The organism is Pantoea cypripedii, from assembly GCF_011395035.1.
Classification (GTDB): Bacteria; Pseudomonadota; Gammaproteobacteria; order Enterobacterales; family Enterobacteriaceae; genus Pantoea; species Pantoea cypripedii_A.
In genome coordinates this window covers 1,738,775-1,959,185 of the sequence record NZ_CP024768.1, presented here as the reverse complement: position 1 = coordinate 1,959,185, position 220,411 = coordinate 1,738,775, and the positions used below count along the sequence as shown (strand labels likewise).

The following is a 220,411-nucleotide window of genomic DNA, read 5'->3' as shown; positions in this document are numbered from 1 at the left end:
GATATCCGGAGAGATTTTCTCCGGCTGTGTGAGTCTTGCCCGTGAGGCGTTCTGAAGAGAGGAGAGGTCAGCGGGGTCAAATCGGCTGAGCCACTTATAGCCGGTTTTCCGGCTGATACGGTGCAGACGGCAAAGTTCAGAAACGGAATGAGTGCCTGCAAGGCAGGCACGGATAAATTCAAGGCGTTGCATGATAACAGTCTCAGTCCAGGGCATAGTGAGTCTCCTCTGCTATGCCGTTTATAACTGTTACCCATGTGCCCGGTCTAAAGTGTTACCTATGTGCCCGGTTTGTACCTAAATGCCGACCCTACGTTTGTAGGGTGCGAATTCATTCGCACCAGGAAGGTATCGCGAATCAGGCCACTACCGCGCGCACAAAACGCACGATCTCGTCGTTTTGCCCGTGTTCAAACAGGCAATGCTGGAGACGCGGGCCGCTCAGGGCAGTTTTCACCAGATCCGGGTCAATGGCGCGCAGCGTATCGAGATAATTTTCCTTGTTCACTGCCGCTTTTACCTGGTTCAGCAGCCCGGCGTTACGCACCTGCGGCTCTCTGCGTTCTGGTGGGTAGCCCAGCCCTTTCGTACCGGTAAAGGCTTTTTCAAAGATAAAGCGCAGGTTAAGTTCCGCGCCCCAGCCAAAGCCTTTGGCGAACGGCAGTGACAACGCATTACCGTTGTTGATTTGGGCAAACAAATAGGCGTCAGCCGGGTCGATACAGTAACCGCACACCACGCCAGGATGGATGTTTAGCGACATCAATGCGCCCTGACCGGTACCGCAACCGGCGATAACAAAATCCACCGCGCCGCTGTTCAGCAGCACGCTGGCCATGATACCGAGATGAATGTAGGTAAGATGATGATCCTGCTCGTCGCTCATGCCAACGTTAAACACCTGATGGCCCAGCGGCTGCGCCACGGACTCCAGTTCTTTCAGTACAGTGGCGTTTTTCGCTGCCTGGCTGTTTTCCATCATTAACGCGATTTTCATGATCCATCCTTCATATTAAATTGAAACACCGTTTCATTTTAATCAAAGAGCGTTAAAATGCAGCACTGAAAACCCTTTTTAGTTGTGAGCTCGCTCACACATCAGCAAGACAACACGCGAGGAGCAACCATGTTTATCTACCGTGATGCCACACAGGTTGAAGATTTGGGTAACGGCGTCACTCGCCGGGTACTGGCGCATGGCGGCCGCATGATGGCGGTTGAAGTGAGTTTTGAAACAGAAGCCGTCGGCCCGCTGCATCACCATCCGCACGAGCAACTGACCTATGTGCTTTCTGGCCGGTTTGCTTTCACCATCAATGGTGTCACTAAAGAAGTCAGCGCCGGGGATACGTTGTATAAAGCCCCCGATGTGGTACACGGCTGCGTTTGCCTGGAGGCGGGCACGCTGCTGGATACCTTTACCCCGCAGCGCGAGGATTTTTTGCCCAAATTTGATATGTAAAAGCCGTAGCGGCGCGATTTATCGCGCGGGGTTTGCCAACACGGTGCACAAAATTGCGCGATAAATCGCGCCGCTACATGTCAGTGCAAATGTATGCGGATCTACACAATATCATCCACTACGCCGCCATCGACGCGCAGTGCAGCACCGGAGGTGGCCGATGCCTGGGTCGAGCAGACATACACCACCATATTCGCCACCTCTTCGACGGTGGCGGCACGCTGGATCACCGAGCTCGGACGCTGGCTCATGACAAACTCTTTTGCCAGCGTTTCCAGCGATTTGCCGGTACGCTTCACCTCGGCTTCCATCATGCTGGCAAAGCCATCGGAAATGGTCGGGCCAGGCAATACGCTGTTCACCGTCACCCCGGAACCCGCCACCACTTTTGCCAGTCCGCGCGCCAGCGACAGCTGGGCGGTTTTACTCACGCCGTAATGCACCATATCAGCGGGAATATTGCGTGCCGATTCAGACGAGATGAACACCACGCGGCCCCAGCCTTTTTTCACCATATCCGGCAGCAACGCACGCGACAGACGCACACCGGACATCACGTTGGTTTGCCAGTAATCTTCCCAGGTGTCGTCATCGGTGGCAAAAAAGTCCTGAGGACCATAAATCCCGGCGTTATTCACCAGAATATCGATGGCGGGCAGCCCCTTCAGCAACGTGTCCGCACCCTGCGCACTGCCCAAATCCGCAATCACCGTATGAATTTTGGCCCCGACAACCGCCGCGTTCAGCTTTTCCCGCGCCCGGCTCACCGAGGCTTCACTGCGCCCATTCAGCACCACTTCCGCCCCGCTGGCTGCCAGCCCCTGGGCAATGGCAAATCCAATGCCACCGGTGGATGCGGTGATTAACGCTGTTTTGCCGTGTAGATCGATTTTCATAACATTCTCCATGTTTGACAGGTTACGCGATGAACTGAGATCGAAATCACAAAAGCCTGGTTGATAACGGTCTGGATGCCTTGACGAAACATGCGGTTGTCAACGTCAGCAGCAGTAACAGCGCGGGTGTAAACCCTGCCACGCCGAATCCCTGAAGCAACAATCCCCCCACCACGCCACCCCCCGCAATCGCCAGATTCCATACGGTCACCAGCATCGATTGCGCCACATCGGTAGCCTCCCCGGCATGGCCTACCATTGCGGTCTGAAAAAGTGTCGCGGCGCCGCCAAACGCCAGGCCCCACAGCACCATCGCCAGCCACACCACCGGTGAACGCGCCGCACCAAACTGCAACAGCAGCGCCGCACAGATAAACAGCAGAATGCTGAGTAATGTCAGCTGATGCAGATAGCGGTCAATCAGCATACCGGTGATCACAATGCTTACCAGTGAGCAGAGGCCAAATAGCAGCAGTACGCTGTCAGTGCGTGCCGCCAGCCCGGCAGGCTGAAGAAAGGGTGAGATATAGGTATAAAGCAGGTTATGCGCCAGCACAAAACCCAACACCAGCAGCAATACGCCGCGCACGCCCGGCAACCGCAATACCTGATGCAGCGACAGACGTTGTCTGCCCGGCTGAGCCGCGAGATCGGGAGCGGTCAGGCGCAGGATAACCATCAACAGCAGCGATAGCCCCGCCAGCCCGGCAAAACAGACGCGCCAGCCCAGCAGATTGCCCGCATACGTCCCGAGCGGCACGCCGAGGGATAACGCCAGCGGCGTGCCTGCCATCGCCACTGCAATCGCTTTACCCTTGTTATGTGCGGCGACCATAGACGCGGCATACCCCGCCAGCAGCGCCCATAAAACACCGGCGGCCATACCCGCCACACCCCGAGCCACCAGCATCAGCCCATATAAGGGTGACCAGGCGGTCACCATATTCGCCAGCGCAAAACCCGCAAGGGCCAGCAGCAGCAACCGCCTGCGGCGCATCCCCTGCAACAAAACCATCACCGGTATGGCGGCCAGCAGCGACCCGATGGCGTAGACGGTCACGCTTTGCCCGGCAGCGGCGGCAGAAACCCGCAGGTCAAGCGACATCGGCGTCAGCAACCCTGCGGGGAGCGCCTCCGTTACGATGGCGATAAACGCCGTCAGGCTGAGAGCCACCAGCGGAACAAACGGTAATCTTTCGCGTGTTTTATGCATTACGCCTCCGCCAGCTCGTGATCAACCGACTGACCATACCCACCCCCACTGAGGGGAATGCCTGGCGGATGACTTCTTCAACCAAACTTTGCATGCTGTTATCTCTCCAGAAATCGACAGACTCACAGTAAGCGCTTCCTGATTGCGGAAAAAGATGGGTATATTTCACTTCTCTGCGGAAATATATGTCAGCAATCGTGAGAACACATGGACAGTCTTAATGGTTTTATGGTGTTTGTGCAGGTAGCAGAAACCCGCAGCTTTGTGGCGGCAGGTCGTTATCTGGGCGTGTCAGCGTCGGCCGTGGGGAAAAGTATCGCCCGGCTGGAGGATAAACTGGGGGTGCGGCTGTTTCATCGCAGTACCCGCAGCATCACCCTGACCGCCGAAGGTGCGCTGTTTTTGCAACGCAGCCGCCGTATTCTGGCGGAGATTGAGGCAGCAGAACAGGAACTGAGCCAGGCCGCACAACGTCCCAGCGGTCGGCTGCGTCTGAGCCTGCCGATGGTCAGCGCCCTGCTCCTGCCGGTGCTGGGGGATTTTATGCACCAGTATCCAGAGATTCAGCTGGATATGGACTTCACCGACCGGCTGGTCGATGTCATTGCCGAAGGCTACGACGCCGTGCTGCGGGTCGGTCCACCCGCCGATTCGCGTCTCTCGGCACGTAAATTAGGGCATTCCCGTTCGGTGGTGATCGCATCGCCCGATTACCTCGCACGCCACGGCGAGCCGCAGACCCCGGCCGATCTGGCCCAACATGCCTGCCTGCATTACCGTTTTCTCAACAGCGGCAAACTGGAGCGCTGGGTGATGCGGGATAATGCAGCGGAAAACGAGTTTATTCAGCCTGCGGCAATGATTTGCAACAACATTGAGACGCGTGTCTGCTTTGCCCTGCGTGGGCTGGGCCTGGCATGGTTGCCAGACTTCGCGGTCCGTGAGGCGCTTGCGCAGGGATTGCTGCGTGAGGTGTTATCCGACTATGCCTGCCACACCGGGGTGTTCCATTTGCTGTGGCCCGCCAGTAAACACCCGTCGCCAAAAGTACGCGCTCTGATTGATTTCCTCACTCCGCGCCTGTTCCCTGCGGAATAAACATATCTGGTTGCATTTCCTGATAGCCGAATGGCTGGCGCGCGTCTCATACTGGAAACACCTTTCCAGGAGATCACCTCATGAAAACCCTTGCCTTTGCCGCACCGGGTGCGATGGGCGCGGCGGTTGCGGCGGTGCTGACTCAGCACGGTGCGCGCGTCATCAGCCCGTTAAGCCAGCGTTCTGCCGAGTCCCAACAGCGTGCGCGTGCCGCACAGATCACCGATGCCAGTGAAGCCGCGCTGTGCGAGGCGGATATTATTTTTTCCATCCTGCCGCCGGAATCCGCCCTCAGCTGGGCGCAGCAGATGGCACCCCATTTAGCCGCCGCCCCACGTAAACCGTTGTACGTCGATTGCAACGCCATCAGCCCGGAGACGTTGCGCCAGGTGGCAACGGTGATTGAGGCCACCGGCACGCCTTTTGTTGATGGGGCCATCATTGGTCTGCCGCCGGGGGAGAATAATCCCGCCGGACCGCGCTTCTGGTTTTCCGGTCCCCATGCCAGCCAGCTGGCAGCCCTGAGCGAGCTGGGTCTGCGGGTGCGTATCATGGCAGCAGAAAACGGTGCCGCATCGGCGCTGAAGATGTCTTACGCTGGCATCAATAAAGGCATCACCCTGCTCACGTCGGCGATGCTGATTAATGCCAGCCGGGTTGGTGCGGCCGATGCGTTGCGTGAAGAGATGGCAGAGAGCCAGGCTTTCATGCTGAAAAGAATGGAAAAAGCCGCCCCGGATATGCTGCCAAAAGCCTGGCGCTGGGCGGCTGAAATGGATGAGATCGCGACCCTTAACCAGGGTGAACTGGCTACCGATCGCCTCTATCAGGCACTGGGGGATATTTGTCGCCAGCTGGCGGCGGACCGCAAAGGCGATCAGCAACTCAGCACCCTGCTGGCAACCTTTTTTCACCCGGATACCGATAGCGAACGCGCGGGCTGACGCTGCAACTGACGCTGCAACCATGCCTGCGCGGCAGCCTCGTCTGGCGCACGGGCATCCAGCTGCAACACCGGACCCAGCGCCATCGGCTGCGCCCGCTCAGCCAGTTGTCGCAACTCGGGCAAATATTCTGCCCCCGGATGGCCCGGCATACGCTGCTCCAGACGTGCCTGATAACGCGCCACCACCTCATCAGGGGTGATCGCCATCCATAGCTCCAGCACCCGCGTCACCCCGGCGTTTTGCAATCCCTCCTCCAGCACCGCTTTTGGCTGAAAACCAAACCAGGCATCGATCAGGTAAACGCAGCTGGCAGGTGCCTGAGCGACAATCTTCCAGATCGCCTGATATGCCGCACACCCAAGCTGACGATTACGCAGGCGATCCACTGGCGCAAAGCTGGCCATAAACGGTTCCTTCAGGCTATCCAGCGTCAGTATCGGTAAAGCAAAACGCTGCGCCAGGCCTCGCGCCAGGGTGCTTTTGCCGGAAGCCGGAATGCCATTGACCAGCACCACGCATTTTTCTTCAGTGAGCGTTCTCATAGGATGTCGATGACCTCCGCGGCACTGACGGCCTTACGCAACCGCACCAGGGTCTCTTCGTCTTCAAGCATCGTGACAATGGCGCGAATCCCCTCCTCGATATGCGCGTTGCTGTCGCGCGCCCCGAACATGATGACAATATCGGCCTTGTCACTCCCGGCAAAGGATATCGGTTCCTCCAGCACCAGCAGGCTGAAACAATCCTTCAGCACGCCGGTTTCCGGTCGCGCGTGGGGGATGGCAATGCCCTCTTCGAACACGTAATAGGCGCCATGCGTCAGGGTGTTGGCGATCACCGCCTCCGGGTAGGAAGCTTTGACATAGCCCCCGCTGACCAGTGGCCGTGCAGCCAGCGTAATCACCTCGCGCCAGTCGCGGGCGTCAATGCCCACCTGAATAGCATTCGCCTCCTGCAACAGTTGTTTGATGCTCATGCTTCCTCCTTATATCGACTTGCGAATGGTATTACGCAGTTCATCGATTTTGACGAACAACGAATCAATCTCCTGACGGAAACGACGGCTTTTGGCAAATAAACTTAATGCCCGATTATATTCCAGCATTAATTGTTTTTGCGTTTCACCTGCGCGCGGATTATTTGCCAGTTCCTGCTCCAGCGTGGTTATTTTCTCACTGATGCTTTCAGCCTGACGATCTATTTCCTGCTCGTCCGCCCCTTTATTCTCAGGGGCCTTTTTCCTGAATCCAAACATAGCGTCTCCTGCCCCGAATGGCGCCAGGGCACCTCAGGTTAATACGTCATGAAAGATGCTCAGCGGAACAACTGAATTTTTTCTACCAATACGTCAGTAACGGCATCGTTAGCGGGCACCAGAAAATTGCGCACGCTGTCGTTTACTTTGCCCTTTTCGAATGTCTGTTTACAGCGCGCCACCCATTGCACGTTCATTTCTGTGCCGACGTTCACTTTTTCAATGCCGCTGCGCACCGCCAGACGCATATCCTCATCACTGACGCCGGTACCCCCATGCAGCACCAGCGGCGTATGTGTCGCTTCAGTGATATCTGCCAGCCGCTGATGCTGGATGTGCGCTTTACCGGTGTAGAGGCCGTGTACCGTGCCGATGGAGATGGCCAACATATCCACCCCGGTTTCATCCACAAAGCGTTTGGCATCGTCCACCGTGGTGAACGAAGTTTCGTTCATTTCCACTGATTTACCATCCTCTGAGCCGCCAATCGCCCCCAGTTCCGCTTCGACCGACACATGTAACGGGCGCGCCATATCGATCACTTTACGCGTGTTGGAGATATTCTCTTCGATCGACAGATGCGAGCCGTCATACATAACCGAACTGAACCCGGCATCCAGCGCTGTCTGGATCGCATCCAGGTCAGAACAGTGATCGAGATGCAGGCAGGTGGGCACATTTTTACTTTCTGCCAGTGAGCGAATCGCATCGACCAGTAATTTATGTCCGAGATATTTCGCCGTGCCGGTGGAGATTTGAATCATTAATGGGCTGTTGGTTTTTTCTGCCGCTTTAAAATAAGCCGGTAACATTTCCAGACAGTGCAAATTAAAGGATCCGAGCGCTTTAAATTCACGTTGCTTAGCCACCTGTAACAGATCGGTAAAGTTATAAAGTTTCATGAATATTTTCCTCGTGAGGTTTCGTAGATTTTCCGTTAACAAACCAGGCGATCAGGGTAATAAAGACAATAAACAGGGCGACGAACAGCCAGTTATTCTGGAATGCATGACCGAGCACCAGGCCGGTACTGATGACATCCGAGTCGCTGAAGGTCACGCCAGTGAAGCCGTAGCTTTCCAGCATCGGTACCAGAATCGCGGGCAGCAGCGTAATAAACAGGCCGTGGACAAAACCGCCGATCATCGCACCGCGACGGCCGCCGAGTGCGTTACCAAACACCCCGGCCGTGCCACCGGCAAAGAAGTTGGTAAGCAAACCGGGCAAAATCATCGCCAGACCGAACATCGGGAACACCAGCATGCCGACGACTGAACCGAGGGTGGTGGCAAGGAAGCCGACAATCACCGCGTTTGGTGCATAAGGGAACATCACCGGGCAATCGAGCGCCGGTTTGGCATCCGGCACGATACGCATCGCGATACCGCGAAATGCCGGGACCAGCTCATTCAGCAACAGGCGCACGCCGCTATACAACACAAACACCCCGGCTACGAACTGAATCGATTGCATAAAGGCATACATCAGGTAATTCATGCCGTTGCTGTACTGGGCGATAAAGGCCGGACCTGCTGCCACCGCCGGGATCAGGTACATCGGCACCATCACCACCGCCATCGACAAATAGGTGTCCTGGAGAAATTTGAAGTTGTCCGGCAGCTTCAGGTCTTCGGTAGAACGCGAGCCTTTGCCGACCACTTTAGCCACCGCCGCCGTCACCAGGTAGCCAATGGTGCAGAAGTGGCCGAGGGCAACATCATCCGAATCGGTAATGCGACGCACCACCGGTTGTGCCAGCGCGGGCATCACCACTGCCATCACGCCACCAAAAATGCCGCCGGTAAGGATCAGAGGTAAGCCTGTCAGCCCCGCTTTGTAGCCGATCACCGCACCGATGGTCGCCATCCACAGCAGCGCCTGCCCGGTAAGGAAGATGTATTTGAACGGTGTCAGGCGGGCAATGATGATGTTGACGATAAAGATCACCAACAGCGTCAGCGCCACTTCTGAACCCAGCTCGCGGTTCGCTAACCCGGCAATCGCAGCAACGTCAGTGATATAACCCTGCATGCCAAAGCCGTGGGTAAAAATGGTATTGAGGAAGGTCAGCGTGCCAACAATAATGTTGATACCGGCCATCATAATTAAGAAACCGAGCAGCGTTTTAAAGGTGCCTTCCACCACCTTCCCTGCTGATTTTTTTTGTAGTAACAAACCGACCAGGGCAATAAAGGCAATCAGAATCGATGCCTGCCCGAGCAGGTCTTTTACCAGGAAGTTGATCACACTATTCATGGTTAGCAACCTTCATGTTGTGCTCTTTCATAAATGCCACGATTTTTTGCTCAATTTCCGCTTTATCCGTTAACCGGTTGAGAATAATCACCCGTTTCATCTGTTCCGGGCTGGCATCGGCATTTAATACATCGGCAAATGCCTTTTGGGTTAAAATGATGTCGGATTTAAATGCATTGGCTTCAGAAATGGTGGTGTGATCAATATCCGCCTCGATTTCCAGCTTCTTTAATACCGCTTTGGCGCTCATTTCGATGGCGAAACTGGATCCCAGACCACATCCGCATACACATAATATTTTCAGCATGGCTATCTCCTCACAGAATATGCAGTTGTTTAGCGAGTTTGTAATGATGCCCTTCGGTGTCGACCAAGCGTTTTTTCATGCTTATTAAATCAATGGGTATCGGTTTATTGCTGCCATTAATAATGACTGCTTTATTGCGCATTCCCGACTGAATACAACGCGCGACTTCGCTGGCCATAATGGTGCCCTGGTAAATTTCTTCACAGGTGGGGTCACCGTTGCGCAGGCCATAACCGATGATGGTTTTACGGATACGCACGCCAATCATCGGTTCCAGTTGTTTAATTAAGGTATCAATCGCGCCCTGAAATCCCGGTGAGTACTCGCGGGTGTAGGCTTCAGAGCACAGGATCACCACGCTATTCTGTCCTGCCAGGCGCTGCACGATACGCTGCGCCAGCTCCTGTAACGGGATCTGGCACTCCGGGATCAGGGCAAGATCCGCATTCGCTTTGATCGCCGATTGCAGCGTTAATTCACCGCAGTAGCCCCCCAGCAGTTCCACCATAAATACCCGGCCCGGTAAACCGCGACCGGTATTACGTAGTTTCGTGACTTCTTTTAACACCTGTTCGCAGGCGGTAGAAAAACCAATGGTGTAGTCACTGCCAAACACGTCATTATCAATCGTCATGCCAACGCCAAAACAATTCACGCCAAATTCACTTAGCGTATGCAGAAATTGCAGGGAGCCATCACCACCGGCCATAATCAGCACATCGATGCGCAGTGCTTTAAGCTGTTTGGCAATGGCTTCATATTCTGGTCTGATTAACTTTCTCGTCGGCCTGCCTGATTGCATCACCGGAATCGCCGCAATAGCGTAATCCACCAAATCACGCAGGGAAATTTCCTGATGTTTATTTTCCAGCAATCCCGGAATACCCCCGTTAAATAACACCATCTCCGCCTGCGTTAAGCGGGAAATCTGAAAAATAAAATTATTTATGCCGGTAACATCACCACCACTGATCACCATGCCAATTCTCATTGTCCCCACTCCTTACGCTGTGCTTCTGCGATTCATTCTTCCGATGAAGAGGGTTTCTATTTGCAATGGAGATCACACTTTCATCACGAATTTATTTAGCGAGATCCTTGACAAGGAGGTTAGCATGGCAATTTTTGTGACTTTAATCACATGCAAAATTATTCCATCAGGAAGTAATTATTATATTTTTCATGTGGTTATATTTATTTCACCTGTCAAATCATCCAGCGCTATTTAGCCCCTGGTTCGCCCTTTTTCTTTAAAGCTATTTTGTGATACCTCGCGCATTTTTATCGGTACGTTGCAGTTTTTCCGTGGCAGATAAAGGGATAATGCTTCAGTGCGTTATTTTCACGTCAGTACCGATCAATCATTGACATTGCGCGGTCAGCACCTGTCCAATATCCCGGCAGACACATGACACAGAAGAGAAAACATGACATCCCCGCAGGAAATGTTGCGTCAACTGAGTGACGTGGTAGGTGAAAAACAGCTGTTAACCCATTCTGATGATAAAGCCTGGTACACCAAAGGATTCCGCGTTGGACGCGGCGAGGCGCTGGCCGTGGTACTGCCCCAGACATTGCCACAACTGTGGCAAATACTTCAGGTATGCGTGGCGCATGACGCCATTATCCTGATGCAGGCCTCGAATACCGGCGTGACCGGTGGCTCGACACCGGATGGCAACGATTATGATCGTGAAGTGGTGATTGTCAGTACGCGCCAGCTGAAAGGTGTGCAGGTGATCGACGAGGCGCGGCAGGTCATTGCCTTCCCCGGTACCACCCTGACGGAACTGGAGCAGACCCTGCAACCGCTGGGACGCGAACCGCACTCGGTGATTGGTTCTTCATGCATTGGTGCGTCCGTGGTCGGCGGCATCTGCAACAACTCCGGTGGCTCGCTGATTCGTCGCGGTCCGGCGTTTACCGAGAAATCGTTATTTGCCCGTATCCATGACGATGGCCGACTGGAGATGGTCAATCATCTCGGTATCGACCTCGGTGCCACGCCGGAAGCCATGCTGGATAATCTGACCCGCCAGCAGTATCAGACCGGTGAGCAGCCGGACTGGCAAGGCAAAATCTGGGCGGAGGATTACGCCGAGCGTCTGCGTGACGTCACCGCCGACAGCCCTTCCCGCTTTAACGGTGACATCCGTTATCTGCATGACAGCTCCGGTAGCGCAGGCAAAGTGGTGGTGTTTGCCGTCCGTCTCCCCACTTTTGCAGCCAGTGCAGGCAGCGACACGTTCTATATCGGCACCAATGATGAAGCGGTGCTGGTCGCTCTGCGCCGCTATCTGCTGACACAGATGAGCGAATTGCCGGTGCAGGCGGAATATATCCATCGCAACGCTTTTGATCTCACCGTGCGCTACGCCAAACATATGTACCTGGCGATCCGCAAGCTCGGCCCACAGGCACTCCCGCGTCTGATGGCGAATAAAGCCAAATGGGATGTGCGCGTCAGCCATCTGAAATTCCTGCCACGCAATTTTGTTGATCGGGTGCTGCAATTCTTCAACCAGATCACGCCGCGCTTCGTCGCACCGCGCATCATGGATTACCGCAGCGAGTATGAACATCATCTGATGATTAAGGTGGAATCTGCGCAAACCGCTGAATTGCAGACATTGCTGGAGACGTTTTTTGCCAGCCACAGCGGCGGCTTTTTCCACTGTGATGCACGCGAAGCGGCGGATGCCTTTCTGGTGCGTTTTGGTGTGGGCGGCTGCACCATCTCCTATTGCGATGCCCTCGGTTATAACCCGAATGAGCGTCTGGTGGCGTTCGATGTGGCACTGCGTCGCAACGACGATGCATGGCGCTTAACCCTGCCGGACCACCTGGCTGAGCAGGTACAGGTAGACTCCTGCTGCGGGCATTTCTTTTGCTACGTCAATCATCAGGATTATGTGCTGAAGGCGGGAGTGGATGCGAAGGCGTTTAAAGAAGCGGTGAAGGTCTATCTGGAGCAGCGCGGGGCGAAGTATCCGGCAGAACATAACGTCGGCCATTTGTATCACGCATCCTGCGAACATGTGGACCACTGGAAACAGCTCGACCCTACCAACAGTTGTAATCCGGGGATCGGCAAAACCAGTAAGAAGAAGTTCTGGGCGGAATAAACAAAAAGGAGCGCATTAATGCGCTCCTTACGATTTGTGTAGGGTCGGCATTAATGCCGACCGGGTCAATTATTTCGCATATGCTTCAGTCGAAATGGTCAGCGTGACATCGTCGCTGACTGCCGGAACGTATTTATCCAGCTTGAAGTCAGAACGCTTGATGGTGCCGGTGGCATCAAAACCAATCGCCTGTTTTTTCACCATCGGATGCTCGCCCTGCTGATTCAGCGTAGCATGCAGCGTGACCGGTTTGGTGATGCCTTTCAGGGTCAGATTCCCTTCCACATCGAACTTGTTGTCGCCCTTCGCCACCACCTTGGTGCTGTGGAATACCGCTGAAGGATATTTCGCAGTATCGAAATACTCTTTGCCGAGAAACTCTTTGGTCAGCGCCGGAACGTGACTATCGATCTGGCTGACTGGCAGCGTAACGTCAACGCGTGACTGCTCCGGATGGTCTTTATCAAACACCAGGGTACCTTTGCTGTTCGGGATATCCGCCGTCGGATGTGAGAAGCCGAAGTGGGTCCAGGTCACAATCACCGATGTGTGTTCCGGGTTCAGATCGTAATGCATCGCCGCAGCCTGTGACAGCGGTGCATACAGAGTGGCAGCGGCCAGCAGGGGCAGCGCAAAGCGGGTAACGTTTTTCACCAGTTGTTCCTCTTGGTTCTGAATAGTCCGAAGAGTGTCCGGGATTATGCGACGCGGGAACAGTGAAGAGTTTTGGACGAAATTTTCAAAAAAATTCAGCAATATCAATATGAAACAATCCCATTCAGGGACAGTTTCATGGCTGGCTTATCGCAAATAAAATTCGCCAGCGCCGACGCTGTTGCAGCAGACGCTGATGCAATTGCTGTAATTGCGTCAGCGTAAGCCGGTGGATTGCCATGGCCGTCAGCTCGGGTAAACCCTGCTGCTGACGCAACCCGGCAAGCGCAGCATCAGCGTTGTTGTTCACGGCACATTGCTGCAACAGCGTCTGCTGCAAAGCCTCCAGTGGCGCAGCGGAGATATCCAGCGTGCGCAGAAAGCGTTTGCAGTGGCCCAGCAGCACGCGCCAGGGAATGTCGGGCGACTGCAACGCCAGCAGAATGCCATCGATATCAGCGACACGCTGATAACGCGCCGTCACCACATAACCGATTTGTTGTTCCACGCGTAACTGCTGAAAAAAGCGGGGTTCATAGATCAGCGCCAGCGCGCGTAATGCCGCCAGGGTGTCATCATCCGCCTCGCCCAGCGGGATAAACAGCAGCAACGCCTGATCGCTGCCTGCGCACGGGATAGCCGTCACGCCGCGGTTTAACAGCGGTGCGGTAGTCATTGCCGCTCCTGGCAACTCACTCAGCGCTCGCGCCGCCCCATCCCGCAACGCCGCGTTATGGCCGCACCAGGCCGCCTGCCAGCGCGGGGAGGATGGTGGATTGACCAACTGCTGCGGTAACGCCGACAGCAGCTGGCGAATAGCGATGCCTGCCGCAGCCACGACGGGGTGAGGTTCAGTGGGCGCGCTGAGCGCCTGTACCACCTGAGCCACCGCCGTCAGCGCGGCATCACTATCACCGGGAAGATGCAGCACCAACTGCCAGCTGCCCTGCATCGCTTGCCAGCTGCCACGTCCGCCCGCATGGCGCAACGCAGCCAGCACCGGACGGAGCAGACGCTGACGCGCCTCAGCCTCCTCATCACTGAAGGGCTGATAAAACGCCGGACGCAGCAACAGAGTTTCCAGCGGCTGAACCGGGTCCACATTCAGCAACGGAAAGACACCGTCAGGCAGCGCACGAGAAACCTGCACCTCTGCCTGCGGATAAAACCAGAACGGTAAACTTTCCTGGTGCTGACTGGCTTCCGCAGGCCAGTCGGCAATCGATAAGTTAAATCCCTGGGTAACCTGTGCCGTCGCGGCTAACTGGCATTGAGTCAGCAACGCCAGCGGCGTCGCCTGTTGCAGCAGGTTAAGGACGCGGGAAAAGTCAGCAGGGGCACCCGGCGCGAAACTGAGCGCATGACCACGCAGTTGTTCCAGCGGCGACAATTGGCTGAAGTCCTCCTGCGCCAGCTGTTGATAATGCTGGCGTTGCGCCGGGCTGCTTTGTGCCAGGGCGCGCAGATGCTGGCTAAAGTGTTGCTGGATACACTGCGCCTGCTGCGGTGTGAGCGTATGAGCGGTGAACTTTAGCGCCAGCCAGCTGTGCTGCGTATCGCGCCACAGCCACTGAACGCTGAGATCTTCACACAGTCCCGCAGCACGCAGCTGTGCCAGCAGACTGCCAGGCGCATCGTCCAGCCAGAAACGGCGTAACTGGCTGACGTCATCGCGCAGTACTTCCATCTCACCCGACAATAACAGGGTCAGCCAGAAGGTTTCGCTGCCAGGCAACTGCAGCAGACGCTGGCGCACCGCTGCCGGTTGTGGTGCTACCGGCGACTGCTGCAACACGCCGGGTAACAGCTGCTGACCATAGCGTTCCGCCAACGCCGCCAGTTCATCCAGCGTTTGCGGCCCCTGTAACCACAGCTCCATATTTCCCGCGACATAGAACTGCTGAAGGAAGGCGCAAAGTGCCTGACGCAGATTTGTGACATTGTCACCAAAAGCCGCCAGACTCCCGACGCGAAAACGCTGAAACTCACGGGGGGCAGCCAGCAAATCCAGCAATGCTGCCTCGCTCAGGGTTTCCGCATGGCGCTGCAATAAACGATATTCGGCGTCAATCACCGCACTTTCCTGCGCAATCGCCTCGGGCGTCAGTAACGGTGCCGCCAGCATCGCGACCAGCCGCGCCACCCCCGCCTCCAGCTCGCTGACCGGCACCTGAAAGAAAAAGGCGCTGTGGCTGAGTTGCGTGGTGGCATTGACCTGACCGCCCTGTTGCTGCACCCAGGGCATCAGGCGTTGATCAGCTGCCCAGCCCTCACTGCCACAAAACAGCAAATGTTCCAGCAGATGCGCCAGCCCTGGCCAGCGGTCCGGTTCCTGTAAACTGCCCGCCTCCACGCGCAGCAGCGCAGCAGCTGCGCGTGCATCAGGCTGATGATGTAAATGACAGCGCAGGCCGTTCGTCAGCCGCAGGCTGCGCGTAGTCATCACAGAATGCGCTGCTTGTAGATCAGCTGCGAATTGGTGCGGTTGCGGAATTGCAGCTGGGCAATTTTGATATCGCTACAGCTGGCTTCGCGCCGGGCTTCGAGGATTTTGTCGTGATGCGGCGATTTGCTGCACACCGGGTCAGCGTTGTCGGCATTGCCGGTCAGCATATAGGCCTGGCAACGGCAACCACCGAAGTCCTTCTCTTTCTCGTCACAGGAACGGCACGGCTCTGGCATCCAGTCATAACCCCGGTAGCGGTTAAAACCAAACGAGTTATACCAGATATCATCCAGGCTGCGTTCCAGCACGGACGGGAATTCCACCGGTAGCTGACGCGCGCTGTGGCATGGCAGTGCTGTGCCTTCCGGTGTGACGCTCAGGAAGATCGATCCCCAGCCACCCATGCAGCCTTTCGGACGTTCTTCGTAATAATCCGGCGTGACAAACAGCAGATTGGTGAGATTACCGCTGGCCTCCATACGCTGGCGATATTGCGCCACGATGGCTTCGGCGCGCGCAATTTGTTCACGCGTCGGCAGTAACCCCTGGCGATTGATGTGCGCCCAGCCGTAAAACTGGCAGGTTGCCAGTTCCACGTCATCCGCTTCCAGCTCGATACATAAATCGATAATTTTATCGATTTGGTCGATGTTGTGGCGATGCAGCACGAAGTTCAACACCATCGGATAGCCGTGCGCTTTTACCGCTTTTGCCATCTCCAGCTTCTGCTGGAAGGCTTTTTTCGAGCCAGCCAGCGCGGCGTTCAGCGTTTCATCGCTGGCCTGGAAGCTGATCTGGATATGATCGAGACCGGCGTCCGCAAAGGCATCGAGCTTGTTCTGCGTCAGACCAATGCCTGAGGTGATCAGGTTGGTGTAGAAACCGAGATCCCGCGCGGCCTTAATCAACTCCGGCAAGTCTTTACGCGTCAGGGGTTCGCCACCGGAAAAACCGAGCTGCACGCTGCCCATGGCGCGTGCCTGGCGGAACACCTCAATCCACTGTTCAGTGGTCAGCTCTTTTTCCTGCTGGGCAAAATCGAGCGGATTCGAGCAGTACGGGCACTGCAACGGGCAGCGATAGGTTAGCTCGGCCAGCAGCCACAGCGGCGGCGTAATGCCTGGTTTATTCGGGTTCACGACACTGGATCCATTTTTGTTCAACGGCTGACTGCAAAAACGCTTTCACGTCTTCATCCACGCCGCCAGCCTCCGGGAAGCGTGCGTTCAGCGTGGCAATAATGGCGGCGACATCCTGTTTGCCCGTTACCAGCTCCAGAATAGCGGTGGCGGTTTCATTCAGTTTCGCCATCCCTTCCGGATAGAGCACCACATGGCTCTCCTGCGCGGGTTCCCATTGCAGGCGATAGCCGCGTCGGAAAGCAGGGATCAGGTTATCTTTCATGTTTGTTATACCAGTCTGGTGGTGTGCCAGGCCGCCTTGTCGGTGACCGTATGATAAGGCGGACGCTGCAACGCATAGGCCATGGTCATGGCATCGAGCATGGTCCACAGAATATCGAGTTTAAATTGCAGAATCTCCAGCATCCGATTCTGTTGCTCTGCGCTGGTAAAAATCTCCAGCGCCAGCGCCAGACCGTGCTCCACATCGCGATTCGCCTGGCTCAGGCGGCTGCGGAAGTAGAAATAACCTTCCTCTTTAATCCACGGATAATGCTGTGGCCAGCTGTCGAGACGCGACTGGTGGATCTGCGGTGCAAACAGCTCGGTCAGTGAGCTACAGGCCGCTTCCTGCCAGTTGGCACGACGGGCAAAGTTGACGTAGGCATCCACCGCGAAACGCACGCCAGGCAGCACATGCTGCTCGGACAACAATTCTTCACGCGTCAACCCTACCGCTTCACCCAGTTGCAGCCAGGCTTCAATGCCGCCTTCATGACCATTGCTGCCGTCATGATCGAGGATACGCTGCACCCATTTACGGCGCGTCGCCGGGTCCGGGCAGTTCGCCATGATCGCCGCATCTTTCAGCGGGATATTGGTCTGGTAATAAAAACGGTTCGCCACCCAGCCTTTGATCTGCTCCGGCGTCGCTTCGCCGTTGTGCATGGCGATATGGTACGGGTGATGAATATGATAATAGGCACCTTTGGCGCGCAGTGCCTGTTCAAAGGCGGCTGGCGTCAGGGCTTCAGTAATGATCACGATGAAGACTCCTGCAGATGAATCGCCATTCCATCCCAGCTCACTTCAATGCCCTGCTGCGTCAGGAACTGGCGCTGCGGTGACTGCTCGTTGAGGATCGGATTGGTGTTGTTAATATGAATCAAAATTTTGCGTTTGGCCGGTAACGACGCCAGCAGCGCCATCATGCCCTGGGCGGAGGAAAGCGCTAAATGGCCCATGGCTTTGCCGGTATTTTTACCGACGCCAGTGGTCAGCAGCTCGTCATCCTGCCAGACGGTACCGTCAATCAGCAGGCAATCGGCCTTTTGCAGCCACGGCATAATCACCGCATCCGGTTCACCAAGGCCCGGCGCATACAGCAGCGTCTGACTATTGGCGTGGTTAGTAATAAACAACGCCACGTTATGGCCCGGCAGCGGACGATCGCGGAATGGCGAATACGGCGGCGCATTGCTCAGGATCGGGATGGCGGTAAATTCAAGATTGCGGCAGACATCAACGCGGAAAGGTTCCAGCGGTGTCAGCGCATGATGCTGCAAACCACCGTTCCAGTGCTGCAGCATGGTAAAAATCGGGAAGCCGCTGGTGAGATCGGCGTGCACTTCAGGGGTACACCACACCTGATGCGGGCAACCTTCACGCAGGCTGAGTAAGCCGGTGGTATGGTCGATCTGGCTGTCGGTAAGAATGATGCTGCCAATCGCCGTGCCGCGCAGGACGCCCTTTTTATTCAGTTCTGGCGTGTGGGCGATCTGCTGGCTGATATCGGGGGAGGCGTTACACAGCACCCAATCTTCACCGTTATCGCTGACAATAATCGATGACTGGGTGCGTGCCTGCGCCTGGATCGTGCCATTACGCAGGCCGCTGCAATTGGCGCAGTTACAGTTCCACTGCGGAAAACCACCGCCCGCCGCTGAACCGAGAACTTTAATAAACATGAGAAATGACCGGAGAAGGAAAACAAAATGCCCGCGCAGGTGGCGGGCAGAAGTCTTAGCGGTTGGAGATGTACAGAGTCACTTCCAGGCCCAGACGCAGGTCAACAAATTCAGGTTTTTTCCACATAATATTCTTCCTCTAAGTCTCTTAACGCAGAGCGAACTCTGCATGGAATGCTTGCGCCAGGATCTGTGATCCCGATCGCAATACACAACGCGGGCTGATGTTGCGCCAATGTGACGAACAGATCAACCCCGATTAGGTAAGGGAATTGTGTTATTCCCCCCAAATCTGTTTCAGCACCCGCTGCCAGTTGCCCCAGGTAATTTGCTCAAGTCCAGCCTGATCATAGCCATTTTCGCGCAACAAGGCGCAAAGCTGTGGCAACCCGGAAACATCTTTCAACGCCTCTGGCGCGCTGATGCCGTCGAAGTCGGAGCCAAAGGCCACGTGATCGCTGCCCATTATCGCGATTAAATGATCAACATGTTTAACAATTTCGATCAGTGGCGTGTCATTGTCGCGTTTGCCATCGGCACGCAGAAAGGCGTTACCAAAATTTACTCCCACCACGCCGCCACTGTCGCGGATAGCGCGCAACTGATCATCAGTGAGATTGCGCGGCTGCGGACACAGCGCATGGGCATTGGAATGCGTCGCCACCAGTGGTGCAGAGGATAAGCGCGCGGTGTCCCAGAAAGAGTTAGCGTTCATATGGGAGACATCAATCAGCATGCGCTGCTGATTAGCGGCGGCAATCAGGGCTTCGCCCTCTGCGGTTAAACCGGGGCCGCTGTCCGGTGAGCCGGGGAAGTTACCGGTGACTCCCACCCCAAAGCGATTGGGCAGATTCCAGAACGGCCCGATGCTGCGCACGCCAGCCTGATAAAACGCGGCCAGCGCGTCACCGTCGCCATCAAAGCCATCGGCTCCTTCGATATGCGCCACCATCGCCAGCACCCCGTCCGCCCGGCAGGCGGCGATATCGGCGCTGGTCAGACATAAGCGGGCGCGACCCTGCGATTCAGCCACCAACGTTTTGAGGATCGCCAGCTGCTGCCAGAGAATCTCCAGCGGCGACCAGCGTTCCTGCGCCCGCTGGGGCGCAACCTGCTCGATATAGCGTTGCGGCGGAACAAACAGCGCAAACAGGCCACCGGCAAAACTGCCCTGCTGCATGCGCGGGAAGTCGAGGTGGCCGTTTTCTATGCCGGAGAAAAAAGCCTGAGCTGGCGCATCACGGTGATGCAGCCACAGATTAAGCAGCAGGTCGTTATGACCATCGAAAATTGAAAGAGACATAGCCTGATAACAGCGGAGTAACATAAGGCTATGCTACGCGTCTGCCGCGCTTTCGCCAAATCGCGGCGCACAAAGGGTGCAGGAATAAATCCCTGAGCGAATCTGCACGGGTACTTGTCAGTTTTGCACGGGTGGTTGTCAGCAATGGGCGAGCCGGAGCGGTATGACTTCAGCGAGACTGGCAGCAGACCATAAGGAGAACCCCCATGCTTACCCAGCCCGCTGAAAAATATCGTCCTTATCCGGTGATTGACCTGCCGGAACGCCAATGGCCATCACGCCAGCTGACCCAGGCACCGCGCTGGCTTTCCACTGACCTGCGCGACGGCAATCAGGCCCTGGCTACGCCGATGGACAGCGCACGCAAACTGGAGTTCTGGCAACTGCTGGTACGTTGCGGATTTAAAGAGATTGAGGTGGCCTTTCCTGCCGCCTCGCAAACTGACTTCGACTTTGTGCGCCTGCTGATTGAGCAGCGCCATATTCCCGATGACGTGGCGATTCAGGTGCTGACCCAGGCGCGCGCCGATCTGATCGACCGCACGTTTGCCGCACTGCGCGGCGCACCGCGCGCCATTGTCCATCTTTACAACGCCACCGCCCCGCTGTTCCGTGAGCGCGTGTTTCGCCAAAGCAAAGCAGAAATTATCGAACTGGCCTGCGCCGCAGCACGTCAGATACGCGCCCGCTGCGAGAGCCAGCCTGACACCGCATGGACATTCCAGTACTCACCGGAAACCTTTTGCTTTACCGAACCTGAATTCGCGCTGGAGATATGTGAAGCGGTGGCAGCCATCTGGCAGCCTGGCGCGCAGCGACCGATGATCATCAACCTGCCCGCTACCGTTGAGGTCAACACGCCGAATGTCTATGCCGACCAGATTGAGTATTTCTGCCGCCACTTCAGCCAACGCGCGCAGGTCAGCATCAGCGTGCATCCGCACAACGATCGCGGTACCGGTATCGCCTGTGCCGAACTGGCTTTACTGGCCGGAGCCGATCGGGTTGAAGGTTGCCTGTTCGGTAACGGTGAACGCACCGGTAACGTGGACATCGTCACACTGGCGCTGAATCTCTATACCCAGGGGGTGGCTCCACAGCTTGATTTCAGCGATATCCAGCAGGTGCTGGAAGTGGTGACGCGCTGCAACCAGCTGCCGGTGCATCCGCGCCATCCTTATGCCGGTGAACTGGTATTCACCGCCTTTTCCGGCTCGCATCAGGATGCGATTCGCAAAGGGTTTGCCGAGCGGGCTGAACGCAAAGAGACAATCTGGCAGATGCCGTATCTGCCGCTCGATCCGGCGGATATCGGTTGCAGCTATGAAGCGGTGATCCGCGTTAACAGCCAGTCTGGCAAAGGCGGTGCCGCCTGGCTGCTGGAGCAGAACCACGGCCTGCAATTGCCGCGCGGCCTGCAACAGGATTTCAGCCGTATCGTGCAGCAGCAGACCGATGCGCATGGTCAGGAGATGACCCACCACGCGTTGTGGCAACTGTTTTGTGAACATTACGGCCTGACCCAACCGACGCGGCGATTGCTGGAAGCGGAAAGCCATAGCGATGAGAAAGGGGAAACGCGCCTGAAAGCCCGGCTGCAGCAAGGGGCGCAGCAGGTCAGTCTGGAAGGCAAAGGCAACGGGTTGTTGTCCGCAGCGGTCACCGCATTACGCCAGCGGTATGGCCTGACGCTGAGTATCGAGGATTATCATGAGCATACGCTGGGCAAACGCAGTGACAGTCGCTCCGTCACCTACCTCAGTTGTGTGAACAGCCGTGGTGAGCGCGCCTGGGGGGTGGGTATCGACAATGACGTGGCACGCGCCTCGTTGCAGGCGCTGCTTAACGCCGCCCACGCTTTTCTGCCGCAGGAAAGTAGTTCGCTGGCGTAACCCCGAGCAAACGGCGAAACATCGCGCTGAAGGCGTCCGGGCTGTCATAGCCGAGGTCCAGCGCCACCGCCAGCACCGTGTCGCCCTGCGCCAGTCGGGTTAAAGCGACACTGATGCGCACCCGTCGCACCCAGTCGCTGAACTGCAAACCGGTTTCGCGACTAAAGTGGCGTGCCAGGGTGCGCTCGGCCACGCACAGTTCTGCCGCGGCCCGTGCCAGCGTCCAGTTTTCACCGGGCTGCTGCTGGATCTGCTGGCACAACGCCAGCAGACGGGCGCTTTCCGGCCAGGGGAAACCGAACGGCAGCACATCCATTACGCGAATTTCATCCAGAATCAGTTCGTAGATCCGCTCGGCGCGGCTACCCGCCGAGTAACTTTCAGGCAAGGCAATCGCACTGACTATCAGCTCACGCAGCAACGGGGAGATCTGCACTACCTGGCAACTGGCAGGCAGATCGGCGCGCGCCAGCGGATCAACAAACAGGGTGCGCGCCGCCACCTGACCCACAATCTGCAACGCATGCCGCGTACCCGCGGGCAACCAGACACCGCGACTGGGCGGCACAATCCAGTTGCCGTGCTGAGTCTCCACCTTAACCACGCCGCTCAGGGTGTGAATCAACTGGGCGCAGTCATGGTTATGCCACGGCTCGGCATCGCCGTGGGCATAATCATGGGCATAGGGCACCAGCGGACGACTGGTGAAATCGAAGCTCAGTACCGCCGTCATCGCATTACGGCTTCAGGAACTGATAAACCGCGGCCAGGTCCTGTTCGCCAAAACCGGCGTCCACCGCCTGCTGCCAGACATCCACGATGTTCTCCAGCGCGGGCAGTTTTGCGTCACCGGCGGCATCCAGCGCCAGACGCGCATCTTTCAACGCCCAGACCAGATGCATTTGCGGTGTGAAATCACCACTGGCGATCATGCCGAGTTTCATTTTGGCGTAAGGCGCAGCCAGAGGACCGCCGTCCAGCACTTTCCACAGGTCGTCGGTGCTGAAACCAAACTGCTCCGCCAGACGGGTACTTTCCGCCAGGCTCTGCATCAGACCAATCAGCCAGCTGTTAACCACCAGTTTCATGCGTGAGCTGGCCCCGGCTGCGCCGAGCCATTGGGTGCCCTTGCTAATCGCCGCAAACACCTGTTCTGCCGCCTGGGCTTTGCTCTGGTCACCACTCGCCATCACCAGAATCTGCGCATTTTCCGCCGGGGCTTTAGTACCCGAAACCGGTGCATCGATAAACACCACATCCGGGCGCGCCTCTGCCAGTTGGGCAATCAGCGCATCGGTCGCTTCCACCCCAATAGTGCCCATCTGGCACAGCGTGGCACCCTGATTCAACGCGTGCTGCGCTTCACTGATGACCTGGAGCGTGGTCTCACCGTCGGACAGCATGGCGATCACGACGTCCGCCCCGTCCACCGCCTGTACAGCGCTGTCACTCAGGAGCAGCCCGGCAGACACTAAATCTTCGCCACGGGCGCGTGTGCGGTTCCAGCCCTGCACCACAAAGTCTTTCTTCAACAGGTTAGCGGCAAATGCATGGCCCATTGCGCCCAGTCCCAATACCGCTACCACAGGTTGCTGACTCATCTTCACTCCCTTCTATGATTTCGGACAAAAGCGCTAGCCTGACAGGAATTCGGCTACACAGCCAGGCCAGAGGTGCGGTGAAAAAACATTTTTAAACCTGAGCGTTGGCAATATGCCGTCATACTGTAGAAATCTCATTTTATGGTTATGGGCATAAAAAAAACCGCATAGCGGGTCAATAGTTATTAACTATTCATATGCCTCTTAACTTATTCAAACAATTGCGGGGAGCAGAGAAAAAACACCGAGTGATGAGTTTATTATCAATGGAGTGCATCTTTATTAAGCACATTAACTATATGATGACAGGAATCTGGATTAAATGAGCGCCCCCACTCTACGATTTGTTGTGCGGTGAGAGTCTGGCAACTCCAGGGAATCAATCCCCCACTACCCTTTCCCTCTTTGGCAAGGACATCAACAAAAGCATTCAGGCGCATATCATAAATTCTGACTTCGCCAATGCTTAAGATACTGCTCGCCCATAACGATCCGCCTGAGATACTTTGTGTATTATCACAAACAATATATTCATGCTTCATCGTCAATGTCTTGTATATATTTCTTGCCAGGCCAGCTGCCCGGTAATCTTCGTCAATGACAACACTTTTTATCTGTTTTGCTGAAAGCACGAAGCCATTATCCTGTAGCAACATATCCTTATAAGCAACCCGACCTATCTTTTTGGTACGTCGTTCATCTTCCATATTCAGAGACAACAGATTTTGAACGATATCATCGTGCCGCATTCCCTGATCATCAAGGTCCGTACCGAAGTCGAGATAAAAATCAGGTTCAGAGCAACCTATGGAATAAATATCCAGGTAGTAATGATATACCCCACCATTTAAAACGTACTCATCAACCCGGAAAAGACCGCCTTCACGAGTAAAAAGAAAAGACGTTTCCAGATGTTTTTTTACGCCATCTAACTCGATGTTAATATCTTTATTGTAGTTACCAATCAGGTCTGGGGGCATATCTGTGAACCTATTAGTGAATATTATTATTCCAATTTTTCTTCATAAAGATTGTAATTACTGTCTCTATCATGTCCAGAAGATGAGCGTCCGCCAGTTGCGGATACTGTTCGGAAGGCTTCACGACATAACGGAGTTTGTTCGTTGATGAAGTGGCAATTTCAGCGAACGGAATAACCTCACCATCTGCCTGAGTATCATTCAGCGTAACGATAAAAAGCTGACGCTGAGGAGACTGACGCTCACTTAAACGAAGAACAGTGAACTCATTTGAAGTTTCAGAATCGACAAATGAGTCAACGTACTGCGTGCGATTTTTAATCGTTTGCACAGAGCGTCGCGCTAAAGTTGTCATCCAAACCTCCCGATCACGGCTCAAGGGGTAAAAATAAAAAGTCAAAAAAACCACCCATACAGTGAAGACACAAGGTGGAATGGTATGAAGTGTCACCAATCTGGTAACTGAGCATACAACAACTCTTTGCATCCCTGCAAAGCTTTAGTGCGCAATCCGGATGGTTGTGAAAGTCTGATAGTACAATGATTTACAAAGATAATTTACAGCTTTCCAGCATTGTAAATCATCGCAAAAATGCACCATTGCGTGTTGATTGAATTGCGCTGTAATGGGGCTCCAACCTTTAGTACAACCCAATCTGACTTAAAGTACCGACGATTGTGGCCAGGCCAGAGGTGCGGTGAAAAAACATTTTTAAACCTGACCTTTGGCAATATCACGTCATACTATTAACGCTTTTCAAACAAGCGAAAAAACCTTTAACATATGCGCCATAATGTTCCACCCGGTACATTTCACTTCTTTTGTTACGGTCTTTCATAATGAAAATAGCTTTACTGCGTCAGGGGCTGTGGCTGGCGCTGCCTGCGGTGTTCCCCTTACCGTTACTGGCGGCGGATGATGCCAGCAATACCATGGTGGTCAGCGCCACTCCCACCGGTGCTGGTTTGTCTGAACTGGATACGCCAGCAGCGGTCAGCGTCGTTTCTGGCGAGGATATGCGCCATGCAGCACCGCGCGTTAACCTGTCGGAAAATCTTTATGGGGTGCCTGGTCTGCAAATTCAGAACCGCCAGAATTATGTGTAGAGACGGCAAAGCAATGACCTAATGCGATTTAATCATATGTTTTATAAGGATTAAATCTTATTGGGCACATTCCCTTTGTACTCAATTATGTACTCAATCTAACATTAGGTGGATTGGGGTGTATCTAACTTGTCAGGAAGGTATTAATTATGTGGAAGAAGCCAGAATTTGTTGATCTTCGCCTCGGTCTGGAAGTGACTCTGTACATTTCTAACCGTTAATGCAAATGCCCGCGATTCTGCGGGCATTAATTCGCAAAGTCATGCCCTAGCCGATGAGAATGCAAAATCTTCTTAAAATAGGTTGCAGAGCGATTTATGATTTTTATCAAATTGCCGACCCTATCCCGCCCCACCTCACTCCCAAGTAATGAATCATCATGGTTAAGCTTTTAATTGTGACCTTTTCTGAGAATGTTCGCCGCATCCCTCGCTACAGCTTTTGTCGGCAATTGCTTAGATGACGCAGCTATACGCTCAAGCTCATACAAAATATTGCTCTTGTTTATCGGCATACCTTTTGCCGTCAGTTCGATTACAGCTGCCCCTATGGCGCATCCAATCATTCCTGCTCTGTCCGATCTCATTTCATTCATCGTAGTAATTTGAAGGATTTGTTTGACTTAAGGTTAACAGTAGTTCGAAAACAGAAAGTTTCAAATGCAGTTAACATTTTGAACTTACAGTTATTTTTTCATATTGCACATCAGGTTACGAATGGAGAACTTATGACTTTCACTTGCGCTTATTGAACTGTATGAATTCACAGTATATAAAATAACTGTTCATGCAACCAGTATCCATCTTGATAGTGGATATCGATACAGTTACCCGGGGGAAATATGATAGTCGAAGTGATGGTGGCTAAAGAGAAAGCAGGGAAAATGCCGAAGGGTGCAATGGAGGCGCTTAGGGAGGAACTCACTAAACGCCTGAGTCGCAGTTATGATGATGTGAGCGTGGTGGTTAAGACCGCCAGTAATGACGGGCTGTCACTTTTGCGGGCGAAAGATAAGGAAGGCGACAGAGAAATAGTCTCAAAGGTGCTACAGGATGCCTGGGAATCGGCAGACGATTGGTTTCACGGGTGATTAATTCAAACCGTTAAGCTGTTGCCGCTACGCTCGCATAATCAGCATCTCAAGTTAAACTTAACATTGTTCATGATACACCTTTCGCCCGGGCAAACTTATCCCACTGCCCGGGTTTCTTTTCGGACTATACCTAACAAAAATCAATCAAATCGACAAAATTTTATCATCGGTGTGAATGTGTACAAATGTTTCACTGTCGCTATTATAGAGATGCACTGCACACAGCAATTGTAGTGCGATGAGATTTTTCCCTATTGGAGTTTTTAAGCCTGCACACTCAGCAGGCATTTTTTTGCGTACATTATCACTGATGCATAAACTGATAAGGCGGCATGTCTTTATATATGCCGCGAGGTGAGTTTATCTGCAAGCTTTTGCCCGTGCTGTTCGGGAGCCGTAGCACGGGCTTTTTTATGACCCAGTCCCCTCCAGCGCAGCGATATGCTTCTGCAAAGATGCCACTGCCTCGCCCTGGCTGGTGATCATCTGATGCTGGGCCTGAATGGCCTGAGTCAGTTTGGCGATAATTGCAATCTGGTCCAAAGTGTAATAGCCAGTGTTGTTAGGGTCAGCCTCAATATCGTAATCATCCGGCAATCCTTCGCCTTTTACGCACTCGGGGCTAACCTTAACCATATCGTTAGCGATGAATCCTAATTTTTCATCACTCTCTGGGATAATGCCACGTGCTTTATATCTGAAGCTGGCGACCTTCCATGCCATGACCTGATCCAGAACATCATCATTATTCTGCGCGTATACAGGGTCTGTTTTGAACATCTTGTCTGAAACTTGGGTGAAGTTTATATTACCTAACCCGGTATTTCCCACAAAACCATATAACCCCGTTGCTGTTGGTACATAGTTCCAGTAAAAGAAAAAAGGAACGTTAGAATCTATTGCACCGTTTAACCCCGCCCTTGATGCAGTTCCTTGAATAGCATCAAATACCCCGGAGCATTGTAGCAAGTTATTTGAACTATTTATTAACCTGACGTTATAGTCGGTTGCGCCACTTCCGTAGTGGAAATCAATAAATGGGGTTGCACTAGAAAGTTCGATAGATGAAAAATATGGAACCTGTGCCGTTCCAATCCCCAGGTCGTTTTTGGCAGTAGCAACTGTGCGCCCATTTAATAATGCTGCCCAGGCAGCGGACGCTGTTGTAGCTCCTGTACCTCCTTGCGCAACACTAAGGGCTGTGGTTAGCCCTGTTAGCGATGTAATGTCATTATTAGCGCCTTTGGCTGCTTTGCCTGCGAGCGAAGTCGTAATCCCGTTCCATGCTGGCCCTGTGTATGAAGTGCCGTCTGGCAGGGTAACGGTAACGTTGCCTGTGCCGGTATAAATCTGTTGCCAGTTGGCTTTATCCAGATTCAGGCCACGAATCGCTTTTGCTACGTCAGCGGCCACCTGAGCAGTAATACCCACCAGCGCTGCATTAGGTACAGCCGTCCAGGCCAAACCCGATGTTGTCGGGCCACCATAGGCATTAATCAACGTCAGACTGGTAGCAGATTCAACGGACTTAACGCCCAGCGTATAAGTCACGCCACCGACAACAGCCACCACAAAATCATTCGCCTTTAGTTCAGCTGCGAATGCTGTTCCGTTGCCTGTTGCCGTAGCGGAATTGTTGGTCAGGGTAATAGTGCCTGCTGGCATATATTTTCTCCGGGCATAAAAAAACCGGCGCAGTGGCCGGGTTTCATTGATTTGGTTTTGTCAGTTCGACTTAAATATGACTTTTAGTGGTATGTCCGTTTCTGCATGTCCTACTGGATACCTCCATCGTGCGATCTGAGTCTCCACTGCGCGATTAAACACATACTTCGGTTTCATGCTGACTATTCTGATATTTTCAGTTTTCCCTTGAGCGTCTACATCATAAAGCACATTAACTTCACCACCGATGCGCAGGTTTTCCGCGCGCTTTGGGTAAGTGATGATATTGTTAGCAAATGCCACTGTTGAGAACACTGTTAAAAACAAAAAACTTATTATGCGCATATACCCTCCAGACTTTGAGGTATGAAAGCGGCAATCGCGCTCAGTTTCAATTCATTAAATTGATCTTAAAGATCTAATTCTTTCACGAAAGGTTTGAAAGAATTCCATAGGGAATACGCAGACCATATGGCTTAAGGGTATTCGCCCATGTCAGCTGATTCTGGTTTACCCACTGGCATTGCAATGTTCCATTGGTGAATCTAAAGAAGGGACCAGAAAAGCCAGTAACAGCACCATCATCAGATATATTGCCACCCGGAACCGAACTGACAAGAAGCCAGACATTCGTTCCGATGTTCTGAGAATACACAGTATTATCAAGATCAAAATTAGCGGGTATATCGAAAAATCCTAAAATACGTGGAATTTTCGCTGCCATTACCGCAGACCATATCAATTCTCCAGACGCATTAAAAACATCCCTATACCCGCTTTCGACTGGCATGTCGCTGCGCGTTCGAGCCATTGAACCGGCATTAGCTGTCATCCAGTCCGGCCCAGTAAAGAACATTTTTGCATTGTTATTCGGCTTGAACCATCTGAGATGATCATCAAGAGTAACACTGTTTGTTACATGCCCCATGTCAGTCGAGTTACCTAGCTGGCAGGAAATATTATAATATCCAATATCGGTTAATCCGGTATAAGTAATCGTGTCTTTATAATAGGTTCCTTTATAGTCAGAATCGATTACAAGAGCACCCAAAGAATTAAATAACTGATATCCACTCATAAGAATGCATACATATCCAGTGTGAGTGTAACGGCAGCGGTGTATGAAGAGAGTTTAAATACACGAAAGCCACCGTTATAGGCCCGCGCAGCGAAATTGGCAGGAGTAAAGTAAGATGTACTTGATGCTGAGACAACAACGACAAATGAGCCTGTATCAGTCATACCGCTAAAAGAACCGGAGGCAGTATTTGAATTGGCGGGAATAGTGACGGTGGTCCTTCCAAGATATCGCGTATTGTAATCACCAATATCGACTATCAATTTACCCGTTGCATCCCAGCATTGTAGTCCGCAGGGCATATAACCTCCTTACCAAAGTCCGTCCCTGATACGCAGCGTGCCATTTGCATCGTAAACTTGCCTCAGTACCCCTGTATCAATTACACGTCCGGAACCATTTGCTGCATTACGTTCAAACGTTCCATCTTTCCCCAACCGCCAGCCTGAAATGCCCGCAACATAATTGGTTGACTGGATGTAAGCCCCGATCATCGCATTAGTAATGGTTCCGTCACCGATGAAAGTGGTGTCGATGATGGTTTGTCCATTCTGAATTGCGAAGAAGGTTTTCGGGGTCGCTCCTACCTGGCTCATCACTGCAAACCTGTCAGCCAGAAACAACACCTGTGTCTGCATGCCTGACGGTGAATTCTCAACGCCAATCCCCATCCCGGCAGCGTACTGGCGTCCGTTGCTGTCCACCGCAACCTTGACAGAATACTGCGCGGAGAGCTTCCCGTTGGTGTCAGCCAGCGCCGTTGATGTCTGCTGCACAGCGGCAGTGTTTGTATCGATGCTGGCCTGCACCTGCTCAAACTTCTGAGCATAGGCCTGGTCGTTGGTTGCAATCGTCTGCTTAACCGTCAGGATGTCAGCGCGGTTTTGTCCGTACAGCTGGAACTGATGATCAACTGTGGCATCACCGTCCAGGGCATTCTGGAGCATGCCTTCAATGTTGGTATCCACTTTCGATACCAGTTGCTTACCGGCATCGGTCTGTAATACCTGCTCGGTGATGTCTCCCAGCAACGCCGTCGCATCAACACTGCTTGCGCCGGTTACAAACTCCGTCCAGTCGCCTACGTTCCCGATCCGGTCCACCAGCCGCGCCCGATACCAGCGGCGCACGCCTGCGGGCATGGGACCATGCTGATAGCTGACGCCCGGATATGGCACATAAGCCAGAAACAGCGGGTTCTGCCCGTCTGCCGTGGTGGCTACCTGCAATTCGGTGTAGGCGGTGTCGCCGGAGCCTTCCGGGAAGCCCCACTGAATATCGATAGCCCACACAACATCATCTGAGGCCAGCAGACTGACCGGCGTGCCGGGCTTACCTACCTTGCCCGTCAGCGTGGTTGACTGCGCAAAACCCCACGGTGACGACACATCGACCGCATTCACGGCACGCACGCGCATGTCATAAACGCCCGCATAAATCCCGGAAATACTGAAGCCCTTCGCGCTTTGCTGGCCCACGTTAACCCAGTCGCCGTTATCCTTGCGCCACTGCGCCGTATAGCTGATGGCGCTGATAACTGCATCCCATGTCACCTGCATGCAGGCAACGTTAAGCCCCTGCTCGACGTAATCCACCTGGGTGATGGTGATATTCTGTGGCGCAGTCATTACGCCTGGTGGCGTCACGGTGATCGGTGCCGGATCGATTTTCACGCCGTCATCAATGTAGCGGTATTTGTTCGGGTCATGCTGGACAGCAGCAATCGTAAATGTGCCGTCATCGTTCGACGCAATCGAGGTCACGCGGAAATACTGAATCGCCAGATTATCACTGTCGATGGCCCACACCGCCCCTGCTTCTGGCGTCACCCTGAATGCAGTACTGACCGTGACCATTTTCTTATCGGCGCTGACTGACGCAATGGTGCGGGTCTGCGCCGTGCCGTCCGGCAGATTCAGCGCCAGACGATCACCTGCGGCATAATCCGCTTCCCGGTCAAGCTCGATATTCAGACCATTAACCGATTTGATGCGGCCACCGTTCTGTTTGCCCGCACGGAATGGATCGGCCACGCCAATGATTTCAGCCGGCAGCGGGATGTAACCATCCAGCCCAACGCCAAATGTTGTGGTCCCGTCCTTCGCGTTCGACAGGATCACATAGCGCCCGCGCCGGTGCGCTTCACTCTGCGAGGTGCAGCCAATGGCCGTCAGCTGGGTCTGATTAACACCGTAGCGCTGAACAAGGTCAGGCTCATAAACGCCTTCAATCGCGTCGGAGTAATGATTCTGCGGGTCAGACCATGACACCTGGCAGGAGGTGTAACGATTCTTATAAGAGCCACCCGCATACGTAAACAGGCCGTCAATCACGTTTGAGACGTGGTAAACATAATCCACATCGTCCTGTGGTACGTCCGCTTTCACGTAAATCTGGTCGTTACCCCAGAAGGTAATCCCGCGAAATATCGCCGCAATGTCCTTCAGAACCGTGTACGCATCTTCCTGGCTCTGGATGTATACGTTGCAGGTAAAACGCGGCTCCGCGCCGCCAGCGCCGTCTGATACCATCTCATCGCAATACTGCGCAATGGTGTACAGCTGCCACTTGTCAATCATGGTGGCGTCAACACGGCTACCCATGCCGTAAATCTCATCCAGCACCAGATCGTAAAACACCCACGCAGGGTTATCCGTCCAGGCCAGTTTAAAATCACCCGTCCAGGTGCCGCTATAGGTCCGGGTGACAGGGTCGTACGTTGTCGGGACGCGAACCAGCTTACCTTTCGGTTTACAGGTGATTTTCGGTGCGCTGCCGTTGAACTGGCTAGAATCCAGCTCGATGTAAAGTAATGCGGTATTCGGGTAGCGTAACTTGCTGTCGATGACTTCCGCGAAAGAGAAGACTTTGAAGGCGTTAATCAGCTTCGTTGAGGTCGAGTCAGCAGTAATACGGCGGACACGGACAGACCAGCCGGTTGTGGCCGCTGGAAGATTAATGCGGTGATCGCGCTGATACTCCGATGTGGTTTTGCCGTCAAAGCTGCCGTTAACCACGTTTACCCAGGCTGCGCCATCGGTAGAGAGATCGATAGCGTACTGCGTGACGGTGCCCACCATGTCACCGTTATCTTTGTACAGATACTGCAAAGGCAGGCTCAGTTTTACGCGCACAGCGTCCAGCGTCAGATCGGTAAACTGCCGGGTCCAGGGTGAAGTTGTTGTGACTTCAACGCCCACAGAAGACTCGTTATTGATTTCCGGCATGCCCTGAATGTAGGTCTGGTCCTGCGTGCCGTTGCGGTAATCCCACACCACGCCGGTAAAGTTGTAGGTGCCGTCCTCGTTTGCCAGCTGGGTATCATTCAGGAAAATATTTTGCGCGGTCAGTTCGCCCTGTATTTCCCCCTCAGCAATCGCCAGCAGCATTTTAATTTTCGCGACCGATAACAGGTCATCCGGTTCTTCTACCGGCGTATGGGCGCTGCTGCTTCCCGCTTTGCTGCCCTGAATTAATGCACCGTCAAGAAGTCGCATATTTCACCCATAAAAAAAGCCACCCGGAGGTGGCTTGCTGGAATTCTGAATGGTTACTGCTGATCGCTGGAGTAGATACCCGCGCTGATAATGGCACCGCCAATTTCCCGTTCGCCATAAAGGACCGGGACGGGATACCCCATTGCAACCGTATTAACGGGGGAGCCAAAGGCATAGTTAGGCTTATTGTCCGCACTGGATGAGGAGCCGACATTAAAGTTGGGCTGAGGCGTCAGCATGCTCATCACGCCGCCCAGCATCATGCTGATCCCCATCCCGGTGAGCATCGTGGTTGCAACTCCTGTCGCTGTTGCGGTTCCGAGTGCAGAACCCCACAGTGCCAGCGTGCCACCAGCGGTAAAATAGGCGGACACCAGTGCCACCGCGCCGATCACAATCTGGAGCACGCCGACCTGCTTGCTGCCTTTGATAACCTGAACCATGCGGTACTCAGTTGCGCCCGAAGACATATCGAATTCTTCCAGGCTGATATTCTTACCGCCGCTGTAGAAAGCAAAACTCACCCCGCTGAGGTGTGCATTAGACAGGTATTTTTTGAAACCAGGCACCTGTGAGCACATGGCGCGGATCATTTCTTTCAGATCGGCTACGTGGAACTGATGCACCTTACCGAACTTTTTCGCCAGGCCACCGGAGAGGGTCATTTTTTTAAGCACTGAATAATTCCTTATGCCTGACTATCCGCACGGTGCGGTCACGGTAATATTTACCGTAAGGGATGCGTGCAGACAGATTGCCAAAGGCGTGATGGAGGATGATGTTATTGCCGAGATAAACGGCAGCATGGTTGGTGACGGGGGCCTGTACCCGCATCATGATTACGTCGCCGGGCTGCATGGCGGCTGCATCGACTTCCGTGAAACCTTCGCCCTGCCAGTTGTCGTCGTAGCGGTTTTCTTTACCATCCACCCACCACTCGTAATCAACGGACCAGTTACCCAGCGTAATACCGTGTTCCAGCCGGAAATATTCACGGACCAGTGACCAGCAATCGGCATGCCCCAGCACCCAGCGCCGCCCGGCTAACTCCCGGTCGCCACGCGGTGAAATGGTGCAGAAATCACCATCCGGCCACGACATGATCCCCCACTCCACGCAGGACTTGTCACAATTAATCCGGTCAAGTTCAGTCGGAATAAGCTGTACCACATCGGGGTGTGAGTGGATGACCATCAGAACTTCGCCGCGGTCCTCTGCCGCAATAAAGTCCTCCGGGTGCATGATGAAATCATCGGTCGGTTTTGGAGCAATATTCCGGCAGCGGATGTACTCCTGTGACTGCCCGGCCTGAATGATCACCCCGCATGCCTCATTCGGGTATTCAGCTGCGACGTGCTCACGTATAGCGTTCATAATTTTTTCACGCATGATTATTTGCTCTGGAGGTTTGCAGCCGGGAAGCCGCCAAACGGCATCGGGTTTTCAGAACCGAAACGCAGCTGGCAGTCACTGAGCCGCCCGCCGCAGACATCAAGGGAGGGATCAGCCGTTGGAGTGCCGTCTTTCAGAAAATAATTTGTGCCGTTGTAATCGCAGCCGGTGCCGGTGCGATACCAGCCCCGCATGCACCAGGTGCACACCGGCGTAATCTGCCTGGAGGGGAGTTGCAGGCTTTGAACATCAAAGGGCGAGCACAGCTCAAAATCGACCTGTGTCCGCGTCTCGCTTTTCTTCGAATTGACGTAAAACACCTGCACCCGCTCATCGGTCGGGCTGGCGCTGGCATTGCCTCCGGTCCAGTTTGCCGCATCCAGATACTTTGCCAGCGTGGTGTGGATTTTTACCTTCGCTTTCACCATGTCATCAAACTGAAGGCACAGCGAAGTAACGTAGTTGCCCACGTTGCCCACAGAAAGCGTTGGCGTCGGCTGTGAGCCGGTGCTGGACAGTTCTACGCCCTGTAATTCATAGGGGTACGGGTCGTACTGGTTGCCCTGCCAGATAATGGCCGGAAGTCCCTCGGCAAACGCGCTCCAGTCAGCCTCCGCGATGTTGTGAGCGTGGAATCTCAGCACATCGGGCATGCCAAACGCGGTGCCGTCAATCTCGATCAGCTGAACGAGGCTACCCGGCTCCAGCTGCTGAACATCTGCTGTAAAACTCATATTCCGCCCATAAAAAAGGACGCCGTAGCGCCCTGTTACTGGAATGCCTGTTCAAAGGTAAAAGCAATATCCGCAATAATTCCGTTCTGAAAACTCGGCTTTATGGAATCGCTTTTCACCCGGTAAAGTTTCTTTTCTCCCCAGGGATTTACCCACCAGAAAGACGCGGTGACGTGAGACTTAAGAAAAGCACGAAGCGTTGCCATGTCAGCAATTTTGCCGTTGCATGATAGATTCCAGGACTCAGCATCCTGATTAATCCCCACACCGGCCACCTGCTTATAGCCATCCCCGAACTGGGCCTGAAGCGTCGCGACTGTGACCTCTTCTTCGGCTCCGATCCTGACGCACCAGCTGAAAATATCCGTTGCCATTTATTCACCAAAAAGAAAACCCGCCGAAGCGGGTCTGATGGGGTTAAGTGGTCCGGTACATAATGCCGCCCGGCGACATTGCCTGTCTTGCCCACTCGTTTATCGTTTGCTGAATCATCGCTTTCAGCTGCTTGGAGGCGGCGGAGGTATTAGCATTGCTCACACCGCCACTGTCTGCGCCCTGTGTGATACTGACTGGTGCATCCACCTGCACATTAATATTGCCGCTGCCGGTTGCGCGATTGACCCCGGATGAATACGGGACCGTACCGCCAACGTAGCCGCCATCCGCATAACCACGCATCATGTCGTAGAGATTTGACACACCAATACGCGAGGTCGCTTCTTTGGTGAAAACAAACTCACCGCCGTGCACAATCCCTTTCGGCTGGTATTTACCACCATCACCGGTATAGCCACCAACATCAAATTCAGGGATGTAGCCGCCATTGTAAGCCAGATACCCGGTATAGCTGGTTGGCATTCCCATTGCGCCCACGGAGCCACTTGCCGCGCCAGCACTGACCGAACCAAAAGCCGCGCCCCCGATACTTGTAAGCGTGGTGCCAAAAATACTGGCGATGCCGCTCGCTGCGCTGACTGCCGCCATCTGCAAAGCAACTTTTTCGATCATCTGCAAAACAGACAGACCCCAGCTTCGCCAGTCGGCTTTACTTCCTGCCAGACCAGCAGCCATGTTGTCGAGTGCACTGTCCATTGTGGATGTCATACCGCTGGCAACAGTACCTGAAACGTTGCTGGCACTTTCAAGCCAGTTTTCATAGCCTTTCGATACGCCGTTAAGCCAGCTGGATTCTGTCGCGGCAATAGCCTGATATTTCTTCTCAAGCGCATCCAGCGCCTGTTGCCGTGCTGCGATGGCCGCTGCGCCTTTATCCGTTTTGTCGAATACGCGTTCTACCTGCTGCGTTTCGTCATAGCGGTTGCGCTGGCGGTCGCTCAACCCTGCGGTGTCGGTTGTCTGCGCCGCTTCATCCCGGTATTTCCGGGCCGCGTCAGTCAAATCCTTCAGCGCTTCAGTCTGGTCACGCTGTTTTTTCACGTTCTCTTCAGCGCGCTGCGTCCAGGTTGCCAGCTCTGTTGAGGAGTCCCGGATAGCTTTGCGCTGTTCTTCCGTCCACTTAGTCCCGGCCTGATGCGCCGCAGCATAGAGATCAGCCGCCTTCTCACCTTCCGTGGCGCGAACCTTCTGCACCTCAATGGCAACGCTCAGGTCGGCCATTTTGCGGGCGTAGTTTTCGGCAACCGTAGCCGCTTCACGCTCTGCTTTGTTCTGCGCATTGGTTGCTGCTGTGCCGTCCTTTTTGGCCTGCGCAGCGGCAGCATCCTTTTTAGCGGCCTGATCCTTGTTGTACACGTAGGTCGTGTACAGCGCGCCGGTCAGCTTCAGATCGTCCGCTTCGTACTGGTACTGCCGATGAAGTTTTTCCAGTCCGTCAAGACTGGCAAGCTCATTATCGCGGCGGGCTTTCTCCAGCGCCGTCTGCTGCTGGGGTGTTGCGTTAGCCGTGGAGACTACCGGCCCCTGATACTGCGGCGGCGTTGCGCCTGCGGTCGCAGACATGGAGCGATTAAGCAGGTCATAGGCACCTTTCAGGATTGAAACGGCTCCGGCCTGCTCCACGGCTTTCTGCGCGGCCAGATCGCTGGCGTCGTTCACCAGTTTTTGCGTTGCCTCGACTTTTGCCGCTGCATCTTCCCGCTGATACTCCAGCTTGTTCAGCTTATCCGTCAGTTCAACGTTTTTGGCTGTGATATCGGCCTGATCCATGAACGTGTTGATATAGGTCAGCGTGGGGTGTTTGTTGTAATCCTGCTGAATCTGGTCGAGCGCGGAGAGGCTGTCTTTCACCTTCAGAATCTGCGCATCGAGATCGTTGAGGTCTTTCTGCTGCGCCTGTAATGATGTCCGGGCATCCGCTGCGGTGGATTTCAGACCCAGCACTGACATCTGCTGTAGCTTGCCGTTAATCTCATCGAGATTATTTGCAAAACCAACCGCCTCTTTGTGCACCTGCTGGGTATTCTGATACAGGCCATACATCGCCGCACCGGCCCCGATGATGACACCGGGCCAGCCGCCGAGAATGCCGAGCACGCCACTACCCAGGCGGGACATCACCGAGGCGGTATTGGTCAGATTGGTCATAGCTGAGGAACGGCCAGCGATGGCGTTATTCAGCCCGGTCTGTGCCGCCGCCAGACTGCGCTCGGCGGCTATCTGCGCCTCAATCGATATCGCAGCGGCTTTCGCCTGCTGTGCCCGGTAAAGCGTCTGACGCGCTGCGGCCACACTTATTTGTGTGCCCCGGACCTGTGCCTGTGCCAGTGCCACTTCAGCGGCGGTGTTGGACACCACTGCCGCCGTTGACTGCGCAACATTGCCGACCATATTGCCGAAATAGCGCGCCAGCCCCACGCCCACCAGCACCCCGGCAGTGTCGGCAACCGTATCGATGTTTTTCGCCAGGCTGTCGAGAATGCCGGAGAGAGAAGAAGACGCCCCGACAGCATCATTGGCACCACCCACCCACGCCATAAAGGCGTTTTGAACCTTCTGCGCCGATCCACTGATGGATGCAGGCAGGGTTTCAAATTCTTTGCGCAGCACCTGAACGTTAGTCAGCAGCGGCACAATTTTATTGGTCGTCAGTTCCCCGTTATTCGCCATATTACGGAGGCCACCGACCGTTACGCCGAGGCCGTCAGCCAGCAGTTTCGCCAGGCGCTGGCCGTTTTCCATGATGGCGTTGAATTCCTCACCGCGCAGAACGCCGGAGCCTAATGCCTGACTCAGCTGGGTGATAACAGAACTGGCTTCTTCTGTACTGGCACCGGAGAGTTTCAGCGAAGTAGCAACCGTCTCCGTCACTTTTGCCACGTCAGACGATGCAAACCCCATCGACCGCAGAGACTGAGCGATGCGGCTGTAAAGGTTGGAGTTAGCCTCCAGCGACGTGCCCGTGCGCTGGCTGATTTCCATCAGCGTGCGCTGTGACGTGACATAGTCATCCGCAGAGGTTGAGGCCAGACGCAGACGGCCATTCAGCTGATTCCAGGTGTCGGCGTACTCAATCAGCTGATGCGTCGCGAACGCGCCCGCCATCACACCGGCCAGCCCTGTTGCGGTTGACTGGACGGTCGCCAGCTGGGAATTCAGTTCGGCTACAGCCTGCCGGGTGTTCTGTGCAGCAGCAGCGGCCTTTTTGCCGCCCTGCTCCATTGTTTTGTAATAATCCGCGCCCATACGTGATGCACGGGCAATTTCCGTCTGAAATGAACTGGAATTCGCGGAAATTTTGATAATCAGTTCGCGCAGCGTTGCCATGTATCACCCGTTAAAAGCCCGCTGGCGCGGGAATTAAAGACCGGACATCCACTCTTCAAGGCCGCTGATTTCTTCCTCTTCTTCTGCCGCTCCCCATTTCAGAACCATTTCAGAAATCGTCGCCTTGCCGCCCTGAGCATTCAGGATGGCGGTAGAAAGCTGAGCGGCCTGGATATCCCCGCGCCAGTCGCCAATCGGGCTGATGCGATCAAACGCCAGCCACATTTTCAGCTCACTGGCGGTCAGGGTTTCGCGGAGTTCATGGAGGGTGCGCCCCAGCCGGAGCGCCAGCGACATCAGGAAGAAAGTCAGCGGCTCTTTTACTTTGCCTCTGCAACTTCCTGAGACATGCCGAGATTCAGCGCCTGAGACAGCAGGCGGGAATGGACCGGGCCATAAATTTCTGAAACAGTATCTTCATCTTCAGTGCTGAAGACGCGGTTACCGGCTTCATCCAGCAGGACATCGATAAACATCACGACATCCGCTTTTTTGTTGCGGATGAACTCTTCCTGCATGGTCAGCTTCTGCGGCTCCTGACCTTCAGCCGGTTCGGGCGGGGTCACGATTTCACGGAATTTCGCCCAGGCTTCACCGGATGGCTCGCGCAGCATGATCTTCACGCCGTCCCATTCCGGTACGGTGATGACTTTGGTGCGAAACCCTGACGATGGAGCAAGCGCCAGAGCGCGAAGTGAAAGCGGTGATACTTTAGGTTGTGCGGTTTTCGGCATTTCATAATCTCTGATGGGGAAAGGTTAATGGGGGAAAAGCGGCCTGAGCCGCTTATGAACCTGACACAACAATAGGTTTCGGCTTACCACGCACGCGCAGTGAGTAGGTGGCGGCAACCACAGATGACGTGGTGGCAGACCATGAACTCTGACGAACTTCAATCAGCGCGTAATAGCCGTTACCTGACGCAAACACGACCTTCAGAACGCGCAGCTCGTCGTTATCGTAAGCTGTCTGTAATGCCTGCCGGGCTTCCTCATCGCCTACCCAGTTACGGGTCAGCGCCATTTCTGCCGGGGCAGCAAGACCGTTGGTCTGCTCCTGCTCAGTCGAGCAAAGCGTGGTCACGTCAATGTCACTTTTCTGACCGCCCGTATAGGTGACTTCTTTGGTTGCGCATTGCGCCTCCAGAAACGTAATGGCATCAGGAAAGGTGCTGGCGTTGAATTCATCCACCGTTACGGGTGCGGATGACACGCCAACGGTCATCCCCTGCGTTTTTTCAAATTTGCTGGACATGCTTTTCTCCGGGCATAAAAAAACCGGCTTTCGCCGGTCGTTATTGAGTGGGTTGGTTACTGCTGGCTCTGTATCTCCAGCGTGGCCCGGTATAAACCGGTGTCCGTTTCATAACCGTTGGTTTTGTTAAGCTGGGTGAATTGCAGCGGTGCCAGTGCGGCAGCAATTTGTTCCCGGATGTTCCGCGCCTCGTCAGTCGTCAGCGCGTACACATCCACCTGAAGTGTGCCGGTTTCCTCGGCCGGTCCGCATAGCGTGTCGCCAAAGACTTCACTCACTACAGTGAACACTGCCCACGGCGGCGAAACAGACGGGTCACCCTGCGGGTTAAGCGGCACCACATAGGGATAAACCTGACCACCCGCCAGGCCGCCAATGAGAGAATAGATTTGCGCTTCTGTCATTTTGTCAGAATCTCATCAATCGCCTGGTTAGCACGGGCAAAGGCGACTTTTGCCGCCTCTTCCTGTCTGGCGTCATACGCAGGCCGGACAAATGGCACGGCGGGCTGTTTTGAGGTGCCAAGCTCGACGAAACGCCAGTAAAACGCGTTGCGTGAGTCGTTGGTCTTCAGCCTGTTATCGCTGTTGCCGGTACGGGGATTGGTTCCGCGAATGTGGACACCGGAAGCAATATTCCCGTCACGGTCCCGCTGGGTCATCACGACAATGTTTTTCTTCAGCTTACCCGTCCGGACCGGCGCACGCTTCACCACCTCATCTTTGAAGACAGTGGCGGCGGCGCGGGTGGCATCACGCATTACCTTGCGGTTTTCGGCTTTGCTGAGCGCCATAAGATCATCGCTCAAATCCAGCAGGCCGGAAAAATCCAGTTTCGTGTCGATCACGTCTTTACCCCCTGCGTACAGAGAATTTCCAGTTGAGTCATCTGATCGTCAGGAATTGGCGGGCCGCTGATTTCCAGCGTTTGACCTTTAAAGGGTCCTGATTCGCAGATAATCCGTGACGAAGAAACCACATCAGGCCGGTAGCGCATCCAGATACGAATGGTGGCTTCGGCTTTTTCGGCTCCCGCCGTCATCAGTTCCCGACCACTGATAGCCTTAATTTCTGCATAGATTCCACTTTTCACATCTACCCACTGGCTCTGTACCTGACCCGATGGCAGGCGCACAGGTATGAAGTTTTGCAGTGTGATGCGGTCTCTTAGCCCACCAGCTCGCATATCCGATCCTTACACACCGTAAATCCGGTGCGACTGAAGCAACACATCGACTGCCAGCGGCAGAGTAGAAATAGTGCCGGTAACACTGATCTCACGGTTTTCATACCAGTGGCTAATCATCAGCAGCATGGCTATTCTGATGTCATCATCCAGCAGAAGATGATCTTCATCTTCCGTGAAACCCTCGTCACTGCTGGTTTCATACAGTTTTCTTCGTGTCCATGTTTCAACGTAACGTTTTGCCGCACCTGTATAAATCTCAAGAAGTGAATCATCACCCGCAAAATCTGCATCAATGCGGCAATGCTCTTTAACCGTGTTTAAATCAATCATCGTCATTACCGATACCAGTTAAAGAAACAGCGGCCCGGAGGCCGCTGATTACCGTTTAGCTGCCGGAGGCAACGAGATCACCCCATACGAACGCCTCAGGACGATACACAGCAAGAGCAAGGCGCTCTTCACAGCGGATTGAGATCATATTTTTCTCAAAGTCGTCGGCGTTCTCAGTGGAAATCACCACGTTGGCGTCTTCGCGGTCAAACAGCTGAGCGCCGGAGTTGAATGCGCCGGTCAGAAACTTCCCAAGGAACTGAGCAGCCTCCGTTGCGACTACTGGCAGACCCCAGAGAGTAGGCGTGGTCAGTTGCGCCGGATTTGCCAGGATATAACGGCCCAGCTCATCTTTGGTCAGCTCAATACGCGCCCAGTCGGTGAAGTGCAGGACGTGACCGGACGCCGGGAATCGCGCCAGCTGTGCCTGCAACATAGCCAGACGTAATACATCAATCCCGCTCTGCTTTTCCACGGCAAAAGCCGGGTTAAAGGCAGTTGCCTGGGGAATAATCCCTTTCAGATGCGCGCCTGTGCCGTCACCGAACAGAATTTCCTGCTCTTCGACATACTTCAGGCCGTAATTCATTTCTGCCTCTACGGTTGACTGGAGCTGTGCAAAATCATCCAGAATCTGTTTGGATGCTTTGAACATGTGCGCGATGGTGCGCACCGGCGTAGTTTCTTCCGCAAATGCGATTTCGCTGTACGGCTTGGTGGTATTTTCCGGCACAACGCTGGCGTTATTGGTGAAACCGGTCTGTTTCACGTAGTAAATCGTGTTGGACTGAGTGCGCCCAGGCGCGATCAGGTCACGAATAAACAGACGCTGTTTCGGCGTCTGGTCAATGCCAGGCAGGCGGGTCGGCGGCACAATCTGGCCCGGAACATCGACGGTGGTCAATGCGGCTTTCACCGGGACGCTGATACGCTTACCGCCTTCCATGCTGGAGCGGATATCTTTCATCGCTTCAGCCGAAACCAGCTGCTGACCAACCGTCTGGACAACGTCTTTTGCTGCATTCAGTGGCATGCTGGCAACGTGCTGCTCCAGATCGCCAACGGAAGCCTTCAAAGATTTCAGGGCTTCGTTCAGCACGTTGTGCTCGGTGGCGATTTTATCCACCGCAGCTTTGGTATCCGTCGAAAGCTGGCCGGAGGCTTTTGCTTCGTTCAGCGCTTTTTCAGCTTTTTCACTGAATTCAGCGGAGACTTTATCAAGCTTGGCGGAGACTTTCGTTAAGAGTTCATTTACTTCAGACATGTTTTTTCCTTATTCGCCGAGCGAAGCCAGCGCAGATTTGAGGGAGATAAGTGCTTCAGGGTTTATTTCATCGACAGCGCCCGGCTTGTCGTTCTCTTCAGGGGTAGCGCCCGGCATACCCCCTAAAGCTTTCAGGTGCTTCCGGCGTTCAGAGCGCGGCATGCCGCCCTTTGCCAGAAATGCATCAATTTTGCGGATAGCGGCTGACGGGCTTTCGTCATCACTGGTAATTTCGTCAGAAGAAAGCAGGGAGTCAGCCAGCCCTTTGGTAATCGAATCGCTGCCGCCGATAAACGACTCTTTATCCATTAATGACTGAATATCATCCGCTGACATGCCCGAACGGGCCGCGTAGATATCGGCCATCGCTTTATCGAATGGCTCCAGATAATCGGCATACTCACGAAAATCATTCCGGTTGCCAGCGGCAACAATCCACGCGTTATGGATCATCAGGAAAGCACCGCGGCCAATCTGAATTTCATCACCGGCCATCGCGATGACGGATGCTGCGGAGGCGGCAAGGCCGAGGATTTTTACTGTCACCGTTCCACTGTATTCGCGCAGGAGGTTATAAATTGCCAGGCCTTCAAACATGTCACCGCCAGGCGAATTAATCTGTACGGTGACATCTTCACCATTCAGTGATCGCAGCGCACCGGCAATACGGTTTGCACTCACACCATCACCCCACCAGTCCTCGCCGATGACATCAAAAATGGTGATCGTGTTTTCACCTGATTGCGCAGCAGCGCGGATACTGCCATCCCAGCGCTCAATCGCTGCGGCGGGCAAATCACGTTTTCCGGACGCAAAAGGTCGCCCCTCCGGCGCTGCCGGAAGGTTTTTCAACTTCGTCATTGGGTCTCCTAAGCCGCCCGTTTAAGCGGTGACTGTTCCGGTGGGATGTCCGGGAAGAGGAAAGCGTGCAGTTTCATAATATTGCTGGCCTGAGCACCGATATTATCCGTGCCAAGTTGCTCAAGCGGCGTCAGATTGACCTGAACCGTATAAATCTCACCCCCTTCAATCGGCGGCAGATTTTCAAGACGCCGGACATCATTGCGTGACATCCAGCCATTCTGTAATGCACTGGTGTAGTAGGCGGCACGGCCAGCACTATCGGCACGAAGCAGTCCCTCAACCGAGAATTCAGCAAAAACATCATCATCGCTATCCAGCAAACACCGTGCTATCTCCTGCTCAATGTTAACCAGAAGCGGGCGCAGTGTATGAGTCAGAAACTGGAGATTCATTCCCTCCAGGCTTGACGCCCAGCTGCTTTGTTTCTCGGTGTGCCCGACCATGAACGGGGGCACACGAAACCATCGGCAGATTTCTTCAATGCTGAAGGAGCGACTCTCAAGCATCTGCGCTGCTTCAGGGTTCATGGTGACGTTCTGATACTTCAGCCCGCCTTCAAGAACCATGATTTTTCCGGCATTCTTTGAACTGGTGAACGCCTGCATATATTTTCTCAGTCGCTCACGCTGTTCATCATTGAGAGCCTGATCTGCCGACAAAAAACCGGAACTCTGGATGCCATTTTCAAAGATTTTCGCGGCTGACTGCTCAACGGAGAGCGCAGAACCGATAACATCACGCCCCGCCATCATCGGCATCATGCCGCACACCCCATCGAGACCGAAGCCGCGAATATGCATCATGTTTTTTACTGCAATAACCCGCTTCGTCTTGCTTTCCGTATAAGTGTACTCAAGGCTTCCGTTATCCAGCCGTTTCACCACCATATTTTGCGGCAGCAGTGGAATAAGCGAGACAAGCTTGCTTCCCACGAACTTTTTTTCAACAAAAGCATTACCGCGCAGGCAGATACTGGCAACAATCATCAGCATAAAGCGGGACGGCGTCATTTCCAGATTCGGGCGACGGCACAGCACAGCATAAGCCGGATGATTCAGTGCCGGTTTTCTCGATCCATCCGGCTGTCGGGTGTAAATTTTCAGCGGCAGCGTGGAGACAGATTCACTCAACAGACGGACGCAGGCCCATACCGCTGACAGACGCATGGCTTTATCTGCCGTTACCACCTGGCCGCTGCTGCTGGTGCCGAACCATTCCTCCCAGAATGTCCCCGTCGTCAGGCTGATGGGAACCCCGAGCCAGTTAAGCAGGGCTGATTTCACCCTGCCAGGCTGCTTTTTTTCTTTCATCAGAAACCTACCATTATCGGGTTATCGAAGAAGCCGCTCAGGTCCTGCTTATCTTCCCCGCCGTTCAGGATCAGGCGGCTCAGTCCGGTAAACATCGCAACCGGACCATCGATCTTGGCTTCTGGCGTTGATTTATTGGGAAAAACGTTGTCGTTTTTGTCCATTTTTGCGGTGACGTTGCTCATCATCCAGTTCATTACCGGATGATTATCGTGGTGAATTTTCCCGGCAAAGGTCAGCGCCTCCGTCTCTTTCATGGCTTCTGACAGATTCCTGACAGTCTGGGCTACCTCAACCATCGGGATACCCTCTTCAATCATTGACAGGCTGAACTGAACTGCACCCCACGGGTCAAATCCGACTTCGCGCAGGTTTTCACCGCTCAGCCAGGCGATCAGGTCTTCCTTGATGACAGCATGATCGACAACGTCACCATCTGTCAGCGTTAGCACGCCGGTTTCACTCCAGTTGCGGTAAAGCTCCGCCATCTGGCGGGAACAGCGCTCAAGTCGCCCTTCCGGGAGCCAGAACTTAAAATCAGCATGCACATGAGAGTCCGGCGCACGCCATACTTTAACTGCGGCGCAGATGTCGATTTTATTGGCAAGGTCAACGCCAACCCACATCGGGTAGGTTTTCAGCTCATGCACCGGCGCAAGTGACGGGCAGGCTTCCCACTTCAGCATATCCATCCAGGAGGATTCAGCCGTCACCCAGATGTTCAGGTGTTTGGTCAGGAAGTTGTTACGCGCCGAAACCTGTTCTTTTGCCTTTTTCGCCAGGCGGCGCATATCGTCCCAGCGCTTACAAACGCCGAGGCCGGGATTGGCCTTCTGCCAGACCGATTCATCAAAGGGATCGTCATCTTCATCCAGCGTGTAAATGATGGCGAAAAAGGAATCGTCATCCACCTGACCACCCAGCACTTTTGTGGCGTAGTCGCGGGTGTCGTAACAGATACCCTCTTTGTTAAATCCTGCCGTTGTGATGGCAAACAGCAGCGGTTGTGAGCGCGCGCCGGTTGCCGTTTCCAGCACATCCCACACGGCACGGGTCCGGTGCGCATGAAGCTCATCCACAATGGCACAGTGAATATTCAGGCCGTCAAGGTTGTTCGCGTCGCTGGAAAGCGGCTCAAACTTCGAAGCGGTTCGCTCCTGGAAGATGGCCATTTTGTTGAAGTCCATCAGCCTGCCGAGCGCCGCTTTTGACTGCTTGATCATGTTTACTGCATCGTTGAAAACGATACGCGCCTGATCGCGGGTCGTGGCCGCTGAATAAACCTCTGCGCCTCCCTCACCGTCCGCGCCCACCATATAGAGGCCAATCCCCGACGAAACGGTTGATTTCGCATTTTTACGGGCGACCTCGTTATAGGCAGTACGAAAGCGCCTCACCATTACTGGCCGGTTCTTTTCGTTCATCACCTGCTGGCCCGTCTGCTCATTTACCAGCGGGATAACAAACCCAAAGATGTTAATCAGTATGAAGATATGCCAGTCCATCAGATCAATCGGCTTACCCGCCAGATCGCCTTTCACATGCGGCACAAACTTATAAAAATTGAGGATGTGCTGAGCGCGGCTTTCACTGAAGAAGATGTTTCGCTCTTCACCGGTTTTCAGATCGCTGAGAAATCGGTCACAGGCCTGTTTCACGTATTTCCCGGCAACAATCTCCCCCGCCATCACCCTTTCGGCGTAGCGTATCCCATCAGCAACCTTTGCCATCAGTCTCTCGCTTTAAGAAATTCGGCCAGTGGATCAACCTCATCAGCGCCACCGGTATTGATTTTGCTTCGGGTAGCTGGCGTCATACCAAACTCGCCGAGCATAGCCCTGATGCGCTTCCACGCATCCGCCTTCATTGCTGCTGCCGGATGGGCCTTAACCAGAACATCCTCATTCTGCGTTTTCACGCGATAGGTATAACCTTCGATTTCCAGCGTGTCGCAGTGATGCCGGTATTCTGTATAAGCCTCGACCAGCAATTCCAGCGCTTTTCCGTCAAGCTGGGTAATCACTCCGCAGGCGTCCAGCTCCTCAGCCATCCGCTTAAACCAGTACTTACCCTGCTTATCAAAATGCTTCGGAGTCAGGGGTACCCCTGAAGGGGGTTTCGGCTCATTTTTATTGACTGGCCGTTTCGATGGGTTACCCCTTACCAGTTGCAGATGTGACGGGGTTTTCGACGGTCCTGGCATAATCGAAAACTCCTATTAATCGATACATGGGGGAACCCACAAAAAAGTTTTCTAACCTGCGGCGATGTGAAAAAAAGCTAGGCGGCGGTCCTTTGGGGCGAAAGCCCTGAACTTTTGACCCGCCCTCCCGGCCAGATGATAACGGTTATCATTCACATTGAAATGATTTCAGATGAAACCATTTTTGTGAGAATGTCTATCATTTGAGTCTTTCACGTGCCGTTTTGCTCTTGTGGCAAGGCCAGCACAGGGCTTCAAGGTTCGAATCGTCATCGGTCCCCCCATGTGCTTTCGGTTTGATATGGTCAACGGTTTTCGCTGCTGCTGCTCTGCCATTTCGCAGGCACTGCTGACAAAGATGTTTATCACGGGTCAGTATGCGTGCGCGTCTGACATCCCACTTGCTACCGTAGCCACGCTGGTGCCTGCTCTGCCCACGCTGGTGCTGCTGCCATCCTTCATTGATATGGTCAGCGCAGTATCCTGATGGATCAGTTGTTGTCTTTGCACAGCCGTGCTTACGGCATGCGCGGGGTATTCGCGCTGGCATTAATTCTCCATGCTCTGCGGCGTTCTGTTCGTGGTTCATTGTCGGGATGGCGCTCAACTGTGCTGACATCTGCATGTTCAACCAGTGACCAGCATGGATAGATAACGCTGGCACCATACGCATCACCAACCGCATAGTCAGCTGGCTTGCTGCTGTTCCAGCGCGTGAGGATGCCTGGTATTGCAGCCCGTGGCGGGCTGTAGCACACGCCGTGAATGAGGCGTGGTAGCGTGATGCAGTCCCAGCGGTGGCGGTCAGCCTCAATGAGTCGTTGTGCAATCACAGGCTGGTACTGCGGTGGCCTGCCGGTGCCGAGGTAAAAGCTCACCAGATCATCAGGGAATCGCTCCAGCCATTCGGATACCAGCATCCGGAAACCTTCAACCGGCTGTGCATCATCTTCAAGGATGACAACCCGGCATTCCTGTTGTGCTGCCCACTCGATAGCACGGCGGTGATTCCAGTTGGCTCCCCTGCTTTCATCATCAATCAGCAGATGAGCGCCAACCGAATTAGCCAGCCGCACCGCGGCATAACTGCGGGTGTGATGGCCGACCACCACAAACTTTATTTGTGCTGCCACCAGGCACACTCCTTACCGATGCCGTCAGACTTGAATACGGTATGCACACGCGGACCAGTCACAAGCCTGTCACTGTAGCGATGCGCCACAATGCCAAAGGCAATCATGTCGCCAACCGCAGCAGCCGCCTTTTCTTTCTGCCAGAAACGCATTGATTCGATGTGGTAATACAGCCTGACAATCCCATGCGCGATTGCCATCACGTCAGCGCGTGATCCACCCAGCAGGCCCGCATTCAGCATCACATCGTTTCGATGGTCAGCGAGAAACGACTGATAGACAGCCTCCGGGTGATGCTTTGCAGCCCAGCTATCCGCGTAGGTTTTGGGTTCCGAACCAGCGTATATTTTGCCCGATTCCATTTCCTGCCAGGGTTCGCGCAGCATTTCTACGTCTGTGCCATCGGTGCACCATACGAATTCATATTCAGGATGATCCCGAAGGTGCTGCCAGATATGCAGCCAGCGCCGGAAATAGACGTTCATTTTCACGTCAGGCGCGCGATGCAATTCAACATCAGCCGGGGCCGTTTCCAGTTCATCAGCCAGCGCGATACGCGCACACCCGCTAAGCGATACCGCCCACTTGGTCAGCAGGTCAGCCGATGCGGCCATTTTCGTACCGCGCTGCGGGTCCGGCTGGCTCGTTAACAGCGTGGTGATAACCGCATTGCGCTGGCAGCGGAACGGCGCATAACCCGCATAACCATTGTTTCGCCGCTCGTTGTGGATGGTGACATTACGCTTTACCTGCGCCTCACGGTCAGGCTTTGGCACTGAACGTTCTACTGCCTGATGCTCATCCAGCGAGTAAATCAGCTTTTCAGAGCCAGCCACATCAGCAAAAGCCCAGCTGGTCAGGCCGGAGTTGTGAATACGCAAGGCCAGATCGGAATGCTCATACATGCCGCGCTGATAGATGGGATCAAAGCCGCCAACCTTCTCAATCGCGCTGCGATGGTAATACAGCATCACACCGCGCTGGCCGGTGTAAGCAATGTGTCTTTCATCGCGGTAAAGCTCGGCAATGTCATTTAGTTTTTGCCCGGTGGCAAAGTTAAGAAACTGGTAAGCCAGATGCGGCTCAGGCGAATCGATATAAGGTTGTTCCCAGCCACCAGCAACGGGCCATGTATCATCGTCCCACAGAAACAGATGTTCGCAGCCAGCATCCATCAGCGCCTCAAGACTGGCATTTTTTGATGCGACAATACCGCGTGACGTGTCACGACGAATCAGCGTCACGCCTTCAGGGACCGTTACCGGTTTGGCTGACCCGTCATCAATAACAACCACCAGCGCACCGGCTGGCAGATATTTAAGCTGATGCTCAAGCGCGCGGGCGACAACGTCATGTCGGTTATGCGTGGTGATCGCGATGCCAATATTGGATGACCGATTAATTACCGGCGCATAGCGCACACCATCAATCACAACATCCATATTCACCCCAATAAAAAACCACTCCGAAGAGTGGTTATAGTTTGTGAAGCAACCCGCCCGGAGGCGGTAGTTAAGTTAATCAGCCAAAAATATTCACAACATTTTAGTGGCCGCTTCCAGAATTTCATCACTGGTTAGTGTCCGGTCCGAGGCAATGTGAACCATTTTCGAGTCGCCTGTTAAAGATGGAAACCCGGCTGACATTATTGGAAGCTGAACGCGGTCGCCACTGGGGTACTTCCGACTGATTGAGGTAACGCCACGCATTACTCTAATGACCTCGGCAGGCTCAAGATTGAAGAAGACTAAGACGCTTTTCATATGCGATCCCGCGGGTAGTTAAAAACTGACCCTAACACAATGAATGTCGTATAGCTTGTTTTGATGCCATCAGAGCTTTTAATTTACATATGGGCATAAAATCATCATCAGACGCACTCGCAGGAATGCGCCTTGTGATGATTACGCCAGCTTTTTAGCTACGGCGATCAGGTCATCAATCACCGTATGAGCCTTATCACCAGCAGCGACCACCAGCTCTTTCAGCTTTGCCAGTACCACTTCGGTAATGTCAGTTGCTGCCGGTTGTTCAGTTTGGACTACTTCATTTTCATCAGGCATTTCGCTTTTCTCTTCTTTGGGTTTAACAAACAGGCTTTTCAGCCATTCAATGAGTTTCATTTCTTCCCTGCCTCAATCTTGCGTATCGCAGCGCGATGTAAGTTGCACAGGCCAAGCGCGTCATATAACTGAGCGTTGAGGCCGACACTATCCCCGAACGTCATTGGGTCAGGTACGGCAGGAACACTAATCTGGCTTGTCAGTTCCGCTGGCATGTTTAGCCGGGGCTGGCTGATTGTCCGGTACTCCACCACTGGCTGACTTTGCTGCTTCGCGCAACCGCTCAACAGCGCGACTGTCAACAGCAGCAGCAGCGCACTTATCCGCTGCGAGATAACGCTTAATTTCATCCTGCAATTTCCTGTTTTGCTCTGCTGTTGCGGCGCGCTGATCTGCAACCTGCTGCATCACGACGTTTTGCCGGTCTACTGCTTTGGCAAGGTTATCCACGCTGGTGGCGAGATCATCATTCTTGGAACGAAGGTCATTAATCTGGCTGTCTTTGCTGTCGGTTAGCTTTTCCAGCCGGTCATTAGTCGCAGACAATTGTGAATTACGGGCATTGAGTCCCCACAGGCAAACGCAGATGAGGCCAATGATGATGAGATGTGAATAATTTCGGATGAAGCTGATTACGTTGAGCATAGAATCCCCTTAGCTTTGGTTAAGCGGGATTTCCTGTCGTCCAGTCCGTTCGTGCCGCCGTTAATGATTCTGGTGATGCGGTCAACATCATCAGAATCGGCAAGCTCGTTTAATCCGTGATTCTTCCACCATGCCGCCGCTGATGCTGCCGCCATCTGATAGCCGGTCAGCAAATCAGGTTTTGCCACAATGTCAGCGCCAAGCTGCTTAACCAGCGCGGCATAGTTGGCTTTACCGGTGATCTGAATTAACCCCCTGCCACGGTAGCGATAGCCATCACCCGACTTAACATCACCATTGCCATTACGATTGGCATAAATGATGCTGGCAATCATTGGCTGATTAGCGAGGTGCATTGCATTTCTGCCGTATGCGCGGGCCTGCTCTGCGCTGATACGATTGCGAAACATTGACGTCAGCGCGTTCTCGCTGTAATTCAGACCCTCTTCCACTTTGGTGAAGCCAGCTGATTCATGCCCGGTCTGCGCCAGAAAGTGCGCCTGACGTAACGGCGTATTGATCTCGAAATCAGCCATCGCAGCAGCGACAGATGGAAACCATGATGCAGCGGCACCCAGGGAGATACCTGTCGCCAGCTGAAATTTATTGGCCGTCAGCATCGCTATCCCCTAATCGCTTATCAAGGACCCTGCGCAGCTTCGTAGAAAGCCAGTCAACGCCGAGAAAGCCGAGGAACACAGCAGCAACGCGTGTCGTGTCGTCGCTGAAGTTCCAGTTAAATGCGGAGCCAAGCACCTGTAGTGTCGGCTGAAGGAAAAAGGCAAAGACACTACACATAGCCGCATCCAGCAAGCGCCGGGGCCACGTATCTTTGCCAATGTAAGTTGCTCTGAGGATCGCCATAACACCCGCCAGACCGGCATAACCCGATTCGTTTTTGTGGGCATATAACCAGGCGATCAGGCTGGCCCAAAACCCAACGTCTTTTTCCGGCATGCGCTTCATCTCCACCTCCCGCTTGTTGGGGTGGCTGTCTGTAGTAACAAAGAAAAATCGCCCTCTGCCACTGAGGGAAATCCAGTGAGGTCGCAATGATTGGCAGGGGCGAAAACAGAAAAGGCCCACCGAAGTGAGCCTTTTAAAGTGTTGCTAGCGAAAATTAAGCAGCGACGATATCTAATCGCTTACCGAGCGCTGAAATCGCTTTCTGGATGGTGTCTATTTTCGTGGAATGTTGAAGATCGAATATTCTGGTCACTTCCTGCTTTTTAACACCCATGCGATTAGCCAGCTCAACGCGGGTTAAGCCGGAATCGACAAACGTATTAAGCATGATGACTTTCGCCACCACGCTTGCAGGTACTTCCACGAAATCACCGGTTACTACCCCCGGCGCGGGGATTTTATTACCGTCTTCGAAATAAAACTCAAAGGCTGTCACCAGCGCATCAAGCCCCATCTCTAAAGCCTCTTCGCGGGTTTCACCCTGCGTCAAAGCCTCCGGGATATCCGGGAACGATACGAAAAATCCGCCGTCGCATGGCTCAAGATTTATAGGGTATCGCATATCGTTTTGATGAATCTCCGCGAGTACCAGCCCCGAAGGGCTGGTTTGTTATTTCAGGCCTAACTGCTTGAGTATGGCCTTTCGCAGTGGTTCAGCTATCTCAGCTCCGGGATGTCTTGGCATTACGCTTCGCTTCCCGTTGTATCTCAGTTTCAGATGGTTAGTACCGTTAGAAACTTCGACCCCCTGAGATTCAAGCCACCGCCTGAACTCGCTTTGCTTCACCTTTCCTCCATTCTGTTGAACATGTGATTATAGTAAGCATTAATGCTTACTCGGTCAACATTTTTGTTTACTCAATGGAGAAAACCCTGACGCACACCGGCGGTAATTTCCTGGCTCGTCAGCCGCAGGGTTAATCTGGTGCCGGTTGCAGGCTTCGAACCCACGACATCCTGATTACAGGTCAGGCGCTCTACCAACTGAGCTAAACCGGCGAAAACAAAAAGCCCCATCGGTTAAGACGGGGCTTCCGGCCTGACATGCGGGATGAATGATTGGACCGATGAACAGATCACGTCAGGCGATAATTTATTTACAAAATCTCTTTTTGGATGTCAAGCAAGTCAGCTCACTCTGCTCATAAAGATGGTGCGCCATCAAGTAGTAGCACTCTGCTGCGTATTGGTATTTCTTACCCGGATCGTCGGCAGTAGTGAAACATTAAAATAAATGATCTTTTATCACGGTAAGGGTATGTTTATTGCTTCGGATTAATCTGAGCAAACACACGGCATAATAAAAGATGATCTATATCAAGAATCAAAACAGTTTTGAGAAGTTGGAATCTTGGGATGACCTTGAAAAGCGTGATGGATTCCAGAGCGTTGTGGACTTAACGGACAAAAAGCTCATGGATGCTTTTGGGTATTATGAGCTTGCCAACAAAATTCCCTGCGGCAAAAAGAACTGCCGAACCAGGCATTTCAAGGGTGTCCTCGTTGTCACAGAAGATGGCATAGAAACAAACATTGGTCATGACTGTGGCTTTGCCGCCTTCGGAGTGAAATTCGAACAACTGGCATCAGAACTCGCCAATCAAGCCAATTACCACCGTCTCCTTATTGCAGTAAAAGAGGCAAAATCTCAAATTTTCGCCCTGTATCAAAAAAAGGCCAAGCTCGAAGCTGGAAAACCTTCTATGCATGATGTCGCAAATCAAATATTAGATGCCCGCAGACCTGAAGTAATTGGTCGTGCAGCATATACAGAATTAAAACGCATGGCTGGTTCGAATGATGGAAAAGTGAAAATTTCAAGGCGTAAATCAGAATCTGATGCAGAGCTGGCAGAAGTTATGTCGCAGAAAGGACCTTCAGATTATGGCGATGAGCTTAAGCCAAAAAAGCCACAATATGAAGAAGTAATAATAGGTAATGTATTACACGCCGACTGCCTGCTTGACGACTATGACATTTCGATTCTGTTCGAGCGCGATATCAAGCTGGTTCTTGAAGAACTGCAAGCATGCAGTCCTGATGAAATGCCACAACGAAAATTGACCCGTTTAGGTGTCAGGGTTTCTCGTTTTGATGAACGCCTCAGTTTCATTAATGACCGGCTGGCAAAAGCCAAAATATTTCTTACCCAGGAAAATTTAAAACCACTCTACACAAAATTGAACGTGCAACGCTCCGTCAGTCAAAAAGATAAAGATCTGTTTCGAGAGTTTCTTAATTCACTCCCAGAACGGGAGCCACGTCAAGCCTGAACCATCCCTGAACGTCTTCCATTAGTACCGAAACTATCTCTCCACCGGATGAGCACAGGAAATGTGAAAAGTTTCCATGCTCATCAAATGACCCTATGGCCAACTCGTACCCTGAGCATTGGCTGTATAACAGAAATCTATTGCTCATAGTGTCTGCAGAAGGCAGGTCTTCCGAAGCATTAAACTTAATCATTTTGCCAAGGGCCCTATAAGAAAAAACCCCGCCAGTTGGCGAGGTCTTAAATGTGATTAGTGGCGTATGCGTATAAATCTCCCACTATTTAGAGAATATACGCCAGTTTTATGCAATATCCAAATTATTTCGTGGCCTGCCTGAATATTGCGTCTGCGTGGCTTTCCTCAATCTCACATTTAGCTACCAGCTTTTCGAAAAATGGTTTCCAGTTGCGTGACCATGATGATTGAGTCAGGTCTGGAACAAGCGCAGTAATTGCACGGTGTGCCGCACTTGATGGTGAACGTTTAAATCCCCGGCCAGAACAACGTTCACACTCTTTATCGACCGGAACACCACGGCGTGCTGATAATTCCATATCACGCATGCGCCCGGTCCCCTTGCAGCGGCAACGGGCAGAAATCTGCCCTTTACCATCACAGTGCGTGCACAGCTCTTTTACCGACTCTGTTTCATATCGCGGGGGAATGACCTGTTCACCGGTCAGGCTGTCGATGTGCCCGGCATATTTCATGACTTCGCGTGTGACGATGTTAAACCCTGTGCCGTTACAGTGATGGCATTCCGTAGTGGTGGCCGCCGAACGTGCGTACTCATCAAACGCCAGCTTTGAAAGCACCACCAGACAGCGCCCCAGCTTTGCACCAGCGGCTTTCCTGATGAGTTTTGGCGCAGTGCGGTTTGCATACTGCATCAGCTGTTCAACAGTGCGGATCGTGTCCTGGTCGCTGTTACCGGTTTTCGCCATCACAGCCGAAATACCAAAAGGAGATTTTGACTGGCAGAAGCCAACAGCACCCATCAGGTCTGTCCCTGTGAGAGAGTCGCTACCAGTGGCCGGTGTCGTTGCTGTGTAGTTCGGGCTTTTCGGATTGAAGTATTTCAGTGCTGATTCAAGTTTCATGCCGCGCCTCTTTTAAAATAACGTTTGTGCCCTGCACCCGGTTCTTCTCTTTCAGTGCTTAAACGTTTGGCTTCTGCCTGATCGATATAATGGAAATGTCCGTTAAAGAAACGGCGAAATACTGTTCCCAGCGGGCCATTACGGTTTTTCGTAATGTTGATCTCAGCAATACCAGCTGCGGGTGATTCGGGGTTATAAACCTCATCGCGGTAAAGCATCATGATGATGTCAGCATCTGCCTCAATCTCTCCTGAGTCTTTCAGGTCGGCATTAACCGGGCGCTTATTCATCCTGCTTTCAACGCTGCGAGACAACTGGCTAAGAGCAACCACAGGGCGGCGATTGGCTTTGGCCAGTGATTTAAGCCCTTTGGATACGTCGCCCACGGCCAGATCGTGACGGCTGGCGCTTTGCAGCTTAATCAGACGAAGATAATCGATGGCCACCAGCGCAGTTTCCGGATGCTGCTGGATATGCTGGTTTGTGATCTGCTGAATCTGTGAAACAGTCAGGTCATTCGCATCAACAATCCATATTTTGCGGCCGGTCATACGCCCGATGCCGTTGGAAATGCGCGCCCAATCCTCATCTTCCAGTTTATCGGGTGATTTAAGGCGGGAGGCAGACAGGCCACCAGCTGCGGCCACATGGCGCTCTGCAATCTGGATGTCGCTCATCTCCATACTGAAAAAAAGTACTCCAGCACCGCTGGCGGTCAAATTTTCGGTGATGTCCAGTATCAGCTCGGTTTTCCCCATCGAGGGCCGCGCAGCCAGGAGAATCAGGTCAGTCTGATCGAATCCGCCTGTCACAGCATCCAGTTCCTCAATGCCGGTCATTACCGAACGGCCAGCGCTATCGGCATCCATACGTTCATCAATCCGGTTGATGATTGCCGGGAGAAGTTCATCAATGGCTACCGGCCTGATAGTCCCGGATTCTGTCTGTATGGCGCTTACAGCGGTTTTAACCTCTTCGAGCACTGCCATGCCAATTTCGCTGTTTGGGGCCGCCTCAAGACGGCTGATAGCGTTTCCCAGCGCTGCCTGTGCATCACGCAGGACAGCATTGCGCAGCAGCTGCCGGGAATATGATTTAAGTGATGACTTCGCCCAGGCTGTGCGGGCAGTCTGCGTTATCAGCTCCTGGTGTTGCGGTAACTCCTCGCCAATCAGAATCGGATCGATAACCCCCTTCCCTTTGGCCTGGCTGATAATGGCCCGGTAAATCTCCCTGTGCTGATAAAAATTGAATGCTGATTCTGGCAGTGAGGCGATCACTTCCATAACTTCCGGATCAGCGCCACGAAGGAACATTGCCCCGATCACTGCCGCTTCGATATCCTGGTCTCGCCAGAGAGCATTACTCATACAGCCTGCGCTCCTTTGGTGCTGCGATAGCTGTTCCAGTCAAAAACCAGCGTTGCACCGCCACCTTCCACCATGCGATCGGTAAGACGGTCACCAATGACCTGTGAGATTTCACCTGGTGCCAGATTGCTGATAAGCACCGTTGGCAGCATCCGCTCATAGCGTGTATTCATGATGTCGAACAGGATGATCATTTCCGACTCAGAACCGTACTGGATCCCTACCTCATCGATAATCAGTAGGTCCATTCCGGTGTAAAGCTCAATCACATCCTCTTCGCTGTACTCACTGCCCTTTTCCCATGTGCGGCGAACGGCGCGGATGATGCGCATCACTGAGGTCAGCAGCACGGATGCCTGATGCTGCTCGATAACACTTTTTGCCAGTGCCACCGCCAGATGGTTTTTGCCGGTGCCAGGCTTGCCGCTCAGGATCAGACTGGTGCCTGCTTTGAACATCTGTTGCCAGGCGTCAGCATAATCACGAAGAATGCCCAGGTTATGGCAGGCCGACTTGTTTACGGCTTCGTAGTTATCGAAGCTGCAGCCGGCAAAGCGGTCCGGAATGTTGGCTTTTTCCATCAGACCATTCACCTGCAGTTCGCGAAGACTGGTTTTAGCAGCATCCAGTTCCGCGGCGATGCAATGTGGGCAGCGAGAGAATTTTTCTGCAACGCGTCCGCCGTATTCAGTCCAGATGCGCAGCTGTTCAAATTCACCATGTTTCTGACAGGTTCCGGTCAGGGATTCGCGCTTGTCAAAGCAACGGTCCATAGCAGGAACGGTGCCTTTTGCGAATCCCAGTTCGTCCTGCAAGGTATTAATGTCAGTTCTGAGCGCCAGAATCTGGCTGCTGCGACCGTTAGTGATATGGCTCATTGTGACCTCTTAGCCCAGGCGGGTGTTGTGGTGGTGCCGTAATCGCGTTCTGAGAAACCGCTGTGCCGGCTCTGCGCTGGCGTGCTGCGCTGCTGACTCGTTGGTGCTGTCCATCTTTCAGCGAAGTGCTGATCCGGGCCGAAGAACGTAGCGGCCTGTTTCACGTATTCGGTGCCAGTTTTGCCGGTGGCGGAAATGTAGGCCGCATAGCGCTGAACACCTGCCAGCATGTCAGCCGGGTTGATGCCTTCACGGATGCGGGCGTTCCAGTGCTTCCAGGCTGTTTGCTTTGGATTTCCACCAGCGCGTTTTGGATATGCCTGCCAGGCAGTTTCAAATTCAGGTGAATAATCCTGTTTGGCATTGCGTGACGGCTCAGCGGCTTTAGCCGATGTGCCAATAGATTTATTCTCTGTAGTAGTCTTATGTGTAGTCTCTGTGTGATCTACTGTATGAATGGATGCGGAATTTCCACATGCCGGCTCGGGGAAAACCCGCATACCTGTCTGCTGGTTTTCCGCATCACTGTATGCGGAATTTCCGCATCCTTGCTCGCTGGTTTTCCCCATACCTGTTTGCGTGTTTTCAGGCAACAGGTGCGCAGCCAAATTTACCTCATTCACACGGAAGTAAAGTTTGGCCGGGATGCCTTTTTTCTTTTCTTCAAGAACACCAATAGAAACCAGTTTTTTACGAGCGCCTTCCTGCTCATATCGACTAAGTCCGGTTTCTTCCTCAAGGTCAGACTGCGTTTTATAGAACCACTGACCATCCATGCGATTCTGCCAGTAAACGAGCTGAGACAGCAGCAAAGCCCCTGTAACGCCAGCACCAAGCCGAACGAATGAGCGTTGAAAAGCTACCGGTCTATCCAACAAATGCAGGAGCTGACTCATGCTGACACCCTCAAAGATGAATACTGAATCTGGTTACTGGGCTGCATTATTCTGTCCGGAGGAGTTTGGCGTAGCATCTCCCATAAGAAGCCATTTCGGAGTGCAATTCAGGGCATCAGCAATCTCAAGTAAGTTCCTGGGTCTCACTGATGTACCCGATTCGATGCGGTGGATAGTTTGCTGTCTTACTCCAGCCAGTTGGGCCAACTGATGCTGTGTAAGACCAAGCGCAAGCCTGCGCTCTTTCAGTCGTGATGAAATTGTCATTCAACCCCCATATTAACAACATTTGTAGTATTAAAATACTCCATTTGTTGTTTGTCAATTACAATGTTTGTTGTATGATTGCGTCAATCTTGATATTCGGGGTCTTAAAATGAAATTGTCTGATCGAGTGAAAAGCAGGCGTTTGGAATTGGGTCTGACACAAACTGAACTTGCAGAGCTGGCAGGAACTACCCAGCAAGGTATTGTTTCCATTGAAAGTGGCAGAACAAAACGACCGCGTTACATCCTTGAGCTTGCCAAGGCGCTGCAAACCGATGTTGCCTGGCTTCAGGATGGAAGTGCATTTCAAACTCTGGAGCAGGTGAGCACAAGGAAGATTCCGTTGATAAGTTATGTACAGGCAGGCGCATTATCTCATCAAAGCCCTATAGAGGCTTTTGATGGTAGCTTCGAATACGTTATGACCGATATGGACTGGTCAGAATACACATTTGCCTTGAGAATTGAGGGCGACTCAATGGAGCCTGATTTCAAAGCTGGAGACATTGTTGTTATTGACCCGGAGATCGAGCCAGCACCTGGCGAGTTCGTAGTTGCCTCAAATGGAGATCATGAAGCAACTTTCAAAAAATATCGCCCTATAGGCATTGGTATGTATGGGGTTGATTCATTTGAACTAATACCACTTAACAGCGATTACCCATGCTTGAAATCAACAGAAATCCCCTTGAAGATTTTAGGCACTATGGTTGAACACAGGATTTATCGCAGAAAAAGATGATATCCCGAAAGTTACTTGAAACCCGGCCATCGTGCCGGGTTTTTTATTAAAACAACAAAATACTACAAATTTAAATTGTTAAATATCAATTAGTTGAACGAAATTACACAAAAAATACAACGTTTGTTGTTTACACAATACAACGTAGTGTGTAGTCTTGGCTCATCGGCAAACAACGGAGCCAATGAGATGACAAATTCAGCGAATGATATAATTGAGTGCGAGTCAGTTAGTTTACGAGTTGCTCCAGGAGAATATTTTAATTTTCCTGTTGTTGATAACAAAGGTCTCTTTCGTCATTTCTATAAAACTTCTGAAGAGTTTAAATTTCAAGTCCAAAGCTCAGAACCTTTTGAGGAAGACACCATTTATGCTCTATATGGCAAAAAAGGTGACTTTGCATATCTGATTTGCGCCTGGGATAAAAAAGAAGAAATTAATGACTCGGCATTAGAGATCCTCAAATCTTCAGTTAAGTTCTCATACTTACTCAATTAATAAAGATTCAAATTAATTACAGCGCCCGCGCTGGGGTTAAAAACATCCACGCGGGTTAAGAGGTGAATTATGAGTGAATTAATCGTTGTTACCGGTAGCGAAGTTTCCACAGAAAAAAAACAGTCTGGAATTCGTATCACCGACGCTTCAGATACCTCGAAAGCTGCTCTCAAGTATGCAGATGAGTTGCAAAGGGAGTTCGCGGAATTGCTCTACAAGCCTATGGCGCAGGCAGACATCAAGATTGCGGGCCGCTTTCACTCCCTGATCAGCGAACTTCGTTTCATGGTCAGCATGACAGCTAAAAACGTGGAGAAGGGTCGCTAATGTCATCTTCCATCAACAAACAAAAATATCGTCAGGCTTTATTAATGCGTGATAGCGGTCAGTGGCATATAGCCATTCTTTTTCTGAAAGCAGCATATGGGGTGAAGTGATGGAAACTGAATTAAATTCCAGCATAGACAACGTCGCTTTGTGCGCAGCTTATTTATCAAAAAACATTGAATTTATCGCCAATGATATTGAACCAAAAAAGAAGACTGTATTTTCACAGTCTGCAAATTCAATCATGTTTATTATCCTCCCCCGCTATCATCGCGGCCTGAAGGTTGATTGTGTAATAGAAACAGGAACGGCGCTGGCTGAGCTGGCACTGCTTAAATTAATGCATGTGCAGTCTCAGGAACTTGTGAGCTATATCGGCAAGAAAGATAGGAATTTTGCTGATTGGGTAAATGGATGCTTAATGGATTTTATTGCAAAGGCGGCAAGAAAATATCAGGAGCGTAATTCAAGCCAGCTATCCGGAGTGCTGTCTTCATGAAAACACCATTAGAGATGTCGCGCACCCGGCTGGTGAATACTTACCTTGCCGAACTCGTCCGTAATAGAGGCGCAATGATTGCGGCTCTCAAATTACCGGATGGGTCAATTACCACTATTCAGGTTGACGCTGACATTCTGACAAAGGCTTTAAAGAAGCTATTTGAAGCTGCTGTGCATAAAGTTTCGCCGGGTGATGCCGGGGATCGGGAAATAGCTGAAACCTATGGTGAGTGTGTGCGGATTAAAACGGGAAAAATGACCGAAATAGGCGCGGGATTTATGGGGGCGCTTATTTCCAATCTGGTCGAAATGGCCGCAGCAGGGAAACCCATCAAATGACGCTCACCGCGCTGAAAGCGCCTGAATGGGTGATCGCCCAGGCGGCAATGCGGTTAACGCAGTACCGGAAGCACCGCATCTTCCCCCGCCGCATGCATCGCACCGGCTTTCTGAGCCTGAAGGTTAACCGGCGCTGGCGGCTCCTGTCCCGTAACGGTGGGAAAGACTGGCAGTTAATGAGTCACGAAAAATACAACGGCGTTAAGGACGGAAAGTAATGAAAAAGTTATCAGTAATCAAAGAAGACGCGATCGACGAATCATTTCGCATCGTCCAGTCACCTGTGTTTGTCGTGACCCGTCACGGCTGGTCAAAGCGCTGCCTGAGCCGCAGCGCAGCTATCAATAATCTGGCGCATTACATGGTCACCAAAACCTTTTGCCGGGCTGGCATCGAAACTAACGACCCGATGTATGACGAATGGGATCAGCCTATTGCCAACAGTATTGGCAAGCACACCCAGCAATATCTCTTTGCTCACAACCGCTGCGCCCGTCGCATTCGCCGTATCCTGGCTAAAAAGCGCGAGTTTAAAGCGTGGGTAGCGAAGCACGAAGAACTTAAACAGCAGTATGCCGATCATCTGGCTAACAAACCGTACTGAGGGGGAGGCAATGGATCACGCAGAAAACGCACAGGCAACCCCGGACGGAGTGCTGAGTAGCGGAAAACTGATCGGCTACTCAGTTGTTATCCGCTCACTGAATGACGGTGAGTGCGATGCCAGTTTTGAGAAAGGTTTGCGTCTGCTCGCCTGTGTATGGGAAGCCGTAGAGAAAGGCTGGTACAGGCTGAGCATTGCCAGAGAAGTCATTCTCTGGCGTTGGCTGGTTGTCACTGTATTTGTCATTGAACAGCGCGATCTGCACGGTTCAGTTGAGGTACCAAACGATTCTGGCGGCGTTGATAAAGCGGTTATCTACCAGGGGAAAAAAGGCGGAATGAGTATTTACCCGGGACCGGAACGTTTTTGCCTGGCTAACCACATTGAAAGCATCGCCATCGAGAAATACGGCGTTGTGGTCGGGCCAGAGAAGGCGCTTCAGATTTACAAGGGCATGGTGACAACCGGCCCGGGTGGTTTCGTGCTTTCAGACTGGGGCCGCGATGCCTTCGAAACGCTGCACGACGGATTTATCGAAGAACTTAATAAAAATGGCGTGCCTGACATGCCGGTTATGCACTGAGGAAAACGATGATGAAAAATGAAATTACTTTTTCTCCCCCACCGTTCGGCGGTGCTGTATCCACTCAGTCCATCGACAGCCAGAAGCTGCTGCAAATGGTTAATGACGCCCGGAAAGAATGCGGTGAAAAGCCGATCCGTAATAACGACTTTGTGGCACGTATCAAGGATGAGCTTGAGGGGGAGACCTACGAAATTTTCGTAGGTCAAAAAAACGGCGCTGAAATCGAAATTGTCGATATGCAGATTAAGCAGGCTCTCCGCGTGGCGGCGCGTGAGTCCAAAGCTGTACGCCGGTCACTGGTCGATAAGCTGGAAGATATGCAGAGTCCGGCACCTGTTGATGCCATGCGCCTTCTTAGTGACCCGGTCACTTTGCGTGGTCTGTTGATGAATTTCTCAGAGGATAATCAGCGCCTGACCGGAGAAAATCAGCAACTCAATGCCACGGTTGAGAGTCTGGAGAGACACTTTACCAAAGGCATGACGATCCCCGCCTTTTGCAAAGGGCTGAACGGCGTCAACGTCAGCAAAATGATGTGGTGGGCCTTCGAACGTGAATGGGTTTACAACGAGCAGCGTGATCCAGAAAAAGACCCACGCTGGCGCGTTGCCAGCTATGCCCGCGACAAATACCTGACCGAAGATAAAACTCAGGTTACCCCGCACGGCATGGAAACATTTACCCGCTTCTCCCCTGTTCTCCTGGAGAAAGGCTGCCACCGCCTCTATCAACTGTACATGAAAGGCGAACTGCCAATGAAGAAGTCATGGAACGGCGAGTACAGCCACGACAAAGCCATTTACACACCGGAGGCAAAATAATGTTCATTCACACTGATATCCTCCGCGCTGCACTTTGCTGTACTGCTGGCGAAAATGAAAAACGTGACTACCTGAAAGGGGTGCGCATTACCCCTACTCACATCCAGGCTTGTAACGGCATTGCCTGCGTCTCGATGGAGCATGGCGAAAAGTCTGACATTGATGCTGTATTTCTGTTTAAGGGCACTATCCCTGACAACGCAGAGGGAACATTTATCGACCTTTTAGATGATGGCTGGATGGCGATCCACGTTGACGAATTTGAGAAAGCTGTAGGCTCGTCGGCATTAACCAAAGTCGAATGCCGTTACCCGGATTTCAGCAAGCTGCTTCCGCCCGATGCAGATCCAATTAATCAGATTCCGATGTTCTCTTCGAGCGTGCTTGATCTCCCTTACCGCATGTTCGGTCCGGCAGTGCTGAAGCTTAAACCATACGGGAAAACCGCGCCTTGCCAGGTAATCCTCGACCCGGTGATCAGCAAATTTTATGGCAATCCGTTCATGGTGATTATGCCACTGCATGAGGATGCGTTTGAACAAATCGCCGGGGTGCTTGCTGATGAAATTTGACTTCAAAGACCACGGCGCAGTGGCAACGCTGACTATCACCAGCAGTCTGTTCGAATTGCGCAAACATAATCGGGCGGTTGACGCCGCCCTACTCTCTGCTGATGTGATCGCCACAACGTCTGGCATCTTCATCCGCAAAACAGTTATCAGCGGCCCGGTTAAACGCAGCCTGCGGGCATACCGCGCGGCCACCAGCGAGGCAGATAAATGAAATACAGCGACCTGAATAGCATCACCAACATCGCAGCTGCGTTGCAGGCTCTGGAAAATGTCGGGGCCAGCATCGAGCAGATCAAACTGCAACTGGAATTCCCGGAGGGTAAAGATAAGGAATGGGAAATTCGCGCCCGGTATGCGCTGAAGAAAAAACAGGGTATTCGGGTAGCGATCACCAACCGTTTAGCAATCCTTCGCCAGCAGGAAAAGGAACGCAGCGCGGGCTATCGTGATTCACACACTGATTATCTCATTAAAGAGATGAAGCGTTATTTCTCACGTTCGGCTTTTCTGGCGTGTGATCACCGGGCAAAACTTAAAGCGGAGGCCGTAAATGCAGCCGTTGACCGATAAACAAAAAGCTGTGCTTAAATTTATCCGGGTTTACATCCGTGAAAATGGAATGGCACCAACAATGCTGGAGATTGCATCAGGTATGGGCTGGAGTTCCCCGAACTCCGCTCAGTTACATGTTAACGCCCTGCGACGCAAAGGGTGTCTTACGGTGCGGCGTGGCGCAAATCGTGGACTGGTATTGACCGAGATCGCAACTATAGAAATCCCTGATGTGAACGACGGGAAATATTGGTTTGAAGGTGTGTTCCAGCACCTGAAGTATGAGCGAGACGTGTACAAGGCGGTAGAGATTGCTGGATTAAGAGGCGATAAAAAATCATGGGGGGAGGTAGAGAAAAATGGCTGATATCGAGATGATCACAGAGAAAGAAGCGATGCAAAAAATTCAGGTAACTTCCAGAACCACGATGCGCAATTATGTTAACCATTATGCATTCCCTAAGCCAGTAACGAATCGTCCAAAAAAATACCTACTGGCTGAGGTAGAAAAATGGATTTTGAATGGAGGCGTCAATCAGAGATAAGTTTTATATGTTCGAAAATTCTCTCTGCATATAACTCATAAGCCTCACGTTGTTCTGCTAACCAATCGTGTTTGTTATAGACAGCGAGAACCCCGCCAAGATCGTGCCCCAACATTTTTTCAATGACATGGGGCGCTATTCCTTCCTCAGCTAATCGAGTAGCCATAGTTCTGCGAAAGTCATGTCCAGTGAACTCTCCGAAACCAACCAAGTCACGTAATAACCGAATATACCTAGTAGATGATCCAATGCTTAATGGTACAGTTTTGTCATATGCACCATGAAAAAGGACTCCATCACCAGATTCGATAGCATCTTCCAATAGCGGTTGAATATGTTTGAAAATTGGTCTTCTAATTATCTTGTCGGTTTTACTTCTTCCAGCTGGAAGAGTCCAGATTTTTTCTTCGAAATCATACTCTCCTTTTTCCGATTCTCTTAGTTCGGTATTTCTTGCGCCATAAAGTATTAGGGCTTTAACAAGCCGCTTTGTAGAAGTAGTTGCCGTCGTCTTTTCGTTCTCAACCCATATCTTGGCTAATTGTCTGTATGTTAATACAGTATCACCAACTTTCGGGTTCTTTCCGAACTCTTTAGGATTAAGCCGCAGAAGAGAAGAATCTTCGATAAATTGCCTCCTTGTGCACCATGCAACAGCCCCCCGGAGATGAACTAAAAGTTTTCTGGCTTTTAGCGGGTTAAGTTTTTCCTGCTCGGTAAAAAAATTCACCCACTTGCTTACCTGAATATGTTCAATTGGTATTCCCTCGAAAACCCCCTCCATTTCATTCAAAACTATTCGTTCATATACCTCTGCTGTGCTTTCTTTTAGTGACAGTTGAACATAGTTTTCGTACCAATACTTTATGCAATCATGGACCGTTGGCCTTGTCTGTTTTGTGAACTCATGATGCTTAGGATCGACGCCTAAAGACAAAAGCTTCTTGTACTCACCAACTTTTATTCGCGCATCTCGTAATGAGACACCCGGGTAGCGGCCTATTCCGAGTCGGTGTTGGCCCCCATTAATGCGGTATCGGTATTGAAAACTTACCACACCTTTCGGCGTTATCCTTATGCCCAAACCATCAGCATCAGTAATCTCAGATGGCCCGCTATAAGGCTTGCCGTGCAAACCTCGTAATTTGGTGTCGCTAATCGCCATTATGTACTCACCACCCTTCACCTATGACTCATCATGTACTTAAAAGGCATTGTACACAGATGAACGGCACTGTACACAGATGATTAATTGTGGCGTTTCGTGAATTATTAAACAATTATAAATCATAGTGTTATGCTTATTAATAATCCCTGGTGAACATGAGTGTTTCTTGATGAACGATATATTTAGTACCGCCAGAATTATGCCCAGGACTTACAGATTTCGGTACGAGGCTTTGGTTCTCGCTCCACCTACGGCCTGCGCGGCATTCGCATGTATGTGGATGGTATCCCGGCCACCATGCCGGATGGTCAGGGCCAGACCTCAAACGTCGACATCGGTTCGATCGACCACGTTGAAGTGTTGCGTGGCCCCTTTTCCGCGCTATATGGCAACTCGTCCGGCGGCGTGATCAATGTCGAAACCCAAACCGGCCAGCAGCCCACCACGCTGGAAGCCAGCAGTTGGTATGGCAGCTACGGTAGCTGGCGTAACAGCATTAAAGCCAGCGGCGCGACCGGGGACGGTACCCATGCCGGGGACGTAAACTACACCATCTCCGCTTCACGCTTTACCACACACGGTTATCGCGACCATAGCTCGGCAGAGAAAAACCTCGGTAACGCGAAGCTGGGTGTACGTATTGATGATGTCAGCACCCTGACGCTGCTGTTCAATAGCGTCCATGTGGATGCACAGGATCCGGGCGGATTAACCGAAGCACAGTGGCAGCAGAACCCGCGTCAGGTGGCGAGCAATGTCACCTTATACAACGCGCGTAAAACTGTCGATCAAACCCAGGGCGGTCTGCATTATCAGCGTCAGATGAGCGAAAACGACGACCTGAGCGTGATGATGTACGCGGGTGTGCGTGAAACCACTCAGTATCAGTCCATTCCGGCCAGTTCGCAGAGCAATCCGGCACATCCGGGTGGCGTGATTTCCCTCACCCGTCATTATCAGGGTATCGACACCCGCTGGACCCATCGCGACACCCTGTTCACCATCCCGCTCACGGTAACCGGGGGCCTCGATTATGAAACCATGACCGAACGCCGCAAAGGTTACGAAAACTTCACCACCAATAACGGCGTGACCGATTACGGCGTGATGGGCGATATGCGTCGTAATGAACGCAATCTGATGTGGAATCTGGATCCTTATCTGCAAACAGCTTGGCAGCTGACGGATAAGTGGTCGCTGGATGCTGGCGTGCGTTTCAGCACCGTCAACTTTGACTCCAACGATTTCTACATCACCCCCGGCAACGGCGACGACAGCGGCAACGCAACCTACCACCGCTGGCTGCCGGCGGCGGCATTGAAATATGCCATCGACGATAGCTGGAACGCCTATGTTTCCGCGGGTCGCGGTTTTGAAACCCCGACCATCAATGAGCTGTCTTACCGTTCTGATGGGCAGTCAGGACTTAATCTCGGTCTGAAACCCGCTACCAGCGATACGGTTGAACTGGGGACTAAAAAACGTATCGGTTATGGCCTGCTGACCGCCGCTATTTTCCAGACCGACACGGAGAATGAAATCGTCGCGGATAGCAGCAGCAACGGACGTACCAGCTACAAAAATGCTGGACAAACCCGTCGTCGTGGTCTTGAACTGGGCCTTGATCAGCAGTTCGGTGAGAACTGGCGACTGAAAGCGGCATGGACCCTGCTGGATGCACGCTATCGCAGCAACGCCTGTGGTACGGACAGTTGCGACGGCAACCGCATTCCAGGTATTGCGCGCAACATGGCGTATGCCGGGCTGTCATACGCACCTGAATATGGTTGGTATGCCGGAGCCGACGTGCGTTATATGAGTGATATCGCTGCCGATGATGAAAACGACGTGAAAGCCCCGGCTTACACCGTGGTGGGTCTGAACACCGGTTACAAGTGGCAGGTGCGCGAGAACTGGACGCTGGATGCGTTTACCCGCGTCGATAATTTGTTCGACCGCAACTATATCGGTTCGGTGATTGTTAACGAGAGCAACGGTCGCTATTACGAACCCGCTCCGGGACGCAACTACAGCGTTGGCCTGACAGTGAGCTACGCCTTCCAATAATAAAATTTACGCAAAGCCCTGCCAGATGATCCGTTTGGCAGGGCTTTTTTTTATGCTTAAATATTGTGCATTGCGGGCAACGATCTTACTATGTAGCAACGTCACTACATTGGTGGAGGCCCGTATGACAATCACCAAAATCAGCAGCAGAACCTTCAATCAGGAGGTTTCTGGTGCGAAAAAAGCGGCTGAAGCAGGCCCGGTGTACATCACCGACCGTGGTAAACCCGCGCATGTTTTACTGACTTATGATGATTACAAAAAGCTGGCAGGGACGCACAGAAGTATCGTCGATTCACTGGCAATGCCTGATGCCGTGGATCTCGATTTTGAACCTGAGCGTGCAACCATCATTCACAGGGATGTTGAATTTTGATGCGTTATCTACTGGATACCAACGTTATTTCTGAACTACGCAAGGCAGGGACGCCGAAAGCCAACCCCGCAGTCATTGCCTGGGCAAAGGCCATCGATGCGGAGGATATGTTTATCTCCGCGCTTACCCTGATGGAAATTGAGAAAGGCATTCTGAAATTTGCGCGAAAAGATCCACTACAGGCCCGCCATTTACAACGCTGGTATCAGGAACAGGTGCTGATGGAATTCGCCTGGCGAACCTTTGATATTGATAGTGCGATCTGTCGTCTGTGCGCCCGGTTGCATGTTCCTGACGAGCGTCCCGCTACCGATGCATTGATTGCCGCCACGGCGATGCATCATGACTTAATTCTGGTCACACGCAATGTGCGGGATTTTGAGGGTATGGGCGTGATGTTGCTGAATCCCTGGGAGAACGCAGATTGATGCGCGATAAATCGCGCCGCTACAAATAAGTGCAACTCATCGTAGCGGCGCGATTTATCGCGCGCTTTTTATCAATTACCCCAGCAGCGCCAGTACATCCGCCGTTGAACCGGTTTCACCGAGGCGCGGGAAAATGCGCTCGACGCTGTTCTGATGCGTATCCGCATTCAGGCAGGTCATCGCATCGGTGGCCAGCGTGACGTTGTAGCCTAATTCATAGGCCTGACGCGCGGTGGATTCCACCCCGATGCTGGTAGCAATACCGCACACCACCACCTGAGTGACACCGCGTTGTTGCAGCTGCTCGTGCAGGCTGGTGTTATGGAACGCCCCCCAGGTTTTCTTGGTGATGCTGATGTCGCCCGGCTGCGGCGTCATTTCCGGTACCAGCACCGCCCAGTCCGCTGGCAGATCGCCGCTGTGACGCGCCTGTTCATTACGACCCGGCGCACCGCCAGCGACATTAACCAGCACCACTGGCAGATCGTTGGCGCGGAATGCATCGGTCAGACGCGCACAACGTTCGATCACCACTTTCGGATCGTGCACCACCGGCAGCGCCACAATCCCATGTTGCAGGTCAATCACAATCAGGGCGGTTTTGGCGTCGAGTGTCGTTAAAGCCATGTTGAGTCCTCTCAGGATTATTAGTCGGCAAGTCGTTGCAGTAAGGGGATAGCGGCCAGCAGCGTCTGCTGTTCCTGCGGGCTGAGCGTCGCCATGCTTTTCACCAGCCAGTCATCACGCTGAGCACGATTCATTGCCACTAGCTCACGACAGGCTCTGGTTGGATAGTAGCGGGTTTTTCGACCATCATGCGGATCGGCTTCACCCAGCACCATGCCTGCCGTCAGCAGACTGGCGACTGTCGCCCCCATAGATTGGGTGCGCACCCCTTCTGCCTGTGCCAGCTCTGTCACCGTCATCGCGCCATCACGCACCAGATAACCGAGTACCGCCACCTGTGACCAGGTGAGATCCCCCGGTGGTGCCGATTCACGTAAACGCCTGGCCAGTTTGCCGTTGACGCTACGCAGCGCTGCGGCGGCGCTGTTCAGATCGCTCATGACGACGTCTCCCTTACAATGAAACGCGAGTATATAAATACGAAGGTAAACTGTGTAGTTTACCTTCGTATCAATTTGTAAGCCTTATGGCCGACGCGGGTAATGGATCAGGCTGTGAAAACGCAATGGCGTGCTCTGGGGGTTGCGGTAGCTGTGCGGTTTATCGCCAGCAAACTGGCTGGCCTCACCCGGCTGTAAACGTCGCCAGGTCCCCTCAACGCCCAGCAACAACTCACCTTCAATCACCACCACCTGTTCAATCACCCCGTCCTCATGCGGCGACGAATCACTTTGCGCGCCCGCTGCCAGCGTCACTTCCAGCAGATCAAATCGCAGTTGCGCATCGTAGGGCAGCAGCGATTTAGCCTGCATCTGCGAATTGCTTTGGCTGAAGGTTGCTGCCATTCCCGGCGGCTGTTCACTCCCCTGGATAAAGAAGGAAAAAGGGACGTTAAAACCGGTGGCGATTTTCCACAGGGTCGCCACGGTAGGACTGGATTCACCGCGTTCGATTTGGCCAAGCATCGCTTTGCTGACGCCGGTGCGTGCCGCCGCCTGCGTTAAACTCCAGCCATTGGCCTGTCGCAGCTGTTTTAGTGCCACACTCAGGTGTTGATGCAGATTTTCCATGGGATCTCCTGACAAGCTCGCGCGCAGTGTAGCACTTGTGCGCTATAACGTCCCATGCAACAATGTGCGCTATAACGCACAAAGGACCCCCCTGCATGATAAGCGCCACCACCCGCAGCGCATTTTCGCTGCCCATACTGATTTCAGGCTTCGTTGCCGTCCTGATTGGCTACAGCAGCTCAGCCGCCATTATTTTCCAGGCCGCACAGGCCGCGGGGGCGACGCCGGAGCAAATTGGTGGCTGGCTGTCGATGCTGGGAATTGGCATGGGAGTGGCCTCGCTCGGTCTGTCCTTATGGACGCGCATGCCGGTGCTCGCGGCCTGGTCAACACCGGGAGCCGCGCTGCTGGCAACCAGCCTGCACGGCCTGACGTTGAATGAGGTGGTGGGCGTCTTTGTCTTCACCAACCTGTTGATTGTGCTGTGCGGGGTCACTGGCCTGTTTGCCCGTCTGATGAAACATATTCCGCAATCGCTGGCCGCAGCCATGCTGGCAGGGATCCTGTTACGCTTTGGTCTGAATACTTTTACCGGTTTGCAGGGCAATTTTGCGCTGTGCGGCAGCATGTGTCTGGTGTGGCTATTCAGCCGCCTTTGGTTACCGCGTTACGCGGTCATCCTGGCGTTGGTCGCCGGTGTGCTGGTGGCGCTGGGACAACACGCCATCGCTATCCCGCCCCAGGCATTGCGCGTCAGCGTGCCGCAATGGATCACGCCACACTTTACTCTGGCGGCGCTGATCGGGGTCGGCATACCCTATTTCCTCGTGACGATGGCGTCGCAAAATGCGCCGGGTATCGCCACGCTCCAGGCGCATGGTTATCAGCCGCCGGTGTCCGCACTCACCGGCTGGACCGGCGCGATTGCGCTGGTGCTGTCGCCCTTTGGCGGCTTTTCGGTGTGTATTGCTGCCATCACCGCCGCCATTTGCATGGGTGAAGAGGTCGATGCTGATCCGGCCCGCCGCTGGATGGCTGCGGCACTGGCCGGATTTTTCTATATCCTGACCGGCTTTACCGGCGCGCTGATCGCGGTGTTGCTGAGTGCCCTGCCGCAGGTGTTGATTGCTACGCTGGCGGGTCTGGCGCTGCTGGGCACCTTGTCCGGTAGCCTGCATCGTGCGCTGGCAGAACCACAACATCGCGATAGCGCGGTGGTCGCGTTTCTGATCACCGCCAGCGGCGTATCGATGCTCGGCATCGGTTCTGCCTTCTGGGGCCTGGTCGGCGGTATGCTGACCTATCTGGTGCTGTCACCGCGCTCCCACGCTTAAATTTTCCACAATTTATCGCCCAGCCGGGGAAAACCGCCCTGTTTTCCCCCTTATTTCCGCCGTTTGATTCACCTGCATTTGGCTTAAGATCACCACCATCGCTAATCACACACGATTCTCTGCCTCAGACATCCACCGATAAGGGCCAACGAGTGGCAAAAACTTTTCTGCGTAGCGGCAATCTCGACGCGCTACTGGCACTGGGTGAGAACGGCCAGCCAGTCTGGGCCTCTGCCCTGCAAATTCGCGAAACCCTGCGGTTGCGCCGCCAGACCACGCTGGCGAACTGTCTCGCCATTCCGCAGCCGAATGAACGCGGCGATCGCCTCGACTGGTACGCGCCATTCAGCGGCAAAGTGCGTTCGTGGCTGGCGGCCAGCGATCATGAACGTCGCCAGGCACTGGAACAACTCACCCTTAATCAACAGGATCTCCAGGCGCTGAGCCAGCGCGCACGCGACACAGAGAATCCTGCTATGCGCCTGTTTGGCGCACTGCTGAGTAAAACCCTGCAATTCCCCGATCAGCAATATGTCTATCTGGTCGATGGCAAACCGGTGATTACTTTCTGGGGTTTTGTCGATCCACAGGCGCGCACGCGCGATGACGCCCTGGCCTGTCTGCGTGACAGCCTTGATGAGCAGCTGCCGTCATTGTTGCCGGAACCGCCACCGGTGGTGGAGACGCCGTTGCTGGTGGCAGAACCTGAACCCGAAGTCATCGCCACCGAAGACGCGCTGCCGGAGATGGCCGCGCCAGAACCGGAACAGGCAGCAGTCATCCCGCCCCCTCCTGCGCCACGCTCATGGCGTCCGTGGTTACTGCTGCTGCCGGTGGCCGTTGCTGCCACCGCCGGTGTGGCATTCTGGCTGCACAGTACACCGGAAGCTGCGCCGCCGGTGGTCGCCCAGGCTCCGGCTCCCGTGGTCAGCAAAGCGATTGCCCCACCTGCGGTGCTGGTCCAGGCTGAAAAACTCGCCACCACCCTGCCACAGGCCAGCGCTACAGTCGTCGCCCCTGAGCCTGCGCCGGTTGCAGCGGTGACGCCGCCAGCCCCGGTGGCTGCGGCTCCGGTTCCCACCGCACCGGCACAAGCCGACGATTTAGTGATCACCGCAGAAGATGTGCGTGTCGGTTCGGTGCGTTTCCTTGATGGCCGCTGGCGTGTCACCTTGCGCCAGACCAATCTGCCCACCGGCAAGCCACCGAGCCTGCGTTATCAGATCAAAAATGGCAAAGGCACCGCGCTGATTACCCAGGGCGATGGTATCCGCTGCCGGGCTGATGTTACGGCCGCCATGACCAGCGCGGGCACCATGGTGGTTCGCAGCCGATACACCGCCAGCTGTAGTGACAAATCGCGCTACCGCATGCCGGAACTGGTATGTAAACAGGGCGATGGCATTGCCAGCTGTGAAGCGCAATATAGCGCGGATCAGGTTTTCCCGTTGACGATCAAGCGTGAGAGTAAATAACCATGTTGGCACCCCTCATCGATGACAAACAAAAAATCACGCTGATTGAAGATAGCGGTGTGCAGTTTCTCGATTTTGGCCTGCGTCTGCCTGCGTTGCAGGCACGCCGCCAGTTTGTACGCCAGACGGCCAATGGTCCGTTGCTGCGCCTGAACGTTGACGGCAACAGCGGCAAGTTTTTGCTCTACCCGGAAGATGGCAGCGCACCGGAAGTGGTGCGCCCGGAGTCCGATATTGCGTTAGCCGATTCACTGACGCTGCTGGCCAATCAATGGTTGCCGTTGCCGGTGCTGCGTTGTACCAGTGGTCGCCGTTTTATTGGTGGCCCGGAGAACTGGGCGCGTCTGCACCTGGCTCCGCTAACGCAGCCGGATGTGGCGGGCAATACCCATCGCATCACCCTCGCCTTTGACACCCGACTGGTGGCAGAAAGCGACGGCGGCGAACAGTTGGGTCTGAGCCAGGCCGATGCCCAGAACGGCGTCAGTTTTGCCCTCGCCTGGCACAACTATGAACTGGGTGAATTTCTCGATCACACCTGGGTTGATGGCTGGCTGCGCGAAACCTTTAGCCAGCAGGTCAGCGCGCTGGAATCGCGCCGCGAGCAGGAACTGAATCAGGCGCTGCGTGAATTCGAATATCAGGCACATTACCTTAATCTGCTGGAACTGCTGGGCGAACAGCTCGATCTGGCGGAAATCACCATTCAGGCTGTCTCCCCCCAGACCCCGGCGGTGAATGTCGATATCATTCTTGATGTCGGCAACTCCCATACCTGCGGCATCCTGGTGGAAGATCACCCGGAGGAGAGCAACGGTCTGCGTCAGACCTACGAGCTACAACTGCGCGACCTGTCTGAACCTCATCAGGTGTACAACGAACTGTTCGACAGCCGTCTGGAATTCGCCCAACCTTGTTTTGGCAAAGCCAATTTTTCGCTGGAAAGCGGACGTGAAAACGCCTTTATGTGGCCGTCACTGACGCGTGTTGGGCGCGAAGCCAGCCGCCTCGCGCTGTTGCGTGCCGGAACGGAAGGCAGCACCGGTCTCTCCAGCCCGCGCCGTTATCTGTGGGATGAAGCGCGCTACCAGCCGGGCTGGCGTTTCAACGCCTTTGGTCGTGGCGACGAACCACAGGCTACCGCGCTGCCCTTTACCCTGCTGCTGAATGATGAAGGCCAGCCGCTGCACGCGCTGGCTGCGGATGATCGTCTGCCGGTATTTTCTGCCAGTTACAGCCGCAGCTCGCTGATGACCTTTATGCTGTGCGAATTGCTGGCACAGGCGATGATGCAGATGAACAGCGTGGCGCAACGTCAGCGGATGCCGCAAAGCCAGGCAGCGCGTCAGCTACGCCATGTGATCCTCACCCTGCCATCGGCCATGCCGAAACCGGAACGAGAAATTTTCCGTCGCCGCATGCAGGAAGCCATCGCGCTGGTGTGGAAGGCAGAAGGCTGGCATCCGGCGGAGGAAGACTTTACCGCCGAAACCCAGAGCAAAAGCCTGCGTCCGGTACCCGATGTGCAGATGGAGTGGGATGAAGCCACCTGTGGTCAGATGGTGTGGCTGTTTAACGAAACCCAGGTCAACTTTGCCGGGCGCGCTGAAGATTTCTTTACCAGCATGGCGCGCCCCGATCGCCCGCGTGAGGCCGATGAACTGCCGGGCAAAAACCTGCGCATCGCCTCAATTGATATTGGTGGTGGCACCACCGATCTCGCCATTACGCAATATCGCCTCGATGACGGCCAGGGTAACAACGTCAAAATCACCCCGCGCCTGCTGTTCCGCGAAGGCTTCAAGGTGGCCGGAGACGACATCCTGCTGGATGTGATCCAACTGTGGATCCTGCCCGCTTTACAGCAGAGTTTGCAGAAAGCCGGTCTTCTGCTGCCCGAGCCGTTGATGAATAAATTGTTCGGTCACGACAGCCGCATGGATGGGCAGGCCACGCTGCGCCAGCAGGTCACCCTGCAACTGTTTATTCCGCTGGCACAGGCGGTGCTGGAACGTTATGAAAACTGGGACCCGCTCGACAGCCACAGCGAAATCAACGCGCTGTTTGGTGAGCTGGTGCCGCAAAAACCGGGCAGCACGGTACTGGCGTTCGTCAACGGCGAAATTCAGCGCACGCTCGGTGGCGACAGCCGTTTTGACCTGCTGGAAGTGCCGTTGGTGGTCAGCCTCGCCCAACTGCATGGTGAATTCCTGCAACATCGCATGGCGATCATCCCGGCGCTGCGCGCCATGTGTGAAGTGGTATCGCTGTACCAATGTGACGTTTTACTGCTGACCGGCCGACCGTCGCGTTTCCCCGGCATCCAGGCGCTGGTACGTCACCTGCAACCACTGCCGGGCAGCCGCATTTTGTCACTGGAAGGCTATCACACCAGCGACTGGTATCCGTTCAACAAACAAGGCCGCATTGATAACCCGAAATCGACCGCGGCGGTCGGTGCCATGCTGTGCCTGCTGGCGCTGGATCTGCGCCTCAGCAGTTTCTGGTTCCGTGCCGGAGATTTTGAACCCTATTCCACCATCCGCTACCTTGGCGTGCTGGATGAAACCCAGGCGCTGAGCGATGACAACCTGTGCTACAGCGAGATCGACCTCGATAACGGTGCCTTCGCGCTGGATCGTAAGAGCAGCTTCCGCATTCGCGGTAACGTCTGCCTCGGCTTCCGCCAGCTGGAAAACGACCGCTGGCCCGCTTCGCCGCTTTACAGCCTGAGCATCACCGACCCGGCGTTAGCGCGCAAAGTGGCGGGTGAAAGCGTATTGCGGATTAAGCTTGCGGTGCAACCCGGCCCGGATAATGCCGGACCGGAACGCCTGGTCCTGAGCGAAGCGCGTCTCGATGATGGCAGCCGCGTACCGCTGGAACAACTGAGCCTGAAACTGAACACGCTTTCCGCCACGGGCAATGCGAATGCGCAATACTGGATTGATAGCGGGAGCGTCTGCAAAAAATGAGAACCGCCAAAAAACAGCCGCCAGCGACGCTGGCAAAACGCCTGGGACAACTACAGGAAACCCTCGACGGTGCCCTCAACTGGGTGGAACAGCAGCAACCGCACTCCACTCGCCTGACGATGGAAGGCGATACCCTGAACCTGCAACTGCGGCGCGCCAGGGTGGAGAGCCATGCGCTGGCACGTCAGCTGGCACGGCCGGTGACGCTGGCGTTATTTGGTCAATCGCAGGCGGGTAAAGCCTGGCTGCTGAGTGAAATGGTCGGGGATGCCCAGGGGCAATTGATGGCGCGTCTCGGCGACAAAACCCTGAACTATTTCCAGCATATCAATCCTGGTAATCTGGACTTTGCCAGCGCCACCCGTTTCAGCCACCAGCGTGAAACCTCATCCAGTGCCTGGCCGCTGGAAATAACCTTGCTCGGTGAAGTGGAACTGATCCGCCTGATGCTCGCCTGTGCCACCACAGACGCGCAGCCGGATACCGCCGCCATCGACAGCGCGCTGCAACGTCTGCAACGCCACCGTCAAAGTGAGGTTCAGCCGGGACTGGAGAGCGATGCGCTGGTCACGCTTTGGGCGTGGAGCCGTCGCTACCACCGTCATGCCGAGGTGCTGGATCGTCACTTCTGGCCACAGGCGGTTGCCCTCGCCCCGTGGCTGAACGTTGATGACCGCGTGCAGCTGTTCGCGCTGCTGTGGCCGGGACAAGCGGTACTGAGCGAAAGCCTGCGCAGCCTGATGCATCTGTGTCATCAGCTGCGCCACGCACCGCGCGTGCTGGCCCCACTCAGCCTGCTGGTGGATGATGCGTCACTCCCTGCCGAGAAACTGATTGCCAGCGATGCCGACCTGCTGGAGATGATCGAAGTGTGCCCGATTGTCGCCAATCGTATCGGCAAAGCGCAGCAGGTGCCGCTCGGCCTGCTGGCCTTGCTGACGCTGGAAATCACCATTCCGCTCAGTTCGACGCCGCGCCAGGCGTTATATGATGAAGCCGATATGCTGGAGTTGCCCGCACCTGGCACCCCAACTGATCGTGCACAACTCGATGATCGCCAGCGCCTGCAAACGCGTGATGCGCTGCGCGCCCGGCTGCTGGAGCAGAAACGCGCGCTGCTGCCGGGTTTTTACGCCGCACGGCAGGATATCGACCTGTTATTGATTTGCACCGCCGCCAGCCAGCGTCAGGATGCCGATCTCGCCAGCCAGGCATTGCGCGAATGGCATCTGCACCAGCCGATACCTGCCAGCGGTGAGAAACCACGCCTGATCTGGGCTATCACGCCCTACGATGCGCGTCATCAACAGATCAATGTGGATGAAGCCGTGCAACGTCAGATTGGTCAGCCCGGCCAGAGCTGGGGATCAATGCTGGCGCTGGACCGTGCCGGTGTTGATCGCATGGGCAGCTGGTTGCAGGATGAAATGCAACCGGACGCACGTCGCGACCGGCTGGCGTTGCAACTCAGTGTGCTGCAGCAAAAACTGGTGGACCGCCTGCAACCCTGGACGGAAGCCAGCGCCACGCCGGAACAGGCAGCACGCAAACAAACTATCGCCGATACGCTGCTGAAGTGTCTGCAACATCGTACCGGCCTGCATGGTGAACTGCTGGAGCGTTTGCAGCCATCGCGTGAAGCGGTGCGTCAGCTGTGGCTGAGCCAGAACAGCGGCAGCACGCAGCAAAAAGCGCAAGCTACCCCCGCCGGACAAAGTTATTTCGGCATCGGATTTGAGTTCGACCTGTTTAAAGACGAGCCGGTCACTGCCAGTGAACCGCGCAATCACAGCGGCCAGAGCGATCAGCAATTTCCGCAGCAGGTCTTCGCCTTATGGCTGGATCACCTGCGCCAGTTACCGGAAAGCCGCAGTCTGCTGGCATTGCTTAACGTCGATAAACCCACGCTGGAACTGCTGGTGGAGGAGCTGATCACCGCCAGCTTCCGTCATCATATGCTGAGTAAGCTACAGGCGGCACTGAATGAGCCGGATGCCCAGGCCAGCGCGCATGAGGCACGCACCGATCGCCAGGTTTCACGAGCCATGACGGTGCTGGGGGATTTTGTTGCCTGGCTGGGCTTTTTACAGCGCCCGGAAGCAGAGCGACCGGCGAGCCGGGTGAATCGCGGCCAGCCGATTTTTGCCCGCCCGCCTGCGCCCAGCGTCAGTTTCTCGCCAGGCCAGCGCCTGACGCGTCTCTCTGCCGCGCCTGCCAACCATACGGCTTACTATATTTATGACTGGCTGGTGGGGCTGAATAGCGTGATTGTCGAGAACAATGGCTACACCGGCGGAGGCGATCTGCCTGCCAGCGCCCGCCAGACGCTGGCCATTATGTTGCTGCCGCTGCACGCTTAATCACGTACCAGGCGCAGCTCACCTTCCAGCTGCGCCTCAGCCTCTTCCAGTAGCGCCAGCACCGGCGCGAACTCCACACTGGAGGCATCGAAGTGGCGTAAATGCAGCGTCGCAGGCAGCGCCATGCCGCCCGTCAGCCAATCCCATAGCGCATCCAGATTGTTGCCAAAGGCGAATGGGCAGTGGCTCTGGCGCGCCAGCGCATGATAAAACGCCTGGCGGTCAGGCAATTGGTGGAAATCAAAGGTCAGCGTCAGCATTATCAGGGTACCGGCTTAAAGCTGCGATAGTGATCGGTGGTGAGAAAAATCAGGCCATCTGAAGAGTAAAGCAGACGATCGGCATCACGGTGACCACAATCGTAATTCACATCGGCTTCATACCACTGTCGCCCAGCCTGCTGCGGCAGCCGTTGTTCACGGTTACCAAAATGGTCGCCGCCTATCGCCCTGCCCGGCAACACATCGCACAGATTACCTTTGGCCGGGTTCCAGCCCTGACGGCGGGCTTCACTTTTGGTGAGATACAGATCGGGCAATTTATGATGCTGCTGTAACCAGCGTGCCACGGTTTCGGCATCGGTCAGTTGCGCGATATTGGTTTTCGGTGCAGCGGAGAAATGCGGTTTGAGTCCGGCCCAACTGGCGACCAGCGCAATAATTAATCCAATCCAGAGTTTCTTTGACATAGTGCCTTCCTGAAGTTCAGGAGGCCGATAATAGCAGGCTTTTCAGGCGGGAAAAACGCGGGCCAGCAAAGCTGGCCCTGGCGGAGTTTACTGCATCAGGCCTGGCTGGTGCCCTGCATGACGACGCCATGCGCCGGGTGCCACGCCATACTGGCGTTTAAAGCTGCGGTTGAATGACTGTTGTGAGTCAAAACCCAGCGAGATCGCCACATTGAGGATCGGTTCGTTGGTGGTAGTCAGTCGGTCCGCCGATCTTTTCAGTTTTTCTGCCCGAATGTATTCACCCAGCGGATAACCGGTGTGCTCTTTGAACATCCGCTGCAGATGCCATTTCGAGTAACCGGCGCGTCCTGCCACGGTGTCCAGATCCAGACGTGCTTCAATATTGTTATCAATCCAGTCGATCAGATCGTGAATAAATGCGTCGCTCATCATCCCATTCTCTCCCGTCGCCATGGCGATCAGTATCAGTATCTATTGCAGTTACACTTTAAGGGTACTGACTATGCCATTTAATGCAAGTTTTATTATTGCATTAAATGCCGCACTTCTCGTAGGGGTATTCCCCGCATGATCCGTTGCGATCAAAACCGCACATAAAGTGTATCAGATATTCTTGCAGATGCAGTTTGCACAAGCCTACACTCATCACGTTTTAATGCAACCGTCAAAGTTGCAAAATTTTTTGTACAAGACCTTTCAATTTTTTGACTAACGCGGAATAACTACAATGCATCTGCAGACATATGGGGTTCGTCTGGGCGTAAGCCTGTCAGGAGTGGTGCTGCTGGGAAGCCTGCTGGCCGGTTGTGATCGGGGTGTGGCAAAAAGTGCCCCACCGCCGCCGCCCGAAGTGAGTGTGGCGCAGGTGGTACAGCAGAAAGTCAGCCAGTGGGACAATTTTAATGGCCGTATCGAAGCGGTGCAGAGCGTACAGCTGCGCCCGCGCGTATCCGGCTATATCGACCAGGTTAACTATCGCGAAGGCGATGAAGTGAAGAAAGGCCAGGTGTTGTTCACCATCGATGATCGCACCTACCGCGCGGCACTGGAGCAGGCGCAGGCTGAGCTGGCACAAGCCCGTAGCCAGGCAGCGCTGGCTCGTAGTGAATCGGCTCGTACCGAAAAGCTGATTGGCACCCTGGCGGTATCGCGTGAAGAGGCAGAACAGCGCCGTTCAGCCGCCAGTCAGGCGCAGGCTACCGTGCTTTCGGCTCAGGCGGCGGTGGATATGGCTCAGCTCAATCTCGATTTTACCCGTGTTACCGCACCGATTGATGGTCGCGCCAGCCGCGCCATGATCACCATCGGCAACCTGGTGACCGCCGGTGACAGCGCCAGCGTGCTGACCACGCTGGTGTCGCAGGATCATGTCTACGTCTATTTCGACGTGGATGAAGGCACCTTCCTGCGTTATCAGGCCATGGCGCGCAAGGGAGAAAATCGTGGCTCTCTGCCGGTCGAAATCGGCCTGACCGGCGAACAGGGTTATCCCCATGTCGGTAAAGTCGATTTCCTTGATAACCAGTTGACCGCCAGCACCGGCACCATTCGTATGCGTGCCACGCTGGATAATCAGCAACGTCAGTTCACACCCGGCCTGTTCGCCCGCGTGCGCCTGCCCGGCAGCGCAGATTTCAACGCGCTGCTGATCGACGATAAAGCTGTGCTGACGGACCAGGATCGTAAATACGTTTACGTGGTGGACGCCAGCGGCAAAGCGCAGCGCCGTGATATCCAGCAGGGTGACCTGGCTGATGGCCTGCGTATTGTGCAGAGCGGCCTGAAACCTGGCGACAAAGTGATTGTGAACGGTTTACAGAAAGTCTTTATGCCCGGCATGCCGGTCACCGCGCAACCGGTAGCGATGCGCACCGCCCAATAACTATCGAGACTGCCTGTTATGGATTTCTCCCGCTTTTTTATCGACCGGCCAATCTTCGCGGCTGTACTGTCGATTTTGATATTTGTCACCGGGCTGATCGCCATTCCGCTACTGCCGATCAGTGAATACCCCGATGTGGTGCCGCCCAGCGTGCAGGTGCGTGCGGAATATCCCGGCGCCAACCCCAAAGTGATTGCGGATTCGGTGGCAACGCCGCTGGAAGAAGCGATCAATGGGGTGGAAAACATGATGTATATGAAATCAGTGGCCGGTTCTGATGGCGTGCTGGTGACCACCGTGACCTTCCGTCCGGGTACCGATCCCGATCAGGCCCAGGTACAGGTGCAGAACCGCGTGGCACAGGCTGAAGCGCGTTTGCCGGATGCGGTACGCCAGCTTGGTCTCACCACGCAGAAGCAGTCACCTACCCTGACGCTGGTGGTGCATCTGTTCTCACCCCACGGTAAGTATGATTCGCTCTACCTGCGTAACTACGCCACGCTGAAAGTGAAAGATGAGCTGGCACGCCTGCCGGGTGTTGGTCAGATTCAGATCTTCGGTGCCGGTGAGTACGCGATGCGCGTCTGGCTCGATCCGAATAAAGTGGCCGCGCGTGGTCTGACTGCTTCGGATGTGGTCAGCGCGATGCAGGAGCAGAACGTGCAGGTGTCTGCCGGTCAGCTTGGTGCGGAACCGCTGAAGAAAGAAAGCGACTTTCTGCTGTCGATCAATACCCAGGGACGGCTGGAAAACGAGCAGCAATTCGGCAACATTATCCTGAAAACCGCCGATGACGGTTCTCTGGTGCGTCTGCGTGACGTGGCGCGTATTGAGATGGGTTCCGGCAGCTATGCCCTGCGTTCGCAGCTCAATAACAAAGACGCGGTCGGTATCGGTATCTTCCAGGCACCGGGTGCTAACGCCATCGATCTTTCCAACGCGGTGCGCGCCAAAATGACCGAACTGGCCACGCGTTTCCCGGACGATGTGCAATGGGCTGCGCCTTACGATCCGACCGTGTTCGTGCGCGACTCCATCCGGGCCGTGGTGCAAACGCTGATGGAAGCGATTGTGCTGGTGGTGCTGGTGGTGATTCTGTTCCTGCAAACCTGGCGTGCCTCGATCATCCCGCTGCTGGCAGTTCCGGTATCGGTGGTCGGCACCTTTAGCGTGCTTTATTTGCTGGGCTTTTCACTCAATACCCTCAGCCTGTTTGGCCTGGTTCTTGCCATCGGCATCGTGGTGGATGATGCCATCGTGGTGGTGGAGAACGTCGAGCGTAACATCGAACAGGGGCTATCCCCCACCGCCGCGGCGCATCAGGCCATGCGTGAAGTATCCGGCCCGATTATCGCCATTGCGCTGGTGCTGTGTGCGGTGTTTGTGCCGATGGCGTTTCTCTCCGGCGTAACCGGTCAGTTTTACAAACAGTTCGCGGTCACCATCGCCATTTCGACGGTCATTTCCGCCATTAACTCGCTGACGCTGTCACCGGCGCTGGCAGCGAAACTGTTGAAAGCTCACCATGCACCGAAAGATTTGCCGTCGCGGCTGATCGATCGTCTGCTCGGCTGGCTGTTCCGTCCGTTTAACCGCTTCTTCCAGCGCAGCGCCGACGGCTATCAATCGCTGGTGGGCAAAACGTTGCGTCGTCGTGGCGCCGTATTTGGCGTTTACGTGCTGCTGCTGGCGGGGGCGGGCTTCATGTTCCACAGCGTACCCGGCGGCTTTATCCCGACGCAGGACAAACTGTACCTGATTGGTGGTGTGAAGATGCCGGAAGGTTCTTCACTGGCGCGTACCGATGAAGTGATTCGTAAGATGAGCGAGATCGGTATGAACACCGAAGGGGTGGCTTATGCGGTGGCCTTCCCCGGCCTCAATGCCTTGCAGTTCACCAACACGCCGAATACTGGCACGGTGTTCTTTGGCCTGAAACCGTTTGACCAGCGCAAGCGCACTGCGGCGGAGATTAACGCGGAACTGAACGCCAAAATCAGCAAAATTCAGTCGGGCTTCGGTTTCTCCATCATGCCACCGCCGATTCTCGGTCTGGGTCAGGGTTCCGGTTATTCGCTTTATGTGCAGGACCGCGCGGGGCTGGGCTATGGTCAGCTGCAAACAGCGATTAATACCCTGTCCGGTGCGGTGATGCAGACGCCAGGCATGATGTTCCCGATCTCCTCATATCAGGCTAACGTACCGCAGTTGGATGTGCAGGTGGACCGCGATAAAGCCAAAGCGCAGGGGGTGTCGCTGACGGATTTGTTCAGTACGTTGCAGGTTTACCTCGGGTCCGCGTATGTGAATGATTTCAACAAGTTTGGCCGTACCTGGCGTGTGATGGCGCAGGCCGATGGGGATTTCCGTGACAGCGTGCAGGATATTGCCAATCTGCGCACCCGTAACGCCCAGGGGGAAATGGTGCCGATTGGCAGTATGGTCAATATCACCACCACCTATGGTCCGGACCCGGTGATCCGTTATAACGGTTATCCGGCAGCAGACCTGATTGGTGACGCTGACCCACGCGTACTTTCTTCCTCGCAGGCGATGGCCAAAGTGGAAGGTCTCGCGAATCAGGTACTGCCGAATGGGATGAATATCGAATGGACGGACCTGAGCTACCAGCAATCCACCCAGGGGAATGCAGCATTTATCGTCTTCCCGGTGTCGGTGCTGTTGGCGTTCCTGGTACTGGCGGCATTGTACGAAAGCTGGACGCTGCCGCTGGCGGTGATCCTGATTGTTCCGGTGACCATGCTTTCAGCCCTGGTCGGCGTGTGGCTCACTGGTGGCGATAACAACGTGTTCGTGCAGGTCGGTCTGGTGGTATTGATGGGACTGGCGTGTAAAAACGCGATTCTTATCGTCGAGTTTGCTCGCGAGCTTGAGATGCAGGGCAAAGGGATTGTCGAAGCGGCACTGGAAGCCTGTCGTCTGCGTCTGCGACCCATCGTGATGACCTCCATCGCCTTTATCGCCGGGACTATCCCGCTGATTCTGGGTGAAGGTGCCGGTGCCGAAGTACGCGGTGTCACCGGTATTACGGTGTTCTCCGGCATGCTGGGCGTGACGCTGTTTGGTTTGTTCCTGACCCCGGTCTTTTATGTGGCACTGCGTAAGCTGGTGACGCGTAAACAGCCGGAAGGTGAAATGCAAACGGTGTGATTGTAGATTATATCGGCATACAAATCCGGGCCTGGTGCCCGGATTTTTTATGCCATGAAGATATTTAATCAGGTCGGTATAAATACCGACCCTACGCAATTGATATATCGAGGATATATGTAGGGTGCGCATTAATGCGCACCTTAAGGAAATTAGCGGGATTTCTTGCAGATGTCTTCGATTTCGAAGTCTGGCAGGGATTCGCAGTTGCTGGTGTCGCGTTGTTTCAGTTCCGCGAGAGCATCCGCCACGGTGCGTTTTTCCAGCACGTTGAGCGATGCCTGTTCAGCTTCATCGGCTATCGATTTGAAATACCAACACAGGTTGGCGCTCACCAGACAACGCGGTGCGACATCCGGGCGCGATGCCCAAAGTTTTTTGTCTTCAATCACCGAGGTATAAATATCACGCAGGGTGATCTCACCCGCCGGACGGCCAAGATGAATGGAACCGGTACGGCCTAATGTCGAGACGATGATGCCATCGCGTGTGAGCGGAACCATGAGTTTCCTGATGAAACTGGGGTTCGCTTCCAGGCCATAAGCCAGAATGGCACTGGTCGAGCGTTTACCCAATTGCTCCGCCATCGCTACGCTCAAAACCATCTGCAAAGCTGTCGGGAAGCGGTAATCAAGCATTTCTTTAATCCTGAGTTGCGGTCTATCTTGTTGTTTTCATGCCGCGGTAGTGAGTAATCATTGAGCAATAAATATAACAAACACTGTTGCTTTTTAGAAGCCAGGGTCTGTGATGAGGGCACGTATTCATCATTTCCTCAGGCATAAACGCACAGGCTGCTTAATTTATCACTCCCCTTTCCGGTTGCGGGGGAACAGCCGGTAATTTTTGCTTCAGCACCATTACCAGCAGCACGTTAATTAACGCCAGCAGGCAGAGTAACCACAGCGTGGCACTGGCACCCAGATGCTGAAAAACGTAGCCGCCAATCAGTGGCGTCAGTGCCTGACCGATCAATGCCGGACGCGCCATGCGCCCCACTACGACGGCGTAGGCTTCTGGTTTGACCATTACCAGCGGCAAAGTTCCGCGCACAATAGCACGTAAACCATTTCCGGCACCGTACAACACCATACTTAGCAGCGCAAACTGCGGGAAACAGGCCAGTAACAGTAAGCCTATCGCCACCAAACCGACCGAGAAGAAGGTGGTCCAGATAGGATGACCGCGTTTAAAAGCGATATCGACAATACGCGATCCGACCTGGCAAGGCCCGAGAATGGCGCTGATCGCCAGTGCAGCGGTCAGGGAATGGCCGCTGGCCTGTAGCAGGGTAATCAGTTGTACCGAGATGGCGGTCATAATCACCGAAGCTAGGGTGAAAATGCTGCATAGCAGCCAAAACAAATCGGGTGACAAATCGCTTTTCGCAGCAACTTTCGGATATTTTCCGCGGCACTTTTTACCTGCTGTAGCGGGTAGCGCATAGAGATAAGCCGGCAGCACACCCACACAGAGGAGTAACGCGATGGCAAAACAGGCTCCGCGCCACTCCAGCCAGTGGATCAGCAACGCCGTTCCTGGCCACACCAGCGTGGTACAGAAACCGGAAATCAGCGTGATGCCGGTAATCGCTCCGCGCGCCTGCCCACCATATAAAGTACCCAGGGTGGCAAACAACGCATCATACAAGCCCATCGCCATGCCAATGCCGATAATCACCCAGGCGAAAAGGAACAGCGCCAGGTTGTGGCTGGCCCCCATCATCACCAGGCCGATGGCCATCACCGCCCCACTCGCGGCCAGCAACGAGCGGCCCCGGTCACGGGCAATCAGACGGCCACTCAACGGCGCGAGCAAGCCGGAAACCAGAATACCCAGCGACAACGCACCATAAACCCACTGCTGTGACCAGCCGGTTTCCGCGACAATGGGACCCGCCATCACCGCCATCAGATAAAATGAACCTCCCCAGGAGAGGATTTGAACCAGCCCGAGGGTGATGATGGCGGGAACGCCGGGCTTCGCGTGTTGCTCCACAAGAATATTCCGTTAGCAGGCAAAGCAGTTGTTATAACACGTTAATCTATTGTGAAAAACGCTAAAGCCTTCTGCTTAACAGAATCCTTACGCCGTCGCAGCAGGCCTGTTCGAATTGTCGCTGCTTCTAAGTATGTTGTAATTATAACGCACACTTGCCAGGCACCTCTTTCGCTGCCACATTGGGTATGTTGTAACTAGGGAGACATTGCATGGCTCGTTACGATTTGATTTCCGACCTGCATGCCTGCGTTAACACGCTGGAGCAGAACTTAGGCGCGTTACGCCAGCAGGTCGAGCAGCAACCGCTGTTGATTGCCAGAGTGTTCAGCCTGCCTGATATCGAAAAAGGCCACGAACATGATGAAATTTCGCGTATCAAAGTGACCCAGCATCTGGGGGATGCCGCACGCGAAATGGCGCTGGCCCACTACTGCCGGCTGTTTATGCAGCATCAGTCGGAGAAACTCAGTACCAAGGCGGCAGTGCGTCTGCCGGGTGCGATCTGCATCGAAGCCGACCAGGCCAGTAGCGACACCATCATCGGGTTAGTGGCTGAGATTAACGCGCTTAAGCAGCGCCTTGAGCAGCTGATCACGGTGGAGTCTGGCTTACCAAGTGAGGCACGTTTCGAGTTTGTTCACCAGCATTTACGTGGGCTGATTACCCTCAATGCCTACCGCAACGTGACATTGCTGGATGCCCCCGACAGCCTGCGTTTCGGCTGGGCGAATAAGAACATCATCAAAAACGTCAAACGTGAAGAGATCATTGAGCAGCTGGAACGCAGCCTGAAGGCCAATCGGGCGCAAGCCCCGTGGACGCGTGAACAGTGGGCAGAGAAAGTTCAGCAGGAACTGGAAACGGTGCGCGATCTCCCTGCCAGCGCCAGGCTGAAAATCAAACGACCGGTGAAAGTCCAGCCGGTAGCGCGTGTCTGGCGTGCTGATGAAAAGAAGCAAACTCAGCTCGCCTGCCCTTCCCCGATGCTGGTGCTATGTCGCGATCGCAGCCAGGTGCCGGTGCTGGGGGAGTTACTGGATTATGACGCGGATAACGTGGCGCATCGCTATAAGCCACAGGCGGAACCTTTGCATTTGATCATTCCTCGCCTGTATTTATGGTGCGATCGGCTGGCATAAAAAAAGGCCAGCAGCGCTGGCCTTCCCTTCTCGCGCAGCTTACTGTTTCAGGCTGCCGACCATATCTTCCGGGCGTACCCAGGCATCGAACTGTTCTTCGGTCAGATAGCCCAGTTTCAGCGCCGAACCCTTCAACGTCAGCCCTTCTTTATGGGCCTTTTTGGCGATTTCCGCCGCTTTGTCATAACCGATATGGGTATTAAGCGCGGTGACCAGCATCAGTGATTCGTTCAGCAGTTGCTCGATACGATCGCGGTTCGGTTCAATGCCCACTGCACAGTGATGATTAAAGCTGTCCATACCGTCAGCCAGCAGGCGAATGGATTGCAGGAAGTTGTGGATGATCATCGGACGGTACACGTTCAGCTCAAAGTTACCTGATGCGCCGCCCACATTCACCGCCACATCATTACCGATAACCTGACAGCTCAGCATGGTCACCGCTTCGCACTGTGTCGGGTTGACTTTACCCGGCATGATGGAGCTGCCCGGCTCATTTTCCGGAATCGAAAGCTCACCAATGCCACAACGCGGGCCAGAGGAGAGCCAGCGCACATCGTTGGCGATCTTCATCAGCGAGGCCGCCAGGCCTTTCAGTGCACCGTGCGCATGTACCAGCGCATCACAGGTCGCCAGCGCTTCAAATTTGTTCGGGGCCGTCACAAACGGCTGTTTGGTGAGTTCGGCCAGAGCCTTCGCCACACGCACCGCATATTCCGGATGGGTATTGAGGCCAGTACCCACCGCTGTGCCGCCCAGCGCCAGCTCCGTCAGGTGCGGAATACTGTGTTCGATATGTTTGAGGTTATGTTCCAGCATCGCCACCCAGCCAGAAATCTCCTGACCCAGTGTTAACGGGGTGGCATCCTGCAGATGAGTACGACCAATTTTAACGATGTCTTTAAACGCAACCGCTTTGTCATTTAGCGTTTTTTTCAGTATCTGTAATTGCGGAATCAGCTGTTCCTGCACCGCGATAACCGCAGCCACATGCATGGCCGTGGGGAAGACATCATTGGAACTCTGGCTTTTATTGACATCGTCGTTCGGATGCACCAGACGCGACATACCACGCTCGCCGCCCAGAATTTCACTGGCACGGTTGGCCAGCACTTCATTCATATTCATGTTGGTCTGCGTGCCGGAGCCAGTCTGCCAGATCGCCAGCGGAAACTCTTCGCTGTGCTTATCGGCCAGCACTTCGTCAGCAGCCTTCATAATCGCATCGGCACGTTCTGCCGGTAACAGACCCAGATCACGGTTAACCTGAGCGGCGGCACGCTTGGTCAGCGCCAGTGCATGGACCAGAGCGACCGGCATTTTCTCGGTCGAGATACGGAAATGCTCCAGCGAGCGTTGTGTCTGCGCCCCCCATAACTTATCTGCCGGAACTTCGATCGGACCCATTGAGTCTTTTTCAATGCGATGGGCTGCCATGACTGCGTCTCCTTAACTCATATTTTTGAGGTTTACGCCCAGCATCCTCTTGCTGCAAGGTCAACTGAGCGGGCAAGATTGTCACTTTTCAGAATTTTACATTATGAGAGTCATTCGCATTTATTGCACTGGTTGATGTATTTTCAATGGCACTTTATGCCTTAAAATGCTTATAAGCCTATCGTTACTGGGGACAAATGATGCAAAAATTGAACAATTCGTTGCAAAACTACGCATGGGGCAGCAAAACCGCACTGACTGAACTCTACGGCATCGCCAACCCGCAGGGGTTACCGATGGCGGAACTGTGGATGGGCGCTCACCCGAAAAGCCCGTCCACGGTGGAGATCAATGGCGAGAGCCGTTCACTACGTGACGTGATTGATGCGGATAAAACCGCCATGCTGGGTGCTGCCGTGGCGGATCGTTTCGGCGAACTGCCGTTTCTGTTTAAAGTGCTGTGCGCCGACCAGCCGCTATCCATTCAGGTCCATCCCAGCAAAAGCGCGGCTGAAGTGGGTTTCGCCCGGGAAAACGCTGCCGGGATTCCACTGAGCGCCGCCGAGCGTAATTACAAAGATGCCAACCACAAACCCGAGCTGGTTTACGCGCTGACCCCCTTCCAGGCAATGAACGGTTTCCGCGAACTGCATGAAATCGTTTCGCTGCTGGAGCCGGTCGCCGGTGCCCATCCGCAGATTGCCCATTTTCTCGAACATGCTGATGAAGACAATCTGGCAAAACTGTTCGCCACCCTGCTGTCACTGACCGGTGATGCGAAGTCGCTGGCCATCGGAGTACTGAAATCTGCGCTTAACGCCCGTGAGGGTGAACCCTGGCAGACCATCAAAGCGATCGCTGCCGATTATCCCGACGACAGCGGCCTGTTCTCCCCACTGCTGCTGAATGTCATTACCCTGCAACCGGGCGAAGCGATGTTCCTGTTTGCCGAAACCCCGCACGCTTACCTGAAAGGTGTGGCGCTGGAAGTGATGGCGAACTCGGATAACGTGCTGCGCGCCGGTCTGACACCAAAATTTATCGACATCCCGGAGTTGCTGGCCAACCTGAAATTCCACGCCAAACCGGCCGCTACGCTGCTGACCCAGCCGCAACAGCAGGGAGACACGCTGAATTTCCCGATCCCGGTCGAGGATTTTGCTTTCGCCATTCATACCCTGCATGCTCAGCCACAAACGCTGGCCCAGCAAAGCGCCGCGTTGCTGTTTTGCATTGAAGGCCAGGCAATGATTGAGAAAGCTGGCGAGCAGCTGGTATTGCAGCCGGGTGAATCCTGTTTTATCGCGGCTTCTGAGTCACCGGTCACCGCCGCAGGCACTGGTCGTCTGGCACGCGTGTTCAACGCCCTCCACTGAAGCGGCTGACGCCCGCATCGTTAGCTGCTATCATTTTCAAACTATTAATTAAAAACGCCTGCGGGCGTTTTTCTTCACCCGTCGCGCACAGGCCAGCAGCGTATGCGGACGCAAGGATAAGGACGACTCAGCGATGAAAAAGACCAAGGTTGCCGTAGGTGTGATTGTGGCTCTCGGGGTAATCTGGACCGGTGCCGCCTGGTTCACCGGCAAGCAACTGGAAAGCCATATCGATCAGATGGTGCAAAACGCCAATGCGCGACTCAACGCTTACGCGCCGAACAGCCGCCTGACGCTCAGCTATCAGGATTACCAGCGCGGCCTGTTCAGCAGCAAAGCCCGACTGGTGTTGCAGGCCAGTTCGCAAACTGAGGACAACCCGCTGCTGAAGCCGGGTCAAAGCATTGTGTTGAATACGGTTATCGATCACGGCCCCTTCCCTTTTTCACAGCTGAAGCGTGGCGTGTTCATCCCGAGCATGGCATCGGTACATAGCGAGCTGGAAAACACCGATGCGGTGAAAAAACTGTTCGAGCTGACTAACGGCAAATCGCTGGTCAGTGCCGATACCCGCGTTGGCTACAGCGGTGCCACTGACACTGCCCTGGCGCTGTTACCGGCTGATTATCAGGATGCGCAGAATGGCGTGCGTCTGGCGACCAACGGCGGCACGCTGAATATTAGCGCAGATGAGAAAGGCGACAATATTGGCCTGCAGGGTGATTTTTCCAGCATTGCTTTCGCCAGCAAGAACGAAGTCAACCAGCCGGTGCTGTTTACCCTTAATGGCCTGAAGGTGAATGGTGACACCCACCTTAGCCCGGAAGGGGTGCGCGTGGGCGATCAAAGCATTGCGCTGGATAAGCTGACAGCCAGTGTGAATGGTCAGGAAGGTCTGACGCTGGAGAAAATGAACGGCACGTCATCGTTCGACAATAAAGATGGCAAAATTGGCGGTCAGATTGATTATCAGGTCGGGAATATCAGCCTGCAAAAACAGCCTTTTGGCCAGGCTAAAATCACCATGAAGCTGGCGCAGTTTGATGCCCAGGCAGTGAAAGCCTTCTCTGATACTTATAATGCGCAAATTCAGGATTTGCTGAGCCAGCCGGGTCTGATTGATGATCCGATCCGTTATCAGGAAGGCGTACATACTATCCTGATGAACAACCTGCCCACGCTGCTGAAAGGTTCACCGACCCTCAGCATCGCACCGCTGAGCTGGAAGAACGACAAAGGCGAAAGCACCTTTAATCTGAATGTCGGTTTTAACGATCCAGCCAGCGTCACCGGCGATGTGCAGACACTGAGCGCTGCGGTTGATCGTGTGCTGAAAACCCTCGATGGCAAGCTGGTCATTAATATGCCGATGGCAACGGAAGTGATGCGCCATGTCGGCCTGGCAGAAGGATATCAGGGCGATGATGCGCAGAAACTGGCAGATCAGCAGGTAAAAGGACTGGCAGCGATGGGCCAGATGTTCCGTCTGACGCAGCAGCAGGATGATAACATCACCACCAGCCTGCAATACGCTAATGGCCAGGTCACCATGAACGGCGACAAACTGACGCTGGAGCAATTCCTGTCACGTTATATGCTGGGTAGCCAGACCAGCGAAGGGATGCCGGAGTAATTCACTTCAGGTTAATTAGCCTAAGAAAAGCATCAGGGTTCATGTTTATCATGAACCCTTTTTTATATTCATCAGCGCGAAGATAACCTGATTACGATCCCCGCCGGATGCTGATTTATGCAGCATCCGGCCGCCCATTTGCGCAAATCGCTGGCGCTGTTGCGCAATAAATTTTTATAATGCTCTGCACTTCACAATAACTCAGCGAGTGCGCCATGTTTGATTCCAAAATTCCTCTTACCGACATTCACCGCCACCTTGATGGCAACATCCGTGCGCAAACCATCCTTGATTTAGGTCGCCAGTTTAATCTGAGCCTGCCTGCCACCAGCCTTGATGCGCTGCGCCCGCATGTGCAGGTAACGGAAAACGAACCGGACCTGGTGAGCTTTCTGCAAAAACTGGACTGGGGCGTGAAGGTGCTGGGCGATCTTGATGCCTGCCGCCGTATCGCACTGGAAAACGTCGAGGACGCGGCCCGTGCCGGTATTCATTACGCTGAACTGCGCTTTTCACCCGGCTATATGGCGATGACGCATCAGCTGCCGATTGCCGGTGTGGTAGAAGCGGTGATTGATGGTGTGCGTGCCGGTGTGCGGCAATACGGTGTGGATGTACGCCTGATTGGCATCATGAGCCGTACCTTTGGCGAAGAAGCCTGTCTGCGTGAGCTGGAGGGTTTACTGGCGCATCGTGATGGCATCACCGCGGTTGACCTGGCGGGTGATGAGCTGGGCTTCCCGGGCAGTGAATTCCTCAGCCACTTTAACCGCGCCCGCGATGCAGGTTTCCGTATTACCGTGCACGCCGGTGAGGCGGCAGGTCCGGAAAGTATCTGGCAGGCGATTCGTGAACTGGGTGCTGAGCGTATCGGTCATGGCGTGAAGGCGATTGAAGATCGCGCGCTGATGGATTTTCTTGCTGAGCAGCAGATCGGCATCGAGTCCTGCCTGACATCCAACATCCAGACCAGCACCGTGGCTTCCTTCACCAGCCATCCGCTGAAAGCCTTCCTTAATCACGGCATTCTCGCCACCATCAACACCGATGATCCGGCAGTTCAGGGGATTGAGCTGGCACATGAATATCAGGTAGCGGCACCACAGGCCGGACTGAGCGTAGCGGAAATGCGTCAGGCGCAGGAGAATGGCGTGACTATTGCGTTTTTAACCGAGGCAGAAAAAACGGCGTTACGGGCGCGCGTGGCAGGATAACGACACCCTTGTTGCCTTGACGGTCTGACTGCCAAAAAACGGCCTACGGCAGGCTGACCGTCAAGGCCGTGAACCATCCCACTTTTTGGGGTTTCATACCCTACCCTCAGTATCATTAAGGATAGTTCTTTTTTAAATCAAGAATCCATCCGCCTCAAAAATGAATTTGATATTGAACAACATTCAAATAATTCCAGAATGCTTTGATTCGTCTCCTCGGTTTAACCGCGTACATCACGACCTTGTTACGACTTTGAAGAGATGATTTAAGTGAAAAATAAGCAAAAACGCCAGGCGATGACATTATCCCTGCTGACTGTCAGCATGTTGTTATCATTTCAACTACAGGCTTACGACAAATACGATAGCAGCAAAGCCTATGCCGGCGGCGAAAAAGTCACCTGGCAGGGGAATGATTTTCAGGCTCAATGGTATGCCAATCCGGGTGAACAACCGAACCCTGCTGTAACCCACATCTGGGAAAACGTATGGAAAAAAATGGATTCGGCTCCGGGCACCGACCCCACCCCTGATCCAGAACCAGAACCAGAACCAGAACCAGAACCGGCACCACCCACCCCGCCTGAAACCGGCCCCTCTGACTATCCACAATACCAGCCCGGCAATCAGTACCAGATGGGCGACATCGTCAGCAATAAAGGCAACGACTACCAATGTCAGGTCGCGAACTGGTGTAATGGAGAACCTGCCGCTTATGCACCTGGTGACGGCTGGGCATGGCAAGCAGCATGGAGTGTGCACGGTACCGCCCCGGAATCGGGCATGGAAATCAGCCAGAAATCACTGAACGAACGTGAAGAAGCCCTGACAAACACGCCACAACTGGTTGCGGTAAAAAAAGCCATCAGCACGCTGAGTAACGAAAAAGTTGAGCAGATTAAGCCTGGCGCGGCCAGCAATCCTGCTAACGTGAAACGTGTTGAAGAACTGGTGACTGCAGCTAAATGGGACACATTCTTCCCACACCGTGATCCTGCTTACACCTATGAAAATTTCCTGAAGGCAGTAGGGAAATTCCCGGTTCTTTGTGCTGAAAGCGACAATGGACAGGATGCCGATGCGATTTGTAAAAAGACGCTGGCTACCATGTTTGCTCATTTTGTCCAGGAAACCGGCGAGCATGCCGACCAAAGTGATGTAGAACAGTGGCAACAGGGCTTACATTGGGTCCGTGAAATGGGCCTTGATGAAACGTCTTATGATAAATACACGGGCGCAACCTGTAACCCCAACACCTGGCAGGGTAAAGCCTGGCCATGTGCCAAAGACAGCCAGGGCAATGCGTTAAGCTATTTTGGCCGTGGGGCGAAACAGCTGAGCTATAACTTCAACTATGGTGCTTTTTCCCAGGCCATGTTTGGCGATGTGAATGTTTTACTGAAAGAACCCCATCTGGTCGCCGATACCTGGCTCAACCTGGCCAGTGCGATATTTTTCTATGTTCAACCGCAGCCGCCTAAACCCAGCATGCAGGCCGTTATGGATGGCAGCTGGCAGCCAAACGCGGCCGATAAGGCCAATGGGTTGGTGCCTGGTTTCGGCGTGACAACACAAATCATTAACGGTGGTGTGGAATGTGGCGGCAGCGTGGAAATCCAGCAGTCTCTGAACCGTATTGAGTATTACAAGGCATTTGCCAAACAATTAGGGGTAGCCGTACCGGACAGCGAAGTACTGGGTTGTAAGGGAATGAAGCAATTCAGTGAGGACAGTTCGGCGGCGATGCCTTTATTCTGGGTGAAAGACGATAGCTATGTTGCTGCAAATCCGGGTGGCAAGTCTTATGCATGTAAACTGGTTAACTGGCAGGAAAACGATTTTAGCGCGCTGACCCAGGGGGATTACACTCGCTGCGTTAAAGCAAGTTTCCCGGATGTTGTCATCAGGGACTAATCGGTGCTTCATTACTGCCCTCTTCCGCATGCGGAAGAGGGCGTGGGGCAGTTATTTCAGTGACATCGTCTGGCGTTTCTCTGCCGATTGCAGGCCCAGCTCAATCAGCTCCATCACCTGAATCGCTTCTTCCGCGGTGACCGGATTGGCACCGGTACCGGCGATAGCATCACGCACTGCCGCATAATAAGCCGGATAGTTGCCTGGCAGCGTCAGCAAGGCTTTTTCCACCATCACATCGCCATCGGCCAGCGTCAGCACACCATCACGCATATCATAACCCCACTCCTCCTTCGGTGGACGTTCGCCCGCCTTCAGACGATCTTCCTGGGGATCGAGGCCAAATTTCACATAGCTGCCGCGCGTACCGTGCACAATAAAACGCGCCGACTCCGCCGCCGCCAGCATGCTGGCGTGCAGCACCACACGGCGTTGCGGATAAGTCAGCGTGGCATGGAAATAATCGGTGGTTTGCGCACCGCTACGCAGTTCAGCCATATCGACGTTGATGGCAACAGGCGCACCGAACAACTGCAACGCCTGATCGAGCACATGCGGTCCCAGATCGAACCAGATCCCACTGCCCGGCCCTTTCATCTCACGCCAGCGCTGACGGACTTCCGGACGGAAGCGGTCAAAATGCGACTCCAGATAACGCACCTCACCGAGGGTGCCATCAGCCAGCAGCGATTTCAGCGTCAGGAAGTCGCTGTCCCAGCGGCGGTTATGGAACACTGACAGCAGCAGACCTTTCGCTTTTGCCAGCGCATCCAGCTCACGCGCCTGTGACAAAGTGACGGTAAAAGGTTTATCCACCACCACATGTTTTCCGGCATTCAGCGCCGCTTTGGCTAACGGGAAATGGGTATCATTCGGGGTAGGAATTACAATCAGGTGCAGAGTCGGATCGTCCAGCAGCGTCTGGGGATCGGCAACCACCTGCACCGAAGGCCAGTCAGCGTGCACTTTTGTCGCGTCGCTACTGGAGATCGCCGCCAGTTCGACATCTGGCGTTCCGGCGATCAACGGTGCATGGAAAGTTTTGCTGGCAAATCCGTAGCCTATCAGGCCGACACGAAGTTTATCGCTCATTATCATTCCTCTTGTTCGTTACCTGACTGATTTAAGACGAATCAGTCAGTGAGGACAAGAAGGAATCACCTGAAAGCTCAGGAGATCGCACTCCTTGCAGGTTGCCAGCTTTCCTGGGCCACCAGCGCATCCTGTGCATCCTGGCTGCGACGCCGGAAATCACTGGGGCTGACGCCAACGCGTTTACGGAACACGCGCGAAAAATACAGCTGGTCATCATAGCCCACCTCGCGGCCTACCGAGGCGATCGGCTCCTGGGTGGTCTGCAACAACAGTTTGGCGCGGATCACCCGCTGATCTTCACGCCAGCGCAGCAGATTGATGCCCATCTGCTCGCGGAACAAATGCGCCAGGCGTGAGGGCGACAGGCAGACATGGCGCGCCACTTCCTCAATTTTCACCTCACTCGCCAGATGATTAGTGACGTACTGGCAGGCTTCAATCACCCGCGGATCGCGGATTTGCTGATGACTGCGCGGATCTTCTTCCACCGCGCGCAACAGCAAGCGCTCCAGCAGGTTCATCGCCAGTTCTTCGGCAAAACGTCGTCCGGAATTATGTGTCTGTTCAATGCTGGCAAACAGGCGATCAAATTCCGCACGCTGGGCTTCCGGCAGACGCAGACGCCCCACCCCCTGGGATTCATCCTGCCATTGCAGCCAGTCGGTCCAGTAAGCACGCGGGCGGAAATAAACCCAGCGATGGAACCAGCACGGACTATCCGCTGCGCGACCATAGTAGTGCGGGGTTTTCGGCTGAAACAGCAGCATATCGCCAGGCAGGCAATCGAATGCCTGTTCACCATCAAACACCCGACCTTCACCTTTAATGGTCAGATTGAGGATATAGCCTTTCATACCGAGCGGACGGTCGATAAAGAAATCGAGCGGGCCATCGGCGGTAATCGGCGTCAGCCCGGCCACCAGCCAGGCATTAAAGGGATAACCCGGCAATAACGGGTTTTGTTGTGCCACGGGGGGTTCGCGGTGGTACATAATGCCCTCACTTTTCGCGTGATTGATAACCGAAACGGAACGGCTGTCGCCGTTCCGTTGTTGTCACCGATTCAGGCGGCTTTATTTTTCTGTTTGTAACGGTCAAAAATCACCGCCGCTAACAGTATCAAACCGCGCACCACATACTGTGAGAAAGGCGATATATTCAGGAGATTCATCGCATTCTCAACCGTTCCCAGGATTAATACCCCGGCCACCACATACGATATTTTGCCGATACCGCCCTTCAGTGATACCCCGCCCAGCACACAGGCAGAAATCACAATCAGCTCGTAGCCCAGCGAGGTCATCGGCTGGCCGCTGGTCATACGCGACGCCAGAATGATGCCCGCCGCCGCCGAGACTAACCCGGAAAGGATAAAAATGATGATACGGGTACGCACCACCGGTACACCGGCCAGACGCGCCGCTTCCTCGTTGCCCCCAATCGCCAGCGTGTTACGGCCAAAGGTGGTTTTATTCAACAAAAAACCAAACACGATCATGGTGGCGATAGTCAGCCAGATCGGGGCCGGTAAGCCGAACCAGTTGGCATAGCCGAGAGCGAAGAAACGTTCATCTTCGATACCCACCGCTTTACCGTCGGAGAAGATATACGCCAGACCACGCACAATCTGCATCGTTGCCAGCGTGGTGATCAGGGCATTGATCTTCAGCCGGGCAATCACGAATCCGTTAACAAACCCGGTGGCCATACCCAGCAGTAACCCCGCCGCCACCCCGATCCACAGGCTTTCAGTCATGTTGATCACCACGGCAGTGACCACGCCCGCACAGGCGATCACTGAGGCAACCGACAGGTCAAAATCCCCGGAGGCGAGACAGAACAGCATGCCACACGCCACCATGCCCGACATCGACATCGCCAACCCCAGCCCTTTCATATTGATAAAGGAACCAAAGTTGGGGACAAAAATGGTACAGGCAATAAACAGCAGTGCGAACACCACCAGCATGCCGAAGTTATCCCAGATACGTCCCAGTTGCAGGCCGCTGCGCTGCGCCGGTGGCGTATTAGAAGTGGTAGATGAAGCCATAATTGCTCTCCTTTACATCAGGCCACGGCGGCCGCTTGAGTCGTTTTCGGCATCGCCAGGCCCAGCGTCAGCTGCTCCGTGGCACGGTCGTGTGGCAGTTCACCGGCAATTTCGCCTTCACGCATCACCACGATGCGGTCGGCCAGGCCCATCACTTCGGGCAGATCGCTGGAGGCAAACAACACGGCAATACCTTTGTTTGCCAGTTGATAAATCAGGTTATAAATCTCGTGTTTCGCGCCGACATCAATGCCGCGGGTAGGCTCATCCAGCAGAATCACGTTCATCTCCTCCGACAACCAGCGGCCAAGAATCGCTTTCTGCTGGTTACCGCCAGACAGGTTCATGATCAGCTGCTGAGCATGCGGGGTTTTAATGTTGAGCGAACGAATATGGCTGTCGGCATTTTTCGCCTCCCAGCCGGGCTTAATCAGGCAACCGGCCGTGAGATTGTGCCGACGCGCGCTGATGTTGATGTTGTCGCGGACCGAATGCACCGGAATGATGCCCTCCGACTTACGATCTTCCGGACACAACATAATGCCCGCGCGGATCGCATCGAGCGGCTGGCGAATATTGAGTTTTTTACCATCCAGCGACACACTGCCGCCGCGCAGGCGGGTGGCACCGAATAGCCCCTTCATCAATTCACTGCGACCGGCCCCGACAAGGCCGAATAGCCCGACAATTTCGCCAGCCCGTACTTCTAGCGAAATGGGCATACGCACACCCTTCGCCTCCACCTGGTCCAGCTGCAAACGCACGGGGCCCAAATCACGCGGCGCGTAACCATAGATATCCCCCAGATTGCGTCCCACCATCGCCTGTACCAGGTCTTCATGGTGGGTGTTTTTCATATCCGTGAAGGTGCGCACGTAGCGGCCATCTTTAAATACGGTGATGGCATCGCTCAGCGCAAAAATTTCTTCCATGCGATGTGAAACATACAGCACGACCCGACCCTGCTCGCGCAGCTGACGGATCACACGGAACAGGTGTTCGATTTCACGCGCCGACAGCGAGCTGGTTGGTTCATCAAACGCGATAATGCGGGCGTTACGCGCCAGCGCTTTGGCAATTTCCACCATCTGCCACTGGCCGAGCGACAGATATTTCAGCGGCATATCCGGGTCGATATCCATCCCCAGATTTTTCAGCTGGAGACCCGCCTCGTAGCGCAGCAACTTACGGTTGACCAGACCATGACGATGCGGGATCTGGCCGAGGTAGATGTTCTCCGCCACGCTCATTTCCGGCACCAGATGCAGTTCCTGGTAAATGATCGCCACACCGGCATCCAGCGCCTCGGTGGTGTGATTAAAACGTACCGGCTGGCCTTTAATGTGGATCTCGCCCGCAGTGGGCTGATAGCTGCCGCTGAGAATTTTCAGCAACGTAGATTTGCCTGCGCCGTTTTCCCCCATCAGCGCGTGCACTTCACCAGCACGACAACTGAAGGAAATATCCTGAAGCGCTTTCACACCGGGGAACGTCTTGCTGATACCATGAAACGACAGAAAGTCAGAATCAGTGTTCATGGGAACTCCATATCGTGGTGAATAAGGCGCTCTGTCCCCGCGAGGCACAGAGCGCACGCAACGGGATTACATCAGCCCTTTTTTCGCCAGTTCGGTTTTGAAGTTATCGCGGGTGATCAGCACCACGTCGGTGACTTCAGTAAACTTCGCGGGTTCCTGTCCTTTGGTTACCCACTCATACAGCATCTGGCTGCTTTTATAGCCGTGTACGTCAGGGCTGGGCAGCAGTGAGCCGTAGAAACCGGTCGGTTCCCCTTTGGAAAGCTCGCTGACTGCATCCACACCGTTAATACCGATGCCGATCACATCCGGTGCTTTAAAGCCCTGGCCTTCAGTCGCGCGCACGCCTCCCAGCACGGTGTTGTCATTCATGCCGAGGATCAACCAGTGTTTCACCTTCGGATGCTGCACCAGCAGTGAGTTACCGGCGTCAAACGCGCCAGGGATATCATTGGATTTGGTGGGAACCTGATAGATCTGCGCCGCCGGGAAACCGGCCGCTTTCAGCGCATCCATCGAGCCGGTGGTGCGACGACGCGCGGTATCCAGTTCGTTGGCGGTAATCGCCATCACGCCGGTTTCTTTCACATCCCAGCCGCGTTTCTGCATTTCTTTATACAGTTCCTGGCCCTGACGCTCGCCGATTTTGGTCGCCGCCATCATCACCAGTGGCACGGTGTCCATGGGTTTGCCTTTGGCGTTGACGAACTGATCATCGACGGCAATCACTTTCAGGTCATAACTGCGGGCTTTCGCCATAATCGCCGATCCCAGTTTCGGGTCCGGGGTACAGATTACAAAACCCTTCGCACCGCTGGCCGCCAGGCTGTCGATGGCGTTCAGGGTTTTTTCGCCGTCGGGTACAGCGATTTTGATCACTTCAAAGCCGAGATCTTTGCCCGCTTTATCGGCAAAGCGCCACTCAGTCTGGAACCAGGGTTCCTCCGGTTGTTTGACGAGAAAACCGAGCTTCATGGTCTCGGCGATAGCGGAATGTGACATAAGCGCGGCGAGACCAATTGCCGCCAGCGTTTTAGTGAATTTATGCATGATGCTCTCCGGCACAATGATGTTTTTAGCGAGCTTTAAACGAATCGGTGTAAGCGCTACCACACTGTTCTCTCTTACGGGTACAGCGAAAAATCAGCGCGTTAGAACAAGGTTTGTACAAAGGCTGTGCAAACGCTGGGCTAGTTGTAGCGGGAAAAGGTGAGAAAAATGTAGAGCGGTATCACATCCCGGAACGACGACAAAATTCTCCATATATTCAGCAAAATTAACCGGTCATTAACTTTTGCAGTGGATCACGAAATGCCTGTTGATGGCAGAAAAGTGCATATTCTCAGCCGGGGATGACTAACCGCTCCAGCCCACCCATTCCAGGATAAGCGCAGATAACTGACACAGGAGAATTTCAATGGGCGCTGGCGCTATTACCATCGGGCTGGATTTTGGCAGCGATTCCGTCCGGGCCCTGGCCGTGGACTGCCACAATGGCGAAGAACTGGAAAAAGCCGTGGTCAACTATCCGCGCTGGGCTAAAGGGTTGTTTTGCGATGCGCATGCCAACCGCTTTCGTCATCATCCGCAGGACTATATCGATGCGCTGGAACAGGCGCTGGTGACGGTAGTACAAAAACTCAGCCCGGAGCAACGTACCGCCGTGGTGGGGATTGGTGTTGATAGCACTGGCTCAACACCGGCACCCATCGACCGCGATGGCAACGTGCTGGCGTTGCGCCCTGAGTTCGCCGACAACCCCAATGCGATGTTTGTGTTGTGGAAAGATCACACCGCCATAGAAGAAGCGGAGGAGATCAATCAGCTGTGCCACAGCGGCCGCTTCGCCGATTACACCCGCTATATTGGCGGCATTTATTCGTCGGAATGGTTCTGGGCGAAAATCCTGCACGTTTCCCGTGCCGATGCCGCCGTGCGTGACGCCGCTGTCTCCTGGGTAGAACTGTGCGACTGGGTTCCCGCCCTGCTGAGTGGCACCACTGCGCCACAGCAGCTGCGCCGTGGCCGCTGTGCCGCCGGGCATAAGTCCCTCTGGCACCCGGACTGGCAAGGCTTGCCTCCCGCCGAATTCCTTAACGCGCTCGACCCGCTGCTGACCGAACAACTCGACTCTCCGCTGTTCAGCGACACCTGGACTGCGGATGTGCCGGTTGGCACCCTGAGCGCCGAGTGGGCGCAGCGTCTCGGCCTGTCACAACAGGTGGTGCTGTCTGGCGGTGCGTTTGACTGCCATATGGGTGCCGTCGGTGCCGGAGCACAACCCTATACGCTGGTGAAAGTGATTGGCACCTCAACCTGCGACATCCTGATTGCCGACAGCGAAAAAGTGGGCGAACGCGCCATCAAAGGTATTTGCGGCCAGGTGGATGGCAGCGTCATGCCGGGTGCCATCGGCTGCGAAGCCGGGCAATCCGCCTTCGGCGACATTTACGCCTGGTTCAGCCGCCTGCTCGGCTGGCCGCTGCAACAGGCGGCACAGCAACATCCTGAGCTGCAACCTCAGCTGGAGCAGCTGCAAAAAGATCTGATCCGTCAGCTGACTGACGCCTGGGCCGCCGATCCACAGCTCGATCATCTGCCGGTGGTGCTGGACTGGTTCAACGGTCGTCGCACCCCCGATGCGAATCAGCGCCTGAAAGGGGTGATTACCGACCTCAATCTCGGTACCGATGCCCCGGCGCTATTTGGCGGCCTGATCGCGGCCACCGCCTTTGGTGCACGCGCCATTATGGAGTGCTTCGAGCAACAGCAGATCCCGGTGGAAAGCGTGCTGACCCTCGGCGGCATTGCGCGCAAATCCCCGGCCATTATGCAGGCCTGCTGCGACGTGATGAACCGGCCACTGGATATCGTCGCTTCTGACGAATGTTGCGCACTCGGTGCAGCCATTTTTGCCGCAGTCGCCGCTCAGGTTTACGCCGATGTCCCGGCGGCACAACAGGTGATGGCCAGCCCAATCGACGTGACCTTACAACCGGATAGTCAGCGCGTGGCGCGCTATCAACAGCTTTATCAACGCTATCAACATTGGTGCCGGGCCGCTGAACCGCAGTATGCCGCACGCACCGTTTCCGCTAAGTAAAGGAGTGGTTTTATGGAACAGCACAACACACAACAGGTGTGGTTTGTTATTGGTACGCAACACCTCTACGGGGCGGAAACGTTACGCCAGGTGGAACAGCATGCGCGCCAGGTGATGGATGGCCTGAATCAGGCGGGTAGTCTGCCGTTGCAACTGGTGCTCAAACCGCTGGTGAAATCGCCGGATGAGGCGCTGGCACTGTGCCGCGAGGCAAATCACGCCAATGAATGCGTCGGCATTATCACCTGGCTGCACACCTTCTCGCCCGCCAAAATGTGGATCGGCGGGCTGAGTATCCTGAATAAGCCACTGCTGCAATTCCATACCCAGTTCAATGCCGAGATCCCGTGGGACAGCATGGATATGGACTTTATGAACCTGAACCAGACCGCCCACGGTGGCCGCGAGTTCGGCTTTATCGGTGCGCGTATGGGCCTGCAACACAGCGTCGTGACCGGCCACTGGCAGGATAAAGAGAGCCAGCTGCGGATCGGTCGCTGGATCCGTGCCGCCCAGGCGCGTCAGGCCAGCCAGCAGCTGAAAGTTGCCCGTTTCGGTGACAACATGCGCGAAGTGGCTGTCACCGAAGGCGATAAGGTGGCGGCGCAAATTCAGTTTGGCTATGCGGTAAACGGCTGGGGCGTCGGTGATTTAGTCGAGGTGGTGAACAGCGTCAGCGATGGTGACGTCAATGCCCTGATTGATGAATACGAAAGCCACTACCGCTTTACCGACGTGGCGGCTGTGAATGGTGAGAAACGCCAGAATGTGCTGGATGCCGCACGTATTGAACTGGGACTGAAGCGCTTCCTCGATGCGGAAGGCTGCAAAGCCTTTACCACCAACTTCCAGACATTACACGGCATGACGCAGCTGCCGGGTCTGGCGGTGCAACGTCTGATGGGCCAGGGTTACGGTTTTGCCGGTGAAGGTGACTGGAAAACCGCCGCGCTGCTGCACATTCTCAAAGTACAGGCCGGTAATCGCGCTGGCGGCACCTCATTTATGGAGGATTACACTTACCACTTCTCCCCCGGCAACGATCTGGTGCTGGGTTCCCATATGCTGGAAGTGTGCCCATCCATCGCCAAAGAAGAGAAACCGCTGATTGATGTGCAGTTCCTTGGTATTGGTGGCAAAGCCGATCCGGCGCGCCTGATTTTCTCTACCCCGGCCGGACGCGCGGTGAATGCCAGCGTGATCGATCTCGGTGACCGCTTCCGTCTGCTGGTGAATGTGGTGGACGCGATCGAACAACCGAAGCCGTTACCGAAGCTGCCGGTGGCGCGTGCCTTGTGGCGTGCACAACCGTCACTGGCAACGGCATCAGAAGCCTGGATTCTGGCCGGTGGTGCACACCATACGGTGTTCAGCCAGGCGCTGGATCTCGATGACCTCTATCTTTACGGCGAGCTGAACGGTATTGAGGTGCTGGTGATTGATGAAGAGACGCGTTTACCGGCATTTAAGGACGCACTGCGCTGGAATGAGGCCTATTATCGTCTGATGCGTTAAGTGTTTTTTCATATCCTCTCAGGTCGCGATTTATCGCGGCCTTTTTTTTCAGAAAAAATTCCCATCTCTCTCAGCCAAAATAATGCTTAATGGAATCCCCATTCAGGAGAGAAGAAATCATGGATGTAACCCGAAATACTTCAGCCTCAGTCAGTCAGGTCGCGGATGAACCGACACCCGCCACAGCGCAATCGGCTTTAAATGTTAGCCATGTCGTAAATAAACCCACTTTTGATTTATCTTCATTTTATATTTCACCAAACACCCCCATTTCATTCGTCAATATTGATTTTAACGATCGCTCCTACCAAAATATGTGGTCGGGAGCATGGCGAGAGAAACTCGCCACCATGCAACAGGTAATAAAAGAGAAGTATGAGGGTAAAGACTATCGCTTTGCCCGTGTGGGAGATTATCTGCTGGCAAAGCATTATCCTTCTGCCAAAGGTTGTGATTACCGCCCAGCGGAGTTTGATCTCAATGGTAATAATATGGTGGCGCATGGCACCAATGCGGCGGTGTTGCTATATTCGGTAATCAACTGCAACCTGCAAATCGTCCCGGTCATCAAGCAGCTTAAGTTGCTGGGCATGGAGCATCAATATATTAAAGACCAGAGCGAGGGCAATTATTATCAGCTTTGCAGTGGTGTGCGTGTCACCGGGCTGTATTATAGTTCAGCTGATTTTAGCGACGAGAAGCAAATGGCGATGGCCGCGGCGAAAAATGGCGATGGTTCTTTCGGTTCAATGCAGGTCGTCATATTTGGCGATGGCTATGACCGGGGAGATCTACTGCAAGACGCAGATAATCAGGAAACTCGTAAAATGGTCAATATTCGCGGTGTAGCGGCCAGGAATACGCAGGAGAAAAATATTATACTGGAATCTTTCAGGGAAATATACGACACCACCCGAAATGAAAAGATAAAAACACTGTATGTCTGTACTTTCGACATCCTCGACGAGACACTCTATAAAAGAGACATTAATGGCAGACCCGACCTGCGTTATATCCTGGCCAGCAGTGATACGATAGATTCATTATCCCACCCTTCCTTAAATCTCACCCATATTGAAAATAACCCGACAGGCTTACTGGAAAACTACCTGATTGATAAGGACACGCCAATTTCTTTTGAGAACATTAATTTCGAAGACCAAGCCATGCTGTTCCGCATCTGGGATATTACCGCCCGATATGAACTGGATAAAATACGTCAAGACTTAAAAGCAACCTATGCTGATGGCAATTTCCCCTGCAAAACGATCGGCGAGTATCGTGCCAGCCTTCCGGCACCGCAGCCTGGCGATATCAATTTCCGCCCTGCTGCGTTTGATCCAGATAAGAACAACGTCGCCCACGGCACCAATCTGGATGTGGTGACCCATGCCATTATTAATTGCGGCCTGCAACTGGTGCCAGGTATGGAGCAGCTGCTGCGTCTGGGACAACAGCATGAATATACCGACAAGGCCAACCCGGAATTGTCCTGGCTGCTAAGTGTGGCAGTGCGAGCAACAACACTGAGTAATCTGCATAGCAATTTCCATGATGCCGAGAGTTTTGCTCGTGAGGCAGCGAAGGAAACCACCAATCTGCTCAGTGCCATTCAGGTGGTGGTGATTGGAGATGGCGTTAATCAACGCGATATGTATGCCAATCTCAATAACGAGTCTGCTTTTGAACGCATCAATATCTGGTTGCTGGCGTTAAAAGACGACAATGACAAAAGAATCGTAATGGATTGGTTGCGGCTGGTCAGGGACACGCTGGGCATTGAGGAAATCAATAAACTGAGGTTTTGTACCTTTGAAGACATCGACGACTGCCGCTGGGAAGATAGCCATCCGGTGCGCCCCAAACTGGCAGAATTAATGGAGAAATCGCACACCATCGAATAAAGGTTTGCATTAATTCGTAGCGGCACGACAGCACAGACTCTTGTACCTTCATGACATAGATATACGTGATAAAAAACAGGAGGCCCTCCCGGGCCTCCTCAACGGTGTTTCACAAAGACCGTACTGTCAACGGTATTCCAGAAACATCGTCACAAACTTCCCTAATGGTGGTGCAATGCTACGAGGATGATAACCGTTTAACCGGCGCGTTCTGCTGGCGATCCCACATTACTGTCAGCAGGCGTTGCAGCGCGATAAAGGCAAACAACAAAATACCGATGGCGATTTTGGTCCACCACGAACTCAGGGTGCCGTCGAAGTTAATCCAGGTCTGAATCAACCCCTGAATCAGCACACCAAACAGCGTACCAAGTACGGTGCCGACACCGCCGGAAAGCAGCGTACCGCCGATCACTACGGAGGCTATCGCATCAAGTTCCACCCCCAGTCCGGCCAGCGCATAACCCGCCGAGGTATAGATGGAAAACACAATGCCCGCCAGCGTCGCCAGCGTGGTCGATAACATATAGATCTTGATGGTGGTGGCACGGGTTGAGATGCCCATCAACTGGGCTGAAGTCAGGTTGCCGCCGATGGCATACACCTGATTGCCAAAACGCGTGCGGTGCGCCAGCAGAATGCCGCCAATCACCACCACCAGCATAATCACCGCCAGCAGGCTCAGACGCCCGCCGCCGGGAATTTTCCATGCCAGGCTCGACAGCGTGGTATACAGCGGATGGTCGATGGGAATGGAGTTTTCCGACACCAGATAGCTGCAACCACGCAGGAAAAACATCCCGGCCAGCGTGATGATAAACGCCGGGATTTTCAGTGCATCGATCAGCCAGCCCATCATGGCACCAAATGCCGCCCCCAGCGCCAGAATCAGCGCAAACGCCAGCAACGGATCAACGTGATAATCTCCGATCAGGCGGGCGAGAAACACGCCACTAAAGGCGATCACCGCCCCCACCGACAAATCAATGCCGCCAGACAGAATGACGAAGGTCATTCCCACAGCGATGATGCCGAGAAAGGCGTTATCGGTCAGGATATTACAAATCACCCGTGTTGAGGCGAAACCGGGAAACTGGCTCAGGCAGAACAGATACCCGGCGACAAACACCAGCAGGGTAATCATCAGAGGAAGATGGCGTTTAATCATGATGGACGTCTCCGTTTCAGCATGGCGATAAAGCGCGGTGACTGAATCAGCAACACGCACATCACCACGATCGCTTTCACCACCTGGTTCAGTTCCGGCGGGAATCCTGACAACAATATCCCGGTATTCATCGACTGAATAATCAGCGCGCCAATCAGCGACAGCACCAGATTAAAACGTCCGCCCATCAGCGATGCGCCGCCAATCACCACCGCCAGAATCGCATCCAGCTCAAGCCATAATCCGGCGTTGTTGGCATCCGCGCCACGGATATCCGCAGCAACAATCAAACCCGCCACCGCCGCACAGACACCGCTGATAACGTAAGTGGACATCACCACCAGCCAGCCAGTAACCCCGGCATTACGCGCCGCGCGCAGGTTGATCCCCACCGCTTCGATAAACAACCCCAGCGCGGTTTTGCGCGTCAGCAGCCACACGGCCAGCGCCACCACCAGCGTAATCCACACCGGCACCGGAAAAAGCCATAACGAACCGCTGCCGAACCACGCGAGGTTGTCATTATCGAAGGTGACGATTTGCCCCTGGGTGATCAGCTGCGCCACACCGCGCCCGGCCACCATCAAAATCAGCGTGGCGACGAATGGCTGGATGCGTAACAACGCCACCAGCACACCGTTCCACAAACCGCATGCCAGGCCGGTGCCGAGCGTCGCGAGAATGACAAACGACAAGCTGTGTCCCGCCACCGTCAGGGTGGCCGCCGTGGCCCCGGCGATGGCCATCACCGCGCCTACTGACAAATCAATACCGCCGGTGGCAATCACCAGCGTCATCCCCACCGCCAGCAATGCCACCGGCGCCGCGCGGTTGAGAATATCGATCGGGCTGCCAAACAGGCGACCATCCTGCACATGCACGGCAAAAAAGTTGTTGGCGACCAGGCTATCCACCAGCAACACCAGGATCAGGGCGGCGATCTGCGGCATACCCGGTGGCAGTTTCGGTTTGCGACGATTGGTTTTTTCAGACGTCATATCGGATTCAAGCATGTTGTGCTCCTCCGTGGGCGATGGCGTTAACAATCGACGCCACCGACAGCTGCTCAAGGGGGATCTCCGCCACCTGCTTCAAATCACGCATAATCAGCACGCGATCGGCGTAGCCCACCAGTTCTTCGAGTTCAGAGGAGATAACCAGCAGCGCCAGTCCATCGGCGCACAGGGATTCAATCAGACGAATAATCTCAGCATGGGCACCAACATCGATGCCGCGCGTCGGCTCGTCGAGGATGAGAAACTGCGGTTTAGTCACCAGCCAGCGTGAGAGCAACACTTTCTGCTGATTACCGCCGGACAATAACTCAACCGGTTGATCGGCATTCGGTGTACGTATCCCCAGGCTTTTAATAAAGCGTTCGGCTATCGCCTGTTGTTCACGCTTTTTAATCGGACGCAGCCAGCCGCGCTGCGCCTGCAACGCGAGGATAATATTTTCTCGCACCGAGGCCTTACCAATAATGCCGTCGGTTTTGCGGTCCTCCGGGCAGAACCCCATACCCAGTTTCGAGGCTTTCGCCGGGGTGCGAATCTGCTGCACTTTGCCTTTGATGGTGGCAGTGCCGCGATCGGCTCGTCGGATACCAAACAACACTTCGGCGGTTTCGGTACGCCCCGAACCCAACAGCCCGGCCAGCCCGACCACTTCGCCTGGCCGTACCTGCAAACTGAACGGCTCGATGGTGCCCTTCTTACCGTAATCTTCAAACGCCACCACCGGCTGATTGCTGCGTAAGGTGCTGCCCTGACGCTGCAACGCGGTTTCCAGCAGCTCACGTCCCAGCATCAGTTTGATCAACTCAATGCGCGGCAGCGTCGCGGTATCGCGAGTGGCGATAAACTGCCCATTGCGCAGCACTGTGATACGGTCGGTGATGCGATAGACCTGATCAAGAAAATGGGTGACAAAAATCAGGCTCATCCCTTTGGCTTTTAACTGCGCCATCAGGGTAAATAACATTTCAACTTCGCTGGCATCGAGGCTGGCGGTCGGTTCATCAAGGATCAACACCTGCGCCGACAGATCCACCGCCCGGCAAATAGCGATAATCTGCTGCATCGCCACCGAGTAATGGCCCAGCTGCCGTGTCACATCCAGCGCAAAACCGTATTTACGCATCAGCGCATCGGCGTCGCGTACCATACGTTTGCGATCGATCATGCCAAAGCGACGTGGTTCACGACCGATATAGAGATTATCCGCCACCGACATATTCGGCAGCAGGTTCACTTCCTGGTAAACGGTGCCAATCCCCATGGCCTGCGCATCGCCGGTATTATGCGGCGCTATGGTCTGGCCGTTGAGGGTAATCACCCCGGCATCGCGGGTGTATACACCGGTCAGCACTTTGATCAGCGTCGATTTGCCGGCACCGTTCTCCCCCAGCAGCGCCATAATTTCGCCTTTGCGGATGCTGAAAGAGACGTTATCCAGTGCCTTAACGCCCGGAAAACCTTTGCTGACGCCGCTGATGGTCAGCAGTGCTTCTTGTTGTGATGTACTCATACGGATCTGCCTCGCCTTACGTCATGAAAACCGCCCCGAAGGGCGGTGCGGGGATCAGTAACCCATGCCTTTTTTCTTATCGAGTTGCGCCTGAGCATCAGCAGGCAGGAAGAGTTTTGACTCGGTGCGAATGATTTTTGGCGGCTGGGTGCCGTCTTTTTTCAGTTTTTCCAGCGCATCAAAGGCCGGGCCTGCCATGTTCGGCGTCAGCTCAACGTTGGCGTTGGCTTCACCTGCCAGCATCGCTTTGTAGATATCCGGCACGCCGTCAATTGAGCCGGTCAGGATATCTTTGCCCGGTTTCAGGCCCGCTTCTTTGATGGCCTGAATCGCGCCAATCGCCATATCGTCGTTATGCGCGAACACCATGCAGATGTTTTTGCCGTTGTTCTCCGCCTTGATAAAGCTCTCCATCACCTCTTTACCTTTACTGCGGGTAAAGTCACCGGACTGAGAACGAATGATCTTGATGTTAGGGTGTCCGGCGATGGCTTCAGCAAAGCCTTTTTTACGGTCAATCGCCACGCTGGCACCGACCGTACCCTGCAATTCCACGACGTTACATTGTTTGCTGCCGATGGTTTTCACCAGCCAGTCACCAATCAATTTACCTTCCAGCACGTTATCCGCCGTCACCACTGCCTCATACAGTGACTTGTCATTCACCACGATGGCGCGGTCAAGCAGGAATACCGGAATTTTGGCATCTTTGGCTTCTTCAAGGACGGGTTCCCAGCCAGTTTGCACCACCGGCGCGATAAAGATGGCATCCACACCCTGCGCGATGAACGAACGCACCGCTTTGATCTGGTTCTCCTGTTTCTGCTGGCCATCCGCGATTTTCAGCGTGATACCACGCTTTTGCGCTTCACTTTTTGCCACGTTAGTCTCCGCTGAACGCCAGCCGGATTCCGAGCCAACCTGTGAGAATCCGACGGTCATATCAGCAGCCAAAACCGGCGCGCTGATTGCGGCGCTCACCATGGCAGACAAGAGTAAACGTTTCCACATAATTTCATTCCTCTGAAGGGAGTGTGCTGTAGGGGGTACAAACGCGGTTTAAGCTTGGCGTAAATGTGCGTCGCTAAGAGCGACCTGCTTCACAAAACAGAGTGAATTAAAGGGGTTACGAGGAGATAACAGGTAAAAGCCGGGTCAGGGTTATGGACAAAACGCCTGGCGTTTTTCGCCAGGGCCGTTAAATAAATGTAATAAAGAGAATCGCTTATGAAGCATTATGCTGGAAACGATTACAGACACCGCGTAAATAATGGTTACGGTGCCTGGGCGAAAAGAATTGATGGTTTTGTGACTGCCCGCACAGATCGTGATGTACGGTTTCAATCCGTGTTCATCAATTTATCGACCAGTCGATAATAAGCAGCAATTTCAGTTGAGCGACTGAAAAGAAATAGCGTTATAAAGCGTAAAAAATAACGCTGGCTATTTTCCGTCGGGAAGCAAAGGGTTTTATCCTATACCCCGAATAACGGGCACAGAGACGCGTTAATTGCACCATAACGAGGAGCAATGACATGCTTAAAACGTAAAAAAGTGTCTTTTGGTGCGCGGATTGGCTTGCTTTGTCTGATTTTTGCATTTTTTTATGACTGGCGTATGGACTCTCGCCGCGTGCTCCCTATACTTGGCGCTTCCCTGTTCTTTATTTTTTAAATGGCAATCATGACTGCGCTCGATTACCTGCTGAAATTCCGTAAAGTGAATAATCTTGAGAGTCTGGAAAAACTCTACGACCATCTTAACTATTCACTGACTGATGATAACGAAATCATCAATATGTATCGCGCCGCCGATCACCGTCGCGCTGAGCTGGCTTCCGGTGGCCGTCTGTTTGATTTGGGTCGCGTGCCTAAATCTGTCTGGCGCTACGTGGTTTAATACGCATCAACTTCCTGCTTCCCGATACTATTGCCTTGTCCAGGTCGGGCGTGCCCCGTTTGGACATGATACGCTTTACAGCCCTCTTAATCCTGGTAACTGGACTTTTTCGATGACTGAACAGGTGAATCCACCACGTATTGCTGGCTGGTTATTATTTCCACTGGCGTGGCTGATTATGACCATGCTCACCAGCGCACTGGTGGTAGCGATGTATCTCAGCCCGTTATTTAACCCTGAACTGCGCACCACATTATTTTCGCACGGCGGCACCCTGCTGACGCAATGGTCGGTTTCACTGCTGACAGCCGGGCTGGTGTGGGCCTACAGCATTTGGGTTTGCTGGATTTTCTGTAAACGTTCGCAGCGTCTGCCACGTCATTACATTCTCTGGCTGCTGATGACGGTGTTGCTGGCATTAAAAACGTTCGCTTTCACGCCGGTATCCGATAGTAAAGCAATCCAGACATTACTGCTGTCGCTGCTGGCAGCGGCGGTATTTGTTCCCTATTTCAAGCGTTCTAAACGCGTGAAACAGACGTTTATCCAACCGTAATGGCGCAAGATTCGTCAGGAATTTAATTCTGAGTGCTCTCAACCCCGCTGTAAACGCAGCCTGGGTTGAGATACAGCTCTCAATTCCGGATAATAGACGCCTTTCGGCTTCCCAGGTTTCGTCATGACCGATTATTTACTGCTCTTTATTGGCACCGTGCTGGTGAACAACTTCGTATTGGTAAAGTTCCTTGGACTTTGCCCGTTCATGGGTGTGTCAAAAAAACTGGAAACGGCCATCGGCATGGGACTTGCCACCACCTTCGTTATTACGCTGGCGTCCATTTGCGCCTGGCTGGTGAACCATCTGATCCTCGTCCCGCTCGATCTGGTTTATCTGCGGACCATGGCCTATATCCTGGTGATCGCGGTGGTCGTGCAGTTCACCGAAATGGTAGTGCGTAAAACCAGCCCGTCCCTGTATCGTCTGCTTGGCATCTTTCTGCCGCTGATCACCACCAACTGTGCGGTGCTGGGCGTGCCATTGCTGAGCGTCAACCTGAACCATACCTTTTTGCAAGCCGCGCTGTATGGCTTTAGCGCCTCGCTGGGCTTCTCGCTGGTGATGGTGCTGTTTGCCGGTATCCGTGAACGCCTGGTGCTGGCGAACGTGCCGACCCCGTTTAAAGGTAACTCTATCGCCCTGATTACCGCTGGCCTGATGGCGCTGGCGTTTATGGGCTTTAGCGGTCTGGTGAAATTCTGATGACCGCGATTTGGATAGCTATTGCCGTATTAAGTGCGCTGAGCCTGGTATTTGGTGCCCTGCTCGGTTACGCCGCGCGCCGTTTCGAGGTCGAAGAAGACCCGATTGTTGAACAGATTGATGCCATTCTGCCGCAAAGCCAGTGTGGTCAGTGCGGCTACCCGGGGTGCCGCCCGTATGCGGATGCCGTCGGTAACAACGGTGAAGCGATTAACAAATGCGCGCCCGGTGGCGAGCAGACCATGCTAAAACTGGCTGCGCTGCTTAACGTCGAGCCACAACCGCTGGACGGTGGTGAAGAGGTACTGGCCCCGGTGCGTACCGTTGCCTGGATTGATGAAGCCAACTGTATCGGCTGCACCAAATGCATCCAGGCTTGCCCGGTTGACGCGATTGTCGGTGCCACCCGCGCGATGCATACCGTGCTGAGCGATGTCTGCACCGGTTGCGATCTCTGCGTTGCCCCTTGTCCGACTGATTGCATTGAGATGCGTCCGGTTGCCACCACCACGGCCAACTGGAAGTGGGATCTCGAAACCATTCCTGTACGGGTGATCCCGGTAGAAAGTCATGCTTAATTTGCTCAACCTGTTCCGCAAAGAGAAGCTGTGGGATTTTCAGGGCGGTATTCACCCGCCGGAAATGAAGACACAGTCAAACGGTACACCGCTCAGTCAGTTGCCGCTGCCTGAACGTTTTATCATCCCCCTCAAGCAGCATATCGGCCATGAAGGCGAGATTTGTGTCACGCCTGGCGAACATGTGCTGCGCGGCCAGCCGCTGACCTTTGGCAGCGGGCGTATGCTGCCGGTCCATGCGCCAACTTCCGGCACCATTGACGCCATTGCGCCGCATATGACGGCGCATCCGTCTGGCCTGTCTGAGCTGTGTATCTTCCTCACCGCCGACGGCGAAGATCGCTGGACCACGCTCGACCCACAACCTGATTACCGTTCGCTGCCACGCGAAGACGTGGTGAAACGCATCTTTGATGCCGGGATTGCTGGTCTCGGCGGTGCGGGTTTCCCGACGGCGACCAAATTGCGTGGCGGCCTGCGCGGCGTGAAGACGCTGATTATTAACGCTGCCGAGTGCGAACCTTATATCACCGCCGATGACCGCCTGATGCAGGATTGTGCGGCGGAAGTGCTGGAAGGCTGTCGTATTCTCGCCTGGCTGTTACAGGCTGAACGGGTGCTGATCGGCGTGGAAGATAACAAGCCGGAAGCCATCGCGGCGCTGAAACAGGCGCTGGGCGGTGAACGCGATATGGAACTCCGGGTGATCCCCACCAAATATCCGTCCGGCGGTGCCAAACAGCTGACCAAAATTCTTACCGGGCAGGAAGTGCCACATGGCGGCCGTTCCACCGATATCGGCGTGCTGATGCAAAACGTCGGCACCGCCTGGGCGGTGAAACGCGCCATCATCAACGGTGAACCGATTACCGAACGTGTGGTAACGGTGACCGGTGAAGCCATTGCCCAGCCGCGTAACGTCTGGGGACGTCTCGGTACCCCGGTCAGCCACCTGCTGCATCACACCGGTTTTACCCCCGCTGCACGCCAGATGGTGATTATGGGCGGCCCACTGATGGGCTTTACCCTGCCGTCGCTGGATGTGCCGGTGGTGAAAATTACCAACTGCATTCTGGCTCCCTCCGCTGACGAGATGGGCAGCGATCAGGAAGAACAATCCTGTATCCGTTGCAGCGCCTGCGCCGATGCCTGCCCGGCAAAACTGCTGCCCCAGCAGCTGTACTGGTATAGCCAGGGTGGCGATCATGACAAAGCACGCGCGCATCATATTGATGACTGCATCGAATGCGGTGCCTGTGCTTACGTCTGCCCGAGCAATATTCCGCTGGTGCAATATTATCGCCAGGAGAAGGCCGAACTGCGCGCCATTGACCTGGAAGCAAAACGGACAGCCGAAGCCAAAGCACGCTTTGAAGCACGTCAGTCGCGCCTGGAACGGGAAAAACTGGCGCGTGAAGCACGCCATGAACAGGCTAAACAACGTGTTGCACGTAGCGATCAGGGTGAACTTGATGCTGCTGTGGCGCGAGTCAAAGCGCGTCAGGCCATCACCCCGGAGCAGGCCGCAGCAGAAACCGAAGCGCGTCATGCCCAGGCGCTGGCACGTCAGGCGGAAATCCAGGCCGAAACTCAGGCGCTGAGTCGTCAGGCAGGCGATCCGCGTAAAGCGGCGGTGGAAGCCGCGATTGCGCGTGCGAAGGCGAAAAAAGCCGCGGCTGCTCAGCCCGATCAAGTGAGCGAAACGCCAGCTGAACCGGTTGATCCCCGTAAAGCCGCCGTAGAGGCCGCCATTGCCCGTGCGAAGGCGAAGAAAGCCGCGGCGGCGCAACCCGCGGTTGCCCCTGCCGACGAATCTGCCGCAGAACCGGTTGATCCGCGCAAAGCCGCAGTAGAAGCCGCCATTGCCCGCGCCAAGGCAAAGAAAGCGGCGGCGGCAGCTGCACAGCAGGCTGACACTGCTATGGCGGTTGATTCCCCGGAAACGGAGGCCGCTGCGTCTCCTGACTCCGCCGACCCACGCAAAGCGGCAATTGCCGCGGCGGTCGCCCGTGCCAAAGCGCGCAAACTCGCGCAGCAGCAGCCTTCGACGTTTGAGGATTAAATGGCCTTTCGTATCGCAAGTTCCCCTTATACCCATAACCGCCGCAGCACCGGCAATATCATGCTTTTGGTGGTGCTGGCGGCGCTGCCAGGCATGGCGGCACAATGGTACTTTTTTGGTGTTGGCTTTCTGATTCAGGTGGCGCTGGCGATTATCACCGCATGGGCAACCGAAGGCGCGATTCTGCGTCTGCGCAAAACCCCGTTGGTGCCGACGCTGGCCGATAACTCGGCGTTGCTGACCGCCCTGCTGCTGGGTATCAGCCTGCCGCCGCTGGCCCCCTGGTGGCTGGTGGTGATTGGTACCGTATTTGCCATCGTGATCGCCAAACAATTGTATGGCGGCCTTGGGCAGAACCCGTTTAACCCGGCGATGGTCGGTTATGTGGTTCTGCTGATCTCCTTCCCGGTGCAGATGACCAGCTGGCTACCGCCGGAAGCGCTGCAAACCATCAAACCGGGTCTGCTTGATTCCCTCAGCATGGTTTTCACCCATCACACGCTGGCCGGTGAAACCATGCAGCAGTTGCAACTCGGCGCGGACGGCATCAGCCAGGCCACGCCGCTCGACACCTTTAAAACCGGTCTGCGCGCCGGACACAGCGCCGAACAGCTGCTGGCCCAGCCTATTTATCATGGCGTGCTGGCGGGATTAGGCTGGCAGTGGGTCAATCTGGGTTATCTGCTCGGTGGCCTGTTGCTGCTGGCAAAAAACGCCATCCGCTGGCATATCCCGGTCAGTTTTCTGCTGTCGCTGGCTTTCTGTGCCACCCTCGGCTGGCTGTTTTCCCCGGAGTCGCTGAACTCGCCGCTGATTCATCTGTTCTCTGGCGCAACGATGCTGGGCGCATTTTTTATCGCCACCGATCCGGTAACCGCGTCGACCACCAACCGCGGACGCCTGATTTACGGTGCGCTGATTGGCTTGCTGGTATGGCTGATTCGCAGTTTTGGCGGTTATCCGGATGGCGTCGCTTTTGCGGTGCTGCTGGCAAACATCTGCGTGCCGTTGATCGATTACTATACCCAGCCGCGCGTTTACGGCCATCGTAAGGATTAACCGATGTTCGAAACTATTCGTAAAAATGCGCTGACGCTGGCAATTTTCGCGGTGATCACCACCGGTGTCACTGCGGTGGTAAACTTTGTCACCAAGCCGACGGTGGATCACCAGACCGCACTGCAACAGAAAAACTTACTGGATCAGGTGGTGCCCACGGATATGTACGACAACCATATTCAGCAGGAATGTTATGTTGTCACCGATCCGGCACTGGGTAACGGCAAGCCGCATCATCTGTACCTGGCACGTAAAGGCAACACACCAGTGGCTGCCGCGCTTGAGACCACCGCGCCGGATGGCTATTCTGGAGCCATTGAGATGCTGGTCGGCGCTGATTTTCACGGTAAAGTGTTGGGTGTCCGTGTGATTGAGCATCATGAAACCCCCGGACTTGGCGATAAAATCGAGCTGCGTGTTTCGGACTGGATCAACAGTTTTAACGGCAAAGTAGTACACGGTGCCGACGACAAGAATTTTGCGGTTAAAAAAGATGGTGGGGAATTTGACCAGTTTACCGGTGCCACCATCACCCCGCGCGCGGTGGTCAATGCCACCAAACGTACCGCGTTACTGATTGAAACCCTGCCAGCGAAACTGTCATCGCTGCCCGATTGTGGAGAGGCAAATGAGTGAAGCGAAAAACTTACTGATCGGCGGCCTGTGGAAAAATAACTCCGCGCTGGTGCAGTTGCTTGGGCTTTGCCCGCTGCTGGCGGTGACCTCTACCGCCACCAACGCCCTCGGTCTTGGTCTGGCTACTACGCTGGTGCTGACCATTACCAACAGCGCCATTTCTGCCTCACGCCGCTGGGTGCCTGCCGATATCCGTATCCCGATTTACGTGATGATCATCGCCTCCGTGGTGAGCTGCGTGCAGATGCTGATTAACGCCTACGCCCACGGCTTGTACCAATCCCTCGGCATCTTTATCCCGCTGATTGTCACCAACTGCATCGTGGTTGGCCGCGCGGAAGCCGTTGCATCCAAAAGCAGCATTCCCCTTTCCGCGCTGGATGGCTTTGCCATCGGCATGGGAGCCACCTGCGCCATGGTGACGCTGGGTTCGATTCGCGAAATCATTGGCAGCGGCACCTTGTTTAATGGTGCGGATCAATTGCTTGGTCCCTGGGCCAAAGTGCTGCGCATTGAAGTGGTGCATTTCGATTCGCCAATGCTGCTGGCGATGCTGCCGCCGGGCGCGTTTATCGGCCTTGGTATGCTGCTGGCGGCCAAGTATCTGATCGACCAGAAAATGAAGCAGCGTGCGGCCAATCGCGCGGCGGTACCGGTGGCCGAACCTCAGGGCCAGGCGGAGAAAGCGGTGTGAATCAGGACAAACGCGTACAAATTCTGACGCGCCTGCGCGATGAGAACCCCCATCCCACTACCGAGCTGAACTTCACTTCACCGTTTGAGTTATTAATTGCGGTGTTGTTATCGGCGCAAGCCACTGACGTTAGCGTCAATAAAGCCACCGCCAAACTCTACCCGGTGGCCAACACCCCCGCCACCATTCTGGCGCTGGGTGTGGATGGCGTGAAGGAGTACATCAAGACCATCGGCCTGTTTAACAGCAAGGCGGAAAACGTCATCAAGACCTGCCGTATTCTGCTGGAACAGCATGGCGGTGAAGTCCCGGAAGATCGTGCCGCGCTGGAAGCATTGCCTGGTGTCGGGCGTAAAACCGCCAATGTGGTGCTGAACACCGCTTTTGGCTGGCCCACCATTGCCGTCGATACCCATATTTTCCGCGTCAGCAACCGCACGCGTTTTGCGCCTGGCAAAAACGTTGAAGAAGTGGAAGAAAAGCTGCTGAAAGTGGTGCCGAAGGCATTTAAAGTCGATTGCCACCATTGGTTGATCCTGCACGGTCGCTACACTTGCGTGGCACGTAAACCCCGTTGCGGCTCCTGCCTGATTGAAGATCTGTGCGAGTTCGACGCCAAAACTGAGTAAGGGATGCCATGACTGCCGCTGAGAATGTCGCGTTAATTTTCCGGCAGTTTGGCCATCCCCCTGAAGTCCTCGCCTGCGAAAATCATCTCCTTATGCCGCCAGCAGCGACGTTGCTGCGTGTGCAGATGCAATTCGCGCCGGTGAATGCCTCCGATCTCATCCCTGTTACCGGTGCCTATCGCCATCGGGTAATGCCACCCAGGGTGGCCGGTTATGAGGGCGTCGGTACGGTGATCGCCGCCCCGGCCACGTATCAACATCTGCTCGGTAAACGGGTATTACCGCTGCGTGGTCCAGGCACCTGGCAACGCTTTGTGGATATCGATCCAGCGCTTGCGGTGCCGGTACCGGATGATATCGATAGCCCGCTGGCCGCCCGCGCTTATATCAATCCACTGGCGGCGCTGCTGATGTTGCAACACTGGTCCCCTGCCGGGAAAGATATTTTGCTGACAGCCGGGGGATCAACCTGTGCGCAGCTGCTGGCGCAATGGGCGCAACAGCGCGGGGCTCGTCGCGTCACCTCCATCTATCGCGCGCCACAACATGCTAAGACCTTACAACGGCTGGGCATCCACGCGGTGCAGCAGGATCATCAGGATACGATCCGCCAGCTGGCAGCGGGTGCCGATTTGGTGTTTGATGCGGTCGGCGGTGCGCTGGGGCAATTGATCTGGCAAACGTTGCACGCTGAGGCGCATTTCGTCGCCTATGGCGTGCTCACCGGCCAACCGGTAAGGGTTAATGCGTCTCTGCCTGCTTTACACTGGTTTCATGTACGGCATTTTCTCGATGCCCTGACGCCTCAGGCCTGGCAGCAATTATTTGTCGAAATCTGGTCGCTATTGCGTGAGAGTGAATGCGGGGAGGTCACAGTTTTTCCGCTGGAGCAATGGCAGAATGCGATCGCCTGTTATTATCAGTCCGGTCGAGAGAAAAAGCCGCTACTGCAAATTCATCTCTGACATCTGACAACTCAGTTTGCGCTTCCTGATAAAAAGAAAGGATCTCTTTTATGGAAAACAACCGTATTGCGCTTTCACGTTCAGTCACACCCGCCACCTCACCCATGATTCCCGCAATTCAGAGACCGTTATCCGTTATCGCGCCGATGCGTCTGAATAATGTGCAGTTACAGCCCGCCTCTTTCCGAACGCAGCCGCCGTCTTTGCGCATCGATAACCCGCTGATAAGCCGGGCAAGCCCTGCGGTCCCAAACATGCCCACAGCACCTGTTCCCGTCGACCGCATCCACCTTGCGCATTCCTCACGCAGCAGCCCTGTTGGCGCGCGACAAATTTTACCCACTCATTTAATGAGTTCCGCCCGGAGTAAGAACTCGCAATGTATACGCCCCTCAGCCAGATTGACTTCACTGCCCCCCGTCATTGCGCAACCATCCACATCGACCGCCCCACCGGAGTGCCACAAATTTAACCAGACTGATTACGAAGTGCCTGAAAAAAACCGAATAATAATGGGCAGATTAATACATCAAAAACACAGACTCAGTATTGAATACTCTCAGACCGATTATTCAGAAGAACAGGTTAAAAAGGGGTTTTTCACTCTCCGGGATAAGTTATTAAAAAATGCCACAACCCATCTCCCCGACTTATGCCTGAGAAAAGCAAGGCCAGTCATGCCCGACCTGGCAATAAATGATTCACCACACACCTGGATTAAAAAAATATACAAGAAAACTGATGGCATGATTCTGGGAGAGTTTCATGGCGATTTCGCCAGCAAGAAATTTCTTATAAAAAACATGTCATTTTTAAAGCGACACGGCATTAAAACCTTATATATGGAACATCTGCTGACAGACATGCATCAGAACGAACTGGATCTTTATTTTTCACCCAAAACTAAAACAATACCTTCCAGACTGAAGCATTACCTTGAATGTTTGAATGAAGGTTTTGATATCAGAAGTAAATACAACTTTCTCAAATTAATAGAATCCGCAAAAGAACAGGGTATCAGGGTGCAGGCAATTGACGCTGCCGCCAGCTATTATATTGATAAAGTAAGGGCCGCGACAAACTGCCGAATCCGCATGATGAATTATTATGCCCAGGGTATTATTAATGCCCATCAGGAAAAGGAGCATGGCAAGTGGGTTGCCTTAGTCGGAAATCAACATGCCAATACTTTTGAAATGATAACCGGTCTGGCTGAGCTGACTAACGGCATTGGTATCAGGATAAAAGAAACAGAGGGTAAGACCGCCGTTATCCAGCCGGACAAGGGTGAGATTACATTATCTTCATCGTCGAATATTCCGGCGATGGAATATAACTTTATTAAGTCAGATTTTATCCTGACAATGCCCGACAAAAAAAGAACCAGGATTGGATTATCCGACAACGAGACAGAGAGAAAACTGGAGACAGGGGATTTTACTATCGATACTGAAAAGTCAATGTTGAAACATCGTTCCCGTGATGGTTCGATTGTGAATACCCCTCTCAGCCAGGATCCTGACGGGAGCTGGTTTATTAACAAGCCTGACTGGAAGAGCATAAATAATACGCGTTATATCTCTGTTCAGGATTTGGTAAACGATTTAAAAAATACGATGAGAATGAACCTGGTGTACAGTCTGAAATGATGAACATGCGGCGCGATGTTTGATAAATCGCGCCGCCAGCAATTAACGCATCGCCGCCTGTAACCACGCCACCACCAGCGGTGACAGACGGTTTTGCAGCGCGGCGCGTTCTGACTGGAACAGCGTGGCAATAAAGAACGGATGATCATTCAGTTCAATGCCGCGCACATCACCGGCCAAATCCCATGAGGTGATTTGCAGATGCTGCGTTTCCAGCGCCTGACTGAACTCCGGATTCACCCCGAAATTGCAGTGATAACCTTCATCACTTTGCAGAGCTGCATAAGCCTGCGCAATACGCGAATCAGGTTTGAAGGTCACTTCACCGCGTTGCTCCACCAGTGAACAACTCAGGGGAGCAATCACCCAGCGCCCCTCTTTATCGGTTTCTGCGTGGGCAGCATCATCCCAGCCCAGCACATTACGGGCATACTCGACTACCGCATACTGGAAACCAGCGCAGGAACCGAGGAAAGGTTTGCCGTTTTCACGCGCCCACTGAATGGTGGCGAAGACGCCAGCGTCGTTTTGATAGGGACTGCCCGGTACTACCCAGATCGCATCATAGTCGGCGAAGGCAGCTATATTGATCTCGGGAGTCGCGATCCAGTCGGCGGTGACGTTGAGGTTAAGGTGTTGTGCGGCAAGCTGAACGGCAGGAGGAATGGCCTGGTGCGCGACGGCACTGGCACGGTAATCGCCAACAAGGGCGACACGAACTGACTGCGTCATGGTAACGTCCTTTCGGGGAAAAAAGGAGGTTACAGCAATGCGGTTTAGATGTCATGTCGCGGCGCAATTTATTGCGCGATAAATCGCGCCGCGACGAAAACGTGCGGTGACTGGCCGGAGTTTATGACTGCACGTAATAATCCGCAGTTGATCGTGCCAGTGGCGTGCGGCTGCGGATCGCGTCGGCGATTTTCTCCGCAATCATCACCGTCGGCGCATTCAGATTGCCGGTGGTGATTTGCGGCATAACCGAGGCATCAACCACGCGTAACTGCTGTATTCCATGCACGCGGCCCACGTTATCTACCACATCCATCTCGCCGTAACCCATCGCGCAGCTGCCACACGGATGATAGGCGGTTTCGGCATGCGAACGAATAAAGGCATCAATCTGCGCATCACTTTGTACCGCCACACCCGGCTGAATTTCGGCACCGCAATACCCGGCCAGCGCGGGCTGGCGCATGATTTCACGCGTCAGTCGTACCGCAGCACGGAATTCCTGCCAGTCACGATCCTCTGACATGTAATTAAAGAAGATCGACGGTGCCGCATAAGGGTGTTTCGAGGTCAGTTTCACCCGGCCGCGACTCATGGAACGCATCGGCCCGACATGTGCCTGAAAACCGTGCTCCTTCACCGGGCTGCTGCCGTTGTAGTTAATCGCCACCGGCAGGAAATGATATTGCAGATTCGGCCAGTCCGGCTGATCGTCGCTGCGGATAAAACCCCCCGCTTCAAACTGATTGCTTGCGCCTACTCCAGTGCCTTTCAGCAACCATTCTGCCCCTATCGCCGGTTGATTCCACCATTGCAGAGCCGGGTAAAGACTGATGGGCTGTTTACAGCGAAATTGCATGTAAATTTCGAGGTGATCCTGCAAATTGCGTCCGACACCCGGTAGCGCGTGTACCACATCAATATCCAGTTCACTCAGCCACTCTGCCGGACCCACGCCGGAACGCTGTAAAATCTGTGGCGAAGCGATTGCGCCAGCACATAACAACACTTCACGCTGTGCCTGCGCTGCATGCGGCTGCCCATTGACCTGCCAGCACACCCCGGTGGCGGTTTTGCCAGCGAATAAAATACGGTCGGTTTGTGCATGGGTGATGATGGTCAGATTCGCGCGCTGCTTCGCCACATCCAGATAACCGCGCGCGGTGCTGGAACGACGACCTTGCGGCGTGACGGTGCGATCCATCGGACCGAAACCGTCCTGACGATAGCCGTTGAGATCGTCTGTTTCATGGTGTCCGGCCTGCTTTGCCGCATCGACAAAGGCACGATAAAGTGGATTGTTACCCGCTTTAGCAGTGGTGACGCTGAGATAGCCCTCGGCTCCATGATAATCATTCGCCCCGGCATCACGCTTTTCCGCTTTGCGGAAGTAAGGTAAACAATCGGCATAGGACCAGTTCTCCAGCCCCGGCTTTTTCGCCCAGTTGTCGTAATCCAGCGCGTTGCCACGGATATAACACATGCCGTTGATGAGCGACGATCCTCCCAGTCCCTTACCGCGTCCACACTCCATGCGACGGTGGTTCATATGGGGTTCCGGCTCAGTCTCAAAAGCCCAGTTATAACGCTTACCCTGTAACGGATAGGCTAAGGCGGCTGGCATTTGGGTACGGAAGTCCCAGCGGTGATCGCGCCCGCCAGCCTCCAGTAACAGTACCGATACGTCAGCATCCTCGGTTAAACGGGTTGCCAGCACGTTGCCAGCGGAACCTGCGCCAATGATGATGTAATCAAATTTCTGCATTCAACCTCCTGATAACACCGGCGGCGTACCGCCGGTCACACACTCAAAATGCGCTCGGGTAGTCACCCAGTTCAATCAACACCGATTTGATACGCGTGTAGTGTTGCAGCGTGGTGATGCCGTTTTCACGACCGAGTCCCGACTGTTTATACCCGCCTACCGGCATCGGAGCAGGTGATTCCCCCCAGCTGTTAATCCAGCAGATACCCGCTTCCAGCTGATGAATCACACGATGGGCACGGTTCAGGTCACGGGTAAAAATCCCGGCGGCCAGCCCCAGCTCGGTGTTGTTGGCTCGGGTAATCACTTCCTCTTCTTCGTCGAAGGTAAGAATGCTCATCACCGGGCCAAAGATCTCTTCACGCACGATGCGCATATCATCACGACAATCGCTGAATACCGTCGGTTCGATGTAACAGCCGCGCGCCAGCGGGCCCTCGATCACACGATGGCCACCGGCCAGCAGACGAGCGCCCTGCTCTTTACCTAACCGGAGATAACTTTCCACTTTGCGGCAGTGCTGCTCGCTCACCAGTGGGCCAAAATTCACCGCGGTGTCACCCGGATCGCCCATGCGAATGCCCTGCATTTTCTCCAGCAGACGCTGCTCAAACGCGGCCTGCATACTGCGCTGCACAAAGACGCGGGTGCCGTTGGTGCACACCTGGCCGCTGCTGTAGAAATTCGCCATCAGCGCGCCGTCTACGGCACGATCCAGCTCGGCATCTTCAAACACGATTAAGGGTGATTTGCCCCCCAGCTCCATGGTGACTTCCTTCAGATTCGCCAGCGCGGCATCGGCCATCACCCGCTTGCCGGTATTCACTTCCCCGGTGAACGAAACTTTGTCGATGCGCGGATGCTGACTCAGCGCCTGGCCCACTTCGCCCGCGCCCTGCACCACGTTAAATACACCATCCGGCAGCCCGGCTTCGCTGTAGATTTTCGCCAGCTCCAGCGCGCTGAGTGGCGTCACCTCACTCGGTTTAAACACCATAGCGTTACCTGCCGCCAGCGCCGGGGCGCTTTTCCATAGCGCAATTTGAATCGGGTAGTTCCATGCGCCAATACCGGCACAAACGCCAAGTGGTTCACGTCGGGTATAGACCAGCGCGGTTTCGCGCAGGGGGATCTGCTCCCCCTGTAACGCCGGGGCCAGCCCCGCATAATATTCGAGCACGTCAGCACCGGTGACGATGTCCACCGCCGCGGTTTCGCTGATCGGCTTACCGGTATCGGCGGTTTCCAGCTCGGCCAGCAGCTGATTGCGCTCACGCAGTAAGGCCACCGCTTTCAGCAGCACACGGCTGCGCTCCACCGGGGTGTAACCGCGCCAGATACGCTGCCCCTCGCGCGCAGTGGCGACGGCACGATCCACATCTTCGCGACTGGCCGCAGTGACTTCCGCCAGCACCCTGCCGTTTGCCGGGTTGATGCTGGTAAACAGCGGCCCATTACCCGGGCACTCCTGACCGTTGATATATAAGCCGCGGCGCGTGATATCAGCCATGCGTCCTCCTCAGGATGGTGTTGATCCTGCGGCTGTCAGCCACAGGGCGAGATTCTGATAACAAAGCTGGCGCGCATGCGTCAGCCCCTGTTCCATCGGCTGCGGTGCCAGCGTCATTCGTAGCCACAGTCCATCAATTAATGCGGCCAGGCTGCTGCCTGCGGCCCTTGCCTGCTCGTGCGGCATCACGCGTGCAAACTGCGCGGTGATATTCGACCACAGCCGTTTGTCGTTAATACGCTGCAAACGTTGCAAATTGTCGTGATGCAGGCTGTTGGTCCAGAACACCAGCCAGGTGGTGAGCACCGGCGCTTCCATCTGCGACAGATCAAAGTTGCCATCAATGATGGCGCGGATCTGCGCTTCCGGCGTGTCGGCCACCAGCCGTCGCTGCCGTTCTACCGCCAGATAAAGGTCGGCGAGAATCTGGCGCATGCAGGCGTCGAGCAGGCCGTTCTTGTCGCCAAAGTAATGGCTGACGATGCCGGTCGATACGCCCGCTTCTTTGGCAATCACCGCGATGCTGGCATCCGCCAGCCCCACCCGGTCGATCACCGTTAAGGTCGCCTGAATCAATTGCGCCTGGCGAATGGCTTTCATTCCCACTTTTGGCATGGTGTTCATCGGTTTTGTCTATGGACCAGGAAGAAGTGTAGTCTTTTTATATTGATCGTTCAATCAACAAAACCCGCAAAACGCAACAATGTTGCAACAAACCCGTGTCCCGGACAGGGGGATATAAAGCCGGTTAAAACTGTCGTTATGCGGTCCAATTCGCTAATTGGCGACTTTTTATGTGCCTTAACGCCCTTCCGCAAACGTTTTCTTTTTTTCCATATTTAATTAATCCCTGTTTTTGTGCGCAGGATCAACAAATTAGCGTTCTGACGTCTTTTGGGTGCTTTTTGCGCTCAATAATCAATCTATTGTGCTCAACAATCATCCATATGCAGATTAATTTTTTGATTATGTTTTATACATTAGTCATAAATGCTAAAAATAAGAATAATCGCAGTTTATATCAGGAAAATGATCTTCCTGATCTGCAAACCAACCGATTATCCTGATATAATGACTTCATGTGGTATTTAACACTAATTAACAACTTTTTATTATTGCTTTAACCCTACCTTTAGCAGGTATTTCAGCGTGTAAAAAGTACTTGCCCTGCTGGCCTGATTCAGCCAAATTAGGCGCCGTTTTTCCTTTCTAATAACAATGTTGCGCAGGATTTACCCAGCCTGACGCAGACTTAATTCCTGTCAAAAAACAGGCTATGTATAAACTGAGGTACTCGTGTCAACTGCAAACAAACACACTGATGAGGCAGTCAGCCTCAACGCGTTCAAGCAACCGAAAGCGTTCTATCTGATCTTCTCGATCGAACTGTGGGAACGTTTTGGTTACTACGGCCTGCAGGCCATTATGGCGGTCTACCTGGTGAAACAGCTGGGCATGTCTGAAGCAGACTCCATCACCCTGTTCACCTCGTTCAGCGCACTGGTTTACGGCCTGGTCGCCATTGGCGGCTGGCTGGGCGATAAAGTGCTGGGCACCAAACGTGTGATCGTACTGGGCGTGATGGTACTGGCGCTGGGTTATGCGTTCGTCGCGTTTTCTGGTCATGACACCACCATGGTGTACGTCGGTATGGCGACCATTGCGGTGGGTAGCGGTCTGTTTAAAGCTAACCCGTCATCACTGCTTTCAACCTGCTACGAGAAAGATGATCCGCGCATCGATGGCGCATTCACCATGTTTTACATGTCAATCAACATCGGTTCGCTGTTCTCGATGATGCTGACACCGTGGCTGGCAGCGAAATACGGCTGGGGTGCCGCTTTCTCCCTGTCCGTGGTGGGCCTGGTGATCACTCTGCTCAACTTCCTGTTCTGCCAGCGTCTGGTGAAAAGCTACGGTTCAAAACCGGACTTCGCCCCGCTGCAAATCAACAAACTGCTGATGACGCTGGTGGGTGTGGTCGCACTGGTGGCGCTGGCAACCTGGCTGCTGCATCATCAGAGCATTGCGCGCATGGCGCTGGGCGCGATCGCCATTGGTATCGTGCTGGTGTTTGCTAAAGAAGCCTTTGCGTTGCAGGGTGCGGCACGTCGCAAAATGATCGTCGCCTTCCTGCTGATGGTCGAAGCCATTGTGTTCTTCGTGCTGTATATGCAGATGCCGACCTCACTGAACTTCTTCGCGATTCGTAACGTGGAGCATGCCATCCTCGGCATTACCTTCGAACCGGAGCAATTCCAGGCACTGAATCCCTTCTGGATCATGCTTGCCAGCCCGATTCTGGCTGCGGTGTACAACAAGATGGGCGATAAACTGCCGATGCCGCACAAGTTTGCCATTGGTATGGTGCTGTGTTCAGCCGCCTTCCTGGTACTGCCGTTTGGTGCCAAATTCGCTAACGATGCCGGTATCGTGTCAGTCAACTGGCTGATCATCAGCTATGCGCTGCAGAGTGTCGGTGAGCTGATGATTTCTGGTCTGGGTCTGGCGATGGTGGCACAGCTGGTACCGCAGCGTCTGATGGGCTTCATCATGGGCTCCTGGTTCCTGACTACCGCAGGCGCGGCGATGATCGCCGGTAAAGTGGCTAACCTGATGGCCGTACCGAATGACGTGACCGATCCGCACACCTCACTGGCGGTGTACAGCCACGTGTTCCAGCAGATCGGCATCGCCACCGGTGTGATTGCTATCCTGATGCTGATCACTGCCCCGCTGCTGAATCGCATGACGCAGGATGATGCCCAGACGGAATTGCAGCGCGCTAACGCGAATTCATAATCCGTCGGTCGAATCCGGAAAAACGATTAAGCCGTCATCCTTCGGGTGACGGCTTTTTTATGGCCTGATCCAACAGGCCCCGGCTCCGAGACGCATCATACGATGCGGGGTAAACCATAAACGGCGGATGGCTTTACCCTCGCCATCTTTTGCTTCCCAGTCGATGGTCATTTCACCCTGCAAATGCAGTGCGCTGCCTTGTTGCCAGTCAGGGATGAGCAGTGCACAGCGCGCATCCAGCAACAGATTCCCCAGCGTGTTCATATAACGATTGCCGGGAAAATCATCAAACGACAGCTGCCCGGTCGCATGCCAGCGCAGAAACCCAGCCGGACCACCACGATGGGAAATGTCCATACTGCCGCCCGGCTCGCCGCTGGCGATAAAAAAGGTCTGGCTGCGAGCGAGCAGATGCTGATCTTCCTCATTCAGATGCGTTGCCGCTGTGACCGCAATGTTACCCGCCGCAGGCACTTGCCAGGGATAGTGATGGATATATTGTGGACAGTTACCAAAACTCTCGCGCACCCGCATCACCAGATGATCCGGGCCGAGTGCCGCCACCTCGCCATTCGCGCGATTACGGCGGCGGGTAGCGAAATCGATGCCGAGCATGGCCAGCGCATCGCCCTCATCCGGCAATACCAGCAGAGGCGCACGTTGCAACGCGCTACGCTGGATTGCCAGGTGGTTTTCATCCAGCGGCTGCACAAAACCCGGTGCCGCCATCAGCAAATGGGCCAGCGGCCAGCCATGATGGTCGCGCTGCGCCAGCAACAGATAAGGCAGCTGGGCATAAAACAGCTGATGCTGCTGCGGCATCTGATCATAGATGGCAGCACGTACCTGGCGAAAACCTGCCAGTTGCTGCGCCTGTTGTTCACCGGGATGAAACATGATCTTCGTCCGCAGGGAGTGGCAATGGCGGCAACGCCTCAAAGCCGGGTAAAGTCTCGACCTGAGTCAGCCACTGACGAATGGCAGGCCAGGGTTGCAGGGAAATCCCTCCCTGAGGAGCGCAGGCAACGTAAGCATAGCAGGCCAGATCCGCAATGGTGGGTTGCTCGCCGGTCAGCCAGCGTCCGCTACTCAGATGCTGCTCCATCTGCGGCAAAAAACGCGCGGCGACACTGCGGGCCGAGTCATAATCTTCCGGGGTCTGAAACTGTTTAATTAATCGCGCCGAACCCACGCCATAGCGAATCTCGCCAGCGGCTTTGCCTAACCACAGCTGCACCCGCGCTGCCACCAGCGGCTCATCCGGCAGCCAGTGGCTGTTGGGTGCATAACGCCGCACCAGGTACACCAGAATGGCGTTGCTGTCGTAGATCACAGCGTCACCATCGACCAGGACCGGGATTTGCTGCCACGGATTCAACAGACGAAACTCGTCCTGCTGACGCAGCGCGGCTGGCGCTTCAATACATTGATAGTCCAGCTGCAGCATATTGAGTAACAAACGAACACGGTGGGCATGGCCGGATAATGGGGTGCTGTAAAGTTTCATGGTGGTCTCCTGTTTTCCCTAAGCTTACTCTTGTGATTTAAGTAAGGAAGATCGTGTTATAACAAGAGACTGTTACCAAAACAGGAACAATGATGGACAGATTTGACGAGCTTGAGGTGTTCGTAAGCGTTATCCAGCAAGGCAGTCTGGCCGCCGCCGCGCGGCGTTTGCAGCGTTCCCCGCCGGTGATTACCCGCACGCTGGCGGCGCTGGAGCAACGCTTTGGCACCACGCTGATTGAGCGCACCACGCGCCAGCTGGCCCCGACTGAAGCGGGCTGGCAGTTGTTTGAGCAGGCACGCCAGCTGCTGGATAACTATCAGGCCGCGATGGACAGTGCGCACCACAGTGGCTTGCAGGGATTGCTGCGCGTCACCGCGCCGGTTCAGTTTGGCCGCCGTCATGTCATGCCGCTGGTGAACGCTTTTCTCGATCAGCATCCGGAAATTCAGCTGGAGCTGGTGTTAAGCGACAACTATCAGGATTTGATTGATAACTCGCTGGATATCGCCCTGCGTATCGGTGAGTTGCAGGATTCCTCGATGGTGGCGCGCAGAGTGGGCGAGGTGCAGAGCATGCTGATTGCCAGCCCGGACTATCTCCAGCGCGCAGGCACGCCGCTGCACCCTTCTGCGTTGAGCGAACATACCCTGATCGCCGGTGTGCGACAGACGAAGGAATGGCGCTTTGCCCGCGATGTGCGTGTGCGTATTACCCCGCGCCTGCGCGTGAATGAGGTCGAAAGCCAGCTGCTGGCGCTGCGCAGCGGCCAGGGCATTGGCCGTTTGCTCTCCTACCAGGTGCTGGACGATCTTCGTCACGGCACACTGGTCCGTTTATTACCCGAGTGGGAACCCGCTGCTTTGCCGGTGCAACTGGTGACGCAGCGGGTGAAAAATATGACACCTAAAGTGCGCCAGTTCTGGGATTTCGCGCTGGAACAACTCCCGACACTCGCCTGTTTCAGGGCGGAAAATTATCGCAGCCGCGTTGAATCCTGATCGGTATCACTGGCAAAACTTTTATGCCGATTTATGCTGTTACGATCACAACAAAACCTGGAGAAGCCATGATGAAACTCTATTGCAAGCCCGGTGCCTGTTCGCTCTCGCCACACATTGTGATGCGCGAATGCGGACTGGACTTCACGCAGGTCAATGTCGACCTGCAACAGAAACGTACCGAGCAAGGGGAGGATTACTGGCAGATAAACCCGAAAGGACAGGTTCCCGCCTTGCAGTTTGATGATGGCACGCTGCTGACTGAGGGAACGGCGATTGTGCAGTACCTGGCCGATCAAAAACCTGATCGCCACCTGCTGGCCCCGACAGGCAGCCTGACGCGTTATCACACCCTGGAGTGGTTAAGTTTTATCGGCACAGAACTGCATAAAGGCTTCAGCCCGCTGTTCAGAAAAGATACCCCCGCCGAATATAAAACACTGGTGCGCGAGCAACTGAAGAAAAAATTCGAGATAGCGGATCGGGCATTGCAGGATAAACAATGGCTGATGGGACTGCGTTTTACCGTTGCCGATGCCTATCTGTTTGTGGTGACGCGCTGGGCGCAGGCAGTACAACTGGATTTGAGCGACCTGCCTGCGCTGAACCGCTGGTTTGCACGCGTCGCGGAACGTCCGGCGGTGCAGGCAGCACTGAAAGCGGAAGGCCTGGTTTGATGATGACAGGCCGGTAACACCGGCCTGTTGACTGATGCGTAGCGGCGCAATTTCTTGCGTGGGTTTTACCCCGGCGCAGTGGCCCAAAATGCGCGATAAATCGCGCCGCTACGTTGATCCGTATGTTTTAGATTTTAACGGCGTCAAAGTGCTGGGTCGGTTGCGCAATCGCATCCTGCGCGGCAACCAGTTGCAGCTCGTACTCGCCCATTTCATGGGTTTTCAGCATCACTTCATACACCGCCGCGGTAACGTGTTCCAGCGCATCACGCAGTGACTTGCCATGTAGCAGATCCACCAGCAGCAGACCACTGGTCAGATCGCCTACGCCGACCGGCTGACGCACACCAAAATCCACCAGCGGACGGTCGATATGCCAGCACTCATCGGCAGTCACCAGCAGCATTTCGAAACGATCGCTGCGGCGTCCGGCACGTGCCAGATGTTTCACCAGCACCACTTTCGGTCCCTGGGCAATCAACGCACGCGCGGCAACCACCGCCTGTTCAACATTGGCAATGCTCTGACCGCTGAGCATTTCCAGCTCCAGCAGATTTGGCGCGACAATGTCACTGGCCGGCAGCGCCATTTTGCAATGGAACTCAGCCACACCCGGCGCAACAATGCAGCCTTTTTCCGGATGGCCCATCACCGGATCACAAAAGTACCAGGCATTCGGATTAGCCGCTTTTACCTGGCGCACAATCTCCAGGATCTGTTCACCCTGCTCGGCGGAACCGAGATAACCACTCAGCACCGCATCACAGGTCTTCAGTCGGTCAATCGCCGCAATGCCCTGCACAATATCGGTCAGATGGGTGGCAGGCATCACCGTGCCGGTCCAGTGCCCATACTGCGTGTGGTTGGAAAACTGTACGGTATTCAGCGGCCAGACATTGGCCCCCATGCGACGCATGGGAAACTCGGCCGCACTGTTTCCGGCGTGGCCATAAACAACATGTGACTGGATTGCGAGAATATTTTTCATTGTTGCCCTGTACTGCCTTGCCATAAAAAGGGCCGGAGACCGGCCCTGAAGTGCTTACTGCCAGTTAATCAGGCAGTAATGTTTTTTGCCGCGACGCAACAGCGTGAAGCGGCCAAACAGCTTGTCACTGTCGCTAAAACGATACTCAGCGTCAGATTGTTTTTCACCGTTCAGTGATACCGCGTTCGAACCAATCATGGTGCGAGCCTGGCCACGTGACGGCACCAGTTCCGCTTTCACCAGTGCCTGTTGCAGGTCGTCTTCCGCGCTCAGGCTGATGGTCGGCATACCGTCTTGTGCCAGCTGTTCGAAATCGGCTTCGGTCATCTCGCTCAGGCTGCCAGAAAACAGGCTTTCGGTGATACGTTTTGCCGCCGCCAGGCCGGTTTCACCGTGCACCAGACGGGTCACCTGCTCAGCCAGCACGTATTGTGCGCGTGGCGCGGTGCCGCTGTTCTTATCTGCTTCTTCCAGCGCATTGATCTCTTCAATGCTCATAAAGGTGAAGAATTTCAGGAAGCGATAGACATCCGCATCGGCGGTGTTGATCCAGAACTGGTAGAACTTATACGGGCTGGTTTTTTTCTCGTCGAGCCATACCGCGCCACCTTCGGTTTTACCGAACTTGGTGCCGTCCGATTTGGTGATCAACGGCACGGTCAGACCCCAGGTCTGCTGCTGATGCAGGCGGCGGGTCAGGTCGATACCGGAGGTGATGTTGCCCCACTGATCGGAACCGCCAATCTGCAACACCACGCCGTAGCGTTTGTTCAGCTCAGCAAAGTCATAACCCTGCAACAGGTTGTAAGAGAACTCGGTATAGGAGATGCCCTGATCTTCACGGTTCAGACGCTGTTTGACCGCTTCTTTGTTGATCATCTGGTTAACCGAGAAATGTTTACCGATATCACGCAGGAAGGTCAGCACGTTCATGCCACCGAACCAGTCATAGTTGTTGGCGGCGATGGCGCTGTTATCACCACAATCGAAGCTCAGGAAAGGCGCAACCTGCTTGCGGATTTTCTCTACCCACTCGCCCACGGTTTCGCTGGTGTTCAGTTTACGTTCTGCTGCTTTAAAGCTGGGATCGCCAATCAGACCGGTGGCACCACCCACCAGCGCGACCGGCTTGTGTCCGGCGTCCTGAAAACGTTTCAGGCAGAGCAGCGGCACCAGATGGCCCAAATGCAAGCTATCAGCGGTGGGATCAAAGCCGCAATAGAGTGCAATTGGCCCCTGCGCCAGTCGCTCTGCTAACGCTTCCTCGTCCGTTACCTGGGCAATCAAGCCCCTTTCTTGCAATTGTTGTATCAGGTTACTGCTGGTCATCACTGACTCCAAATTGATCAGACTGCACCTATGCTGGTACACAGCTTTCCGCTGATTTGCGGAAGTGAAAAAAATGAGGGCTATAGCATAAAGCGCTGACGCCAAGTGCGCCAGCGTTGAAAGGGGTTAAAACGCAGTTTTACGGGGCAAGACGGTCGATTGACCAGCCATTGTCCTGACGCTGATACAGGAAGCGATCGTGCAGGCGATGTTCACCCCCCTGCCAGAACTCCACGGTGTGGAATTTCACCCGGAATCCCCCCCAGAAACTCGGTAGTGGCACCTCGCCCTGCTGGAACTTCTGTTTCAGTTCAAGGAATTTACCTTCCAGCACGCCACGCGCCGAGATACGACTCGACTGCTTCGACACCCAGGCACCAATCTGGCTGTCACGCGGACGGCTGTGGAAATACTTCAGCACTTCCAGCGCCGAGAGCTTTTCCACTTCCCCCAGCACCATCACCTGACGTTCCAGAAAATGCCACGGAAAATGCAGCGAGATACGTGGATTTTCCGCCAGCTGCAGGGCTTTGCGGCTGCCGAGGTTGGTGTAAAACACCATGCCTTTCTCATCGTAGTGCTTGAGCAACACGATGCGCTGATAAGGCTGACCGCTGCTGTCCACCGTCGCTACCGTCATGGCCGTCGGATCGGGCAACTGCGCAGTACAAGCCTGCTGCAGCCATTGTTCAAACAACGCCAGAGGGTTATCTGGCAAATCTTTACGCCGTAAGCCACCGCGGGTGTATTCACGACGCAGGTGGGCAATATTTTGCAAACTGTCACTGTCGCTCATGCTCGTTACTCTTTCTCAACCGATTACTGGGCGGAACCGTCCGCATTCTGCAATTCGCAGTCATTAATCACAATCTTATCGTTACGCTCGACAAAAGCACCCTTGCCTTTCGACCAGAACACATAAGTCCCGTCACTATAACGCGTGCCGGAGGCAGCAACCGTCTGCGTTAACGTCAGGGGTTTGCCATCCAGAATAAAGCTAACCTGCTGCCGGGGATTATCCAGCGTAACGGTCAATGGCAAGGTGCCGCACTGATAGTGCAGGGTTTGCGGTTGCTCAGCCTGCTTAGGCATTAAACCACAACCACTCAGCAGCAGGACGCCACCGATGATAATCGTCTTCTTCATCCTCACTCCTTAACGTGTCTGCCGGGGATTAGCTGGATAGATCGCACCCAGCACGCTCATCGCCCGCGCGCCGGTTACTGCCGGTAAATTACCCGGTAATCCCGACAGGGTGCGGAAAGCCAGCCAGGCAAAGGCCAGCGCTTCCATATCATCACCGCTGATACCGGCCTGATCGGTGGTATTCACTTCTGTACCCGGCAACAGCGCCGCCAGACGTGCCATCAACAGCGGATTGCGGCTGCCGCCGCCGCATACCAGCAGGCGGTCACAGCCATCATTCAGTTGTACCTGTTGCGCGATAGTCTGCGCGGTCAGCTCGGTCAGAGTGGCCTGCACATCCTGCGGAGCCAGTGCCGGGAAACGCTGCAATTGCTGTTCAATCCAGCTCAGGTTGAAATATTCACGCCCGGTACTTTTCGGTGGCGGTAAGGCAAACCAGGGATCGGCCAGCATTTGATCCAACAACGCAGGCACCAGCTGCCCGGAGCGCGCCCAGGCCGCATCTTTGTCGTAGCCCTGTCCTTTATTACGCCAGATCCACGCATCGATCAGCATATTGCCCGGTCCGGTATCGAAACCACGCACCGGCTGGCCGGGAATGAGCAGCGAGAGATTGGCGATGCCCCCGATGTTCAGCACCATGCGCCGCTCGACGCTATCCATCAATAACGCCTGATGGAAGGCGGGTACCAGAGGGGCGCCCTGCCCACCGAGCGCCATATCACGGCGGCGGAAGTCGCCTACCACCGTAACGCCGGTCGCCGCAACAATCTGGTTGTTATCGCCAATCTGTAAGGTGTTCGGGGCATCGCTTAAGGGTTCATGCCACACCGTTTGCCCGTGGCAGCCAATGGCCATAATGTCGCTGGCCTCCAGCGACTGCTGGCGCATCAGGGTTAACACCGCCTCGGCAAACAGTTTGCCAAGACGTGTATCCAGTTGCCCCAGTTGGGACAGCGTCAGCGATTGTCCCTGACAAATCGCCAGGACCTGCTGACGCAAATCCTGGGGTATTGGATGGCAGTAACTCGCCTGCTGCGCCACCATATGCTCATCAATCGCCGCCAGTACCACATCAACACCGTCAAGACTGGTGCCGGACATCACACCAATATAGCGTCCTGATTTCATAAGCTTTCCTTACTCGCCTGCGAGCAAATGATTCATCTCTGAGTAGCCTGGCAAATTATGGTGGCTAATTCTATGATTAAATTCCGCTTTTTAAGCACAAAGCGATGCGTAATCCAGGCTAAAATATTTTCGTTGTCCAATTGAATTTTTGTTGAGATGCAATGGTCTATGCTTCGCCTCCAACCGCGTATAATTCGGACTAAAGTCAATTGCCTGGTTTGTGTCTTATACTCTGTGCAGGACAGAATGAGATCATGGCGCATTTTTGCAATAAGGAGCTTTCTGATGATTAAGCGTTTCCTGGTCGTCTCACTGACTGGCTTGACGCTGGCAGGTTGTGTCAGCAATGACACGCTCTCCGGCGATGTTTACAGTGCCAATGAAGCCAAACAGGTACAAAGCGTTTCCTACGGCACCCTGGTGTCGGTCCGCCCGGTTAAGATTCAGGGCGGTGATGAAAACAACGTGATTGGCGCCATTGGCGGCGCTGTATTAGGTGGGTTCCTGGGTAACACCATCGGTGGCGGCAGCGGCCGTTCACTGGCAACCGCAGGCGGTGCCGTACTGGGCGGCGTTGCGGGTCAGGGCGTACAGAGCACACTGAACAAAAGTGACGGCGTAGAGCTGGAAATCCGTAAGGATGACGGTAATACCATCATGGTGGTGCAGAAGCAGGCAGCGACCCGCTTCTCTGTCGGCCAGCGTGTCGTTATGGCGTCGAACGGCAGCCAGGTTACCGTATCGCCGCGCTAAGCGACCAGAAACCAAAAACCGACGCCTGCGCGTCGGTTTTTTTATTTCTCGCGGTTCTGTAGTTCGAGAATGTTTTTCTCCAGCCGGGCAATCAGTGTCACCATCTGATTTACCTCCTCCAGGCTGATACCGTTGAGAATATCGTCGCGCGTGGCATCAATCACACTTTCAACCTGCTCGATAATCGGTTCGGCTTGTCGGGTCAGTTTGATGCGCTTCGCCCGACGATCGTTTGCGCAGGTCGAGCGGGTAATCAACCCCTTCTCTTCCAGCTGATCGAGTGTGCGTACCAGGGAAGGTTGCTCAATACCAATGGCTTTCGCCAGCTGAATTTGCGACTGCTCTGGCGGGAGTTGATGAATATTGTGTAACGTCACCCAATGCGTTTGCGTTAACTCAAGCGGCTTGAGACGCTGGTCAATCAAGGCACGCCAGATGCGCACCAGGCGAGACAAATCCGTTCCAAGTGTCGTATCCATTTCATCTCCTTATAATTAGCTTGCTAGCTATCAAGCCAGATTTTACACTATTCTGCGAGTTTACAGGACAAATTACAAATCCCAGGCCAGCTGACACACGCACTCATCTACGCTTCATTGAGTAAGTACCTGGGTTAACTAAGGATGATGACACGTGTCTGTTTTCCTCTTTACCGCTAACGCTCCGCTTACCGACCTGGTATTTGGTGCCTCGTTGTTCTTCCCACCGCTGTTCAAGGCGGTGCTGCTGGGTTTCTTTTTCTGGCTGCTAATCCATCCGTTGCTGCGTGGCTGGATGTACTCCGGTGATATCTGGCATCCCACATTAATGGATCTTTCCCTGTTTGTTCTGTGCGTCACTGCCGCACTCTGGTTACTGAGCCTCGGATAAATCGCCATGAAATTCAATCCCTTTAAATACTTTTCCACGTTAGTGGTCTTTGCCCTGGCCCTACTCGCGGGCTGGTGGATGTGGAACTATTACATGCAATCGCCCTGGACCAGGGATGGCAAAGTGCGCGCTGAACTGGTGGATATCACCCCGCAGGTCTCTGGCCGCATCATTACACTGGCGGTACGCGACAATCAGTTTGTACATAAAGGCCAAACCCTGCTGACAATCGATCCGGTGCCATGGCAAATCGCGCTGGAGAATGCCGAAGCTCAACTGGCAAAGGCGCAGTCTGACCAGGAAAAGGCCCAGCATGAGCTGACCCGCCGCAGCAGCCTGCCGCGCAACGTCATTTCCGCAGAAGATCTTGATGCTGCCCGCCTGACGGCCAACGCCGCCGCAGCCACCACCAAAGCCGCCCAGGCCACGCTGGATCAGGCGCGCTGGAATTTGCAGCAAACCGAAATCACCGCGCCAACTGATGGCTGGGTCAGCAATCTGACGCTGCGCCCCGGCAACTATGCCACCGCTGGCACGCCGCTGTTTGCGCTGGTCGATAGCCACTCTTTTTACGTGATGGGTTATTTCGAAGAGACTAAGCTGCGCCATATCCAGCCGGGCGCCACCGCGAATATCGTGCTTTACAGCAGCGGTCGACGTTTGCAGGGCAAAGTAGAAAGCATTGGCCGCGCGATTTATGACCAGAGCGTGGATAGCGACAGCGGCCTGGTGCCGGATATCAAACCGAACGTGCCCTGGGTACGGCTGGCACAGCGTGTCCCGGTACGGATTCAGCTGGATGCCATCCCGGATGATGTCCCGCTGGTGGCGGGCACCACCTGTACCATCTCGATTGTGCGCTGAGGCTGCGGATGAATTTTCAGTGGCTGGCGTGGCAAAATTTGCCGTGGATGAAAGCCTCCGGTGGTCAATGGCGTTATGCCTTGCGCAACGCCATTGCGATGTGTCTGGCGCTGACCATCGCCTATGCGCTGCAACTGGATGAACCCTATTGGGCGATGACGTCGGCAGCGGTGGTCAGCTTTCCTACCGTGGGCGGCGCGATCAGCAAAAGTCTCGGTCGTATCGTTGGCAGTCTGCTCGGCGCAACCGCCGCGTTACTGATTGCGGGACATACGCTGAACGAACCCTGGTTATTTGCCTTTTTTATGGCCGGCTGGCTGGCGTTATGCACCTGGATTGCCAACCACTATCAAAACAATGTGGCTTATGCGTTCTCGCTGGCCGGTTACACCGCCGCGATCATCGCGTTTAGTAGCGTCAATATCACTGATATCAGCGATTTATGGACCATTACTCAGGCCCGCGTCTGCGAAGTCATTTCCGGGATTCTGTGTGCCGGGCTGATGATGATGGTGCTGCCCAGCACTTCTGATGGTCACGCGTTGATGGGATCGCTGCGACAAATGCACGCCCGGTTGCTGGATCATGCGGTGCTGCTGTTGCAGCAAGGCAGCACCGATAACGTCCGCACCGCCCATGAGAATGTGATCAGCCAGATTCTGACCATGAACCTGCTGCGCATTCAGGCATTCTGGAGCCACTATCGTTTTCGTCGGCAAAACAACGTGCTCAACTACGTCCTGCATCAACAGCTGCGTTTAACCAGCGTGCTTTCCAGCCTGCGACGGATGCTGCTGAACTGGCCGGATGCCCCGCCAGCCTTGTTTGACGCCATGCAAAAATTGCTGCATGAACTGGCCCAGCCGGAATGTGATAAATACCGGCTGGCACTGATTTTGCGTAACATTACCCCTGACGCTGCGGGAGATTATCGCCAGCGTGCCTTTGTGCAACGTCTGCGCTACTTTGCCTGGGTTTACCTCAATGTGCAGCGCTGGATCAGGCTGATTGAACGTGCTGATGCCGATACCCGCTTTCAGCCACCGCGCGTCCCCTCACTGGCGCGGGAAAGCGATAACGCGGAAGCGGGCTGGAGCGCATTGCGCACGTTCAGCGTGATTATGCTAGGTTGCGCTTACTGGATTGCGACACAGTGGGATTCCGGTGCCGCCGCGCTGACGCTCACCGCCATCGCCTGCGTACTGTACTCCTCAGCCCCCTCACCCACCGGCAGCATCTCGCTGTTGCTGAAAACGTTGCTGTGGCTGTCCGTGTTCAGCTTTGTGTTGCAGTTTGGATTGATGGTGCAAATCAGCGCGCTGTGGCAGTTTTTGCTGGTGCTGTTCCCCTTGCTACTGACATTGCAGCTGTTCAAATTACAGCAGAAAGCGCGCGCCGGGATGTGGGGGCAATTTATTGTCTTTATGGGATCGTTCATTGCCGTCAGTAACCCGCCGGATTGGGATTATCAGAGTTTCCTCAACGATAACCTGGCAAAAGTTTGTGGTGTCATGCTGGCCTGGCTGGCGTTTCAGGTGCTGCGCCCCAGCTCGGATGCGCGTCGCAGTCGGCGTCATATTCGCGCGTTGCGCCATGCCTTCCTCGATCAATTGCGCCGCCATCCCCGCTTAAGCGAAAGCCGCTTTGAATCACAGATTTATCATCATATCAGCCAGTTAAGTAATAGCCGTGACGAACAGGCGCGCATTTGGCTGCTGCGCTGGGGCGTCGTGCTGCTCAATTGTTCACACATTGTCTGGCAGCTACGCGATTGGCAGCCCGGTTCTCCCACCCTGGCGCAGATGCGTGACAGCAGTTTGCAGGATTTACAGCGAATCATGAGCCTGCGGGGGGTGCGCCACATGTCTTTGCAGGCGACGCTGGATGAACTGGAGGAGATGATTGCCCAACTCCCGGTGACGCGCGACAGCGAAGCCAACACCCTGGCGGGCATTCTCTGGCGTTTACGCTGTTCGCTGGCGCAGCTGAAACAGGCAGTGCCTACTGACAATATTGTTGCTGCTGCCGATTAAAATCATCCTGCAACTGTTGCAGGGTTTTGCGCCCTTCAAAGCGGGTTTTATCCTGCTCGGACATCGGTTCCAGCACCAGCGCCTTCTCCTCCGGGGAATAGATAAAACGGCGCACCAGATCGGTACCGGTAAAACTTTTCCCATCAATACCACCGCACACCACCGTCATGGTGTGACGATAAACTTCCGCATGGGTGAAATTGGTCTCAGTCGCGCTGCGCAGCACATTCTGACAGCCTTTCTCTTCCAGCTTATCCAGTGTTCGCTGTGTCAACCATTCGCGCCCGCGCGCTATGTGCTCACAGCTGGCGCGTAGTGGATTGACATCGATAGTCCTTTGCAGCTGCCGACTGGCGTCCAGGCGTAATTGCGTATCATTAGGTTGATCACATCCTACCAGCAACGCACATAACAACATGATCCCACACGTTTTCATTCCTGCCCCTGAGCGGTTTTTTTCCCTGCCACGTATCATAGGCGGGAAAAATCAGCGGGAACAGTGCAAAAAACTCTGAGAAATGTCTGGTTACGCAAATCGGGGCGGCATCAGGTCGCCGCCCCATGGTTAAATCACACCACAGGCAAAGCGCGCACCACCACCGCCCAGGGGTTGCGGGTGATCGGCATGATTGTCCCCACCCACATGTACCATCAGGGCTTTCCCTTTGATTTCACTCAGAGACTTGATACGTGGGGCCAGTACCGGGTAATTCGCTTTACCGTCATCACCGACATACAACGCAGGCAAATCACCAAGGTGACCATCGGCATACGGACCGAGGTGTTTGCCGGTTTTACCGGGATCAAAATGCCCACCCGCAGCACCCGCAGCCACCATTTTCCCTGCCGATTCGCCAGGTTCACAGCTGCCTTTAGCATGGACATGGAAGCCATGGATACCCGCAGGCAGACCACTCAGCGCTGGCGTAAATTGCAGCCCGTAAGGGGTTTCGCTGATGGTCACCTTGCCAATCGCCGCGCCAATACCTTGTTCCGTCACTTTGTGCAGCTCAACTTCTTCTGAAGCAGCCTGGGCAACGCCGCTACAGAGCAGCGCCAGAACAGCAATCAGGGTTCTGTTCATAACATCTCCTTATGGTTAAGTTCCCTGTAAGCCTGGCTGCTTTTTCCCGGTGCTGCCGCATTTTGACGTATTTTTACGCGTCAGGGCACATCGTAGCCCAGTGCAGCCTTACGAATGCGGAACCATTGCTGGCGATCCAGCGTCAATTGACAGCCCGCCACTGCATCGCTGACACGCGCCGTTTTACCGGAACCAATGATCGGCAAGGGGCGGCTGGGCAGTTTCATCACCCAGGCATACACCACCTGCTCAATATTGCTGGCCCCGATCTCCTGTTGCACCTGATGCAGTTCATCACGCAGCGGCTGGTAATGCGGGTCGTTAAATAAACGCCCACCGCCAAGGCAGGACCAGGCCATGGGGCGCATGCGCAATTGCTGGCATTGATCCAACGAGCCATCAAGTAATGCCGATTGTTCCAGCGGAGAAATTTCCAGCTGGTTGGTCGCCAGGGTAAAAGGCAGACGAGATTGCAGCAGGGTGAACTGGGTCGGGGTGAAATTGGAGACACCGAAATGACGCACTTTTCCACTCTGATGCAATGAGAGGAATGCTTCGGCAACGTCATCCGCATCCATCAGCGGGTCGGGTCGATGAATCAACAGCAGGTCGAGATAATCGGTGGCAAAATGGCGCAGCGAATTTTCTGCACTCTGCAAAATATGACGGCTATCGGTGATGTAATGACCGATCTGGTGTTCCGGTTTGGCGCGCGTCGCAATGCCGCATTTGGTGACGATTTGCAGCTTTTCACGCAAACACGGGGCCAGCTTCAGCGCGGCACCGAATGCGGCCTCACACTGGTAATCACCGTAAATATCCGCATGATCAACCGTGGTGATACCCAGCGCCAGATGATGCTCGATAAATTGCACGCACTGCTGTGGCGTCATGCCCCATTCCATCAGACGCCAGTAACCCATGATCAGCGGTGAAAATAGCGGTCCCTGCGGGGCGATTTGTTGCGGTTGTAACATTAAGGCTCTCCCTTAAATGCAAATCCGAATGGATGAATCGGCAGTATAACGGAAAGTCACGCACTGCAACGTTCAGAACAGTGAGGGTTGTTGCGGTTCGTCAGGTTCTTCGGGTTTCTGGCTGCGTTGCAGGCGTAACCAGCGCTGACGGCACAAACGCAGAACATGGCGTTTTTGCGCATCAGTGTATTTCATCCAGTCAAAACGTTCCTCGCGACTGCGCAGGCAGCCACGGCAATAGCCACGAGCATCGCTCTGGCAAATCCCCCGACAGGGACTGGGGACAGGAAAAAACTCAAGTTGCTCGGCCACATCCACTCCGGTACAGGCAAATTGCAGCATATTGATAACAGCTTAGTGACATTGTGCGCAGAGTAAACGCCAATTGCACGTATTCTGCTCAATCAATTTTCCAACAGCCCGCGGGTTACCGTTACTTACGAATCTGTCCCCACGAGGCCTGGGGACGTTTAAGTTTCGTTAAGGTTTTCCTCATACTTTGTCTCTACTCTGGCGCGATTCCGTTCCATTGATGAGTTTTCATGAAATCCCCGAATAAGTTACAGTGTCACTCTGGCTGGTTTAATTTCAGCGCCGCGTTTTTCTTTGGTGTTGTGCTAAATGGCCTGTTTTTGCTGCGCGCCTGGCAAATTATTCCTTACACACGGCTGCACGATTATCTGTTCGCCGCCAGTATTCCTGTGGTCCTGATCGCGGCGTTTTACTTTATTTTTACCCTGCTCGCCTGGCCGTTTGTCCGTAAACCGCTATTGATCCTGCTGGTGCTGACCAGCGCCGCTGCCAACTACTTTATGCACAGCTTCGGTACGGTCATCGATACCAACATGATCGAAAACGTGTTTGAGTCGAATGCTCAGGAAGCCGGTGCGTTGATCAACCGCACATGGGCCATCTGGATGTTGCTGATGGGGATTTTGCCAGCGGCGTTTATCACCAGCGTGCGTATCCGCTCAGGACAACGCTGGTGGTGGGGTCTGCTGCAACGCCTGGCCGGTGCCCTCGGTGCATTGCTGATTATCCTGCTAATGGCGGTGCTGTTTTATAAAGATTACGCCTCACTGATCCGCAACAACAAAGGGCTGGTCAAAATGATCACCCCGGCCAATATCGTCAGTGGTACTGGCCATTATGTCGATCAGCGTTGGTTACAGGGCAGTCAGCAACTGGTGAAGATCGGCGAAGATGCCCATAAAGGCCCGTTAATCGCCGCCGAACAGAAAAAAACGCTGGTGGTGTTGGTGGTGGGCGAAACCGGTCGCGCTGAAGACTTTTCCCTTGGTGGCTATGCGCGCGAAACCAACCCGCAGCTGAAACAGCAGCAGGTGATCTACTATCCGCAAACCCGCTCCTGCGGTACCGAAACTGCAGTTTCCGTACCCTGCATGTTCTCAAATATGTCGCGCGAACATTACGACGCCAATCTGGCCCACCATCAGGAAGGTCTGCTCGATGTGCTGGCCCATGCCGGAGTGAGCGTGCTGTGGCGTGAGAATGACGGTGGCTGCAAAGGTGCCTGCGATCGTGTTCCGCATACCGACATGACAATGTGGAACCTGCCGCAATATTGCCATGACGGTTTTTGTCTTGATGATGTCCTGCTGCACAATCTGGATAACTACATTGGCAGCCTGCATAACGACGGCATTATCGTGCTGCATCAAATGGGGAGCCACGGCCCTGCTTATTATCAGCGTTATCCGGCCGAATTCCGTCGCTTTACCCCCACCTGTGACAGCAACCAGATTCAGGATTGTGATCACCAGGCACTGGTGAATACCTATGACAATTCGCTGCTGTACACCGACGATATGCTGAGCCGCACTATTGATAAACTCAAAGGGTTGAGCGATCGCTTCAATGTGGCCATGGTGTATCTTTCTGACCACGGAGAATCGCTGGGTGAGCATGGCATGTATCTGCACGGTGCTCCCTATCTGTTTGCTCCCTCGCAGCAAACCCATATACCGCTGCTGATGTGGATGTCGCCGGGCTACGCCAGCGCGTATCACATTAATCAGGGTTGCTTACGCCAGCAGGCCGCCGATCAGCCGGTGTCACAGGACAACCTGTTCCATACCTTGCTCGGTATGTTCAACATCCAGACTCACGAATATCAGCCGCAACTGGATATGATCAGATCGTGCCAGGCGGTCAGCTAAAGATTGCATTAGACCGATCGGTCTACTACTCTGCTGTCCATGAACAAGACTCTGCAACGCAACGAAACCCGTGAACATCTGCTCGCTACTGGCGAGCAGCTGTGTTTGCAACGCGGTTTTACCGGTATGGGCCTCAGTGAAATGCTGACGCAGGCGGAAGTGCCGAAAGGCTCGTTTTATCATTACTTCCGCTCAAAGGAAGCTTTCGGTGTTGCCCTGCTGGAGCGCTATTTTGTCCACCATCTGCAGATGATTGAACAGCAACTGAATCAGCCTGGTGCCACAGCGCGTGAGCGTTTTCTGCAACACTTTCGTTCGGCTGAACAATTATTTATCGAACAGGGCCATATCATGGGTTGCCTCGGGGTGAAACTTTCCGCCGAGGTGTGTGACCTGTCGGAGCCGATGCGGGATGCGCTGCAACATGGCGCTACGGCGGTGATTAACGCCTATGCCCGCTGTCTCGATGATGTGGCAGCAGAACAACCGTTGTTGTATGGCCAAAGCCCGAAACAGCTGGCACAGCGTTGCTACCTGCTGTGGCTGGGCGCCAGCCTGCAAAGCAAAATCTCACGGGAGCCGGGCCCCATTAGCCTGGCGCTCGAAACCATTGAACAGTGGCTGACCCGCCACTGATTTTAAAAACCGCAGTTTCTAGACGACCGGTCTAATACAGGAGTCATCATGGCGAGTAAACAGCTGTTCTCCCCCCTCAAAGTGGGTGCGATTACCGTGCCTAACCGTGTTTTCATGGCCCCTCTGACGCGGCTGCGCAGCATTGAGCCAGGCGATATCCCTACGCCGTTGATGGCCGAGTATTATCAACAACGTGCCAGCGCCGGGTTGGTTATCACTGAAGCGACTCAGATTTCTTTCCAGGCGAAAGGTTATGCCGGTGCGCCGGGGCTGCACACCCAGCAGCAAATCGCCGCGTGGAAAGTCATTAATGAGGCCATTCACGGCGCAGGCGGACATAGCGCAGTGCAACTGTGGCATACCGGGCGTATCTCGCATAACAGCGTGCAGCCGAACGGCCAGCCGCCGGTAGCCCCTTCCGCTCTGGCCGCCGGTACCCGTACCTCACTGCGTCAGGCTGATGGCACCGTGTACCGTGCAGATACCTCTGTGCCGCGTGAACTCAGCGTGGCAGAAATTCAGCAAATCGTCGCTGACTTTGGTCAGGCCGCGGCCAACGCCCGTGAAGCGGATTTTGATTTGCTGGAACTGCATTCCGCGCATGGTTATCTGATGCACCAATTCCTCGCCCCGGATTCCAACCAGCGTACTGACGAATACGGTGGTTCGATTGCCAAACGTGGCCGTTTCGCACTTGAAGTGGTTGATGCGGCGATTGCTAACTGGTCTGCTGATCGTATCGGTATCCGTATTTCTCCGATTGGTGCCTTCCAGAATCTGGAAAATGGTGCGGATGAAGAAGCCGCTGCGCTGTGGTACATCTCGGAATTAGGCAAACGCAAACTGGCTTATCTGCATCTGTCGGAGCCTGACTGGGCGGGCGGTCAGCCTTATAGCGACGCTTTCCGTGAGAAAGTGCGCGCGCTGTTCCCCGGTGTGATCATCGGTGCCGGTGCCTACACGGTCGAAAAAGCGGACGATCTGATTCAGCGTGGCCTGATTGATGCCGTCGCGTTTGGTCGTGATTTTATCGCCAACCCGGATCTGGTGGCCCGTCTGCAACAGGATGCACCGCTTAACCCGCAGCGTCCGGAAAGCTTCTACGGTGGCGGTGCCGAAGGTTACACCGATTACCCGACGTTATAAGAAAGTCTGCTTGCCGCAACGGATGTGCGGCAATGCTGTTTCTTCAGAGCGTTAACTCGCTATACTTAGCCTTTGTGCTTGTTAAAAGAGGATGTTATGCGTTTACTTCACACCATGTTACGCGTTGGCGATTTGCAGCGTTCCATCGATTTTTACACCCGTGTGCTGGGCATGCGCCTGTTGCGTCAGAGCGAAAACACCGAATATAAATACACCCTGGCTTTTGTTGGCTATACCGAAGAAAGCGAAGGTGCTGTGATTGAGCTGACCTATAACTGGGGTGTCGAGAGCTATGATCCCGGCAACGCCTACGGACACATTGCGCTGGGTGTTGATGATGTTGCCGCCACCTGCGACCGCATCCGTAATGCCGGTGGTAAAGTGACCCGTGAAGCTGGCCCGGTTAAAGGCGGCACCACGGTGATTGCGTTTGTCGAAGATCCCGATGGCTACAAAATCGAGCTGATCGAAAACAAACACGCCGGACACGGCATCGGCAACTAAGCCTGCCTGCCAGCCTGGGCATTTACGGGCTGGCGTTCCTCTCTCCTGCTGCACCCTCCCGCAATTTTTGCCATAATGCGCGCTGCCCCATTTATTGCTATGAGATCCTGATGTCTGAATCGAACGACTTAAACGCTCTCCATCAACGCTTTCGCGGTTTTTATCCCGTGGTGATCGACGTCGAAACGGCCGGTTTTAATGCCAAAACCGATGCCCTGCTGGAAATCGCCGCCACCACACTCAAAATGGATGAAGACGGCTGGCTGCATCGCGACGAAACACTGCATTTTCACGTTGAACCTTTCGAAGGGGCGATTCTTAACCCGGATGCACTGGCGTTTACCGGAATTGATCCCAGCAACCCGCTACGTGGTGCGGTCAGTGAATATGAAGCGTTACATGCCATTTTTAAGATGGTGCGTAAAGGCACAAAGGACAGTCACTGCAATCGGGCGATAATCGTGGCGCATAATGCCACCTTTGATCATAACTTTCTGATGGCGGCTGCCGAACGGGCCAGTCTGAAGCGTAACCCGTTCCACCCCTTTGCCACTTTCGATACCGCAGCATTAAGCGGCCTGGTGCTGGGCCAGACGGTGCTGGCAAAAGCCTGTAAAGCGGCCGGGATGGATTTCGATAGTACTCAGGCACATTCTGCCCTGTATGACACCGAACAAACCGCCACGCTATTTTGTGAGCTGGTCAATCGCTGGAAACGCCTTGGCGGCTGGCCAGTGGCGTTCAGTGACGATTTGGCGGAAGACGACGCAGAATGACCAAAAGAAAGGCCGACGATGCGTCGGCCTTTGCAATTATTCTGCTTCTTTATACTTCTCAGCAGTTTCTTTAATCAGCGGCTGAAGCTCACCACGCTGGAACATCTCAACGATGATGTCACAACCACCGACCAGCTCGCCATCAACCCACAGCTGCGGGAAAGTTGGCCAGTTGGCATATTTCGGTAATTCAGCACGGATATCCGGGTTTTGCAGGATATCAACATACGCGAAGCGCTCACCACAGGCAGACAGAGCCTGTACCGCCTGTGCAGAGAAACCGCAGCTTGGCAGTTTCGGCGAACCTTTCATGTACAGCAGGATCGGGTTTTCTGCGATCTGGCGCTGAATTTTTTCAACAGTACTCATTTTTGCCTTCCTTAATTCCTCACTTCGTGTTTGTTTATTGTAGCGACTTCACCCCCGCACTGAAAACGGGATTTTGCATCGCAACCACGTTAATCGCCATGTTTGTTAAGTTCCAGCGCAGCAAATAACATTTTCATATCATGAATAAGCATGAACCGATTAATAATTCGCAATAATTATGCTGCGTTAACCGGCTGAAATCGCTCATTTTTGCCCCAGATACCATCTGGTAACAGATTAATCGAAAAATGCCTTACCTTTTGGAAAAAAAGTGGATTAGAATCAATCCCGGCGCTGATCGTTGATCAGATTTTTCTAACTTGCCGCAGGCTGTTTTACCGCAGACTGCTTAACCTGTAACCGGACTATGCGTTTACTTATTACGCTTTTTATGCTGGCTTTCGCCCAACTGTTTTTTAATGTGGCTTCTGCGTCACCGCATGCGCCCATCAATGCCAGTTTGCATAATGCAGAGAAAAAAAGTGCACGCGAAGATGAGCGTCGTAAACGACGCCCGGTCAAGACCAGCACCAAAAAATCACGTCTTACCAGCAGTGTTCAAAAACTAAAACTGAAGAAACAAACCAAAACCGTCACTGCGCTTCACAAAACCACCCGCAGAAAATCTCTGCTGAAGTCACCGACGAAAAGATACGGTCACCAGCGCGTTGCGAAAGTGTTGGATGAACAGGATGACGCCGGTGATCTCACCACTATCAAGATGAGCAAGTCACACCGCCAGCGTTATCAAAAGGCGCGTGAAACGGCGATGACCAAATTGATGGGCCAGATCGGTAAGCCTTATCAATGGGGTGGTACCTCACCGCATACCGGTTTCGATTGCAGTGGTCTGGTGTGGTATGCCTATAAAGACCTGGTGAAATACAAATTCCCGCGCACCGCCAACGAAATGTATCACCTGCGTGATGCGGCGCCGATCAAACGCGATATGCTGGAGAAGGGAGATTTGGTGTTCTTCCGCATTAACCATCGCGGCACCGCTGACCATGTGGGTGTTTACCTCGGCAACGGCAAATTTATTCAGTCACCGCGTACTGGTAAAGATATTCAGATTAGCGCATTAGGTGAAGATTACTGGCAGAAGCATTATGTCGGTGCGCGTCGTATGATGACGCCGAAAACCATTCGCTAAACGTCACAGCGCAATAAAAAGCCGGACTCTGAAATTTCAGGTCCGGCTTTTTTATTAATGAAGGATCGCGGTGAAGCTGAACACGATGATCATTAACAACGCGCCAACGGTAGTACCCAGCGCCAGTTTCAGGTCTGTACTCATCACAACTCCTTAGTCACATTAATTGAAGGGTTAATGTAATTTTCGCATAGCCCCCGGCAAAAATCTCGTGTTATCCGCGTCAGCTTGCTAGAATCGCCGCCTTTCGTTGCGCAACAGATTTTGCGCACGCTGTGTTTGTGGCCTGTTAAAGTGATTTTAACTGATAGTTAATGCCTTTTTCTTCGCCATTTGCCCCAAAAATTGGGGCGCAAAACCATTAGCAGACGCAAACGTTTAACAATATACTTATCAGTAAGTTGCGATAAGCCCGGGAGTACCATTTTCATGGCAACAATTAAAGATGTGGCGAAACGCGCCGGTGTCTCCACCACTACGGTTTCGCATGTCATCAACAAAACGCGTTTTGTCGCGGAAGAGACGCGTAACGCCGTATGGGAAGCGATCAAAGAGCTGCATTATTCACCCAGCGCCGTGGCGCGTAGCCTGAAAGTCAACCACACCAAAACGCTGGGATTGCTCGCCACCTCCAGCGAAGCCCCCTATTTCGCGGAAATCATCGAAGCGGTAGAAAACCACTGTTTTGACCGTGGCTACACGCTGATTCTCGGCAATGCGCATAACGATCTGCAAAAGCAGCGTGCTTATCTCTCGATGATGGCGCAAAAGCGCGTCGACGGTTTATTGGTGATGTGTTCCGAATATCCCGACGACCTGCTCACCATGCTGGAAGAGAACCGTAATATCCCGATGGTGGTGATGGACTGGGGCGAGTCGCGCGGCGATTTCACCGATACCGTGCAGGATAACGCCTTCCAGGGTGGCTATCTCGCCGGGCGTTACCTGATCGAACGTGGACATCGTGACATTGGTGCTATCCCAGGGCAGATGGAACGCAACACTGGCGGGGGTCGTCATGCCGGTTTTATGCAGGCGCTGCAGGAAGCCGGTATTACGGTGCGCCCGGAGTGGATTGTCCAGGGCGATTTTGAACCGGAATCCGGTTACCAGGCGATGCAGCAGATCCTTAATCAGAAGCAACGCCCGACCGCCGTCTTTTGCGGTGGTGATATCATGGCGATGGGCGCGATTTGTGCTGCCGATGAAATGGGACTGCGTGTCCCCCAGGATATTTCGGTAATTGGCTATGACAACGTGCGCAACGCCCGTTATTTCACCCCGGCGCTGACTACCGTCCATCAGCCGAAAGCGCAGCTGGGCGAAAAAGCGCTGGAAATGCTGCTCGATCGCATCACCAGCAAACGCGAAGAACCACAAACCATTGAAGTGCAACCCACGCTGATTGAACGCCGCTCAGTCGCCGACGGCCCGTTCCGCGACTATCGTCGCTAAGCTACCGATTCGCTCAGCCACTCATGGTTGAGCGTCTCTGCATCACCAAGATAGTCCAGCAACCAGCTCAATGCCGGTGAGGCGCGTTGTTCCGACCAGCTGACACAGCAGGGACTCTCCGGGAAAGGCGCAGGCAACGTCAGTTCGGTTAACGCGCCGCTGTCCAGCAGAGGCCGGGCTATGTGGCCCGGCACCATACCTACGCACAACCCTGCCCGCAGGCAATCCATCCCGGTTTCCCACTCTGGCACCACCAGACGCCGCTGGTTATCCAGCGTCCAGGTCATGCGGCGCGGCAGCGCCCGCGATGTGTCCTCCAGCACCAGCGAAGGCCAGGCCCGTAACGTTTCATCATCCAGCTGGTTACTTTTTGTCAGGGGATGGTCGGGACTGACCACGCAACGCCAGTTCAGCGCCCCCATATCCTGGAAAGCGAAGCGCCCCCCGACCGGAATCGCCTGGGTGGCGCCAATCGCCACATCTACCCGGCCACCAGCCAGCGCATCCCAGACACCGTTAAACACTTCATAGCTGATAATCAGCTCCATATCCGGGAAGTGGCGGTAGAAATCCTTCACCAATTGCCGGGTACGCTGGGGTTTTACGATACAGTCAACCGCAATACTCAGCTGACCGCGCCAGCCGTTAGCCAGTTGCTGGCACTGGCGTCGTGTCGCCAGCATTTTTTTGATAACACTTCGCCCCTCTCGCACGAAATGCTCACCTGCCGCTGTCAGCACCACTTCCCGATGCTGCCGTTCAAACAAAGGCACCGCCAGCCAGGTTTCCAGCTGACGAACGGTATAACTGATGGCAGAAGGCACGCGATGCAGTTCCTGCGCCGCTGCGCTAAAACTGCCGCTGCGCGCTACCGCATCCACCACTTCCAGCGCGTATTCAGACCACATAATTTTGCCTGCAAAATTTTTGATAGCACCTCGCAAATATTAGCGTTTCACAAAGCCTGCCGCACCCTTTTACACTCCCCGGCGTTCAATTTGTCTAATGAGAATCACCATGTTGTCATCAAAAGGATTTTTGCCTTACCTTGCTTTGCTGAGCATGCTGGGCTTTCTTGCTACGGATATGTACCTGCCGGCATTCAGTGCCATGCAGCAGGATTTTGCCACCTCTCCCGGCACCATCAGTGCCAGCCTGAGCCTGTTCCTCGGTGGCTTTGCCTGCGCGCAGGTGTTCTGGGGCCCGCTGTCTGACCGCTTTGGCCGTAAACCCATTCTGCTGGCGGGATTAGTGATCTTCGCGCTGGGCTGTCTCGGCATGTTGTGGGTCACCGACGTGAAGCTGATGCTGGCGCTGCGTTTTGTGCAGGCGCTGGGCGTTTGCGCTGCCGCCGTCAGCTGGCAGGCGCTGGTGGTTGATCGTTATCCGCAGGCACAGGCGAACAAAGTTTTCGCCACCATTATGCCACTGGTGGCGCTGTCACCGGCGCTGGCCCCTTTACTGGGTGCCTGGCTGATGGGCCATTTCCACTGGCGCAGCATTTTCCTGCTGCTGACGCTGGTCACGCTGCTGTTGCTGGTCGGCACCCTTCGGCTGGCTAATCCGGCCCGTACCCACACGGCTCGCGCTGCTCAGCCCGGCTGGCTGACGTTACTGGCATCACGGGTCTACAGCGGTAATGTGCTGATTTACTCAGCCTGCTCCGCCAGCTTTTTCGCCTGGTTGACTGGCTCGCCCTTTATCCTGGCTGACGCAGGCCTGTCACCTGCCGATATTGGTCTGAGTTATGTGCCACAGACTATCGCCTTTCTGGTTGGCGGTTTTGGTTGCCGTGCCTTGCTGAACCATTTTCAGGGCAAACAGCTACTGCCGTGGTTACTGGTGATTTACAGTCTGAGCATTGTCAGCCTGTTTGCCATCGCTCAGCTTGCTGCGCCCGCGCTGTGGGCATTGCTGCTGCCGTTCTGCGGCATGGCATTAGCCAATGGCGCGATCTACCCGATTGTGGTCGCCAGCGCGCTGCTACCCTTCCCTCAGGCCACCGGTAAAGCGGCCTCATTGCAAAATCTGTTACAGCTGGGATTATGTTTTATTGCCAGCCTGCTGGTTTCCGCCGGATTGCAACAGGCGCTGCACAGTACCAGCCTGGTGATGCTTGCCACTGTGGCGCTTGCCTGGGCTGGCTTCGGCTGGCAGCGTGCCGCTGTGGCAAACGCACAAAGTGATGTTGCTCACAACTCCCGTCCCTGCGAAGATAATCGCTAACGCAACGTCGTTAGTTAGCAAACTAACGATAAGTCGTTGAATATTGACCCACGGAAGCATATACTGCGTGGGTCAGCATTTCTATAACAAATCAATAACATAATTGTATTAATAATTAGCGACTCTGTCGCTGGGATGGTGTCTGCACGATGTTCTCCCCCGGTGTTGTGCCAGACATTTCTATTCAGATTCATACCTCTGTAAAACGTCGGATATCTGGCGCACGGATTTTCCGTGAGTTCTCTCACAAGCCTGGAGAAATTGACTATTCTTTTCTCAGGTTGAAATCGGAAAGGTGATGGAGAAGCTATGAGTTCATCGTGTATAGAAGAAGTGAGCCTTGAAGAAAACCACTGGTTTCGTATCGCCCATGAATTACTGGAACGGGCCGATATTGCCATAAATGGTACTCGCCCCTGGGATATTCAGGTTAAACATCCGGATTTTTTTAAACGGGTCCTGCAGGAAGGATCGCTGGGCCTCGGTGAAAGTTACATGGACGGCTGGTGGGAATGTGAAAATCTCGACATGTTTTTCCACCGCGTACTGAAACACCATCTGGATCAGCAATTACCGCATCATTTTAAAGACACACTGCGTATCGCTGCGGCGCGTTTGACCAACCTGCAATCGAGAAAGCGCGCCTGGATTGTGGGTAAAGAACATTACGATCTCGGGAATGACCTGTTTTCGCTGATGCTCGATCCTTTCATGCAGTATTCCTGCGGCTACTGGAAGGATGCAGAGACACTGGAACAGGCGCAGCAGGCCAAGCTCGATATGATTTGCCGCAAACTGCAACTGCAACCCGGCATGTCTTTGCTGGATATTGGTTGTGGCTGGGGTGGACTGGCTGAATTTGCCGCCCGCAATTACGGTGTCAAAGTGCATGGTGTCACCATTTCAGCTGAACAGCAGAAAATGGCTCAGGAGCGTTGCGCCGGACTGGATGTCACTATCCTGTTACAGGATTATCGCGACCTGAATCTGCAATTTGATCGCATTGTTTCCGTTGGCATGTTCGAACACGTCGGCCCGAAAAATTACGCCACCTATTTTGAAGTGGCCGACCGTAATCTGAAGCCGGACGGTATTTTCCTGCTGCATACCATCGGGTCAGTTAAAACCGATATGAATGTGGATCCCTGGATCGACAAATATATCTTCCCCAATGGATGTCTGCCCTCAGTGCGTCAGATTGCTGATGCCAGCGAGTCACATTTTGTGATGGAAGACTGGCACAATTTCGGCGCGGATTATGACACCACGCTGATGGCCTGGCATGATCGTTTTCTGGAATCATGGCCGCAGCTTGCAGAAAAATATGGTGACCGATTCAAACGCATGTTCAGTTATTATCTCTGCGCTTGTGCCGGTGCATTCCGGGCGCGTGATATTCAACTGTGGCAGGTGGTATTCAGCCGTGGTGCTGAAGGCGGGTTGCGTGTAGCACGCTAATTAACTGAAAGGCGCCAAATGGCGCCTTATTTATTGCGGGCTTATTCGCTCTCGTCGGACGGACGCTGAGCCAGGGCGGCGGCTTCACGCTGCGCCAGTACGCGCTCGACGGTTTCGACAATCGCCTGGGTATGCGGGTCGATCTCGATATTCACTTTATGCCCCAGCTTTTTCGCGCCCAGCGTGGTGCGTTCCAGCGTTTCCGGGATCAGGTGCACACAGAATTTACTCTTCGTCACGTCGCCTACGGTCAGGCTGATGCCGTCAATGCCGACAAAACCTTTATGCAGAATATATTTGATCTGCGCCGGGTCCTGTAATTTAAACCACACCTCACGGTTGTTTTCCGACTGAATAATTTTGCAGATCTCAGCGGTGGTCATAATATGGCCAGACATCAAATGGCCGCCAATTTCATCGCTAAATTTCGCCGCACGTTCAATATTGACCCAATCACCCACCTGCAATTCTCCCAGGTTGGTAATACGCAAGGTTTCTTTGATTAAGTCAAAGCTTACCTGGTCGCCATCAATCGCCGTCACCGTCAGACAGCAGCCATTGTTGGCAACCGACGCACCCAGCGCCAGCCCCGGCAGCAACTCTTCCGGCAATTTTACGATGTGAGTGCGAAACAGCTCTTTTTCTTCAATAGCAACAATCTCTGCCTTACCCTGCACAATTCCAGTAAACATAATCTCAGCCTCTGCGAAGTTTGCCGTAGTTTATCACAGCTGACCCGCCCGGGTTTAATTTGCCGGTGCGCAAAATTTACACGGTTGTTTTAACAAATTGCGAACAATGTTTGGCGGATACGCAACCGACCGTTACACTAAGCCGCGTATTCTTTGGGGATGTCTCCCCGTTCTCCTTTTTATTTAAATGCAGGTGATACGTGCAGAAGTATTTAACAGAAGCGCGTCAATTGCTGGCCCTTGCGATCCCGGTCATCCTTGCTCAGGTTGCCCAGACGGCGATGGGGTTTGTGGATACCATTATGGCCGGGTCGGTAAGCGCTACGGATATGGCTGCCGTTGCGGTCGGCACCTCTATCTGGCTGCCCGCCATTCTGTTTGGTCATGGTTTGCTACTGGCATTGACGCCCACCGTTGCGCAACTCAACGGTTCAGGACGCCGCGAGCGCATTGCTGAGCAGGTTCGTCAGGGATACTGGCTGGCGCTGTTTGTGGCCTTGCTGATTATGCTGGTGTTGTGGAACGCCGGGTATTTGATCCGAGCCATGCATGACATCGACCCGTTGCTGGCAGCCAAAGCTGAAGGTTACCTCCATGCCCTGCTGTTTGGTGCGCCGGGCTATCTGTTTTTTCAGGTAGCGCGTAACCAATGTGAAGGGTTATCAAAAACCAAACCCGGCATGGTGCTGGGCTTCCTCGGTTTGCTGACCAACATCCCGCTGAACTACGTGTTCATCTACGGGCACTTTGGCATGCCCGCGCTGGGGGGTGTCGGCTGCGGTGTGGCGACGGCTTCAGTTTATTGGGTGATGTTCCTGGTGATGCGCTTCTGGCTGAAACGCATGGGCAGTATGCGCGATATTCGCATGGCGACTGGCTGGTCCGCACCGTCGCGGGTGATTCTGTCCCGTCTGTTTACCCTTGGGCTGCCGGTGGCGCTGGCGCTGTTCTTTGAAGTGACCCTGTTCGCCGTGGTGGCGTTGATGGTGTCGCCATTGGGTATCGTTAAGGTGGCCGGGCACCAGATTGCGCTGAACTTCAGTTCACTGATGTTCGTGCTGCCGTTGTCACTCGGCGTGGCAACCACCATCCGTGTGGGTTACCGACTGGGTCAGAGGTCGCCAGAGCAGGCACGCGTGGCGGCATGGACCGCACAAGTCGTAGGCATCAGTATGGCCGCCATCACCGCGCTGTTTACCGTGACCTTCCGCCATCATATCGCAGCGTTGTACACCGCTAACCCGGAAGTCATCACGCTGGCTGCGCAATTGATGTTACTGGCGGCGATTTATCAGTTCTCGGATTCGATTCAGGTGATAGGCAGCGGTATTTTACGTGGCTATAAAGATACCCGTTCGATCTTCTTTATCACCCTGATTGCTTACTGGGTGCTGGGGCTGCCGGTTGGCTATATCCTGGGGCTGACGGACCTTATCGTCCCGCGGCTCGGACCGGCCGGATTCTGGTGTGGCTTTATCGTCGGGTTAACCTCGGCAGCGATCATGATGATTTGGCGTATTCGTCGTTTGCAGCGTCTGCCCGCACAGGTGATTCTGACACGCGCCGCCCGCTAAGTGACTGAGCGGGCCGTAAAAGGCCCGCAACGCCTAAAAAAACGACGCATAGCACAGATGCTGGTCAGTCATGATGAAAAATCACTTTTTCCCCTTGCCAGCTCACCGGCCTGCCGTTAATATTCGTCCCCGCTGTCGCCCTGACAGCGTGTTGCGCTCTTAGCTCAGTTGGTTAGAGCACCACCTTGACATGGTGGGGGTCGATGGTTCGAGTCCATTAGAGCGCACCAAGTGCGTCCGTAGCTCAGTTGGTTAGAGCACCACCTTGACATGGTGGGGGTCGGTGGTTCGAGTCCACTCGGACGCACCATTTTATTTATCCTGAATAATTCCGGTTGCAGCCAACACACATGCAACCTGAAGTATGACAGGCACAATGCGTTCTTAGCTCAGTTGGTTAGAGCACCACCTTGACATGGTGGGGGTCGATGGTTCGAGTCCATTAGAACGCACCACTCTTTTTAATCTCCCGTTGCGCAACTCCCTGTTCCTTGATCTGCATCGTTTTATGTTACTGCTTTCATATTGGTTTTCGCATACTTAGCGTCTATACTATGCCGCGTTGTCTCACTTGAAAGGTTTCAGCGCTAACGTGTTTATTGCGAGAACTCAAATTATTTGCGCAACACCGTCTGGCCGGTTCCCTCGCGTACCGCACAACTTCCCTGCACGCTTAGCCATCGTCTCCTATTCTTACTCTGTATTACCCTTATCAACACCAAACGAATTTCCACTTCGGTGCCTGCGCATCGAATCCCAACCTTTATCATCCATCACAACTTACAGATAAGCTGACATGAAAAAGACCAAGATCGTTTGTACTATCGGTCCGAAAACCGAATCGGAAGAGATGCTGACTCAACTGCTGGAAGCAGGCATGAACGTCATGCGCCTGAACTTCTCTCACGGGGATTACGCCGAGCATGGTCAGCGCATTAAGAACATGCGTGCCGTGATCGAAAAAACCGGTCGTCAGGCCGCCATTCTGCTGGACACCAAAGGCCCGGAAATCCGCACCATGAAACTGGAAGGCGGCAACGACGCGGCACTGAAAGCTGGCCAGACCTTCACCTTTACCACCGATCAATCCGTCATCGGTAACAGTGACCGCGTCGCGGTGACCTATGCCGGTTTCACTGAAGACCTGAAAATTGGCAACACCGTGCTGGTGGATGATGGCCTGATTGGTATGGAAGTGATTGAAGTCACTGAAAACACCGTGGTGTGTAAAGTGCTGAACAACGGTGACCTGGGTGAAAACAAAGGCGTTAACCTGCCAGGTGTCTCCATTCAGCTGCCTGCGCTGGCAGAAAAAGACAAACGCGACCTGATTTTTGGTTGTGAACAGGGTGTCGATTTCGTTGCGGCCTCTTTCATCCGTAAACGTTCTGACGTGCTGGAGATCCGTGAGCATCTGAAACAACACGGTGGCGAGCACATCCAAATCATCTCGAAAATCGAGAACCAGGAAGGTCTGAACAACTTCGATGAAATTCTCGAAGCCTCCGACGGCATCATGGTCGCCCGTGGTGACCTGGGTGTGGAAATTCCGGTTGAAGAAGTGATCTTCGCGCAGAAGATGATGATCAAGAAATGCAACAAAGCACGCAAAGTGGTGATTACCGCGACGCAAATGCTCGATTCCATGATCAAAAACCCGCGTCCGACCCGCGCCGAAGCCGGTGACGTAGCGAACGCCATTCTCGATGGTACCGATGCGGTGATGCTGTCCGGCGAAAGCGCCAAAGGCAAGTATCCGCTGGAATCGGTGACGATTATGGCGACCATCTGCGAACGCACTGACCGCGTGATGAAATCACGCATTGATGCGCTGCAGGATTCACGCAAACTGCGTATCACTGAAGCGGTATGCCGTGGTGCGGTTGAGACGGCTGAGAAGCTGGAAGCGCCGCTGATTGTGGTGGCGACCGAAGGCGGTAAATCTGCCAAAGCCATCAGAAAATACTTCCCGGATGCGACCATCCTGGCATTGACCACCAATGCCACCACCGCACGCCAGCTGATTCTGAGCAAAGGCGTGGAAACCCGTCTGGTCAACGAAATTGCCTCAACGGATGATTTCTACCGCATTGGCAAAGAAATGGCGCTGGAAAGTGGTTATGGCCAAAAAGGCGACGTGGTGGTGATGGTATCCGGTGCGCTGGTGCCAAGTGGAACCACCAATACATCGTCTGTACACGTACTCTGATTTTTAATTCAATGTTTATTAAAAAGCGCCCTTATCGGGCGCTTTTTTTATTCCGGGGCTAATACAGATACTGGAAATTGCCAATCGATAATAACTATTCAAAAAGCCAGAAAATTAAGGTTAATCCGATTAAATCCCTCTGTTTTAGCTAAATATTTTTATCATCTTCTGCGAAACGATGCTTCTTTGAGCGAACGATCAAGTTTAAGCATGTTCTCATCAAAAATTTATTCTCAACTCAAAAAGCTTTGTGTAATACTTGTAACGCTACATGGAGATTAACTCAATCTAGAGGGTATAAATAATGAATCGTACTAAACTGGTACTGGGCGCGGTAATCCTGGGTTCAACTCTGCTGGCTGGTTGCTCAAGCAACGCTAAAATCGACCAGCTGTCTTCAGACGTTCAGACTCTGAACGCTAAAGTTGACCAGCTGAGCAACGACGTGAACGCAATCCGTTCTGACGTTCAGGCTGCTAAAGATGACGCAGCTCGTGCTAACCAGCGTCTGGACAACCAGGCTCACTCTTACCGTAAGTAAGAGTTCTGGTACTAAAAATGGCGCCATTAAGGCGCCATTTTTTTTGTCCTGATTCAGGCAGCATTCAGGGCTTCGCCACCGGCGTCCCCATCGCTTCACTGATAGTGGCTCGTGTCGCGTCACTCCCCTGCTGAGATTGCACCACCTGCGGCATCGCCGTATCTGCTGTTACCGGCTCCCCACTGCTCACCAGCACCGGCATTCCCGAACGTCTCTCCAGCGCGGCCTTAATGAGCGCAGTATCGCTTTGCGGGCTATTCAGGAAGTTTTTCATCGCCGCCGTTAACGCAATCGGCATGGTTTGTGGATCATCTTTATCGGTGTGCGATAACGGCTGATGCACTTCGATATAACGCTTCCCGTCCGGCTCTATCGCCGTCTTCACCGGCTGGTTGATCACCTGTACGCGAGTGCCTTTGGGCACACTGGCAAACAACGCTTCGATATCTTCCGGACGCAGGCGAATACAGCCTGAACTGACGCGCATACCGATGCCAAAATCCGCGTTGGTGCCGTGAATCAGATACTGGCCAGAACCGTGCGCCAGACGCATGGCAAACATCCCCATTGGGTTATCCGGCCCGGCAGGTACCACACCCGGTAAGGTGATGCCTTCTTTCGCGTAGCGCTTACGGATATTCGGCGTAGGCGTCCACGTTGGGTTGGGGATTTTCTGGCCGATACTGGTCACCATCACCGGCGTCGCTGCCCCCAGCTGGCCGATGCCGATGGGATAGACAATCACCCGATCTTCCCCTTTGGGGTAGTAATACAGGCGCAGTTCAGCGAGGTTAATCACGATGCCTTCATGCGGCGTATCCGGCAGCAACATCTGCAAAGGCACCGTCAGCTGCGTACCGGCTTTGGGCAGCCAGGGATCCACGCCGGGATTGGCTTCCAGCATGCCGAGCAAACCTATCTTATAATGCTTTGCAATGCTCTCCAGCGGGCGTTTGTCATCCGGTACGGTGGTAAGGGTGTTTTCGCCAATTAAACGGCTGTTAGCGGCGGGCAGAGGGTATTCCGTGGCAAGCGCAGGTGCAGACAGTCCGCAGCAGGACAACAGCAATGCACCGGCTAAACGTAAAGCTGGTCTCATGCAATTTTCTCTTTGTCGGAAGAAACAAACCCCGGTCAGATTTGGCCGGGGTCTGGAGAGTGTATCTTAGCTGAGGGACTGTGCGTTATGACGGATCGCGCGAATCATCGCTTCAAGCCCCTGCGAACGCGACGGGGTGAGGTGTTGGGTGAGCGCAAGTTGTTCAAACCAATAGCGCACATCCAGGTCCAGAATTTCCGCCGCTTTCAGCCCCTGATACAGGCTAAACACCACGGCAATCAAACCTTTAACAATGGCAGCATCGCTGTCGCCGGCAAAGGTAATAGTCCCATCTGATTGTGGAGACATGGTGATCCACACCTGGCTCTGGCAACCTGAAATCACGTTTTCCGGCTGATATAAGCTTTCAGACGATTCTGGTAATTTTGCCCCGAGTTCAATGATGTAGAGGTACTTCTCTTCCCAGTTAGCGCAACGGTTAAAGTTGCGCACCAGTTTCTCTTTGTCTGGCAAATTTGCCATCGGTTACTCCTGAAATCTGCTCAACCGCCCAGCAGACGATGAATACGCGTCAGACCCGCCGCCAGGCGATCGGCCTCTTCCTCAGTGTTATAGAGCGCGAAAGAAGCGCGGCACATGGCGGGTACAGCATAATGGCGCATCAGCGGCATGGCACAGTGATGCCCGGTACGAATCGCGATACCGTACTGATCGAGGAAGCTTCCCACATCAAACGCATGATGCTTGCCCAGATTGAACGCCACCACGCCGCTACGCGCCGTCGGACCATAAATGGTCAGATCCGGCACAGAAGCCAGCTTATCCAGTGCATAACGCATCAGCATTGATTCACGTTGATGGATGGTGTCCAGCCCAAGCTCACTCACCCACTTCAGTGCCGCACCCAGACCAATGATGCCACCGGTATTCGGTGTGCCCGCTTCGAAACGCCACGGAGCGGTATTCCAGGTGGTGCCGGTCGGCAGCTGCACCTGATCGATCATCGAACCGCCACCTTCCCAGGGGGGCATGATATCGAGCAGCGCTTTACGACCATACAGCACGCCAATGCCGGTCGGGCCATAGATTTTATGGCCTGAGAAGACGTAGAAGTCGCAGCCAATGTCCTGCACGTCAACGGCGTGATGCATCACCGCCTGCGCACCATCCACCAGCGTAATAACGCCTGCGGCTTTCGCCTGTGCCACAATGGCTTTCACCGGGTTGACCGTGCCCAGCACGTTAGAAACGTGGGTCACCGCCAGCAAACGAGTACGGCTGTCAATCAGCCCGCCCAGTTGCTCAAGTGCCAGTTCACCCTGCTCATTCAGCGGCAGTACACGAATCTCTGCACCGGTACGCTGCGCCACCATCTGCCACGGCACGATGTTGGCGTGGTGCTCCATCTCGGTAATGATGATGTTGTCGCCGGGCTGGAGCTGACTGCCGCCCCAGCTGTTGGCCACCAGGTTGATCCCCTCGGTGGTGCCTTTGACGAAAACAATCTCTTCCGGCGAGGAAGCGTTAAGAAAACGTGCCGCCTGAATGCGCACGTTTTCCATGTCGGTGGTAGCCTGCGCACTCAGCGAGTGAATGCCGCGGTGCACGGCCGCATAGCCGTGCTGATAAAAATAACTTTCCGCATTAATGACGGCCAGCGGACGCTGTGCGCTGGCCGCACTATCCAGATAAGCCAGCGGATGACCGTTGACCTCGCGTTTCAGAATCGGAAACTCCGCTCTGACTCGTTCGAGATCGAAACTCATGACTCAACTCCCGGGATGCGCGCAGCAATACGCTGCAACACCGCCTGACGCAGTACCGGATTCTTTAAGGATTCGGTCAGCTCAGCGGCAAAAGCGTGGATAATCATACGCTGCGCAGCGGACTCTGCAATACCACGCGAGCGCAGGTAAAACATCTGCTCATCGTCGATACGGCCCACGGTGGCACCGTGGCTGCACTTAACGTCATCCGCGTAGATTTCCAGCTGCGGCTTGGTATCCACTTCAGCCAGACGCCCCATCAACAGATTGTTGTTGGTCATCTGTCCATCAGTCTTCAGCGCATGCTGTGCCACTTTGATCATGCCGTTGAACACCGCACGACCTTTATCACGCACGATGGTCTTGTGCATCTGACGGCTCATGCAGTGGCCTTTATTGTGCTCAAGATAGCTGCGTGTGTCGCACACTTCCTGATTCACCGGCAGGGCCAGACTGTTCATCGCCAGATTGGTGTTCTCACCGTTCAGCTGTGCACTGGTGTTATGACGTGACAAACCGGCACCCAGCAGGAAACTGGTGGTGCTGACCTGCGCGTCACGGCCAATGACCACATCGTTATGGGCGAAGTGGTAGCTTTTCTCGCTCTCAAACGACAGTTTGATGTGCGACAGTTGGGCATTATCGGCCACGTCGAAAGTGAAACGCGCACCGGTAAAGTGAGGTGCATCGTTCAGCGTGACGTAGTGTTCAATCACTTCTGCCTCTGCGCTGGCTTCCAGCTGCAGATGGTGACGGTGATGCACGGTATTCATCCCAGCTTCCTGGCCGCTGGTGATATGCAGCAGGTACAACGGCAATGCCGCCGCTTTACCGCGTGCCAGACGAATACTGGTGGCCTCTTCTGCCAGACTTTCGGTCAGATGGAGAAAAACTTCCGGCTGAATCGGCGCCGGTAGCGGACGGCGTTCTGCCGCCTGCGAATGCTGGATTTCAAACAGGCCGGTATCGCGGCTGCTCAGCGCGGGCTGGAAGCGCCCATCGACAAACACCAGGCGCACCGCTTCAATCGGCAGCGCAAGCTGTTCAACCTGTTCAGCACTCACTTCCTGCGGCTGCGGCAGCACAAACTGCTGACCCAGCAAACCTTCCAGCGGCGTGTATTTCCAGTTCTCGTGCTTGCGGGTCGGCAAGCCAAGACGCATCAGTTGCTGCCAGTGCTGCTGGGCCTGCAATGAACGCACTTCACCGCGCGATTCAAACAGGTGATGCCACTGTTGCAGGGCGTTATCACTCTTCGTCGGTAAGCCAGCCATAGCCTTGCTCCTCCAGCTGTTTCACCAGCGTAAAGTCGCCAGATTTTACAATTTTGCCCTGATACAGCACGTGCACATGGTCTGGCTTGATGTAGTCCAGAATACGCTGGTAGTGCGTAACGATAATGAATGAACGCTTGCCGTCGCGCAGGCTGTTGACGCCGTTAGCCACAATTTTCAGCGCATCGATGTCCAGACCGGAGTCGGTTTCATCAAGGATGCACAGTTCCGGCTCCAGCGCTGCCATCTGCAGAATGTCGTTACGCTTTTTCTCACCACCGGAGAAGCCCACGTTCACTGAACGGGTCAGCAAATCTTCTGGCATTTTCAGCAGATGGATTTTATCTTCGATAAAGTCCTGGAAATCGAAGCGATCCAGTTCTTCCTGCTCACGGTATTTACGCACCGCATTGACCGAAGTCTGGAGGAAAAACTGGTTGCTGACGCCCGGAATTTCCACCGGATACTGGAACGCCATAAAGATGCCTTCACCCGCACGCTCTTCCGGTTCCAGCTCCAGCAAATCTTTGCCTTTGAAGGTGACGGAACCGCCGGTGATTTCATAATCTTCACGGCCAGCCAGGGTTGCAGACAGGGTACTTTTACCGGAACCGTTCGGTCCCATAATGGCGTGCACTTCACCCGGCTTCACTTCGAGGTTCAGGCCGCGCAAAATTTCTTTGTCTTCAACACTAACCTGTAAATCTTTAATGCTTAACATACTCTTTCCTTCACATTGCTTCCGGCAACGGGCCATCAGCCCACGCTGTGCTCAAGGCTGATTGCTAACAATTTTTGCGCTTCCACGGCGAATTCCAGTGGCAGCTCGGAGAAAACATCTTTACAGAAGCCGTTGACGATCATGGAGATCGCATCTTCTTCGCTGATACCACGCTGCAGACAGTAGAACATCTGATCTTCACCGATACGCGAGGTGGTGGCTTCGTGCTCCAGCTGTGCGGTGTTATTGCGCGCTTCGACATACGGGAAGGTATGCGCGCCGCAATCCGGACCAATCAGCATCGAGTCGCACTGGGTAAAGTTACGCGCGTTGGTGGCGGTGGGCATAATTTTCACCAGACCACGATAGGTATTCTGGCTCTTACCGGCCGAGATACCTTTTGAGATAATGGTCGATTTGGTGTTCTTACCAATGTGGATCATCTTGGTGCCGGTATCGGCCTGCTGATGTCCGCTGGTCAGCGCCACGGAATAGAACTCACCGATGGAGTAATCACCGCGCAGAATGCAGCTCGGGTATTTCCAGGTGATAGCTGAACCGGTTTCTGACTGCGTCCACGACATTTTGCTGTGGTCGCCTTCGCACAGTGCGCGCTTGGTCACGAAGTTGAGGATACCGCCCTCGCCTTCACCACCCGGGAACCAGTTCTGCACGGTAGAATATTTAACTTCCGCGTTTTTGTGGATAATCACTTCCACCACTGCCGCGTGCAGCTGATAGGTGTCACGCACCGGTGCTGAGCAGCCTTCGATGTAGCTGACGTAACTGTCTTCGTCTGCCACCAGAATGGTGCGCTCGAACTGACCGGTTTTTGCCGCGTTGATACGGAAGTAGGTCGACAGTTCCATCGGACAACGCACGCCTTTCGGGATGTACACGAAGGTACCATCCGACGCTACCGCTGAGTTCAGCGCAGCAAAGAAGTTATCGTTGGCCGGAACCACCGTACCCAGATACTTTTTCACCAGCTCAGGGTGTTCCTGAATCGCTTCGCCAAAGGAGCAGAAAATAATGCCCTGCTCGGCCAGCTTGCCGCGATAGGTGGTGGCAACGGAAACGGAGTCGAAAATGGCATCGACGGCCACTTCTTTACCTTCACGCACCGGGACACCCAGCTGATTAAAGGCGTTTTCTACTTCCTGCGTCAGATATTCGCTGGACGGGGTAGAACCTGAGGCCTGGGTCGCGCCTGGCTCGGAAGCACAAGTGTCATCGCAGTTACCGCAGGATGGCGCCGAGTAATAGCTGTAATCCTGATAGTCGAGTTTCTCATAATGCGCTTTCAGCCAGTGTGGCTCTTCCATTTCCAGCCAGGCACGGAAGGCTTTAAGACGAAACTCCAGCATCCACTCTGGCTCGTTACGCTTAGCCGAAATTGCCCGCACCACATCTTCGTTGAGGCCGTGAGCAAATTCTTCGGTTTGCAGTTGGGTAAAGAAGCCCTCTTTATAATTGAGCTTGCCTTCCCACATTTGTACATCGTCAGATGTTTCGCTGTTTCGTGACATAGTTGACTTACTCGACGCCAAAGCTCTCGCCACACCCGCAGGCGTGCTGAGCTTTAGGGTTGTTAAATTTAAAAATCTGATTCAGGCCTTCACGGACATAATCCACTTCGGTGCCGTCGACGAACGGCATTGCCTGAAGCGGCACAAACAGCGTTGCGCCAAAGTATGAGAACTGCAGGTCGTCATCGGCAGGCACTTTCACCAAGTCCATGACATAACCAAAACCGGCACAGCCGGACTGTTTCACCCCCAGACGCAGTCCCTTGACTTCCGGGTCTTCAGCGGCCAGGTTAAGAATCTGTTTTGCTGCCGATTCGGTCAGCGTCAGCCCTTTCCAGACGAAATCTTCGGGTGAGAAAGAAGCTGCATTTACTGATGACATAGTGCTACCTCGTAAGTCTGGGCCTTTTCAGGCTATCCCCCTATGGTAGTGATATCAGGTATCACTTCAACCTCTTGTTTTGCAGGGATAATCATCTCGTGCTATTTTTTACTGTTGCTTTCTTAAGCATAGTCGCTTCACACTGCTTTGCGGGCGGCAAAACGGCTGCGTGGTAATCGCTGTAACCCGTTAAAAATCCGCAAAATTCTGTTTTATCACTTTACAAATCACCCGTTATTGATAGGTTACGCCTTTCTCCAATGTAAAGAAATTGTTATTGCCAATTTTAATAACAGGCAAAGTAAATCAATAAAATTTCTCTACGGGAATTGCATTCCTGACGTGGTTGAATATGATAATGATTATCATTAACCCATTTAAGGTGGCGACATGACGCTTACCGTCTCAGCCTGGTTACAACACAAAATCGATGAATATAAGTTTTCGGTACGTGATATCACCGTCGACTTCTATATGGCTCAGGCTAAGCTCAACCGCACCGACTGTACTATCGAACAGCTGCGTCGCTTTAACGACACCTGCCTCGACATGGCAGAAATCTGCCAGCTGAATGGCGATGACCAAAGCTATCTGCACGCCATGGGCAAGCTCCATCACCGCTTAGTGCAGGAGATGGGCAATGCCGATCGCGACCGTTTGTTCCGTATTCAGGCCTATCAACTGGCGCGCCTGTCGCTGACTCGCTTGTGTCATCAACTGGCGCTGAGCGGCGAGTGGGATCAAGCCACCAGCCTGCAGAGTGATTTCGTCCGCCACGCAGGCTGGATATTCTAATCCAGCTGCGTTGTGACGCCTACAATTTGTTTACAACATTTCCAGCAATGCCTGTAGCGGATGGCGCATGCCATTCCCTTCCGCCCGTTTCACCTGGCTACGGCAGGAAAATCCGGTGGCGAGGCAACGCTGACGCGGCAGTTTTTGCATCTGCGGATGCCAGGAAAGCGCATAAATCCCCAGTGAATTCTCCAGGTTTTTACTTTCATGACCGTAGGTTCCCGCCATCCCGCAGCAGCCAACATTGATGTTTTCCAGTCTGGCACCAAAGCGGGCAAAAATATCCTGCCACTGATTCGGCGTTGAGGGCAGCGCGGTGACCTCAGTGCAGTGAGCAAATAAATACCAGGCTTCTCCGCTGGTGTTTTGCACCGCGCGTTCTGCAACCGCCTGCTGTAGCCATTCATGCACCAGCTGCACGTTAAACTCACCGCGTTTGTCGCCCAGCACCTGATTGTATTCATCGCGATAACACAACACGGTGGCAGGATCGACGCCCACCATCGGCATGCCAAGCTGCGCCACCCGGTTAAGGAACCCGGCGGTGATGGAAGCCGTGCGGGCAAAACGTTGCAGGAAGCCTTTAACATGCTGCGCTTTACCATTCGGGGAGAACGGCAGCAGCACCGGCCGGTAACCCAGCTTCTCGATCAGTTTGACGAAATCCGTTACCAGCTGCGCTTCGTAGTAGCTGGTAAAGGGATCCTGCACCACCAGCACACAGTTTTCCCGATCGGCGCTGCTGAGCGCTTCGAGTTGTTCCAGCGTCAGGTTCATGGCCGGATGCCCGCTTAATTGCTGTTTCAGGCTCGGCGAGGAAAGCAGCGGCAGATCGACCATACCGATATGGTTTTTGCTCAGTTCCCGCATCCACGGTTGTTTCAGGAAGAAGTTAAATACTTTCGGCGCTTTCGCCATCAGCGGCGCATAGCTTTCCACGGTGGCGACCAGATGGTCACTCATCGGACGCAAATACCGGGTGTGATACAGCTGCAGAAAGCGTGAGCGGAAGTTCGGCACGTCAATTTTTATCGGGCATTGGGTGGAACAGGCTTTACACGCCAGACACCCCGACATCGCCTCTTTGACCTCGTGGGAGAAGTCATACTCACCCTGCTTCGCATGCCAGGAGTTGCGGGTACGCTGGATCAGAGTACGCAGGCTGGAACCCTGCTCCGGCAAGGCTTTTTCCAGCAGCAGCGGATCAACCCCCTGCTCCGACAACAGGCGTAGCCATTCACGCGTCAGCGTTGCACGTCCTTTTGGCGAGTGGATACGGTTGCGGGTGATTTTCATCGACGGACACATCGGGCTGCGCGTATCAAAGTTGAAGCACAGGCCGTTACCGTTACATTCCATCGCCCCGCGCCATTCGTTGCGCACCGTCAACGGGATCTGGCGATCATAAGTTCCCCGCTTCACCGCATCAACCTGCATCATCGGTTCGTTGCTGCCGAGCGGCGTACAGATTTTACCGGGGTTCATGCGATTATCAGGGTCGAACGCGGCTTTGATCCGCCGCAATTCATTGAACAGGGTTTCACCGAAAAACGCCGGGCTGTACTGGGCACGGAATCCTTTGCCATGCTCGCCCCACAGCAGTCCACCGTAACGTGCGGTGAGCGCCACCACCTCATCGGAGATCTGTTTCATCAGCATCTCCTGCTGCGGGTCACACATATCCAGCGCCGGGCGTACATGCAGCACCCCGGCATCAACGTGGCCGAACATGCCATAACTCAATCCGTGGCTATCCAGTAAGGCGCGGAAATCGACGATGTAATCCGCCAGATGCTCCGGCGGTACGGCGGTATCTTCAACAAACGGAATCGGCTTGGCGCGCCCTTTGGCATTGCCGAGCAGGCCCACCGCTTTTTTGCGCATATTATAGATGCGTTCGATCCCGCTTAAGTCATTGCACAGTTGATAACCAATCACGCCGCCCTGCTGCTGCGCCATCAATTCATCCAGACGGGCACACAGCGTCGAAACCTGCTGCTCAATCAGTTCACCGTCATCACCCGCGAACTCCACGATATTCAGCCCGAGCATCTCTTTATCAGGCACATCGGTAATCAACTCTTTCACCGAATGCCAGACGATATCTTCCCGCGCCAGATTCAGTACTTTGGAGTCGACGGTTTCCACCGACAGTGCCTTTGCTTCCACCATAAAAGGTGCGTTACGCAGCGCCGAGTCGAAGGAGTCATATTTTATGTTGACCAGACGACGCACTTTCGGAATCGGGGTAATGTCGAGTCGGGCTTCGGTGATAAACGCCAGCGTTCCCTCCGCGCCACATAGCAGGCGCGTCAGGTCAAAGGTTTGCAGATCGTCACTGAACACATGACGCAGATCGTAGCCGGTGAGGAAACGGTTCAGTTTGGGGAATTTTTCCAGGATCAGCGCGCGCTGTTCGCGGCAGCGGGACATGACCTGTTGATAAATCCGGCCTTCCGCAGTCGGCGTCTGTGCCAGCTTCTCTGCCAGTGCTGTCGGCATGGCGCGGGTATCCAGGATGTCACCACCGAGCAGCACGGCGCGCAGACCTTCTACATGGTCGGAGGTTTTGCCGTACACCAGCGATCCCTGCCCGGAAGCATCGGTATTTATCATCCCGCCCAGGGTGGCTCGGTTACTGGTGGATAACTCCGGCGAGAAGAAAAAGCCATACGGCTTCAGCCAGGCATTAAGCTGGTCTTTCACCACCCCGGCTTCAACACGCACCCAGCCCTGTTCGGTGTCGATTTCAAGAATACGGTTCATGTAGCGCGACATGTCGACCACAATCCCCTGATTCAGCGACTGGCCATTGGTGCCGGTTCCACCGCCACGCGGGGTAAATACCAGGCTGGCGAAGCGTTCTTCGCCCGCAAGACGGGCAATCAGCGCCACATCGGCAGTGGATCGGGGGAAAAGCGCCGCATCCGGCAACAGCTGATAAATGCTGTTATCGGTGGAAAGCGAAAGACGATCGGCGTAGCTGGTGGCGGTATCGCCAGTGAATCCTTGTTCTTTTAAGGATTGCAGGAATGTCAGCACCAGTTGAACGAGGCCCGGTGCCTGGGAAATCTGTGGGATCATTATTGGGTGACCGAGATGTTGTAAACGTTTGCGTAGTCGATTTTTATGAACCATTCGTTTTATCACATTTTTTTGCCGCCCGCTGTTTTTTCAGGAAACGTAAAAAGCACCGGGTATCCCTCTGTTTAATCGCCAGGAAATAGGTAATCATGAATCAGGGCCAGCAAGCCCCTCCGTAAAGGATTCCATTGAGGTCAAGACGCTGTTATGAAAAACCTGCAACGCGGTCTGGATTTACCGCAAATGCTGTTCTCACTGATGTTTATTCTGATCATGATCACCGCCTGTCTCTGGGTGGTTCAGCCGTTCATCCTGGGCTTTGCCTGGGCCAGCATGGTGGTGATCGCCACCTGGCCGTTGATGATCAGATTGCAACATCTGCTCTGGGGACGCCGTTCACTGGCGGTGGTGGCGATGACCATCCTGTTGCTGCTGCTGTTTATTATTCCTATCGCCGTGCTGGTCAATAGCCTGATTGATAACAGCGCCCCGGTCATTGCCTGGGCGACCCAGGGACGCCTGGTACTGCCACAGCTGGACTGGCTGAAAGAAATCCCGATGGTCGGCAACAAGCTGTTCTCCAGCTATCACCTGCTGGTGGACGGTGGCGGCACCGCCATCATGAACAAGTTACAGCCGTACATTGGCCGCACCACTGGCTTTTTCGTGGCGCAGGCGGGTCACTTTGGCCGCTTTATGTTACATCTGGGCCTGATGCTGCTGTTTAGCGTGCTGCTCTACTGGCGCGGTGAGCAGGTCGGACAGGGTATCCGCCATTTTGCTTGTCGTATGGGGGGGCGCCGTGGCGATGCTGCCGTACTGCTCGCTGGTCAGGCGATTCGTGCCGTTGCGCTGGGCGTGGTGGTCACTGCGCTGGTACAGGGTGTGCTGGGCGGTATCGGGTTAGCCATTTCCGGCATTCCTTATGCCACCTTATTAACCGTGGTGATGATCCTCTCCTGTCTGGTGCAGCTTGGCCCGCTGATCGTGCTGGTGCCCGCCATCATCTGGCTTTACTGGAGTGGAGACACCACCTGGGGCACGGTACTGCTGGTGTGGAGCTGTGTCGTGGGCACACTCGACAACGTGTTGCGCCCGATGCTGATCCGCATGGGTGCCGATTTGCCGATGATTTTGATTCTCTCCGGCGTAATTGGCGGCCTGGTGGCCTTTGGCATGATTGGCCTGTTTATTGGTCCGGTGGTGCTGGCGGTTTCTTATCGTCTGGTATCGGTATGGATGCACGAAGTTCCGCCCCCGAATGACGATCCTGTTGATGTGGTTGACGAACTGACAGAACACGACGACCACACTGCCTGATCCCCTTCCTGACGGCGATTGACTTCAGTTAATCGCCATCACTGAGTTCCCTGCCGAAAGCAAAATTTTCCATAAGTGATTTTTAAGAAAAACCGCAATTTCGCCCTATTCAGGTCAGTTTTGATTACGAAAAGATTATTTTTCGTACTGAATTACGGTTGAAACCGGCCAAAAACGTCGATAAAAGATTATCAGCTTTAAACTAATAAGAGGATTCTTAAAGACGCCAGAAGCGGCTGTGAATAACATGTTTCCTATGTTTGAGATCAAACCACTGATTTTAAAACAACCTTTTTCCCCTGAGTAAAGTGAAGAATTGCTGTGTGTAGTCTTTGCCCATCCCCTGTGATGGGCTTTTTTTTGTGGTTTTATCCTGCAATTTCCCTGCTGGCTGCGGTTACGCCGCCTGCAGGGTATAAGACACTATTTATTGAATGAAACCTCTACCGTAAAGCCAGCACGTTCTTTCTTCCAGATGTAGTTGCGATACTGCGACCATTCAATAATGGCAATGCTGCCGTCCTCGGTTTTCTCACCCATTTTAATCTGCTTTAACTGACCATTGACTTCATGTGCCAGGAACGCGGGCCACAGATAACGACTCAGTTGTGCGTCGGGGATCGCCAGACTGCGCTGTTCTACCACCGCACCGCTGCCATTTTTTACTTTGACAGTGATGACACTTCCCGGAGCTAAATCAGTCTGGAACTTATCACCAAAGACGTTTTCCTGTTTCGACCAGGGATTTTCGGCGGCGCTAAGGATGGTGAACTCGGCGGTCATATCGCTCTTTTTATCCAGCGGGAACCAGAGCAGGTTGCGAAAAATGCTGCCGGTGACGGTGTTAAAAACGCCGTCTTTCAGCTCACCCGCGATAACATTGGATGACTGCTGACTATTGATAATCACTGCCAGCTGATGCGGCCATGCAGACCCCTGCAAACTCTGGCTACCATTGATAAAGTAGAATTTTTCCAAATCCTGCCCAGACGCTTTATTTTTAATGGTCAGCATAACGGTGGCATCTGCAACCAGGCCATCACCGCCGCTGATAGCCATGGCATCACCCCATTCACGGCCATTAACCACTGCATAGGTTTTGCGTGTAACGTCAACTTTATAGGCATCCTTCTTATCCTGATGCAGCCAGATATGATTCTTGTAGCTTGAGCCATTAGCCGGCAGGATATTGCCACCTTTCACCTCTCCCGCTTCAAGGACCCCTTTGGGGAAAGTGTTATTCACTGCAACCGCGACCTCATAGGGCCAGCTCCATTGACCAGGGCTAATAATCTTTTTATCCAGCGTCTGGGTTTTGTTGGTTTGACGCTCTGTCAGGCTGACTTCGAAATATTGATGCGCCGGGAGATCACCATCACTCAGCTGACGTTGACTGTCCCAGAATGGATAGGTATCACTGTAATTAAAACGTCTTTCTCTGAGGAAACGGACTGCGTCATTCTGTGCAACCGTACCCATTGCCACACCACCTTCAGTTTTTAGCGGCGTAGAAAATTTGTTGACTCGGGTGCAAGCCTGTTTTGTACAGGCTTTTGACATAATCGTGCGGAATTTTCCCTCGACTCTATATCCATATGCGTAAGGTGCATCCGCTTTATCGTCTTCATTATGGTTTAAGCCAAAATTATGTCCGATTTCATGCGCCAGAGCATAATTGCCTGTAGCCACAGCGCAACTCAACGCTACCGTCGTTGTCCTGGCGTTTCGGTGAGCTATTCCACATTGCTGGCTCGCGTCTTGCATGATTAACGTAATCAGATCGGCATGAGTTTCTGCTTTCTTAGCCGCCACCAGCTTGCCTAACGGCGTATCGGTTTTAAGCATATTGTTAAGCATAGTGGACATTGTTGTCTCGTCGAGGTTGGTATCAATAGCACCTGCAACATCGAACTGAATGTATGTTTCACTGTTTGCATAACTTTCATTTAATTTACCGTTAAGGTAGCCAGCAAAACCTATTGGGTTATCTATGAAGTTTTGGCGGGTTTGGTTTGTATAGAGATATAAGACTCTTATCCTGGCAGGCGTGGTGTCTGTGTTGAATTGTTCCATCTCACTGTGATCATCATTTAATTCATATCGCTGGATCGCAGTTTTTTCATCGGTGATGACATCATGTTCATCTTCATAGAAATGCGGAATATCAATTTTCACCAGCGCCTGTAAGCCATCAGCGACGGGATAGATCTCATAATAAGAACCATCACTTAATGTCACCCCCCCATTAATTTTTCCATTATTAATCGAGAACGTTGCCGAACTCTCACCGTTTTCCGATTTTCCTCGCCAGATGTCATTACCGACATTATCCTTTTCCAACGAGCTGGCTTTGATCTCGACTGCATCTTCATTATCGCCCGCCTTAAACAGGAACGAGGATGCACGACTTAATAAAATATCTTTATTAATTTTAACCAGCTGGTAATCCCGGTGTTCATCCTGGAGATTTCTTAACAATGGCGTATCCGGGCCATTGGGGTCCTTTGCCGTCACGCTAAATAACTGAGGCGCGGCAAAAACCGTGGAAGACAGTGTCGAGGCAATAAGGGTAAATAACAACTTCTTCTTGAATGTTAACAAAATCATTAATCCTGAAAATATAAACCTGATTCACGTATGACTGACCACAGAAGACTGGCTTCTGAAGAATGAAACGCCACAAATACGTACAAAAGCGGATTGCGCGGTTGCATACCGCCGCGCCTGAATGATTATTTTATTGAAGTTCTCATAATGACCAATGCGATATCCCTGCATCTGCATAAGGACATTAAGGAGACTGGAGAGGAGTTTCCAGGAATCAATCAGAAAAGATGTCTGGATGAGAATATAAACTGGCATTTAATTCCCAGCTGGCTAGATAAAAAGACAGCCAGCTGGATTATGGTTTTATTTATTGAATGTCACGACTACCGTCTGGTTAGCGCGCTCTTTCTTCCACATGTAGTTAAGATACTGCGACCACTCAACCACTTTGATGCTGCCATCGTCCTGTTTGCCACCCAGTCTGATTTGCGTCATGGATTGATTAATCTGATGCGCCAGATAAGCCGGCCAGCGATAACGGCTCAGCAAATCGCCGTTATTGCTATCAGGAATGGCAACGCTGCGTTGTTCTACTACAGCACCGCTGCTGTTCTTAACAGCAACCGTAATAACAGTTCCCGATGCTAAATCAGTCTCAAATTTGTCACCAAATACATTCTCCTGTTTAAACCATGGGTTTTCTGTGATGTTCAGCGTGCTGAATTCCGCCGTCAGATCGCTCTTCTTCTCCAGTGGGAACCACAGCCGGTTACGGTAACCGCTGCCGGTAATGGTGTTGAAAATACCGTCCTTCAGTTCACCAGCAATAACGTTAGGGGAATTGTGGCTATTGATCGTCTGTGCCAGCTGGTGCGGCCATGATGTCGCGCTAAGACTCTCGCCATCATTATTGAAATAATATTTCTCCAGTGCCTGACCCGAGTTTTTATTCTTAATGGTGAGCATCACGGTAGTATTCGGTGACACGCCATCGCCGCCGCTGATAGCCATCTCATCTGCCCATTTGCCCCCCCTCACTACCGCATAAGTTCGACGCTGGACATCAACCTTATGCGTCTTGAGTTTATCCTGATGCAACCAGATATAATTCTCAAAACTGGACCAGTTTTTCGGTACAACATTCCCATCATCTTTCAGCTCTCCAGCCGCAAGAATGTCTTTCGGGAAAAAATTATTGACCGCAACAGATACTTCATACGGCCACTCCCATTCACCCGGTTTGGTGATAGCATGGTCAAGGATAGTGGTTTTATTGGTCTGATTATCGGTCAAACTGATTTCATAAAATTGATTGGCTGGCAACGCCCCGCCATTCAGTTGGAATTGTTTTTCCCAGTTTGCATAATAATTAGCAACGATGAAACGTCTTTCCTTGATAAATCGTACAGCATCATTGCTTGCAGCGGTCCCTACCGGTTGACCATGAGACGATTTCGTCGGCGTCGAGAAGTAATCAATTTTATTGCAAGCAGGGATACACGTTTTTGACATAATGGTACGGAATTTCCCCGGCACCCGATACCCATTTGCATAGAGAGGCCAGGTCGCCTCATCTTCATTATGCTTAAGTCCGAAATTATGCCCGGTTTCATGCGCCAGAGTACGATTTTCTACTGCACAATACTGATTAACGACACTGTTTGGCCCCCAGCCATCAGCAGTCCCGCATAATTCATCCGCTTTTGATATTAATACCACAAGATCGGCACGCGTTTCTGCTCGCTTAGCGGCAACCAGTTGCCCCAATGTGGTTTTGTTATCCCCCATTTTTGCCCGCATACTGTCCATGCTGCTTTCATCAATTTTGGCATCAAGCGCCCCCACCGATTCGAATTGCGTCAGGGTCTCACTGCGTTCATGACTGATATTTAATTCATCGGTAAGATATGACGCATATCTAGCTGGATCGGGCGAGAATTTGGCGCGAGTCTGGTTGGTGTAAACATACAATATTTTTATTCTGGCTATGGTCGTGCTGGTATTGAAGTTATCATTATTGTTCAGCCTTTCATTAAATTCATGCTGCTTTGCTGCAGTGGTTTCATCCCAAACGTCATCATGCTCATCTGCAGGAATATGGGAGGTATCAATTTTCACTACAGCATGTAAGCCATTTTCCGCCGGGTAGATTTCATAAAAAGAACCATCGCTAAGTCGAATCCCCCCCGTCACACCACCCTGGTTAATCGCAAAAGTTGCTGTGCTTTGTTCGTTTTCTGAACTTCCACGCCAGACGTCGATTCCGGCACTGTCTCTTTTCAGAGATGTGGCACGGATTTCTTCCGGCACTGACTCACCGTCAGCATTGAACAGGAAGGAAGAGGAACGGCTGAACAATATATCCTTGTTGATATTCACCAACCGGTAATCCTTATGGTCCTCCTGAAGTGACCTTAGCAAAGGTGTATCCTGGCTATTAACATCTTTCTCAACCACGGTAAACAATTGAGGTGTCGCTAAAACGGAAGAGGAAAGGGTGGAGGCAATGACGGCAAACAATAACTTCTTCTTGAAGGTTAACAAAATAATTATTCCTGAAATAAACACCTGGTTCGCGAGCCACTAACATCAGGAGACATCCTCCTGAACAATGGCAGGTTATAAATATGCACAAAAACGGGTCGTTGATTAAACAATGCCCACACAACTGATTATTTTATTAAAGTTAAGCTAATGCTCAATGCGGTATCCCTGCATTTGCATAAGGACATTAAGAAGATCTAAGAGGAGTTTCCAGGAATTAATCAGAAAAAGGTGCCTGAGAGGGGAATATGGACCGGCATGCAGTTTCCAGCTGGCTAAATAAAAGGACAGCCAGCTGGATTTTGGTTTTATTTATTGAATGTCACGACTACCGTCTGGTTGGCGCGTTCTTTCTTCCACATGTCGTTGAGATACTGCGATCCCTCGACCACTTTAATGCTGCCATCATCCTGTTTGCCACCCAGTCTGATTTGTGTCATCGATTGATTAATCTTATGCGCCAGATAGGCTGGCCATATATAACGGCTGAGGTATTTCCCATTCTCGTCATCAGGAATGGCGATGCGACTCTGCTCAACCACCGCACCGCTGCTGTTTTTAACGGCAACGGTAATCTCGGTGCCCGAGGCCAGATCCGTCTGGAATTTATCACCGAAGACGTTTTCCTGTTTCGACCACGGATTCTCTGCTGCACTCAGAATGCTGAACTCGGCGGTCATATCATTCTTTTTATCCAGCGGGAACCAGAGCAGGTTACGATATACACTGCCGGTTACGGTGTTGAAATTACCATCCTTCAGTTCACCGGCAATGACGTTGGCAGATTGCTGGCGATTAACAATCTGCGCCAGCTGGTGCGGCCATGATGTGCCGCCAAGAGCCTGACGACCGTTAATAAAAAAGTATGTCTCCAGTACCTGGCCTGAGGCTTTATCTTTAATGCTCAGCATCATCGTGGCATCGGCAGGCAGACCATCGCCGCCGCTGATGGGCATCACATTAGCCCACTTGTTACCCCGTACCAGCGCATAGGTTTTACGTTCAACATCAACGTTGTACGTCGTCAGTTTATCCTGATGCAACCAGATATTATTTTCGTAACTGGACCAGTTCTTCGGCACCACTTTTCCATCTTCAGTCAGTTGTCCTGCGGCGACAACATCTTTTGGAAAGAAGTTATTGACGGCGACAGACAATTCATATGGCCAATTCCCTTTGCCCGGATTAGTGATGACATGATCAAGGATCGCATTCTTATTGGTCTGCTGATTTGTCAGGTTAACGGTGAAATATTGGTTTGCCGGAAGCTCGCCCTGGTTCATGACATACTGACTTTTCCAGTCAGGATACATTGCAGCCATAATAAAACGGCGTTCTTTAATAAAACGCACGGCATCATTACCTGTTGCGGTACCAATCGGAACATTTTTATAACTTTTCAGCGGATCAGAAAAGTGATTAATTGCCTCACAGCCACCACATCGTTTTGACATAATAGTCGAGAAATAACCCGGCACACGATAACCATGCGCATAACGCGGCCAGGTCAACTCCTTTTCACCATGATTAAGCCCGAAGTTATGTCCGATTTCATGGGCCAGAGCACGAACACCCACGGCACAGGTGGTATGTACCACCGTTGCCCATTTATCCTTTTGCGCAGTACCGCAGGCCTGGTAGGCTTCTGAAATAATCACCACCAGATCCGCTCGCGTTTCCGCTCTTTTGGCCGCAACCTTTTTTCCCAGCGCTGTATCCGTTTTTTGCATCTGAGATAACATGCTATACATGGTACTTTCATCCATTTCAGTATCCAGTACGCCAGCAACATCGAACTGAACCAACGTATCGCTATTGGCATAAGTCTTATTCAATTCGCTATTAACCTGAGCGGCTTTCAGTATCGGGTCAGGAGAAAACCAATGGCGCGACTGGTTGGTATAAACAAACAATAACCTCAATCTGACCTGTTCAGTCGCGGTATTGAGACTTTCGTTTTCACTCAATGCCTGATTGATTGCCCGTGCATGCGCTGCGGTTTCATCTTCAATCACATCATTATCGCCAGTATCCAGCGTCGAAGTATCGATTTTGACTAACATTTGCCGGTTCTCATCGACAGGAAAAATCTCATAATAGGACCCGTCATTTAGCCGAATAGAACCCGTAACCTTGCCATTATTCATCGCAAATGATGCTGTACTTTTTTCATCGTCCGAATTTCCCAACCATATTTGTATACCATTGCTATCTTTACTCAGTGAAGTTCCGTGAATCTCCACACCCGATTTTTTTTCATTGTTATTGAAGAGAAACATAGACGCCCCATTCTCCAGTAGCGCCTTATCTATACTTATAAAATTAACATCCTGGTATTGTTGTGTTAAATGCTGCAACCTCGCGACTTCCTGAACCGATGCTTCTTTATCAACAACAGTAAATAGCTGAGGAGCGGCCATAAGAATAGATGAGCATGTGGAAGCAATAACAGCGCAGAGCAATTTATGTTTAAATTTTAACAAAGTCCGTTTCTCCGGTTAAATAAAATCCCGCCTTAATAATGAAAGCATTTAAGAAAGAATAAATAGAACATTCCTGAATCATTCAGGAATTAACGAAAGAGAAAATATTTCACTGAAGAAAAAAGGGGGAGATATAAAAAAGGAGATATGAAAATTTGACAGTGACCGCTGTTTATCATTTTAAATGAAACGTTCCGGACTCTATCCGGAACGTTTCAGTTATCATGCCTGATTACTTCCCGGCATCCAGCTCCGCCAGGCTCAGCCAGGTTTCCACCACCGTATCCGGGTTCAGAGACAGACTATCGATCCCCTCCTCCATCAACCAGGCAGCAAAGTCCTGATGGTCGGATGGCCCCTGACCACAGATACCGACGTATTTACCCTGTTTCTTCGCCGCCTGAATCGCCATCGACAGCAGTGCTTTCACCGCGTCGTTACGCTCATCAAACAGCGCCGAAACCACGCCAGAGTCACGATCAAGACCTAGCGCCAGCTGCGTCATATCATTGGAACCGATGGAGAAACCATCAAAGTATTGCAGGAACTGCTCAGCCAGCAGCGCATTAGATGGGATCTCACACATCATGATCACCTTCAGACCATTCTCACCCCGTTTCAGACCCTGTTTTGCCAGTTCCTCAACCACCGCTTCCGCCTGAGCGACAGTACGCACAAACGGAATCATGATTTCGACGTTAGTCAGACCCATGTCATTGCGCACACGTTTCACGGCGGCACACTCCAGGGCAAAACAGTCACGGAAGCTGTCGGCTACATAACGACCCGCTCCACGGAAGCCCAACATCGGGTTTTCTTCTTCCGGCTCATAACGCTCGCCGCCCACCAGATTGGCATACTCATTCGATTTAAAATCAGACAAACGCACGATGACGCGTTTTGGCGCAAACGCCGCACCCAGAGTGGCGATACCTTCGGTCAGGCGTGCAATATAGAACTCAACCGGATCGTCAAAGCCTTTCATCAATTGACGGATTTCCTTTTGCAGTTCCGGCGTTTGTTGATCAAATTCCAGCAGCGCTTTCGGATGCACGCCTATCATGCGGTTGATGATGAATTCCAGCCGCGCCAGGCCCACCCCTTCATTGGGCAGACAGGCAAAGTCAAAAGCACGGTCCGGGTTACCGACGTTCATCATAATTTTCAACGGCAGGTCCGGCAGGCTATCTACCTGGGAGCTGGTCACTTCAAAATCAAGCAGATCGTCATATACGTAACCGGTATCCCCCTCAGCGCAGGAGACGGTGACTTTGTGGCCGTCTTGCAAACGATCGGTAGCATCACCGCAACCCACGACCGCCGGAATACCCAGCTCACGCGCGATAATCGCTGCGTGGCAGGTTCGTCCACCACGGTTGGTGACAATCGCCGAGGCTTTTTTCATGATCGGTTCCCAGTCCGGGTCGGTCATGTCGGTGACCAGCACATCGCCCTTCTCGATACGGTTCATCTGGCTGATGTCCTGAATGACCTTCACTTCACCAGCACCGATGCGATGACCAATGGCGCGTCCTTCCACCACCACTTTGCCATTGCCCTGCAGGTTGTAACGTTCCATCACCTGGCCGTTAGAGCGCACCGTCTCCGGGCGCGCCTGGACGATAAACAATTTTCCGGTGTGGCCGTCTTTGGCCCACTCGATATCCATCGGGCGTTTGTAGTGCTGCTCAATAAGGACCGCCTGACGCGCCAGCGCCTGTACTTCCTCATCAGTCAGACAGAAATGGTCGCGCTCGGCTTCGGCCACGTCTTCAATACGCACCTGCTTGCCGTGCTCATGTGAATCGGCATAGACCATGCGGACTTTTTTCGAACCCATGTTACGTCGCACAATTGCCGGGCGATTCGCCGCCAGCGTCGGTTTGTGCACGTAGAATTCATCCGGATTAACCGCCCCCTGTACCACCATCTCACCCAGACCCAGCGCCGCGGTGATGAACACCACCTGATCAAAGCCGGATTCGGTATCGATGGTGAACATCACACCTGATGACGCGAGATCGGAACGCACCATCCGCTGGATACCGGCCGACAATGCCACGCCGCGATGGTCGTAGCCCTGGTGCACACGATAAGAGATGGCGCGATCGTTAAATAAAGACGCATAAACGTGCTTCACGGCTACCATCACCGCATCAATGCCCTGCACATTCAGGAACGTTTCCTGCTGCCCGGCAAAGGAGGCGTCTGGCATATCTTCGGCCGTGGCAGAGGAGCGCACGGCAAAGGAAGCGTCCGCATCATCAGAGGATAATTGCTGATAAGCATCATGAATCGCTGTCTCCAGCTCTGGCTGGAATGGAGTATCCACCACCCATTGGCGGATCTGCTTACCCGCTTTCGCCAGTTCATCGACGTCATCAATATCGGTCTTGTCCAGCAGGTCATAGATACGCTGGTTCAGCCCGCTTTGATCGAGAAACTGATTAAAAGCATAAGATGTGGTCGCATAACCATTGGGTACAGCCACGCCCAGCGACGACAAATTGGTAATCATTTCACCCAGAGAGGCATTTTTCCCTCCCACCCGATCAACATCATGCATGCCAAGCTGGTTGTACCAGAGCACTAGCGGCTGTTCGCCTTTATTGGACATCGAGATTATCCTTTTAAATGATTGGGGGCACATGGAACATTTTGCTATTCGCAAATACAGCCTGGCACAACCGTTAAATAAAGACTAAGTGTTGAATCGTTAAAGCAGTGAAAGAAATGAAAAATCGGATTAGTACCCGCAATTAGCAGAGTTGCGCAACAGGCTCAATTAACGCTAACAGATTGCTTCAGCGATAAAATTCCCATTTTCAGAGGGTTAGCTGTTGCATTTTGTTGCGCAACAGAATCGGACTTTATTTTGTGCGCGAAGCAAAATAACCGGGAAAAAGGATGATTTCCAAAACGCCATTTCATCTATATTGGTATTTAGATTAATACACAGCCGGCGATGTTGTCTGCTATATGGATATTTCGTTTTATTATCCTGTAAAATGAAATTTCAACAACGCTAATGTTACGCAAAAGTTACCATGAGGATATTTCCCATTATGAGTGCTGAACGCAGCGTGTTCTATATTTCCGATGGCACCGCCATCACTGCTGAAGTGCTGGGCCATGCCGTGCTGTCGCAGTTCCCGGTCAATACCAATAGCGTAACCCTGCCCTTTGTAGAAAATGTGCAGCGTGCTCAGGCAGTTAAAGCACAAATCAACGCGCTTTATCAGCAAAGTGGCGTGCGTCCGCTGGTGTTCTTTTCTATCGTGACGCCCGATGTGCGGGAAATAATTCTGGAGAGCGAGGGGTTCTGTCAGGACATCGTGCAGGCGCTGGTTGGCCCGCTGCAAAGTGAACTGGGGGTGCCCTCCATGCCGGTTGCCCATCGTACCCACGGGCTGACGGCCAGTAATCTCGGCAAATACGATGCCCGTATCGCCGCCATCGATTACACCCTGGCGCATGACGATGGTATTTCCCTGCGCGGCCTTGAGGATGCACAAGTGATCCTGCTCGGTGTCTCGCGCTGTGGTAAAACCCCCACCAGCCTCTATCTGGCGATGCAATTCGGCGTGCGTGCCGCCAACTACCCTTTTATCGCCGATGATATGGATAACCTGAAACTGCCACCCGCGCTGCGTGCTCATCAGCATAAACTGTTTGGTCTGACTATCGACCCGGAACGTCTGGCGGCCATCCGCCAGGAACGCGCCGAGAATACGCGTTATGCCTCGATGCGGCAGTGTCGCCTCGAAGTGGGTGAGGTAGAAGCGTTGTTCCGCACTCACCAGATTCGTTACCTCAACAGCACCAACTACTCGGTAGAAGAGATTGCCACCAAAATCCTCGATATTATGGGACTGACGCGCCGCATGTATTGACGCTCAGGACGGTAGCAGCGAATCAGCGTTGATGCGCTTGTAAAGCGGGGCTGCCGTCTTATTTTATTTCCTTTCGCTTTAGCAGGTTGAAATCGCAGGTTAATGGTTTATTGTGACCACCATCACTTCCCGGTATTTCACCGTTGCGAAGAACAGATTTTTGAGAATCCCAATGAACAAAACTGATGAACTGCGTACCGCGCGCATTGGTAGCCTGATAATGCCAGCCGCTTTAGCGCAACAACACCCCATTTCGGCAGAGATTGCCGCCAATGTCACCACTGCGCGTCAACGTATTGCCCGTATCCTCACCGGAGAAGATCCGCGCCTGCTGGTGATTATCGGCCCCTGCTCACTGCACGATCCCAAAGCAGCTTTAGAGTACGCCGAACGCCTCAATGTGCTACGCGAAAAATATAAGGATCGGCTGGAAATTGTCATGCGCGCCTATTTTGAAAAGCCGCGCACCGTGATTGGCTGGAAAGGTCTGATCTCCGATCCCGACCTGGATGGCAGCTATGATGTCAACCGCGGCATTGCTATTGCGCGTCAGCTGTTGCTGGATATCAACGCCACGGGGATGCCTACCGCCACCGAATTTCTCGATATGGTGATCGGCCAGTTTATTGCTGACCTGATCAGCTGGGGCGCGATTGGTGCGCGTACCACCGAAAGCCAGATTCATCGTGAAATGGCTTCGGCGCTTTCCTGCCCTGTTGGCTTTAAAAATGGCACCGACGGTAATGTGCAAATTGCCGTGGATGCGATTCGCGCCTCCCGCGCCAGCCATATGTTCCTGTCGCCGGATAAAAATGGCCAAATGACCATTTACCAGACCAGCGGCAACCCACATGGTCATGTGATTCTTCGTGGTGGACGTCAGCCTAACTACCATGCTGATGATGTGGCGGCAGCCGCGGCAAACCTGCGTGACTTCAATCTGCCTGAACAGCTGGTGATTGATTTCAGCCATGCCAACTGTCAGAAGCAACATCGTCGCCAGCGTGACGTGGCCCTGGATGTTGCGGCGCAGATCCGCACCGGTTCTCGCGCCGTTGCGGGGGTGATGATTGAGAGTTTCCTGCAGGAAGGCAACCAGAAGGTCATCAGCGGCGAACCGCTGGTTTACGGCCAGTCCATCACCGATCCCTGCCTCGGCTGGGACGATAGCGCAGACGTGCTGGCGCAACTGGCTGCCGCCGTCGACAGCCGTTTTTAATTGCCTGACTTAGCTGGAGCAGCTCACCTCCAGCGTTTTCCCCCATTCAGGTGGCCGTTGGCGCAGTTCTGCGCTGACGGCTTCGTCACTGAATGGTTGCTGTAATGCCAGATGCAGGCGTTCCAGCGCGGTCGTTTCGCCGCGTTCAACCTCATCAATCACCTGCTGCGCAAGATAATTACGTAACACCAGCGCCGGATTCGCACCTTTCATCACCTTCTGCCGCTCTTCATCGCTGGCTTCGTCCTGCAGCAGACGCTGACGATATCCCTCATACCAGCGATCAAAGGCTTCACGATCGATAAACTCATCCCGCAACGGTGAACGTGTTTGCTGCTGCTGCGTTTCACTGAGCAGACGGAAGGTCAGCGTGTAGTCGCTACGCTCCTGAGTCATCAGCGCCAGCAATCCGGTGAGAATCACGTTGTCATTGGCATCCGGGGTCAGCAGCCCCAGTTTGGCGCGCATTTTCTCGCCCCACACCCGCATCAGTTCTGGCTCGTAGTGGCTCAGTGCCTGTTTCAATTGATCGGTGGTCATCAGGCCGGACAATGCGTGTGCCAGACGGTTGAGATTCCACAATCCCACCGCAGGCTGATTGTCGAAAGCGTAACGCCCCTGATAATCGCTGTGATTGCAGATAAAGTTCGGCTGATAATCATCAAGAAAACCATAGGGGCCGTAATCAATGGTCAGCCCCAGCAGCGACATGTTATCGGTGTTCATCACCCCGTGGGCAAAACCGACGCTCTGCCACTGGGCGATCAGGCTGGCGGTACGTTTCACAATATCGGTAAACCACAACAGATAACGGTCCGCCTGATCCTGCAATGCTGGCCAGTGATGACGAATGGCATAGTCCGCCAGCTGACGTACCTTATCCTGCTCACCACCATAGTAGAAATGTTCAAAATGACCGAAACGTAAATGGCTCTCCGCGATGCGCATCAGCATCGCTCCGCGTTCCTGAGTTTCACGCAGCACCGGCTCCTCGCCAATTGCCAGGCTTAGCGCGCGCGTGGTGGGGATCCCCAGATGATGGAGTGCCTCTGAGGCGAGAAATTCACGCACCGTGGAACGGATAACCGCGCGCCCGTCGCCCATGCGTGAATAAGGCGTCAGCCCTGCGCCTTTAAGATGCCAGTCGAGTTTACGCCCATCCGCCAGCAATTGTTCACCCAGCAGGATACCGCGTCCGTCGCCAAGCTGCCCAGCCCAGACACCAAACTGATGGCCGCTATAGACCTGTGCCAGCGGCTCCTGACCCGGCAATAACGCCTGCCCATACCATACGCCATGTCCGTCGCCAGTGAATAAGGAGAGGTCCAGCGCCATCTCAGCAGCCAAAGGCGCGTTGTGATACAACAGACGTCCGCCCTGCAACGGGGTCGGTGCCAGCGCACTGTAGAATCCCGGCAACTCCTGCTGCCAGCTATTGGTAAACTGCATAGTCACTCCGCGAGGTGCTCAGTTTTCAGACACCACGATTGGGTTGAGAATCAATGGTTATTGTAACGCGGGCACTACCGGGGCGACAGGCGAAAGGTTTACTGCTGTGACGGAGAATTAAGCGTTACGTCAGGATATATCAGATCGTTTAAGCGTTCGGCTTTGACCACCGGAAACAGGCTACCCTGCAGATGTGCACCGCTAAGTTCCGTCACTTTCTCCAGCATAGTTGCATCATCAATGCCGCAAATAATAATCTGCGACGCATTGCCGCTGAAATTGTCTATAACCGTCTGAATAAAGGGTATAAAAGATGCACGTTTTGCCAATCCCTGAATAAAATTCTTATCCAGTTTTAACACGCTAAAAAGATTATCATAAACCGCATTTGCCGGTGTTGCTCCGGCACCGAATTGTGAAAGAGATAAACGAAACTCACTTTTTAGCGCGCTCAAAAGTGGATGTGATTTCCCCTGTGATAATTGGGGAAACGTTTCGCTGATATCCAAAACAATAAACGGGAGTTGTTTGAATTTTCTTAACAGAAATTCACTATCCAGCAGCGTTACCGCCATTGAATCATCAATACGAACCAAAGCGGTAATTTGATTTAACTCAAAAAAGTCGCGGTACTTTTCCAGCAGCGTCAGCTGGCTCTGCAACAGGCGCAATTGCTGTGCATCGTCTAATTGCGGCAATAGCAAATCCTGCGGCAGCGTGATTGGCGCGCTGTCGTGGACAAATTGCGTTACCAGCTCAACCGCAGTTAACTGGCCCGCTAATGAATATGCTGGATAAAACCAGGTTTCCGACTGATAGTCGGCAGATAAATGAACTTTCATTTTAACAGCCAGAAGCAGTGGCAATTGGCGCATCGTATATCAATGAAAACGCTCAGGCAATAGGACCAAACGTTAGAAGACAGCTGCTTTTTTGCCTGATTGCGTTTTTTTCATGCTGAAATAATCCTTAAGCCAAATAACCAACGAACATTATCCATACCGATTAATTACATTAAGGCATTATTGATAGTATTAAATCCCCCAGGGGTAAAGGGCCATTTTTAAAAAGAGCATTTTTGAGGCTAAGAAATTTAATTTAAGTACAGAAATCAGCAACCGGGTTTTGGCTAAACGAGCTTATAAGGTAAATAGATTCTAAATACGACGTGCCTGCCAGAAGACTTTTCGCCAGTAAACATTATCCAGCGATGAACGAATGACACCCTGACTGGTCGAGGCATGAATGAAGGTGTTATCGGTATCATAAATACCAACATGTAAGCCATTTTCACCACTGCCGGTTTTGAAGAACACCAAATCGCCCGGCAAGAGATCATCTTTATCAATGCGCGTACCGATATCACTTTGCGCATCCGTAGAACGGGGTAATTGCATATCTAATCTATCGCGGAAGGTGAGATAGACAAAACCAGAGCAATCGACACCGCCCCGGCTCAGTCCACCGTAGCGATAGGGGGTACCGTGCCAGTTGTTAAGCTGATCGTTAAGTTGCGCGATGACGGTGATGGAGTCGGACAAGCGACCATTGGGCGGCGGCGCATGATGGCTACACCCCACCAGCAGTAACGCCAGCATCAGAATCATCAGCCGCATCAGAAAAGTCCTTAAATCCGTTGCCCGAGCAACACTTTAGCGGCAAAAGCCACTGCCGTGCAAGGCCTTGCCCTTCAGGACACCAGTAACAGCGCCCCTTGTGGCGTTTCGATGCGCTGAAAATCGATTTGGTAAAGTGGGCCGAGTTGTTCAGCCGTCAGCACGCTGTCAGCCGTTCCCTGCGCGACCATCGTTCCCTGATGCATCAACCACACCCGGTCGGCATGGCGCAGGCTATGGTTAAGATCGTGGCCGCTGGCCACCACGGCGATTCCCGCCTGGCGCAACTGCCACAGCAACGTATCCACCGCACGCTGCTGCGCCACATCCAGTGCGCTCATGGGTTCATCCAGAATCAGCAGTCTGCCGCGTACATTGATCGCCGGATGAATTTGTACCACCACTGCCGCCAGCCGCACCCGCTGCCACTCACCGCCGGAAAGTTGCGTCAGGTGGCGCATCAGTTTGTCCTGCAAACCCAACAGTTCAAGGATTTGCTGCAGCAATGCGTCCGTCTCTGGCGTCACCTGCAATAAATGCATCCGCAGATAGTGCCATACCGGCATCTGACCGGGCGGTGGTTGCTGCTGTGGCAACCAGGCACGTTGCTGTGCCAGTGCCGCACCGTTCAACTGCGCTAATGGCTGGCCGGATAAATGTATCGCCCCGCTGGCGGGCAATAACCCGGCCAGCACGTTGAGCAGGGTACTCTTCCCTGCCCCGTTCGGGCCGACCACATGCACCAGCTCACCCGCCTGAACATCAAGGTCGACGGGTGCCAGCCGTCCTTTGACGCTGGCACCCCGGCACTGCATCAGCATCGATTACGCCAGCGCCTGCTTAATGCGGGAAATAATGGTCGCATCATCCGGTGTCATATCCGGGGCAAAACGCGCCACGACGTCACCCTGCTTATTAATCAGGAATTTTTCGAAGTTCCACAGGATATCGCCGGGTGCTTTCGGCGCACGGCCTTTGCTCTCCATACGCTCATAAAATCCGCTGCCTTCCGGACGCAATGCTTCCGGTTGTGCCGCCACCAGTTGGCTATATAACGGATGACGTGCCGGACCATTGACATCGGTTTTTTCGAACATGGGGAAGGTCACACCATAGGTGGTGCTGCAAAAGGTTTTGATCTCTTCGCTGCTACCCGGCTCTTGCTCCAGAAACTGGTTGCACGGGAAACCGAGTACACTGAAGCCTTCTGCCTGCCAGGCTTTTTGCAGCGCTTCAAGTTGCTCGTACTGCGGTGTCAGGCCACATTTCGACGCCACATTCACCACCAGCAGTACCTTACCCTGCCACTGCGCCAGTGTGGTTTTTTCACCATCAAGCGTCATCAGTTCTGTTTGATAAATGCTCATTGTCAATTCCTGTTGTGAATACAAAGGGAGCCAGCCGCAGCTAGCGCGAGGATTTTACTAATAACACGATAAAGAGCGGAGCACCGAGTGTGGCCGTGACCACACCAATCGGCAATTCAGCTGAAGTCAGTACCAGCCGGGCAATGATGTCCGCGCCCAGCAAGACCACCGCACCAGCGAGCGCGGCCGCTGGCAGCAGATAACGATGATCGCTGAAGCCACTCATCCGCAACAGATGCGGGATCACCAGCCCGACAAAACCAATGGCACCAGCCATCGCCACACTTACACCCACCAGCCAGCCCATGGTCAGCACCAGCAGATTGCGCCACAGTAACAGCGGTAATCCCAGCTGACGTGCAGAAGTCTCGCCCAACGCCAGCAGGTTGAGCACGCGTGCCGTTGCAATCAGCGCAAGGATGGCAGGAATCAATGCCAGCATCATCCAGCCATAACGCCAGTCAATACCGCTAAAACCGCCCATCATCCAGTACATCAGCTGGCGCAGGTCGAGGCTGGTGCTGAAATAAACCGCCCAGGTCATGACTGCGCTGCAAATAATTCCCAGTGCCACACCGGTTAGCAGCAGACGACTGACAGAAAGATGGCGATGGGCGAAATGTAGCAGGATCAGGGTAATCACCAGCGCCCCGGCCATTGCCGCCAGCGCCAGACTCCATAATGAGCCATTACCGAGCATCACGCCAAGCACCAGGCCAATACCGGCACCATTGGACACCCCAAGCAGCCCCGGCTCGGCCAGCGGATTGTTGAACAGCGCCTGCATAACAACCCCACAGACTGCCAGCGCAGCGCCCACCAGTAGCACCGCCAGAGTACGGGGCAAACGTAATTGCCAGACAAACAGCTGCGCATCGCTGGAGAACCAGCGCGTTGGCGCAATCCAGCTGTCGCCTGCACACAGGCTGACAACCACCAGGATGATAAGTAACGCGCAGAGCGCAATAAGCCAGCGTTGGCTGCGGCGATCTGCCCGGCGGCCCAGCTGATCCAGCAGAGTCATAAATAAGATTGGCTGAGAAAACAGAGATTTGATTGTAGTGAGATTACAGCAAAAAGAAAGGTCACGATTGCGGCGTCAGGACGACGCCGCAGAATCAGGCATTAATTACGTGGCGGAATCGGCTGACCATTGTGGTTATCACGCTGGTCATGATTCGGCTGCTGCTGCGGCTTGTTATTGTGCTGCTGCGGCTTATTATCATGCTGCGGTGGACGTTTCTGCGGCGCGTTATTGCCCGGATGCTGTGCCTGCCAGCCGTTACCGTTCCAGTAACCGTGCGGACCTTTGGTGCCGACACGACGGTTGTGGTGCTGCTGCCACCATGACGGCGAGCGCCAGTCATAACCATCCCAGAAATAACCCCGTTTATCCTGGTCGCCGATATGAATCGACACACCCGGGGTGTTGATGTTTACGGAAACATTCGCATTGGCGAGCAGCGGCATACCTAACAGGATGCTTAATAAAAGTGCTGTCTTTTTCATCAGCTTAACCTCTTGTTTTGTGTTGCCGCTGTTATAACAAAAGCGCGGAAGAGGTCACTATCAGTAAGTGCCGATTTTCATGCTATTTTCCGCGCACTTACGAAATCCTGACATTGTGGAAAAAGCATGGAGAACGGTGATTTTTACGCCAAAATAAAAAAGGCCGCTAAGCGGCCTTTTTGTTTTACTGAAATCAGTCAGCATCCTTGGGTGACGCGTTCTCGACGCGGCTTTTCAACTTCTGACCGGGACGGAAGGTCACCACACGGCGGGCCGTAATTGGAATATCTTCCCCGGTTTTCGGGTTTCTGCCCGGACGCTGGTTTTTGTCTCGCAGATCAAAATTACCAAATCCTGACAGTTTAACCTGTTCTCCGTTTTCCAACGCGCGGCGAACCTCTTCAAAAAATAGCTCGACCAACTCTTTGGCGTCGCGTTTGCTCAGCCCGAGCTTTTCAAACAGGTACTCTGACATTTCAGCTTTTGTAAGCGCCATAGGTTCAATCCCTCAAGGTTGCCTGGAATCGCTCTTTTAATGCCGCAACACATTTGGCAACGGTCGCGGCAATCTCCTCTTCTTCGAGTGTCCGGCTGGTATCCTGCAAAATCAGGCTAATCGCAAGGCTCTTTTCACCTTCGTTTACGCCCTTACCACGGTACACGTCAAACAAGTTTACGCCAACTACCTGATTTACGCCAACTTTCTTACACTCCGCGATGATATCTGCTGCGGGCACGTTTTCAGCCACTACCACAGCGATATCGCGACGGTTCGCCGGGAAGCGTGAAATCTCGCGCGCGTCAGGCAGGACGCGGTCTGCGACCTTATTCCAAAGCAGTTCAAACACTAAGGTGCGGCCGTTGAGATCCAGCTTACGTTCCAGTTCCGGATGAACCACCCCGATAAATCCGATTCGTTCGTCGCGTAAATAAATTGCGGCGCTCTGTCCCGGATGCAGGGCTGGATTCGCTTCTGCACGGAAAGAAATCTCATCCAGTTTGCCAGTTAAATCCAGCAGCGACTCTAAATCGCCTTTTAAATCATAGAAGTCAACCGTCTGACGCGCCAGATCCCAATGCTCTTCATAGCGATTACCGCTTAATACGCCCGCCAGCATAAGATCCTGACGGATACCGAGATCGGCCTGAGTATCAGGAACAAAGCGCAAACCGCTCTCAAACAGGCGTACACGGCTCTGTTGACGGTTCTGGTTATAGACCACCGCACCCAGCAAACCGGTCCACAGGGACAGGCGCATCGCCGACATATCGCTGGAAATCGGGCTCGGCAGAATCAACGCTTCTTCACCCGGATGCAGCAGTTGCTGCATTTTCGGATCGACGAAACTATAGGTAATCGCTTCCTGATAACCTTTATCAACCAGCAGGGTTTTCGCACGTTTCAGCGACAAATCGGCTTCGCGATGTTGGGTCATCACCAGCCCCGCTTTAACCGGCACATCAGGGATGTTGTTGTAGCCGTAGATACGCGCGACTTCTTCAACCAAATCTTCTTCGATTGCCATATCGAAACGCCAGCTCGGTGCAATCGCCTGCCACGCATTGGCAGCAACAGTCACTTCACAGCCCAGACGAGTCAGAATATCGGTCACCTGCTCATCAGCAATCACGTGACCAATCAGACGATCCAGCTTCTCACGGCGCAACGTAATGGTGGCACGCGGTGGCAATGCAGCGGCATCGGTCTGGTCGATTACCGGGCCGGCTTCTCCACCGCAGATCTCCAGCAGCAGCTGGGTGGCGCGTTCAATGGCTTTGTATTGCAGTGCCGGGTCCACACCACGCTCGTAACGGTGGGAAGCATCGGTATGCAGACCCTGACGGCGTGCACGGCCAGTAATCGCCAGCGGATCGAAGTAGGCACATTCGAACAGAATATTTTGCGTTTCTTCATTTACACCAGAATGCTCGCCACCAAAGATGCCGCCCATCGCCAGCGCTTTGTGGTGATCAGCAATCACCAGCGTATCGCTGCTAAGCTTCGCTTCGCTACCGTCCAGCAGCGTCAGGCTCTCACCTTCTTTTGCCATACGGACCACGATGCCGCCATCGATACGATCAAGATCGAAGGCATGCATCGGCTGGCCCAGCTCCAGCAGAACGTAGTTGGTGATATCCACAATCGGGTCAATAGAACGGATACCGCAGCGACGCAATTTTTCACGCATCCACAGGGGCGTAGCCGCCTTCACGTTGACGCCTTTGACGACGCGGCCAAGGTAACGCGGGCAGGCAGCCGTCGCATCAACACGAATCGGGAACGTATCAGCAATGGTAGCTTTCACCGGCTCGATCACCGGCGCATTAAGCGGCAGACCATTCAGCACAGCCACATCACGGGCGATACCAATGATGCCAAGGCAGTCAGCGCGGTTCGGCGTCACACTGATTTCGATAGTGTTGTCGTCCAGTTGCAGATACGCACGGATATCGGTGCCAATCGGCGCATCAGCAGGCAATTCGATAATGCCGCTGTGGTCATCGGAAATACCCAGCTCAGAGAAGGAACACAACATCCCTTCTGACGGCTCGCCGCGCAGTTTGGCCGCTTTGATTTTGAAATCACCCGGTAACACCGCGCCAACGGTGGCGACTGCGACTTTCAGGCCCTGACGGCAGTTAGGTGCGCCACAGACGATATCCAGCAGGCGATCACCGCCGACATTGATTTTGGTGACGCGCAATTTGTCGGCGTTCGGATGCTGGCCGCACTCAACCACTTCACCTACGACCACGCCGTGAAAGGCACCGGCAACCGCATCCACGCCGTCGACTTCCAGACCGGCCATGGTGATCTGTTCAGCCAGCGCAGCGCTGTCCAGGGCTGGATTTACCCATTCGCGTAACCAGAGTTCACTGAATTTCATTGGATAACCTGCCCTTATTTAAATTGTTTGAGGAAACGTAGATCATTTTCGAAGAAAGCGCGCAGATCGGTCACGCCATAGCGCAGCATGGTCAGACGCTCCATGCCCATACCGAAGGCAAAGCCAGAGTAGATTTCCGGGTCAATGCCCACGTTGCGCAGTACATTCGGGTGCACCATGCCGCAACCCAGCACTTCCAGCCATTTGCCGTTTTTACCCATCACATCAACTTCGGCGGAAGGTTCGGTGAACGGGAAGTAAGACGGACGGAAGCGAATCTGCAGGTTCTCTTCAAAGAAGTTGTTCAGGAAATCGTGCAGCGTGCCTTTCAGGTTGGTAAAGCTGATGTCTTTATCTACGATCAGCCCTTCCATCTGATGGAACATCGGGGTGTGAGTCTGATCGTAATCGTTACGATACACACGGCCCGGCGCGATGATGCGAATCGGCGGCTGCTGATTTTTCATGGTACGAATCTGCACGCCAGAGGTCTGCGTGCGCAGCAGGCGGGTTGCATCGAACCAGAAGGTATCGTGGTCGGCACGCGCCGGGTGGTGGCCCGGAATATTCAGCGCGTCGAAGTTATGGTAGTCATCTTCAATTTCCGGCCCGGTGGCGACCGCGAAACCCAATTCACCGAAAAAGGTTTCGATACGATCGATGGTACGGGTTACCGGATGCAGCCCACCGTTTTCTGAACGACGGCCCGGCAGTGAGACATCAATCGTTTCTGCCGCCAGACGCGCATTCAACGCTGCGCTTTCCAGCGTATCTTTGCGCGCGTTGAGGCGATCCTGTACCTGCTGCTTGGCGTCATTAATGACCGCACCGGCAGCAGGACGTTCTTCTGCCGGCAGTTCGCGCAGGGTGGTCATCTGCAGCGTCAGATGTCCTTTTTTACCCAGGAATTCGACGCGCACGGCGTCCAGAGCGGCGATATCCGACGCCTCGTCGATGGCGGCCGTGGCACGGGCCACCAGGTCTGCGAGTTGGGACATGATTTCCTCTTCTTCCAGTCAGGCTGGTCTGTTCTCGTTGGGATCCGTGGATCCAATGTAGTGTCGCCAGAAACAAAAAAGCCTCCACGAGGGAGGCTTTCAGCGCGATTTTTCGTTTCTTTTCTTATGCGCAAAAGCCCCCGGATGTCAGGCGCTAAAGTAAAAAAAGAAACGGAAAATAGCAGCGTGCATGCTTGCGTTACCTTGTCATGATTTCAACGGCACTATTGAAAAGCGCGGCGCGTAAAATGTCAATCTTTTGCGTGGCTTGCGGATAATAAAAAAGGGAGCAAGCTCCCTTTTTTACCTGACTTACGCCAGAGCTGATTTTGCTTTTTCAACAAGTGCAGTAAATGTCACTTTGTCGAATACAGCGATGTCAGCCAGGATTTTACGGTCGATTTCAATGGACGCTTTTTTCAGGCCATTGATGAAACGGCTGTAAGAGATGCCGTTCTGACGCGCCGCAGCGTTGATACGTGCGATCCACAGCTGACGGAACTGACGCTTACGTTGACGACGGTCACGGTAAGCATACTGACCAGCTTTGATAACAGCCTGGAAGGCAACGCGGTATACACGTGAACGTGCACCGTAGTAGCCTTTAGCTTGTTTTAAGATTTTTTTGTGACGTGCGCGAGCAATTACACCACGTTTTACGCGAGCCATGTGAGCTCTCCTGTTTCAATATTCTGATTTAAAAAAAAGTTAACTTATGCGTACGGCAGGCAGGCAATAACCAGACCCAGATCGCCTTTAGACACCAGGCCTTTCGGACGCAGGTGACGTTTACGCTTAGTTGATTTTTTGGTCAGAATATGACGCAGGTTTGCGTGCTTACGCTTGAAGCCGCCAGAAGCGGTCTTCTTGAAGCGCTTAGCCGCGCCACGTACAGTTTTAATCTTTGGCATTTTTACAAATATCCACTTCGCATTGTTAATAAAATGAACCAGACAGGCGAATAAAAAACCGCACAACGCGAACGCTGCGCGGGATTTATTACTTGAAAGCCTACTGTTTCTTCTTAGGTGCGAGCACCATGATCATCTGACGGCCTTCGATCTTCGATGGGAAGGATTCGACCACTGCCAGTTCAACCAGATCTTCTTTCACGCGGTTAAGCACTTCAATACCGATCTGTTGGTGCGCCATCTCACGACCACGGAAACGCAGCGTGATTTTGGCTTTATCGCCCTCTTCCAGAAAACGAATCAGGCTGCGGAGTTTTACCTGATAGTCGCCTTCGTCGGTACCCGGTCGGAATTTAATTTCCTTAACCTGGATAACTTTCTGCTTCTTCTTCTGTTCCTTAGAAGATTTGCTCTTTTCATAGAGGAACTTGCCGTAATCCATAATACGGCAAACCGGCGGTTCGGCGTTAGGGCTGATTTCAACTAAATCTACGCCAGCTTCTTCTGCTTTCTCGATAGCTTCGCGCAGAGACACAATGCCAAGTTGCTCGCCATCAACGCCAGTCAGGCGCACTTCAGTAGCGCGAATTTCGCCGTTGATACGATTAGGACGCGTCGGTTGTACTCGTTTTCCGCCTTTAATACCTTATTCCTCCAATTGGTGAAGATGTCGGCTGCGAATCTCTTGTTGCAGCTTCTCAACAAACACATCTACGTCCATGCTCCCGAGGTCTTTACCACGGCGGGTGCGCACGGCAACTTTACCGGCTTCCACCTCTTTCTCACCGCAAACCAGCATATAAGGGACGCGACGTAATGTGTGCTCGCGGATTTTAAAGCCTATCTTCTCGTTTCTCAAGTCTGCTTTGACACGAATGCCCGCATTTTGCAATTTCTTTGTCAATTCGGTGACATATTCTGCCTGACTGTCAGTGATATTCATCACCACAGCCTGTACCGGAGCCAGCCAGCTTGGGAAGAAGCCAGCGAACTCTTCGGTCAGAATGCCGATAAAGCGTTCCATCGAGCCAAGAATCGCACGGTGAATCATTACCGGCGTCTGGCGATCATTGTTTTCACCAACATAAGTGGCATCCAGACGCTTCGGCAACGAAAAGTCTAGCTGAACGGTACCACACTGCCAGGCGCGATCAAGGCAATCATGCAGGGTGAACTCAATTTTCGGGCCATAGAACGCACCTTCACCCGGTTGATATTCAAACGGAATCTGGTTTTCATTCAGCGCTTCCGCCAGATCCACTTCCGCACGGTCCCACATTTCATCGGTACCGATACGTTTTTCCGGGCGAGTGGAGAGTTTCACCACAATTTTCTCAAAGCCGAAGGTGCTGTACATGTCATACACCATACGGATACAGCTGTTCACCTCATCACGTACCTGATCTTCGGTACAGAAGATGTGAGCATCATCCTGAGTAAAACCACGGACACGCATCAGGCCATGCAGCGCGCCTGACGGCTCATTGCGATGGCAGCTACCGAACTCCGCCATACGCAGCGGCAGATCGCGATAGGATTTCAAACCCTGATTGAAGATCTGCACATGGCCTGGGCAATTCATCGGCTTGATGCAATATTCACGGTTCTCAGAAGAGGTGGTGAACATCGCTTCTTTGTAGTTTTCCCAGTGCCCGGTTTTTTCCCACAGCACGCGGTCCATCATGAACGGACCTTTGACTTCCTGATACTGGTACTCTTTCAGCTTACTGCGTACAAACACTTCCAGCTCGCGGAAGATGGTCCAGCCGTCGTTGTGCCAGAACACCATACCCGGCGCTTCTTCCTGCATATGGTAGAGATCGAGCTGCTTACCGATTTTACGGTGATCGCGCTTCGCGGCTTCTTCCAGACGTTGCAGATACGCAGCCAGCTGCTTTTTATCTGCCCAGGCAGTGCCGTAAATGCGTTGCAGCATTTTGTTGTTGCTGTCACCGCGCCAGTAAGCGCCAGAAATTTTCTGCAGCTTAAAGTGATGACAGAAGCGCATATTCGGCACGTGCGGACCGCGGCACATGTCGATGTATTCTTCATGATGGTACAGGCCAGGATGGTCATCATGGCTGATGTTTTCATCAAGAATGGTGGTTTTATAGTTCTCACCACGTGCGGCAAAGACGTCACGCGCCTCCTGCCAGCTCACTTTTTTCTTGATGACGTCGTAATTGGTTTCAGCCAGCTGGTGCATACGCTTTTCCAGCTGATCAAGATCTTCCTGCGTCAGGGTGTGTTCCAGATCGACATCATAATAGAAGCCGTTATCAATCACCGGCCCGATCGCCATTTTGGTGTTCGGCCACAGCTGCTTGATTGCATGGCCCAGCAGGTGCGCACAGGAGTGACGGATAATTTCCAGACCTGCGTCATCTTTGGCGGTGATAATCGCCACTTGCGCATTGTCATGAATCAGATCGACTGCGTCCACCAACTCGCCATTCACACGACCGGCAATACAGGCTTTCGCCAGACCAGGGCCGATGTCCAGCGCGATATCCATCACGCTTACCGGACGATCAAAACTGCGCTGGCTGCCATCAGGAAGAGTAATTACTGGCATTTCATATCCTTAATTGCAGTGGTAAGCCACACGAAAGCCTACATGCAACATTGAGTTTAAATAAGGGTAACCCGGCGTAATGTCAGACCCACATTGTCGGAATGACGCCTGGGAGATAAAGCGCCGGTGATAATAACAGCTTTCACCGGTGAGCAAAACCCGCAGAAAATGCGCTAAGCCTGCGTCAGCTAAAAAAAAAACCGCTGCGCGGCGAAAGCCAGGCAGCGGTGATCACCTTCAACTGATTACATCGCGTAAGTCAGCTGGATGGTGGTTTTGGTATCCGTACGATCCGGCGCAGATTCCGGCGGATTGTTGTTCCAGGTCACGTTGTAAGCCATTTTCAGCGCGAAGTGTTCGTTGATGGCCACCTGCAAACCGGTTTCGGAGTTCAGGGTGGTATCTTCGCCAAAACTGGTCAGGATGGACACGCCCTGAATAAATTTGGTGGTATCCGTCAGCTGCCACTGGTAGCTCAGCGCGCCATAGCCCAGCGCCTTGGTTTCATGGCCACCGTCGTGGAAATCGTCATAACGCACACCCGGACCGAATTCAGCACGCAGCGAGTGAATCGGACCGCTCATCAGCTGACGACCATAACCGGCTGTCAGTACGTCACGGGCGTCGTAGCCGTTGAAACGGTCACTCAGCCAGCTCGCCTGGCCGAACAAATAATCGGCGCTGTTGAGGTTATAACGGGTACGACCACCAATGTTGTAAGTCTCAGAAGAACGCACATCGTTCGATGAGTTGTTCGCCGCGTTACCCCACAGACTGTATGCAGTACTGGTGCGATACCAGGTCATTGAGGTGGCTGCGCTGAGTGCGGAGCTGGTGGTGTTACCGGTCTGCGCCAGGTAACCCGCTGACGCGCTGCCTTCAAACGGTTTTTTTGCCGTTGAAGGGTCATCCATGGAGGTGAATACGGTGTTATCTGCAAATGCCTGGTGACAAAATGCTCCAACAGAGAGCAAGAGTACAGCGGACAGCTTGTTAAAGGCTTTCATTTAAATGTGACCCGTACGACGGTTTAAAAAGTGATGAGTCTGAAGGGTTTTCCCGGACGATCAACGCAATTTACTGTAAGTTTTGTAAAAAAGTATGAAGGCGCCAGAAAAGCCAGGTTTTGCGCTGAGGCCGCGCCGTTAATGGGATTATTCTCATTAACGGCGCGCATTATAGAGGGCATTTAGCGAAATAGCAGCCGAATTGCTACAAGAATTTTCTGAACGCCTGACAGGAAAATTCGGCCTCATTCTGGCATGCATTGCTGCAAATTCGCTCAATTCATCCCACTGGTCTACGCTGAAATCTGTTCCAGAACAATGAGGTGAAAGATGAGCGACCTGAAACGTTACATTGTGACCATCATTTATCAGGAAAAAGGTCTGAGCGATGTACAATCGCTGAACAGTGCCATGGTCAATGGCGGCTATAACACCACGTTGAATGATGTCGATGGGCATCCGCACGAGCTGGGCACCAACAGTTTTGGTTTGGTCAGTGCGCTGGAAGAACAAGAGCTGGCTGAGCAGGCCGCCGGGCTGGCCTCCGTTGCGCTGGGCGAGAAACCCGAGGTGGCAGTCACCACCCTGGAAGCATTTTTGAAAGAACAATCCTGATTGGTGTGAAAAGCGCGCGTCCACACTGGTTTTGTTCAGGTTTTGAGCGTTACAATTGAACTCAGGCAGCGAATAAAGAGGATTACCCCATGTGGTCAGCCATTAGTCGACTGTTAAGCGAGTATGCCGGCGATGCCGAAATCACCGAGCGCCATGAACTCCCCGGGGGGGATGTCCATCCTGCCTGGCGTATTCGTTATGGCAACCTCGACGTGTTCGTCAAATGCAATACCCGCGATATGCTCACCCTGTTCAGTTGGGAGGCCGACCAGCTGGCGCTGCTGGCGCGAACTCAGACGGTACGCGTACCACAGGTGTATGGCGTAGGTAACGATCGGGATACCAGCTTCCTGCTGCTGGAATATCTGCCGCCCGATCCCCTCAATGAACACACTGCCTTCCAGCTCGGTCAGCAGCTGGCACATCTGCATCAGTGGAGCGAGCAGCCACAGTTTGGTCTCGATTTCGACAACAACATCACCACCACGCCGCAGCCAAATAGCTGGCTACGTCGCTGGTCAGTATTTTTTGCTGAGCAGCGCATCGGTTGGCAGTTGCAACTGGCAGCCGAGAAAGGCGTCAGCTATGGCGATATGGATCTGATCGTTGATTGTGTGCAACGCGTGCTGGCAAACCATCATCCGCAGCCTTCGTTGCTACACGGCGATTTGTGGCCGGCAAATTGCGCCGGTAGTCCCGGTGGACCGTGGATTTTTGACCCTGCCTGTTACTGGGGCGATCGTGAATGTGACCTGGCAATGCTGAGTTATTACGCCGATCTGCCGCGCCAGATTTACGAAGGCTATCACGCGGTATGGCCGCTGGCGGAAGGTTTTTCGCAACGCCAGCCGGTGTACCAGCTCTACTATCTGCTGAACCGCGCTAACGTGTTCGGTGGCAACTGGTCGAACGAAGCACAATTCGCCATCGACCAATTGCTGGATGAGGATGCGGTGATACAACGTCAGGCCAGACCGGCCTGACGGTTTACAGCAAACCGAGCAATTTCAGCACGAAGTAACCGGCAATGGCGATAACAATCGGCAGGATATAGAGCGGAAAGACCTGCAACAGGATGGTATGACGCGGAACGTGGATTTTCTCCTCCAGCTGCGCACGGCTGCGCCCCTCGCTGCCTTTTGCCTGCTCCAGAATCAGCTGGTCTTCAATGCCTTCCTTTATATGGCGTGACTGACGCCACATCCGCGCGCCCGACGCCTGCAACGCAATGCCAACGAAAATCAGAAAATAGATAATCCAGAAACCAACATTTGTTTCCCCTTTAAATTCCGGTACCGGGGAGTTTTGCCAGAAAAAACCGAGAAACGGCGTATTAAACTTCACCATATCAATCATGACATGCACAAAATCGAGCATCACCGCGTCAATACCGGGTTGTTTCTCGCTGTGCTTAAACATGAAGCCTAATATGGAGATAATGGTGGACAAAAGTGCCGGAATAAAAATCACCCAGCCAGCCACTCGCTTAAGGATGGCGATGCGGCCAGCCTGTTGGTAAGTCATGGTGTCTCCCTGAACAGAATAAGATTTGCCCTAAGTCTACCTGTACTGCGGCTTTTTTTCCTGAAAAATGCGCGGCATGGTGGCTGGTCGGTTTTCGTGCTGAGTCGTGTTAAGGTTAGCCAAATTTCAAACGGAGCCGCTGTATGTCATATCGTCGCCCTGTTCTGGCCGCCATCTTTGATATGGACGGATTGTTGATCGACTCAGAACCGCTGTGGGATCGCGCCGAACTGGATATTTTTGCTACTTTGGGGGTAGATCTTACCCGCCGCCACGAATTGCCGGACACCTTAGGTTTGCGCATCGATCAGACCGTCCGTATGTGGTATGAAGCCCTGCCGTGGAACGGACCGGACCAGCAGGAAGTCACCGACCGCATCATTGCACGGGCGTTAACGCTGGTGGAAGAAACCCGTCCGCTGCTACCTGGCGTTGAGCAGGCTCTGCTTTTATGCCGTGAGCAGGGATTGAAAATTGGTCTCGCCTCGGCCTCACCGATGCATATGCTGGAGCGGGTGCTGGAGATGTTTAACCTGCGCCACTACTTTGACGTACTGGCCTCTGCCGAGCAGCTCCCATACAGTAAGCCGCATCCGCAGGTGTATCTCGACGCGGCGGCAAAGCTGGCTATCGACCCTCTGAACTGCGTGGCGCTGGAAGATTCCTTTAACGGCATGGTGGCCAGCAAAGCGGCGCGAATGCGTTCGATTGTGGTCCCGGCAGCCGAGCACCGCGCTGATGCGCGCTGGGCGCTGGCGAATGTCCGGCTGGACTCCCTCACCCAGCTGACAGCTCCCCATCTGCATGGCTGATCGTCAGATCGCCCGCTTAATCAGCGGGCTTTTTTTTGCCGATTTGATCATCGACACAAATAAATAAAACAACGTTTCATTTTTATTGAATTCGTATCCCATCCTGCCTAAGATGCCAACAGACCCGCATCGGGACCTATTCCTTCTTTTATCAAGAGGCCTGAGATGGACGTACGTCAAAGCATTCACAGCGAGCATGCTAAAACCCTCGATACCGCCGCCCTGCGCCGCGAATTCCTTATCGAGAATATTTTTACCCCGGATGATTACACCCTCACCTACAGCCACATTGATCGCATCATCATTGGTGGCGTCATGCCGATTGAGCAGGCGGTTACCATTGGCAGCGAAGTCGGTAAACAATTGGGTGTGAGTTATTTTCTTGAGCGTCGAGAACTGGGGGTGATCAATATCGGCGGCCCCGGTCTGATTGAGGTGGACGGTAAAACCTGGGAAATCGGTCATCAGGAAGCGCTATATGTCGGCCAGGGGACAAAGCAGGTTATTTTTCGCAGCAGCGATGCCAGCCAGCCGGCGAAGTTTTATTACAACAGCGCCCCCGCCCACACCCGCTATCCCGACAAGAAAATCACCCTCGATGACGCCGTCAAAGCGACACTCGGTGATGCTGCCACTTCTAACCGTCGCACCATTAATAAATTTATCGTGCCGGATGTGTTGCCAACCTGCCAGCTCACCATGGGGCTGACCCGTCTTGACGAGGGCAACCTGTGGAACACTATGCCTTGCCACACTCATGAACGCCGTATGGAAGTTTACTTTTATTTCGATATGGCCGCCGACAGCGCCGTGTTCCATATGATGGGCCAGCCGCAGGAAACCCGTCATCTGCTGGTACACAACGAACAGGCGGTGATTTCACCGAGCTGGTCGATTCATGCCGGTGTCGGCACCCAGCGTTACACCTTTATCTGGGGCATGGTCGGTGAAAATCAGGTGTTTGATGACATGGATCACGTCAGCGTCAGCGCGCTGCGTTAAAGCACTGGGGGAAATACCATGATTTTGAATGCTTTTTGTCTTGAAGGAAAAGTTGCGCTGGTCACCGGTTGTAATACCGGGCTGGGCCAGGGGATGGCGCTCGGGCTGGCCCAGGCGGGCTGTGATATTATCGGGGTAAACCGTGCCGGGCCTGATGATACCGCGGAAAAAGTCATCGCGCTGGGTCGCCGTTTCTGGTCAATTCAGGCCGATTTAACGCAGCCAGCCACCGTGCCGCATATTGTGGAACAGGCCGTGGCGCAGGCAGGCCACATCGATATTCTGGTCAACAATGCCGGCATTATCCGCCGTGAGGATGCCCTGAATTTCAGTGAAAAAGACTGGGATGATGTGATGAACATTAACAGCAAGAGTCTGTTTTTTCTCTCTCAGCAGGTCGCGCGGCAATTCATCGCTCAGGGGCATGGCGGTAAGATCATCAACATTGCCTCGATGCTGTCATTTCAGGGGGGCATTCGCGTGCCCTCCTACACTGCTTCCAAAAGTGCGGTGATGGGGCTGACGCGGTTGATGGCCAACGAATGGGCGAAACATGGCATCAATGTCAATGCCATTGCCCCCGGTTATATGGCGACCAACAATACCCAACAGATACGCGATGATGAGTCGCGCAGTGAAGAGATCCTCGCCCGTATTCCGGCCGGACGCTGGGGGCTGCCGGACGACATGATGGGGCCGGTGGTATTCCTCGCCTCCCGCGCGTCTGACTACGTCCACGGCTATACGGTGGCGGTCGACGGTGGCTGGCTGGCACGCTAAGCCTCTCATTTCCCGCGTCATTCTGGCGCGGGTATCGTCTTAAATTCACGCCTGGTTACAGCGTCACATATTCTCATTCACTGGATAAATCCCTATACTGGATGCATCGACAGTTTGCAGCCAGGTTTTATCATGACGGCCGAAGGCCACATCATTTTCGCCATTGCCAGCGCTATTTTTGCCAAACGCGCCGAGCTGACACCCGTGATGGCCAGTGCCGACTGGTGGCATCTGGTGCCTGCTACGTTGCTGACCTGCCTGCTGCCGGATATTGATCACCCTAAATCGGTGCTGGGACAACGCCTGAAGTGGCTCTCTCAGCCGATTGCGCGCGCCTTTGGTCATCGCGGCTTTACCCACAGTTTGCTGGCGGTGGCGGTGAGTCTCTGGTTGTTCCAGATTAATGTTCCCGCCAGCTGGCCAATTCCTGCCGATGTCTTACAGGGCATGACCCTCGGTTATCTCAGTCATATTGTCGCCGATATGCTCACGCCCGCGGGCGTCCCCCTGCTGTGGCCTTGTCGCTGGCGCTTTCGCCTGCCACTGCTCAATAGCCAGAAGGGCAACCAGCTGGAGCGAGCACTCTGCCTGGCGCTGGTGGGTTATGCCCTGTGGTTCCCACCCGGCTTGCCATCTTTTGGTGCAAACGGCTGGCCAGAACAACTGTTCAGCACACTACAAAATGGCGTCGGTCGATTAATTAATGGGCAGAACGAACGATAATCAGACAAAAATCAGCATATTGTTATAATCAATTCCATTTGGATATAAGCTTGCTGTTTTATGAACTGATAACATGCCGCCATTCCTGTTAAGGAATCACCTTGTATTCCGCGTCCGACCCTGCGAAGGCGCGGCAAATCTCTGGAGTAGAGCATGGATTTTCCCCTGATTATTAATCTCGTGGTGTTCGCCGCGCTGCTGGTGTTACTGGCTCGCATCGGCAACGATCGCTGGAGCCTGTCAAAACGCGTTCTGACGGGTCTGGTCTTCGGCGTACTCTTTGGCCTGGCGCTGCAAGCCCTTTATGGTGAGAACAGCCCGGTGGTTAAAACCTCGATCAGCTGGTTCAATATTGTGGGCAACGGTTATGTGCAGTTGCTGCAAATGATTGTCATGCCGCTGGTTTTCGCCTCCATCCTCAGCGCAGTCGCGCGCCTGCACAATGCCTCTTCGCTGGGTAAAATCAGCGTTCTGACCATTGGCGTACTGTTGTTTACCACCGCCATTTCAGCGCTGGTCGGCGTGATGGTAACCGGCCTGTTTGGCCTGAGTGCCGAAGGCCTGGTGCAGGGAGCACAGGAAACCGCGCGTCTTAACGCAATCCAAAGCAACTACATTGGTAAAGTGGCCGATCTCTCGGTGCCGCAGCTGCTGCTCTCCTTTATCCCGAAAAACCCCTTTGCCGACCTGACCGGCGCCAGCCCGACGTCAATCATCAGCGTGGTGATTTTTGCGGCCTTCCTTGGCGTTGCGGCATTGCAGTTGCTGAAAGATGACAAGACCAAAGGCGAGCGCGTACTGGTCGCCATCGATACCCTGCAATCCTGGGTGATGAAGCTGGTGCGTTTGATCATGAAGCTGACGCCTTACGGTGTGCTGGCGCTGATGACCAAAGTGGTGGCCGGTTCTAATTTGCAGGACATCATCAAGCTCGGCGGCTTTGTGGTGGCTTCGTATCTCGGTCTCGCCATTATGTTTGGGGTGCATGCGCTGTTGCTGTCCGTTAATGGTATCAACCCGCTACGCTTCTTCCGTAAAGTCTGGCCGGTGATTACCTTTGCCTTCACCAGCCGTTCCAGTGCCGCCAGCATCCCGCTAAATGTGGAAACCCAGACCCGTCGCCTTGGCGTACCGGAATCCATCGCCAGCTTCTCTGCCTCTTTCGGTGCCACCATCGGCCAGAACGGCTGTGCCGGTTTGTATCCAACCATGCTGGCCGTGATGGTCGCACCTACGGTTGGCATCAACCCGTTTGATCCGCTGTGGATTGCCACGCTGGTAGGCATTGTGACGCTCAGCTCTGCGGGCGTTGCCGGTGTCGGCGGTGGTGCCACCTTTGCCGCGTTGATTGTGCTGCCTGCGATGGGCCTGCCAGTCACGCTGGTTGCGTTGCTGATCTCCATTGAACCGCTTATCGATATGGGCCGTACCGCGCTCAACGTGAATGGTGCGATGACCGCAGGATCTCTCACCAGCCGCTGGCTTGGTCTGACCGATAAGAAAGTGCTGGAAAGCGACGAACACGCCGAGCTGGCGCATCGTTAAACACATCACCTGTCGCCCCGCGACAGGTGATCTCCCTCCCCAATTCCATCCAATCATGGCGCTATCGTCAGGAAAGCGTTAAGCATGGTAAATGGAGGAAAAAACAGCCACTTTCCGCTTGAGTTTTACCGTTTAAAAGCCAATCCTGCTACCAGTCATAGCAGGAGAACTACCCATGAAAAAAGTTATCGCCTCGGTGCTGGCGTTAACATTATTAACACCAGCCATCGCTCTCGCCCATCCCGGCCCCTGGGGACCAGGACCCGGTCCGGGACCACACTGGGGAGGACCTGGTCCTCTGCATTTCTTACCCGATGCCGCAACGGCGGTGTTGATTGGCGGCCTGACCTACTATCTGCTCAACGGCAGTTATTATCAGCGCCAGGGAGAAAACTATGTGGTGGTTCAGCCACCGCAGCCCGTACCGGTAGAAGGGATGCGCGTACTCGATTTCAACGGCAGACGTTATTACGTGCAGGAAGGTCATTACTACCAGCGCGATATCAACGGCAGCTACACTGAAGTCCCGCGCCCTTACGGTTTATAAGCCCCAATGAAAAACGGCCCGTCAACTTGACGGGCCGTTTGCTGTTCTGCTGCGTTTACTGTGCAGCCTGCGGGTCGGTGTCGTAATCTTTACAGCTCTGGAAGCCATAGTTCATTACGCGACCGGTGTCGTTATAGCTGACGAAATAAGTTTGCGGCTTACCATCGCGCTCACCCAGCACATAGGTCTGGCAAGTTCCGCGCGCATGCACCATGGTGATTTCCGTTGATGGCGGCCCAGCAATCTGACGCACCTGATCACGGGTCATGCCTTTTTTTACATCCTTCACCACAGGCTTGGTTACGAAGCTTTCAGCGCGATCGTAAGCCGTACACCCAGAGAGCGCGGCCAGCGTCATCGCGGCAACGATACATCCCAGCACTTTATTCATCTTGTTGTTCCTCATCGCTTTGTCCATGTAACTATAAGCCTGGAATATAAATCCAGATTAATCAACTTTATGGCTGCGGATTCGGTCAGTTCCGAAGCGTCAGGATTGCGTAAAAGTACCTGTGATCATCGACACGCCACCGTATAATCGCCGAATGAGAATAAGCACTCTCAAAACTATTTTCAGGACGGTTATGACCAGACACCGCGAAAACAAAGACCAGCGCCACCGCCAACGCCAGGATGAAATCATTCGTGCCGCGCGCGAGTGTTTCCGCCGCGAAGGCTTCCATGCCGCCAGTATGGCGCGCTTAGCCAGTGCGGCTAATCTTAGCGTCGGGCAGATCTATCGTTATTTCCCCAGCAAAGACGCCATCATTGAAGAGATGGTAAAACGCATTGTTGACGGGCGCGTGGCGGCGATGCGCGATCGGGTCGACAGCGATCAGCTCGCCGCCCTGCTCGCCGGACGTGAAAACCTGAATAGCGAAGATGAATTGCTGATGCTGGATGTCGCTGCCGAGGCCGGTCGCAACCCCCGCGTCGCTGTCATGCTGGAGGCTGCCGATGCCCGCATGTTTAGCCATGCCCGTCAGAAAGTTCGCACCAGCCATCCTGAACTCAGCGATGATCAGGTCGATGGCTGCGTTGAAGTCCTGGCGGTGCTGTTCGATGGCACCGCCCTGCGCCGACTGACACCACAGAAAGCGTCAGCGGTTACCCTGCAACACCTTTATCAGAACCTGATTTCACACTTAATAAAAACAGAGGATAAATGACACCTGCACATTCGAATCGCCTGGTTTACGCCATTACGCTTGGTCTGCTTGCGGCACTTGGACCACTGTGTATCGATCTCTATCTCCCGGCCCTGCCTGAGCTGGCGCAGGACCTGCACACCGAAACCGCCACTGCGCAGTTAAGCCTCACCGCGACACTGGTCGGCCTCGGTGCAGGCCAGTTATTGTTCGGCCCGATGAGCGATAAATTTGGCCGCCTGCGCCCATTGGTGTTATCGCTACTGCTGCTGTTTGTTGCCTCGATCGGTTGTGCACTAGCCACAGACATTAACCAGTTGCTGGTAGCGCGCCTGTTTGCAGGGCTGGCGGGCGGTGGCGGTGCGGTACTGTCACGTGCCGTCGCACGCGATATGTACAGCGGGTACGAGCTGACACGCTTCTTTGCCCTGCTGATGCTGGTCAATGGACTTGCGCCCATTGCTGCACCGGTACTGGGTGGTTTTATGTTAACGGTACTGAACTGGCGCGGCATTTTTATGGTGCTGGCAGGTGTGGCGATTCTGCTTATTCTGCTGGTACGCTGGAAGCTGCATGAAACCCTGCCAGCAGGAAAACGTAATCAGGGTTCCATTTTCTCAGCATGGGCCGCTTTGGGTCAGGTTATTACCCATCGCCCCTTTATGGGATTCTGTTTAACCCAGGGTTTTATGATGGCGGGCATGCTCGCTTATATCGGCGCATCACCGTTTGTACTGCAACAGATTTACGGTTTGTCACCACAGATGTTCAGTTTCTGCTTCGCCGCGAATGGTATCGGCCTGATTATTGCTTCACAGACCAGTGCCCGCCTGTGCCCACGCTGGGGAGAATATCGGGTACTTAAAGGGGGGCTGGTACTGGCCTTTGTCGCTTCTGGCGCACTGCTGCTGGCCGGAATAAGCGGTGCAACATTACCCGTGATCCTCGCCGCGCTGTTCTTCACCATCGCCAGTAACGGCGTCATCGCCACTACCGCCTCATCACTGGCGATGCAAAGTCAGGGACATCGCGCGGGCAGCGCTTCCGCGCTTATTGGTGTGACGATGTTCACCCTCGGAGCGATCAGCGTGCCGATCACCGGCCTTGGCGGCACCTCGGTTATCAGCATGACTGGCACTATTTTCGGTTGTTTTATGCTGGCGATTGTGACGTTTCTGCTGCTGGCCAAAAAGCCGAAAAGCGTCTGATTTACCAGCACATAACCCAGGCAACAAGCCATACGGCTTGTTGTTTTGGGCCAGCCGCGTTAGCTTTAGGAAATCATTCGCATTGTGCCGCCCGGCAACTGACTTGAGGAGAGGTTCATGTCACTGCAGCAGGAAATCATTGAAGCCTTAGGCGTTAAACCCGTTATCGATCCCCAGCAGGAAATCCGCGTCAGCGTTGATTTTCTAAAGTCGTACCTGAAAACCAATCCGGGGATTAAAACCCTGGTGCTCGGTATCAGCGGCGGTCAGGATTCCACGCTGACTGGTATCCTGTCGCAGACCGCCATCCGCGAACTGCGTGAAGAGACTGGTGATCAAGACTACACCTTTATCGCCGTGCGTCTGCCGTATGGCGTGCAGGCGGATGAGCAGGATTGTCAGGATGCGCTGGCGTTTATCCAGCCGGACCGTTCGCTGGTGGTGAATATCAAAGAAGCGGTACTGGCCAGTGAACGTGCCTTACAGGACGCGGGTATTACCCTGTCGGATTATATTCGCGGCAACGAAAAAGCGCGTGAACGCATGAAGGCACAGTACAGCATTGCAGGTATGACCAAAGGCGTGGTGGTGGGCACCGACCATGCGGCAGAAGCGGTCACCGGTTTCTTCACCAAATACGGCGATGGCGGCAGCGACATCAACCCGATCTTCCGTCTGAACAAAGGCCAGGGTAAACAGTTGCTGAAGCTGCTGGGCTGCCCGGAGCACCTCTACCTGAAGCACCCCACTGCTGACCTCGAAGACGATCGTCCTGGCCTGCAGGATGAAGTGGCACTCGGTGTGACCTATCAGCAGATTGATGCCTACCTGGAAGGGAAAACCATTGATGCCGCTGCGGCGAAAACCATCGAAGGCTGGTATCTGAAAACCGAACACAAACGCCGTCCACCGATTACCGTGTTCGACGATTTCTGGAAAAAATAACCCCATCCGGCGTTTTCCTCCGCTGGACGGAAAACGCCTTTCTTTGCCTGATCTGAATCTTCTCTATGTCTGCACATTTACCGCGTGCCACCCTGGTAGGGCTGAGCGCGATTTTACTCTGGAGCACCACCGTTGGTCTGTTGCGTAGCGTCAGTGAAGCCTTTGGTGCCACCGGCGGCGCAGCGCTGATTTACACCACGACCGCCGTGTTGTTATGTATGACGCGCGGCCTGCCGAATTTGCGGCAGTTGCCTGCACGCTATTTGTGGGGTGGCGGGTTACTGTTCGTCGGTTATGAAATCTGCCTCGCGCTGGCGATTGGTCTGGCACAGGATCGCGCTCAGTCGCTGGAGCTGGGGATGATCAACTATCTCTGGCCATGTCTGACGATTGTGTTCGCCATCCCCATGAATCAGCAGCGTTTTCGCCTGTGGTTATGGCCAGGATTACTGTTGTCGCTGGCGGGTATTATCTGGGTGTTGCAGAGCCGCGGCGGCAGTTCGCTCAGTCAACTCGGACATAACCTGCTCAGCAATCCGCTGGCCTATGGGCTGGCGTTTATCGCCGCCTTCGCCTGGGGGCTGTACAACAACGTGACGCGTCGTTACGCCAACGGCAAAAGTGGCGTTAATCTGTTCTTTGTCATCACCGCGCTGGCGCTGTGGCTCAAATTTGTTGTGACGGAAGATTTCAGCTCGCTGCATTTCAGCCTGATTCCGGCGCTTGAGGTGTTGTTTATGGGGATGTCGACCGCCGTCGCCTATTCAGCCTGGAACCATGGTATCCAGCACGGCAACCTGACCTTGCTGGCGACCGCCTCCTACTTCACCCCGGTGCTGTCGGCCTTGCTGGCCTCACTGTGGCTGGGTCTGACGCCATCGCTGGCCTTCTGGCAGGGCGTCTTAATGATTACCCTGGGTTCGCTGATTTGCTGGCTGGCAACGCGCCGCCTGTAGCCGCTGGCGAGAAAAGCGCCAGACTGATACACTGGATAGGTAACCAGTAATCGGAGTGCTCTTTGGTCAGACAATCCACCCGCAGCCGCCTCGAATTTGATGCGGCGGCCATTTATCAATATCCCGAACATCTGCGTCAGTGGTTGGAAGGTTTACCCAACCAGCCTGGCGTGTATGTTTTCCACGGTGAAAGTGACAGCCTGCCGCTGTATATCGGCAAGAGCGTCAATCTGCGCAGCCGCGTGATGTCCCATTTCCGCACCCCCGATGAAGCCAGCATGCTGCGACAGGCCCGGCGCGTCAGCTGGATCCCGACGGCGGGTGATCTCGGCGCGCAGCTGCTGGAAGCGCAGATGATCAAAACGCTACAGCCGTTATTTAATAAACGTCTGCGGAAAAATCGCCAGCTGTGTTCGCTGCAGTTGAGTGACGCCGCCCCGCAGGTGGTTTACGCCCGCGATCTCGATTTTTCCGCCTCCCCCAATCTGTACGGCCTGTTTCGCAGCCGCCATGCGGCGCTGGAAAAGCTGAAAAGCATCGCTGATGAACAACGTCTGTGCCACGGTTTGCTTGGGCTGGAGAGTTTGCGCCGCGAGCGGGGTTGCTTTCGTGCTGCGCTTAAACGTTGTGCCGGTGCCTGCTGTGGTAACGAGACGCTCAGCGCGCATCAACAGCGTTTGCAGGCGGCACTGGAGGATTTACGCGTGGTGTGCTGGCCATGGCCGGGAGCCGTTGGCATGGTGGAACGTGGTGAGACGATGACGCAGATCCATGTGATTGACCACTGGTTCTGGCTGGGTTCGGTGAGCAGCGAAGAGGAAGCGCGCCAGCTACAGCGGGCATCACAGGGCTTTGATCACGATGGCTATAAAATTCTCTGCCGCCCGTTGTTGTCGGGCGATTACCCACTGATTCCGCTGTAAAAACAAAACCGCCGACGCTGCCCAAAGCACCTGGTGCGATGGACAACGTCGGCAGTCTCAAACCGTCAGGCTAAGGTATTATTCGCCTTCAGCCGGTGGTGGTGGCATTTTACCGTCGTACGGGCCTTTCTCTGTCAGACGTTTCTCAAAATTGGCGTTGAACTGTTTTTTCTGTTCAGGCGTCAATACGTTATAGAGTTTGTTCTGGGTTTCCATCATCGCCACGGCACGCTCTTTCGCGTTGGCAGTCATTTTTTCTGCCTGAGCTTCGGCTTTCGCACGGTCGAAGCTGTCAGATGCGATGAGGGCGTGATTAGCACGGCGCTCTTCCAGCGACGGGCGTTTAAAGTCTTTATGGCTTTCACGCATGATGTCATGCATCTGTTTTTTCTGCGCGTCGGTCAGGTTCAGACCTTTGAACATCATGTCCATGCCACCATGGCGCATCGGCGGCTTATGCATTGGTTTCTCACTGCCTGCTGGCGGAGGCGTCAGGTTGTCTGCCGCAGCATGGACGATATTGGCAGCACCGAGAGCCATCGCGGTAGCCAGGAAGAGGGAAGTCAGTTTACGCATAATATTGTCCTTACTTTTCAGTTTCATGACGACAGCCTGTGTCGCGTCTTCGGAAACAAGCATACGACGCTGAACGTCAACTACTCAGAGGCTGAGTAAAGCCCTGAAAGCATAAAAGACAGATATCAGGCGATCATGGAGAGATTGAGAAGAAATGCGTGAGGAATTGCAAAAGAGTATGACAAATAAGATGAAAAGCGCAGGAATTAAGGAGGAGTGTAACGTTATTGTCGGTAAAACGAAAGGTAGCGGCGCGATTTATCGCGCGTCTTGTCATGGCGCACCAGAACAACCGCGCGATAAATCGCGTAATGCTTGTCAGTTAAGCTTTAATCATGCCGGAACGCATAGCGTCTCGGCTTTTTTTTCACCGCCCGGGGATAGTGTCTTTGTCGTCGGGCCGCAAGGACGAAGCTTCCTGCCATGCTCATTATCTCGTCTATTATCCGCGGGATCTTTCCCGGTGCGATCGCCGGCAGTATACTCAGCTGCCCCGTCAGATATAACGCCGCCTGTTTAAAACCTATCTGATAAGGTTCCACACCCTTCAGACTGTAAGCCATCTGCGCCATCATGAACCGCAGAAGATTATAGGCCAGTACCATCCCCCATAACTCCTGTTTCACCATCTCCGGCTTTTTACTTCTCAGTGTCAGTTCATTCTTCAGCAGATGCTGCTTCATTTCTCTGAACCCGTGTTCTATCTCCCAGCGATGCCCGTACAGGTCTACAATATCTGCTTTGGGATAACGAAGCGGGTCGCACATTGACGTCAGGATCCGGACGATTTTTCCATTAACTTCCCGCCTTATCAGTCTGGCTGTCAGCGTTTCCGGCGCATCTTTCCATTTCTGACGCGCCTGCCATGACAGGGTCAGCTCAACCAGTTCCTGGTCTGCTCCCAGCTTCTCCTTCACCCGGTACTTCGCATCTTTACGTAACGGTATCATCCAGTGCCTTTCCGTCCCGGATGTCTGCCAGTGATGCAGCAGACCGGAAGCATAGAACCCTTTGTCCAGTATCGTCAGTGAGTGGTCAGGCGTCTGCTCCACCAGTTGCGCAGCAAGGCCAACCTCACTGACTTCTGACACACTTCCGAAGCGGACCCCCGTCAGCAGATGGCTGGTCACTTCCATCTGACAGACCATCCGCAGCTGTGGCCAGTCAGAGCGACTGTGTATATTGGCTGTTCTTCCGAAAGCGGCATCGTTTTCTGGCGTGTCGGGAGTCCTCCATAAGGTGCCATCGACGGCCAGCAGGGTCAGACCGTTCCAGTGCGAAAGCGGCGTTTTTTCAAACCAGAGCTGGCGTGTTTTCTCAAAAACCAGCCTGACCGCGTCTTCCCCAAACTTCTGCCGGGCCTGCACTACCGCGCTGGGTGCGACGAAGGGACGCTTACCGGGCAGAACAATATCCAGATGTGAGGCAATCTGATTCATGGACATGGAGCGAAACAGCGACATACCGGTGACAACCCAGACCATCATCTCCATAGGGAGACGTCGCTTACGCAGGGTGACGATGCCCGTGTCAGCCAGACACTCATCAATAAGCTCAGGTGAAAGCAGGTCGGAAAGCGCCGTAAATTCTTTCGGCGTGAAGTTAAGGACGGTCTCAAGGGCCTGACTGAGTAACATAAAAAAATCCGTAATCTTAGGGAGATTACGGATTTTTGCAGAACTGGAGGATCGTTCAACCAGACATTTCATGCTTAACTGATCGGCATTACGCGATAAATCGCGCCGCTACGGCGAGGTGCGATCTTTACAACGCCAGTGCCTGGGTCTGCTCGTTCTCTTCAACCAGCATCAGACCGGCACGTAAACCTGGCGCAACGTTCGGATTGGGAAACAACACATATTCCCGCGCCTGCTGCACGTAATAGCGCGTTTCCCCCTCCTCCGCCAGCAGGGTGCCCTGCGGGAAGGCGGTAAAATTCAGCGTTTCCGGCCCCATATGCAACACAAAATCTTCCCCGTGTCGGGTAATTTGCTGGGCGACACGATAATGACGTGGCGCGCCCTGCACTTCCGGCAACGCTTCACCGTATAACAACGCCGCCAGCGCCTGGTGCGCTGCGCTGAATTGGGTGAGATCGTTTTCGCCAAACGGCAGCGCCTTACCCAGCTCCAGCGTACAGCTGGCGGCGGAGAAATGTTCGCAGCTGAAATGGGTAAAAGTGCCACCCGGTGAACGATGGAACACCAGCGCTTCCAGCCCCGCCGCCGCCAGCCAGTGCATAAAATCATCCGGCCATGGGCGTGGGTTAAGAGGCATCACGCCAAAACGCGCATGATACGAACCGCGAATCGCGGTATGCAGATCGAGATGCCAGCGTGTTTCGGTACTAAGACAGGTATGCCAGAAAGTTTCCAGCGCCTGCTCCAGCCGCATCGCACGTCGCGCTTCCGCCACGTCAGACACTTGTTGCCAGCGGCCACCGAATAACCGATTGATATCATATTGTTGATAGCGCTTACCGCTGCGCAACGCCTGTGGATTGCCGAGCAGCACCAGCAGTCGCACTGCCAGCGGTTTTTCCCCACGCAACAGGGGCGTGAGCAGCAGGTTAAGGATCTCAACCGGTGCGGTTTCATTACCGTGGATACCCGCCGACAATACCAGCGCCTGAGACGTCGGTGCGTGCGGGGTTAAGGACAGAATGCCCTCATCAAGCCACTGCCAGCTCAGGTGGGCGCTTTGCCCATGACGCTCCTGCGGCACCCGGCCAGACAATGTTTGTTGTAAAAAATCCTGCATTCTCTCTCCTTACGTAAAACAAGGGGCGAAATCTTCGCCCCCGGCATTAGCGCTGAAACGCGTAGACACTACCTAAGTCTAGCAGCTGTGTCAGTTCATCCAGCGCCGTGCGCCCTTCACGTAAAAGTTGCGGATCGGCGAGGTCTGCCTGGGTTAAGCGATCGCGGTAGTGTCGATCAACCCAATCATTCAGGGTGGCAAACAGGCGATCGTTCATCAGCACGGCGGGATTGAGCGCCTGACGTTCTGCTTCAGTCAGTACCACGCGCAAACGCAGGCAAGCCGGACCGCCGCCGTTGTACATACTTTCACGCAGGTCGAAGACTTTCAGCTCACGAATCGGGCCGCCACTCGCCACCAGCTCAGTCAGATAACGCCATACGCCGCTATGCTGGCGCGACTCTTCCGGTAATACCAGCAGCATGCCGCCATCGGCGCGCTGCAACAACTGGCTATTGAACAGATAAGTATTCACCGCATCGGCCACAGAAACCTTGCTGCCTGGCACTTCGATCGCGCAGAAACCCGGCACTCGCGACTGCAAATCAGCCAGCAGTTGTGGCTGATGCACGAACGCCTCTTCATGGCAAAACAGCACCTGCTGATTGCTGACGGCGATCACGTCGTTATGGAAAACCCCCTGATCGATCACGCGTGGGTTCTGCTGAGCGAAAACCGTGCGTTCCGGGTTGAGCTGATGCAAACGCGCCACCGCCTCACTGGCTTCACGTGTCTGCCGGGCCGGATAACGCGCCGGTTCAGCTCCTGACTGCTTGCCATCACGGCCATAAATAAACAGCTGTACCCCGGCATCACCATACGCCGCACCGAAGCGGTTATGGTTAGCGGCCCCTTCATCGCCGAATAACGCGACCTGCGGCAGCGCATCATGTACACGGAAATGTTGTGGATCGCGGAAGATAGCACGCAGCAAATCGGCGGTTTCCGGCGCTTCAATCGCGCGATGAAACTTGTTGTTAAGATTCGCCACGGTGAAATGCACCCGGCCATCGGCACTGTCGGCAGACGGTGAGACGGTGGCAGCATTCGCCACCCACATCGCCGACGCAGAACTGGCAGCCGACAGCAGCTGCGGAGCGTGCTTCGCCGCCTGTGCCAGTACCTGTTCATCACTTCCGCTGAATCCGAGCTGACGCAGCAACGGCAGATTAGGCCGTTCATGCGGCGGGATCACGCCCTGCACATAGCCCATATCCGCCAGCGCTTTCATTTTCAGCAGCCCCTGTTTCGCCGCGAGCCGCGGGTTCGAGGGTTGCAGCTGGTTGCGCGTCGAGGCTTCGTTACCAAACGACAATCCCGCGTAATGATGCGTCAGGCCGACTAAGCCATCAAAGTTGGCTTCAAACGCGTTCATTCACCCGCCTCCGCAGCAGAAAAATCGAGACCCGGTGATAAACTCCCCGGCAGATTCAGGTTGGGGCTTTCCAGCGATGCCATTGGCCAGGCGCAATAATCCGCCGCATACCAGGCGCTGGCGCGGTGGTTGCCGGAGGCACCAATGCCGCCAAAAGGCGCAGAACTGGCCGCACCGGTCAGCGGTTTATTCCAGTTAACTATCCCGGCGCGCGCTTCCAGCAGCAACTGATCAAACTGCGCGCGCTGCGACGAAATCAGGCCACAGGAGAGGCCATAACGTGTCTGATTGGCGAGGCGAATCGCCTGTTCAAAGTTGTCGTAACGCACCACCTGCAACAGCGGACCAAAAACTTCTTCGTCCGGTAATGCGCGGACGTCCGTCATATCAATGATGCCGGGCGTGATGATGGCGCTGTCACGATCCGGCCAGTGCATACCCAGCAGCACTTTTCCGCCCATATCCACGCGCTTCTGCCAGGCATCGAATATCTGTCCGGCTGCTGCCGGGGAGATCACGCTGCCCATAAACGGCTGAGGTTCGGCATTCCAGGCCGCAGGTTGTAAACGGCCACTCACTTCCACCAGACGTTGCAGAAACGCATCTCCTGCCGCTCCCCGTTTCACCAGCAAGCGACGCGCGCAGGTGCAGCGCTGCCCTGCGGTGATAAACGCGGACTGAATGGCAATATGTACCGCACCATCGATATCAGCCGGATCCTCGACAATCAGAGCATTGTTACCGCCCATCTCCAGCGCCAGCATTTTTTCCGGCTGTCCGGCAAACTGCTTATGCAGGTGATACCCGGTGGCGGCACTGCCGGTAAACAGCAGGCCATCAATCTGGCTGTCGGCCGCCAGCGCCTGCCCGGTGTCACGGCCGCCCTGCACCATGCCGAGGACCCCGGCAGGGATTCCGGCTTTCTGCCACAGCTGCACGGTTTTTTCTGCGGTCATCGGCGTCAGTTCGCTCGGTTTGAACACGACGCAGTTGCCCGCCAGCAGCGCCGGTACAATATGGCCATTCGGCAGATGACCGGGGAAGTTATAAGGACCAAACACGGCCAGCACGCCATGCGGACGATGGCGCAGCGAGCTTTCACCTTCGGCCTGCTCGCCAGTGCGGGTATGGTATGCCTTCACGGAAATGGCGATTTTGTTGATCATCGCCTGGACTTCAGTCAACGTTTCCCAGCGTGGTTTGCCGGTTTCACAGGCGATGGTTGCTGCCAGCTCGTTCTTATGGGCTTCCAGCTGGCGGCCAAAGGCCTCCACCAGCGCCTGACGCTCGGCAAAGGTTTTGCGCGCCCAGTGCGGGAACACCGCACGCGCCGCTTCACATGCTGCGGCTACCTGGGATGCCGATGCCGATTTGCCCTGCCACAGGGTTTCACCGCTGACCGGGTTTTGTTTGCTGAAGGCGTCTGCGCCACCGGTCAGCCATTGACCATTGATAAAATGCGTCATGCTTTTTTCTCCTCGCGACCGAGCGTCACGACACGCAGGTTGTCGCCATAGGCACAGCACAGCGCATCACGCTGGCTGTCGTTGAGGCGCACGCGGCCAGAGGCGATATCCACCGGCAACAGCGCAACACGAAATTGTTGATAATCGAGGTTCGCCACCAGACACAGCGGCCACTCGTCGCTGGCTTCTCCGGCCGCGGCCGTGAGCAGCTTACTTTTACGGATAGCGCGGATGCGGTCGATTTCGCACTCCAGCGTCGGACCGCCGTCAAAAATATCGACGTAGTTGAGGTAGCGAAACCCTTCGGCTTCCAGCACCGCGCGCGCTGGCGCGGTTTTCGGATGGGTAACGCCAATCACCTGCTGTGCCTCTTCGCTCAGGTAATGGATATACAACGGATGCTTTGGCATCAGTTCGGCGATAAAGGCTTTCTGACCGGTGCCGCTCAGGAAGTCGGCTTTGCTGAACTCCATCGAGAAAAAGCGGCTGCCGACACTGTCCCAGAACGGCGAATGGCCGTTTTCATCGCTGACGCCACGCATCTCCGCCACCACATGCTGCATAAAGCGGTCGCGGAAATTAGCCATAAACAGAAAACGCGATTTGGACAGCAGATAGCCATTTTTGCCATCGCGATAATCAGGATCGAGAAATAATGTGCACAGCTCACTGCTGCCGGTATGGTCATTACTCAGCGACAGCGTTGGCAGGCTGGCATAGACATTTAACTCTTTTGAAGCATGAACCTGGGTGCCGACACGGAAGTTGTACCACGGGTCCTGTAAACCCACCGCTACCTCAATCGCGCAAATCCCCACCGCGCGATTATCCTCGCTATCTGCCAGCACAAACACATAACCCTGCTCGGCACGCGGCAGGGCATCCTGCCAGGTCAGCAATGAGCGTTCGATACGTGCCTGCAGGGTATGGCTATCCGCCGGCAGCGACGTCAGGCCGCCGCCGGTTTTGCCCGCCAGCGACAGCAACTGCGCCAGGTCGTCACGTTCGACGGGACGGATCACCATCATAATGCTGCTCCTTTGAGCACGCGTTCACAGGCACGGGCGAAACGCGCCAGCCCTTCTTTTGCTTCCTGTTCACTGATATTGAGCGCCGGAGCAAAACGCACCACGCTGGCACCCGCAATCAGCACCATCACCCCTTCTTCCGCAGCAGCCAGATTGAACTGTTTGGCTTTACCGGCGAAATCATCGTTCAGTACCGCGCCAATCAACAGGCCAAGTCCGCGGATTTCCTTAAACAGCGGCAGACGTTGATTCAGTTCTTCCAGAGCGGCGACAAACCACTGATGACGCTCACTCACGCCGGCCATAAAGGCGGGTTGGTTAATCAGTTCCATCACTTTGCCGCCTACCGCACCCGCCAGCGGGTTGCCACCATAGGTGGTGCCGTGCGTCCCCACGCCCATGACCAGCGCCAGGTCTTCACGCGTCAGCATCGCGCCAATCGGGAACCCACCCCCCAGTGCTTTGGCGGTAGTGAGGACATCCGGTGTCACGCCGTAATGCATATACGCGTAAAGCGATCCGGTACGGCCCACACCGCTCTGCACTTCGTCAAAAATCAGTACCGCATGATGCTGGTCACAGAGCGCACGCAGTCCACGCAGGAAGGCAGGATCAGCGGGAACCACGCCGCCCTCGCCCTGAATCGGTTCAACGATCACCGCGCAGGTTTGGTCATTGATTAAGGCTGAGGCCGCTGCAAGATCGTTGTAAGGCGCATGCTGGATATCCGGCGGTAACGGAGCAAAATCGCGGGAGTAGGCAGGCTGACCACCCGCCGAAACGGTAAATAAGGTGCGACCGTGAAAGGCGTTATTAAAGGCGACGATACCGCTTTTCTCCGCACCGAAGCGGTCATGAGCCGCTTTACGCGCCAGCTTCAGCGCCGCTTCATTGGCTTCAGCACCGGAGTTACAGAAAAACACGCGATCAGCAAAGGTGGCATCAATCAGTTGTTTTGCCAGACGCAGGATAGGCTCATTGGTGTAGCCGTTACCGGTATGCCACAGTTTGCTGGCCTGTTCCTGTAACGCCTGCTGCAGCGCCGGATGCGCATGACCTAGCGCATTAACGGCAATTCCTCCGGCGAAATCGATGTAATCCTTACCCTGTTGATCCCAGAGTGTTGACCCCTCTGCACGCACCGGTACAAACGCGGCGGGCGCATAAACCGGCATCATCCATTGGTCGAAATCGTGACGTGAAACCTGCATTGACATAACCCTTCTCCTGCTCCACTTCACGTGAAGCTATTGTTTTAAAAATGTTAAAAACTGGTAACCCTCGGCTTAACTGTATATTGCAGTAACCGTGCCAGCCAGAGAAAAAAATGCATAAATGGATTCACACAACGAAATATCAATGGGTTACACTATGTCACTATTCACATTAAATGCATAAAAAGTGAATATCCGTCTGATGGCGTCTATATGTCAGAGAATTCTTAAGAGGATTTATGCATTCACAAAATGAAATATTGCTTTTGTGACCGGCCAGCAAATATTTCGCCAATCCGACGCAAAGGAAGCACCATTTCAGGGCGCAATGATCACAACTGGTGCACAAAGGCACGGTATTGGTGCGCTAAAACGCCCCATCAACCTGGTTATTTTTAATACAGGAATTAACAAATAAATAACGCTATTGCGGTTATTTTAACCAGTGTGGAATGACGCGAGAATAGAAAGTTTTTTAGTGACTAAGGTTATTATAATTTCAGAAATAACCAGAAACAGCGTATTTATAAAAAAGTGATCATGCTAATTATTAGGCGACATCGTTAATATGTTATTGAACAAAATCACATAGACAGATCCTATATACAGACATTAGAAAATCAAATAACCGGGATAGACCATAAAATAATAAAACCTTAAATATCATGATATTGATTATTTTAAGTACATGATTTCGGTTACGGATACAGATAAGTAAAAAGAATAA

Annotated in this window: 220 protein-coding genes, 4 tRNA genes, 1 other RNA gene, 2 pseudogenes and 1 other annotated feature; of the genes and pseudogenes, 91 read left to right on the top strand and 136 right to left on the bottom strand. The window is 53.9% G+C overall.

What is annotated here, in order from left to right; translation table 11 throughout:
* Positions 1 to 216 (bottom strand): helix-turn-helix domain-containing protein (locus CUN67_RS09190; RefSeq protein WP_208717134.1); only part of this gene is annotated, 216 nt, incomplete at its 3' end.
* A 142-nt stretch (positions 217 to 358) separates the two neighbouring features.
* Positions 359 to 997: an RpiB/LacA/LacB family sugar-phosphate isomerase gene (locus CUN67_RS09185; RefSeq protein ID WP_208714977.1), complete on the bottom strand. Its 639-nt coding sequence runs from the start codon at positions 995 to 997 to the stop codon at positions 359 to 361.
* A 129-nt stretch (positions 998 to 1,126) separates the two neighbouring features.
* Between CUN67_RS09185 and CUN67_RS09180 the strand changes: the two genes are divergently transcribed.
* A complete protein-coding gene (locus tag CUN67_RS09180; protein ID WP_208714976.1) occupies positions 1,127 to 1,462 on the top strand; it encodes a cupin domain-containing protein in 336 nt (111 codons plus the stop codon).
* A gap of 101 nt (positions 1,463 to 1,563) precedes the next feature.
* Here CUN67_RS09180 and CUN67_RS09175 read toward each other — a convergent pair whose 3' ends face one another.
* Both CUN67_RS09175 and CUN67_RS09170 read right to left on the bottom strand, forming a co-directional pair.
* Complete coding sequence (locus CUN67_RS09175; protein WP_208714975.1) at positions 1,564 to 2,358, bottom strand: SDR family NAD(P)-dependent oxidoreductase; 795 nt, start codon at positions 2,356 to 2,358, stop codon at positions 1,564 to 1,566.
* Between the two features lie 46 nt (positions 2,359 to 2,404).
* A complete protein-coding gene (locus CUN67_RS09170; protein ID WP_208714974.1) occupies positions 2,405 to 3,571 on the bottom strand; it encodes an MFS transporter in 1,167 nt (388 codons plus the stop codon).
* Between the two features lie 207 nt (positions 3,572 to 3,778).
* On the opposite strand from CUN67_RS09170, the gene CUN67_RS09165 reads away from it, so the two are divergent.
* The gene (locus CUN67_RS09165) at positions 3,779 to 4,669 is read left to right on the top strand and encodes a LysR family transcriptional regulator (protein ID WP_208714973.1); all 891 of its coding nucleotides are present in this window, start codon (positions 3,779 to 3,781) and stop codon (positions 4,667 to 4,669) included.
* Between the two features lie 80 nt (positions 4,670 to 4,749).
* Positions 4,750 to 5,613, top strand: a complete 864-nt coding sequence (locus tag CUN67_RS09160; protein ID WP_208714972.1) for an NAD(P)-dependent oxidoreductase — start codon at positions 4,750 to 4,752, stop codon at positions 5,611 to 5,613.
* Here CUN67_RS09160 and CUN67_RS09155 read toward each other — a convergent pair.
* From CUN67_RS09155 to CUN67_RS09125, 7 genes are read right to left on the bottom strand one after another with little or no spacing between them, the layout of a single operon-like run.
* Positions 5,580 to 6,158 (bottom strand): AAA family ATPase, encoded by a 579-nt coding sequence (locus CUN67_RS09155; protein ID WP_208714971.1) that lies wholly within the window; start codon positions 6,156 to 6,158, stop codon positions 5,580 to 5,582. The two genes, CUN67_RS09160 and CUN67_RS09155, sit on opposite strands and share 34 nt — an antisense overlap.
* Positions 6,155 to 6,592: a PTS sugar transporter subunit IIA gene (locus CUN67_RS09150; protein WP_208714970.1), complete on the bottom strand. Its 438-nt coding sequence runs from the start codon at positions 6,590 to 6,592 to the stop codon at positions 6,155 to 6,157. The genes CUN67_RS09155 and CUN67_RS09150 overlap by 4 nt, the downstream gene beginning before the upstream one ends.
* Positions 6,593 to 6,601: 9 nt before the next feature.
* Entirely contained in the window at positions 6,602 to 6,871 is a 270-nt protein-coding gene (locus tag CUN67_RS09145) for a hypothetical protein (protein WP_208714969.1), read from the bottom strand.
* 59 nt (positions 6,872 to 6,930) lie between these two features.
* The gene (locus tag CUN67_RS09140) at positions 6,931 to 7,773 is read right to left on the bottom strand and encodes a class II fructose-bisphosphate aldolase (protein WP_208714968.1); all 843 of its coding nucleotides are present in this window, start codon (positions 7,771 to 7,773) and stop codon (positions 6,931 to 6,933) included.
* The gene (locus CUN67_RS09135) at positions 7,760 to 9,127 is read right to left on the bottom strand and encodes a PTS sugar transporter subunit IIC (RefSeq protein ID WP_208714967.1); all 1,368 of its coding nucleotides are present in this window, start codon (positions 9,125 to 9,127) and stop codon (positions 7,760 to 7,762) included. The genes CUN67_RS09140 and CUN67_RS09135 overlap by 14 nt, the downstream gene beginning before the upstream one ends.
* Positions 9,120 to 9,434, bottom strand: coding sequence for a PTS sugar transporter subunit IIB (locus CUN67_RS09130; protein WP_084874535.1), 315 nt, complete (start codon positions 9,432 to 9,434; stop codon positions 9,120 to 9,122). The genes CUN67_RS09135 and CUN67_RS09130 overlap by 8 nt, the downstream gene beginning before the upstream one ends.
* 10 nt (positions 9,435 to 9,444) lie before the next feature.
* On the bottom strand, positions 9,445 to 10,425 hold the full coding sequence (locus CUN67_RS09125) for a 6-phosphofructokinase (RefSeq protein ID WP_208714966.1): 981 nt from the start codon (positions 10,423 to 10,425) through the stop codon (positions 9,445 to 9,447).
* A 436-nt stretch (positions 10,426 to 10,861) separates the two neighbouring features.
* Between CUN67_RS09125 and dld the strand changes: the two genes are divergently transcribed.
* Complete coding sequence (gene dld, locus CUN67_RS09120; protein WP_208714965.1) at positions 10,862 to 12,559, top strand: D-lactate dehydrogenase; 1,698 nt, start codon at positions 10,862 to 10,864, stop codon at positions 12,557 to 12,559.
* A gap of 69 nt (positions 12,560 to 12,628) precedes the next feature.
* On the opposite strand, the gene CUN67_RS09115 is transcribed toward dld, so the two are convergent.
* From CUN67_RS09115 to CUN67_RS09080, 8 genes are all read right to left on the bottom strand, one after another.
* Positions 12,629 to 13,213 carry a YceI family protein gene (locus CUN67_RS09115; RefSeq protein WP_208714964.1) on the bottom strand — a complete coding sequence of 195 codons (585 nt, stop codon included), beginning with the start codon at positions 13,211 to 13,213 and terminating at the stop codon, positions 12,629 to 12,631.
* Between the two features lie 136 nt (positions 13,214 to 13,349).
* Positions 13,350 to 15,656 (bottom strand): pyrroloquinoline quinone biosynthesis protein PqqF, encoded by a 2,307-nt coding sequence (gene pqqF, locus CUN67_RS09110; protein WP_208717132.1) that lies wholly within the window; start codon positions 15,654 to 15,656, stop codon positions 13,350 to 13,352.
* Complete coding sequence (gene pqqE / locus CUN67_RS09105) at positions 15,656 to 16,798, bottom strand: pyrroloquinoline quinone biosynthesis protein PqqE (protein ID WP_208714963.1); 1,143 nt, start codon at positions 16,796 to 16,798, stop codon at positions 15,656 to 15,658. The genes pqqF and pqqE overlap by 1 nt, the downstream gene beginning before the upstream one ends.
* Positions 16,785 to 17,063, bottom strand: a complete 279-nt coding sequence (gene pqqD / locus CUN67_RS09100; RefSeq protein WP_084874521.1) for a pyrroloquinoline quinone biosynthesis peptide chaperone PqqD — start codon at positions 17,061 to 17,063, stop codon at positions 16,785 to 16,787. Before pqqD ends, pqqE begins: the two co-directional genes overlap by 14 nt.
* A gap of 5 nt (positions 17,064 to 17,068) precedes the next feature.
* Entirely contained in the window at positions 17,069 to 17,824 is a 756-nt protein-coding gene (gene pqqC / locus CUN67_RS09095) for a pyrroloquinoline-quinone synthase PqqC (RefSeq protein ID WP_084874518.1), read from the bottom strand.
* Positions 17,821 to 18,747, bottom strand: a complete 927-nt coding sequence (gene pqqB, locus CUN67_RS09090) for a pyrroloquinoline quinone biosynthesis protein PqqB (RefSeq protein WP_208714962.1) — start codon at positions 18,745 to 18,747, stop codon at positions 17,821 to 17,823. Before pqqB ends, pqqC begins: the two co-directional genes overlap by 4 nt.
* Positions 18,748 to 18,802: 55 nt before the next feature.
* Positions 18,803 to 18,874, bottom strand: coding sequence for a pyrroloquinoline quinone precursor peptide PqqA (pqqA, locus tag CUN67_RS09085; RefSeq protein ID WP_010617686.1), 72 nt, complete (start codon positions 18,872 to 18,874; stop codon positions 18,803 to 18,805).
* A gap of 150 nt (positions 18,875 to 19,024) precedes the next feature.
* Positions 19,025 to 20,050, bottom strand: a complete 1,026-nt coding sequence (locus CUN67_RS09080; RefSeq protein ID WP_208714961.1) for a dipeptidase — start codon at positions 20,048 to 20,050, stop codon at positions 19,025 to 19,027.
* 206 nt (positions 20,051 to 20,256) lie between these two features.
* Here CUN67_RS09080 and leuA point away from each other — a divergent pair, with 206 nt between their 5' ends.
* The gene (gene leuA / locus CUN67_RS09075) at positions 20,257 to 21,942 is read left to right on the top strand and encodes a 2-isopropylmalate synthase (protein ID WP_208714960.1); all 1,686 of its coding nucleotides are present in this window, start codon (positions 20,257 to 20,259) and stop codon (positions 21,940 to 21,942) included.
* On the opposite strand, the gene CUN67_RS09070 is transcribed toward leuA, so the two are convergent.
* The 4 genes from CUN67_RS09070 to CUN67_RS09055 all read right to left on the bottom strand — a co-directional run bounded on the left by CUN67_RS09070 (position 21,893) and on the right by CUN67_RS09055 (position 24,878).
* Positions 21,893 to 22,675: an AraC family transcriptional regulator gene (locus CUN67_RS09070; protein WP_208714959.1), complete on the bottom strand. Its 783-nt coding sequence runs from the start codon at positions 22,673 to 22,675 to the stop codon at positions 21,893 to 21,895. The two genes, leuA and CUN67_RS09070, sit on opposite strands and share 50 nt — an antisense overlap.
* Positions 22,676 to 22,679: 4 nt before the next feature.
* Positions 22,680 to 23,543 carry an NAD(P)-dependent oxidoreductase gene (locus CUN67_RS09065; RefSeq protein ID WP_208714958.1) on the bottom strand — a complete coding sequence of 288 codons (864 nt, stop codon included), beginning with the start codon at positions 23,541 to 23,543 and terminating at the stop codon, positions 22,680 to 22,682.
* 263 nt (positions 23,544 to 23,806) lie between these two features.
* On the bottom strand, positions 23,807 to 24,523 hold the full coding sequence (locus CUN67_RS09060; protein WP_208714957.1) for a hypothetical protein: 717 nt from the start codon (positions 24,521 to 24,523) through the stop codon (positions 23,807 to 23,809).
* 13 nt (positions 24,524 to 24,536) lie between these two features.
* Positions 24,537 to 24,878: a hypothetical protein gene (locus CUN67_RS09055; protein ID WP_208714956.1), complete on the bottom strand. Its 342-nt coding sequence runs from the start codon at positions 24,876 to 24,878 to the stop codon at positions 24,537 to 24,539.
* 485 nt (positions 24,879 to 25,363) lie between these two features.
* Between CUN67_RS09055 and CUN67_RS09050 the strand changes: the two are divergent.
* From CUN67_RS09050 to CUN67_RS09040, 3 genes and pseudogenes are all read left to right on the top strand, one after another.
* Positions 25,364 to 25,624: pseudogene (locus tag CUN67_RS09050) on the top strand (TonB-dependent siderophore receptor); the annotation flags it as partial.
* Between the two features lie 155 nt (positions 25,625 to 25,779).
* The gene (gene pqqA, locus CUN67_RS09045; RefSeq protein ID WP_010617686.1) at positions 25,780 to 25,851 is read left to right on the top strand and encodes a pyrroloquinoline quinone precursor peptide PqqA; all 72 of its coding nucleotides are present in this window, start codon (positions 25,780 to 25,782) and stop codon (positions 25,849 to 25,851) included.
* Positions 25,852 to 26,471: 620 nt separating this feature from the next.
* A complete protein-coding gene (locus CUN67_RS09040) occupies positions 26,472 to 26,720 on the top strand; it encodes a DinI-like family protein (protein WP_208714954.1) in 249 nt (82 codons plus the stop codon).
* 414 nt (positions 26,721 to 27,134) lie between these two features.
* Here the strand turns inward: CUN67_RS09040 and CUN67_RS09035 are convergent, their stop codons facing one another.
* The 32 genes from CUN67_RS09035 to CUN67_RS08885 form a co-directional block, all read right to left on the bottom strand.
* On the bottom strand, positions 27,135 to 28,388 hold the full coding sequence (locus CUN67_RS09035) for a tail fiber domain-containing protein (protein ID WP_208714953.1): 1,254 nt from the start codon (positions 28,386 to 28,388) through the stop codon (positions 27,135 to 27,137).
* Positions 28,389 to 28,448: 60 nt separating this feature from the next.
* Positions 28,449 to 28,733 (bottom strand): TonB family protein, encoded by a 285-nt coding sequence (locus CUN67_RS09030; RefSeq protein ID WP_208714952.1) that lies wholly within the window; start codon positions 28,731 to 28,733, stop codon positions 28,449 to 28,451.
* A gap of 82 nt (positions 28,734 to 28,815) precedes the next feature.
* Positions 28,816 to 29,466, bottom strand: coding sequence for a hypothetical protein (locus tag CUN67_RS09025; RefSeq protein WP_208714951.1), 651 nt, complete (start codon positions 29,464 to 29,466; stop codon positions 28,816 to 28,818).
* Between the two features lie 311 nt (positions 29,467 to 29,777).
* Positions 29,778 to 32,963 (bottom strand): host specificity protein J, encoded by a 3,186-nt coding sequence (locus CUN67_RS09020; RefSeq protein WP_208714950.1) that lies wholly within the window; start codon positions 32,961 to 32,963, stop codon positions 29,778 to 29,780.
* A 53-nt stretch (positions 32,964 to 33,016) separates the two neighbouring features.
* Positions 33,017 to 33,640, bottom strand: a complete 624-nt coding sequence (locus CUN67_RS09015; RefSeq protein WP_208714949.1) for a tail assembly protein — start codon at positions 33,638 to 33,640, stop codon at positions 33,017 to 33,019.
* Entirely contained in the window at positions 33,633 to 34,352 is a 720-nt protein-coding gene (locus CUN67_RS09010) for a C40 family peptidase (protein WP_208714948.1), read from the bottom strand. Before CUN67_RS09010 ends, CUN67_RS09015 begins: the two co-directional genes overlap by 8 nt.
* A gap of 2 nt (positions 34,353 to 34,354) precedes the next feature.
* Positions 34,355 to 35,089, bottom strand: a complete 735-nt coding sequence (locus CUN67_RS09005; protein WP_208714947.1) for a phage minor tail protein L — start codon at positions 35,087 to 35,089, stop codon at positions 34,355 to 34,357.
* Between the two features lie 35 nt (positions 35,090 to 35,124).
* On the bottom strand, positions 35,125 to 35,463 hold the full coding sequence (locus tag CUN67_RS09000; protein ID WP_208714946.1) for a phage tail protein: 339 nt from the start codon (positions 35,461 to 35,463) through the stop codon (positions 35,125 to 35,127).
* Positions 35,464 to 35,506: 43 nt separating this feature from the next.
* Positions 35,507 to 38,812, bottom strand: coding sequence for a phage tail tape measure protein (locus tag CUN67_RS08995; protein WP_208714945.1), 3,306 nt, complete (start codon positions 38,810 to 38,812; stop codon positions 35,507 to 35,509).
* 33 nt (positions 38,813 to 38,845) lie between these two features.
* Positions 38,846 to 39,109: a phage tail assembly protein T gene (locus tag CUN67_RS08990; protein ID WP_208714944.1), complete on the bottom strand. Its 264-nt coding sequence runs from the start codon at positions 39,107 to 39,109 to the stop codon at positions 38,846 to 38,848.
* Positions 39,110 to 39,132: 23 nt separating this feature from the next.
* Complete coding sequence (locus tag CUN67_RS08985) at positions 39,133 to 39,546, bottom strand: phage tail assembly chaperone (RefSeq protein WP_208714943.1); 414 nt, start codon at positions 39,544 to 39,546, stop codon at positions 39,133 to 39,135.
* Between the two features lie 52 nt (positions 39,547 to 39,598).
* Positions 39,599 to 40,066, bottom strand: coding sequence for a phage tail tube protein (locus CUN67_RS08980; RefSeq protein ID WP_208714942.1), 468 nt, complete (start codon positions 40,064 to 40,066; stop codon positions 39,599 to 39,601).
* 56 nt (positions 40,067 to 40,122) lie between these two features.
* Positions 40,123 to 40,470, bottom strand: coding sequence for a DUF3168 domain-containing protein (locus CUN67_RS08975; RefSeq protein ID WP_208714941.1), 348 nt, complete (start codon positions 40,468 to 40,470; stop codon positions 40,123 to 40,125).
* Positions 40,467 to 40,913 (bottom strand): HK97-gp10 family putative phage morphogenesis protein, encoded by a 447-nt coding sequence (locus CUN67_RS08970; protein ID WP_208714940.1) that lies wholly within the window; start codon positions 40,911 to 40,913, stop codon positions 40,467 to 40,469. Before CUN67_RS08970 ends, CUN67_RS08975 begins: the two co-directional genes overlap by 4 nt.
* Positions 40,910 to 41,251 (bottom strand): phage head closure protein, encoded by a 342-nt coding sequence (locus CUN67_RS08965; protein ID WP_208714939.1) that lies wholly within the window; start codon positions 41,249 to 41,251, stop codon positions 40,910 to 40,912. Before CUN67_RS08965 ends, CUN67_RS08970 begins: the two co-directional genes overlap by 4 nt.
* 9 nt (positions 41,252 to 41,260) lie before the next feature.
* Positions 41,261 to 41,584: a head-tail connector protein gene (locus tag CUN67_RS08960; RefSeq protein ID WP_208717130.1), complete on the bottom strand. Its 324-nt coding sequence runs from the start codon at positions 41,582 to 41,584 to the stop codon at positions 41,261 to 41,263.
* A 55-nt stretch (positions 41,585 to 41,639) separates the two neighbouring features.
* Positions 41,640 to 42,848, bottom strand: a complete 1,209-nt coding sequence (locus tag CUN67_RS08955; protein WP_208714938.1) for a phage major capsid protein — start codon at positions 42,846 to 42,848, stop codon at positions 41,640 to 41,642.
* A 9-nt stretch (positions 42,849 to 42,857) separates the two neighbouring features.
* On the bottom strand, positions 42,858 to 43,709 hold the full coding sequence (locus CUN67_RS08950; RefSeq protein ID WP_208714937.1) for a head maturation protease, ClpP-related: 852 nt from the start codon (positions 43,707 to 43,709) through the stop codon (positions 42,858 to 42,860).
* An 8-nt stretch (positions 43,710 to 43,717) separates the two neighbouring features.
* Positions 43,718 to 45,022, bottom strand: coding sequence for a phage portal protein (locus CUN67_RS08945; protein ID WP_208714936.1), 1,305 nt, complete (start codon positions 45,020 to 45,022; stop codon positions 43,718 to 43,720).
* Positions 45,022 to 46,752 (bottom strand): terminase large subunit, encoded by a 1,731-nt coding sequence (locus CUN67_RS08940; RefSeq protein ID WP_208714935.1) that lies wholly within the window; start codon positions 46,750 to 46,752, stop codon positions 45,022 to 45,024. Before CUN67_RS08940 ends, CUN67_RS08945 begins: the two co-directional genes overlap by 1 nt.
* Positions 46,752 to 47,225 carry a phage terminase small subunit P27 family gene (locus CUN67_RS08935; protein ID WP_208714934.1) on the bottom strand — a complete coding sequence of 158 codons (474 nt, stop codon included), beginning with the start codon at positions 47,223 to 47,225 and terminating at the stop codon, positions 46,752 to 46,754. Before CUN67_RS08935 ends, CUN67_RS08940 begins: the two co-directional genes overlap by 1 nt.
* Before the next feature lie 199 nt (positions 47,226 to 47,424).
* The gene (locus CUN67_RS08930) at positions 47,425 to 47,775 is read right to left on the bottom strand and encodes an HNH endonuclease (protein ID WP_208714933.1); all 351 of its coding nucleotides are present in this window, start codon (positions 47,773 to 47,775) and stop codon (positions 47,425 to 47,427) included.
* Complete coding sequence (locus CUN67_RS08925; RefSeq protein ID WP_208717128.1) at positions 47,744 to 48,361, bottom strand: hypothetical protein; 618 nt, start codon at positions 48,359 to 48,361, stop codon at positions 47,744 to 47,746. Before CUN67_RS08925 ends, CUN67_RS08930 begins: the two co-directional genes overlap by 32 nt.
* Entirely contained in the window at positions 48,343 to 49,800 is a 1,458-nt protein-coding gene (locus tag CUN67_RS08920; protein ID WP_208714932.1) for a glycosyltransferase family 2 protein, read from the bottom strand. Before CUN67_RS08920 ends, CUN67_RS08925 begins: the two co-directional genes overlap by 19 nt.
* Before the next feature lie 462 nt (positions 49,801 to 50,262).
* A complete protein-coding gene (locus tag CUN67_RS08915) occupies positions 50,263 to 50,481 on the bottom strand; it encodes a hypothetical protein (RefSeq protein WP_208713470.1) in 219 nt (72 codons plus the stop codon).
* Positions 50,478 to 50,672: an Rz1-like lysis system protein LysC gene (gene lysC, locus CUN67_RS30765; protein ID WP_439332275.1), complete on the bottom strand. Its 195-nt coding sequence runs from the start codon at positions 50,670 to 50,672 to the stop codon at positions 50,478 to 50,480. The genes CUN67_RS08915 and lysC overlap by 4 nt, the downstream gene beginning before the upstream one ends.
* Positions 50,608 to 51,066 carry an Rz lytic protein gene (locus CUN67_RS08910; protein ID WP_208714931.1) on the bottom strand — a complete coding sequence of 153 codons (459 nt, stop codon included), beginning with the start codon at positions 51,064 to 51,066 and terminating at the stop codon, positions 50,608 to 50,610. Before CUN67_RS08910 ends, lysC begins: the two co-directional genes overlap by 65 nt.
* Positions 51,054 to 51,686 carry a glycoside hydrolase family 19 protein gene (locus CUN67_RS08905; protein ID WP_208714930.1) on the bottom strand — a complete coding sequence of 211 codons (633 nt, stop codon included), beginning with the start codon at positions 51,684 to 51,686 and terminating at the stop codon, positions 51,054 to 51,056. The genes CUN67_RS08910 and CUN67_RS08905 overlap by 13 nt, the downstream gene beginning before the upstream one ends.
* On the bottom strand, positions 51,670 to 52,032 hold the full coding sequence (locus tag CUN67_RS08900; RefSeq protein ID WP_254711388.1) for a phage holin, lambda family: 363 nt from the start codon (positions 52,030 to 52,032) through the stop codon (positions 51,670 to 51,672). The genes CUN67_RS08905 and CUN67_RS08900 overlap by 17 nt, the downstream gene beginning before the upstream one ends.
* A 154-nt stretch (positions 52,033 to 52,186) precedes the next feature.
* Complete coding sequence (locus tag CUN67_RS08895; RefSeq protein ID WP_208714929.1) at positions 52,187 to 52,594, bottom strand: type II toxin-antitoxin system HicB family antitoxin; 408 nt, start codon at positions 52,592 to 52,594, stop codon at positions 52,187 to 52,189.
* A 48-nt stretch (positions 52,595 to 52,642) separates the two neighbouring features.
* Positions 52,643 to 52,819 carry a type II toxin-antitoxin system HicA family toxin gene (locus CUN67_RS08890; protein WP_084873788.1) on the bottom strand — a complete coding sequence of 59 codons (177 nt, stop codon included), beginning with the start codon at positions 52,817 to 52,819 and terminating at the stop codon, positions 52,643 to 52,645.
* Between the two features lie 136 nt (positions 52,820 to 52,955).
* Positions 52,956 to 53,031 (bottom strand) — tRNA-Thr (locus CUN67_RS08885).
* Between the two features lie 308 nt (positions 53,032 to 53,339).
* Here CUN67_RS08885 and CUN67_RS08880 point away from each other — a divergent pair.
* Positions 53,340 to 54,305 (top strand): hypothetical protein, encoded by a 966-nt coding sequence (locus CUN67_RS08880; protein ID WP_208714928.1) that lies wholly within the window; start codon positions 53,340 to 53,342, stop codon positions 54,303 to 54,305.
* 317 nt (positions 54,306 to 54,622) lie between these two features.
* On the opposite strand, the gene CUN67_RS08875 is transcribed toward CUN67_RS08880, so the two are convergent.
* Genes CUN67_RS08875 through CUN67_RS08855 form a run of 5 tightly spaced genes read right to left on the bottom strand, consistent with a single transcriptional unit; the run spans position 54,623 to position 58,816 of the window.
* On the bottom strand, positions 54,623 to 55,405 hold the full coding sequence (locus CUN67_RS08875; protein WP_208714927.1) for an antitermination protein Q: 783 nt from the start codon (positions 55,403 to 55,405) through the stop codon (positions 54,623 to 54,625).
* The gene (locus CUN67_RS08870) at positions 55,402 to 56,775 is read right to left on the bottom strand and encodes a replicative DNA helicase (protein ID WP_208714926.1); all 1,374 of its coding nucleotides are present in this window, start codon (positions 56,773 to 56,775) and stop codon (positions 55,402 to 55,404) included. The genes CUN67_RS08875 and CUN67_RS08870 overlap by 4 nt, the downstream gene beginning before the upstream one ends.
* On the bottom strand, positions 56,772 to 57,653 hold the full coding sequence (locus CUN67_RS08865) for an ATP-binding protein (protein ID WP_208714925.1): 882 nt from the start codon (positions 57,651 to 57,653) through the stop codon (positions 56,772 to 56,774). Before CUN67_RS08865 ends, CUN67_RS08870 begins: the two co-directional genes overlap by 4 nt.
* Entirely contained in the window at positions 57,650 to 58,549 is a 900-nt protein-coding gene (locus tag CUN67_RS08860; protein ID WP_208714924.1) for a hypothetical protein, read from the bottom strand. Before CUN67_RS08860 ends, CUN67_RS08865 begins: the two co-directional genes overlap by 4 nt.
* A 33-nt stretch (positions 58,550 to 58,582) precedes the next feature.
* Complete coding sequence (locus tag CUN67_RS08855) at positions 58,583 to 58,816, bottom strand: helix-turn-helix domain-containing protein (RefSeq protein WP_208714923.1); 234 nt, start codon at positions 58,814 to 58,816, stop codon at positions 58,583 to 58,585.
* A gap of 109 nt (positions 58,817 to 58,925) precedes the next feature.
* On the opposite strand from CUN67_RS08855, the gene CUN67_RS08850 reads away from it, so the two are divergent.
* The 14 genes from CUN67_RS08850 (at position 58,926) to CUN67_RS08785 (ending at position 64,903) form a co-directional block, all read left to right on the top strand.
* A complete protein-coding gene (locus CUN67_RS08850; RefSeq protein ID WP_208714922.1) occupies positions 58,926 to 59,558 on the top strand; it encodes a LexA family protein in 633 nt (210 codons plus the stop codon).
* Between the two features lie 189 nt (positions 59,559 to 59,747).
* Entirely contained in the window at positions 59,748 to 60,056 is a 309-nt protein-coding gene (locus CUN67_RS08845; protein ID WP_208714921.1) for a hypothetical protein, read from the top strand.
* 69 nt (positions 60,057 to 60,125) lie between these two features.
* On the top strand, positions 60,126 to 60,383 hold the full coding sequence (locus CUN67_RS08840) for a hypothetical protein (protein ID WP_208714920.1): 258 nt from the start codon (positions 60,126 to 60,128) through the stop codon (positions 60,381 to 60,383).
* 109 nt (positions 60,384 to 60,492) lie between these two features.
* Complete coding sequence (locus CUN67_RS08835; protein WP_208714919.1) at positions 60,493 to 60,882, top strand: hypothetical protein; 390 nt, start codon at positions 60,493 to 60,495, stop codon at positions 60,880 to 60,882.
* Positions 60,879 to 61,223 (top strand): hypothetical protein, encoded by a 345-nt coding sequence (locus CUN67_RS08830; RefSeq protein WP_208714918.1) that lies wholly within the window; start codon positions 60,879 to 60,881, stop codon positions 61,221 to 61,223. Before CUN67_RS08835 ends, CUN67_RS08830 begins: the two co-directional genes overlap by 4 nt.
* Complete coding sequence (locus CUN67_RS08825) at positions 61,220 to 61,441, top strand: ParE family toxin-like protein (protein ID WP_208714917.1); 222 nt, start codon at positions 61,220 to 61,222, stop codon at positions 61,439 to 61,441. The genes CUN67_RS08830 and CUN67_RS08825 overlap by 4 nt, the downstream gene beginning before the upstream one ends.
* Positions 61,441 to 61,827, top strand: coding sequence for a hypothetical protein (locus CUN67_RS08820; RefSeq protein ID WP_208714916.1), 387 nt, complete (start codon positions 61,441 to 61,443; stop codon positions 61,825 to 61,827). Before CUN67_RS08825 ends, CUN67_RS08820 begins: the two co-directional genes overlap by 1 nt.
* A gap of 67 nt (positions 61,828 to 61,894) precedes the next feature.
* Positions 61,895 to 62,410, top strand: coding sequence for a hypothetical protein (locus tag CUN67_RS08815; protein WP_254711400.1), 516 nt, complete (start codon positions 61,895 to 61,897; stop codon positions 62,408 to 62,410).
* 11 nt (positions 62,411 to 62,421) lie between these two features.
* On the top strand, positions 62,422 to 63,234 hold the full coding sequence (locus CUN67_RS08810; protein WP_208717124.1) for a phage antirepressor protein: 813 nt from the start codon (positions 62,422 to 62,424) through the stop codon (positions 63,232 to 63,234).
* Entirely contained in the window at positions 63,234 to 63,806 is a 573-nt protein-coding gene (locus CUN67_RS08805; RefSeq protein ID WP_208714914.1) for a hypothetical protein, read from the top strand. Before CUN67_RS08810 ends, CUN67_RS08805 begins: the two co-directional genes overlap by 1 nt.
* On the top strand, positions 63,796 to 64,017 hold the full coding sequence (locus CUN67_RS08800; RefSeq protein WP_208714913.1) for a hypothetical protein: 222 nt from the start codon (positions 63,796 to 63,798) through the stop codon (positions 64,015 to 64,017). The genes CUN67_RS08805 and CUN67_RS08800 overlap by 11 nt, the downstream gene beginning before the upstream one ends.
* The gene (locus CUN67_RS08795) at positions 64,014 to 64,376 is read left to right on the top strand and encodes a hypothetical protein (RefSeq protein ID WP_208714912.1); all 363 of its coding nucleotides are present in this window, start codon (positions 64,014 to 64,016) and stop codon (positions 64,374 to 64,376) included. Before CUN67_RS08800 ends, CUN67_RS08795 begins: the two co-directional genes overlap by 4 nt.
* Positions 64,357 to 64,725: a LexA family transcriptional regulator gene (locus tag CUN67_RS08790; protein ID WP_208714911.1), complete on the top strand. Its 369-nt coding sequence runs from the start codon at positions 64,357 to 64,359 to the stop codon at positions 64,723 to 64,725. The genes CUN67_RS08795 and CUN67_RS08790 overlap by 20 nt, the downstream gene beginning before the upstream one ends.
* A complete protein-coding gene (locus CUN67_RS08785) occupies positions 64,718 to 64,903 on the top strand; it encodes a helix-turn-helix transcriptional regulator (protein ID WP_208714910.1) in 186 nt (61 codons plus the stop codon). Before CUN67_RS08790 ends, CUN67_RS08785 begins: the two co-directional genes overlap by 8 nt.
* Here CUN67_RS08785 and CUN67_RS08780 read toward each other — a convergent pair.
* Positions 64,890 to 66,068, bottom strand: coding sequence for a tyrosine-type recombinase/integrase (locus CUN67_RS08780; protein ID WP_208714909.1), 1,179 nt, complete (start codon positions 66,066 to 66,068; stop codon positions 64,890 to 64,892). The genes CUN67_RS08785 and CUN67_RS08780 overlap by 14 nt on opposite strands.
* 192 nt (positions 66,069 to 66,260) lie before the next feature.
* On the opposite strand from CUN67_RS08780, the pseudogene pqqU reads away from it, so the two are divergent.
* The 3 genes and pseudogenes from pqqU to CUN67_RS08765 all read left to right on the top strand — a co-directional run.
* A pseudogene (pqqU, locus tag CUN67_RS08775) lies at positions 66,261 to 68,138 on the top strand (TonB-dependent receptor PqqU); the annotation flags it as partial.
* A gap of 124 nt (positions 68,139 to 68,262) precedes the next feature.
* Positions 68,263 to 68,514, top strand: a complete 252-nt coding sequence (locus CUN67_RS08770; RefSeq protein ID WP_208714908.1) for a type II toxin-antitoxin system Phd/YefM family antitoxin — start codon at positions 68,263 to 68,265, stop codon at positions 68,512 to 68,514.
* Positions 68,514 to 68,942 carry a type II toxin-antitoxin system VapC family toxin gene (locus CUN67_RS08765; protein ID WP_208714907.1) on the top strand — a complete coding sequence of 143 codons (429 nt, stop codon included), beginning with the start codon at positions 68,514 to 68,516 and terminating at the stop codon, positions 68,940 to 68,942. Before CUN67_RS08770 ends, CUN67_RS08765 begins: the two co-directional genes overlap by 1 nt.
* Before the next feature lie 75 nt (positions 68,943 to 69,017).
* Here CUN67_RS08765 and CUN67_RS08760 read toward each other — a convergent pair whose 3' ends face one another.
* The 3 genes from CUN67_RS08760 to CUN67_RS08750 all read right to left on the bottom strand — a co-directional run bounded on the left by CUN67_RS08760 (position 69,018) and on the right by CUN67_RS08750 (position 70,639).
* Positions 69,018 to 69,569: an isochorismatase family protein gene (locus CUN67_RS08760; protein WP_208714906.1), complete on the bottom strand. Its 552-nt coding sequence runs from the start codon at positions 69,567 to 69,569 to the stop codon at positions 69,018 to 69,020.
* A 20-nt stretch (positions 69,570 to 69,589) separates the two neighbouring features.
* Positions 69,590 to 70,009, bottom strand: coding sequence for a MarR family winged helix-turn-helix transcriptional regulator (locus tag CUN67_RS08755; protein WP_208714905.1), 420 nt, complete (start codon positions 70,007 to 70,009; stop codon positions 69,590 to 69,592).
* Positions 70,010 to 70,093: 84 nt separating this feature from the next.
* A complete protein-coding gene (locus CUN67_RS08750) occupies positions 70,094 to 70,639 on the bottom strand; it encodes a helix-turn-helix domain-containing protein (protein ID WP_208714904.1) in 546 nt (181 codons plus the stop codon).
* Positions 70,640 to 70,734: 95 nt separating this feature from the next.
* Here CUN67_RS08750 and CUN67_RS08745 point away from each other — a divergent pair, with 95 nt between their 5' ends.
* The 4 genes from CUN67_RS08745 to CUN67_RS08730 all read left to right on the top strand — a co-directional run bounded on the left by CUN67_RS08745 (position 70,735) and on the right by CUN67_RS08730 (position 78,723).
* Positions 70,735 to 71,913: a benzoate/H(+) symporter BenE family transporter gene (locus CUN67_RS08745; protein ID WP_208714903.1), complete on the top strand. Its 1,179-nt coding sequence runs from the start codon at positions 70,735 to 70,737 to the stop codon at positions 71,911 to 71,913.
* A 152-nt stretch (positions 71,914 to 72,065) separates the two neighbouring features.
* Positions 72,066 to 73,388, top strand: coding sequence for an SrfA family protein (locus tag CUN67_RS08740; protein ID WP_208714902.1), 1,323 nt, complete (start codon positions 72,066 to 72,068; stop codon positions 73,386 to 73,388).
* A gap of 2 nt (positions 73,389 to 73,390) precedes the next feature.
* Entirely contained in the window at positions 73,391 to 76,363 is a 2,973-nt protein-coding gene (locus CUN67_RS08735) for a virulence factor SrfB (RefSeq protein WP_208714901.1), read from the top strand.
* Positions 76,360 to 78,723 (top strand): virulence factor SrfC family protein, encoded by a 2,364-nt coding sequence (locus CUN67_RS08730; RefSeq protein WP_208714900.1) that lies wholly within the window; start codon positions 76,360 to 76,362, stop codon positions 78,721 to 78,723. Before CUN67_RS08735 ends, CUN67_RS08730 begins: the two co-directional genes overlap by 4 nt.
* Here the strand turns inward: CUN67_RS08730 and CUN67_RS08725 are convergent.
* The 3 genes from CUN67_RS08725 to CUN67_RS08715 form a co-directional block, all read right to left on the bottom strand.
* Entirely contained in the window at positions 78,720 to 78,983 is a 264-nt protein-coding gene (locus CUN67_RS08725) for a barstar family protein (protein WP_208714899.1), read from the bottom strand. The two genes, CUN67_RS08730 and CUN67_RS08725, sit on opposite strands and share 4 nt — an antisense overlap.
* 2 nt (positions 78,984 to 78,985) lie before the next feature.
* Positions 78,986 to 79,411, bottom strand: coding sequence for a ribonuclease domain-containing protein (locus CUN67_RS08720; RefSeq protein ID WP_208714898.1), 426 nt, complete (start codon positions 79,409 to 79,411; stop codon positions 78,986 to 78,988).
* 87 nt (positions 79,412 to 79,498) lie between these two features.
* Positions 79,499 to 79,846: a helix-turn-helix domain-containing protein gene (locus tag CUN67_RS08715; RefSeq protein ID WP_208714897.1), complete on the bottom strand. Its 348-nt coding sequence runs from the start codon at positions 79,844 to 79,846 to the stop codon at positions 79,499 to 79,501.
* Positions 79,847 to 80,141: 295 nt separating this feature from the next.
* Here CUN67_RS08715 and CUN67_RS08710 point away from each other — a divergent pair, with 295 nt between their 5' ends.
* Both CUN67_RS08710 and oqxB read left to right on the top strand, forming a co-directional pair.
* Complete coding sequence (locus CUN67_RS08710; protein ID WP_208714896.1) at positions 80,142 to 81,296, top strand: efflux RND transporter periplasmic adaptor subunit; 1,155 nt, start codon at positions 80,142 to 80,144, stop codon at positions 81,294 to 81,296.
* Positions 81,297 to 81,314: 18 nt separating this feature from the next.
* Positions 81,315 to 84,467, top strand: coding sequence for a multidrug efflux RND transporter permease subunit OqxB (oqxB, locus tag CUN67_RS08705; RefSeq protein WP_208714895.1), 3,153 nt, complete (start codon positions 81,315 to 81,317; stop codon positions 84,465 to 84,467).
* Positions 84,468 to 84,619: 152 nt separating this feature from the next.
* Here oqxB and CUN67_RS08700 read toward each other — a convergent pair whose 3' ends face one another.
* The gene (locus CUN67_RS08700) at positions 84,620 to 85,105 is read right to left on the bottom strand and encodes an RrF2 family transcriptional regulator (RefSeq protein ID WP_208714894.1); all 486 of its coding nucleotides are present in this window, start codon (positions 85,103 to 85,105) and stop codon (positions 84,620 to 84,622) included.
* A gap of 160 nt (positions 85,106 to 85,265) precedes the next feature.
* Positions 85,266 to 86,465, bottom strand: a complete 1,200-nt coding sequence (locus tag CUN67_RS08695) for an MFS transporter (protein ID WP_208714893.1) — start codon at positions 86,463 to 86,465, stop codon at positions 85,266 to 85,268.
* 212 nt (positions 86,466 to 86,677) lie between these two features.
* On the opposite strand from CUN67_RS08695, the gene tus reads away from it, so the two are divergent.
* Positions 86,678 to 87,607, top strand: a complete 930-nt coding sequence (tus, locus tag CUN67_RS08690; RefSeq protein ID WP_208714892.1) for a DNA replication terminus site-binding protein — start codon at positions 86,678 to 86,680, stop codon at positions 87,605 to 87,607.
* Between the two features lie 39 nt (positions 87,608 to 87,646).
* On the opposite strand, the gene fumC is transcribed toward tus, so the two are convergent.
* Positions 87,647 to 89,044 carry a class II fumarate hydratase gene (gene fumC / locus CUN67_RS08685; protein ID WP_208714891.1) on the bottom strand — a complete coding sequence of 466 codons (1,398 nt, stop codon included), beginning with the start codon at positions 89,042 to 89,044 and terminating at the stop codon, positions 87,647 to 87,649.
* Between the two features lie 200 nt (positions 89,045 to 89,244).
* On the opposite strand from fumC, the gene manA reads away from it, so the two are divergent.
* The 4 genes from manA (at position 89,245) to CUN67_RS08665 (ending at position 95,181) form a co-directional block, all read left to right on the top strand.
* Positions 89,245 to 90,420, top strand: a complete 1,176-nt coding sequence (gene manA / locus CUN67_RS08680; protein ID WP_208717122.1) for a mannose-6-phosphate isomerase — start codon at positions 89,245 to 89,247, stop codon at positions 90,418 to 90,420.
* 133 nt (positions 90,421 to 90,553) lie between these two features.
* On the top strand, positions 90,554 to 92,053 hold the full coding sequence (locus tag CUN67_RS08675; protein ID WP_208714890.1) for a YdgA family protein: 1,500 nt from the start codon (positions 90,554 to 90,556) through the stop codon (positions 92,051 to 92,053).
* 215 nt (positions 92,054 to 92,268) lie between these two features.
* Complete coding sequence (gene add / locus CUN67_RS08670; RefSeq protein ID WP_208714889.1) at positions 92,269 to 93,267, top strand: adenosine deaminase; 999 nt, start codon at positions 92,269 to 92,271, stop codon at positions 93,265 to 93,267.
* 270 nt (positions 93,268 to 93,537) lie between these two features.
* Positions 93,538 to 95,181, top strand: coding sequence for a glycoside hydrolase family 19 protein (locus tag CUN67_RS08665; RefSeq protein ID WP_439332274.1), 1,644 nt, complete (start codon positions 93,538 to 93,540; stop codon positions 95,179 to 95,181).
* Between the two features lie 51 nt (positions 95,182 to 95,232).
* Here CUN67_RS08665 and CUN67_RS08660 read toward each other — a convergent pair whose 3' ends face one another.
* The 5 genes from CUN67_RS08660 to CUN67_RS08640 form a co-directional block, all read right to left on the bottom strand.
* Entirely contained in the window at positions 95,233 to 96,273 is a 1,041-nt protein-coding gene (locus CUN67_RS08660; RefSeq protein ID WP_208714888.1) for an oxidoreductase, read from the bottom strand.
* 77 nt (positions 96,274 to 96,350) lie between these two features.
* Positions 96,351 to 97,268 (bottom strand): arabinose operon transcriptional regulator AraC, encoded by a 918-nt coding sequence (araC, locus tag CUN67_RS08655; protein WP_208714887.1) that lies wholly within the window; start codon positions 97,266 to 97,268, stop codon positions 96,351 to 96,353.
* A gap of 71 nt (positions 97,269 to 97,339) precedes the next feature.
* A complete protein-coding gene (gene araH, locus CUN67_RS08650; protein ID WP_084874432.1) occupies positions 97,340 to 98,326 on the bottom strand; it encodes an L-arabinose ABC transporter permease AraH in 987 nt (328 codons plus the stop codon).
* A gap of 17 nt (positions 98,327 to 98,343) precedes the next feature.
* Positions 98,344 to 99,864 carry an L-arabinose ABC transporter ATP-binding protein AraG gene (gene araG / locus CUN67_RS08645; protein ID WP_208714886.1) on the bottom strand — a complete coding sequence of 507 codons (1,521 nt, stop codon included), beginning with the start codon at positions 99,862 to 99,864 and terminating at the stop codon, positions 98,344 to 98,346.
* A gap of 66 nt (positions 99,865 to 99,930) precedes the next feature.
* On the bottom strand, positions 99,931 to 100,914 hold the full coding sequence (locus tag CUN67_RS08640) for an arabinose ABC transporter substrate-binding protein (protein ID WP_208714885.1): 984 nt from the start codon (positions 100,912 to 100,914) through the stop codon (positions 99,931 to 99,933).
* Positions 100,915 to 101,281: 367 nt separating this feature from the next.
* Between CUN67_RS08640 and CUN67_RS08635 the strand changes: the two genes are divergently transcribed.
* The 3 genes from CUN67_RS08635 (at position 101,282) to CUN67_RS08625 (ending at position 106,386) form a co-directional block, all read left to right on the top strand.
* Positions 101,282 to 102,967: a ribulokinase gene (locus CUN67_RS08635; RefSeq protein WP_208714883.1), complete on the top strand. Its 1,686-nt coding sequence runs from the start codon at positions 101,282 to 101,284 to the stop codon at positions 102,965 to 102,967.
* A gap of 12 nt (positions 102,968 to 102,979) precedes the next feature.
* Entirely contained in the window at positions 102,980 to 104,482 is a 1,503-nt protein-coding gene (gene araA, locus CUN67_RS08630) for an L-arabinose isomerase (protein WP_208714881.1), read from the top strand.
* 119 nt (positions 104,483 to 104,601) lie between these two features.
* Positions 104,602 to 106,386 (top strand): hypothetical protein, encoded by a 1,785-nt coding sequence (locus CUN67_RS08625; RefSeq protein WP_208714879.1) that lies wholly within the window; start codon positions 104,602 to 104,604, stop codon positions 106,384 to 106,386.
* Positions 106,387 to 106,564: 178 nt separating this feature from the next.
* Here CUN67_RS08625 and yjfF read toward each other — a convergent pair whose 3' ends face one another.
* The 4 genes from yjfF to ytfQ are packed head-to-tail and all read right to left on the bottom strand — an operon-like array spanning position 106,565 to position 111,091.
* Complete coding sequence (gene yjfF, locus CUN67_RS08620) at positions 106,565 to 107,554, bottom strand: galactofuranose ABC transporter, permease protein YjfF (protein ID WP_208714877.1); 990 nt, start codon at positions 107,552 to 107,554, stop codon at positions 106,565 to 106,567.
* Positions 107,551 to 108,567 carry a galactofuranose ABC transporter, ATP-binding protein YtfT gene (gene ytfT, locus CUN67_RS08615; RefSeq protein ID WP_208714875.1) on the bottom strand — a complete coding sequence of 339 codons (1,017 nt, stop codon included), beginning with the start codon at positions 108,565 to 108,567 and terminating at the stop codon, positions 107,551 to 107,553. The genes yjfF and ytfT overlap by 4 nt, the downstream gene beginning before the upstream one ends.
* Positions 108,560 to 110,080 carry a sugar ABC transporter ATP-binding protein gene (locus CUN67_RS08610; protein ID WP_208714873.1) on the bottom strand — a complete coding sequence of 507 codons (1,521 nt, stop codon included), beginning with the start codon at positions 110,078 to 110,080 and terminating at the stop codon, positions 108,560 to 108,562. The genes ytfT and CUN67_RS08610 overlap by 8 nt, the downstream gene beginning before the upstream one ends.
* Positions 110,081 to 110,134: 54 nt before the next feature.
* Positions 110,135 to 111,091: a galactofuranose ABC transporter, galactofuranose-binding protein YtfQ gene (gene ytfQ, locus CUN67_RS08605; protein ID WP_208714872.1), complete on the bottom strand. Its 957-nt coding sequence runs from the start codon at positions 111,089 to 111,091 to the stop codon at positions 110,135 to 110,137.
* 672 nt (positions 111,092 to 111,763) lie between these two features.
* On the opposite strand from ytfQ, the gene ydgT reads away from it, so the two are divergent.
* The 11 genes from ydgT to CUN67_RS08550 all read left to right on the top strand — a co-directional run bounded on the left by ydgT (position 111,764) and on the right by CUN67_RS08550 (position 121,512).
* Positions 111,764 to 111,979 (top strand): transcription modulator YdgT, encoded by a 216-nt coding sequence (gene ydgT, locus CUN67_RS08600; protein ID WP_041525780.1) that lies wholly within the window; start codon positions 111,764 to 111,766, stop codon positions 111,977 to 111,979.
* A gap of 112 nt (positions 111,980 to 112,091) precedes the next feature.
* A complete protein-coding gene (locus CUN67_RS08595; RefSeq protein WP_208714870.1) occupies positions 112,092 to 112,535 on the top strand; it encodes a DUF2569 domain-containing protein in 444 nt (147 codons plus the stop codon).
* Between the two features lie 123 nt (positions 112,536 to 112,658).
* Positions 112,659 to 113,240, top strand: coding sequence for an electron transport complex subunit RsxA (gene rsxA / locus CUN67_RS08590; RefSeq protein ID WP_021185190.1), 582 nt, complete (start codon positions 112,659 to 112,661; stop codon positions 113,238 to 113,240).
* Positions 113,240 to 113,818, top strand: a complete 579-nt coding sequence (gene rsxB, locus CUN67_RS08585) for an electron transport complex subunit RsxB (RefSeq protein ID WP_208714868.1) — start codon at positions 113,240 to 113,242, stop codon at positions 113,816 to 113,818. The genes rsxA and rsxB overlap by 1 nt, the downstream gene beginning before the upstream one ends.
* Positions 113,811 to 115,880 carry an electron transport complex subunit RsxC gene (gene rsxC, locus CUN67_RS08580; protein WP_208714866.1) on the top strand — a complete coding sequence of 690 codons (2,070 nt, stop codon included), beginning with the start codon at positions 113,811 to 113,813 and terminating at the stop codon, positions 115,878 to 115,880. Before rsxB ends, rsxC begins: the two co-directional genes overlap by 8 nt.
* The gene (gene rsxD, locus CUN67_RS08575; protein WP_208714864.1) at positions 115,881 to 116,939 is read left to right on the top strand and encodes an electron transport complex subunit RsxD; all 1,059 of its coding nucleotides are present in this window, start codon (positions 115,881 to 115,883) and stop codon (positions 116,937 to 116,939) included. It begins immediately after the preceding gene.
* A gap of 3 nt (positions 116,940 to 116,942) precedes the next feature.
* A complete protein-coding gene (gene rsxG / locus CUN67_RS08570; RefSeq protein ID WP_208714863.1) occupies positions 116,943 to 117,575 on the top strand; it encodes an electron transport complex subunit RsxG in 633 nt (210 codons plus the stop codon).
* Positions 117,568 to 118,269, top strand: a complete 702-nt coding sequence (locus CUN67_RS08565) for an electron transport complex subunit E (RefSeq protein WP_208714861.1) — start codon at positions 117,568 to 117,570, stop codon at positions 118,267 to 118,269. Before rsxG ends, CUN67_RS08565 begins: the two co-directional genes overlap by 8 nt.
* Entirely contained in the window at positions 118,266 to 118,898 is a 633-nt protein-coding gene (gene nth / locus CUN67_RS08560) for an endonuclease III (RefSeq protein WP_208714859.1), read from the top strand. The genes CUN67_RS08565 and nth overlap by 4 nt, the downstream gene beginning before the upstream one ends.
* A gap of 8 nt (positions 118,899 to 118,906) precedes the next feature.
* A complete protein-coding gene (locus CUN67_RS08555; protein ID WP_208714857.1) occupies positions 118,907 to 119,863 on the top strand; it encodes a zinc-dependent alcohol dehydrogenase family protein in 957 nt (318 codons plus the stop codon).
* Between the two features lie 50 nt (positions 119,864 to 119,913).
* Positions 119,914 to 121,512, top strand: a complete 1,599-nt coding sequence (locus CUN67_RS08550; protein ID WP_208714855.1) for a membrane-targeted effector domain-containing toxin — start codon at positions 119,914 to 119,916, stop codon at positions 121,510 to 121,512.
* A 42-nt stretch (positions 121,513 to 121,554) separates the two neighbouring features.
* On the opposite strand, the gene CUN67_RS08545 is transcribed toward CUN67_RS08550, so the two are convergent.
* From CUN67_RS08545 to betI, 4 genes are all read right to left on the bottom strand, one after another.
* On the bottom strand, positions 121,555 to 122,244 hold the full coding sequence (locus CUN67_RS08545; RefSeq protein ID WP_208714853.1) for a CTP synthase C-terminal region-related (seleno)protein: 690 nt from the start codon (positions 122,242 to 122,244) through the stop codon (positions 121,555 to 121,557).
* A 121-nt stretch (positions 122,245 to 122,365) separates the two neighbouring features.
* On the bottom strand, positions 122,366 to 124,009 hold the full coding sequence (gene betA, locus CUN67_RS08540) for a choline dehydrogenase (RefSeq protein ID WP_208714851.1): 1,644 nt from the start codon (positions 124,007 to 124,009) through the stop codon (positions 122,366 to 122,368).
* Positions 124,010 to 124,052: 43 nt separating this feature from the next.
* Positions 124,053 to 125,519 (bottom strand): betaine-aldehyde dehydrogenase, encoded by a 1,467-nt coding sequence (gene betB / locus CUN67_RS08535; RefSeq protein ID WP_217621301.1) that lies wholly within the window; start codon positions 125,517 to 125,519, stop codon positions 124,053 to 124,055.
* A 9-nt stretch (positions 125,520 to 125,528) separates the two neighbouring features.
* Positions 125,529 to 126,134, bottom strand: coding sequence for a transcriptional regulator BetI (betI, locus tag CUN67_RS08530; RefSeq protein WP_208717116.1), 606 nt, complete (start codon positions 126,132 to 126,134; stop codon positions 125,529 to 125,531).
* Between the two features lie 681 nt (positions 126,135 to 126,815).
* Here betI and dtpA point away from each other — a divergent pair.
* Positions 126,816 to 128,321, top strand: a complete 1,506-nt coding sequence (gene dtpA, locus CUN67_RS08525) for a dipeptide/tripeptide permease DtpA (protein ID WP_208714849.1) — start codon at positions 126,816 to 126,818, stop codon at positions 128,319 to 128,321.
* Positions 128,322 to 128,378: 57 nt separating this feature from the next.
* On the opposite strand, the gene CUN67_RS08520 is transcribed toward dtpA, so the two are convergent.
* Both CUN67_RS08520 and CUN67_RS08515 read right to left on the bottom strand, forming a co-directional pair.
* A complete protein-coding gene (locus tag CUN67_RS08520; protein WP_208714846.1) occupies positions 128,379 to 129,218 on the bottom strand; it encodes a pyridoxamine 5'-phosphate oxidase family protein in 840 nt (279 codons plus the stop codon).
* Positions 129,202 to 129,828, bottom strand: coding sequence for a glutathione S-transferase family protein (locus CUN67_RS08515; protein ID WP_208714845.1), 627 nt, complete (start codon positions 129,826 to 129,828; stop codon positions 129,202 to 129,204). Before CUN67_RS08515 ends, CUN67_RS08520 begins: the two co-directional genes overlap by 17 nt.
* A gap of 92 nt (positions 129,829 to 129,920) precedes the next feature.
* Here CUN67_RS08515 and CUN67_RS08510 point away from each other — a divergent pair, with 92 nt between their 5' ends.
* Together CUN67_RS08510 and gstA are read left to right on the top strand one after the other, a co-directional pair.
* Positions 129,921 to 130,829 carry a LysR family transcriptional regulator gene (locus tag CUN67_RS08510; RefSeq protein WP_208717115.1) on the top strand — a complete coding sequence of 303 codons (909 nt, stop codon included), beginning with the start codon at positions 129,921 to 129,923 and terminating at the stop codon, positions 130,827 to 130,829.
* A 71-nt stretch (positions 130,830 to 130,900) separates the two neighbouring features.
* Entirely contained in the window at positions 130,901 to 131,506 is a 606-nt protein-coding gene (gstA, locus tag CUN67_RS08505; protein ID WP_208717114.1) for a glutathione transferase GstA, read from the top strand.
* Between the two features lie 127 nt (positions 131,507 to 131,633).
* Here the strand turns inward: gstA and pdxY are convergent, their stop codons facing one another.
* From pdxY to anmK, 5 genes are all read right to left on the bottom strand, one after another.
* Complete coding sequence (gene pdxY / locus CUN67_RS08500) at positions 131,634 to 132,494, bottom strand: pyridoxal kinase PdxY (protein ID WP_208714843.1); 861 nt, start codon at positions 132,492 to 132,494, stop codon at positions 131,634 to 131,636.
* Positions 132,495 to 132,548: 54 nt separating this feature from the next.
* Positions 132,549 to 133,823, bottom strand: coding sequence for a tyrosine--tRNA ligase (tyrS, locus tag CUN67_RS08495; protein WP_208714841.1), 1,275 nt, complete (start codon positions 133,821 to 133,823; stop codon positions 132,549 to 132,551).
* A gap of 139 nt (positions 133,824 to 133,962) precedes the next feature.
* Positions 133,963 to 134,619, bottom strand: a complete 657-nt coding sequence (pdxH, locus tag CUN67_RS08490) for a pyridoxamine 5'-phosphate oxidase (RefSeq protein WP_208714839.1) — start codon at positions 134,617 to 134,619, stop codon at positions 133,963 to 133,965.
* 23 nt (positions 134,620 to 134,642) lie between these two features.
* Positions 134,643 to 134,969 (bottom strand): MliC family protein, encoded by a 327-nt coding sequence (locus CUN67_RS08485; protein ID WP_208714837.1) that lies wholly within the window; start codon positions 134,967 to 134,969, stop codon positions 134,643 to 134,645.
* 9 nt (positions 134,970 to 134,978) lie between these two features.
* Positions 134,979 to 136,100: an anhydro-N-acetylmuramic acid kinase gene (gene anmK / locus CUN67_RS08480; protein WP_208714835.1), complete on the bottom strand. Its 1,122-nt coding sequence runs from the start codon at positions 136,098 to 136,100 to the stop codon at positions 134,979 to 134,981.
* A 285-nt stretch (positions 136,101 to 136,385) separates the two neighbouring features.
* On the opposite strand from anmK, the gene slyB reads away from it, so the two are divergent.
* Positions 136,386 to 136,853: an outer membrane lipoprotein SlyB gene (gene slyB / locus CUN67_RS08475; protein ID WP_084874340.1), complete on the top strand. Its 468-nt coding sequence runs from the start codon at positions 136,386 to 136,388 to the stop codon at positions 136,851 to 136,853.
* A 41-nt stretch (positions 136,854 to 136,894) separates the two neighbouring features.
* Here slyB and slyA read toward each other — a convergent pair whose 3' ends face one another.
* A complete protein-coding gene (gene slyA, locus CUN67_RS08470; protein ID WP_208714833.1) occupies positions 136,895 to 137,332 on the bottom strand; it encodes a transcriptional regulator SlyA in 438 nt (145 codons plus the stop codon).
* 154 nt (positions 137,333 to 137,486) lie between these two features.
* On the opposite strand from slyA, the gene CUN67_RS08465 reads away from it, so the two are divergent.
* The 3 genes from CUN67_RS08465 to CUN67_RS08455 are packed head-to-tail and all read left to right on the top strand — an operon-like array spanning position 137,487 to position 140,620.
* The gene (locus tag CUN67_RS08465) at positions 137,487 to 137,723 is read left to right on the top strand and encodes a DUF1656 domain-containing protein (RefSeq protein WP_208714832.1); all 237 of its coding nucleotides are present in this window, start codon (positions 137,487 to 137,489) and stop codon (positions 137,721 to 137,723) included.
* Positions 137,724 to 137,729: 6 nt separating this feature from the next.
* The gene (locus CUN67_RS08460; protein WP_208714831.1) at positions 137,730 to 138,587 is read left to right on the top strand and encodes an efflux RND transporter periplasmic adaptor subunit; all 858 of its coding nucleotides are present in this window, start codon (positions 137,730 to 137,732) and stop codon (positions 138,585 to 138,587) included.
* Positions 138,588 to 138,595: 8 nt separating this feature from the next.
* Positions 138,596 to 140,620 (top strand): FUSC family protein, encoded by a 2,025-nt coding sequence (locus CUN67_RS08455; RefSeq protein ID WP_208714829.1) that lies wholly within the window; start codon positions 138,596 to 138,598, stop codon positions 140,618 to 140,620.
* On the opposite strand, the gene CUN67_RS08450 is transcribed toward CUN67_RS08455, so the two are convergent.
* The 4 genes from CUN67_RS08450 to CUN67_RS08435 form a co-directional block, all read right to left on the bottom strand.
* Positions 140,589 to 141,056 carry a hypothetical protein gene (locus tag CUN67_RS08450; RefSeq protein WP_208714827.1) on the bottom strand — a complete coding sequence of 156 codons (468 nt, stop codon included), beginning with the start codon at positions 141,054 to 141,056 and terminating at the stop codon, positions 140,589 to 140,591. The genes CUN67_RS08455 and CUN67_RS08450 overlap by 32 nt on opposite strands.
* Positions 141,057 to 141,185: 129 nt before the next feature.
* Positions 141,186 to 141,704, bottom strand: coding sequence for a superoxide dismutase family protein (gene sodC / locus CUN67_RS08445; RefSeq protein ID WP_208714825.1), 519 nt, complete (start codon positions 141,702 to 141,704; stop codon positions 141,186 to 141,188).
* A gap of 80 nt (positions 141,705 to 141,784) precedes the next feature.
* On the bottom strand, positions 141,785 to 142,681 hold the full coding sequence (locus tag CUN67_RS08440) for an aldo/keto reductase (RefSeq protein WP_208714824.1): 897 nt from the start codon (positions 142,679 to 142,681) through the stop codon (positions 141,785 to 141,787).
* Between the two features lie 72 nt (positions 142,682 to 142,753).
* Positions 142,754 to 142,993, bottom strand: a complete 240-nt coding sequence (locus CUN67_RS08435) for a DUF1289 domain-containing protein (RefSeq protein WP_208714822.1) — start codon at positions 142,991 to 142,993, stop codon at positions 142,754 to 142,756.
* Positions 142,994 to 143,223: 230 nt separating this feature from the next.
* Here CUN67_RS08435 and eptA point away from each other — a divergent pair, with 230 nt between their 5' ends.
* From eptA to rnt, 5 genes are all read left to right on the top strand, one after another.
* Positions 143,224 to 144,861 carry a phosphoethanolamine transferase EptA gene (gene eptA / locus CUN67_RS08430; RefSeq protein ID WP_208714820.1) on the top strand — a complete coding sequence of 546 codons (1,638 nt, stop codon included), beginning with the start codon at positions 143,224 to 143,226 and terminating at the stop codon, positions 144,859 to 144,861.
* 39 nt (positions 144,862 to 144,900) lie between these two features.
* A complete protein-coding gene (locus CUN67_RS08425; protein WP_208714818.1) occupies positions 144,901 to 145,497 on the top strand; it encodes a TetR/AcrR family transcriptional regulator in 597 nt (198 codons plus the stop codon).
* 48 nt (positions 145,498 to 145,545) lie between these two features.
* Positions 145,546 to 146,643, top strand: a complete 1,098-nt coding sequence (locus CUN67_RS08420) for an alkene reductase (protein WP_208714816.1) — start codon at positions 145,546 to 145,548, stop codon at positions 146,641 to 146,643.
* Positions 146,644 to 146,739: 96 nt separating this feature from the next.
* A complete protein-coding gene (gene gloA, locus CUN67_RS08415) occupies positions 146,740 to 147,147 on the top strand; it encodes a lactoylglutathione lyase (protein ID WP_208714814.1) in 408 nt (135 codons plus the stop codon).
* 110 nt (positions 147,148 to 147,257) lie between these two features.
* Positions 147,258 to 147,923 (top strand): ribonuclease T, encoded by a 666-nt coding sequence (rnt, locus tag CUN67_RS08410; RefSeq protein ID WP_208714812.1) that lies wholly within the window; start codon positions 147,258 to 147,260, stop codon positions 147,921 to 147,923.
* Between the two features lie 36 nt (positions 147,924 to 147,959).
* Here the strand turns inward: rnt and CUN67_RS08405 are convergent, their stop codons facing one another.
* A complete protein-coding gene (locus tag CUN67_RS08405) occupies positions 147,960 to 148,292 on the bottom strand; it encodes a Grx4 family monothiol glutaredoxin (RefSeq protein ID WP_021185244.1) in 333 nt (110 codons plus the stop codon).
* 367 nt (positions 148,293 to 148,659) lie between these two features.
* Between CUN67_RS08405 and CUN67_RS08400 the strand changes: the two genes are divergently transcribed.
* Positions 148,660 to 149,445 carry a C40 family peptidase gene (locus CUN67_RS08400; RefSeq protein ID WP_208714810.1) on the top strand — a complete coding sequence of 262 codons (786 nt, stop codon included), beginning with the start codon at positions 148,660 to 148,662 and terminating at the stop codon, positions 149,443 to 149,445.
* 54 nt (positions 149,446 to 149,499) lie between these two features.
* Here the strand turns inward: CUN67_RS08400 and cydH are convergent, their stop codons facing one another.
* Positions 149,500 to 149,589 (bottom strand): cytochrome bd-I oxidase subunit CydH, encoded by a 90-nt coding sequence (gene cydH / locus CUN67_RS08395; RefSeq protein WP_139810913.1) that lies wholly within the window; start codon positions 149,587 to 149,589, stop codon positions 149,500 to 149,502.
* 285 nt (positions 149,590 to 149,874) lie between these two features.
* On the opposite strand from cydH, the gene purR reads away from it, so the two are divergent.
* Positions 149,875 to 150,900 carry an HTH-type transcriptional repressor PurR gene (gene purR / locus CUN67_RS08390; protein WP_208714808.1) on the top strand — a complete coding sequence of 342 codons (1,026 nt, stop codon included), beginning with the start codon at positions 149,875 to 149,877 and terminating at the stop codon, positions 150,898 to 150,900.
* On the opposite strand, the gene punR is transcribed toward purR, so the two are convergent.
* Positions 150,897 to 151,808, bottom strand: coding sequence for a DNA-binding transcriptional activator PunR (gene punR, locus CUN67_RS08385; protein WP_208714806.1), 912 nt, complete (start codon positions 151,806 to 151,808; stop codon positions 150,897 to 150,899). The genes purR and punR overlap by 4 nt on opposite strands.
* 109 nt (positions 151,809 to 151,917) lie before the next feature.
* Here punR and punC point away from each other — a divergent pair, with 109 nt between their 5' ends.
* Together punC and cfa are read left to right on the top strand one after the other, a co-directional pair.
* The gene (gene punC, locus CUN67_RS08380; protein ID WP_208714804.1) at positions 151,918 to 153,126 is read left to right on the top strand and encodes a purine nucleoside transporter PunC; all 1,209 of its coding nucleotides are present in this window, start codon (positions 151,918 to 151,920) and stop codon (positions 153,124 to 153,126) included.
* A gap of 309 nt (positions 153,127 to 153,435) precedes the next feature.
* The gene (gene cfa, locus CUN67_RS08375; RefSeq protein ID WP_208714802.1) at positions 153,436 to 154,584 is read left to right on the top strand and encodes a cyclopropane fatty acyl phospholipid synthase; all 1,149 of its coding nucleotides are present in this window, start codon (positions 153,436 to 153,438) and stop codon (positions 154,582 to 154,584) included.
* A 41-nt stretch (positions 154,585 to 154,625) separates the two neighbouring features.
* Here cfa and CUN67_RS08370 read toward each other — a convergent pair whose 3' ends face one another.
* On the bottom strand, positions 154,626 to 155,276 hold the full coding sequence (locus CUN67_RS08370; protein ID WP_208714800.1) for a riboflavin synthase subunit alpha: 651 nt from the start codon (positions 155,274 to 155,276) through the stop codon (positions 154,626 to 154,628).
* A gap of 200 nt (positions 155,277 to 155,476) precedes the next feature.
* On the opposite strand from CUN67_RS08370, the gene CUN67_RS08365 reads away from it, so the two are divergent.
* The 6 genes from CUN67_RS08365 (at position 155,477) to CUN67_RS08340 (ending at position 159,600) form a co-directional block, all read left to right on the top strand.
* Positions 155,477 to 156,850: an MATE family efflux transporter gene (locus CUN67_RS08365; protein WP_208714798.1), complete on the top strand. Its 1,374-nt coding sequence runs from the start codon at positions 155,477 to 155,479 to the stop codon at positions 156,848 to 156,850.
* A gap of 153 nt (positions 156,851 to 157,003) precedes the next feature.
* Positions 157,004 to 157,080: transfer RNA gene (locus CUN67_RS08360), tRNA-Val, on the top strand.
* A 3-nt stretch (positions 157,081 to 157,083) separates the two neighbouring features.
* Positions 157,084 to 157,160: transfer RNA gene (locus CUN67_RS08355), tRNA-Val, on the top strand.
* 68 nt (positions 157,161 to 157,228) lie between these two features.
* Positions 157,229 to 157,305, top strand: a tRNA-Val gene (locus tag CUN67_RS08350).
* Positions 157,306 to 157,646: 341 nt separating this feature from the next.
* Positions 157,647 to 159,059 (top strand): pyruvate kinase PykF, encoded by a 1,413-nt coding sequence (gene pykF / locus CUN67_RS08345; protein WP_208714796.1) that lies wholly within the window; start codon positions 157,647 to 157,649, stop codon positions 159,057 to 159,059.
* A 304-nt stretch (positions 159,060 to 159,363) separates the two neighbouring features.
* Entirely contained in the window at positions 159,364 to 159,600 is a 237-nt protein-coding gene (locus CUN67_RS08340) for a major outer membrane lipoprotein (protein WP_007374746.1), read from the top strand.
* 64 nt (positions 159,601 to 159,664) lie between these two features.
* Here the strand turns inward: CUN67_RS08340 and CUN67_RS08335 are convergent, their stop codons facing one another.
* From CUN67_RS08335 to sufA, 7 genes are all read right to left on the bottom strand, one after another.
* Entirely contained in the window at positions 159,665 to 160,699 is a 1,035-nt protein-coding gene (locus CUN67_RS08335; RefSeq protein WP_208714794.1) for a L,D-transpeptidase family protein, read from the bottom strand.
* A 66-nt stretch (positions 160,700 to 160,765) separates the two neighbouring features.
* On the bottom strand, positions 160,766 to 161,182 hold the full coding sequence (gene sufE, locus CUN67_RS08330) for a cysteine desulfuration protein SufE (RefSeq protein ID WP_208714793.1): 417 nt from the start codon (positions 161,180 to 161,182) through the stop codon (positions 160,766 to 160,768).
* A gap of 20 nt (positions 161,183 to 161,202) precedes the next feature.
* Positions 161,203 to 162,426, bottom strand: a complete 1,224-nt coding sequence (gene sufS, locus CUN67_RS08325; protein WP_208714791.1) for a cysteine desulfurase SufS — start codon at positions 162,424 to 162,426, stop codon at positions 161,203 to 161,205.
* Positions 162,423 to 163,700: a Fe-S cluster assembly protein SufD gene (sufD, locus tag CUN67_RS08320; protein WP_208714789.1), complete on the bottom strand. Its 1,278-nt coding sequence runs from the start codon at positions 163,698 to 163,700 to the stop codon at positions 162,423 to 162,425. The genes sufS and sufD overlap by 4 nt, the downstream gene beginning before the upstream one ends.
* A complete protein-coding gene (gene sufC, locus CUN67_RS08315) occupies positions 163,675 to 164,421 on the bottom strand; it encodes a Fe-S cluster assembly ATPase SufC (RefSeq protein WP_208714787.1) in 747 nt (248 codons plus the stop codon). Before sufC ends, sufD begins: the two co-directional genes overlap by 26 nt.
* A gap of 35 nt (positions 164,422 to 164,456) precedes the next feature.
* A complete protein-coding gene (gene sufB / locus CUN67_RS08310) occupies positions 164,457 to 165,950 on the bottom strand; it encodes a Fe-S cluster assembly protein SufB (RefSeq protein WP_208714786.1) in 1,494 nt (497 codons plus the stop codon).
* A gap of 7 nt (positions 165,951 to 165,957) precedes the next feature.
* Positions 165,958 to 166,332 carry a Fe-S cluster assembly scaffold SufA gene (gene sufA / locus CUN67_RS08305; RefSeq protein ID WP_208714785.1) on the bottom strand — a complete coding sequence of 125 codons (375 nt, stop codon included), beginning with the start codon at positions 166,330 to 166,332 and terminating at the stop codon, positions 165,958 to 165,960.
* Positions 166,333 to 166,722: 390 nt separating this feature from the next.
* Between sufA and CUN67_RS08300 the strand changes: the two genes are divergently transcribed.
* Positions 166,723 to 167,127 carry a hypothetical protein gene (locus CUN67_RS08300; protein ID WP_084874057.1) on the top strand — a complete coding sequence of 135 codons (405 nt, stop codon included), beginning with the start codon at positions 166,723 to 166,725 and terminating at the stop codon, positions 167,125 to 167,127.
* A gap of 30 nt (positions 167,128 to 167,157) precedes the next feature.
* On the opposite strand, the gene ydiJ is transcribed toward CUN67_RS08300, so the two are convergent.
* Entirely contained in the window at positions 167,158 to 170,211 is a 3,054-nt protein-coding gene (gene ydiJ / locus CUN67_RS08295; RefSeq protein WP_208714784.1) for a D-2-hydroxyglutarate dehydrogenase YdiJ, read from the bottom strand.
* A gap of 207 nt (positions 170,212 to 170,418) precedes the next feature.
* Here ydiJ and ydiK point away from each other — a divergent pair, with 207 nt between their 5' ends.
* Positions 170,419 to 171,531: an AI-2E family transporter YdiK gene (gene ydiK / locus CUN67_RS08290; RefSeq protein WP_208714783.1), complete on the top strand. Its 1,113-nt coding sequence runs from the start codon at positions 170,419 to 170,421 to the stop codon at positions 171,529 to 171,531.
* Between the two features lie 256 nt (positions 171,532 to 171,787).
* Positions 171,788 to 171,895: antisense sRNA RprA (gene rprA, locus CUN67_RS08285), an RNA gene on the top strand.
* 59 nt (positions 171,896 to 171,954) lie between these two features.
* On the opposite strand, the gene CUN67_RS08280 is transcribed toward rprA, so the two are convergent.
* The 4 genes from CUN67_RS08280 to ppsA all read right to left on the bottom strand — a co-directional run bounded on the left by CUN67_RS08280 (position 171,955) and on the right by ppsA (position 181,722).
* On the bottom strand, positions 171,955 to 174,138 hold the full coding sequence (locus CUN67_RS08280) for a reprolysin-like metallopeptidase (RefSeq protein ID WP_208714782.1): 2,184 nt from the start codon (positions 174,136 to 174,138) through the stop codon (positions 171,955 to 171,957).
* Between the two features lie 303 nt (positions 174,139 to 174,441).
* A complete protein-coding gene (locus tag CUN67_RS08275; protein WP_208714781.1) occupies positions 174,442 to 176,622 on the bottom strand; it encodes a M12 family metallo-peptidase in 2,181 nt (726 codons plus the stop codon).
* A gap of 308 nt (positions 176,623 to 176,930) precedes the next feature.
* A complete protein-coding gene (locus tag CUN67_RS08270) occupies positions 176,931 to 179,105 on the bottom strand; it encodes a zinc-dependent metalloprotease family protein (RefSeq protein WP_208714780.1) in 2,175 nt (724 codons plus the stop codon).
* Between the two features lie 232 nt (positions 179,106 to 179,337).
* Positions 179,338 to 181,722, bottom strand: coding sequence for a phosphoenolpyruvate synthase (gene ppsA, locus CUN67_RS08265; protein ID WP_208714779.1), 2,385 nt, complete (start codon positions 181,720 to 181,722; stop codon positions 179,338 to 179,340).
* Positions 181,723 to 182,170: 448 nt separating this feature from the next.
* Between ppsA and ppsR the strand changes: the two genes are divergently transcribed.
* Positions 182,171 to 182,998 carry a posphoenolpyruvate synthetase regulatory kinase/phosphorylase PpsR gene (gene ppsR / locus CUN67_RS08260; protein ID WP_084874050.1) on the top strand — a complete coding sequence of 276 codons (828 nt, stop codon included), beginning with the start codon at positions 182,171 to 182,173 and terminating at the stop codon, positions 182,996 to 182,998.
* Positions 182,999 to 183,170: 172 nt separating this feature from the next.
* Positions 183,171 to 184,217 carry a 3-deoxy-7-phosphoheptulonate synthase gene (locus tag CUN67_RS08255; protein ID WP_208714778.1) on the top strand — a complete coding sequence of 349 codons (1,047 nt, stop codon included), beginning with the start codon at positions 183,171 to 183,173 and terminating at the stop codon, positions 184,215 to 184,217.
* A gap of 9 nt (positions 184,218 to 184,226) precedes the next feature.
* On the opposite strand, the gene CUN67_RS08250 is transcribed toward CUN67_RS08255, so the two are convergent.
* From CUN67_RS08250 to CUN67_RS08175, 16 genes are all read right to left on the bottom strand, one after another.
* Positions 184,227 to 185,666, bottom strand: coding sequence for a protein adenylyltransferase SelO (locus CUN67_RS08250; RefSeq protein ID WP_208714777.1), 1,440 nt, complete (start codon positions 185,664 to 185,666; stop codon positions 184,227 to 184,229).
* 98 nt (positions 185,667 to 185,764) lie between these two features.
* Positions 185,765 to 186,508, bottom strand: coding sequence for an EAL domain-containing protein (locus CUN67_RS08245; RefSeq protein ID WP_208717113.1), 744 nt, complete (start codon positions 186,506 to 186,508; stop codon positions 185,765 to 185,767).
* A gap of 315 nt (positions 186,509 to 186,823) precedes the next feature.
* On the bottom strand, positions 186,824 to 187,282 hold the full coding sequence (locus tag CUN67_RS08240; RefSeq protein ID WP_208714776.1) for a C40 family peptidase: 459 nt from the start codon (positions 187,280 to 187,282) through the stop codon (positions 186,824 to 186,826).
* Positions 187,283 to 187,356: 74 nt separating this feature from the next.
* Positions 187,357 to 188,103, bottom strand: coding sequence for a vitamin B12 ABC transporter ATP-binding protein BtuD (gene btuD / locus CUN67_RS08235; protein WP_208714775.1), 747 nt, complete (start codon positions 188,101 to 188,103; stop codon positions 187,357 to 187,359).
* A gap of 3 nt (positions 188,104 to 188,106) precedes the next feature.
* Positions 188,107 to 188,649, bottom strand: a complete 543-nt coding sequence (locus tag CUN67_RS08230; RefSeq protein ID WP_208714774.1) for a glutathione peroxidase — start codon at positions 188,647 to 188,649, stop codon at positions 188,107 to 188,109.
* A 40-nt stretch (positions 188,650 to 188,689) separates the two neighbouring features.
* On the bottom strand, positions 188,690 to 189,673 hold the full coding sequence (gene btuC / locus CUN67_RS08225; protein WP_208714773.1) for a vitamin B12 ABC transporter permease BtuC: 984 nt from the start codon (positions 189,671 to 189,673) through the stop codon (positions 188,690 to 188,692).
* A gap of 101 nt (positions 189,674 to 189,774) precedes the next feature.
* On the bottom strand, positions 189,775 to 190,158 hold the full coding sequence (locus tag CUN67_RS08220; RefSeq protein WP_208714772.1) for a DUF2502 domain-containing protein: 384 nt from the start codon (positions 190,156 to 190,158) through the stop codon (positions 189,775 to 189,777).
* A gap of 193 nt (positions 190,159 to 190,351) precedes the next feature.
* Positions 190,352 to 190,654 (bottom strand): integration host factor subunit alpha, encoded by a 303-nt coding sequence (gene ihfA, locus CUN67_RS08215; protein ID WP_021506246.1) that lies wholly within the window; start codon positions 190,652 to 190,654, stop codon positions 190,352 to 190,354.
* Positions 190,655 to 190,658: 4 nt separating this feature from the next.
* On the bottom strand, positions 190,659 to 193,046 hold the full coding sequence (gene pheT / locus CUN67_RS08210) for a phenylalanine--tRNA ligase subunit beta (RefSeq protein ID WP_208714771.1): 2,388 nt from the start codon (positions 193,044 to 193,046) through the stop codon (positions 190,659 to 190,661).
* A gap of 14 nt (positions 193,047 to 193,060) precedes the next feature.
* On the bottom strand, positions 193,061 to 194,044 hold the full coding sequence (pheS, locus tag CUN67_RS08205) for a phenylalanine--tRNA ligase subunit alpha (RefSeq protein WP_208714770.1): 984 nt from the start codon (positions 194,042 to 194,044) through the stop codon (positions 193,061 to 193,063).
* A 71-nt stretch (positions 194,045 to 194,115) separates the two neighbouring features.
* Positions 194,116 to 194,241: a sequence feature (Phe leader region), on the bottom strand.
* Positions 194,192 to 194,236 (bottom strand): pheST operon leader peptide PheM, encoded by a 45-nt coding sequence (gene pheM / locus CUN67_RS08200; RefSeq protein WP_121626058.1) that lies wholly within the window; start codon positions 194,234 to 194,236, stop codon positions 194,192 to 194,194. Its footprint overlaps the feature before it by 45 nt.
* Positions 194,242 to 194,356: 115 nt before the next feature.
* Positions 194,357 to 194,713, bottom strand: coding sequence for a 50S ribosomal protein L20 (gene rplT, locus CUN67_RS08195; protein WP_007892678.1), 357 nt, complete (start codon positions 194,711 to 194,713; stop codon positions 194,357 to 194,359).
* Between the two features lie 44 nt (positions 194,714 to 194,757).
* Positions 194,758 to 194,955, bottom strand: a complete 198-nt coding sequence (gene rpmI, locus CUN67_RS08190; protein WP_010275699.1) for a 50S ribosomal protein L35 — start codon at positions 194,953 to 194,955, stop codon at positions 194,758 to 194,760.
* Positions 194,956 to 195,055: 100 nt separating this feature from the next.
* Complete coding sequence (gene infC / locus CUN67_RS08185) at positions 195,056 to 195,598, bottom strand: translation initiation factor IF-3 (protein ID WP_084874039.1); 543 nt, start codon at positions 195,596 to 195,598, stop codon at positions 195,056 to 195,058.
* Between the two features lie 3 nt (positions 195,599 to 195,601).
* Positions 195,602 to 197,530: a threonine--tRNA ligase gene (gene thrS / locus CUN67_RS08180; RefSeq protein ID WP_208714769.1), complete on the bottom strand. Its 1,929-nt coding sequence runs from the start codon at positions 197,528 to 197,530 to the stop codon at positions 195,602 to 195,604.
* Between the two features lie 245 nt (positions 197,531 to 197,775).
* The gene (locus CUN67_RS08175; RefSeq protein ID WP_208714768.1) at positions 197,776 to 198,537 is read right to left on the bottom strand and encodes a DUF481 domain-containing protein; all 762 of its coding nucleotides are present in this window, start codon (positions 198,535 to 198,537) and stop codon (positions 197,776 to 197,778) included.
* Between the two features lie 330 nt (positions 198,538 to 198,867).
* On the opposite strand from CUN67_RS08175, the gene ghoS reads away from it, so the two are divergent.
* Both ghoS and CUN67_RS08165 read left to right on the top strand, forming a co-directional pair.
* Positions 198,868 to 199,152, top strand: coding sequence for a type V toxin-antitoxin system endoribonuclease antitoxin GhoS (ghoS, locus tag CUN67_RS08170; RefSeq protein WP_208714767.1), 285 nt, complete (start codon positions 198,868 to 198,870; stop codon positions 199,150 to 199,152).
* Positions 199,153 to 199,241: 89 nt separating this feature from the next.
* Positions 199,242 to 200,135 carry a fructosamine kinase family protein gene (locus tag CUN67_RS08165; protein WP_208714766.1) on the top strand — a complete coding sequence of 298 codons (894 nt, stop codon included), beginning with the start codon at positions 199,242 to 199,244 and terminating at the stop codon, positions 200,133 to 200,135.
* Between the two features lie 4 nt (positions 200,136 to 200,139).
* Here CUN67_RS08165 and CUN67_RS08160 read toward each other — a convergent pair whose 3' ends face one another.
* On the bottom strand, positions 200,140 to 200,676 hold the full coding sequence (locus CUN67_RS08160) for a YniB family protein (RefSeq protein ID WP_208714765.1): 537 nt from the start codon (positions 200,674 to 200,676) through the stop codon (positions 200,140 to 200,142).
* 143 nt (positions 200,677 to 200,819) lie between these two features.
* Here CUN67_RS08160 and hxpB point away from each other — a divergent pair, with 143 nt between their 5' ends.
* From hxpB to CUN67_RS08130, 6 genes are all read left to right on the top strand, one after another.
* A complete protein-coding gene (hxpB, locus tag CUN67_RS08155; RefSeq protein WP_208714764.1) occupies positions 200,820 to 201,488 on the top strand; it encodes a hexitol phosphatase HxpB in 669 nt (222 codons plus the stop codon).
* 165 nt (positions 201,489 to 201,653) lie between these two features.
* Positions 201,654 to 202,490 carry a 5-dehydro-4-deoxy-D-glucuronate isomerase gene (gene kduI / locus CUN67_RS08150; RefSeq protein WP_208714763.1) on the top strand — a complete coding sequence of 279 codons (837 nt, stop codon included), beginning with the start codon at positions 201,654 to 201,656 and terminating at the stop codon, positions 202,488 to 202,490.
* An 18-nt stretch (positions 202,491 to 202,508) separates the two neighbouring features.
* Positions 202,509 to 203,270, top strand: a complete 762-nt coding sequence (kduD, locus tag CUN67_RS08145; protein ID WP_208714762.1) for a 2-dehydro-3-deoxy-D-gluconate 5-dehydrogenase KduD — start codon at positions 202,509 to 202,511, stop codon at positions 203,268 to 203,270.
* A gap of 132 nt (positions 203,271 to 203,402) precedes the next feature.
* Positions 203,403 to 203,993, top strand: coding sequence for a metal-dependent hydrolase (locus CUN67_RS08140; protein WP_208714761.1), 591 nt, complete (start codon positions 203,403 to 203,405; stop codon positions 203,991 to 203,993).
* Between the two features lie 153 nt (positions 203,994 to 204,146).
* Positions 204,147 to 205,538 carry an L-cystine transporter gene (locus CUN67_RS08135; protein WP_208714760.1) on the top strand — a complete coding sequence of 464 codons (1,392 nt, stop codon included), beginning with the start codon at positions 204,147 to 204,149 and terminating at the stop codon, positions 205,536 to 205,538.
* Between the two features lie 175 nt (positions 205,539 to 205,713).
* Entirely contained in the window at positions 205,714 to 206,085 is a 372-nt protein-coding gene (locus CUN67_RS08130; protein ID WP_208714759.1) for a DUF6515 family protein, read from the top strand.
* A 55-nt stretch (positions 206,086 to 206,140) separates the two neighbouring features.
* On the opposite strand, the gene osmE is transcribed toward CUN67_RS08130, so the two are convergent.
* On the bottom strand, positions 206,141 to 206,476 hold the full coding sequence (gene osmE / locus CUN67_RS08125; protein ID WP_208714758.1) for an osmotically-inducible lipoprotein OsmE: 336 nt from the start codon (positions 206,474 to 206,476) through the stop codon (positions 206,141 to 206,143).
* A gap of 193 nt (positions 206,477 to 206,669) precedes the next feature.
* Here osmE and CUN67_RS08120 point away from each other — a divergent pair, with 193 nt between their 5' ends.
* The 5 genes from CUN67_RS08120 to cho all read left to right on the top strand — a co-directional run bounded on the left by CUN67_RS08120 (position 206,670) and on the right by cho (position 211,265).
* On the top strand, positions 206,670 to 207,254 hold the full coding sequence (locus tag CUN67_RS08120; RefSeq protein ID WP_208714757.1) for a TetR/AcrR family transcriptional regulator: 585 nt from the start codon (positions 206,670 to 206,672) through the stop codon (positions 207,252 to 207,254).
* Positions 207,251 to 208,441: a multidrug effflux MFS transporter gene (locus CUN67_RS08115; protein ID WP_208714756.1), complete on the top strand. Its 1,191-nt coding sequence runs from the start codon at positions 207,251 to 207,253 to the stop codon at positions 208,439 to 208,441. Before CUN67_RS08120 ends, CUN67_RS08115 begins: the two co-directional genes overlap by 4 nt.
* A 117-nt stretch (positions 208,442 to 208,558) precedes the next feature.
* Complete coding sequence (gene nadE / locus CUN67_RS08110) at positions 208,559 to 209,386, top strand: ammonia-dependent NAD(+) synthetase (RefSeq protein WP_084874024.1); 828 nt, start codon at positions 208,559 to 208,561, stop codon at positions 209,384 to 209,386.
* A 65-nt stretch (positions 209,387 to 209,451) separates the two neighbouring features.
* Positions 209,452 to 210,342: an aromatic amino acid DMT transporter YddG gene (gene yddG, locus CUN67_RS08105; protein WP_208714755.1), complete on the top strand. Its 891-nt coding sequence runs from the start codon at positions 209,452 to 209,454 to the stop codon at positions 210,340 to 210,342.
* Between the two features lie 62 nt (positions 210,343 to 210,404).
* Positions 210,405 to 211,265: an excinuclease Cho gene (cho, locus tag CUN67_RS08100; RefSeq protein WP_208714754.1), complete on the top strand. Its 861-nt coding sequence runs from the start codon at positions 210,405 to 210,407 to the stop codon at positions 211,263 to 211,265.
* Between the two features lie 78 nt (positions 211,266 to 211,343).
* Here cho and spy read toward each other — a convergent pair whose 3' ends face one another.
* From spy to CUN67_RS08065, 7 genes are all read right to left on the bottom strand, one after another.
* Positions 211,344 to 211,841, bottom strand: a complete 498-nt coding sequence (gene spy, locus CUN67_RS08095; RefSeq protein WP_208714753.1) for an ATP-independent periplasmic protein-refolding chaperone Spy — start codon at positions 211,839 to 211,841, stop codon at positions 211,344 to 211,346.
* Positions 211,842 to 212,170: 329 nt separating this feature from the next.
* On the bottom strand, positions 212,171 to 213,478 hold the full coding sequence (locus tag CUN67_RS08090; RefSeq protein ID WP_208717112.1) for an IS4 family transposase: 1,308 nt from the start codon (positions 213,476 to 213,478) through the stop codon (positions 212,171 to 212,173).
* A 127-nt stretch (positions 213,479 to 213,605) separates the two neighbouring features.
* Complete coding sequence (gene astE, locus CUN67_RS08085; protein ID WP_208714752.1) at positions 213,606 to 214,601, bottom strand: succinylglutamate desuccinylase; 996 nt, start codon at positions 214,599 to 214,601, stop codon at positions 213,606 to 213,608.
* A gap of 46 nt (positions 214,602 to 214,647) precedes the next feature.
* Positions 214,648 to 215,976 (bottom strand): N-succinylarginine dihydrolase, encoded by a 1,329-nt coding sequence (gene astB, locus CUN67_RS08080; RefSeq protein ID WP_208714751.1) that lies wholly within the window; start codon positions 215,974 to 215,976, stop codon positions 214,648 to 214,650.
* Positions 215,973 to 217,442, bottom strand: a complete 1,470-nt coding sequence (gene astD, locus CUN67_RS08075) for a succinylglutamate-semialdehyde dehydrogenase (protein WP_208714750.1) — start codon at positions 217,440 to 217,442, stop codon at positions 215,973 to 215,975. Before astD ends, astB begins: the two co-directional genes overlap by 4 nt.
* Positions 217,439 to 218,470, bottom strand: coding sequence for an arginine N-succinyltransferase (gene astA / locus CUN67_RS08070; RefSeq protein WP_208714749.1), 1,032 nt, complete (start codon positions 218,468 to 218,470; stop codon positions 217,439 to 217,441). The genes astD and astA overlap by 4 nt, the downstream gene beginning before the upstream one ends.
* The gene (locus CUN67_RS08065; protein WP_208714748.1) at positions 218,467 to 219,687 is read right to left on the bottom strand and encodes an aspartate aminotransferase family protein; all 1,221 of its coding nucleotides are present in this window, start codon (positions 219,685 to 219,687) and stop codon (positions 218,467 to 218,469) included. Before CUN67_RS08065 ends, astA begins: the two co-directional genes overlap by 4 nt.
* Positions 219,688 to 220,411: the final 724 nt, after the last annotated feature.

Coding starts and splice junctions, on each gene's coding strand:
- sodC (WP_208714825.1), bottom strand. CDS start 141,704: ATGAACAGAACCCTGATTGCTGTTCTGGCGCTGCTCTGTAGCGGCGTT.
- btuC (WP_208714773.1), bottom strand. CDS start 189,673: ATGACTCTGCTGGATCAGCTGGGCCGCCGGGCAGATCGCCGCAGCCAA.
- CUN67_RS09005 (WP_208714947.1), bottom strand. CDS start 35,089: ATGAGTTTTACAGCAGATGTTCAGCAGCTGGAGCCGGGTAGCCTCGTT.
- CUN67_RS08750 (WP_208714904.1), bottom strand. CDS start 70,639: ATGGAAAATCTGCATCAACACCTGAGTGTGGCACTAAAACAGCTGCGA.
- CUN67_RS09150 (WP_208714970.1), bottom strand. CDS start 6,592: ATGAGCATCAAACAACTGTTGCAGGAGGCGAATGCTATTCAGGTGGGC.
- CUN67_RS08450 (WP_208714827.1), bottom strand. CDS start 141,056: ATGAAAACGTGTGGGATCATGTTGTTATGTGCGTTGCTGGTAGGATGT.
- slyA (WP_208714833.1), bottom strand. CDS start 137,332: ATGGATACGACACTTGGAACGGATTTGTCTCGCCTGGTGCGCATCTGG.
- CUN67_RS08855 (WP_208714923.1), bottom strand. CDS start 58,816: ATGACAATTTCATCACGACTGAAAGAGCGCAGGCTTGCGCTTGGTCTT.
- CUN67_RS08240 (WP_208714776.1), bottom strand. CDS start 187,282: ATGCGGCTGATGATTCTGATGCTGGCGTTACTGCTGGTGGGGTGTAGC.
- CUN67_RS08120 (WP_208714757.1), top strand. CDS start 206,670: ATGACCAGACACCGCGAAAACAAAGACCAGCGCCACCGCCAACGCCAG.
- astB (WP_208714751.1), bottom strand. CDS start 215,976: ATGAACGCGTTTGAAGCCAACTTTGATGGCTTAGTCGGCCTGACGCAT.
- CUN67_RS08985 (WP_208714943.1), bottom strand. CDS start 39,546: ATGCCGAAAACCGCACAACCTAAAGTATCACCGCTTTCACTTCGCGCT.
- ytfT (WP_208714875.1), bottom strand. CDS start 108,567: ATGCTTGAATCCGATATGACGTCTGAAAAAACCAATCGTCGCAAACCG.
- CUN67_RS08810 (WP_208717124.1), top strand. CDS start 62,422: ATGAAAAATGAAATTACTTTTTCTCCCCCACCGTTCGGCGGTGCTGTA.
- CUN67_RS08780 (WP_208714909.1), bottom strand. CDS start 66,068: ATGGCGATTAGCGACACCAAATTACGAGGTTTGCACGGCAAGCCTTAT.
- CUN67_RS09010 (WP_208714948.1), bottom strand. CDS start 34,352: ATGCGTGAAAAAATTATGAACGCTATACGTGAGCACGTCGCAGCTGAA.
- CUN67_RS08730 (WP_208714900.1), top strand. CDS start 76,360: ATGAGAACCGCCAAAAAACAGCCGCCAGCGACGCTGGCAAAACGCCTG.
- CUN67_RS08905 (WP_208714930.1), bottom strand. CDS start 51,686: ATGCTGACGGCCAATAAATTTCAGCTGGCGACAGGTATCTCCCTGGGT.
- CUN67_RS09040 (WP_208714954.1), top strand. CDS start 26,472: ATGATAGTCGAAGTGATGGTGGCTAAAGAGAAAGCAGGGAAAATGCCG.
- CUN67_RS08425 (WP_208714818.1), top strand. CDS start 144,901: ATGAACAAGACTCTGCAACGCAACGAAACCCGTGAACATCTGCTCGCT.
- CUN67_RS08640 (WP_208714885.1), bottom strand. CDS start 100,914: ATGCATAAATTCACTAAAACGCTGGCGGCAATTGGTCTCGCCGCGCTT.
- sufA (WP_208714785.1), bottom strand. CDS start 166,332: ATGTCATCAGTAAATGCAGCTTCTTTCTCACCCGAAGATTTCGTCTGG.
- gloA (WP_208714814.1), top strand. CDS start 146,740: ATGCGTTTACTTCACACCATGTTACGCGTTGGCGATTTGCAGCGTTCC.
- CUN67_RS08715 (WP_208714897.1), bottom strand. CDS start 79,846: ATGATGAGCGACGCATTTATTCACGATCTGATCGACTGGATTGATAAC.
- oqxB (WP_208714895.1), top strand. CDS start 81,315: ATGGATTTCTCCCGCTTTTTTATCGACCGGCCAATCTTCGCGGCTGTA.
- CUN67_RS08130 (WP_208714759.1), top strand. CDS start 205,714: ATGAAAAAAGTTATCGCCTCGGTGCTGGCGTTAACATTATTAACACCA.
- araC (WP_208714887.1), bottom strand. CDS start 97,268: ATGTACCACCGCGAACCCCCCGTGGCACAACAAAACCCGTTATTGCCG.
- CUN67_RS09125 (WP_208714966.1), bottom strand. CDS start 10,425: ATGAGAATTGGCATGGTGATCAGTGGTGGTGATGTTACCGGCATAAAT.
- CUN67_RS08160 (WP_208714765.1), bottom strand. CDS start 200,676: ATGACTTACCAACAGGCTGGCCGCATCGCCATCCTTAAGCGAGTGGCT.
- rplT (WP_007892678.1), bottom strand. CDS start 194,713: ATGGCTCGCGTAAAACGTGGTGTAATTGCTCGCGCACGTCACAAAAAA.
- CUN67_RS08900 (WP_254711388.1), bottom strand. CDS start 52,032: ATGAAGCGCATGCCGGAAAAAGACGTTGGGTTTTGGGCCAGCCTGATC.
- CUN67_RS08250 (WP_208714777.1), bottom strand. CDS start 185,666: ATGCAGTTTACCAATAGCTGGCAGCAGGAGTTGCCGGGATTCTACAGT.
- CUN67_RS08725 (WP_208714899.1), bottom strand. CDS start 78,983: ATGCTGACGCTGACCTTTGATTTCCACCAATTGCCTGACCGCCAGGCG.
- CUN67_RS08555 (WP_208714857.1), top strand. CDS start 118,907: ATGACTGCCGCTGAGAATGTCGCGTTAATTTTCCGGCAGTTTGGCCAT.
- CUN67_RS08700 (WP_208714894.1), bottom strand. CDS start 85,105: ATGCTTGATTACCGCTTCCCGACAGCTTTGCAGATGGTTTTGAGCGTA.
- gstA (WP_208717114.1), top strand. CDS start 130,901: ATGAAACTCTATTGCAAGCCCGGTGCCTGTTCGCTCTCGCCACACATT.
- CUN67_RS08805 (WP_208714914.1), top strand. CDS start 63,234: ATGTTCATTCACACTGATATCCTCCGCGCTGCACTTTGCTGTACTGCT.
- CUN67_RS08300 (WP_084874057.1), top strand. CDS start 166,723: ATGACGCTTACCGTCTCAGCCTGGTTACAACACAAAATCGATGAATAT.
- CUN67_RS08370 (WP_208714800.1), bottom strand. CDS start 155,276: ATGTTTACTGGAATTGTGCAGGGTAAGGCAGAGATTGTTGCTATTGAA.
- punC (WP_208714804.1), top strand. CDS start 151,918: ATGTTGTCATCAAAAGGATTTTTGCCTTACCTTGCTTTGCTGAGCATG.
- CUN67_RS08405 (WP_021185244.1), bottom strand. CDS start 148,292: ATGAGTACTGTTGAAAAAATTCAGCGCCAGATCGCAGAAAACCCGATC.
- CUN67_RS08895 (WP_208714929.1), bottom strand. CDS start 52,594: ATGCGATACCCTATAAATCTTGAGCCATGCGACGGCGGATTTTTCGTA.
- rsxA (WP_021185190.1), top strand. CDS start 112,659: ATGACCGATTATTTACTGCTCTTTATTGGCACCGTGCTGGTGAACAAC.
- btuD (WP_208714775.1), bottom strand. CDS start 188,103: ATGCTGATGCAGTGCCGGGGTGCCAGCGTCAAAGGACGGCTGGCACCC.
- spy (WP_208714753.1), bottom strand. CDS start 211,841: ATGCGTAAACTGACTTCCCTCTTCCTGGCTACCGCGATGGCTCTCGGT.
- dld (WP_208714965.1), top strand. CDS start 10,862: ATGACATCCCCGCAGGAAATGTTGCGTCAACTGAGTGACGTGGTAGGT.
- cydH (WP_139810913.1), bottom strand. CDS start 149,589: ATGAGTACAGACCTGAAACTGGCGCTGGGTACTACCGTTGGCGCGTTG.
- CUN67_RS08230 (WP_208714774.1), bottom strand. CDS start 188,649: ATGAGCATTTATCAAACAGAACTGATGACGCTTGATGGTGAAAAAACC.
- CUN67_RS08165 (WP_208714766.1), top strand. CDS start 199,242: ATGTGGTCAGCCATTAGTCGACTGTTAAGCGAGTATGCCGGCGATGCC.
- CUN67_RS08720 (WP_208714898.1), bottom strand. CDS start 79,411: ATGTCAAAGAAACTCTGGATTGGATTAATTATTGCGCTGGTCGCCAGT.
- CUN67_RS09060 (WP_208714957.1), bottom strand. CDS start 24,523: ATGCCCCCAGACCTGATTGGTAACTACAATAAAGATATTAACATCGAG.
- CUN67_RS08510 (WP_208717115.1), top strand. CDS start 129,921: ATGGACAGATTTGACGAGCTTGAGGTGTTCGTAAGCGTTATCCAGCAA.
- CUN67_RS09170 (WP_208714974.1), bottom strand. CDS start 3,571: ATGCATAAAACACGCGAAAGATTACCGTTTGTTCCGCTGGTGGCTCTC.
- kduD (WP_208714762.1), top strand. CDS start 202,509: ATGATTTTGAATGCTTTTTGTCTTGAAGGAAAAGTTGCGCTGGTCACC.
- betI (WP_208717116.1), bottom strand. CDS start 126,134: ATGCCAAAAGTGGGAATGAAAGCCATTCGCCAGGCGCAATTGATTCAG.
- tus (WP_208714892.1), top strand. CDS start 86,678: ATGGCTCGTTACGATTTGATTTCCGACCTGCATGCCTGCGTTAACACG.
- ydiK (WP_208714783.1), top strand. CDS start 170,419: ATGAAAAACCTGCAACGCGGTCTGGATTTACCGCAAATGCTGTTCTCA.
- astD (WP_208714750.1), bottom strand. CDS start 217,442: ATGACGCATTTTATCAATGGTCAATGGCTGACCGGTGGCGCAGACGCC.
- pqqD (WP_084874521.1), bottom strand. CDS start 17,063: ATGAAAGATAACCTGATCCCTGCTTTCCGACGCGGCTATCGCCTGCAA.
- CUN67_RS08995 (WP_208714945.1), bottom strand. CDS start 38,812: ATGGCAACGCTGCGCGAACTGATTATCAAAATTTCCGCGAATTCCAGT.
- fumC (WP_208714891.1), bottom strand. CDS start 89,044: ATGGCAGCCCATCGCATTGAAAAAGACTCAATGGGTCCGATCGAAGTT.
- CUN67_RS08910 (WP_208714931.1), bottom strand. CDS start 51,066: ATGCTCAACGTAATCAGCTTCATCCGAAATTATTCACATCTCATCATC.
- CUN67_RS08420 (WP_208714816.1), top strand. CDS start 145,546: ATGGCGAGTAAACAGCTGTTCTCCCCCCTCAAAGTGGGTGCGATTACC.
- CUN67_RS09130 (WP_084874535.1), bottom strand. CDS start 9,434: ATGCTGAAAATATTATGTGTATGCGGATGTGGTCTGGGATCCAGTTTC.
- ydgT (WP_041525780.1), top strand. CDS start 111,764: ATGACTGCGCTCGATTACCTGCTGAAATTCCGTAAAGTGAATAATCTT.
- CUN67_RS08915 (WP_208713470.1), bottom strand. CDS start 50,481: ATGAAACTCATTGAATGGCTGAAAAGCCTGTTTGTTAAACCCAAAGAA.
- punR (WP_208714806.1), bottom strand. CDS start 151,808: ATGTGGTCTGAATACGCGCTGGAAGTGGTGGATGCGGTAGCGCGCAGC.
- CUN67_RS08975 (WP_208714941.1), bottom strand. CDS start 40,470: ATGACAGAAGCGCAAATCTATTCTCTCATTGGCGGCCTGGCGGGTGGT.
- leuA (WP_208714960.1), top strand. CDS start 20,257: ATGCTTACCCAGCCCGCTGAAAAATATCGTCCTTATCCGGTGATTGAC.
- CUN67_RS08760 (WP_208714906.1), bottom strand. CDS start 69,569: ATGGCTTTAACGACACTCGACGCCAAAACCGCCCTGATTGTGATTGAC.
- anmK (WP_208714835.1), bottom strand. CDS start 136,100: ATGAAATCAGGACGCTATATTGGTGTGATGTCCGGCACCAGTCTTGAC.
- ihfA (WP_021506246.1), bottom strand. CDS start 190,654: ATGGCGCTTACAAAAGCTGAAATGTCAGAGTACCTGTTTGAAAAGCTC.
- CUN67_RS08990 (WP_208714944.1), bottom strand. CDS start 39,109: ATGTCGCTGGCGCTCCGGCTGGGGCGCACCCTCCATGAACTCCGCGAA.
- CUN67_RS08280 (WP_208714782.1), bottom strand. CDS start 174,138: ATGATTTTGTTAACATTCAAGAAGAAGTTGTTATTTACCCTTATTGCC.
- sufE (WP_208714793.1), bottom strand. CDS start 161,182: ATGGCAAATTTGCCAGACAAAGAGAAACTGGTGCGCAACTTTAACCGT.
- CUN67_RS08930 (WP_208714933.1), bottom strand. CDS start 47,775: ATGCCAGCGCGAATACCCCGCGCATGCCGTAAGCACGGCTGTGCAAAG.
- CUN67_RS08800 (WP_208714913.1), top strand. CDS start 63,796: ATGAAATTTGACTTCAAAGACCACGGCGCAGTGGCAACGCTGACTATC.
- rnt (WP_208714812.1), top strand. CDS start 147,258: ATGTCTGAATCGAACGACTTAAACGCTCTCCATCAACGCTTTCGCGGT.
- tyrS (WP_208714841.1), bottom strand. CDS start 133,823: ATGACCAGCAGTAACCTGATACAACAATTGCAAGAAAGGGGCTTGATT.
- ppsR (WP_084874050.1), top strand. CDS start 182,171: ATGAGTGCTGAACGCAGCGTGTTCTATATTTCCGATGGCACCGCCATC.
- pdxY (WP_208714843.1), bottom strand. CDS start 132,494: ATGAAAAATATTCTCGCAATCCAGTCACATGTTGTTTATGGCCACGCC.
- betA (WP_208714851.1), bottom strand. CDS start 124,009: ATGCAGAAATTTGATTACATCATCATTGGCGCAGGTTCCGCTGGCAAC.
- CUN67_RS08950 (WP_208714937.1), bottom strand. CDS start 43,709: ATGACGAAGTTGAAAAACCTTCCGGCAGCGCCGGAGGGGCGACCTTTT.
- CUN67_RS08610 (WP_208714873.1), bottom strand. CDS start 110,080: ATGAGTACATCACAACAAGAAGCACTGCTGACCATCAGCGGCGTCAGC.
- CUN67_RS08920 (WP_208714932.1), bottom strand. CDS start 49,800: ATGGATGTTGTGATTGATGGTGTGCGCTATGCGCCGGTAATTAATCGG.
- add (WP_208714889.1), top strand. CDS start 92,269: ATGTTTGATTCCAAAATTCCTCTTACCGACATTCACCGCCACCTTGAT.
- ppsA (WP_208714779.1), bottom strand. CDS start 181,722: ATGTCCAATAAAGGCGAACAGCCGCTAGTGCTCTGGTACAACCAGCTT.
- CUN67_RS08770 (WP_208714908.1), top strand. CDS start 68,263: ATGACAATCACCAAAATCAGCAGCAGAACCTTCAATCAGGAGGTTTCT.
- rsxD (WP_208714864.1), top strand. CDS start 115,881: ATGGCCTTTCGTATCGCAAGTTCCCCTTATACCCATAACCGCCGCAGC.
- astA (WP_208714749.1), bottom strand. CDS start 218,470: ATGATGGTGATCCGTCCCGTCGAACGTGACGACCTGGCGCAGTTGCTG.
- pqqB (WP_208714962.1), bottom strand. CDS start 18,747: ATGTTTATTAAAGTTCTCGGTTCAGCGGCGGGCGGTGGTTTTCCGCAG.
- CUN67_RS08860 (WP_208714924.1), bottom strand. CDS start 58,549: ATGAGTCAGCTCCTGCATTTGTTGGATAGACCGGTAGCTTTTCAACGC.
- CUN67_RS08835 (WP_208714919.1), top strand. CDS start 60,493: ATGGAAACTGAATTAAATTCCAGCATAGACAACGTCGCTTTGTGCGCA.
- CUN67_RS08825 (WP_208714917.1), top strand. CDS start 61,220: ATGACGCTCACCGCGCTGAAAGCGCCTGAATGGGTGATCGCCCAGGCG.
- CUN67_RS09165 (WP_208714973.1), top strand. CDS start 3,779: ATGGACAGTCTTAATGGTTTTATGGTGTTTGTGCAGGTAGCAGAAACC.
- CUN67_RS08940 (WP_208714935.1), bottom strand. CDS start 46,752: ATGGCAAAGGTTGCTGATGGGATACGCTACGCCGAAAGGGTGATGGCG.
- CUN67_RS09180 (WP_208714976.1), top strand. CDS start 1,127: ATGTTTATCTACCGTGATGCCACACAGGTTGAAGATTTGGGTAACGGC.
- CUN67_RS09160 (WP_208714972.1), top strand. CDS start 4,750: ATGAAAACCCTTGCCTTTGCCGCACCGGGTGCGATGGGCGCGGCGGTT.
- CUN67_RS08790 (WP_208714911.1), top strand. CDS start 64,357: ATGCAGCCGTTGACCGATAAACAAAAAGCTGTGCTTAAATTTATCCGG.
- hxpB (WP_208714764.1), top strand. CDS start 200,820: ATGTCATATCGTCGCCCTGTTCTGGCCGCCATCTTTGATATGGACGGA.
- eptA (WP_208714820.1), top strand. CDS start 143,224: ATGAAATCCCCGAATAAGTTACAGTGTCACTCTGGCTGGTTTAATTTC.
- CUN67_RS08830 (WP_208714918.1), top strand. CDS start 60,879: ATGAAAACACCATTAGAGATGTCGCGCACCCGGCTGGTGAATACTTAC.
- CUN67_RS08460 (WP_208714831.1), top strand. CDS start 137,730: ATGAAATTCAATCCCTTTAAATACTTTTCCACGTTAGTGGTCTTTGCC.
- CUN67_RS08175 (WP_208714768.1), bottom strand. CDS start 198,537: ATGAAAGCCTTTAACAAGCTGTCCGCTGTACTCTTGCTCTCTGTTGGA.
- CUN67_RS09145 (WP_208714969.1), bottom strand. CDS start 6,871: ATGTTTGGATTCAGGAAAAAGGCCCCTGAGAATAAAGGGGCGGACGAG.
- araG (WP_208714886.1), bottom strand. CDS start 99,864: ATGAACACTGATTCTGACTTTCTGTCGTTTCATGGTATCAGCAAGACG.
- CUN67_RS09140 (WP_208714968.1), bottom strand. CDS start 7,773: ATGAAACTTTATAACTTTACCGATCTGTTACAGGTGGCTAAGCAACGT.
- CUN67_RS08820 (WP_208714916.1), top strand. CDS start 61,441: ATGAAAAAGTTATCAGTAATCAAAGAAGACGCGATCGACGAATCATTT.
- CUN67_RS09135 (WP_208714967.1), bottom strand. CDS start 9,127: ATGAATAGTGTGATCAACTTCCTGGTAAAAGACCTGCTCGGGCAGGCA.
- pheS (WP_208714770.1), bottom strand. CDS start 194,044: ATGTCCCAACTCGCAGACCTGGTGGCCCGTGCCACGGCCGCCATCGAC.
- CUN67_RS08115 (WP_208714756.1), top strand. CDS start 207,251: ATGACACCTGCACATTCGAATCGCCTGGTTTACGCCATTACGCTTGGT.
- CUN67_RS08675 (WP_208714890.1), top strand. CDS start 90,554: ATGAAAAAGACCAAGGTTGCCGTAGGTGTGATTGTGGCTCTCGGGGTA.
- CUN67_RS08755 (WP_208714905.1), bottom strand. CDS start 70,009: ATGAGCGATCTGAACAGCGCCGCCGCAGCGCTGCGTAGCGTCAACGGC.
- CUN67_RS08745 (WP_208714903.1), top strand. CDS start 70,735: ATGATAAGCGCCACCACCCGCAGCGCATTTTCGCTGCCCATACTGATT.
- CUN67_RS08625 (WP_208714879.1), top strand. CDS start 104,602: ATGGATGTAACCCGAAATACTTCAGCCTCAGTCAGTCAGGTCGCGGAT.
- CUN67_RS08595 (WP_208714870.1), top strand. CDS start 112,092: ATGACTGAACAGGTGAATCCACCACGTATTGCTGGCTGGTTATTATTT.
- rsxC (WP_208714866.1), top strand. CDS start 113,811: ATGCTTAATTTGCTCAACCTGTTCCGCAAAGAGAAGCTGTGGGATTTT.
- CUN67_RS08335 (WP_208714794.1), bottom strand. CDS start 160,699: ATGAGACCAGCTTTACGTTTAGCCGGTGCATTGCTGTTGTCCTGCTGC.
- CUN67_RS08880 (WP_208714928.1), top strand. CDS start 53,340: ATGATCTATATCAAGAATCAAAACAGTTTTGAGAAGTTGGAATCTTGG.
- CUN67_RS09000 (WP_208714946.1), bottom strand. CDS start 35,463: ATGGCAACGGATATTTTCAGCTGGTGCGTCAGGATCGGAGCCGAAGAA.
- CUN67_RS09185 (WP_208714977.1), bottom strand. CDS start 997: ATGAAAATCGCGTTAATGATGGAAAACAGCCAGGCAGCGAAAAACGCC.
- CUN67_RS09035 (WP_208714953.1), bottom strand. CDS start 28,388: ATGCCAGCAGGCACTATTACCCTGACCAACAATTCCGCTACGGCAACA.
- CUN67_RS08245 (WP_208717113.1), bottom strand. CDS start 186,508: ATGAAAGTTCATTTATCTGCCGACTATCAGTCGGAAACCTGGTTTTAT.
- CUN67_RS09070 (WP_208714959.1), bottom strand. CDS start 22,675: ATGACGGCGGTACTGAGCTTCGATTTCACCAGTCGTCCGCTGGTGCCC.
- araH (WP_084874432.1), bottom strand. CDS start 98,326: ATGGCTTCATCTACCACTTCTAATACGCCACCGGCGCAGCGCAGCGGC.
- thrS (WP_208714769.1), bottom strand. CDS start 197,530: ATGCCAGTAATTACTCTTCCTGATGGCAGCCAGCGCAGTTTTGATCGT.
- sufC (WP_208714787.1), bottom strand. CDS start 164,421: ATGTTAAGCATTAAAGATTTACAGGTTAGTGTTGAAGACAAAGAAATT.
- rpmI (WP_010275699.1), bottom strand. CDS start 194,955: ATGCCAAAGATTAAAACTGTACGTGGCGCGGCTAAGCGCTTCAAGAAG.
- sufS (WP_208714791.1), bottom strand. CDS start 162,426: ATGAGTTTCGATCTCGAACGAGTCAGAGCGGAGTTTCCGATTCTGAAA.
- CUN67_RS08515 (WP_208714845.1), bottom strand. CDS start 129,828: ATGAAACTTTACAGCACCCCATTATCCGGCCATGCCCACCGTGTTCGT.
- CUN67_RS09025 (WP_208714951.1), bottom strand. CDS start 29,466: ATGAGTGGATATCAGTTATTTAATTCTTTGGGTGCTCTTGTAATCGAT.
- CUN67_RS09065 (WP_208714958.1), bottom strand. CDS start 23,543: ATGAGTCAGCAACCTGTGGTAGCGGTATTGGGACTGGGCGCAATGGGC.
- CUN67_RS08220 (WP_208714772.1), bottom strand. CDS start 190,158: ATGAAAAAGACAGCACTTTTATTAAGCATCCTGTTAGGTATGCCGCTG.
- ytfQ (WP_208714872.1), bottom strand. CDS start 111,091: ATGTGGAAACGTTTACTCTTGTCTGCCATGGTGAGCGCCGCAATCAGC.
- CUN67_RS08870 (WP_208714926.1), bottom strand. CDS start 56,775: ATGAGTAATGCTCTCTGGCGAGACCAGGATATCGAAGCGGCAGTGATC.
- CUN67_RS08765 (WP_208714907.1), top strand. CDS start 68,514: ATGCGTTATCTACTGGATACCAACGTTATTTCTGAACTACGCAAGGCA.
- ydiJ (WP_208714784.1), bottom strand. CDS start 170,211: ATGATCCCACAGATTTCCCAGGCACCGGGCCTCGTTCAACTGGTGCTG.
- CUN67_RS08960 (WP_208717130.1), bottom strand. CDS start 41,584: ATGATTGATTTAAACACGGTTAAAGAGCATTGCCGCATTGATGCAGAT.
- araA (WP_208714881.1), top strand. CDS start 102,980: ATGGAACAGCACAACACACAACAGGTGTGGTTTGTTATTGGTACGCAA.
- CUN67_RS08795 (WP_208714912.1), top strand. CDS start 64,014: ATGAAATACAGCGACCTGAATAGCATCACCAACATCGCAGCTGCGTTG.
- pqqF (WP_208717132.1), bottom strand. CDS start 15,656: ATGACTACGCGCAGCCTGCGGCTGACGAACGGCCTGCGCTGTCATTTA.
- CUN67_RS08485 (WP_208714837.1), bottom strand. CDS start 134,969: ATGAAGAAGACGATTATCATCGGTGGCGTCCTGCTGCTGAGTGGTTGT.
- CUN67_RS08340 (WP_007374746.1), top strand. CDS start 159,364: ATGAATCGTACTAAACTGGTACTGGGCGCGGTAATCCTGGGTTCAACT.
- sufB (WP_208714786.1), bottom strand. CDS start 165,950: ATGTCACGAAACAGCGAAACATCTGACGATGTACAAATGTGGGAAGGC.
- rsxG (WP_208714863.1), top strand. CDS start 116,943: ATGTTCGAAACTATTCGTAAAAATGCGCTGACGCTGGCAATTTTCGCG.
- CUN67_RS09030 (WP_208714952.1), bottom strand. CDS start 28,733: ATGCGCATAATAAGTTTTTTGTTTTTAACAGTGTTCTCAACAGTGGCA.
- CUN67_RS09055 (WP_208714956.1), bottom strand. CDS start 24,878: ATGACAACTTTAGCGCGACGCTCTGTGCAAACGATTAAAAATCGCACG.
- CUN67_RS08735 (WP_208714901.1), top strand. CDS start 73,391: ATGTTGGCACCCCTCATCGATGACAAACAAAAAATCACGCTGATTGAA.
- yddG (WP_208714755.1), top strand. CDS start 209,452: ATGTCTGCACATTTACCGCGTGCCACCCTGGTAGGGCTGAGCGCGATT.
- CUN67_RS08635 (WP_208714883.1), top strand. CDS start 101,282: ATGGGCGCTGGCGCTATTACCATCGGGCTGGATTTTGGCAGCGATTCC.
- CUN67_RS08965 (WP_208714939.1), bottom strand. CDS start 41,251: ATGCGAGCTGGTGGGCTAAGAGACCGCATCACACTGCAAAACTTCATA.
- CUN67_RS08875 (WP_208714927.1), bottom strand. CDS start 55,405: ATGAAACTTGAATCAGCACTGAAATACTTCAATCCGAAAAGCCCGAAC.
- CUN67_RS08255 (WP_208714778.1), top strand. CDS start 183,171: ATGAACAAAACTGATGAACTGCGTACCGCGCGCATTGGTAGCCTGATA.
- ghoS (WP_208714767.1), top strand. CDS start 198,868: ATGAGCGACCTGAAACGTTACATTGTGACCATCATTTATCAGGAAAAA.
- osmE (WP_208714758.1), bottom strand. CDS start 206,476: ATGAATAAAGTGCTGGGATGTATCGTTGCCGCGATGACGCTGGCCGCG.
- CUN67_RS08945 (WP_208714936.1), bottom strand. CDS start 45,022: ATGAAAGAAAAAAAGCAGCCTGGCAGGGTGAAATCAGCCCTGCTTAAC.
- CUN67_RS09020 (WP_208714950.1), bottom strand. CDS start 32,963: ATGCGACTTCTTGACGGTGCATTAATTCAGGGCAGCAAAGCGGGAAGC.
- yjfF (WP_208714877.1), bottom strand. CDS start 107,554: ATGATTAAACGCCATCTTCCTCTGATGATTACCCTGCTGGTGTTTGTC.
- CUN67_RS08455 (WP_208714829.1), top strand. CDS start 138,596: ATGAATTTTCAGTGGCTGGCGTGGCAAAATTTGCCGTGGATGAAAGCC.
- CUN67_RS08400 (WP_208714810.1), top strand. CDS start 148,660: ATGCGTTTACTTATTACGCTTTTTATGCTGGCTTTCGCCCAACTGTTT.
- CUN67_RS08545 (WP_208714853.1), bottom strand. CDS start 122,244: ATGACGCAGTCAGTTCGTGTCGCCCTTGTTGGCGATTACCGTGCCAGT.
- slyB (WP_084874340.1), top strand. CDS start 136,386: ATGATTAAGCGTTTCCTGGTCGTCTCACTGACTGGCTTGACGCTGGCA.
- pheT (WP_208714771.1), bottom strand. CDS start 193,046: ATGAAATTCAGTGAACTCTGGTTACGCGAATGGGTAAATCCAGCCCTG.
- CUN67_RS09155 (WP_208714971.1), bottom strand. CDS start 6,158: ATGAGAACGCTCACTGAAGAAAAATGCGTGGTGCTGGTCAATGGCATT.
- astE (WP_208714752.1), bottom strand. CDS start 214,601: ATGCAGGATTTTTTACAACAAACATTGTCTGGCCGGGTGCCGCAGGAG.
- CUN67_RS08135 (WP_208714760.1), top strand. CDS start 204,147: ATGGATTTTCCCCTGATTATTAATCTCGTGGTGTTCGCCGCGCTGCTG.
- CUN67_RS09080 (WP_208714961.1), bottom strand. CDS start 20,050: ATGTCTCTTTCAATTTTCGATGGTCATAACGACCTGCTGCTTAATCTG.
- betB (WP_217621301.1), bottom strand. CDS start 125,519: ATGGCTGATATCACGCGCCGCGGCTTATATATCAACGGTCAGGAGTGC.
- CUN67_RS08840 (WP_208714920.1), top strand. CDS start 60,126: ATGAGTGAATTAATCGTTGTTACCGGTAGCGAAGTTTCCACAGAAAAA.
- kduI (WP_208714763.1), top strand. CDS start 201,654: ATGGACGTACGTCAAAGCATTCACAGCGAGCATGCTAAAACCCTCGAT.
- sufD (WP_208714789.1), bottom strand. CDS start 163,700: ATGGCTGGCTTACCGACGAAGAGTGATAACGCCCTGCAACAGTGGCAT.
- CUN67_RS08785 (WP_208714910.1), top strand. CDS start 64,718: ATGGCTGATATCGAGATGATCACAGAGAAAGAAGCGATGCAAAAAATT.
- nadE (WP_084874024.1), top strand. CDS start 208,559: ATGTCACTGCAGCAGGAAATCATTGAAGCCTTAGGCGTTAAACCCGTT.
- CUN67_RS08660 (WP_208714888.1), bottom strand. CDS start 96,273: ATGAGCGATAAACTTCGTGTCGGCCTGATAGGCTACGGATTTGCCAGC.
- CUN67_RS08550 (WP_208714855.1), top strand. CDS start 119,914: ATGGAAAACAACCGTATTGCGCTTTCACGTTCAGTCACACCCGCCACC.
- CUN67_RS09175 (WP_208714975.1), bottom strand. CDS start 2,358: ATGAAAATCGATCTACACGGCAAAACAGCGTTAATCACCGCATCCACC.
- cfa (WP_208714802.1), top strand. CDS start 153,436: ATGAGTTCATCGTGTATAGAAGAAGTGAGCCTTGAAGAAAACCACTGG.
- CUN67_RS08865 (WP_208714925.1), bottom strand. CDS start 57,653: ATGAGCCATATCACTAACGGTCGCAGCAGCCAGATTCTGGCGCTCAGA.
- CUN67_RS08065 (WP_208714748.1), bottom strand. CDS start 219,687: ATGTCAATGCAGGTTTCACGTCACGATTTCGACCAATGGATGATGCCG.
- pykF (WP_208714796.1), top strand. CDS start 157,647: ATGAAAAAGACCAAGATCGTTTGTACTATCGGTCCGAAAACCGAATCG.
- pdxH (WP_208714839.1), bottom strand. CDS start 134,619: ATGAGCGACAGTGACAGTTTGCAAAATATTGCCCACCTGCGTCGTGAA.
- CUN67_RS08565 (WP_208714861.1), top strand. CDS start 117,568: ATGAGTGAAGCGAAAAACTTACTGATCGGCGGCCTGTGGAAAAATAAC.
- manA (WP_208717122.1), top strand. CDS start 89,245: ATGCAAAAATTGAACAATTCGTTGCAAAACTACGCATGGGGCAGCAAA.
- CUN67_RS08955 (WP_208714938.1), bottom strand. CDS start 42,848: ATGTCTGAAGTAAATGAACTCTTAACGAAAGTCTCCGCCAAGCTTGAT.
- CUN67_RS08440 (WP_208714824.1), bottom strand. CDS start 142,681: ATGTTACAACCGCAACAAATCGCCCCGCAGGGACCGCTATTTTCACCG.
- CUN67_RS08710 (WP_208714896.1), top strand. CDS start 80,142: ATGCATCTGCAGACATATGGGGTTCGTCTGGGCGTAAGCCTGTCAGGA.
- purR (WP_208714808.1), top strand. CDS start 149,875: ATGGCAACAATTAAAGATGTGGCGAAACGCGCCGGTGTCTCCACCACT.
- CUN67_RS08850 (WP_208714922.1), top strand. CDS start 58,926: ATGAAATTGTCTGATCGAGTGAAAAGCAGGCGTTTGGAATTGGGTCTG.
- CUN67_RS08090 (WP_208717112.1), bottom strand. CDS start 213,478: ATGTTACTCAGTCAGGCCCTTGAGACCGTCCTTAACTTCACGCCGAAA.
- CUN67_RS08520 (WP_208714846.1), bottom strand. CDS start 129,218: ATGTTTCATCCCGGTGAACAACAGGCGCAGCAACTGGCAGGTTTTCGC.
- CUN67_RS08935 (WP_208714934.1), bottom strand. CDS start 47,225: ATGCCAGGACCGTCGAAAACCCCGTCACATCTGCAACTGGTAAGGGGT.
- CUN67_RS08845 (WP_208714921.1), top strand. CDS start 59,748: ATGACAAATTCAGCGAATGATATAATTGAGTGCGAGTCAGTTAGTTTA.
- CUN67_RS08140 (WP_208714761.1), top strand. CDS start 203,403: ATGACGGCCGAAGGCCACATCATTTTCGCCATTGCCAGCGCTATTTTT.
- rsxB (WP_208714868.1), top strand. CDS start 113,240: ATGACCGCGATTTGGATAGCTATTGCCGTATTAAGTGCGCTGAGCCTG.
- CUN67_RS08980 (WP_208714942.1), bottom strand. CDS start 40,066: ATGTCCAGCAAATTTGAAAAAACGCAGGGGATGACCGTTGGCGTGTCA.